Origin of the sequence: Hymenobacter cellulosilyticus (assembly GCF_022919215.1) — a bacterium.
Lineage (GTDB): Bacteria > Bacteroidota > Bacteroidia > Cytophagales > Hymenobacteraceae > Hymenobacter > Hymenobacter cellulosilyticus.
This window is the reverse complement of record NZ_CP095046.1, coordinates 1150805-1381490: the sequence shown is the minus strand read 5'-3', so window position 1 is coordinate 1381490 and position 230686 is coordinate 1150805. Positions and strand designations below refer to the sequence as shown.

Here is a 230686-nt window from a genome sequence, read left to right as displayed (position 1 = left end):
ACATAGCCAGTGGACGTTCCGGCGGTAAACGTGTTATCGAGGCTGCCGTTGGCGTTGAGGCGGACCAGGGCGGCGGGGCTAGATCCTCGGAAACCGACGTAGTGCTTACCGGAAGGCAGCGCAGCCAGACTCAGCACTTCCGGGAACTGGCCAATCTGGTTGGAATAGGCCGCGTCAACGGCGCCGTTGGTAAGTACCCGGTGCAGGGGGCCATAGAAATTGCCCAGGGTAGTGGATGGGCCGCCTATCAGCAGGCTGCCATCCGCCTGCAGTGCCAGCGCATGTACGTTGCTGGTATAAGCACCGGCCGAGGTGGCAGTTCCAGCCGTAGCAAAGGAAGCATCCGGGCTGCCATTGGCCAGCAGCTGCGCCACCATGGGTGAGGCCTGGGTGCCAACGGTAGTAAAGTCGCCGGCAACTACGATGCGGCCATTGTCGCGCACGGCAATTTTGCGCACCTGGCCATCTACGCCATTCAGCTGAAAGCTGTTATCGAGCGTGCCGTCGAGGTTGAGCCGGGCAATGTTGCCGGCTGCCTGCCCATTGATCTGCCAAAACTTACCGCCCACCAGCAGCTTACCATCGGGCTGCTGCACTACATCCTCCACCGCGCCGTCCGCCATCAGGGCCGGGCGGGGCGTAGCCAGGGCTTGCGCAGCACTGTTCAGGCGCACCAGGTTTACGTTGCGGATGCTGCCATACCGGGAAAACTCCCCGCCCAACAGCACATCGTCATTGGCCAGCACCTTTACGCAAGTGGCCCGGCTATCCAGTTGCTGGCCAACGGCAAACTGCGTATCGCGCTGGCCGTTGGACAGGAAGCGGGTAACGAAGTTATTGCCACTGGCCACTCCGCCATAGTTAACGAAACAGCCGCTCACTATCACCCGGCCGTTGGAGTCGACGGCGAATTCTTCACTGTTCGTAGAGCTGTAGCTCAGGCAGTTGAACGTAGATTGGGTGGTGAACGTGTTGTCGAGGGCGCCGGTGGTGGTCATGCGCAGAATCTGCTGGACCGAGAAGCCGCTCCGGAAAGCCAGCACGTAATTGGTACGTGGGTCCAGGGCAACGGCCAGCACTTCAGAATCCGTGTTGTTGGTAGTAATAGCGGGCGTAAAGCTGGTATCGAGCGAGCCGTTGGCATTCAGCCGTACCAGGCCCTTGCGGCCCGTATTATTGTAGTTGTCGAAATTACCGGCCACCAGAATTTTACCGTCGGGCTGCACGGCTACGCTCCGGACGGTAGCTTGGTTGGAACTCGTGCGGGTAAAGCCCCCGTTCAGGGCCGTCGAGAAGGCCTGATCAATGCTGCCGTCCGCATTCAGCCGCACCAGGCCGTTGGCGGTTACGCCGTTGAAGGTGGTAAAGTCGCCGCCCACCAGGATTTTGCCATCGGCCTGTACTTCCATCGTGCTTACCGACGGTGCGCCGCTACCCACCGAGAAGCTTGTGACCGGACTGCCGTCGGCATTCAGCTTGGCTATTGTGATGAAGTTGCGGCCCCCGACCGTAATGGCCCCGTACGCCTGCAGCAGAATCTGGCCGTTGGGCAGCAGCCGGATTTTGTTGATGGGATACCGGTTATTGGCGGTGCTGGTAAAAGCATTATCCAACGAGCCGTCGGCGTTTAGTCGGACCAGGCCCGTGGCGGCGGTGCCATTTACCTGCGTGAAATAGCCGCCTACCAGGTACTTGCCATCAGGCTGCTGCTGCACGTTGTTTACTATCCCCGACTGTAGCACCGTGACGGGCCCAAGCGTCGGATCGGCCACGGCCTGCGCGGCGGCCTCCGGCCCTGCTCCCATACATAGTACCAGCCCTAGACTTGCGTATATTAGTTTTTTCATATAGTTGTTGGTTAGACAATTAGCAAAACTAACGACATTTTAGACGCTGCAGGCTTTCCGTTGTCGATGCGTTGAAAACTGCTTCGACTTCCTGCGGGCAATTACTACTGTCAAGCTGCCGGTTTCTTCGTATAGGTAGTGTCTTTGGCTGAGCTGCGTAGTAGAAACTTTGCCCAAGGAGTTGTTTTACGTATTCCTCAACCCAGGTTTTACCGGTACCAGCCACAACGCGCCTGCCGCCGCAACGCCCGAGTCGTTGCTTACCTTCGCCCCTACTATGACTACCGACGCCACCCAACCCCGCAAAAAGCTTTTCCTGCTCGACGCCTTTGCCCTGATTTACCGGTCCCACTTTGCCTTCAGCAAAAATCCGCGCATCAACTCCAAGGGCATGAACACCGGCGCCGTGCTAGGCTTCACCAACACCCTGGTGGAAGTGCTGCAGAAAGAAAAGCCGACCCACATTGGCGTGTGCTTCGACGCGGCCAAAAAGACCTTCCGCCACGAGCAGTTTGCCGAATACAAGGCCCAGCGCCAGGCCATGCCCGAGGACATAGGCACGGCTATTCCCTACATCAAGAAGATCATCGAGGCCTTCAACATCCCGATTCTGGTCATGGACGGCTTCGAGGCCGACGACGTGATTGGCACCCTGGCCCGGCACGCCGAGGAGCAGGGCTTCGACGAGGTGTACATGATGACGCCCGACAAGGACTACTGCCAGCTCGTGACGGAGAAGGTGAAAATCTACCGGCCGGCCTTTATGGGCAACTCGGCCGAAGTGCTGGACCTGGCCCACGTGCTGCAGCGCTTCGAAATTGACCGGGTGGAGCAGGTCACCGATATTCTGGGCCTGCAGGGCGACGCTTCCGACAACATTCCCGGCATTCCCGGCATCGGCGAGAAGACGGCCAAAGCCCTGATTAAGCAGTACGGCTCGGTCGAAAACCTGATTGCCAACGTGGACCAGCTCAAGGGCAAGCAGCAGGAAAACGTGCGCAACTTCGCCGAGCAGGGGTTGCTGAGCAAGGAGCTGGCTACCATCCACATCAACGTGCCCATTCCCTTCGAGCCGGATGAGCTGAGCTGCTCGGCCCCCGACGAGGAAAAACTCACCGCCCTGTTCGACGAGCTGGAGTTCCGGCAGCTGGCCGCCCGAGTGCTCAAAACCGGTCCGGCCCGCACCTCAGCCACCCCGATTAGCCCCGCCAAGGGCAAGAAAAGCCTGATTCCGACCGGTGCCGGCCACCAGGCCAATCTGTTTGCCGCGCCCGTGGGCATCACCGAGTTTATCGAGGACGACGAAGCCGACGCGCTGCCCACTACCCGCCGCACCCTGGCCGAAGTACCGCACAACTACCACCTCATCGACACGCCCGCCCTGCGTCAGGACCTGCTCAAGTTCCTCTTGCTGCAAAAGGAAGTCAGCTTCGACACCGAAACTACCGGCCTCGACACGATGACGGCGCGCCTGGTGGGCCTGAGCTTTTGCTGGCTGCCCGGCGAGGCCTACTACGTACCCGTGCCCCACGACGACGAGCAGGCCGCCCAGGCGCTGGTGGACGAGTTCCGGCCGTTTCTCGAGCACGAGGGCATCACCAAGGTTGGGCAGAACATTAAGTACGACCTGACCATTCTCAAGCACTACGGCATCCGCATCGGCGGGCCCCTGTTCGACACCATGCTGGCCCACTACCTGCTGGAGCCCGACATGCGCCACAACATGGACGTGCTGGCCGAAACCTACCTGCACTACACGCCCATTTCCATTATCGAGCTGATTGGGCCCAAGGGCAAAAAGCAGAAAACCATGGCTGACATCCCGCCCGCGGAAGTGGCCGACTACGCCTGCGAAGATGCCGACGTGACCCTGCAGCTCAAGCACGTGTTTGAGCCCAAGCTGGCGGCCCTGGGTTTGCTTAAGCTGCTCAACGAGGTGGAAAACCCGCTGGTGCCGGTGCTGGCCGACGTAGAGTACGAAGGCGTCCGGATTGACTCCAGCGCCATGGGCGAATATTCGGCCCAGCTCCAGGGTTACATCACCGACATTGAAAAGCAGATTTTCGCGGCGGCCGGGCAGGAATTCAACATTGGCTCCCCCAAGCAGCTGGGCGAAATCCTGTTCGACAAGCTTCAGCTCGGGGGCGGCAAAATCAAGAAAACCAAGACCGGGCAGTACGCTACCGGCGAGGAAGTACTGAGCGTGCTGGCCGCCGAAAACCCTGTAGCCGCCCTGATTCTGGAGCACCGCCAGCTCACCAAGCTCCGCAGCACCTACGTCGAGGCCCTGCCCCAGCTGGTCTGTGAGGCCGACGGCCGGGTGCACACGTCCTTCAACCAGGCCGTAACCGCCACCGGCCGACTGAGCAGCACCAACCCCAACCTGCAGAACATTCCGATTCGGACCGAGAAAGGCCGGGAAATCCGCAAGGCCTTCGTGCCGCGTGACGCCGAGCACATTCTGGTAGCGGCCGACTACTCCCAGATTGAGCTGCGCATCATGGCCGACTTCTCGAAGGATGCCACCATGATTGAGGCTTTCCGCCAGGGCATCGACATTCACAGCAGCACCGCCAGCAAGGTGTTTAAAGTGCCACTAGAAGCCGTGGACGGCGAAATGCGCCGCAAGGCCAAGATGGTTAACTTCGGCATCATCTACGGTATTTCAGCCTTCGGTTTGGCCCAGCGCCTGGGCGTGGGCCGCAAGGAAGCCGTGGAAATTATCGATGCCTACTTTCAGGAGTTCCCGGCCGTCAAGCAGTTCATGGACGCCAGCATCAACAAGGCCCGGGAGCTGGAATACGCCGAAACCCTGCTGGGCCGCCGCCGCTACCTGCGCGACATCAACTCCCGCAACGCCACGCTGCGGGGCTTCACCGAGCGCAACGCCATTAACGCCCCCATACAGGGCACGGCGGCCGACATCATCAAGATTGCCATGATCCGCATCCACGAGTGGCTGGACAAGGAAAACCTGGGCACCAAGATGATTCTGCAGGTGCACGACGAATTGGTGTTCGACGCCCCCAAAGAGGAAGTCGACTACATCATTCCGCGCATCAAGGAGCTCATGATTGGGGCCCTGCCGTTGAGCGTACCAATGGAAGTGGAAGTGGGCACCGGCCAAAACTGGCTACAAGCTCACTAACGCACGGCTTACCAGCCACAACCAAAAACGGGCAGCCATGCAGGGCTGCCCGTTTCTTTTCGCCCTAACTTGATAAAGTAGCAACCAGAAATGTGAAGATAGATAACGTGGGAGAGGTTACTTTTTTACCAGCTGCACCGTGCTAGTGCGTGCCACGCCGGTCGAGCTGACGGTCCGGCGGCTTAGCGTAAGGCTGCTGGTGGTCAGCTCGGTTACTTTCCACTTCGTGCGTAGAATGAGCCCGTCGCCAGCCACCCCGGTCACCGTGAGCGAGTCCACGTCGTCTTTGGCCGTCCAGCGCCCGAGCGAAGTAGGACCGGCCGTTTCGTTGGTGCAGCGCAGGCTGCCGCGTTCTTCGATATAGGTGCCGCCGGTATCGAAGCGGAAGGAGTCGTCCTGGTCGCAGCTCTGGAAGCGCTGCAGGGGATTTTGCCCGTTAGTGTCGTCGACGTAGCTGGTCATGGCCCAGGGGCTGGCCGTCAGCAGTTGGGTACGGCTTGGGGGCACCTCTTCTTTATCAAAGCAGGAAGTAAGCAGGCCGCCGAGGAGCAATAAGTAGTAGTGTTTCATGGAGAGCAGGGAAGGGAAATACGGGACTGACGACCAGCTTCTTACGCAAGCCAGTTGCCTCCACAAAGGTCCTCTCTTCCGCCGCCGGCTGCAATACCAAGTTCTGGGTATTCTACGCCGGCTGGCCGGGCTTTTTGCGGCGCAGCTTATCCGGCGCCCGGCCAGCCGCGTATAGTTGGGCTCCACCTTGTTCAAACTTCGCCAACCTATGCCTCAGCCTACTACCACTGCCCAAAAACTGGCCCGCATCGGGCTGGGCGCATTTATGGTCGTAGCTGGCCTTAGCCACCTCACCGTGGCCCGCCAGGAGTTTCAGGCCCAGGTCCCCGACTTCGTACCGCTAGACAAGGATACCGTCGTGCTGCAATCGGGCGTGATAGAAATCGGGCTGGGACTAGCGCTGTTGCTCTGGAAACGGCGCCGCCGGGAAATGGGCCTGGGCTTGGGCGTTTTTTACGCGTTAGTCTTTCCCGGCAACCTCCACCAGTACACCCACCACATTTCCGCTTTCGGCCTCGACACCGACGCCAAACGGCTGGGCCGCCTGTTCTTTCAGCCCGTGCTTATTGGTACGGCCCTGTGGTCGACGGGGGCCTTAAAGGCCCGGCAGCGCCGGGCCTAGCTCCTACATAACCAGCTCTTTGCGTCAGCCGATTAGAAAAGCTGCCGCTATGGCTCCCGGGTAAACACCGCCCGATACACTATGCCTGAGTCCTGGTTGCGGCCAGTAATGTGCGTAGACTTCAGAGCCAGCGTCTGCTGACTTGCTCCTCAATGCTGTAGCTGCCTTTCACCCGTTCCATAACGGGCAAAGAACTCTTATCGGGTTATTTCCAGGCGTCGGTTACGACCAGCGCTCCGGCTGTCGGTATGCTCCAGGTGCCCCAGTCTATAGTCAGTTGGGTAGGCTGATACGCAACATGGTTCGCACTAAGTAAGTCGTGCCTACCGAGCTATTCTTTTCTTTGCGCAAACCCTAAAACAGAAAATCCGCAACCCACTGGGGTTACGGCCTTTAAAAACGGGTCTATTACTTTTACTGTACGCCGAAGGTCGTCACCGTAACCACCGTCTGATCGGGCTGTACCACGGTGCTTTTCAGCACCAGTTGGCTTTCTTCCAGCGTAACGACGTCCATCTTCACACCGGCAATGCGGCTGTACTGGTTCAGCTGAATGGTCAGCGTACTGTAGTCGGCGCTGGCGTCCCAGCTACCCGCCGATGACTGCTCGGCATCGGGGCAGCGGCTGGGTCCCTCGTTCAGCTCCAGGGCTTTGCTGGAACTGAAGCGCAGGTAGTTGTCCTTCTCGCAAGGCTGCAGCAGCGCATAGCCGTCGACGGTGCCGGCCTGGGAACCCGTTGAGGTAATGGCAATGGCCTTGACCTGCCAGTTTTTATTGGTCAGCAAGGCGGCTTTCGAATCGGTTTTCTCCTTTTTGCAGCCCGCACCCAAGCCCAGGACCAAAAACACCAGCAAAAACACACGTACTCGTTGCATAATAAACTAACTGCGGAAAGAATAGCCAAGTTAAGCAGTTTCAGCCGGACCCCAGGCCGGCCTACCGGTTGGGCCTGGCTGACTTATGTTCTTTTTTTGTAAACCAGAAGCAAAGCCAACTGGTATTAGACGTGTGATGCTTGAAACCGTTTTTTCTTCTGCCACCGCCCCGGCCGCCTACGATGCCGTAGTCATTGGGGCCGGGCCCGTGGGTTTGGCCTGTGCCCTGGAAGCGCAGCGCCGGGGTCTGTCCGTTTGCGTCGTCGATAAAGGCGCGCTGGTTAATTCCCTGGTGGGCTACCCCACCAACATGGAGTTTTTCTCCACCCCCGAGCTGCTCGAAATCGGGGGCTACCCCTTCCCTACTGCCCACTACAAGCCCCTGCGCGAAGATGCACTCGACTATTACCGCCGGGTGGCCGTGTCCGAAAAGCTGACTTTGCGCCTCTACGAGCGGGTGCTGCGGCTGGAAGGCGGACCCGGAGCCTACGAAGCTGTAACCGAAAAGGGCCGGCTTGCCGCGCGCTACGTTGTTGTGGCCACCGGCTTTTTCGACGTACCCAACCGCCTGAACGTGCCCGGCGAAGATGCTCCGCACGTGAGCTACTACTACAAGGAGCCCTACCCGCACATGGGCCAGCATGTCGTCGTGATTGGGGCGAAGAACTCGGCAGCCAAAGCCGCGCTGCAGCTGGTGCGGGCCGGGGCTCAGGTTACGCTGGTGGTACGCGGCGCGGCCGTTTCCGATTCGGTGAAATACTGGATTCGGCCCGATTTGCTGAACCGCATTGCCGAAGGCCGGATTCGGGCTCTGTACAACACAACCGTGCACAGCATCTCGGCGTCCGGCGTCACGGTCGTTACGCCCGAGGGGAGCTGCTGCTGCCCGCCGACTACATCTATGCTCTTACCGGCTACCGCCCCGACTATAGCCTGCTGGAGGCCCTGGGCGTGTCGTTTCAGGATGACGCGGCCCGTACTCCCACGCATGATCCCGAAACCTTCGAAACCAACCGAGCCGGCCTCTTTCTGGCCGGTACCGTGTGCGGTGGACTCAACACCAGCCTCTGGTTTATTGAAAACGGCCGTCATCATGCCGCCGTCATTGCCAGTCAATTGACTGCTGGGAGCTGAGAAGAAGCCATAAAATAAGCCCGCTTTGTAAGTGAAGCGGGCTTATTTTATGTGTCAGAAATCAACTTTAGAAAGCGCTGAACGTGTAGGTCTCCGTATAGGTCTCCTTGTTGGGGTCCGTCCCGAAGGTCTGCGTGAGGCGTAGCTTAATAGTGGTCGAGTTCAACTCTACCAGCTCGAAGGGAACGGTCAAACCACCCAAATCCGGCGAGGCTAGCAGAAGCTTGCTCTGATCCGAGTTAAAGTCCCAAGTGCCGCTGCTCTGCTGATCTGCACTGGGGTCGCACTTCAGGGTACCCTCATCCACTTTCAGCGTTTTATCAGGGCTGAACTTGGTGAAGTTATCTTTCTCACACGCCTCATAATCAGCAAACTCGTCGTAAGACGTAGTTTTTCCATTGATGGTTTCGGTGCTGACATCAGCAATTACGCGCCATCTCTTCGACGTCAGCATGTCCGTCTTGGACTGGGCAGGCGCGGGGGTATCCTCATTGTCCTTTTTACAGCCCGTAAAGGCACAGGCCAGCGCTAGAACTGCAATGGGTAAACGTTTCATAGAAAAATGAATAAAGGGAAGACAGGAAATACTACTTGCTATTCGCGAGAAGTATAAAAATCATTGTACTCCGCCATTTTCGGTTGGCGCACAAATAACAGCCTACAAAGCTAGCAGAAGTACCTCAAGGGCCAAGTCCGTTTCTGCGCCGAGGTTAGTCAACGAGGGGCTTTCAGGGTAGCTTTGGCCTGCTGTGTAGTTATGACCACCCAAAAGAAAAGCTCCTTCCCAGTAGCGGGAAGGAGCTTTTCTTTTGTGGGCGTAGTGCTCTATCGGTTATGGAAACTCCACTCCCCGATAAGCAGCAGCATTCACCTGCGGTACGCTTGCGCCGTACTTAGCATTGATGGTCTTAATCATTTCATTTGCAATCAATGCATAGCCGCGGGGCGTAGGATGAACCCCATCCAGCGAAAACAGGTTGCCGCTTACAAAGGCCGCCGAATTGCTGATACCGTTGGTAATAACCCCGTTCCGGGCTACCATAGCGAAGTAAGCGTTGGCGTCGAATACAGCTAGTCCCCGGGCATTTGCTTCGTCCGTAATAACCTTGTTCAGGTCAGCCGTGCGGTTGTTTACGTTCGTAATTTCAGTGGCATCCAGGACGAACTGGGAAGGCAAAGGGTTGGCCGACGTAGCGCTGTATCCTACCCCAACCGGGAGCGGATTGAGAGGGTCTTTTGTGCCAATAACAGCTCGTGCCGGCAAGAGCAACAAATCGTTAGCGGTAGCCTCCCGAACAGTGTTCGTGCCAGTCCGGATATACAGGCTAGCATTGCTGGCATTCGGAATATCCTTGTTGGCTTTGATGCCGGCAATGATTGCCGTTACTGGTACCGTCGTGAAGAGCGGCACGTTGGTTACGGGTGGAATGGTTGCAACCACTCCCTTGGCTCCCCCAGAAGTCAGTACATCCAGCATTTGGCGGTACTTGGTGGAAAACTCTGCCGCAGTAGTCAGAGGAGTACCCGCGCCGCCAGAGGTAGCGTAGCCCAGCACGTCGTTGTTGCCCAGCCAGTTGGTAAAGAAGGTCGGCTTAATGGTATTCACCCGCTCCTGCACGTACTGCAGGTAGGTGGCTGGTGAGTTGTTGAGCAGGCGCTCGAAGTAAGGGTTAAAGCCCTGAGGGTTATTGAACCCGTAGCCCACCGTGGTAATATCTGCAACGCGAATACCAGGAACGCCCAGGTTCTGGTTGCCGGTGCCGGTATACTTAGCCAGCAGCGGGGTCTTTTTATCAGCACCCAAGCCTACGGCCGCGTTGGCGGCCACGTTGCCGATGATGGGGTTGCCGCTGCTGTCGAAGCCCGTAATAGTCAGATAGCCGCTACCATTGCTTTGGTTGGATTCAAACAAGGGTTGTTCAAAGTCGCCGCCACCTACTGCCTTAAACTGCATGGCCAGCAGATTAGGGTAGGAGTTCTGCTGTCCTTCCAGGTACAGACCGTTGTCCGAGAATCCCGCCGTCAGGGAGTTGCCCACGGCGATGTAGCGGGTAAAGTCGGCCGTACCGGCGCTGGCTTTGAAATCATCTTCTAGATCGGGCTGGCATGCCGTTAAGCCCAGCCCCAGCAGTGCCACGAAGGGCACAAACTTGCGAAACAGTGTCGTATTCATGAGTCGAGAGGCAAAGGGTGGATTAGAAGGTGTAATTCAGGCCCAGGCCCGGAATCACGATGTTGGTTTTGTAGGTACCAGCCACGCGGTCAGTGGTTTGGTTGTTCTGCAGGTCCTGCGCCGTCTGGCTGCGCTTCTTCAGGCTCACAAACTGCGTAGAAACATCCACGCTGAAATGCTCATTAACGGCGTAAGACACGCCCGCCGTTCCGCTGATACGGTCGGCATCGGGTGTTTCGGGCGTCACGTAGCCATTTTTCACCGGCGAGTTGTCGTAGGCGCCACCGATACGGGCCGTGAAGGCATCGGTTACTTTGTACTGCCCACCTACGCGGAACGTGAAGGCATCCTGGTAATAGCGCTTGGAGCTTGAAACCGTAGAGCCGTTGATAGGCTGGTCGAAGTTGAACTCCAGGGTCCGGTAGGCACTCCAGTTCACATAGTTGATGTCGACGCCGAAGGTCAGCTTGTCGGTGGGCATGAGGCCCAGACCGATACTGGTGGTAGCAGGCAAAGGCAGCGTAGCGGCAAACTTAGTAGCCTGGAAGCGCGGGGCAAACGTGGGCGAGATATTAGTGAACGTTACGTCACCGTCTTCTACCTGGGCGTCAATCTTGGAGCGGTAGCTGATACCCAGGGTCAGCTTGGTAGAAGGCTTAAAGAAAATGCCCGCATTATAGCCGAGCTTGGTCTTGGCCTTGCCATCGAGCTCAATGTGACCATAAGAATCGGGCAGGGGAACATCCCGCTGCAGGTTTACAGCACCATATGCCAGCACCACCAGGCCCGCACCCACGCTGAGCTGGTCGGTCAGGGCATAGCTGAATGTAGGCTGCACGAATACGGACTTCAGGTCAATGTCGGTCAGAGAAGTGCGGCCTTCCCAACCCTCGGCGTACTGCAGTTTGCTGCCGAAAGGCGTATACACGGCAATGCCCGCGCGGAACTTGCCTTCCTCTGGGCCGTAGCCGGCAAACAGGCTAAAAGGAGTAACGACCGAGTTCCGGAGTTCACGCTGGGTGTTGCTGCCTTCCGCCACAAAGGCGTTGCGGGCAAACGTGAGGTTACCACCAAGTTGTACGCCCCGCTCCCGCACCATGGCCAGGGCACCAGGGTTGTAGAACATAGCGGCCTGGTCCAGGGAAAGCCCTACACCTACGCCGCCCATGCCGTTGTTCTTTATCCCGGCCAGCGACACTTGATAGCCACCTGCCGAGGCTGCCGTACCCGAGAGTAGCGCACCACCCGCGAGGAGTAGAGTTCTTAGATTCATAACAAAGAAAAAAGGGTGAGAATGAGAGGTTGTGGGACTAAATGTAGCGAGAAAAAAGAATTAACTAGTAGGCGTGCCGACTATTTATGCCACTAATGAAGTGCCCGTGGAACGCCCCAAAAATGCAGCTATTATTCTTCATTTACTACCTGCCGGGTCTTCAGATTGAGCCGCTGCCCGCTCACAAGCAGGTGCACCCGGAAATCCTGGGCAGCCACGGGCTCCCCCGACCAATGCGGCCCAGGTTGTTGCCGTGCATGTGCTTGCCATCCACGGCCATCACCACCCCGTCGCCAAACACTTCGGCTTCCTGCCCGTGGCGGATGATAATGCCGGTTTCCTCAGCCAGGCCCAGGCCCAGGGACATGGAGTGCGTGAGCATGGCGTGGGCCAGCCGCCCGAAGCGGCCTCGTTCCACAAAGTGCTGATCGATAAGCACGTTGCTGATCAGGCCCAGGCCGTGGTCGGTGCGGATGCCACCCTTGCGCAGGGCCCGCCAGCCGTAGCCCGACACGAGCATGTGCTCGGGCATCACGGAAGCCCCGGCGCTGGTACCGGCAATAATAAAGTCGGCCTTGGTGCGGTAACGGTGGTTGAGCTCCCGCAGAAACTCAGTGCCCTGCAGGAATTCGGTAATGAGTTCCTGGTCGCCGCCGGTAAAAAACACCAGGCGCGCCTCTTTCAGGCGGCGAAGCGAGGCGGGCTTGTCGGCGGAGTGCCGCTCATCAATCTTGATGTGGCAGACGTTGGTATTGCCCAGCTCCCGCAGAGCTTTCACGTAGTTGTTGCCAGTGGCCGTGGCGTCGCTGGCGGCCATGGCCAGTACTACGATGGGCGCGTCCGGATCGGCCAGCAGGTCGGTGAGCAGGGCCAGCAGGGCATCGTCGTCGCCGCCACCGAGGGCAACGAGCGTTCCGAGGGGTGACGCAGACGACTGGGGCATAATACAGGGGTAAGCAGGTTCAAAAGTACATGGGATACTGACTTCCCAACGAGGCCAGTGGTGGGGAGTTGCCACGGTTGAGCTCCCGCAGAAAGCTGATAGCGGGAAAAAGCCAGTACGGATTTGATTTATCGGTGCTTACCGAGTCCGTTACCCAAACATTATTTTTTTCGGGAATTTGCGGGTGCGCACAACTTTTTGGCGGGTTTCAGGTCTCAAAACATGCGTTGGCCGGCCTATTGCGGAGCCTGCGTCCCTGCCAGAGTAGCCCAACAGCACCCAAGCCGGGCAACGCGGATAAATCCAACATTTGTGAACCGCTGCGGGAATTGCCGCCGGGAGTTTGGCGTTAGGAAAAATGACGCAAACCGACGCGGCTAGCCGGTTTTTTTGGCCTACTTTTGCGCGCCGAATTCCTCACTCAATCTGCTGCCTAGCGAAGCACCTCCCTCCTGACTTTTTCCATGAATCAGCATCCAACTACTGACCAAATTACGTCCCTGATTCAGGAGGGCGAGTTTTTTAAATTAAAGGAAGTTCTCAAGTCGTTTGAGCCCTCGGAGCTGGTAGAGCTAATCGAGAATGAAGAGGAGCGGGAACAGCTAATCGTGTTTCGGCTGCTGCCCCTGAAGCTGGCCACGGAGGTGTTTGAATACCTCGACTTGGACATTCAGCGCCACTTTCTGGCCAACCTCTCGCAGGATAAGATTTCGGACATTCTCAACGAGATGTCGCCCGACGACCGGACGGCCCTGCTCGAGTTTCTGCCCGACGACTTTGTCAAGGAGCTGATTCAGACCCTTTCGGAGCCCGAGCGCCGCGTGACGCTGGAGCTGCTGGGCTACCCCGAGTACTCGGTGGGCCGCCTGATGACGCCCGACTACATTGCCATTCGCGAAACCTGGACCGTGCAGCAGGTGCTCGACTACATTCGCCGCCACGGCGGACAGTCCGAAACACTGAGCATGCTGTACGTAACCGACCACCGCGGCGTGCTGATTGACGACATCCGGATCCGGGAGTTTTTGCTGGCCGACCCCGACCGGCGCGTGAGTGAGCTTATGGACCGGCGCTACGTGAGCCTCAACGCCATGCAGGATCAGGAAGCGGCCATTGAGGTGTTTCGCAAGAACGACCGGGTGGCTTTGCCCGTAGTCAACGACGAGGGGGTGCTGTTCGGCATCGTGACCATCGACGATATTCTCGACATTCGGGAAGAGGAAGACACCGAGGATATCCAGAAGCTGGGCGGCTCGGAAGCCTTGGACGAGCCGTATCTGGCTACTTCTATCTGGAGCATGGTAAAAAAGCGGGCGGGCTGGCTCGTGATTCTGCTCATCGGCGAGATGCTGACTACCTCAGCCATGCACCACTTCGAGGACGATTTGCAGAAAGCCGCCGTACTGGGTTTGTTTATTCCCCTCATTATTTCAGCCGGCGGCAATGCCGGCTCCCAGGCTACTTCCCTCATCATCCGGGCCATGAGTCTGGGCGAGTTTACGCTCTCCGACTGGTGGCTGGTACTGCGGCGCGAAATCATTTCGGGACTTGCGCTGGGTACGATTCTGGGCGTGGTGGGCTCGTTCCGCATCGTACTGTGGGCCAACTACATTGACCCCGGCTACTTCGGTCCTTACTGGGCCCTGATTGCCGTTACGGTCGGCTTTTCCCTGCTGGGTATCGTGCTGTGGGGTGCCTTGTCGGGCGCGATGCTGCCCATGCTGCTCAAGCGCCTCGGCCTAGACCCGGCCACCTCGTCGGCCCCGTTTGTGGCTACCCTGGTAGACGTGACCGGCCTGATCATTTACTTCTCGGTGGCCACCATGGTACTGCGCGGCACGCTGCTGTAAGCAGCTGGCCAATATTCAACTTCAGAACGGAAAGGCGCAAATACTTGCGCCTTTCTTGCGTATGCACAGTAGTGCTGGTCCCTCCATTTACCACCAATGGGCAAGGCTGGCAGCTCCCTACGTTATGACTGAAGACCTGCTCACCAAGCAAGAGTGCCACTTTGCCTGGCTTGACATTACCAATCCTTCTGCCGCCGAGCTACGCGCCGTGGCCGAGCAGTACGACCTGCCCGACTCCCTGGTGCGGGACTGCCTGGAGCCCACGCACCTGCCTAAGTTTGAAACCACCAACGGGTTGAACTTCGTGATTCTGCGGGTATTCGCGGCCCCGACAACCAGGAGGCTGATACCATTCAGGAGCTTAGTACCAAGATTGCCATTTTTTACGCCGCCGACTACCTGATTACGGTGCACCGCCGGGCGCATCCGGTGCTGAGCCAACTGAAGAAAGTGGCGCAGTCGCCGGGGCAGGAGTGCATTTCGCCGGCCGAGGTGGCGGTGCATCTGGTGCGCTACGCCCTCAACAGCTTTGTGCAGCCCGCCCTGGTGCTCACCAAGGAGCTGGATGATTACGAGGCCGAGATATTCCTGAAGCGGGAAGTGCCCAACGCCCTGCAGGGCCTGTACTTTCTGAAGCGCAAAGCCTCGGCGGCCAAACAGCTGCTGTTGCTCACCCGCGACATTATGACGATTCTGCGACGGCAGACGCTGACTTCCTCCACGACCGACTCAACGCTGCTGCAGGACACCCAGGATTTGCAGGTGAAAGTAGAAACGCTCTACCAGCAGCTCGACGGGGCCGCTACCAACCTGATGAACCTGTACCTCTCGTTGTCGTCGCAGCGCACCAACGAGGCCATGCGCGTACTGACCGTGTTTTCGGCCTTTTTCCTGCCCTGACTTTTATTGCGGGCATCTATGGCATGAACTTCCAGTACATGCCCGAGCTGACCTGGAAGTTTGGCTACCCCACGGCCATGGTGGCCATGCTCGTCATTTCAGTGGGAATTTACGGGTGGTTTAAGCGCAAGGGCTGGATTTAATAAACCCGGGGCGTGCAGTGCAAACCCGCCCGAACCGGATATTTGCGCTCCTTCCCATCCAAACGCTCTGCATGCGCCATCTTTCCTTGTTGCGGAATTTCACGGGTCACTTCCTCTGCCTGGGCCTGAGCAGCTTGCTAGCCAGCTGTGCCGCCGTGGGGCACGTGCCCACCCTGGAGCCCGGCGACTACCAGTTTCTGCGCACCAACGACCCGGCCCTGGCCACGGCCGTTGGCAAAGACCGGGCTTTCTACGTGGAGCAGGCGCAGGATTCGCTGCACTTTTTTGGGCAGTCGAAAACGGATGCCCCGCCCCACCGCCTGAGCTACGCCGTGCGCCGCGGCCGGTATGTGGTCCTGGTCCAGCGCAAATTCGACCTCGACGTATTCACCATTCCCTTTAAAGCCCGTCCGCCCCGGGGCGGTGTGCCGGTACAGCTCAACACCAACTTCAACGCGGCCCTGTACTTCGGCCGCCGCCTCGATTTTTACCACGTCAACAGCCACTTGCAGCTCAACCAGCGCCAGACGCCGCAGGTGCGCACCGTGGGGCTGGGCTACGGAGTGTTTACGGGTCTGGGCTCCACGGCCGTCAGCGCCGATGTGCTGCGGCAGGTCGGCAGCGGCGTAGAGTACGAAGGCTTCGTGGTGCACGCCGGCGCGGCAGCTATTTACGATGCCCGCATATTCAATCTGGGCCTGGCCGTAGGCTTCGACCAGCTCCTGGGTCCCGACGGTAGCCACTGGCTGTATCAGCGCAAGCCCTGGTTTGGGGTGCTGTTTGGCCTGGATTTGAACTAGCTAGAAATCCAGCTTGCCGCGGTTGGCCTTTTTCTCGCCGTGCTTTTTCTTGGATTCGAGACGCTGCCGCACGGCGCCTTTGCTGGGCTTGGTGGCTTTGCGGGCCTTGGGCTTGTGCAGGGCCTTGCGCAAGGTGTCGTAGAACTTCTGCACCACGATTTCCTTGTTGCGCAGCTGGCTCCGGTCTTCCTGGGCCGTGAGCAGCAGCTCGCCCTCGGTGGTGAGCTTGGAGGCCAGCTTGGCCAGCAGCGTCTGCTTCTGCTCGTCGCTGAGCAGCTGGGAGTTGCCGATGTGGAAGCGGGCCTCCACCCGCGACTCGACCTTGTTCACGTTCTGGCCGCCCGGCCCGCTGCTACGGCTGGTCTGAAACTGGAGTTCGGGCAAAAAGGCGTCGGCGGGCGGGAGCATGGGCTGAAGAACGGCAGGAAAGCGGCAAAGTTACGCGAATGGCCCGGCCTATAGCCGCTCCCAGAGCAAATAGCCCAGTAGCCCGAGCCGCAGTGTCCAGGCCAGGGTACGCAGCCAGTTAGTGCGCACCAGCCCGTCGATGGTAATGTAATTGTAGCCGTCCCGGGTTAGGCGGTTGTGAAACGGCACCGAAATAAAGAAGGTCACCAGCCAGATAATGACCACCAGCGCCAGGCTCCCCCATACGGCCGCACCCAGCTCCCGCCCGGCCCAAGCCAACCAGCCACTGAGCAGCAGCTCAGCCACCATCGGAGCCATGACCACCCAGCCCATGCGCCGCAGGTGGGCCTGATGAAACGCCCCGAAACCAGCCGCCGGCACCTGGGCAAAGCCGGGGTAATGCACGAGCTGCACCATCCAGATAACGCCGGTGAGGTAGGCGGCAAGGGCAAAGTTGACGAGTAGAAGTTTGGGGAGCATAACAGTAACGGTCGGTTTGGGAGCCGCCTCATGTACGCAGAAGCCGCAGGAAAAGGAAAAGTCAGCTGATCTGCAACTCCCGAGAAGCTGCTTAGTCCATTATGCTAACAGAATATTACCTTCGGCTTCCCTTCCTTCTTTCTTATCTACCGCTCTATGAATAAAGCCTCTGCGCTCCGCAATTGGCTCCTGATGGGTGTGGCCGCGGCCGGCCTCGCCAGCTGCAATTCCGGCAATCAAGCCGGCGCCAACCAGCCCGACTTATTGCAGGCCAACCTCGACACCACCGTGCGCCCCGGAGACGATTTTTTCACCTACGCCAACGGCGGCTGGCTGAAAAAGCACCCCATTCCGGCTTCGGAAAGCTCCTGGGGCATCGGCAAGGAAGTGCAGAACGAGGTGTACGCCCGCCTGCGCGCCCTCAACGAGGAAGCCGCCAAGGCCAACGCCGCAGCCGGCACGAGCCAGCAGAAAATCGGCGACTTTTGGGCCACCGGCCTCGACTCCGCTGCCATCGACAAGCAGGGCATTGCGCCCTTGAAGCCCGAGCTGGACCGGATTGCCGCCATTAAGTCGGTGGCCGATGTGCAGAGCGTGGTGGCTCGCCACAAGGTACTGGGCGTCAATTCCCTCATCGGCCTCTACGTGGGGCAGGACGCCAAGAACAGCGACAAAATGGCCCTGCACCTCTACCAGGCGGGCCTGGGCTTGCCTAACCGCGACTATTACTTCAACAAGGACTCGCGCACGAGCAATATCCGCAAGGAATACGTGCGCCACGTGGGCCATATGCTGCAACTCACCGGCCAGGATTCCGTCACGGCCCAGCGCCACGCCGCTCAAATTATGCAGCTCGAAACCCAGCTGGCCGGCTCCTCGCGCAAGCTGGAAGATTTGCGCGACCCGTACGCCAACTATAACAAGCGCGCCGTGGCCGACCTGAGCAAACTCACGCCCGGCCTCGACTGGAAACCCTGGCTGGCCCAGATGGAGCTCAAAACCGACACGGTTATCGTGGGGCAGCCCGAGTTTTACCAGAAAGCTGGGCAACTGCTCAAATCGGTGCCGCTCGACCAGTGGCAGGCCTACCTGCAGTGGCACCTGGTGAATGCCTTTGCCGGTCAGCTCAGCCGCCCCATTGATGACGAGCATTTCCGCTTCTACGGCACCGTACTGCAGGGCAGCAAGCAGCAGCGGGCCCGCTGGAAGCGGGTACTGGATGAGGAAGAAAGCGGCATGGGCGAAATCCTGGGCCAGCTGTTCGTGAAGGAGTACTTCACGCCCGAAACCAAGGCCCGCTACGCCAAAATCACGGAAAACGTGGTGGCCTCCTTCCGGGAGCATATTCAGGCCCTGGACTGGATGAGCGACTCGACCAAGCAGAAAGCCCTGGTGAAGCTCACCAAGATTACGCCCAAAGTAGGTTACCCCGACAAGTGGCGCGACTATTCCACCCTGGAAATCAAGCGCGACTCTTACCTGGCCAATGTGATGCGGGCCAATGAGTGGCAGTACCGCTATAACATCAACAAGCTGGGCAAGCCCGTGGACCGCACCGAGTGGGACATGACGCCCCAGACCTACAACGCCTACTACAACCCCTCCAACAACGAAATCGTGTTGCCAGCCGCCATCTTCGCCATTCCCGGCCTGGAGGATAAAAACGCCGACGACGCCATCATCTACGGCTACGCCGGGGCCAGCACCATCGGCCACGAGCTCACCCACGGCTTCGACGACGAAGGCAGCCAGTTCGACGAGAAGGGCAACCTGCGCAACTGGTGGAGCAAAAAGGACCGCGCCGCCTTCCAGCAGCGCGTCAACGGCATCGTGCGCCAGTTCAACGGCTACACCGTGCTGGATTCCTTGCACATCAACGGCAAGGCCACGGCCGGCGAGAATATTGCCGACCTGGGCGGCATCGTCATTGCCTTCGATGCTTTCAAAAAGACCGAGCAGTACAAGAAGGGCGAGAAAATCGGGGGCCTTACTCCCACCCAGCGCTACTTCTTAGGCTATGCCCTGGGCTGGCAAAACCACCAGCGCAACGAGGTACTGGCCCAGCGCATCCTCACCGACGTGCACTCCCCGGCCCAGTACCGCGTCAATGGCCCCTTCGCCGACGTGCCCGAGTTCTACGAAGCCTTCCAGGTGAAAGAAGGCCAGAAGCTCTGGCGCCCCGACAGCGCCCGGGTTAAAATCTGGTAGAATTCCCAGCTATTCGAATTTACCAGTCATTGCGAGGAGGTACGACGAAGCAATCCGTCCTCTACTCGTGACAAACGCTCTTTTACCAGAAAGCCCTGACGGTAGTGTAACGTCAGGGCTTTTCACATTAGAGAACTCAGTACATTTCAGAGGACGGATTGCTTCGTCGTCCCTCCTCGCAATGACAACTATTTAGACTCCGCGGGAAGCCTTGAACTGCGCTAGTCCTTCGGCGGCCGACTTCCGCACTTTCTGCTGCAAAAAAGGCGTCCAGCCCAGTAGCCAGCCGATGGGTCCCAGCGCCTGCCGACTCCAGCGCCAGAAGTTGAAATGGTCGTGGTGGTTCAGGATTTTGCCGTCCTTGAAGGTGAAGCGGGCATTGATGTGGTTGTGCACGCGCCGCTTGGTTTGGGAGAAAGAGTAATGGGCATCCCACACGGCCCGTCCCCCGTTTTCGTCAGCCTGCAGGTGGTTGTAAGTCAGTTGCATATCCTTACCCCGCTCGATAAGCATGCGCCACATCAGCCCGATATCGGCACCCCGGAGGGAAAAGGCAGCATCGTCGAAGGTGGCCTCGGGTGGTAACAGGAAGCCATGGCGGCATGGTCGCGGCGCTGAAAGCTTTGGTAGAAACGGTGTAGCAGTTCTTCGTGCGGGTGCATAGTGGCCAGGTAGCAAAAATAGGAAGGGCCTAAAGGTGGAGATTTTACCTCAACTCTCTGCTACCTTTCCCAAACCTCGGACTGCTTCCTATCTGGCCCAGGCAACGGCTACCGTGCTCGGTGCATCTTGCCAATCATACCTACTAGTTCACCTAGCAATCAATGCCAATGAAAACGTTTCGCCTCTTGTTATCGGGCTTGTTAGTAGCCGTTGCGATTTTGTTTCACGTAGTGCCAGCCCGGGCAGCCGGCCGCGAAGTGCGGGAAGTAGCAGCCTTTACCGAAATCAGTTTGGCCAACTCGGCTACGGTAGTTGTTACCCAAGGCAGCCCGCAGAAGGTGGAAGTGGAAGGCTCCCCGAAGACCTAAGCCGCCTGGAAACGACTGTGAGCAACAGCAAGCTACGGATTGGCATCACGCCAGGACTCAAAAATCCTAGCTTCGGCAAGATGACGGTGTACATCACCGTACCAACTATCAACAGTCTGGCCGTAAGCGGCTCGGGCACACTCCGGACCGGCAGCATCCAGGCCAGCAATCTGCAGTTGGCGGTCAGCGGCTCGGGGCGGCTGGAGGTTAGCACCCTGCAGGCTACCGAGCTGCACTCCACCGTTTCGGGTTCGGGCACTATCAGCGCGGCCGGTGCCAGTCCTACGCATTCGGTTAGCATCAGCGGCTCGGGCACGGTCAAGGCCGACGACCTGCGCTCCGAGAGCGGCAAGGTCAGCATCAGCGGCTCGGGCAACTGCCGCTTGAACGTAACCGGCAGCCTCGACGCCAGCCTGCGGGGCTCGGGCAACGTGTTCGTGACTGGCAACCCCACTATCAACAGCAAAACCGTGGGCAGCGGGCGGGTCCGGCGGGGCTAATGCCACTTGCTACTTACAGCAAAAAGCCGGTTACTCTCCACGAGAACCGGCTTTTTGCTGTAAGTAGCGGCGTTGTTATTCGATTACGACCTTCTGCGTGGCCACGCCGGTGGCCGAGCTGAGTCGCAGCTGATACAGGCCGACTGCCAGGCCGGGCACTTTCAGGTCGTATTCGGCAATGGCGGCGGCTGGCAACTGCTGCCGATATACCACCTGCCCCTGCATGTTCACCAATTCGAGTTGAGCCGGCTCGGCAGTGATTTGCTGCACCCGCACCGAGAAGCTGCCCCGGTTAGGGTTAGGAAACACCGCCGCTGTCAGGGCATTGGGTTTGCTTACCTGCACCACCACCACGGCCGAGAAAGACTCTTTGCCATCTTTATCAATCTGGCGCAGGCGGTAGTAGCTCAGGCCCGGCAGCGGAGCTCGGTCGGTGAGGCGGTAGGTCTGGGCCTGAGTGCTGTTGCCCAGGGCCGGGCGGCTTTCCACCGTTTCAAAAACCGCTCCGTTGCGGGAGCGTTCCACTACGTACTTCAGGCTGTTTACTTCCTGAGCTGTAGCCCACTCGATGTTCACATAGCTGCCGCTGGGAGTAGCCTCAAACCGTACCAGCTTCACGGGCAGCGGCTGGCCCGTGAACGCGCTGCAGGTAATGCCGCCGGGCAACGGCTGCCGGGCGATGCCCGGGCCTTCATATTCCAGTACCAGCTGGTTGGCGCCCGTGTCTTCCCCAAACAGCACCACAAAGTCGTGCAGGCCAGCGGCCAGCGTCAGCGTTACCGATTCCGTCGTGGGCTTGTGCCGCTTGCCGTTGTTGATGGCCGCCTGACCGATCCGCAGGGGCGACATGCGCGCCGCGTTATCCAGCCACAGGTAAGAAGCATCGTCGGAAGTCAGGTAGAAAGTATACGAGCCGGCCGTGGGCAGGGAGATACTGCCCCGGTAGCGGGCACTGTAGTGGTCCGGGTCAAGCAGGGTGTTGTCGGCCGGCGGCAGCACGTTGCCCCAGCCGTCGTCGGTAGTATAGTTCAACCCCGGTTCCAGGCGCGTAATCAGGGGCGTGTTGGTTTCGAAGAAGGTCGGGTCATCATCGAAATAACCCGTGTAATACTCCCCGTAGAGGCCGGCCGTGGGCGGACTGCCGTTCGGGGCATTTTTCGCGCAGCCGGCCGGCGGGGCCGGAGCCACCGTAAACACAAAGGCATCCTGGAAGGTAGCGTTGCCTCCGGCATTGGTCACGGCCACATCCACGCTGTAGGTTCCCAGCGGCACGGTGCCATCCACGGCCAGGCGTCCGTTGTCGGTGTTGATGGTAATACCGGCGGGCAAGGCCGGCGCGTTGGCAATAACAAAGGCCGCTATGGCGCTGGAAGAAGCCAGCTCCGGCAACGATGATACGCCGGTGGTACCCTCTACCCGGGCTGCCATGTGGGGCGAGTAGGCCAGATTGGAAGCCACGGGCCGCTCAGGCTGAATGCCGGTACACAGAATGCCGGTGGGTACCAGTTGCCGCGTCAGGCCTGGCCCCTGGTATTCCAGCACCAGGGTACTGCTGCCGGTAGCGTCGCCGTAGAGCAGCAGTATATTGTGCAGGCCCGCCGTCAGATACACGTTGGCCGCCCGGGTTTCGGGCCGGTGCAGGCCCCCGTTGTCGATGGTTACGTTGGTCAGACTCACGGGGGAAGCCAGAGCCGCATTGTCCAGCCATAGGTAAGAAGCGTCGTCGGAAGTCAGAAAGAAGGTGTAGAGGCCCGGGGTGCCAATGCGCAGACTGCCCGCATCCGGGCGCTAAACTCGTCGGGGTCATTGGCGGTGCCGTCGCCGGCCACACCGGTCAGGCTGCCAAAGCTGTCTTCCCCACTAAAGTCGATTACCGGCTCCGTTCGGCTCAGACCCGGAGCGGCGCTGAAAAAGCCTGGGGAATTGTTGAAATACCCGGTAAAATACTCTGCGTACAGCCCGGAGGTGGGGCTATTGCCGGCCGGGTCGAGGCCGCTGCAGCCCGGCGGCGTACCCACAATCACGTCCACGGTCAGCGCGTTGCGAAACGTACTGGTACCATGGGCATTGGTCACGGCTACTTCCAGGTTGTAGGTACCCAGGGGCGTATTGTCGGCCATAGAAACGACTCCGGTAGTGGGCTCGATGGTGATACCCGCTACGGCCGGGCCCACCAGGGCGTAAGAGGTTACGGCCGAGCCGCCATCGGCCACGGTGGGAGCCGTGGAAGTTCTCCGGCTACCCACAAAAGCCTGCAACGTGGTCGGGAAGTACGCCAAAGACTGGGGCGGACGGGGCATTTGGGTGGCCGTGCAAAACATACTGGCGGGCACCGGCTGCCGGGCAATACCGGGCCCCGCATACTCGAGGATCAGCGTATTGTCGCCATCGGCTTCCCCATAATGAATCAGCAGGCTGTGCGGACCGGCGGTGAGCGTCACGGTTCGGGACACTTCCTCCGGGGCGTGGAAGCCGCCGTTGTCAATGGTTGCCGCGGCCGGATTGGCGGGCAGGGCCACGGCGGCTCCGTCCAACCACAGGTAGGAAGCGTCGTCGGAGGTCAGAAAGAAGGTGTACTGGCCCGCAACCGGAATGATAATACTGCCGCGCAGCCGCAGACTAAAGTTGTCCGGGTCATTCACGGGTCCGGTTGCCACGGCAGTCAGGTCGCCGAAGCTGGTGTTGGTGGTGAAGTTAACTTCGGGCTCGACGCGCGTGATTACGGGCGCAAGGGCATTGTTGGTAAAGAAGGAAAAATCGGTGTTGAAGAAGCCCCGGTAGTATTCCGCGTACAGGCCCGCTCCGGCAGGCGTTCCACCTGGGTCGCTACCTGGACAAGAACTTGGCTGGGCCCAGCCCGTAATACTCGCCAATAAGCTCAACAGCAACATACTACCTGAGCACAGCAAGCGAGAAGCAGAAACAAGAGTAAACGACAAGTTCATACTTTTGCTTTATATAGTCCAACAAAAAGGCGGTATATCAAAGCTAACCGTTTTATAATTATTTGCAAGTTTTTTATTTTTATTTGCATTAAATAAACTCCTAAGCAATTGATTCCATGCTCCCTGATAGCTGGTTTCACGTGTTGATTTTTTCCGTTGGTCTACTTCCCAGCCTGCTTACATCCCGGATTATTGCCCTTTATATATATTATAATTCTATTATTTAAAATCCTGCGAACTGCAGGAGCCAACAGGTTCCTGTCCAATATTTAAGCAGCTAGCAGCGGGCATACTTTGCAAATGAGGCCGGGCCGTACTGGCTATTCCAGAACTGCGCTGTTTATTTGTGAATACCTATATGCTGCCGCTCGTGCAGCCCTGTCTGCTTATGGCTCATTCGCACTCCAAGCTACCCGCCTGCGCCAATTGCGGCTACTCTTTCCAAGCCGAGCAGCCCGATGAGTTCTGCCCCCAGTGCGGGCAGCAAAACCAGGAAGTCAGCCTTTCGCTGGGCCACGTCACGGAGGAGTTTCTGGAAGGAATCTTCCACTTCGACAGCAAGGTATTTCGCACGGCCAAGCTGCTACTGTTCAAGCCCGGGGAGCTGACCAAACGTTTTTTGCAGGGGCACCGCATGCCCTACGTGCCGCCCATCCGGCTGTATATCTTTATCAGCTTCGTTTTCTTTTTTCTGTTGTCGCTCAGCATCACGCCCAGCTCTACCCGTCCGTCCAAAGAGCTGATTAAGGACGCTGACCTGCGCGCGGCTGCCGATTCGGTACGCCGCAATACCAACCAGTCCGACATCCTCGTTCTGGACGGCGACAGTCCGATGAACACCATCCTGGGCATGGGCTTCAGCCAGGCCGACCTGCTTAAGCTGAGTCAGGACCTTACCCCAGCCCGGATTGACTCGGCCATTCGCAGCCGGGGCGTTGAGCCCACGTTTATGCGCAAGCTGGCCTTGCGCCAAACGGTGCGTACTATGAATCTTTCGCCGGAGGATATAACACGCAAGTGGCTCAAGAACCTGCCCATTCTGATGTTCATTCTGATGCCGCTGTTTGCCCTGCTGCTCAAGGGCTTATACCTGCGCCAGCGCCAGTTTTACCTTTCCCACCTGATCTTCTCCATCCACTTCCACTGCTTCGTGTTCGTGCTGTTCATTCTGAACCTGGTTCTGAGCCGGTTTAGCGGCGGTGACTGGCTGGAGCTGGCCCTGATGGTACTGCCGGCGGTGTATTTCTTCCTGGCTTTGCGCAACAATTTTGGCCAGTCGGTACCGAAAACCCTGGCCAAGGTGCTGCTAATGATGACTACTTACGGCGTGGTGCTAACAGCCAGCATTGTGCTGTCAGTAATCGTGAGCGTGCTGCTGCTGTAGCCGCCGGGGTTGGCTTAGAAGTCGAACAGGCCCCGGCGCTCGGTCGTTTTTTCCTTTTTGCGGGGCTTATTCTTCTTGTCCTTGTCGCCGCCCAGGATACCGTCGAACAGGCCGGTTTTCTTTTCTTTCACGAATACGTAGCGCACCGAAAAGGCGGTAGGAAACCGCGCCCAGTCGGCCGAGTTGAATTCCACGCTGGGCTTAAAGTCGAAAGACAGCACCAGCGGGAAAAAGGCCACTTTGTACTCGGCCCCCACGATGCCGTCGAAGCCGCCGAAAGCGCCATCATCCTTGTGGTTGCCCAGGTGGCCGCCGGCGCCGAGGTAGTAGTTGAGGCTGGGCCCCAGAATGCCGAAGTGCCGCTCGGCCAGCACCGTGCCCGAAAACTCCCGGGTGCCCACCACACCAATGCCTTCGAGAGTTACTTTGTCCAGAATTTTATGCTGCACGGTCACGCCGTAGTTGCCGGCTCCCAGCCGGAAGCCCGCCGCCGTCCGGTATTTCTGGGCCTGCGCCGCCGGAACACACAACAGGTAGGCCGCAGCCAACACGGCGCCGCTGAGGCAGCGCGAAAAGGCAGATGAAAAAGTCATAATCTTTATGGGAACTACTACAAACTCAGGCCAACGATTAAGCGTTTGAACGCGCAGAGGTTTCCCAAAGTACGCGCCTACCCGGCAAATAGTCCATTTTTGCACTGCTTGGCGTACCTTGCGGCCTCTTTCACCTGTCTTCCTACGTTTCTTTTTCCACCCGTGTACATTCATCAGGTGGCGGCCTATCTGCCCGCCCAAGTCATTACCAACGAGCACTTCACACGTTTGAACGGCCTGTCGCACGAGTGGATTATTGAACGGACGGGGATTCGGGAACGGCGCAAGGCGGCCGTGGGGGAAAATACCAACACCATGGCCATCGAAGCCACCGAACGGGTGCTGGCCGACACTCCCCTGTTTCCCGCCGCCGCCGTGGACCTCATCGTGGGTGCTACTTACACGCCCCACGACACCATCTTTACGCTGGCCCACGCCGTGCAGCGCGCCATTGGCGTCACGGACATTCCGGTAGTTAGTATTTCGTCGGCCTGCTCGTCGCTGCTCAACGCCATTGAAATTGTGGAAGGCTACTTTGCCATGGGCAAAGCCAGCCGCGCCCTGGTGGTAGTATCGGAGCACAACACGGCCTACAACAACGAAGAAGACACCGTAGCCGGCCACCTCTGGGGCGACGGGTCCTCGGCCCTGCTCATCAGCAAGGAGCGCCTGGCCCCCACCGACCTGCTCGTGCGGGACCTGATTACGGCCGGGGCCGGCGGCATCGGCAAAGCCAACGAAGCCGTAACCCTGACGCCGGTAGCCAAGGGAATTATCATGCCCTACGGCAAGGACGTGTTTATCCACGCCTGCCAGTACATGGCCCGGGTAACCGAGCAGATTCTGGAACGCAACCGCCTGACCACCGCCGACCTCGACTGGCTGATTCCGCACCAGGCCAACCTGCGCATTACCCGCAACGTGCTGCAAACCTTGGGCCTGCCCGAGGAGCGGGCCGTGTCCAACATCGACCGGCTGGGCAACACGGGCTGTGCCGGCGCGGCCATTGCCTTATCAGAGCAGCTAGACCAGATCAAGGCTGGGGAGCGGGTAATTATTACCGTGTTTGGCGGCGGCTACTCCTACGGAGCCATGTTGCTGGAGCGCTAAAAGCCCGGCCTACTAGTTGCCGAGCTTCACGAAGTTGGTTGCTCCCGAGTTGCCGGCATCGTCGCGCCAGCGCAGCACGTACCAGCCCGGCCGCAGAGCTTCTATGTTGATAGAAAGCGTATTGGTACCGGCCCGGCTGGTAATACCCTGAGGCTCATACCGGCGCCCAACGGCATCGTAGATAAACAGGGACAAACTGCCCTCACTAGGGCTGGTAAACAGGAATTGGAGCCGGCTTCCGGTTACCGGGTTGGGAAAAATCTGCAGGGCCTCGCGGCTCACGGAGTTATCCTGCACCAGCAGCGGGGCCGTGTTGTCGAAGCTTCCATCGGGGCGGCGCACCCGCAGACGGTAGTAACTCAGGCCCGGCAGCGGCTGCGCATCTACTACGCGGTACGCGTTGGTGGCAACTCCGGCGGCTACCGTGCTCACGGTCTGCCAGGCGGTAGTATCGGCGGCCCGCTGTACTACGAAGCTGTTTACAAAACACTCCGCCCGCGTGGTCCATGTTATTTCGGCCCCCGTCCCACTCACGGCCGCGACATTTAGTTTGGTCAGCGGAGCCGGCAGCATGGGCGAGGGGCCGCAGCCAGCGCCCGGAAAGCTGCGGGTGCGCAGCACAAACCGCCCCCGGTCTGGTCGTTGGCCGTCAGGGTACGGTTAGAGCGGCCCTGATTTACGCCATAATACATGACGGCCGCCGCCGTAATCACGTGGCCTAATTGCTGGGCGTGGCCCAGCTCGTGCAGCACTACGGTTTCAAAGTCAAACTGCGTTAAGCTGGGCAGCGCGGGGCCATACTGCCAGTTCACGCCGTCGTCGAACTGCATGTCGATTTCACTCACCTGGAAGCTGATGCTGCCGTTGGCATTGATACAGCCCTTGTAGTAGCTCGTGGTGCGGCCCAACACCCGGTCGGGTAGCTCGCTGCCTTTATCGAAGCCTACTGAGTTTTCGCCGTCGGAGCCCGTGGTAGTTGTGGTGCGTGGGGCACCGATGGTCCAGTTCACCCCGGTTCGGCAGCGCCAGCCCGCTTCCAGGGCCCGCTCGAAAGCAGCTCTTGCGGGCTGATTAGTAACAAAGTTCGGCTCGAAGCGGAAGGTGTAGCCGCCTTCCCCGTTCTGATTGATGTGGTTAGGCCGCAAGATGGTAGAGGAACCCTGCACCTGCACGTTGGTAGCAGCGTAAGGCACAATCAGCGGGGTGCCGCTTAGGCTTTGCAAGCCCCCGGCCGTCGTTACGCGCAGCGTGCCCGAGCCCGCCGGATTGCCCGTAGAGCTATACGACGGTACCCGTACCCGTATCTGGGTATCAGTCCAGCTGAGGTAATCGGAGGGTTGGGCCTGCACAAAAGATACTCCCCGTCGTCGGCGTTGCGAAACTCGACCTTGCCGGTGCCCTGCGAAGCACCGAAGCCGGAGCCGCCAATGGTCAGCACGCCTTCCACCCCGGCCGGTATTGCGGTTGGACTCAACGAGCTAATCACCGGGGCCTGCCCCTTCGCGGCTTCCACGGGCTGACTGCGGCGCAACTGGGCCTGTTGCAGCGCCGGATTAGGCTGGAGCACCCGCCGCGGCTGCCCTAAGGCGGCCGTCAGCTCGTCGTAGAAGTCGGCGCCGATGAGTGGATAGCTACGGAAAGGCTCAGAGGCCGAAGCATCGGTGAGGTGGTAGCGGATAAAGCCCTGCTCACTGGCATAGGGCGCCCAGAAAGCCGCTCCGGTACCCGCAAAAGTAGCTGGCCGCAGAAAAAATACACCTTGTTCACCGGCCTGCAGCCGTAGCGTGTTGGTTAGGCGCTGCTCCTCCAGCTCCACCCGGCCACCCTCGGTGAGGATAGTAAGCTGGGCCGGGGCCGAGCCTTTGAGCACGCTATACACCCGAATCTGATGGGCCGTGTAGATACGCTGGTGGCGGGTATCCCAGAAGCTGCGGGCATCAAGTACCTCGCCTTCTACCACCAGCCCCGCCTGCCGGGCCCGTTCGGCCGGCACTATGGGCAGCAGCAGGCAATGCCCGGCCGGCTCCTCTACTTGGGCCCACCCCGGCGCGGCGGGCAGGCACGACAATACCAACAAGCCGGCGGCAAACCGGCGAAGAGTACTCCAAGGCTTCATAAACCAGCGGTAAGGCAGCAGAACAAACGTCTTAGCCCAAGGTACGTTAATTCACGAAGTCCGGACGGTAGGCCGCCCCAGGAATTCTGCGGCCGGCTTGGCTGGCGGAAGCTTAAAACAAGCTCCCCTGCACCGGCTGCGGAATAATATGCGGCGGCGGTACTTCCAAGCCGGTTAGGGCGTGCAGCTTCTCGATGAAAAACTGCGCCCAGAGCGGGGAGTGCATGATGTCTTTCTGGTGAATAAAGAAGTACACCGTGTGCAGCCCGGCCTGCAGCCAGCCCGCAATCCGCTCGGCCCAGGCCGTGGCGCGCTCGTAGTCGCTGCCAACGAGGCCGTGCCCATTGAAGCGGATAAAGGCCACGGGGGTGGTCAGGCGCTGGTGCAGCACGTCGCGGCGGCCGGCCACGTCGGTCAGCACCAGGGTTTTGCCCAGGGCTTCGAGCATGGCAAACACCGCGTCACGCTGCCTCGCGTTGGTGTACCAGGCCGGGTGGCGCAGCTCCACAGCCAGGGGCACGTAGTCGGGAAAGTCGAGCAGGTAACGCTCCAGCCGGGGCAGATGCTCGGGGCCAAAGGTGGGCGGCAGCTGCAAAAACGCCATTCCCAGCCGCTCGTCCAGCCCGCTGATGGAGCGGCAGAAGGTCGTCGTCAGTTCGTCGGCGTTGTAGAGCTCCCGCTCGTGGCTGATGCTTTGGGGCAGCTTGGGACAGAAGCGGAAGCTGCCGGGCACCGCGTCGCGCCATTTGCGCACGGTGGGCGCGTCCGGAATCCGGTAGTGGGTTGTGTTCAGCTCGATGCTGTTGAACTGCCGGGCGTAGTGGTGCAGGTAGTCGGGGTCCTTGATACCGGCCGGAAAATACGAGCCCAGCCAGGCCTTATTCGTCCAGATCGGACACCCTATATATATACGGGGCGTAACCGGCCCGGCCGCCTGCGCCCGGGCCAGCACCGCCGCCGTGTCGGGGTGGTCGGGTGGGAGGCGAAAATCAACGTAGCGCAGGTCGGAAAGGCGGCCAAAATCCATGGGGCAAAGTACGGCAAAAGCCAGCAACCAGCCGGCTTACACCCTTAGGGAAATTCCGGGACATGTGCAACACGGCTCCGAAGATAGCTGAGCAGTGAATGCCAAAATTTTTTTACCGGCGCATAGTCTTATTTCTAACGGCATTCGCCAACCCTCCATTAATAGTGCAAAATCCGCCTCAATGAAACACAATCGGTGATTTTCGGCCTTTTGAGGCAATTAATTAAATGCAAATTTTGTCAAAAAAACACAATGTAGCCCGGTGATGGTTGACTAATGGCGTTGGAATCGGTTAGGCAGTATGGAATCCTCTTCTAGCTTTGTTATGCTCACCAACCAGCAAACGAATGAAGTTGATACCGACACGACTGCATGTTTCCGGCTTGATGATGGCCCTGCTTTTTGCATTGTTCACGGCCCTCCCTCAAGCAGCCCGGGCTACGCGTTTTGAAGAAGAAAAACCGGCCTCGGCCTCGGCTTCCCGCTCCGTAGTGATGCGCGGCCGGGCCTCCTGGTACGGACGCGAGCATCAGGGTCACCGGACCAGCAACGGCGAACGGTTTGACCGCTTTAAGTATACCTGCGCTCATAAAACCCTGCCCTTCGGCACCAAGCTCCGCGTAACCAACCCCACCAACGGCAAGTCCGTGGTAGTACGGGTGTCCGACCGGGGCCCTTTCCGCCACGAGCGGATTCTGGACCTCTCGGAGGTAGCGGCCCGCCCCCTGGACATCGTGCGCCGCGGCGCCGTATCGGTAGTGGCTGAGGTAGTACCCAGCGACACGCCCCTGGGCCCGACGGATGCGCCCGAAAACCTGGCCGCCTTGGCCTCCGACTCGGCTGTAGCCACGCTGGCTGCGGTTACGACCCTGACCGACGTAGTGGCCGGCGCCACCGAAGCCGCCGATGTGGTAGTAGTGCCCGCCCCGGCGCCGACCTTCGTGGTCCAGGCCGGTACCTTCGGCGACCCGCGCAACGCCCAGAACGTGCAAGCTAAAATTCAGGCCCTGGACGAAAAGCTGACCGTGACCATTGCCGAAAGCACCCAGAACGGTAAGCCCTACAACCGGGTTATCGTGGGCCAATTTGCCGACAAGGCCGAGGCCGAAGCCGTAAAGCTACGCCTCAAGGAGCTAGGCATTGCAGGCATGGTGCGGCAGGCCGAGAACTTGTAGCTCCGCAATAATTTTTCCGTTGAAACAGTTAAAAGGCCACGCTATGTGGCCTTTTTTGTTTTGTTTCGCCTCACATTACTCTTGTTTCAACCTTCCATTTTCATGAAAAAGTTATTCGCTACCAGTGTCTTATTAGCCGCTGCAACCACTGTCTTTGCTCAAACCGAGAAAGGCAGCCTGATGGTAGGGACCAGCCTTTCCCAACTTTCCTACAATACTGCCCGAGGCGGATACGCCAAGGAATTTTCCATTGGCATTACCCCTACAGTCGGCTTTTTTGTTGTGAACCGTTTAGCCCTGGGAGCGGAAGTAAATCTGGCTTACTCCCTGCTTCGCTACAAGGACTACGCAAGTACGAAATCAAATGTGTTTGATTATCGGGTAGCGCCATTTGCCCGCTACTACGTCGTAGAGGCCGAGAAGCACAAATTTTTTGGCCAGGCGTCGTATGGCATTACAGGCTTTACGGCGCGCACAACTGATGAATTGCAGAACAGCTTTGAGCGAAAAAGCAAAGGTGATTACCGCACTCTGGGTGTGAGCGTGGGTTACGATTATTTTATCTCACCTATGGTAGCCTTAGAAGTACAACCGTACTACCGCCGCAACAGTACCCAGTTGCAAGGCACCGGCATCAATAACTGGGGTATATCTGTTGGCTTCCAGATTTTCTTCCCGAAAACGGCCGCTGCCGCGCAATAATCGTTTTTAACTAGTAATTATACTGGCCGCCTGGGTGCTCCCGGCGGCCAGTTCTCATTTTTAGCTACGCCCCGCCCACCCGGCCCATGAAGTGGATTAAAGCCTTTCTAGCTACTGCTATTGCCCTGGCCCTGACCTGGGTGCTGAACACCAAGCACGGCGACATTCCGCCCTTCGGCAAGTTTCTGAGCCCGTTTCAGGGCTTCTGGCGCAATGCTGAGCCCGCCAGTGGCTTTCCCTCTTCCCACACCCTGACGCTGCCCGGCCTGCAGCAGCCGGTGCAGGTGCGCTTTGATGATAAGCGCGTGCCTCACATCTTCGCCCAGAATGACCACGACCTGTACTTTGCCCAGGGCTACCTCACGGCCCAGGACCGGCTCTGGCAGATGGATTTCGTGACCCACGTGGCAGCCGGGCGGCTGTCGGAAATTGTGGGGCCGGCCCGGCTCGAAACCGACCGGTTCTTCCGCCGCATGGGTCTGAAGTTCGGGGCCGAGAAGTCGACGGCGGCTATGCTGGCCGACCTCACGACCCGCACGGTACTCACGGCTTACTCCGACGGTATCAATGCCTACATCCAGAGCCTGAGCCCGCGCGACTACCCGTTCGAGTACAAGCTGCTGGACTACGCCCCGAGGCTTGGGCCCCGATAAAAAGCTCATTGCTGCTCAAGTACATGGCCTTCGACCTGAGTGGCCGCTCCGACGATATGCGTCTGTCCAACGCCCTGAACAAGTACGGTCCGGCGGTGGTGAAAGACCTGTTTCCCGATTACCCGCAGCGCGAAGACCCGATTGTGCCGGTTGGTACGCCACTCGATTTCAAGCCCTTGCCGGCTCCGGCTACGCCGCCTTCCTTCACGGCGGCCATGTCGGATAAGGTCCAGCGCAATGAGCCCGACCCAGAGCTGGGCTCCAACAATTTCGCCGTGGACGGCAAAAAGTCGGCCTCGGGCTTCCCGATTCTGGCCAACGACCCGCACTTGCAGCTCAACCTGCCCAGCATTTGGTACCAGGTACAACTCTCAGCCCCGGGGTAAATGTGTACGGCGTCACGATTCCGGGCGCCCCCACGGTGATTATCGGGTTCAACAACGAGGTGGCCTGGGGCGTGACCAACGTGGCCGCCGACGTGCTCGACTTCTACCAGCTCAAGTTTAAGGATGCTTCCCAGCGCGAGTATTGGCACGACGGGCGCTGGAAACCGGTGCGCCGGGAGGTGGAGCACATTGTGGTGCGCGGTCAGCCCGACCGGTACGATACGGTGCTCTACACCCACCACGGCCCCATCGTGTACGACAAGGATGAAAAGAGTTTTCTGACCGAAACACCCACCCGGCACGCCATGCGCTGGACGGCCCACGACGCCGACAACGAGGTGTTGGCCTTTTATAAGCTGAACCGGGCTAAGAACTACCAGGACTACACTGCCGCCCTGACCAGCTACGGCTCACCGGCCCAGAACTTCATTTTCGCCAGCAGCCAGAACGACATTGCCATCTGGCCCAACGGGCGGTTTCCGCTGAAGTGGCGCAACCAGGGCAAGTTCATTCTCGACGGCACCGACCCGGCCTACGACTGGCAGGGCTGGATTCCGCAGGCCCAGAATCCGCACGTGAAAAACCCGGCCCGGGGCTTCGTCAGCTCGGCCAACCAGTTTTCGGCCGGCCCCGACTACCCCTACTACCTCAACTGGCAGTACGCCAGCTACGAGCGGGGGCACCGCATCAATGAGCGGCTGGCCAGCATGAGCCGCGTAACACCCGACAGCCTGCGCCTGCTCCAAAACGACAACCTCAACCTGAACGCCCAGCTGATGCTGCCCCGGATGCTGAGCCTGGTACAATCCGGGCAGTTGCCGGCAGCCGAGCGCCGGGTGTACGACGAGCTCAGCCGCTGGAACTACTTCTACGAGGCCGACGCCATCGGGCCCAGCATCTTCGAGCTGTGGTACGCCAACCTGGTGAAGCGGCTCTGGGATGATGATTTCGGGCTGAAAGCTACCGGCCTGGAAATGCGCAACCCCAGCCGGGACCGGACCAATACGCTGCTGCTGCAGGAGCCCACCTCCCGCTGGATTGATGACCGGCGCACCCCGGCCAAAGAAACCCTGGAAACCCTGGCGCTGCAGTCTTTGCAGTTTGCCACCGACTCGCTCACCCGCAAGTTTGGCGCCCTGGGCAACGACTGGCGCTGGGCCAACCAGAAAAGCACCGACATTCTGCACCTGGCCCAACTCCCCGGCTTCGGCCGCATGGATCTGAACGTGGGCGGCGGAGCTGGCATCGTGAATGCCACCTCCCAGCGCAACGGCCCGTCGTGGCGGATGGTGGTGGCCCTGGGCCCGCAGGTGCAGGCGTATGGTGTGTACCCCGGCGGGCAGTCGGGCAACCCGGGCTCAGCCTACTACGAGAACCTGATTGACACCTGGAGCGCCGGGCAACTCACTGAGCTGGTTTTTTTGCGCACCGCCGACGAAAAGCACCCGCGGGTGCAGGCCGCCTGGACGCTGCAGAAGTAACTTATATCTTCTATCTTACCCCAATTGTTTACCATTTTAACCATTACTTGGTATGCGTTTATTTCTAGTAATCTTCGTTGTATGCGCCGTAGCGCAATTTTTTCTTCCCTGGTGGATTGTCACGCCCATTTGCTTTGCCGCCGCTTTCCTGCTACCGGCGCCCGGCGGCCGGGCGTTTATGGCGGGCTTCAACGGAGTGGGCATGGGCTGGTTTATGCTGGCCGTGTGGTTCAACGTCAAGAATGAAGGCATCCTGGCCGACCGGGTTGCTCAACTGCTCCCGCTCGGCGGCAACGGCTGGGCCGTAGTCATCCTGGCGGCCGTGCTCAGCGGTTTGGTCGGTGGATTGGCCGCCCTGGCTGGTTCCTGGACGCGGCAGGCCCTGACTCCTACACCTACCGTGCAATAACGCTAATGCCGCCCCTAACAAAACAGCGCCACTTCCCAGCCGGGAAGTGGCGCTGTTTTGTTAGGGGCGGCGCTTTACGACTCTTTAGTAATACTGCGAAATGAAGGCAAAGGCCTGCAGCGTATAGTTGGGCGCCGAGGAGAAGTGGTTGCCCCCTGCAATGGGCCGCAGCGTAACCTGGGTGGCGCCACGGGCTTTCATAGCGTTGTAGGCATCCTGGGAGTTGAAGAACGGCACGTAGTCGTCGGCGGTGCCGTGAAACAAAGCCAGCGGAGCCTTTGGCTGCCAGTCGTAGATGTCGTTGTCGCGGAAGGCGGCTAGCATCGGCTGGTCAGTTTTTTCCAGAATGCCCTGGCGGAACTTGGCCGTAAACAGCTCCTGGCGCGGCTGGGCACTTCGCCGTAGAGGTTGGTTTGGAGCTGGGTGGCCCAGGGCTCGTTCACGTAGTAGTTGATGGGCCGGTTCAGGCCATAGGTGCGGTTGTAAGTATCCAGCACCCACACGTAGGTGCTCAGGAAGTTCAGCGGCTCGTTCGACTTCAGGATGTAGTCGGCAAAGGCAGTTTTGTGGTAGGCACCCGCGCCGGGCGCACTGGCCGTGACGGTAAACTCGGTGGCGGCTTTTTCCTCAATCAGCTTGTGCAGGGCCAGGGTGGCGTAACCGCCTTCAGAGTAACCCAACAGGAAGTTTTTGCTGTTGAGCGCCACCTTTTCCTTGGCCGCAAACTCGCGGGCGGCCCGCAGCATATCCAGGGAAGCCGAGGCCAGGGAAGCGGCGTGCTCGTACGGGTGCGGCAAGTTTTTGGAAGCGCCGTAGCCAATGTAGTCAGGAGCCGACACGATGTAGCCCGTGGAAGCCAGCACTGACACGGCCGAGTATACCTCACTGCTCGTGGTGTAGTAAGAAGGGGCACGGCCTTCGTCGTCGGGTCGGATGGTGCCGTGCTGGTAGCTCAGCAGCGGCATGGCCTGGGTGCTCACCGGCACCAGCAGGGCCCCGGAGGCCGTGATGCTTTTGCCGCTGTTGTCGAGGGTCGTATAGGTTAGCCGGTACACCCGAATCGGGTACTTTACCAGGGCCCTACCAGCGGGATATCCTTGACGCGCCCGGCCAGCACGGCAGGCGAGTATTCCCCGATCAGCGTGCTGCTGACCAAATGAGGGGCAGCGGCCGGGGTTGTTTCGGGAGCCGCGGCCTGCGGGGTGGCGGCATCTTTGGTGCAGCTCAGGCCGGAAGCCGTGCTTACACCGGCCCATAGCAGAAACGCCAGGCGAGCTAAACGAAAGTTAACTTTCTTAAGAATCACGTTGGAAGGATACGGTTGATTTGCCTTTGCATAACACCATGTCCTTTAAAAGATTTCATTCCGACGGCACGAAAATGAAGACTATTTACACCTGCCGCAGGAAGACTCAAAAATATGTTTATCCCGCGTCTTAATCCGTTATTCGGCCCGCTGGAACTGCTATTTGCATAGTCTGTGGGCTGCTGCCTAAGTAGACTTGGTGGAGCATTCTGCATTTCTTTCGGGCGGGTTCCCTGCAAAAAGCCGTAACTTGCTGACCAGTCTTGCCTTCAACGTTACCTTGCTTCAGTGTCGCCCACGTCTTCTTCTACCCGCTTTTCCCGCCCATTTCTACCAGCCCTGGGCCTGATGTTCACTTTGGCTTTTGCCAGCTGCGGCACCCGCTCCGACGGGGAAACAGCCGACACCAAGGCCACCGCAGAAGTGCCTACCAAGCCCGTTGTAATCGACAGCGCAGCCCTGAAAAAGCAGGCTATGCTGCGCGACTCGCTCAAGGCCGACTCCATCGTACGAAAAAGCGGGCAGCTGCCGGGCGCCATTCTGCCGGGTAAGCGCATCGTGGCTTTCTATGGCAACATCCGCTCGAAAGGCATGGGTATTCTGGGCCGGGAGCCCAAGGAGCAGATGTTCCGCAAGTTTGAAGGCGTGCTGAAGGAATGGCAGGCCGCCGACCCCAGCATTCCGGTGCAGGCCGCCCTGCACAACGTCACCATCACGGCCCAGGGCACGCCCGGCAAGGACGGCAAATGGCGTCTGATGAACTCCAAGGCCACCATTGAGGAAGTAATTTCCTGGGCCCGGGAGCATAACTGCATCCTGTTTCTGGACGTGCAGCCCGGCCACAGCACCCTGGAAGCCGAACTGCCCAAACTCACTGAGTACCTCAAGCAGCCCGACATTCACCTCGGCATCGACCCCGAATTCTCGCTCTCGACCATGCCCGGCGTGCGTCCCAACCAGAAAATTGGTACCCTCGACGCCAAGGACATCAACTTTACCATCAACTTCCTGGCCCGCATCGTGAGCGAAAACAAGCTCCCGCCCAAGGTTCTGACGGTGCACCGCTTCACCCGGAAAATGGTAACCAACTACAAAAACATCAAGCTCGACCCGCGCGTGCAGGTGGTGATGCACATGGACGGCCACGGCGAGCCGACCCTGAAAAAGGACTCCTACCACGACTACATCCAGACCGAGCCCGTGCAGTACACCGGCTTCAAGCTGTTCTACGAGTACGACGCCCGCCCCAAGCCCCACCACATCATGACCCCCACCGAGGTCCTGACCCAGCTTACCCCAAAGCCTCTCTACATTCAGTACCAATAGTGGTGAAATTGTGAGCTAGTGAAGTGGTGAGTTGTCAACCCGGCGCTTGCTCTTTCCTAATCGTATAGCAAAGCCCCGTCGTGACGCACGACGGGGCTTCGTTTTTAGGTCGACTCAGGGTTTTAGTGCCGTTCCAATAAGATCAAAATGCCTCCCGAGTACTCGGGAGAGGCTTACGGATTTCAGGTAGCCGGGCCCGAGTACTCAGGGAGTACTTGCGCGAATCGTGCACCCCACCCCGAGTACTCAGGAGGGCCTTTTATAATTCGAAAAGCCCACGCCGAGTACTCGGGAAACATTTTTGAAGTTTGGAAAGCCTGTCCCGAGTACTCGGAGGCATTTTTGCAATTCATGCAGCTCCTCCCGAGTTGCCCGGAGGCCTTTCTAGCCTTCGAGTAGCGCTTGCCCACAAGTCGACAGGCAGTTTTCTAACGCGCGCAGCTCCACTGTCCTTGACAACAGACTCTCCCGAAAAAGCAAAAGGCAGCCGCGCTAAGCACGACTGCCTTTTATAAGCTGAGTAAGCGTTGCCAGAACGACACTCACCATTTCACCATCTCACCGCTAGTGAGCGGCATTTAGGTCAATGGCTTCACCGCCCTTGGCACGCTTGATAAACAGCACCAGCGGCAGGCAGACCACGAAAAACAGGCCAATCATGGAGAACACCTGAGAGTAGGTAATAATGGAAACCTGCTTCATCAGAATGCCTTCCAGGGCTGCATAAGCCTGCTTCTGGGCTTGCTCAAAGGAGAAGCCGCGCGACATAAAGTTGGCCGTGAATGCCTGAATGCGCTGCACCGTGTTGGTGTCGTAGAGCGAGATATGAGCCAGCGGGCTGATGCGGTTCTGGGCAATGCTACGCTCTAGGTAGGTACCCACGATGGCTACTCCGAACGAGCCGCCGAGCTGGCGAATCATACCGGTGAGACCGGCCGCCTGGCCTGCGTCCTTGCCCTTCAGACCAGCCAGACTCATGGTCGTGATGGGCAGGAAGATCAGGCCCATACCCAGGCCGCGCACCATCAAAGGCCAGAAGAAGTCTTCCTCACCGGCGGTGGGCGAAATGATTTTGGCCATCCAGAAGGTGAAGACGAAGAAGATAGAGAAGCCCACCGGAATCATGTATTTCTGGGGCACGCCGGCCTGCAGCATCTTGCCGATGATGGGCATCATCATGCCCGAAGCCAAGGCACCAGGCAGCAGGATATAGCCCGTTTGGGCCGCGCTAAAGCCCAAAATGCGCTGGGTGAAAATCGGGAAGATGAACACCGAGGCAAACATGCCGAAGCCCAGCACGAACGAGAGCACCGCGCCGACGGCCAGGTTGCGGCTCTTGCCCAGCACCCGCAGATCCACGATGGGCTGCGCGGCCGTGAGTTCCCGCCACACAAAACCCACCATTCCAATGATAGCCAAGGCCGTAAAGCTGTTGATATAGGCGCTTTCAAACCAGTCTTCGGTTTCGCCCTGCTCCAGTACCAGCTGCAAGGAGCCCACGCCCAGAATCAGCAGAAAAATGCCGGCCCAGTCAATTTCCCGCAACGGCCGCGGAATGGCATTCTTGATCCGCTCGGGTCCCGGATAAACAGGATGGTAAAGATGGAGGCCATTACGCCTACGGGCACGTTGACGTAGAAAATCCAGGGCCAGTCGTAGTTATCCACGATGTAGCCGCCCAGCGTTGGGCCGATGGTAGGGCCAATGATAACACCCATGCCAAACAAGGCCTGACCCAGCGGAAGCTGCTTGGGCGGAAAGGTATCAATCAAGATGGCCTGCGAAGTAGCCATCAACGCGCCGCCCCCGATGCCCTGAATGAAGCGGAAAGCCACCAGCTCCCAGATGTTGGTGCTCTGGCCGCAGGCAATGGAAGCCAGCGTGAAGATTACCACCGACACAAAGTAGTAGTTGCGGCGGCCGAATTGCTCAGCCAAAAAGCCCGTCATGGGAATCACAATAACGTTGGCAATGCCATAGGAGGCAATTACCCAGGTTACTTCCTGCTGGGTAGCTGAGAGGTTGCCCATCATTTGGGTCAAAGCCACGTTCACGATACTCGTGTCGATAAGCTCCAGCAAACAGCAGAGTACCACCGTAATAACGATGATCCACTTGGTAAATCCGGTTTCCAATGTTGTAGTACTTAAGGTTTAAAATACTGGGGCTTAGTGCGGGCAGGATCATCACCGATGACCGTGCGCCCACCCTAAGCCCCCGTACTAAACTTATTTTACCTTTACCGTGGCCGTCACGCTCATACCGGCGCGCAGCGGGTGCTCGGGGTCAGCTTTGTCGAGCACGATTTTCACGGGTACGCGCTGGGTTACTTTCACGAAGTTACCGGAGGCGTTGTCGGGGGGCAGCAGGGCAAAACGGGCGCCGGTAGCAGCCGACAGCGACTCGATGTGGCCCACAAACTCCTCGTTGGGGTATGCATCCACTTCAACCGTCACGGGCTGGTTTACCTTCATGTTTTCCAGCTGGGTTTCCTTGAAATTGGCAATAACCCAGGTTTTCTCGGAAGCTACCAGGCCCATGAGTTGCTGGCCAGGGCTTACAATCTGGCCGGGCTGCACGTTCTTCTTGCTTACTACTCCGTTGGCCGGGGCCGTGATGGTGGTGTAGCTCAGCTGCAGCTTGGCGTTGTCGAGGTCGGCCTGACGCTGCTTCACCACGGCCTGGGCTACGGCTACCTGCTGCTGGGCGGCGGCCACCTGCTGGCGGGCTACCTGCACCTGCTGCTGCGCCGTGGCGCGCTGGGCGCTGGTCGACTTCAGGTTGGCCTGCACCGCGTCGTATTCGCTCTGCGGAATGATGTCTTCCTTACGCAGGAAGGCGCTGCGCTTCAAGTCTTTTTCGAGGCGGGAGCGGTTGGCGTCACTCACCCCGATGGTAGCCTGGGCGGTGCTTACGTTGGCCGAGGCCGTGCCGACGCCGGCACGGGCAGCCGTTACGTTGGCCTGAGCAGCGGCCAGGGCGGCCTCCGCGGCATTTACGCGCTGCTGGTAGTCAGCCGCGTCGAGAATGGCCAGGACGTCACCCTTTTTCACGGGCTGGTTGTCTTCCACCTTTACTTCCAGCACGGGGCCAGCTACGCGGGGCAGAATTGGGTATACGTCGCCTTCCACCTGGGCGTCGTCGGTTTCCTCGTGGGCCTGGCCGAACTGGTAGCGCTGATAGCCAAAATATCCGCCAACGAGCAATACCAGCGCTAGAATAATAAAGATGAAAGGGCGCTTCGAGCGGCCTTCCTGCTCTTCCGGCTCATACACTGGAGCTGAAGTCTGGTGAGGTGCCGTGGCCTGATCTTGTTGAACGGGAGTTGCCATGGAAATGGGTCAGTAAGTAGTTGTTCGTTTTGTTGTGTGTAAGCTGGAAAGCCGGCCTGGGCGCGGCCGTTCCGTTAGGCAGACTTCCGGAATTCACCGGTGCTCTGCGCGTTGACGAGCAGTGTAGCGCACGGAGCCGTGCGTACCACGGCCTCGGCGGTGCTGCCCATCAGAAAGCGGGTCAGCCCGGTTTGGCCGTGTGCTCCTATTACGATTAAATCAGCGGCGTGGCGACGGGCCGCCGCCACGATTTCAGGGGCGGCTTCTCCGCGCAACAGGCTGGTAGTCACGTGGGCACCCAGCTGCTCGGCCGCGGCCCGGTGGTGGGCCATCTGGGAAGCCAGGGCCAGGTCCGAGCTGTCGGTAGCCAGGGCCGGCTGTGGCTGCAGCACGTGCAGGAGCCGCAGCTCGGCCTTCGCTCCCGCCGCCAAGGTGGCCGCATACGCCACCAATGACGCCGTAGCCACCGAGAAGTCAATCGGGCAAAAAATGAGCGAGAGAGTCATACGAGGTGAAATTGTGAGATGGTGAAATGGTGAGTTTGAGGTTTTGGTGGTGCAGTTAGTGCCGCTTGCACGACAACTCACCAGTTCACCAATTCACCACCTCACCGTTACCAAATCTGCTCGCCGGTGGCGCGCTTGAGCTGGTACTGACCCAGGGTGTAGTTATAAATAGCCTGCAGGCGGGCCAGGCGGGCCTGAGCCAGGGAGGTCTCAGCATCCAGCACGTCGAGATTGGTGCCTACGTCGTAGCGGTAGCGGGCCTTGGCACGGGTCAGGGCGTCGGTAGCCTGGGCAATCTGCACCTGGGCGTTTTCGTAGCGCGCCGTGCTCGACTGCAGGTTGTTGGCGGCCTGCCGCACGTCGGCCCGGATCTGCTCCTGGGTGTCCTGAATGCGCGACTGCGCTCCGCGGATGTTTGCCAGAGCTTCCACGCGCTGGTTTTTGTTGCGGTTACCGTCGTAGATGGGCACGTTCAGCTGCACCACGCCCACGGTGTTGGGCCGGATTTTATTAAGCTCGGGCTGGTAGCCGTTCTTGGCGCCTACCTGGCCACCGATGCCCAGCACCGGCATGTTGCTGCGCTCAATAAGCTTCAGGTTGAGGTTGGCGCTTTGCTCGGCGTCGCGGGCCAGCTTTACCTCGGGGCGGTTTTCTACGGCTTGGTTCAAGGCCGCATTCACGTCCACCGCCTGGGGGTTGTAGGTGAAAGCGCCGCGCACGGGCACGTTCGTATACTCGGGCTTGTGGAGCAGGCGGGCCAGCTGCACCTGCTGGTTCTGGAGCTGATTTTCCAGGTCGATGCGGGTGTTTTGGGCCTGGGTGATGCGCACCTGCGTGGTCGTCACGTCAAACTTGGTGCTGACGCCGCCTTCCACTCGCTTTTCCATTTCGCGCTGGTGCTGGCGCAGGGAGGCAATCTGGGCGTCCTGCACCTTGATGCTCTCGCGCACGAACAGGATGTTGTAGTACACCTGCGCCGCCGAGTAAGCCAGGTCGCGCTTAGTCACGTTGATGTTGTCAACGGCCGTAATGCGGCGGCTTTCGGCCAGGTTGTAAGTGGCGTCCTTCTTGCCGAAGTCCAGCAGCCCGTATTGCAGGGTGATGTGGGCGTCGTAGTTGTTGTTGGGCTGAAACTGGAAGGCGGGCGCGTCGGGCGCTATCTGCAGCTTCACCACCGGGTCGATGCGGGTATAGGTGGCCGTGCCCGTTACTTGGGGCAGAAAACCGCCCCGGCTCTGGGTTACCCGGCTGGTAGCCGCGTTTACTTCTTCTTCGAGGGTCGTAATAGCGGGGTTGGCATCCAGCACCGCCCGGATAGTACCATCTAAGGCCAGAGAATCAGCGATAATCGGCCCTTGTGCGTGGGCCGTGCCGGCTACCGAGGCTAGCCCAAGGGCTAAAAGCGGAGCAGCAAATGTTGGTCGGGAAAGCATCGGAATACAGCTTGTTGGTGCCCGCCCTTTACCTAACCGTGTGCCAACCGATTAAAACCGCATTAATTTTCCTTAAAAACGGCCTTATACGCGTAGAATCAACGATTATTTTTTTGCTGCGTTACGGCAGAAACTATCTTTCCCCTATTCTGTTATCCTCATATATCAGGAAATCCTAAAACTAAGTCCTGCTATTTCAGGAAAATCTTACTGTTATGCCAAACCAGGATGAGTCCTTATTGCTGTATCTGAACGAGGCTATTGCTACTACCCGCAGTAAGGAAAAGCTGTTTCAGATTGTCACGGAAAAGCTTCGGTTGATTTTCCCGTTCGACATGATTGCCGTAGTGACCCTAGATGCTGGCCATCAGTTCAAGCGCCTGTTTATGCGCGACTATATGGGCGACGTGCCGCCCTACGCCGAGCAGATGGCTCAGCCTACGCCGGTACCCGGGTCACCCACCGAGCTGTTTGTGCGCGACCCCCGGGTACAGGTAGTCGACATCCGGGAGATTACGCCCAACTACCCGGAGTTTATGCCATTCTTGCTGATGCAGCAGCGCGGCATAATCTACTCCACGTTTGTGCCCCTGCGTACCGGCGGGCAGCTTATCGGCTTGCTCTCGATGGCGGCCCGGCGCCGGCCTGAATTTACCCCCGAAGACTTTACGCTGCTCGAAAAGATTGGGAGCCTAGTGGCCGTGGCCGTCAGCAATACCATGGCCTACGAGGAAGTAGCCCGGCGCGAGCGGGAAAAGTCTTTGCAGCTGACGGTGAACAACGCTCTGCTCAGCCGCAAAGACCGGGCAGCTCTGTTTCTGACTGTAGCCGAGGAAATTGACCGGATTGTGGCCATCGACTACTTCGGCGTCCGGATTCGGCGGCCGGCTACGGGCACCCAGGGCTTCGTGGAATTTTCAAAGCAGCCCGACGGTACGTTTCTGCTCCTGGATGAAAGCCGCTGGGAAGGTGTGCCCGAGCGGGAGCAGATGCAAGCCGAAATCATTGGGGCCTTTACGGAGCCGGTTATGTTTACTGGGCCCGAGTTTGAGCTGGCCGCCCGCCGCTACCGCATGCTGCAGTATGCCATGGAAAAGAACGGCACCCGCTCGATGCTGGGCGTGCCACTCTGGAACAAGGCCGAACATGCTGCCGCCCTTGTACTAGCCGCCCGCCGCCCCGACGCCTTCACCGCCGACGACCTGGCTTTGGTAATGAGCCTGGCCCCGCAAATCACGCTGGCCATGCAAAACCTGTACGCCTTCGAGCAGATTGAGGCGTTGCGGGCCCAGCTGGAGCGGGAAAAAACTTACCTCATCGACGAAATCAACACCACGGCCAAGTTCGAGGATTTTGTGGGCCAGAGCGCCATCATGCAGCAGGTTCAGACCCGCATTGCCCAGGTAGCGCCCACTGATACGACGGTGCTGATTACGGGCGAAACCGGTACCGGCAAGGAGCTGGTGGCCCGGGCGTTGCACAACCTTTCTCCGCGTAAGGAACGGGCCCTGATTAAGCTCAACTGCGCTGCCTTGCCCGCTCAGCTGATTGAATCCGAGCTGTTTGGGCACGAGAAAGGCGCCTTTACCGGGGCTCACGACCGGCGCATCGGCAAGTTTGAGCTGGCCGACGGCGGCACCATTTTCCTGGATGAAGTGGGCGAGCTGCCGCTCGACTTGCAGGCCAAGCTGCTGCGCGTGCTCCAGGAAAAGGAGTTTGAGCGCATCGGGGGCCGGCGCGTGATTCACACCGACGTGCGAGTCATTGCGGCTACCAACCGGGTGCTGGAAGACGAAGTAGCCGCTGGCCGATTCCGCGCCGATTTGTATTACCGCCTCAACGTGTTTCCCATCCGGCTGCCGGCGCTGCGGGAGCGGCCCGAGGATATTGAGCCGCTGATGCGCCACTTTCTGGAGCGGTTTACTAAGCAAATGGGCAAGCCCGTGCGCGGCCTGCGCGAGCGGGACCTGCGGGCCATGCAGCAGTACGGCTGGCCGGGCAACGTGCGGGAGCTGGAACACGTGCTCGAACAGTCCGTCATCGTGAGTCAGGGGCCGTTTCTGGAATTTGCGGGCTTCTCGGCCGCCGCGGCCCAGGCCGGCCCGTCGTTGTCGTTTCTAGAGCAGAACCAGCCGCTGAAGACCCTCAAAGAGCAGGAGCGTGACCATATTCTGGCCGCCCTGAAGCGTACCGGCGGGCGGGTCAGCGGGCCCAACGGAGCCGCCGCTATCCTGGATATCAATGCTAAGACCCTGGAAGCCCGGATGAAGAAGCTCGGCATTCGGCGCGAGCACCAGGTGACAGAATAAGCCGCTGTAGCAGCCAGTAGCGCGAACTTTGTAGTTCGCGTGGCCCGCGCCGTTAGGTCGTTCAGGCACGCGAACTACAAAGTTCGCGCTACTGACTGCACTACTAGGCGGGTCATGCGAAGCCCAACTACCGAACCCGGCGTGCTTTGTTGGCGTTTTGCGTGTACTTTCCGACCTGATGCCCGACTCCGCCGCTTCGTTTACGCCCGCCCAGCTTACCCGCGACCATATCTTGCGGGCTTTGCGCCAGATTGACCGGGAAAGTCAGCCCCTGCCGCCCAGCACGGTCTACGACCTGGTGTATAAGGGCCGGCGCTACCCACCGCGGCCGGTGCTGCAGCTGGCGTTTCGGCTAGCTAGCGGACAGTCTGATGCTTCGCTGCCGCTGCTGGCCGGTACGCCTACCAATACCCTGCTGGAGCGCCTCGACTTCACGGTCACGACCAAGCGGCCCATCCTGGCCAACTCGCCCCACGACGGCGACGTGGCGGCCCAGGAAGCTATGCAGGAGCTGTACACTGGCAACGGTCGGGACTCGGCGCCAGCTACACCAGCTGCGGAACCGGCTCCGGCCGCGGCTGAGCCCCTGGTGCCTTACGAGTTGCCGCCGGCCCTGCCTTACGAACGGGAACAGGCCCTGCGGGAGCTGTTTATTTCGGCTGAAATGCTGGACCAGGCTCAGGCAGCGCTGCAGCGGCGGCGCAACCTGATTCTGCAGGGCCCGCCGGGCACGGGCAAAACGTTTCTGGCCCGCCGCCTGGCCTGGCTGGGGCTGGGCCGCACCGACGCGGCCCGCATTGAGCTGGTGCAGTTTCACCCCAGCTTTAGCTACGAAGACTTTATCCAGGGCTTCCGGCCCGACGCCGAAGGCACGTTTCGCCTGACCCCGGGCGTGCTGCTCGACATCTGCCAGCGGGCGGCCCAAGAGCCCGACCGACCGTATTTCCTGCTGATTGACGAAATAAACCGGGGCAACGTGAGCCGGATTTTTGGTGAACTGCTGCTATTGCTCGAAGCCGATAAGCGCGGCCCCCAGCACGCCGTGCGCCTGCCCTACGCTCCAGCCGAAACGGCGCGGTTTTTCGTGCCCGACAACCTCTTCGTCATCGGCACGATGAACACCGCCGACCGGTCGTTGGCCCCCCTGGATTACGCCCTGCGCCGCCGCTTTGCGTTTCTGACTCTGCAACCCGAGTTTGGGGCCCCGCTGCAGGAATTTCTGGCGAGCCAGCAGGTACCGTCGGCCGTGATTAGCCGCCTGATAAGCCGCCTGACCGAGCTGAACCAGACCATAACCGACGACCCCGAGCTAGGCCCCGACTTTCAGCTGGGGCACAGCTACTTTTGCCAGCCGCCGACAGACCCCGCGGAAGCGCCAACCTGGCTTTCGGCCATTCTGACCCAGGAAATTGCGCCCTTGCTCGAGGAATACTGGCTCGACCAGCCTACGCAGGCCGCTGCCTACCGCAAAAAGCTGCTGCGGCCCTGAGGCGGCTCATCCGGCATGATTCCGATTCACAACCTGTACTACCTGCTTTGCTACGCCTGGAACCGCCTGCCGGAGCGCGAGGAGCTGCAGGCCATCACGGCGGCCCCGTTTCACAAGCCGCTGGAGCTCCTCACCCAGGTGTTGCTCACCGGCACGCGCCGCCTGCTACGCCAGGGGCTGGAGCTGGCCTACGTAGAGCGGGAAGAGCAATTGCCGGAGCTGCGGGGCCGTTTGCTGCTGGCTCCCAGTCTGAGCCGGGACCTGCTGCGGCGGGGCCGGGCCGTGTGCGCCTACGATGAGCTGAGCCCCGATACGGCCTTCAACCAGGTGCTACTGGGCGTGCTCGAGCAGCTTGGCCGCACGCGCAGTCTGCCCGCCAGCCTGCGCCAGGAGGTGCGGGCCGTGCGGCGGCGGTTTCCGGCCAGCATTCATCCGGTAGCCTGTACCTTACTTACGCTGCGCCGGGTACGGCGCCTGCGCCTGAGCGGCCGGGAAACGTTCCTGCTTAACATCTGCACCTTGATTCACCACAGCGCCCTGCCTACGGCTGATGCCGCGGGCCGCACCCGGTTTCGGGATTTCCGGCGCGACGAGCGGCTGATGGCCCAGCTGTTTGAGGCCTTCGTGCGCAACTTCTACCGCCACGAGCAGCGCCGCTACCGGGTGCTGTCCGAAACCATTGCTTGGCAGGCCGAGGCTGAGCAAGCCACCGATATGGCCCTGCTGCCGGTGATGATAACTGACACGACCCTCGAAGCGCCGGACCGCAAGATCATCCTCGACACGAAGTATTACAAAGCGGCTCTGCGCCCGCGCTACGACCAGCAGAAGCTGATTTCGCCCCACCTCTACCAGCTCTACGCCTACCTGCAGAACCAGCCCACCGCCCAGGGCCAGCAGTTGGAAGGCATCCTGCTTTACCCCGCCGCCAAGCACGAGCTGGCCGCCCGCTACACCCTCGGTGGCCACCCCATCCGCGTGGTTACCATCGACCTGAACCAGCCCTGGCCCGGCATTGCCGCCGATTTGCTGGCCTTGATTCAGTGAATGAGTGAGTTAAAAAGCGTGTCATTGCGAGCAACGCGAAGCAATCAGTCCTCTGAAATGTGCTGAGTTGCCTGAAGTAAAAAGCCCTGACGTTGCGCTAACGCCAGGGCTTTCTGGTAAAAGGTCAGGTCGTACTGCGCAGAGGACGGATGGCCGCGGCTGCGCCTCGCAATGACACATCTTGTGTATTAGCACATCAGCACATTCCTCCACATTCGCACATTACCTTCCCCCGCTTCACCTTTTCTTCATTTCATGCAGCCCCGCCGCGTTGGTTTGGTCTATTGCAATTGAAATTCCCCGCTTTTCTGCTTAAACTGCCTTCCCTACTTCTATTTAAAACTCTACCCCTTGAAACGACGCGACTTTGTCGGGCTGACCAGCTTAGCGGCCGGCGCCCTGTTCCTGCCCAGTTTCCCCGGTTTCGGTGGCTCCCCGGTTGACCCCGAGCGGCTGCTGGAAGGCGTGGACCCCGCCCTGAAAAAGCGGCTGGCCGACGTGGCCCTAAACGCGGCCAAATCGGCGGGCGCCACCTACGCCGACGTGCGGATTGGGCGCTACCTGAACCAAAGCATTTTCACCCGCGAAAAGCAGGTGCAGAACATTGCCAGCGCCGAGAGCTTCGGCGCCGGCGTACGGGTGCTAGCCAACGGCACCTGGGGCTTCGCGGCCACCAACACCGTAACGGAAGCTGGCCTGGCCAAAGCCGCCCAGCTAGCCGTGCAGATTGCCAAGGCAAACTCTAAAGTGCAGAAGGAGAAGGTGAACCTGGCCCCGCAGAAAGGCTACGGCGAGGTAAGCTGGAAAACCCCGATTGTACAGAACTCCTTCGAGGTCCCGATTGCCCAGAAAGTGGAGCTGCTGCTGGCCGCCAACGCCAAAGCCCTCGACAACGGCGCCAACTTCGTCAACTCGGCCCTGTTCCAGATCAACGAGCAGAAGTACTTTGCCAGCACCGACGGGTCTTACATCGACCAAGATGTGCACCGCATCTGGCCCACGATAGGCGTAACGGCTGTGGACCGCACCACCGGCAAATTCCGCACCCGGGAGGGCCTGAGCGCCCCCATGGGCCTGGGCTACGAGTACATGGTGCCCAAGGCGGCCGATAAGATTGCCGGCCCCAGCGGCACGGGCCTGATTGGCTACAAAAACAGCTACGACATTCTGGAAGATGCGGCCCTGGCTGCGCAGCAGGCCAAAGGCAAGCTCACGGCCAAGTCGGTGACGCCGGGCAAGTACGACATCGTGCTCGACCCCAACCACCTGGGCCTGACCATCCACGAAAGCATCGGGCACGCCACCGAGCTGGACCGCGTGCTGGGCTACGAGGCCAACTACGCCGGTACTTCTTTCGCCACCCTGGAGTGGAAAAAGCAGAACAAGCCCTATGGCTCGAAGCTGGTCAACATCATTGCCGACAAAACCCAGCCCGGCTCCCTCGGCGCGGTGGGCTACGACGACGAAGGCGTCAAAACCAAGCAGTGGGACATCATCAAGGAAGGCATGCTGGTGGACTACCAGAAAATCCGGGACCAGGCGGCCATTGTAGGCCAGAATGAGTCGGATGGCTGCTGCTACGCCCAGTCGTGGCAGGATGTGCAGTTCCAGCGCATGGCCAACATCAGCCTCAAGCCCGGCACCCAGAAGATGAGCGTCGACGACATGATTAAGAACGTGGACAAGGGCATCTACATTGCCGGCCGCGGCTCGTTCTCCATCGACCAGCAGCGCTACAACTTCCAGTTTGGCGGCACGGTGTACTACGCCATTGAGAAAGGCAAAATTGCCGGCATGCTCGAGGACGTAGCCTACCAGGCCAACACTCAGGAATTCTGGAACAGCTGCTCGGCCATCTGCGACGAGTCGGACTACCGCCTGTTCGGTTCCTTCTTCGACGGCAAAGGCCAGCCGCCCCAGGTGTCGGCCGTGAGCCACGGCTCGGCTACCACCCGCTTCAACGGCGTCAACATCATCAATACGGCCCGTAAAATCGGGTAGGTTTTAAATGTGCTCAGGTGCTAATGTGAATAATGTGCTTTTTTCGGCCAGTTGGGTAGAGGAGTAATGAAGGCAGATCCGGCAGTGCCCGACAACCCTATCGTCCGCATCTCCTTTGACTTCGCCCTACAGGTACTGGCCTATGTTCAGGAGTTGGAGCAGGTCAGGCGCTTCGTTATTGCGCAACAGTTCTTACGCAGTGGTACTTCTATCGGAGCCAACGTGCGCGAAGCTCAGCACGCCGAAAGCCGGGCTGACTTTGTGCACAAGTGCAAGGTGGCAGCCAAGGAAGCAGCCGAAACGGAGTACTGGCTACTGCTTTGCAAGCACGCTCCCTCCTATCCCGAACCGCCGACTACTTTGTTTACTACACTGTTAGATATTCAACGCCTACTGTCGCGAATCATCAGCAGCAGCAAAGCCAACGGGACAAGTCCAACCTGAGAAGCACATTATTCCCTATCAGCATTAGCACATCAGCACATTCCCACATCAGCACATTAACCAACATGGCAATACTATCTAAAGACGAGGCTCAGACCATCCTGAAAAAGGTGCTGGGTTTTAGCACGGCCAATGAGTGCGAGGCCACGCTAACCGGGCAGATCGGCGGCAACGTCCGCTCGGCCCGCAACGCCATCAGCACTGCTGGCGCCGTCGAAAACGTGCAGCTTATCGTTGAGTCCCGGTTTGGCAAGCGCAGCGGCGTAGCCAGCTGCAACGAGTTTGACGACGCGACCCTGCGTCGCTGCGTGCAGCGGGCCGAGGAAATCGCCAAGCTGGCCCCCGAAAGCCCCGAGTACATGCCCCTGTTGGGCCCTCAGCAGTACCTCGACGGCTCCAAGGCCTTTGCCCAGAACACGGCCAACATCACGCCCGACTACCGTGCCCAGCAAACCGCGGCCAGCCTGCAACTCTGCGAGAAGCGCAAGCTTTCCTCGGCCGGCTTCCTGACCGACAGCGCCACCTTCGTGGCCAAGCGCAACAGCAAGGGACTGGAAGCCTACCAGGCTGGTACCAACCTGGAGTATTCCGTAACGGTGCGCACGCCCGACGGCACCGGCTCGGGCTACGCCACGGCCGACTACAACGACATCAGCAAGTTTGATGCGGGCCGTCTGACCCAGATTGCGGCCGACAAAGCTTCCGGCTCGATGAACGCCAAGGCCATTGAGCCCGGCAAGTATACCGTGATTCTGGAGCCCGCCGCCCTGGTAGCCAACACCGACGCCTCCCTGCTGCAGGCCCTGATGAGCGCCATGGACGCCCGCTCGGCCGACGAAGGCCGCAGCTTCCTGAGCAAGAAAGGCGGCGGCAACAAGAAAGGCGAAAAGCTGTTCGACGAGCGGGTAACCATCTACTCCGACCCGACCAGCCTCGACATTCCCGACCGGATATTCGCCAACGACGGCCGCCCGCAGAAGAAGGTGACCTGGATTGAGAAGGGCGTGGTGAAAAACCTGTACACTTCGCGCTTCTGGGCTCAGAAAGCCGGTATTCCCGACATTCCCCCGCCCGGCGGCTGGATTATGGAAGGCGGCACCCAGAGCGTGCCAGACATGATTAAGGGCACGGCCAAGGGCATTTTGGTAACCCGCCTGTGGTACATCCGCCCCGTCGATCCGCAGACCCTGCTCTACACCGGCCTGACCCGCGACGGAACTTTCTACATCGAGAACGGCAAAATCAAGCACCCGGTGAAAAACTTCCGCTTCAACGAAAGCCCCATCATCATGCTCAACAACCTGGAAGCCATTGGTAAACCCCAGCGCGTGGGCGGCAACATGGTGCCCCCGCTGAAGATTCGGGACTTCACCTTCACCAGCCTCTCCGACGCCGTGTAAGCACTCGGCAGGCTGCATTCGAAGCACCAAGAAAACCGTCTGGATTACCCAGGCGGTTTTCTTGTGCACTAGTCATATGCATAGCCCGTCCGATCTAGCAATTTTTCGGGAACGAGTTGCAACCATCCAGCCCGGCTCCTTACTCTTCCAGGCAGTAGGTCCCGATTGTTTCATCTCCTTCCTCCCCTGCTCTATGCGTCTATTTCGTACTCCTCTATGCCACGCTGCGGCACTGCTAGCTCTGGTTGACCTTAACGCCTGCTCCGAGAAAACGGAAGTTTCGCCCGAGCAAGTCAGCTGCGGCACGCAAGCCACGGTGCGCCTCTGCCCGGGCTATACCATGATGTGCCTCACTGAGCATACCACCCTGGAGCTGGCCGATGGCACGCGGCTGCACCCCAGGGGTCCGCTCTGGTCGGCTTACTTACCCAAGCAGGTCGGGGGGCAGGTGCTAAGCATTGGCTATCGGCTTAGTCGGCCAGAAGGAATACCGGAAGAAGGCGTTGTGTATTCGGAAATAACTTGCCTGAAACCCGTGGACCGCCGTGGCACTACTGCCCCATCTGCCGGTAATAGGTAAGCTTAGCAGCCTGTATTCCACAGAAAAGCCCCGTATTCCGGGCGGAATACGGGGCTTTTTTTCGAGCTTAGTGACTAACGTTACTTCTTGCCAAACAAATAGCCTACCGAGCCCTGAATAACCCGGTTGTGCAGGCCACCAAAGCCTAGCCGGTTCCGCAGGGCGCGCTCGGCTTCGTCGTTGTTGATGTCGGACAAGCCATAGTTCAGGCGCAGGTCTACTACAAACCCGCTCGGCGTTTCGACCCCGATGCCGCCTACTACGCCGCCTTCCACTGATTTGTAGGTGCCTTTGCTGGAGCCCAGCAGCAAGCCCAATTGTGGTCCTACGTTCACGTAGAACATGCCGCCGATGTACTGGCGCAACAGCACGGGCACGTTCAGATAATAGATTTTGTACGCCTCGGTAGTGCCGTTGGAGCGCTCCAAGTCGGCGCCCTGCCCGCTGACGAGGGCTTCGAGCTGCAGGGTGAAGTGCTGCTTGGTGGGGGCCAGTCGCAACACGGGCCCGGCCACGAAGTCCGTGCGGAATTTCGAGGTGGCATTGATGGCTCCATCGAGGGTAGCTACCGAAAGGCCCGCTTTCAGGCCGAGTTTGGTGCCTTCCCCCGATTGGGCGGCGGCCGGCAGGGTCACAAAACCCAGCGCGCATAGGCTTAATTGAAGTACGTTCTTGGTCATATAGCGAGAAATAAAACGCGGTAAAGCACGACTATTCCTCCCGGCAAACCAAGCCCGCCTACCTACTTAGTCACCGTCGGGCAGCTGGAAGCTGGCGTACACCTGAAACACCCGATTCTTGAGCTCCGGGTCGTTCACGCCCTGCACCGACTTGAGGTTGTTGATGTTGTTGAGGCCGGCGTTGAAACGAGCCCCCACGGCAAAGCCCAGGGGCAGCTTCACGCCCGCACCCACGGCAAAGCCCAGGTCAAACTTCTTGTAGTCGTTCCAGGAGCTACGGTCGTTGCTGGCAATGACGGCGCCGTTGTTGCCGTCCTGGCTGATAACCATCACGCCATCTTCCCGGGCCTTGAGCAGAAAGCCCACCTGCGGGCCCGCCTCGGCATACACCGGCCCGATTTCCACCTTGGCCAGCACCGGCAGGTTGAGGTAGTGCAGCTTGGAGCGGTAGTTTACCAAGTCCGACTTCCGCTCGGTGCCCTGCAGGGAGTAAAGCAGCTCGGGCTGAATGGACAGAACTGGATCCAGCACCTGCATTTCGTAGAAAATACCGGCGTGGTAGGAAGTCTGGTAGGTGGCATTGGTGCCCACGGTGCCCTGGAGCACGGCCGCGTTGATGCCGCCTTTCACGCCGAGCTGGGCGTGGGCTGGAACCCAGAATAAGACGCTAAAAAAAAGTAAAGCCGCAATTCGTTTCATAGCAGTAGGAGTGAAAAAGAGTGAGTTGGTAACGGTAAGAGCCTTAACGGCGGTCTTACCCCTATTCGTACGCACATTTTTTTAGAAAGCTGCGGCTGAGGCTGATCCGGCTAGCTGTTTAAGCCCCGGTACCTGAAGCAGCAGGCCGGTGCGTAACTCATCGGAAGCTGTTTACACGTAGTTGCTCCTGCGCAGTTGTGGACAAGCAACTTCTACTTGGAAACTGCTGCGGATAGGTTTGGAACAGGCCGCCGCGTACTTTCGGCGGGGCGCCAAGCCACCTTGGGATGGGTCCGGTGTCTTTGCCCCGTTGTCTTTTTGCCGCTTCGCCTTTCTTACCGCAGCATGCCCGTTCCGTTTACCTTCGTGCGCCTTCAGTACCGCTCCGGCGACTGGGACGGCGTGGACGAAAGAATGCCTGCTAATCTGCTGCATTCTCTGATTCAGTACACCACAGTACCCGTCAATCAGAAGGAAAAAGCCGTGGCCCTGGACAGCCCCGACATCTTCAACTACCCCTTCTGCTACCTCTCGGGCCACCGGCTGGTGCAGTTTTCGGCCCAGGAGAAAAAGAACTTCATTCAGTACGTGCGCAACGGCGGCTTCGTGTTCGTCGATGATTGCAACCACGACATCGACGGGCTGTTTGCGCGCTCCTTCGAGGAGCAGATGCGGCAGTGCTTCGGGGCCGGGGCGTTGAAGAAGATTGCCAAGAACCACCCCATCTACTCGCAGTTTTTCAAGTTTCCAGAAGGCCCGCCGCCCACTTCCTTCGAACTCAACGGCTGGGGCGACGACCTGGTGCACGACTACCTCAAGGGCATCGAAATCGACGGGAAGCTGCGGGTGCTGTACTCCAACAAGGACTACGGCTGCGAGTGGGACTACGACTTCCGCAACAAGCGCTTCCTGGCCGAAGACAACACCAAGTTCGGGGTAAACATTCTGCTCTACGCCCTGACGGCGTAACTCCTAACCGCCCCACATTATGCAGCCATTTCTGTTGGCGTTTGTCGATACTCCAGCCTTTGAATTCATCATGTGGCTGCTGCTGATTGGGGCAGTCCTTGGGGCAATAGCGGCGCTTGTGGTCTTTTTCCTGGGTGCGCGCTTCGCCCTTCAGAGTGGGCGGCAACTACGGGCAGCCGAAACCTGGCCGCAACGCTTCCGCGCCGTCACCCCGTTGCTGGTGCTGACTTTTGTCGTTGGTAGTTGGCTGTTGTATAGCCGCATTGCCACCCATTATCAAGCCAGGCGGCTGGCCGAGCAGCGAGTTATAGCGCAGCAAAGAGTCGATTCCTTGCGCTCTGCCGTAATCGGAACCTACAGGCTGGCCGATTCTACGCACACAACCAGATTGGCAGCAACCTCCCGGCGTGGGCTGGCCCAACCGAGCGGACATACCGTAGCCGACACTGCGGTTGTTGCTGCTGAAGCAGTATTGCCTTTCGTTGAGCTGGTGGTGCGGGCCGACAGCACCTTTCACTATACCAGCAACATAGTTGGGGATGCCACTGGCGCAACCCAACAGGGCCGCTGGAAAGTAGAATGCAGCTTTTGCTATGGAACACCGGATGGTTTTACCACCCGCATCAACTTTTATGAGCCGAATTTCTACACGATAAATCCGTATAGCGGCCGCTATGAAACCAGCAACACACTAGTTTCATTTTATGAAAAAAGGGACCTCCGCTTCATGGGCAGCTGCAAGCAGCGGGGGACTTCCGCCTGGCTTCAGTTAAAAAAAGTTAGTTCTGAAGCTGCTTCTGCCGCCCTTTGAAGCAACCATTGCCCCGCAACACTTTCTTTCAGGCACACTCTCTCCCTTCTCTACTCTGCTTTCCGTGACCGAACAAGACGTACGAACCCTACTGGCCAAGCTGCCGCCGCTGCGCGAGGAAATCGGCAAAATTATCGTGGGCCAGCAGCAGGTGCTGGATGAAGTGCTGGTGGCGCTGCTGGCCGGCGGCCACGCCCTGCTGGAAGGCGTACCGGGCCTGGCCAAAACCCTGCTGGTGCGCACCTTAGCCTCGGCCACCGATTTGCCCTTCCGCCGCATCCAGTTCACCCCGGATCTGATGCCGACCGATATTCTAGGCACCGAGGTGCTGGAAGAAGACCACGGCACGGGCCACCGCTCCTTTAAGTTCAACCAGGGACCCATCTTCGCCAGCCTCGTACTCGCCGACGAAATCAACCGGACCCCGCCCAAAACTCAGGCCGCTCTGCTCGAAGCCATGCAGGAAGGTCACGTGACCTACGCCGGCCAGGAACACGCCTTGCCCAAGCCATTTTTCCTGCTGGCGACGCAAAACCCCATCGAGCAAAGCGGCACCTACCCGCTGCCCGAAGCTCAGCTCGACCGGTTTTTGCTCTACATCCGCATCGGCTACCCCACCGAGCAGGAAGAGCTGGCCGTGCTCAGCGGCACCACCGGCTCGGCCCGGGCCGAAGTGAAGCCCGTGCTAGGCGGCGAGGACATCCGGCAGTTGCAGCAGCTGGTGCGCCAGGTGAGCCTCAGCCCCGAGCTGCTCGACTTCGTGAACCGCCTTGTGCGCGCCACCCGGCCGGCTACTTCCACGGTGAAGTTTATTCAGGAATACGGCCGTTGGGGCGCGGGCCCACGGGCCGGTCAAGCCCTGATTTTGTGCGCCAAGGCCCGGGCCCTGCTGCAGGGCCGCTTCGCCGCCACCCTGGACGATATCCGCACCCTGGCCCCGCCGGTGTTGCGCCACCGCGTACTGCTCAACTTCAACGCCGAAGCCGAAAACCTCACCCCGACGATGCCGTGGCCGAGCTATTGAACGCCGTAACGGTTTAAAAATTAGAACCGAGAGGGTAGCACTTAGCGGTTGTCATATTCCCCATTCTTATTTCGCACCTCCTAATCTGAGTTCTAACCGCTCAGTTCTTAGCTCTAAAAATGCTTACTCCCGAACTTCTCCACGCGCTGCGCAACCTGCCGCTGGCGGCCAAACAGGCGGCCGAGGGCTTTCTGGCGGGTCAGCACCTGAGCCGGCGGCGCGGGGCAGGCATGGAGTTCAGCCAGTACCGGCCCTACCAGCCCGGCGACGACCTGCGCCGCCTCGACTGGCGCCTGGCCGCCCGCTCCGACCGATACTACATTCGCGAGTCGGAAGTGGATACCAGCCTGACCGTGCACCTGCTGCTGGACGCCAGCGCCTCGATGAACCACCGCGACGACAACGGCCTAACCAAGCTGGAGTATGGTCGGCTGCTGCTGGCGGCTCTGGCTTATCTGGCGCAAAACCAGGGCGACGCGGTGAGCCTCAGCATTTTGCACCCCGAAGGCCTGGTGCACCTGCCCGCCCGCGCCGATGCCCGCCAATTGCCCCGCCTCTACCAGGCCTTGCAGAACACGACTGGCATGGGCCGCTTCCCCGAAGCCGCTCAGCTGGCCCCGCTGCTGGCCCGCCGGCAGCGCGCCCTGACTGTGTGCGTGAGCGACCTGTACGAGGAGCAAGGCGAAATAAACTCCCTGCTGACCCGCCTGCGCACGGTGGCCGGCGACGTGCTGCTACTACACCTGATGGCCGGCAATGAGCTGACCTTCAGCTACCGGGGCGCCGTAACCTTTGAAGACCTCGAAACCGGCCAGACCCTGCAGCTCAACGCCGAAGACCAGCGCCGCCACTACCAAGAACAGTTGCAGCAGTGGCTGCGCACCACCGCCCACACCGCCCGCCGCCAGGGACTCGACTACTTCCAGCTGAGCACGGCCGAGCCGCTGGATGGGGCCCTGCGGGAATTTTTGCGCCGCCGCCAAGCCACCTCCTTTCACTAGCCGGTGTCTTTGCGCCGCCGGTCTGCTGAAGGCCGTACTCTTACATCTTTGCTTTAATTCTTCGCCGCATTGCTCACGTTTCTTGCTCCTTCCGGTTTGCTGGCGTTGCTGGGCGTAGCGGTTCCTATAGCCATTCACCTGTGGAACCGCCGGCCGGGGCGCACGGTGCAGGTGGGCAGCATTCGGTGGCTGGACGCGGCGGCTAACCGCCGCCTGCGCAACCTCAAGCTGGAACAGGTAGCCCTGCTTTTGCTGCGGCTGTTGCTGGTAGCGGTGCTGGCTTTGGCTCTGGCTAATCCCGTGTGGCGGCAGCCGCCCCGCCCCGCCGCGGCCAGGTGTTTATCAGCCCCGACTTGCTGGCTTCCGAGTCGATGGCTGCTGTGCGCCCGGCTATTGACTCGCTGCGCCGCCGGGGTTTCGTGCTGCGGCAGCTCGGCCCGCGCTTTCCCCGCCTTTCGGATACAGCGTGGCAGCAGCTGGCTACGCAACCCGCTTCACCCCCAGCCCCGGCGGCCAGCTACCAGTTCTGGACCCGCGTGCGCCAGGCCACCGATTCCTTTCCCGGCCGGCCGCTATATGTCTACACGTCGGCTGCTTTGCGCCACTTTCAGGGTCGCCGCCCGGCTTTGCCCGCTACCGTGCATTGGCAAACCGTGCCGCTGCCCATTGCTGAAACTACGTGGCTGCGTGGGGCCAGCCTACCAAAGCCCGACAGTCTGCGCCTGACCGTCAGCCGCAGCACGGAAGATGGTGTGTATACCAGAGCAGTTACCTTAGCCCGTCCGCAGCAAGCTACGGCCCAGCTTGCCCGCGTGCCTGGTTTGCCCCCACTGACGTATACGTTGACGGCAGACTCCAGCTTTATCCGGGTTCAGGGCGCGGATTCAGCGCGGATTCCGGTAGTCACGGAGCCACTGCGGGTGTGGCTTTACCACGATGCTGGCCATGCCCTGGATGCCCGCTACCTGGCTGCCGCCCTGCGCGCCGCTTCCCTGGGCCTCACGCCGCGGCTGGAGCTGACTGTGGCTACCCGCTTACCCCAGGCTGGCGCCCCGCTCAACTGGCTTTTCTGGCTGGCTGATGCGCCCGTGCCCGCTACCTGGCAGCAGCAAATTCCCCAGGGGCTTCAGCTGTGGCAGGATGCCCGCCTGCCAGGCATGGCCTTGGCTACCAGCTTTTCCGTCGCGCCGCACGCCGGCCTTTATTCGCTGACCCGCCTGGATACCGTACAAAACCAGGCTGGCGCGGCCATACTCTGGCAAGCCGCCAACGGCCGGCCCGTACTGAGCCGCCGCCCATCGGGCAAGGGCGCGGCCTACCAGCTGTATACCCGGCTGCACCCGGCCTGGAGCCGGCTGGACGACAGCCCCGATTTGCCTTTGCTTTTTTTGGACTTACTGCAGCCTGCCTCCCCGATGGCACCAAACGTGCACGACCAGCGCCAGTTGGCTCCAAGCCAGATTGTAAATAGCGCGGCTTCCCAAACAACCAGTATCAGCAGCCGGCGCACCGCGCCCACCGATACGGATTTACGCCTCTGGCTGGTAGTGGCGGCCGCCCTGCTCTGGCTGCTGGAACGCCTGGTGGCCGCCCGTACTTTTGCTGCTAAAGGGCTTACCACATGAGTACCGTTACGAATCATACTACGGCTGACACCGGCCCCGACTTGCTGCGGCAGATTCGGCGGGCCCACTACGGACGATGCTCGGCCACGGTGCTGCTGCCCACGGCAGCCCTGCTCGGGTTACTGTTCGGGCTGGCCAGGCGTGTTCCGACTTGGATGCCGTTGCTAAGCGGTGTGGGTCTGGCCCTTCTGGCTTTTAGTGCCTGGCGCCTGTGGCGGATGTGGCGCCAGCCCCTGGCCGCCACGGCTCAGCGCCTGGACCGGGAATTTGCGGAGCTGGAAGACAGTACCGGTCTGCTGTTGCGCCCAACGACGGAGCTGAATTTGCTTGAGCAGCTGCAGCAGCAGCACGTAGCCAGCCAGTTAAGCCAGCTGCAACAGCAGCGCCCCCTGCTTCCTGTATCCTTTACCCCGGCGCTGCTGGTCACCGCTGCGGCTCTGCTGGCCTTGGTCGGGTTGCGGTTCTGGCCCGCACCGGCCACTTTGAAAGCTGCTGCCCCGGGTCCGAATGTGGCCCTGCATTTTCCGGCTCAGCCAGGCAAAGCCGCTACGCCCGCCGCGCCGCGCATCACCGAAACCCGGATTCAGATTGCCCGCCCGCCTACACCCGCCGCCCGGGCTTTACTGCCGCCGAGCCCTCGTTTCGCTGTCCGCAGAACTCTCGCGTGCAGTGGACCGTGCGCGTATCGCGGGCCGGGGGCCTGCCCCAGCTCGAAGTCGGGGGCCGGCGGCTGCGGTTTCAGCCGGTAGCTGGTCAGCCCCTGACCTTTACGATAACGCACGTGTTTACCACTTCCACCCTGTACCGCATCCGTTTTGCCGGCCAGGTATCCGATGATTACGCGGTGGAAGTGCAGCCTGACCGGGGCCCTGGCATCCAGATTCGCACTCCTAAACCGTACACCCTCGTTGAGTTTGGCCAAAAGCCCCAGGTCAGCGTGCAGGTGGCGCTTAGCGACGATTACGGCCTGACCCGGGCCCGCCTGGTAGCCACCGTGGCGCAGGGCCAGGGCGAAGCCGTGAAGTTCCGGGAAGTTGCCACCGACCTGAGCGGCAGCCTGCGTAACCAGCCTACTCAGGCCAGTCTCACGCACCTACTGAAGCTACCGGAACTGGGCCTCACCTACGGCGACGAGGTATACTTCTACGTGCAGGCCTGGGACAACAACCGCCACAGCACCCGTTCCGACTCGTACCTGGTGCAGTGGGAAGACACAACCGTGGACGATTCCGGCTCGGATATGGCCATGGGCGTCAACGTGGTACCAGCTTATTTCCGCAGTCAGCGCCAAGTGATTATTGATACCGAGAAGCTGCTGGCCGAGAGGAAACAGCTCGACGCCAGCACTTTTACCACCCGAGCCAACGACCTGGGCCACGACCAGAAAGTACTCCGGCTGCGCTACGGCAAGTTTTTGGGCGAGGAATTTGAGGAAAGCTTCGGCCAAAGCGCCACCCGCCCGCCCGTAGCCGAATCCGATGACGACCACGCCGACGAAGCGCCCCACACCGAGGGCGAAGAAGCCGGCCATGACCACGAACACACCCCGCCCCAGCTGCCGGTGCCTCGGTCCTTGCCGAGTCGGAAGCCCTGCTCGACCCCTACGTGCACCACCACGACGACTCTGAAACAGCCGACTTTCTGGAACCGGCCGTGAAAGCCAAGCTCCGCGGAGTGCTCAGCCAGATGTGGGAAGCGGAGCTGCGCCTGCGCACGGCCCGGCCCGCTGAGGCCCTGCCCTACGAGTACCGGGCCCTGCGCCTGCTCAAGCAAGTGCAGCAGCAAACCCGCCTTTACGTGCGCAAATCCGGCTTCGAGCCGCCCGTCATACCCGAATCGACTACCCGGCTGACCGGAGAGCTGCAAGGAGCCACGCCACCCCGGCTCCAGGCCCAGCTGCCCGCACCAGCCACTCAGCCCACAATTCAGGCAGCGCTGCGGCTGCTCTCAACCCTGCGCCAGGGTGCTGCCATCAAGCCCGCCGAGGCCGTGCTGCTGGACCGCGCCAGTCCTGCAGCGGCTCAGGCCGCCCTGCGCAACCCCGGCCGCTACTTAGCCGCCGTGCGCTACCTGCGCCAGCTCTCCGCCGAAATCCGGGCCAGAGCTAAACCCTGCCTGTCCTGTGCCGCCACGGTCGAATCAGCCCTTACCGACTTGCTTCCCCCGCCGCCATCGGCCCCCAGCCGCGCCCTCGGCCCCGACCGTCTGGCGCGCCGGTATTTCTTGGAGCTGAGCCGGTAGTCTGCCTTTCCTATGTTCCAATCCGCCCCTTATTACCTGTTATTACCGCTTTGCGTGCTGCTGGCTTTGGGCCTGACGGTAGCGGCCCTACGCCGCTCCAACCGCCAGCGGCTGTTCCTGCGCCTGCTTGCCGGTTGGCTGGCCGTGCTGGGCCTGTGGGCTACAGCCTATCCGCCCCGGCATAGCGTGCGGGGAGCCAGTCTGGAAGCCGTAGTACTCACCCCCGGGTACCAGCCGGATACGCTGCGCCGGGTAGTACGCCTGCTGGGACCAGCTACCAAAGTCTGGCGTTTGGGCTTTGCGTCGGCTTCGGATACGCCCAGCCTGCATAGCCTGCTGCTTTTGCGGGAGCAGTACCCCGGCCTTCGTCGTCTGCACGTGCTAGGACAGGGCCTGCCATTGGAGGAGTTGCCTAATTTGGGTTCTTTAAGGCTGGTACAGCATGGTACCCCGGCCTTCGCAGGGTTTCAGCAAGCCGTATGGAGCCGCCGCCTGGAACTTGGCCAACGGCTGCAGGTAGCGGGCACCTTTACGGCCGGTTCGGCTTCTACTTCACCCGTGTGGGTCAGCCTGCGTGGCACCGGCCGCCCTATCGATTCAGTTCTGCTAAAAACCGGCCACGGCCCTTTCCAGTTGCGCGCTCTGCCCAAGACCACAGGCCCAGTGGTGTACCGGCTTCAGGCCCGCCATGCCGGTCAGGTGGTGGCAACTGAGCCCGTGCCCCTGCAAATAACAGCCCCAAGCCCCCAACGCCTGCTCTTACTGAGCAGCACGGCTTCCTTCGAGTTTAAGTTTCTGAAAAACTACCTTGGGGCCCAGCAGCACCGCGTAGCCCTGCGCACGGGCATTAGCCGGGGCCTGCTCCAAACCGAGTTTCTCAACCAGCCCGCCCATGAGCTTAGCCGCCTCAACAGCACTACGCTGGCTCGATACGATGCCGTCCTGACCGACGCGGCCGTGCTCAGTTCCCTTACCCCCGGGGAAGTACAAGCACTAACAGCGGCGGTGCGCACTACGGGCCTGGGGTTGCTCGTGCTGGCCGATGCCGGAGCGCTGCCCCGTACGTTGCCGGCCCGGTCTAGCTTCACCGCCGTACCCCGCCCCACCAGCTCCAGTGACCGTCCGCAACCCATCCGCTGGCCCGACGCCGCTGCACCTGTCCTGGCACTAGTGCCCGCTACGCTTCGCCTCGCTTCCTCCGCCCGACCGGTGGTAACCAACCAGCAACAGCAGCCGCTGGTAGCTACGCAGCGGGCAGGTCTGGGCTCGGTCACGGTTTCCGTATTGCCTCAGACTTTCCCCTGGGCCTTACAGGGAGCCGCGGCAACGTATAGCAGTTTTTGGAGCCTGTTACTACAAGCCACCGTCCGTCCGGAGGCACCGCAGGCGCGCTGGCAGCTCCTCACTGCCTGGCCCCGCCCGGAGCAGCCAGTTCAATTACGGCTGAGCTCCGCTACTTTTCCGGCGGTGTCGCCCCTAGTTTCGGGTTCTCCGCCCGCTGCGGCTGTTCCACTTTCCTTAGAGCAGCAAGCGGAGTTGCCAGAGTGGAAAACCGGTCAATTCTGGCCCCGCTCAGCGGGCTGGCATGAGGTACGACTGACTTCGCAGCCTACCTTCTCTTTCTATGTCTTTGGCCCTCAGGAGTGGCAGGGGCCGGAAATAGCATTGCGCCGACAAGCAGCAGCCCGCTTTCAAGCCACTTCCACTCTGGCCGCTAGTCCGGGGGCAGTAGTGCAGCAACCGTACCCGGCTGTCTGGTTTTTTGCGCTGTTTATTTTCAGCGCCGGGTTTCTATGGCTCGAAGAAAAGCTTTAACGGACCTTTCTATGCTTTAGTAGCGGATATCGGGATGACCGTTTAGCAAAGTATCTTCCGTATCACCGACCAGATATTCGCCCACGGCCAACACAGTAGCAGGTGTGGCCGATAGTTCAGCTTCCTGCGCAGATGTTTCTTCCAGTGGGGTGCCGTTTATGGTCTTTCCTGCAATACCGGAAAGTGACGTAGGCAGATGGCTAGGCAATAATGTCTCAGGCAAGGCAGATAATAATAGCTTGGAAAAATGCAGACGCAAATATTGCATTAAAATACTTAAATATTTAATCTATTCATTATTATAATTATTTCTTAACTCTCTGAGAAACAGAAACGGCCCGGTCCTCCAAGCTGGAGAATCGGGCCGTTTGCAGGTTACAAGCCAGCCAAGGCTGGCGCGTAATTACTTCTGCTCAGTCGTGGTCGTGGTGGTCGAAGCCTCGGTGGTAGCAGCAGGAGCAGCAGCAGCCGTGGTGTCAGCCGACGTAGTCGTGGTCGAAGCCGAATCCGTAGTGGTCGTGGTAGCTTCCGTAGCAGGAGCTTCAACAGTCGTAGTCTCGGTGGTTTCAGCAGTCTTCGACTCGCACGAAGCAAGCGTGGTAGCGAATACGAGAGCCAGGGCAGAAACCTTCAGGAGATTCTTCATTTTGGTGTTACGTTTGGAAAATTTTAGTCTGAAAAACGCCCTTCATACCGTCTTTTGAAGAAGGTAACCCGACTGTAGAAAAAATATTTTTCACGGGTTACCAAAGGGCCCGCACTGTATTAACCAACAAAGCGAATGGGTAAGGGAATTCCTTCCTACACCGATGAAGAGTTCGTGGCGGCTATCCGCCAGGGCGACGACCGGGCGCTGGCACAGCTCTACCGTTTGCATCTGCCAATGGTCTTGCACTACGTTCTGCAAAACAGCGGAACCGAGGACGAGGCCAAGGATGTGTACCAGGAAGGCGTGATGGTATTTTATGAAAAGGTACGCGAAGGCTCCCTGGAGCTAAGCTGCCAGATCAAGACTTACCTCTACGCCGTGTGCCGCCGTCTGTGGCTCAAGCGCCTCGCCGAGAAAACCCGCTTCGGCGGCCGCCTCGACGACCATGAACCCTACCTCGAAACTGGTGCCGAGGCCGATCTGGTCCTGGCCGAGGAGCGTGACAAACGTTTCGCGACCATGAGCGAGGCTCTGGAACGAGTGGGAGAACCCTGTCGTTCGCTTTTAGAAGGTTTTTACCTGCTGGATAAGTCTATGCAGCAGCTTACGGCGGAGTTTGGCTACACCAACGCCGACAATGCCAAGAATCAAAAATATAAGTGCCTGGTGCGCCTGAAAAAGCTGTTCTTCGCCCATTACAAGGAGGAAGAATCGTTTTGACTGGTACCAAGCAGATAGCAGGGCACCCACTCTGCGCCAGACTATGAAAACGGAAGCTGACTATTACGCTTTATTCGAAGCCTACCAGACGGGTGGGCTGACGGCTATGGAGCGCGCCGACCTGGAGCGCCGCCTGGCCGCGGATCCTGATTTTGCCCAGAATTTCGCCGACTTTAGCCAGTTAACCAGCACGCTGCACGGCTACGGAGAGCGGCTGGCCACGCGCCGTAAGCTGCACGCCATCCAGGCTGATATGGATGCCGAAGCCGCCGTGCGCTTGGACGGCGAAACGCTGGAAACCGGCAACCTCCTGATGCCCCAGGTGTACATCTCACCAGTCGAGCGCAAGCTGCGCCAATTCTGGGGCAACCACCGGGCTACGGCCATGGTGGCCGCTTCGGTAGCAGTACTGGCTGTATTTGCCACCCTGCTCGGACTGGAATGGTGGCGTACAGCCCAGCGCCCTTCCCAGTACGGCTACACCGTGCTGCGTCGTGAAGTAGAGCGTATCAAGCAAACTCAGAAGGCCATGAACCGGGCCATCAACCAGATTGATGGAGTCAAGCCGGATACGGAAGCCAATCCGGGCAAATTCAGTGGTACGGGCTTTGCGCTCACCGCCGATGGTTACCTGGTGACCAGCTACCACGTAATTCAGGGCGCCGACTCGCTGCTGATTGAGAGCCGAGACCGGCAGCGCTACCGCGCGGAGCCCGTATTCACGGACGTCGCCCACGACTTGGCCATTCTGCGCATCAAGGACCGGAAGTTCAACGGCTTTGGCCGCCTGCCTTACTCTTTCAAGCGCGGCACGGCCGACCTGGGCGAGAAAGTTTTTACCCTGGGCTACCCTCGTGAAGATGTAGTGTTTGGGGAAGGCTCGCTGAGCGCCCGCTCCGGCTTTGAGGGCGACACGGCCTTTTATCAGATTTCGATTCCGGTAAACCCGGGCAACAGTGGTGGACCGCTGCTTGACGACCGGGGCAACCTGATTGGTATCATCAGCGGGCGGCAAGCTGATATGCAAAGCGCCGCCTTTGCTACCAAGTCGTCATACCTGATGCGCCTGGTCGATTCGCTCTCGAATGCGGGTACGGCTCAGCCCTACAATGTACCTCGCTCCAACCAATTGGCGGGCACCTCGCGCCGCCAGCAAATTCGCAAGCTCCAAGACTACGTGTTCGTAGTGAAGGTATACGAGTAAGCTAAGCCCAGCTTGAATTAAAAGCCCCGCTAACACAGTGGGGCTTTTTTTATGTCTGGTAGGACGGTATGCTGAATGCTAGCCATAGCACGTCGCTAATGCTGACGATAGTCTGGACAGGTGCCCCGGGCAGTTTCTCGCGGCCTAAGAGCGGCGCAAGCCGGTAAACATCCGCATCTAACCCATCACAGTTCAACCGTTGACAGAAGGTATCAATGGTTGAGCTGCTAGGGGCTAAATGTGAATTGCTCCCGGAAAAGTGTAGCCTGTCCGATACTTTTTGCGTACAGGCATTCCGGTGGCTTAGCCCACTGCTGTACCGACTTTTCCACCATACACCTACACCTCCGCTATGGAATCCCAAATCGAAGAACAACTGGAGAAAATTATGCCCGAAGATCTGGCCCGCACCTTTGAAAGCGCGTATCACGTGCTTGTGCAGGGCGACCATGATCATATCGATGACTTGCTGAGACACGGTGGCACCCTGCTCAAGAAAGCAGCCCAGCGCTTTACCCCTACTCAACTGATCCTAGGTATCGCCGCTATTGCAGCCGTAGCTGTAGTGGCCGTCAACCGCTCGATGGATACGCCTGATACGGCCAGCGACGACGAAGGCACTTCGGCTGAGCCCGTAAAGGAGCCAAAGGCAAGAGCTGCTGGTAGCGCCGCCAATAAAGATAATCAGGGTAACAAAGGCGCTCAGGAGCACCAGGGCCACTAATTCCCCTACCCTATTCATGTGAGCCCCGTTGGTCAGGAAGCATCCTGGCTAACGGGGCTTTTTTGCGTTCACATTATCATGTGATGCTACATTATTGCATCTATCTGATATGATTGTCTAATATTGCAACAGCAAAAGACAAAAACATCAAACCATAATACAAGTTACTATGAAAACATTTTTCGCTCTCCTGCTGACTACCGTTACTCTTTCCCTCCAGGCTGAGGCCGGCGTATCAACTGCAGCTCTGCCCCTAACGACTACCGTTAACACCGATGCGAATACTGCCTCTGACTGGGGTGTATTCAAGCGGAAGAAATACAAGCGCAAGAAGCGGCACAACGTAAATCGCAGCCGCTACAAGCGGAGTGGGCTGTTTGGCTTTGGTCGCTAAGCCTGAGCTTTTATCAAGTAAACAATTTTTACTTGTGTTTATTCAATATAATATTTACTATTACTCTTGAATCACGCAACCAATTAGCCGACCACTTCTACTCAACGCCCTATGAAAACATTTTCTTTACTCCTGCTCCTGGTTTTGGCTGGCACTGAAGCTGCAGACGCTATGACAACCGCTGCACCAGCCACTGCAGCCAAAACTTCGCTTGTAACTGTATCGGCTGAGACCGGAATATTTAGCCGTGACATAAACAAGCGGCGGAAGCGGCGGAAGTCGCGGCCGGCGTGGCGGCGGCTGGGCATTCTGCAACTGCCCGCGCCTGTTACAGCAGTAGCTTAGGCCGCCGGAGTCAGTACGCTCGGGTCGTTGTTAGCCGGCGAATTTACCAGTGTACTTACCGGATATTCCTGCATCAAGGCCGCCGAGTAGGGCTGGAGCAGCGTTTGGTGCTCACTCACTGAGTGCCCATCGTCGAGCCAGGCCAACTCGGCGTGCCGGTCGGGCAGAATAACCGGCATACGGTTGTGCAGCGAGGCCATCAGCTCATTGGGCTCGGTAGTAATAATGGTAAACGTAGGTACGACTTCCCCGGACGAGCGGTCTACCCATTCGTCCCAGAGACCGGCAAAGGCAAACGGCTGCTCGTTGCGCAGCAGAATCCGGTGGGGCGTTTTAGGTCCTTTTTTGGCCGGCGTCGTTTGTTGCCACTCGTAGAAGCTGTCGGCCAGCACCAGGCAGCGCCGCCGCTGCAGCAACTGGCGAAATGACGGCTTTTCAGACAAGGTTTCGGCCCGGGCGTTAATAGGCTTGGGCGCAGCCTTCACGTCCTTTACCCACCCGGGCAACAACCCCCACTGTACCAGCTGAATCCGGCCGGGCTCGGCGTTGGTAATGATGGGCAGCTGCTGGGAAGGGGCCGCATTATAGGTGGGCGGCATGGGCTCCAGAAAGCTGGCGTCGAAACGCTCCTCAATAACAGGAACCGGAGTAGTGAAGGTATAACGGCCGCACATACGCTTAAAAATGGCTAGGCGCGGAGAATCAACTCCGCAAGTGAACAAGGTTGGTAAGGTACGCCCCCGGACCACCGGGAGTTTTCAGATGGGTGCAGTCTGGGGCCCAAAAAGCCCCACCTGCCAGTGCGCCCATTCCTGTGACGACAGAACTTTACCAGCTATTTAAACGCAACAAAGCCGCTGGCGGTGCCAGCGGCTTTGTTCTTTTTCAGCGGCAAACGCTATTCCCGCACGAAGGGAAATACCAGTTGCTTTGTCAGGCTTTGCACTTGCAGAATGTAAGCTCCCGGGCTAGCGTAGTTACATCCAGCGGCTGCTTCTCGGCCCCGATGGCTACGTAGCGGCGTAGCACCCGGCCAGTAAGGTCGGTGAGCTGCACCTGGCACTCGCCGGCGGGCAGGCCCGTCAGGTCCAAAGTGGCCGTACCGGGGTTGGGGTTAGGATACAAGGCAACAGCCAGGGGGCGGCCGGCGGCAAACTGCACGGTACGCACGGGGCTGAGCGAAACGCTGCCATCAGTATCAACCTGCCGCAGACGGTAGTACACCAGTTTGACACCCTCACGGCCGACCTGCGCGTCGCGGTACTGGTAGGCCGACTCGGTGGTAGTAGTACCACGTCCGGTTACCGAGGCGATGCGCTGAAAGTCATTGGCGTTGAAGGAACGCTCCACCTCGAAGCGGGCATTATTCTTTTCTGAAGCAGTTTTCCAATCGAGAAGAGCATCGGCATTATCCGCTTTGGCCGAGAAGACACTAAGCTGCACGGGCAAGGGTGCACTCACCGCAGTGTTGACCGAGGACGTGTTGTTTTCCGGTATCGGGTCGGGCACGATAGTGGAATTGGCCACGGCCTGGGTGGTCGTAGTAGCGGGTTGGGAGTTGGTGACGCGGTAAACTGCCGTGTTGACCACAGCCGCTGCGCCAGAAGTCATGGAGCCAACCGTGTTGTAAGTAACCCAGCCGGTAGCTGGATCATAGCTACCATTGGGCGCCGTAACGGCCGACGGGGCTAAGCCGGCGGGCAGTTGCAGGCGCGGCACCACATTCAGGGCCGTAACACCGCCCCGGTTGGTGGTCGATACGGAGTAAGTCACGGCGGCACCCCGATTGGCCGAAGCCGGACCGTTGATGGTGGCTACCACATCGGCACCCTGCACTGTAATACGCATGTTGGCCGGGCTGGAGGTGTAGTTTGCCCCCAGAATGGAACGCATGGTGTAAGGCACTACCACCGTACCAGCAAACGTGCCGGAGGGAGTAAACGTCACTACGCCGGTATCATCTACAGCGAAGCGGCCTTTGCCGGGCACGTCCAGCGAGTTTTGCAGGCCAGCGAGGCTGGGGTTCAGGTCGACGGAAGTAACATCGATGCTGCTGCCCGGAGCCACGTCGTTATCGAGCACATTCAACGTCACCGGGGCGTTGTAGACGGTGGTAGCCAGGTCGGTGTTGGCGAAAGGCACCTGCACGATGTTCAGGTTACGAATCTCGTGAATGTTGGTGCTGCCGCCCGTGGAGCCCGAAAAGCCCAGGCGCAGGTTTTGGGGCGGGGTGGGCACCTGGAAGTTTTCGATGGCCGTGCGTATGGCGTTGCCGTGCTGAATCCGTACCGAAATCCGGTAGGTCGTGACCGTGCCCGAGGTCGTTGGCACCACGTCGATAAAGGCGCGGCGGTAGTCAGCCGTGCCGTCCTGGGCACGGGGGGTACCTACGTCCAGGGAGAAATCCAGCTCGCCGGGGTCGGTGCCGGTCAGGTAAGGATAGTCGGTAGTAGCCGAGCCGTCGCCGGCCCCGCGAATGGCAATACCGTTGGGCACTCTGCCATTACCGTCGAGTTGGGTGTTACCACCCGAGCGGCCTTCCAGACCATTGGAGTAGTTGCCAAACTCATCGAGGCCAATGCCAATATAGCCCTTGGATACCCCATCCGCCTGCGGCGCTATGGTTTTCTGGGCGTACCCGAGAGAGCCACCCGTAGCCCCGATCCGGAAGCCGGTGCTGGGCTGATCGGCATCGACCAGAAATACGCTGAAGCCGTCGGCTCCGGGCGTGGTGCCGCCGTAGGAAAAGAACTCGAAGGAGATAGTAAAGCCCGCCGACGAGGGAAAGCCCACGTTGTCAATGGCGTAACCCGCTTGGTTCTCTTCGGCGGGAGTTAGGCGCAGGTAGCCGCTGCCCACCGGGTCGTTGGTGCCACCGGTACCGGTAAGGCGGGCCACACCCCCAAAGGAAAAATTGGGGGCAGTACTGCCCTTAAAGGTTTCGTTACGCGGAAAGGCCGGGGGCGTTGTACCCTGAGCCTGCGCGGACGAGGACAGTAGCAAGCCGCCAGCCACGGCCCACAGTGTTTTCTGCCAGCGCCGAACAACAACGCGGGTAAAAGAAATAGTACAAATTGCTTGCATAGCACTTGGAGTGAGAGATTGGAAATAGAGCGGCGTATGCAATAGGTCCTCAATGAAACGAAAGAAAGTCTGCAAAGACAACAACCAGTGCAAGCATAATATTTATTAAGTGCAATATCAGAGTCAAATAATTTACTTTATACAGATATTTAGAATTTTAATCCTATTATCAAATCATAGTTTTTCCACACTTGGAATAGTTAGGGCAGACCTGTACTGGTTAGCACAGCAGCCGTCGTCGAAATGGTAAGAGCAGCGCTTTCGCAAAACCTATTTATTTCAATTACACTATTTTAATATTAGGTCTGGGTGGCCTGGTTCGGAACTGATTTAGACGCCACACTTTAACTCGGCACAAGAGCAGAAGCAACACTTCCGTACTTTTCCGCATCCCTTAGCCTAGTATCCTTTCCTGTTTTTTATGAATGCCTTGCGCTTCGCAACCCTGGTGGGCAGCCTTTTGGCGGCTTCCACATCCTTGACTCAGGCCCAGAAAGCCCTAATCTACACCGTCGACATTGACCCCAAAACCCAGGACCTGTTTCAGGTGCAGCTGGAAGTACCCAAGCTGCGCAAAGAGCAGAGCATCTACCAGTTTGCCGCCACCGCCCCGGGCACGTATCAGGTCATGGACATCGGCCGCTTCGTGCGCAAGTTCGAAGCCTTTGACGCCCAGAATAAGCCCCTGGAAGTAAAGCAGGCCTCGGTAAACCAGTGGCAGCTGCTGCAGCCCGAGAAAACCCGCTTTATTCGCTACACCATTGCCGAAACCTGGGATACGCCCGTAACCGAGCACCGCGTGTACCGCATGTGCGGCACTTCCCTGGAAGCTGACCACGCCCTGCTCAACGGCCAGGGCATTTTCGGCTACCTGCAGGGCTGGCAGGCCAAGCCTCTGCGCATCAAGCTCAACTACCCGGCCGACTGGAAAATCGGGACGCCGCTCACGACTGATAAGCAGGGCTACTACACGGCCAAAAACTACGACCAGGCCGTGGATTCGCCGTTTCTGCTGGGCCGCCTCACCGAAGCCCGCACCAAGCTCGGCGACGCGGAAGTGGCGTTGTACTGCTTTTCCAAAACCGACCAGGTAAAGGCCGAGCCCCTGCTGGGCTACATGCAGAAGATGCTGGGCGCGGCCCAGGCCTTTCTGGTGCAGCTGCCCGTGAAGCGCTACACCTTCCTCTACCACTTCGACGACCAGAGCGCCGGGGCCTGGGAACATTCCTACAGCTCGGAGTACGTGCTGCGCGAAACCCCGCTCACGCCCGAATCGGCCAACGGGATTACCAGCATTGCCGCCCACGAGTTTTTCCACGTGGTGACGCCGCTCAACATTCACTCCGAGATTATCGAGCAGTTCAACTTCGTGCAGCCCACCGGCTCGGAACACCTGTGGCTGTATGAGGGCACTACGGAGTGGGCCTCGGGCATGATGAAGCTGCGCGGCGGCCTGGTTACGCTGGAGGAATACCTGCAGGAAATGTCGGGCAAAGTGGCCTATGCCCAAACCCGGACCGACACGACCTACTCGCTAAGCAAGCTGGGCCTGAACTCCTTTTCCGACGAAGGCCAGAGCCAGTACGGCAATATCTACCAGCGCGGGGCCCTGACGGCGGCTCTGCTCGACCTGCGCCTGCTGGAGCTCAGCGGCGGCAAGCGGGGCCTGCGGGAGGTGATGAATGAGCTGACCAAGCGCTACGGTCCCAACAAGCCCTTCAGTGAGAAAAACTTCTTCGAGGAGTTTACCAAGCTGACCTACCCCGAAATCGGCGACTTTCTTAACCGCTACGTGAAGCAAGCCGAACCTTTGCCTTTGCAGGAATATTACGCCAAAGTGGGCATCCGCTACTCGCCGGTGCTGCACACGGGCCAGCAAGTGGTGGCTTTGGGCGCGCATAATCCATCGTACCGCCTGGTGAGCAATACCGTGCAGCTAACCGAAGTGCCCGCCACCTGGCAAAGCTGCGGCGTAGCGGTGGGCGACGACCTGCTGGCCGTCAACGGCACCGCCATTACGCCCACCTCACTGCGGTCCACCATGCAGGAGCTGCAGAAGGGCAAGGCTGGCGAAGAGTACGAGCTGACCATTCGCCGCGGGGGCGCCGAGCAGAAAGTGCGCTGCCGCCTGATTCAGCAGGAGCAGATCAAGCGCTACAACTTTGCGGTGCTGCCCGATGCCACGCCGGCCCAGCTGGCCCTGCGCCAAGCCTGGGTGAAAAATCTGTAGCCGCACCGGCTTGGTGTGCGCTAAAAAGCCCGGCTGCTCTGGTAGCCGGGGCTTTTTGGTATCCTTTCGGCGGGCAGCCGGGTATTACAGAGCTCTACCGGCTTTGCGACCTTGCTATGAACCTGGAAAAGCTTTTAACCATTGATTCCAGCTTTGTGCTGACCGGCTTGGGCGTGCTTGTGCGCAGCCCCGCCGGCCTGGCCGCCGAGCCCCTCCGTCGCTTTACTTTATACACCACCCTGGCCGTCAAGCTGGTATTCGCCGACGGTCAAGGGTATTCTACCACGGCCAGCGTAGAGGAAATAGCCCGCCCCAGCTCCGACGACCAACCAACTCCGCCCGAGCCAGCCTTGCTGCTCCACCTCACCGATTCGCTGGAGTTGCCGCCCGGCACCGAAGTGTGGCTAACCCAGGAACCCGCTCCGGCCGCCGACTGGCTCTAACAAAAAAAGCCCCATCCGGTGGTCCGGATGGGGCTTTTACTTGCTTTTAAAGAAGCCAGCTTACTTGATGGCCACGGGCAGCTCCAGGTTTTCCCAGCGCAGCACGATGCCGGTTTTGGTTACCTCGTAGGCCAGGCTTTCGGTCATGGTAGCGGCTTTGCGCGGGGTGGCAGTTACGCGCAGGGCGTCCTGCTTTTCATCGTACTTGTAGGCCCCCACTGCTTAGCGGTTTTGTTGAAAATAACCGTCCAGTCCTTCTCGGTGGGAATTACGAAGAAGGCGTAGGTACCGGCGGGCAGCTTTTTGCCCTGCACCGTTACGTCTTTGCTAAACTCGATGGTGGTAGCCTCGTTGGCTCCGGCGCGCCACACCTGGCCGTAAGGCACTAGCCCACCATAGATCTGCCGGCCTTTTACGCTGGGGCTGCTGTATTTGATTGTCACGTTGGCACTGCCCACCTTACCGGTAGCCGTAGCGGCGGGGCTGGCGGGAGCGGGTTTGGCCGCAGGCGCCTCAGACGTGGTTTGGGCCGAGCTTACGGAAGCAGACAGCAGGCTCACCAGCAACAACGTCAGGGTGAGCAGCGGGCGAAAATTTTTCATGTGGGTAGAAAGGATAAGAGTGGGAGAAAACGGAAAACAGATGCCCGGAACCAGGCGGCAGTTGCAAAGTCACGGTTTGGGCCGAACAAGTTGCGTGGGCAATATAGCCACTCCATTCGCAGCCGGTGCTGTTTACTCCGTTACGGGGGCGGGCTGCGGACTGCGTGAGGGAGCTTCCGGGCTGGCCAGCCGGGGCCAGCCGTTGTGATATTCTATCCGGTCGAGCAGCATCACGCGGCGGGAGTAGCCCTGCGCGTCGTCGATGGCGTCGAAGGTGGGCTGCTGGGGGTCGATGGCGTGGTAGGCCAGCCAGTCCTGTCCGGCTGCGTCGGTCACGATGGAGTTGTGGCCGGGGGCGCGCCAGTGGCGGTTGGTTTCCAGAATAATGCTGTGGCCTTCTCCCGTAGCCTGGGCCAGGGTTTCGAACGGGCCGGTAGCCTGGCGGGAGCGGGCCACCATCACGCCGTAGTGGGCCGCGTCGCCGCAGCAGTTGTTACCGGAATAAAATAGGTAGTACCAGCCTTCGCGCAGCACCACCCAGCTGCCTTCCAGCAGGCTCTGGTAGTTTTCGGGGTCGTCGCCGGGAATAGGGTGCACTAGTTCCCGGGCCTCGCTGCCGGGCGCAAAGGAAATCCGGTCGGGGGCCAGCTCGCGCACCAGCAGCGGCCCGAAGCCCGAGCCCCAGTACAGCAGGCACTTGCCGGTAGCCGGGTCGTCGAACACCATCGGGTCGATGTTCAGAAAGCCCGGCCCACATTGCAGGGGCTGGCCGATATCGGTGAATGGTCCGGCCGGAGCGTCGGCGGTGGCTACGGCCAGGCAGTAGGTATCGGTACCGTCGGGCAGGGCCGAGTAGTACATGTAGTAGCGGCCCACGTGCTCAGTTACGTGGGGGCCCAGAGCTTTTGCGTGGCCGAGGCCCACCGGGGTTTCTGGGGTAGGGCGTCGGGCAGCAGTTCCCACTGCACCAGGTCGCGGGAGCGGGCCACCTGCATGTTGATGATCTGGCCCTGGTATTTGGTCTGGGTGCCGTAGGCGTAGTAGTAGCCGTCGGAGGCCCGGATGATGGTGGGGTCCGGAAAATCCTCGTTCAGAATGGGGTTTTGGTAGGTAGCAGGCATAACGAGCAAAGTCAGTAGATACAACAGCCGGGCATTTCAGCAACTGCCCAACAGTCTTTCTACGGCGTAACTCTGCGCAAAGCTTACCGGCCTTGCCTTAGATGGGCCGTACCGGCTGCTGCTGGAGCCACACGTAAGCCGAGGCCACGTCGTCGAAGGCACCGACGGTGGGCTGGGTAATGTAGCCCAATACCTTTTCGGTGGCCTGGCGGGCGGCAAAGTCGCGCGGGAACACCCAGGCTACGTACTGCAGCCCGGCCCGCCGCATTTCCTGCAGCCACCACGCACCCCACTCCGTAAGCTCCACCGTGGTACGGGTGATGCTGGAGTTGTCGTTCAGCACCTTGGCGCAGGGCCGGGCCCGCAGACTATCCAGCAGCAGCAGGCAGCATTCCTGGGACGAATCCTGGGTATGCTCGCCTTTCCAGTCGGCGTACAGCCACTGGTTTTGCTCATCATAGCCAATATAAATCCGGGGCTCGTCTATCAGGGTTTGCAGCTGCATACAAAAGGCTTCCGGCCGCGGTATGAGCCCGCAGCCAGAGTTAGCCAAAGATAGAACCCCAGCCGAAAAGCATCAGTATACGAACTATGCCGGAGCCGCCGGGCGGGGCCCGGCGAAACTTATTCCGCTGAGGCTGTGTCTAAACTGGCACGACAAAGCCGCCCGGCAGTTGCCAGAGTGCGGCGGGTTGATGATCTTGCCCATCGGGCTTTTGTCTGCCCAACCGGTTCTTCGCTCTTTTCACTTCGTCTACTTGCAACCATGAAAATTCACCAAGTAGCCTTTCTGGCCGTGGGCTCAGCCCTGCTCGGCGCCTGGACGCCGCCTACCAACACGGGCCTGGTCCAGGTAGTAGTCACCGATTTGCCCTCTACCAAGGCCACGGTGAAGCTCTACTTCTACAATGTGAAGGAGAATTTTCTGAAGCGCGGCAGCTACACCATGCTCAAGTACGTGAAGCCAGCCGGCAGCAAGCAGATTACCCTGCCCATCGACCTGCCCAACGGGGAGTGGGCCGTGGCCCTGACCCAGGACATGAACGACAACGACCTGGTCGACAAGAACTTCATGGGCATCCCAACCGAGCCCTACGCCTTTTCCAACAACGTGCGTCCCAAGCTGGCCGCCCCGGATTTTGACGAGTGCAAGTTCGTGGTCAACGGCACGACCAAAGTTGTGACCATCTCCATGAAAAAGTAGCTTTCCCAGCCCATCAGTTTACGCCCGGCTCCGGCAGAATACCCTTCTGCCGGAGCCGGGCGTTTTTGTGCCGGCCCGCAGCGGCCTTTCTCAGAATCTGGCTTTCTTTACGGCTCAACCTTCTACCACTTGAGCTATGAGTATCAACTTATTGGAAGCCGATGTAGTATTTGAACCCTCCCTGGGACTGCGCCGGGAGGTAATGGCCGGCACCCTGGAAGGCCACCGCCTGCCGCCCTCGGTGAGCAACGTGCGGCTCTCGCTGAAAGACGTGCACATCAAGCGGCACGGGGAGCTGGGCCGGGCCGAGGTGCAGGTCGTCACGGTCGTGACGGACGGTATTTCGCAGGAGCCGATTCAGCTGTTCTCGGAAGTGTTTGAGAACGTGCAGAAATGGTCCCACCTACCCCTGGGCGAGGGCGGCGTAACGCTTTACCGCACCGATGCCCAGCAGATTCCCGCTTTTCTGGACTACCGCATCCTGCTCACCGAGCTCGATGAGGACATTCGCAGCGTGGGCAACCTTTTAGACGCCGTGCGCCAAGACGAGCAATTTGCCGCCGCCCGCCAGGCGTTGCTGGCTGCCGCTGCCGTAGCCGCTCCACCCGCCGCCCTGATTTCGGCCAGCTCCGATTTGGTTATGAACCTGGTAGCCCGGGTGCTCAAAGCCAACAAGGACGACCAAATGCTGCTCGTGCGCGGCTCTTTCGACAATGCCTTCGATGGACTGGGTACCAAGTACGGCACCATCACGAAAGGCAACCGGCAGGCCGCCGTCACTTATCAGGCCGAAGCCGTAGAAGCCAGCTAACCGTTATTTGCCCGCAGGCTTGTACTATTGCAGCGGCTACCATCCGGCCCCTACCCTTTTCCCTGACCGTATTTACTTTATGAAGAATTTGTCCCGCCTGATCCTGCTGGCGGCCTCCGCTACCACCCTGACCTTTACGGCTGTGGCCCAGCAGCCGGCCGCCATCATTGCCGACAAGGCCCAGCCCACGCTGGTCAGCAAGCAGTTTAAATTCACCGAAGGTCCGGCGGTTGATAAGGCTGGCAACGTGTTCTTTACCGACCAGCCCAACAACAAGATCTGGAAGTACGGCACCGACGGCAAGCTGACGGTTTTCCTGGATAAGGCCGGACGCTCCAATGGCTTATACTTCGACAAAAAAGGCCGCCTGCTGGCCTGCGCCGACGAAAACAACCAGCTCTGGTCCATTGGGCCCGACGGCAAGGCCACCGTGGTGCTCGACAACGTGCAGGGCCACCGCTTCAACGGACCCAACGACCTGTGGGTAAACCCCAAAACGGAAGGCGTTTACTTCACCGACCCGTATTACCAGCGCGAGTATTGGACCCGCCAGGCGCCCGACCCGGCCATTGGTGGTCAGAAAGTGTATTTCCTGGCCAAGGGCCGCAAAGAGCCCGTAGCCGTAGACGACAAGCTCGAGCAGCCCAACGGCATTATCGGCACGCCCGACGGCAAACAGCTGTACGTGGCCGACATCAAGGCCAACAAAACCTATCGTTACCAGATTGGGGCCAACGGGCAGCTCACCGACCGGCAGCTGTTTGTAGAGCAAGGTTCCGACGGTATGACTATCGACAACCAGGGCAACGTGTACCTAACCGGCAAGGGCGTGACGGTATATAACCCGGCCGGCAAGCAAATCGAGCACATCGACATTCCGGCCGAGTGGACGGCCAACGTCTGCTTCGGCGGCAAGGACCGCAAAACCTTGTTTATCACGGCGTCGGAAGCAATTTACACCTTGCCCATGCGGGTAAAGGGTGTGCAATAGTCTTTGCTTGCTCCTAGCTTGACAGTCAGCCCCGGCGCTTGTAGTGGCCGGGGCTTTTTGTTGCCTTAGCGGGCAACTGAATTTTAAATAAACCCAGAAAAAACTGAACAAAACACGCAATATACCTAGAAGTAGGTATTGCAAATAGCCTACATCCTGCGGACTTTAGCCGCTGCCAAGCCACCACGACTTGGCTACTGCTCTCTGCCCTACTACGCCTGCTACCTATTGCTCCAACCGCTTATTCTGTGTCCATGGTTATAACGCTACTCCTGTTATGTCGTCGAACCTCGGGGCCGCCCTTGTTGCGGCTCCTGCCACTCTGCACCGGCAAGGCCTGCTTACTGTCCTGCGCGAAGCCTGCCCTGGCCTGACCATCTGCCTGGTTTCGGATGCGGAACTGCTGCTCACCTTTGTGCAGCAGCGCGCCTATGCCCTCTTGGTTGTGGATGAAGCCATTGCCAGCGTCCCCCTTTTGTTGCTACTGGAGAGCCTGTACGCGGTACGCAGCCAGCAGCAAGTGCTATGCTTTAGCAGCACCGCGGGCGGCAGCTTTTCGCCGCTGCTTTACCCCCGCCCCTGGACCATCTTGGCCCACAATGCGCCGCCGCTGGAAGTCAACGCTGCTATTCAGCAACTGCTTACCAAGACGCTGCACCCCAGCCCCTGGACGCTGAAACCGGGCTTGGCTATGCCTCCATCAGGCCCACCCACGCCCTTCAGCCGCCGGGAGCTGGAAGTGCTGCGCCTGGTAGTGGCCGACTACTGCAACCAGGAAATAGCCGAGCGGCTGTGCCTGAGCGTGCGCACGGTGGAAAGCCACCGGCGGGCCCTGTTGCAGAAAGCCGGAGCCCGCACCCTGGTGGGACTGGTGGTGCAGGCCGTGCGGGAGGGCTGGGTTGCGCCTTTGTGAGGCCGGCAGCGGGAGTACACTACATGCGGCCCTCACAGGCACAGTTCTGCTGCCTGAAATCAACTTCTTTAAAGAACCGCGGGTACCTAGTACCGCACCTTGCCCGTCGAAGTCGTCTTTTTGATGCGGCCGTCGCGCTTGAAGCGGGTGCCGGGCAGCAGCTTCAGCGACACGGCCGGCAACTGGCAGCTGTTGAGCACCAGTTTCTGGGTTTCGTAACCGCCGGCACTGATCAGAACCTGCGCCGACTGGGGCAGGGGCTTTTTGCTGTTCACAATGTACTGCCCCTCCGAATTGGTGCTGAAGGCATCATTAAGCCCCACGATTACCACGGTAGCTCCGGTCAGGGGTTGCTGTTTTTCATCGGTTACCACTCCGGTCACCATGGAACACTCGAGGGAAGCGGGAGGCGTCGAGGCGGTGGCGGGCTGCTGGGCCAAACAGGCACCGGAGGTCAGGCTCATGGCAAGGCCAGCCAGAAAAGTAAGCGTACGGGGCATAGGGCAGGAGAAAAGCGCGGTAGCGAATGGGTGGGAAAGTAACGTCAGGTTGTTCCTACGCAAAGCCCGCGGCTGGTAGCCGGCTTCCATAAAAAAACTTCTGTTACGCCCCGCAACACCCGCTTAAGGCGCTTTGTTTCAAGCGTCTTGAAAATAGCCCGCCTGAAGCGCCGCGCTGCTCGCCCCAGCGTACTGCTACCGTCAGCGCCCCGGTAGCTGTGGCTACCGGGGCGCTGACGGTAGTGCCGGGTTGAAGAAAACAGCCGGGTTTAGCGGACCGGCTTGGTGCTGCTGCCCCCGCTGGACTGGGAGCTCACCAGCTTAGCGCTGCCTTTGTAGCGCACTCCGCTGCCGCCCGATACGCTTGATTTCAACTCGCCGTCCACCAGTATTTCGGCGTCGCTGCCGCCGCTGGCGCTCACCTCGGCGGTGGCGCTTTGCAGGGCGAAGGCGTGGTAGTCGCTGCCGCCGCTGGCCGATACTTTCTGGCGCTCAGTGCGGCCCGCAACGGTGATATCGCTGCCCCGGATGCGGCGCTGGTAAGGGTTTTGGCGGTGACCGTCAGTTTGATGTCGCCGCCGCCGCTGGCCGACAGTTTTAAGTCATCCGCCGTGAAAGGCGTTTCGCCGCGGGCATCTGAGCCGCCGCTCACTGAGAGAGAGGTAAGCGTAGGACAAGTGATGTAGACACTGACTTTACCCGTGCTTTTGCCCGGCAGCATCTTTTTCCACGAGTAGTTTTGCTCCCAGCCCACGACCAGCGTGCCATTCTTGATGGTTGTTAGGATGTGGGGCTGCACCTCACTGGCCGCATCGACGACCACTGCCGTGGTAGGCCCCTGGGTCAGAAATACGTCGATACCGCCGCCAGTATGCACCGCCTGGAAGGGTTCTACCGGGCGGGTTTGCTTCACTTGAGCCTGGGCTGTAACGGTTGCGAACAGGGCGGCTCCGCAGAGCAGTGTGAGATAAGCAGTTTTCATAGAGGTAAAGCTTTGGGGTTCAGCCAGAGTAGATACCCTGCGTTTGCTGAGCGTTGCCTAAGGCGGCAATTAATTTATGCCAAGCCCGCGGCAGGTCTTAGCAGCACTAATACCTGATGTTAGCAAGCCGCCTATGAGGGCCGAAGTGCTGGCTAAAGTTCAGTGCTAGCACGGAGGAAATGCTGGGTGAAGCAGCGGAATTTAGGCGAATAACTCTAGCCCCCTAAGTATCCTGACTATGATGCAGATGCCCTTTATAGAAGTGGCAATTTCGCTGGCTTTGCTTTACCTGTTCTTCAGCCAGGTGGTGCTTTCGGGCTTCGAGCTTATTGCGGGCCGCATCAACCTGCGGGGGCGTTTTCTGCGGCATCAACTGAATAAGGCCCTCAACAGCGGCAACGACAAAAACTGGGCGGAAATGATGTACCGCCACCCCAGCGTGGATATGCTGGCCCAAACCGCCCGCCGCAGCCCAACCTACGTGCCCTCGAGCGTATTCGTCAAGGCCATTGTCGACCTGGTCATTGATGAGGCCCGCATTCACCGGTTTGTACCCCGGCAGCCGTCGGGTACCGACAGCACTGCGGCCCCCACCGGCGAGTATGAGTACCAGGTAACCGACCCAGCCGGCACGCCCCTGCAGAAGTTCGAAGCCGGGCTGGCCAAGGTGTCGCCGGGTGACTTTAAAACCTTGCTGCAAAGCCTGCTACTAAACGCCCGGGGCTGTACTCCGGCTGGCCCACAGGGCAATGACGACCAGATTTTTGCCGAGTTTCTGCGGGGCCTGGCCGTGTGGTACGACAACTACATGGAACGCGTCACGGGCTGGTACAAGCGCGAAATCCGGCCTTATCTGTTTTTGCTGGGTTTGGTGCTGGCCATAGCCTGCAACCTGGATTCGCTCTACGTGGCCCGCTACTTTTGGAACCACGCCGACGAGCGCCGGCAAGTAGCCGACTATGCCACCCAAGTGGTGCAGCAAGAGCTGGCCCGCCAGCGGGCAGCCACTCCGGCTGCCCGGCAAAGCGCCGCTACTACCGCTAAGCCGGCCGATACCACCCGGATAGGCCAGCAGGTGCGCACCTTCGTTCAGCACGCCGACTCCCTGACCCAGGGCCTGCAGGCGCGCGGCTTCCCTATCGGGTGGACCGTAGCGGCCCGGGTCGACAGTACCAAGCTGCCCAAAGTATTCTACGCCTACTATCCGGCCGCTTACACGCCGCTTACCACTGGGCAGCACATCTGGCGCTGGCTGCGGAAGAAAACCGGCTTCGATAACCCGACTCCGACCCTGCGCCCCAGCTACTGGGTAAGGTATGAGCGCCAGCAAAAGCCGGCTAAATCGGCGGCGCCCTCGGCAGTGCGTATCCTGCAGCAGTTTTGGCAGCGCGACACGCTTCTACGCGCCCCGCGCCCACTCCGGGCCTGCTATTACGCTCCTCCCCGACCACTACCTCCGCCCCCAACCTGCAGCAATCCTTCTGGCTTACGGCTCTGGGCTGGCTGCTCACGGCCGCGGCGCTTAGCATTGGGGCCCCGTTCTGGTTTGAGCTGCTCAACCGTCTGGTCAATATGCGCAACCAGGGAGTACGGCCGCCCACGGCTACCAATGCTCCCGCGAAAGAATCTACCTGATCTGCCTGATTTCTTATGGGTAATATCTATAACTGCCACGCCCACATTTTCAACCTGGACTGCGCCCCGCTCCAGTTTCTGGACGCGTACACCGGGCGGCGGCTCGGCCGCCTGCTGCGCTTTGTTCTCGGCATTCCCGGGATGACAACTATCCTAGTGCGGGTCGTGGGGTTGCTGGGCAAACGGTTTCGACTGCCCCTGCTCACGCGCTACGCGGCTTTTTTGGACATCGGCAGTGGGGTGTCGCAGGTCAGCCTGTTTGAAAAGCAATTGCTGCCCCACTACCCGCCGGGCACCCGCTTTGTGGTGCTGGCCCTCAACATGGACCACATGAGCGCCGGTCAGGCCACGCTCAACTACGAGAGCCAGCTTTGGCAGCTGCTGGAAGTGCGCAAGCGCCACCCCGATACCTGCCTGCCCTTCTTGTGCATCGACCCGCGCATGGGCTCGGCCGAGCAAAACCTGGCCTTCGTAAAAAAATGGCTGTGCCGGGGCTTTGTCGGCCTGAAACTCTACCCTTCGCTGGGCTTTTTTCCCTTCGATGAGCGGCTGGATCTGGTGTACGAGTACGCCCAGCTGCACCAGGTGCCGGTCCTGACGCACTGCTCCCGCGGGGGCATCTACTACCAGGGCGAGCTTACCCACCAACTGCGCTGGCCCCAGCTGCCGGCCGATCTACTGCCCCAGATTCATGCCGCCAATCCGCCCTTCAAGCTCGGCGACAACAGCCTTCCCTTGCCCGTGAAGCCCGGCAAGCTCAGCTTCCGCAACGACCATTTCAGCGACCTGCTGCTCGAGCCCCGGCTCTACGACCTGGTACTGGCCCGCTTTCCCGAGCTCAAGCTCTGTCTGGCCCACTATGGCGGCGGCGACGAAATAGCGGCGGAGCTGAAAAACCCCGAAAAGCTCACCCCAACTGCTCCCCCAACCAACTGGTACCAGGGCGTGCGGTGGCTGATGCGCAAGTACCCGAACGTGTACACCGACGTAGCCTTTACCCTGGCCGAGGGCACCACAGCGGTGTTTCGGGGCCAGCCCAAGGACATCCTGTTTGAAACCCTGGCCCAGGACCTACAGGTCGACTCGCCTTACCAGGACCGTCTGCTGTTTGGCACTGACTTCTTCCTCGTGTCGCGCCTGCAGCCCGAAAAAACGCTGGCCGGTGAGCTAACTCAGTACCTGCTGCAAACCGGCCCCACTGGTGCCAAGGCCTGGCAGCACCTGGCCACCGATAACCCTGCCCGCTTTCTGCACTCCAGCTTCTATACGCCCGTGGAGCGTCGGGGCCAACCAGTCGGGCCTCAACCTTATACCCCCAATGCTGAGCCCGGCCTGACTCCTCTACCCCGTGCCGCGGTTAGCCCGCAGCCAGCGCCCTGCCAGCCAGCGTGAGTCGGGACCTTACCTCCCCCATCATTGCCATAACCGCAATTGCCTACCTCAACCGTTAACCCCCTATCTACCAGCCCGTATAGCGTATACCAACCTTCCGCATCCCACTAACCCTTCTAAGCTATGGATCAGAACGAGCACCGCCGCACCCAGGCCGACCTGGCCAACGACGGCACCAACACGGCCCGCCCCGAAAACGCCCACGGCGTAGGCGGCCAGCAGCAGGGCGACGCTACCCAAACGCCCGCCGGCCCTAATGATACCACCGGCCGCCATGGTGGCAACCACGGCAACGACGGCGGAGCCGAAGTGCGCGACGCCAAGGGCAGCAGCCACCGCGGCGACGAGCCCAACGCCGAATCTGAAAACACGGGTGGCGGCGACGACAACCAGGGCAAGCACCACACCCAGAGCACCACCAAGGACCGCACGGACTACAACGACAGTGGCCAGGCGCCCAGCACGGCCAACGACGGCGGCAAAATCGATGACGCCAATAACAGCTAGCCGCTGATCTTACTAACCTGCCATCCAGACACCAAAAAAGGCCCTGTAGCACAAGCTGCAGGGCCTTTTTCAAATGGATGAGTAAGCCAGCGGGGCTCTTACGGCACAATACAATCCATGGGGGTTGACTTAAACTCGCTTAGCTGCTGCAGATACCTTGCGACGTGCGCATTCCATTTGGCCTGCGTGGCGTCCGGCTCGGGCACGTTGGTTTCCTCATCATACCGGATGTTCATCTCGAACTCCTCCGCGTAGAGGCAGGCGAGTTCAGTTTTCATTTCGCTCCCAACCAGGTCCTTATTGGCTTTCTTGAAGGCTGCTATCAGACGCCGCATCTTCCGGGCCGTAAGCTCGGTGATGTCAAAATGCAGCTGCTCGTGGGCCAGGGCCTGCTTCCGGTCAAATTCCCGCGCTTTATTTACCCAGGAAGCCGCCCGGTCAAATTCTACCCGGACGAAGACGTTGAAGTGGGTGGCATCGACAGGAACCTGATAGACTACCGCGTTAGCCTCGGTAGTAGCTGCCAGGAACGTGTGGGGAATAACTCTTTCCCGGGACATATCCGGGGGCTTTTCGCCTGAAAATCCAGCCACATGAGCTTACGGTCTTCCTGCCAGCATACCACGTCCTGCTCGGCGGCCTGGTGCGGGGTGTAGCCTTGCCCATAGCCCAGGGCCGGCAGGGCCAGCCACAGCAGCCCAGAGTATATCCAAGTCCGCATACGTAGGCTAAGGATTGGAGAAGATAACCGTCACCTTACGCTTAGTGGCCTGCTCCGGGTAGATTTCGCCTCGGGTGCAGGTAATCCGCTCGGGCGATATGCCTTTGCTAACCAGGTGCCGCTTAATGGCTTGCACCCGTGCATCCATAAAGTGTCCCAGGGAATTGAACGTCTCCGCCCCACCAATCGACTTCATCACGTTTGGGGCATTCTGATAGGCTCGCGCAGCCGGCCCCCGACCCCGGAGCTTGGGGTCCAGGTCACGTGGGCCGTCCATGCTGCCTTCCAAGGTGATGTGCAGCTCGGGAAATTGCTTGAGCACCTTTACGATGCCGGCCAAGACCTCTTCGGCCTGCGCCGGGTTGCGAAAATGCGTGGAAAACCCTCCGAAGAGAATGTTCTTCTGGATGGGCGTATTCAACGGCGGCCTCTTGGGCAGGGGCGGCTTTTTGGGCTCTGCTGCTTGCCTGGTAGCCACAGCTCGTTTTACAGGAACTACCCCAGCGGTAAGAGCCGAGGCCCGGCGCATGGGCAGCCGCGCCAGGGAGTTGGGCACCTCATACATGCCGGGCTCCAGCTCCACCAGCACGGGGCGGCTGGCCAGCCGGTCGATACCGGAGTCCCGATCCTGCGGCTCCCGGTCGTGTGGCTCGCGGTGGTTTGGCTTGTAGTAACGCACAAAGGAGTTGGGGTAGCACAGGGTAGGGTCGCGCCAGTGGCCCTGCTTTTCATAACCTAGCAAGTGCATCACACCGTCTTTGGCGTGCCGCCAGAAGCGCAGCAAAAATACCCGGCCCGGAAAAGGCCCGGCGTTGCCGGTATACAGCACGGAGTCGGACTCACTGAAGTCGAACTCGTACTCCAGCTCAATACTATCGGCCTCCGATACATCGGCAAACGACGTATTTATCGTGTTGAACCGCGCCAACCGGTCGGGTTTGGCGAAGCTCCGCTCGGAGCCCCGGTGATACAGATGCTTCATAGCTATACCTCTTTATCGTAGGCCCTAAATGTAGGAAGTTTACTTTTTTCGGCTGGCCAACCGGCTGTTACCTGCCAAACCTTCTTTATACTACGAATAAGCTATATACTACGGAACGCACCGGCGGTTTCCTCCCCGAGCTACGCTTCTCCGGACGTCGGCGCCCGGCCATGAGCCTACTTTTTCGGTCTGGGCTTCCGGGGCCGGACTACAGCTTTCTGGCCGGCCGTCTTTGCGGCTGCAGGGGTAGAATTTTTAGCCGGCAACGCTTCCGCCGTGGGCTCAGCCTCCGGTGCAGGAATGGACTTCGGCGCGGGGTTTACTTCAGCATGGGGAGTAGGGCGGGTAGCGGCTTTCCGTTTGGGCTTAGTCGGGGCTTTACTCTCTGTGCCTGAGTCGGGCTTGCCCACCGGGCCAGCAGCTGGCAAGGCCGGAGGACTCGGGGGCTTGAATACGTCCCGCAATTCCTGGTAGACGCTGAGCATGACCCGCTCCCGCTGGGTTTTGCTCATGCCCGACAAAGGCTGGCTGGGATTATTCACCGCCTGCAGGCTGCTCAGGGGCGAATCCTGGAAGGCGCAGGGGCGCACAATGATGGAGAGCAAAATGGCTCCCTCCTGCTCGGCCGCCACCAGTAAGGGCGGCAGCTCTTCGGCGTGAATAAATTCGGAGGCCAGAAAGTCGGCGCTGACCAGGAAGATGGCCACTCGGGCCTGGGCAAGCTGCCGGCGAATCCGGTCCTGCCACCGCTCCCCTTGCGGATGTCCCGGTCGCTCCAAATTTGCACGTGCTGGTCGCGCATGAGGGGATGCAGATGAATAGCCAGCATTTCACGCCAATGACTATCGGCGTGGCTGTAACTGATGAAGACACTGGTACGGGCGGTTTCCATAGCGAGAAAATACAGAGCAAGGTTTTACCCAAGCTAATTAGCAATAACTAATCAAATTGGCAAATTATTCTCCGCTTATGCTCGCACCTGACTCAGATCATCAACGAAAGCTGGCGCTGCCGACAATCAGTAACTATCTGCAGCTCCTGCTACAAAGCCCGTTGCCACACGTCGTTCTTTTTGCCTTGCCATTCGTGAGCAGTCAGACCGAGCCCCTGTGCTAGCAAATACAACAGCCCGCCCCGAATGACCTTCAGGGCGGGCTGTTTCCGATACTCTACCATTCCTTTATAGGGCAGCCTTGCGGGCCGTTACGAATGTCCTGAACTCGGTTATTTCGGTGATCCTGCCACCCAGGTAGCGGCCGGCTACCTAACGGGCTAACTAAATATAGAGTCTGGTCTGACCTCTTCTCTTCTTACTCTAGCAGCCGACCAATCTCCTGCTGTACGTCCTTGGTCAGGAAAATCTCGTGTCCCTGGGCGGGGAGTTCCCGCAGCTTCGCCGGAATGCCTTGCCGTTGTAGCCGGCCATAGTATTCCTGGGTCAGAGCCGGGGGCGCAATGGAATCGACGGTGCCGGTGAGCAGCGTTATTCGGGTTGCGGCCGGAATGCGGGCTACTACTTGCTCCGGCGACACACTTTGCGTGGGCAGGTCCCAGACCGGTCCGCCCACCTGGCGCTTCATGTGGGCGCGCCAGACAGCCACGTTGCAGGGACAGGAAGCCAGCAAGGCCGCATCGGCCAGGCCAGGATGACGGCCCAGCAGGTTGGCGGTGATGGCCGCGCCCCCGGAATGGCCCGCCACCACGACCCGGCCGGCTTGGTAGCGGGCCTTGAGCGTGGTAAGGGCCGCCGCTAAGGCGTCAATCACGGCGGGCGTGTAGTTGTCGCCGGTGGCCTCGCCCCGCTCCCCCGCCGACTTGTGACCGGCTGGGTCGGTGTAGCCCGGGCGCAGCAGGCCCACAGCTACCACGTTGGTGTTTGCCTGGGCTACCTGGCGGGCCAGCGCATACTGGTAAGCGGGCCGGTTGAAAGGCGCATCACCGTGTAGCACCAGCAGCAAAGTTGGGTGGTCGGTGAGCTGGGCGCTGCGGTAGGTCTGGGTCCAGAGCCGCTGTTCGCCGGTACCGATCCACTCGCCGGCCGGAGTGGTTTGCGCAGCGGGCTTATCTGTTTCCGAGGCGGGCTGACAGCTGCTTATCAGGAAGAAAGCGGCCAGGACAGCAGGCAGGTGACTGAGCATAAATGGACTATATCGGTTATATCGGTAGCTAATGGCAAGAAGCACTTCCTGTTACTTATATCGTTACCCAATCGGCCTTTGTGCCGCTGCTTCTGCTCCCGGCTCCTGCGGGCGGGCCTGCTGTGGCCGGCTTTCCCCGGATCGGAGCAGCAGCACCAGCAGCAGCCCGAGAAACAAGGGCACTGCCAGTTCGGAAAAACCAGGGTCGTAGTCGGCGGGGATAAAGTCGTTCAGGGCAGGGTTGTAGCGCACGGCCAGGCGGGAATTCGGGGTCTTGAGGCGTTCGTAGTCGGCTTTTTCGATGGGTATGACCCGCCCCTGATTTTTGAACCAGAAGGTTGCCTCATAGGTGTACCAGCTGGTGCGCTTACCGTGCGAAACCCGGTCCGTATCAATCACCGTCACTTCCATTGCTTGCCCGTTGCGCTGAAGTTGGTCGGCATACCTATAGTACTGCACGGCGCTGTACGTGAAGAAGACAACTCCTGTCCCCAGGCAAATTACCAGCACCCCCGGGCCAGGGTCCGGATAATGGCCAGGCCCGTGAGCGAAGCCAGCAGCCCACTCCCGACGAAGAACAGGGCCATTACCACCAACACAAAGAGGACCAGGGCCTTGCTTTCCTGGGTAAAGTCGGCCACGGGCGTCCACCGAATCAGGCGCGACACGACCCGGTCGGGGCTGGAAACCTGCTGCGGCGGGGCCTGCCCGAACACGTCGAGCTCAGGGTGGTAGAGCAAGGTTACCCGGTCGCCTTCCGATAGCCAGAGCGTGTCGTTCACGAAGCGGGTTTCGTAGGGCCGGCCCTGGTAGCGGAAGCTCAGGTAGGCGAAGTTGCCCAGCCCGTCCCACAAGGCCCGGGGCTCCCGCTCTACCTGCTCTACCTGCACCGTCACGGGCTGTCCAGCGGCGCGCAGCTGGCTTTCGAGATGCTCCTGCTGGTAGAAGTGCCAGGTCAGCACTGCGGCTACGCTTAGCAGAGCTACGAAGATGCAGGTCCAGAGTAGACTATATAAGCGGCCCAGCAGGCGAAACAGGTTCTGCAACATACGCCAGGACGGGGGTTTACATTCTTTCGCGTCTTTCCAAACACAGCTTACCGGCCAACTCTCTCGGCCCGGGCTTGCCGAAGGGTGCTTCGGAGCACCACCAGCCGCCAGCCAGGCCGGCGCAGGATACGTCGGCTCAGCAGCGCCACCGCCCGGAAGCCACCCAACCGACTACCCCTGACGAGTAGCTGATTAAATATAGCATTTATTAGCTATTAAGCTCTCCTCTACGTGGTTTGCGTTTGGCAGCAGCCCGGCGCGTTACCAACGCCCTCCGTTGACGGCTTACTAAACCCTTCTGTGCCACAACAAGGGAAATCTACTTTGCGGCGCGGCCTTCCGGCTCGGCAGCGCCTCTTCGGAGCAGGTTTTTCACTCCCCGGCCCCTACGGGCTACTACACACAAAACAGCCCGCCCCGGAGCACTCCGGGCGGGCTGTTTTGTGTTGAGCTATGCCTGGTCTACCCTTGCGCGGCCAGCAACTCGTCCTTGCGCTGGCGCACCTTGGTTTCGTAGGCAGCAACGGCCTCAAGCCGGACTGTGGTTTCGGTCTGCTCCAGCTGGCGCTCCAGTAGGGCCACTGCCCCTTGTGCGGCCTGGCGGCTGAGCAATTCCCCGCGCCGGGCGGAGGCCCTGCGCAACTCTTTTTCGCGTTTGGTCTTCTCGTCACCTGCCTCCAGGGTAGCTAGGTAAGGCGTCAGAAATTCAATTTCCTTAGTGAGACCCTTCAGCTCGTTGGTCAGCTGGGTGGCCTCTTTCGTTATGACTCCGGTCTGGTACGTGCTGTCAGATTCCCGCTTGGTAAGGATACGCCGCCGCTCGGCCGACACGCTCAGGGCAGCGTCGCACTCTTCGGGGTGGTCAATAACTCTACTTTGTAATCCATACTGATACAGAAGGTTAATGGTGAAAATAAAATGGTGAACCGAAATATAAACGACCTTCTATATACCCGTCAAGGGTTTCCCAAATTGGTATATCAATTATTGAATATTCTCATTTTAGGACTAGCTCAGCCTCTTATAGCAGCTGCTCCAACTGCCCGACTTCGAACTCCAGGGTGGCCAGCCGCACCCGCAGCAACGCCACCTCCGCGGCACCCGGCGGGTTTGGGGCGCAAGCCGTATCGGCCCGCAGGCGCTCCAGCCACGCCGCGTCGCGCTCGGGGTCGGAAGCCGGGTCGGGCGGCAGGGCAGCAGGCAAAGCGGGGGCGGGTGTAAGGATGGTGCCCAGTTCCTCCAACGCCTGCTTCCGCCGCCGGCCGGCCTCTATCCGGCGGCCTAGCTCCTCCAACTCGTAGCGGGCCCCACGGGCCAGGTGCCGGCACCGTTCCAGGCGGTCTTGCAGGGGCCCGGGGTCCAGGAGTCCGGGTGCCTCCCCCACCACCGGGGCTGGTAGGGGCTGCGCCTGATTCTGCGGCAGCCAGCGCGTGAGCAGGCGCAGGCGGCGCTCCACGGCCGCCGAGAAGCTGCTGCGGCCCTTTTCCACATTGTTGACCTGGGCCTTGGTGATGCCTAGAAAGCGGGCCAGCTCCTTCTGAGTCAAGGAGAAGTGGGCCCGCACGGCGGCGGTGGAGAGAAGAGGATGCGGGCCCATCGGGAGGTCTACTGTACTTTCAAAAGTAAAAATTTATGGGTACAGTACGACCTGTACTTGCGGATTTTTACTTTTGAAAGTACAGTGGGAATGTATAACTCCTCAGTGAGTATCTTACCTACGCCTCAGTACTTGAAGTTGCGGGGCTCGCCGGCCAGCTCACGGCCGCGCAGGATGGATTTTTTGAGGTAGGGCATAATGCGGCACTCCTTGGCGGGATCTTCGGCGGGCTCGTCGTCGTGGTAGGCGCGGTACTCGTCAGGTGGGGCGGGTTGCAGGCCGGCCTGGAGGCGGAATTCGTAGTCCTCGAACACCGCGGGCAGGGCGGCGAGCAGCAGCTCGCGGTGGAGCTGGGCGGCGGCGGCATAGATGCCCTGTCGCCAGTCGGGGTGGGCGGGCACGGGCCAGGGGCCGCGGGCATCGGCCAGCAACTCCAGGTTTCGGTTGGTGTTACTGAGCACGTTGTTGTAGTTGTCGTTGAACACGCACAGCATGGCTCGGCGGTAGGCCAGCAGGGTTTCCGGGTCGGGGTCGAAACGGCGGGCAAACTCGGCGAAGTGCCAGTCGTCCTCGGTCAGGTAGCGGTCGGGGGCATCGGCAAAGGCATCGGGCTCGTGAGGAAAGCCCATTACATCGGGGCGGGGGGCGGGTACGTAGGGCGCGGGCGGGTTGCGGGCCCACTCCTCTTCCCGGGCCAGGTTCATGTAGTGGTCCTGCAGCTCCCCGCGGCGGTTGGAATGGGTGGCGAAGGGGTAGCCGGCCGGGGCCCCGGTGCGGGCATCGTAGTAGGCAAACCAGGCCGGGTAATCGAGGTATTCTTTCCACTTATCCTCGTCGGCAGGCGGGGCCGGGGGCGCCTGGGCCCGAACCCACTCGTCGCGCATGGCGTCGTAGTCCTGCCACTCCGAATCGTTGCGGTAGTAGTCCTGGTGGTTGGCAAACTCCTGACAGGCGTCGCTGGCCAGCCAGTCGCGGTAGAGCTCGTATTCGACCCGCGTAATGGGCGGCAGAAATGGGCACCGGTGAATCCCCTTGCGCTGCCAGGCCGCAAACTGCTGGTAGGTTTGAACACCAGGCAGGGGGATTTCGCCGGCCCGCCAGCGCACCTGCAAGTCGAAGAGCTTCTTGCGCTGCACGTCGAAGAGCCGCTCATAGGCTTCCTCCTGATACTCAATGACCTGGTGCAGCCGAAACTTCACCATGTTGGGCCCCTGTTCCAGGCACCGCACCTTGTGGCGGGCGTAGTGCTGAATGAAGGCTTCGACGCTGGCGGGCGTGTAGCCGGCCAGGTAGGGCTGGTAGCGGGGGTCGGTGCGCAGGGCGTGCTCGGTGGCGAGGCGGACCTGCCCCAGCTCCGCCTCGCGGGCCAGGGCGGCATGATGATAATCCATAACAAACCGAAGGATAACTAGTGGATGAATACGCCACGCCGGCCAGCCAATGCCGCCCGCTGCGGGCAGCTAAAAGTTGAAGTCGCGGGGCTCCCCGGCCCGCTCCCGCCCCTTGAGGATGAGCTTGCGCTCCTGCTTCCAGGACTTCCGGGCCAAGTCACTCAGGTCGGATTCCGGATAGGGCGAAGGATGAGGCTGACCAGCCTGCTCGCGGGCGGCATAGTCGGCGACGGCTGCGCGCAGGGCCGTGGCCAGCCGCTGCTTGCGCCAGCCGAGCCAGGTGCGGTGCAGGGCTACGCGCCAGTCGGTGTGGGCTTCAATGGGCAGGCGCTCCGGAATTTCCAGCAGTACCCGCCCGGCTTCGGAGCCCATCTCAGCCAAGGCGGCCTCGTTTACGTCGGCCTGCTCGTCGTCATCGTCATCGTCGTCCGTGCCGGGGGCCAACACCGGGGCAATGGCTGGCTCATGCGACAGGGCTTCGTGGAAGCGCAGCAGCTCCGGTGTCTCAAATTTACGCATCAGGGTATCCGTGAGGCCCGCGAACTGGTCATGACCGAGGTAGCGCAGGGGCGGGTCGGCGGCCGGGGCGGTGGGCGCGGGGTCGGCGGGGGCTGGTTCGTCGTTGTCGGGCTCTTCGTACACGTTGGGCGCTTTGCCCGTGCGGCCCAAATGCCGGTAGTATTCTTCTTTCTCACCCCGGTGGTTGGGCAGGTACAGCACCAGGTTGGGCGGACCAGCCGCGGCATCACAGTGGGCATACCAGGCCGGATAGCCCAGGAAAAAATCGTCGAGCATGCCGATCAGGCCGCCCAAGCCCGGTTCGGCGTGCTGGCCGGCTTCGCGGCGCACCTGCTCGGGATTCTGGCCCTCGGCCTGTAGTAGCAGGTAGCGGCGGAAACGCTCGTAGTGCTGCCAGTCGTGATGACGGCCGAAGTCCCCAGCGGCATCGGTGCAGGCGTCGCTAAGCAGGTACGTCAGGTAGCTTTCTACCTCGGCCGCCGCGATGGGCGGCACCAGCGGGCATTGCTCGATGCGAGTACCCCAGCGCTCGAAGTCCTGGCTTAGCACTACCAGCTCCGCTGGCAGGCGTACTTCCTCGGCCCGCCAGCGGCACTGGAGCTCAAACAGCTTGCGCTGCTGAATCTCCCACAGGCGTTCGGTGGCCTCCTGCACCAGATTAGCTTCTTCCTGTTGGTTGATGTCCCAGAACGAGCGGCCGTCTACCAGCGCGCTGGCCCGCTCACTGGCGTAGCGCTCCAGGAAGCGGGCTCCATTGTCCCGAAACTGCTGTAGCCACTCCGCTACGGCCGGATCGGCTTGGTACTGGGCCAGGGTTTCGTCGTGGTGGCGAATCAGGTCGAGGTGGCGCTGAGCGCTACGCGAAATGGGGGCTGGCTCACTCATAGGGCTAGTTCTGGGGATGAGTACCTAAGCTACACTAGCAAACCGATTTATCGGCGGCGGGCAGGGAAAATAAGTGCGGCAGCCTGCTACTGGCGGCGTCGGCCCCGCATTTGCTAGGAAGTATCAGGGCTTCACTACTATCTGCCAGCTCCCGACCCAAACCCCTCCTTCCGCGGCCACCACTCCCGCCGCTCGGGCAGCCGCAGCTGCTGGCCTTCAAACTGCAAGAGCCCGTGTTCCTGACCCCGCAGCTCGCGGAAGGAGCCGGCCACCCGCACCCGGTAGTCCTGGTCGATGCGGAGCAGGTGGCGGTCGAAGGCGCGGTGCAGGGTGGGCGTCAGGGCCAGGCCGTTGCCGATGGTGTCGTCGTGGCTGATGGACCAGGGCACGATGTGGCAGGCATCGAGCAGCGGGGCTACGGCGCTGGTGCCGGTGCTGATCAACTGGAGGCCCGAAATGGCGCAGGTATAGTTGTAGGCTTCCAGCACGACCCGTTTGAAAGTGCCGCTCCGCATAAACGTATCCACTTCATCGGTGAGGTTGAGGTGGGTTTGGTACAAGGCGGCGGGCTCCTGTAGCATCTGCTGGCTCAACTCCCGCAATGCTTCGGGACCCGCGCTGGGGCGGTAGTGGTAGCGGGTCTGTGGGAAATACCGGCTTAGCAGGGCGTCGCGGAACGTGTGCCGGGTGGCCGTATCCTGGAGCAGCAGCCACAGCTCCGCGTCGAAGGCGGCATAGGCTACCACCTGACGCAGGTGGCCCAGGCTGCGCGGCGAGCCGGAAGTTGTCAGCAGCAAGGGCTGGCCGAAGTGAGTGCGCAGGTGCCAGAACCCGTCGCCGGTAAGGTGGTAAAACGGCAGGGCGAAGTTGTTGGCCCGAAACCGCTCGGAGGTGCTCAGGTCGCGGCAGTTGCTTTGGAAAGCGGCCAGCAGCTCGGGCGTGATGACGATTTGGTTGTCCTGGATACTACCGTCTTCGATGCCTTCGAGCACGGCCAGCAGCAGGGCCGGCTTGTAGGGAGCTTCTTCGCCTCCCAGCTTGCTGGTTTTGAGCTTGCAAAAACGAGTGAGGTAGTGGGACAGGTCGGGCATAGGGCCAGGCAAGATACGCAGCCACGGGCCCGAATTGTAGCGTTTTTGGCGGGCAGCGGCTACCTTCCGCCTCCGGGCGGCAGCTGATGCGCCGCGGCTAGTTACCCACTTTATGCACGACAACGTACTCCACGAAAATATTCTGCTGGTCCTGGGCCTGCTCTTTGCCATGCTGCTGCTGGTCATGCTGGGCCAGAAGCTGCGCATCTCCTACCCCATCTTTCTGGTGCTGGCCGGCCTGGCGCTGAGCTTCGTGCCGGGCCTGCCGCTCATCGTCATTGACCCGGACCTCATCTTCCTGATTTTCCTGCCGCCCCTGCTCTACCAGGCCGCCTGGGACACTTCCTGGAAAGACTTCTGGCGGTGGAAGCGGCCCATTGCCCTGCTGGCTTTCGGACTGGTATTTTTTACCTCTACCATCGTGGCCTACGTGTCGCAGGCCATGATTCCGGGCTTCACACTGGCCCTGGGCTTCTTGCTGGGCGGCATTATTTCTCCGCCCGACGCGGTGGCGGCTACCTCGGTGCTTAAGGGTATAAAAGTGCCCCGCCGCGTAACCAGCATCCTGGAGGGGAAAGCCTGATTAATGACGCCAGCAGCCTGATTGTGTTTCGCTTTGCCCTGGCAGCGGTGGTGTCGGGCACGTTTGTGTGGCAGCAGGCGGCCACCAGCTTTTTGCTGGCCAGCGGCATGGGACTAGCCGTCGGACTGGCCGTGGGCTACGGCTTTTACCTGATTCATAAGTACCTGCCCACTACGCCTAGCATCAACACGGTGCTCACCTTTATTGCGCCCTACGTGATGTACCTGCTGGCCGAGGAATTTCACTTTTCCGGGGTGCTGGCCGTAGTGAGCGGCGGGCTGATGCTGTCTTACCACTCCCACCGAGTCTTCGACGCCGACACACGCCTGCAAACCAACAGCGTGTGGACCAGCGTGGGCTTCGCCCTCAACGGCTTGGTTTTCATCCTCATCGGCCTGGAGCTGCCGGTAGCCGTGCAGGGGTTGGGCAACTACTCCTTAAGCCAGGCTATTACCTACGGGCTTATTATCAGCGCCATCGTCATCGTTATTCGGCTGGTCTGGATGTTTCCGGCGGCCTTCGTGCCGCGCTGGCTCTCGCACAGCATCCGCACCCAGGAAACCAGTCCGGGCTGGCAGGGGCCGGTTATCATCGGCTGGGCCGGTATGCGCGGGGTGGTGTCATTGGCCTCGGCCTTGTCGGTGCCCCTACTGCTGAGCAACGGGCAGGCGTTTCCGCAGCGTAACCTGATTCTATTTATCACCTTCGTTGTGATTCTGGTGACGCTCGTGTTTCAGGGCCTCACTCTGCCCTTACTGATTCGATTCACGGGCGTGGCCGAAACCGAAGAACGCATGCCTACCGACGAGCAGGAAGCCGGTATCCGCCTGCGCCTGCGCCACGTGGCCCTGGCCCACCTAGCCCGGGAATATGCCGAAGACATCCAAAACAACGAGATGATTAGCGCCCTGCAGCACCGCATGCAGGCCGAAGCCCAGCGTACCGGCAACCTGCTCGAAGCCCTGGACTACGATGAGTCCAAACGCCTGGCCCTGCAGCGCTACCACCAGGTGCTGCTCGACGTGCTGCAGGTGCAGCGCGAGGAGTTGTTTGTGCTGCGCCGCGAAGATGTGTTCGAGGAAGAAATGCTGCGCCACCAAGAAGCCCAGCTCGACCTGGATGAGGCCAAAATCAGCCACATGCCGCACTAGCGGCCCGCCTGTCAAGCGCGGAGCACGGGTTTTTTAAGTAACAGCAAGTCAGCGGAGATGCATCCGCTGGCTTGTCTTGTTTATGGCCAATGGTGAAGCAGGCAATAGAAGCTGATGGCAACCTGGACTTTTCGCAGGTAAATACCTGAGGAGCAACTGCCAAATTCAGTGGTAGCACGGAAGCGAAAGCCTCAACAGTAGCCGACTTTTGAAGGCCAGCTGGAATGGCTCTGGTTCACTCTTCTTTCCAAGCGGCCAGCTACATCCATTTTGCCTGCTATTCACTAGGTCTGGTCGGGTTAGCCACAACCTAACACTCCGCTGGCAGGCATTTTCCTACTTTTTTCTTTTTCCAACATGTCTGCTCTCATTACCCCGACCAAGCAATTAAAAGCTACGGCAAGGCCCAAGGCAACATTCTGAAAGGCCACGGACGAGAAAACGTCACTCTGCTCTTTCTCGAATTCGTGGACACCGCTAAAGTCCGGCGGTGGATCGACCAGCTTCTCACTGACCAAGGCCCGGGCAAGCCGCACATCATTTCTACTGCCCGCCAGCTAGAGGACCGCAAGAAGTTTCAGGCGGCCGAGAAAAGAGAGGAGGAATTCGACGCTGGCCTTTTTACCAGTCTGCTCTTTACGGCCGACGGCCTGCGCCGCCTGCAAGCTCCTGCCATGCCCCAGGAAGCCTCCCAGACTCCGGGCCTGGGTCGGAATGGGCCTTCGAAGCCGGTATGCGCAACCTGGCCGACAGTGAGCTACAAGACCCCAAGCTGTCTGATTGGGATGCTGGCTGGCGCAATGCTGACACTACGCCCAGCGCCATACATGCCCTGCTGCTACTGGCCGACAACAATGAAAAGGGTCTGCAGCAAGTAGCAAAAGATGTTCTAAGCCAGTCTGCTGACTTTGGAATTCAGGTGCGTGTGCAGGAGCAAGGAAAACGGCTGAAGGAAGGCCCGGAAGGTAAAGAACACGATATCGAGCACTTCGGCTATGCTGATGGGGTAAGTCAGCCCCTCTACCTCTCCGACGACGTTAGCCCTGAGGGCCCCAGCCCCACAGCCGGGATATGGAGTTGAAGGCCGAAGACTTGGTGCTGGTGCCCGATGCCCTAAGCCAGGAAGAGGACGCCTGGGGCAGCTTTTTCGTATTCCGAAAGCTCGCGCAAGACGTACCCGGGTTTGAGAAGGCCGAAACAGCACTGGCCGAGGCGCTGAACCTACAGGGAGAGGATGCTGAACGAGCCGGTGCTATGCTGGTCGGGCGCTTCGAAAATGGTACTCCGGTCACCTTGCTGGCGCAGGATACAGATCAAGACCCAAATTCAGCCACGCACGGCAAGCCGCTGTTCACCAACAACTTCAATTTCGATGCCGACAAGGATGGACTAAAATGCCCTTTCCATGCCCACATCCGCAAGATGAACCCACGGGCGAAACCAACAATGCTGCTGAGCTCCGGCACCGTATCACTCGGCGGGGCATTCCCTACGGGTCGCGGAAAGGTGCCCAGCAGGGCGAGGACGCGGGCCTGCTGTTCATGTGCTACCAGCGCAACATTGGCCAGCAGTTCGAATTTCTGCAGAAGTCCTGGGCCAACAACGAGCGTTTCCTATTTGATAAGGGCCTCGTCGGCCTCGACCCTATTATCGGTCAGGGCAAGCGAGCAGAACTCACCTTCCCAACCGCCTGGAACAGAAGCACAAAGGCTACCGCACATTTTGCTCAGTTCGTGACGATGCGCGGGGGCGAGTATTTCTATGCTCCTTCTCTGAGCGGGCTGGCGGCACTGGCCCAAAGCCCCGCTGAAGCAGTATAACAGCCAGCAGAATTCTGGCTGTCTCTGGGGCATTGCAGCGTTTACGGCCCCGGCTTTTCACGGCCCGCTACCTGTTCAAGTACTAACGTATCTTCTCACCAGCGCCACGCTCGTGGCCACAGTGCCCTGTCCGGATGCTACTCTGGGCAGGGCATCTTTTTTCTACGCTACTCAAGCTCTACTCCCGCCCTCATTGGCCGGCGCAGTCTTGCCGCGTATTTATCTGTACGGATTCTGGAGCTGAAAATCAGTATTTTACACTTCGATATTATTCCGTACTTGGGTTTGCTCACCAACTGCCTGGCGCTGTTTGTTATGAAACTTCTCCTGATTAGTGGTTGCCTGCTCACGTTTAGCAGCATGGCTTATCTGTTGTCGCTGGGTAGCGGCTTGTTTGCAAACGTGGTAACCAAGGCCCCCGCTACTGCACAGGGCACGTTGGCCCGCGTTCGGGCACGGTGTTACGGGTTGGGTATACCCCGGGCAAAGAGCTTACGCCCAATCCGCGCTTGCGGGGGCCGCACGGAATGGATACGGCCCTTATCACGGGATTCGCCCGGCAACTAGCGGCCGAGGTCGAATGGGTACCCGGCAACGAGCAGCAGCTCTACCGCGCCCTCAGGAACCGGAAAATTGACTTGCTCATCGGCCACATTACGGAGCAGACACCCAGCGAAGACAACACTGCCCGCAGCCGCCCGCACCTCGAAAACACGAACTACGCCTACGTGGGCTACAAAAACCGCTGGCGTACTTCCTCACCCGGCAAGCCCGCTGTGTCTCGGTCCCGACCAGCCTCCGGGGCCCGTCAGCCGCAGAGCTCATCACTTCCTACTGGTGGTGAGTCTGCCAAGGCCAGCCCGGTAATTGCCGTACCGGCCAGCGAAAAAGCCTGGTTGGCTGCCTTGGAAAACTACCTCAACCAGCGTCAGCTAGCCAGTACGCGGCCGGCCCGGATAGTGCAGCCCCGTAGGTGCTGGCAGCTTGTACACAGCTTACCTCAGGACGGTACTTCCCCTAAAACAACCCGACTAAAACTGTTCAGCCGGGTCGTTCTGCCACGTGGTTGCCGGGCTATAAGACTCTGCACTACAGCAGTTCTGGTTGGGTAATCGGTAGTTAGTTGTCAGAGCAAAGCCTTGTCGCAAAACACCCGCAATAAGTCGGATTTGGCCCTGCTACGCCAAGTCGGGTATTACTAAATTTGTTGGCAATCAAACTCCGGGCTGCTGCATGCCACTACTGTAGTTAGCATCAGCCCTGGGTTTGGCCCATCAATTTTTCCATGTTTTACCTTATAACTGCTTCTTGCCATGAAAACGACCAATGTGCTCTACTGGATTTCGACCGGCCTGTTGGCGGCCTTGATGCTGATGTCGGGGATTACCAACTTGCTTAGCGTGCCCGAGGCGGTGGAAGGCTTTAAGCACCTGGGCTATCCAACTTACCTGCTGCCGTTTTTGGGCGTCGCCAAGGTTCTGGGCGTGCTGGCCCTGCTTGTGCCCGGTTTTCCCCGCCTGCGGGAGTGGGCCTATGCCGGCTTCGTTTTCGATTTGGCCGGTGCCATGTACTCGGGCCTCTCAGTGGGCGACCCGCTGGGCCAGTGGCTGCCGGTAGCGGTTGGCTTCCTCATCATTGCCGTGTCGTACCAAACCAACCGGCGTCGCGCCGAGGCTGACCCGCAGCCCAAAGCCGAGCTCAGCGTGGCCTAGGCTGACCCGCATATGTAGTATCTACTATCTCTCCCTGCCCGCGTTATGGTAGAAGTCTTTAAAACCAACGTCAGAGCCCGGCGCCACGCCCGGCAGTTGCTCCACCAGATTCACCAGAACTTTGCTCAGTACCGGGCCAACTTCGACCTGGATGACTGCGACAATATTCTGCGAATAGAATCCCCCACCGACTTTATCCCGGCCGCCGAGCTTATCACGCTGCTACGCGCGGCCGGCTTCCAGGCGGAAGTTCTGCCCGATGAAGTGTAAGCCGGCCGGTAACCAGATAAAAACACAAAAACGCCGCTGAAAGCATTCCAGCGGCGTTTTTGTGTTGTCGGTTCGTCTAGCTTACCCCAGGCTCTTATACCGAACCCGCTTGGGCTCGACATCCCCCAGGCGCTTCTTCTTGGCCTCCTCGTAGTCCGAGAAGTTGCCTTCGAACCACACCACCTGCGAGTCGCCCTCGAAGGCCAGGATGTGGGTAGCCAGGCGGTCCAGGAACCACCGGTCGTGGCTGATAATCACGGCGCAACCGGCAAAGTTCTCCAGCGCGTCTTCCAAAGCCCGGATGGCATTCACGTCCAGGTCGTTGGTCGGTTCGTCGAGCAGCAGCAGGTTGGCGCCCTGCTTCAGGGTCGTAGCCAGGTGTACCCGGTTCCGCTCCCCGCCCGAGAGGCTGCCTACTTTCTTTTCCTGGTCGCCACCGCGGAAGTTGAAGTTGCTCACGTAAGCCCGGGCATTCACCGGCCGGCCGGCTAGCAGCATGGTTTCGGTGCCGCCCGAAATGGTTTCAAACACCGACTTGTTGGGTTCCAGTGTGTCGTGCTGCTGGTCGACGTAGGCCGTCTGCACCGTGGGACCTACTTCGAAGGTGCCGGCGTCGGGCTGCATCTGGCCCGTAATCAGGCGGAACAGGGTGGTTTTACCCGCGCCGTTGGGCCCGATGATTCCTACAATACCGCCCTGGGGCAGGGAGAAGCTCAGGTTTTCGAACAACAGCTTTTCGCCAAATGCCTTGGTCAGCCCTTCGGCCTCGATTACCTGGGCGCCCAGGCGCGGACCGTCGGGGATGAAGAGTTCGAGCTTCTGTTCTTTCTCCTTGGCGTCCTCGTTCACCATCTTGTCGTAGCTGGCGAGGCGGGCCTTGCTCTTGGCCTGCCGGGCTTTGGGGGCCATGCGCACCCACTCCAGCTCCCGCTGCAGGGTTTTGTGGCGCTTGCTTTCGGTCTTCTCCTCCTGGGCCAGGCGGTTCGACTTCTGCTCCAGCCACGAGGAGTAGTTGCCTTTCCACGGAATACCTTCGCCGCGGTCCAGCTCCAGGATCCAGCCGGCCACGTTGTCGAGGAAGTACCGGTCGTGGGTTACGGCAATGACGGTGCCTTTATATTGCTGCAAGTGCTGCTCCAGCCACAGCACGCTCTCAGCGTCGAGGTGGTTGGTCGGTTCGTCCAGCAACAGCACGTCGGGTTCCTGGAGCAACAGGCGGCACAAAGCCACGCGGCGCTTTTCCCCGCCCGAGAGGTTGCCGATAATGGCATCCGCATCGGGGGTGCGCAGCGCATCCATAGCCCGCTCCAGCTTGGAGTCCAGGTTCCAGGCGTCGAGCTGGTCGAGGCGCTCCTGCACGGTGCCTTGGCGCTCGAGCAGCTTATCGAAGTCGGCATCCTCGGCCCCGAAGGCCTCGTTGATTTCGTCGAATTCCTTGAGCAAGGCCACAGTTTCGGCCGTGCCTTCCTGCACTACCTCCAGCACCGTTTTAGTGGGGTCGAGCTGGGGCTCCTGCTCGAGGTAGCCCACCGTGTAACCCGGCGACCAGACCACTTCGCCCTGAAACTGCTTGTCGACGCCGGCAATAACTTTGAGCAGGCTGGACTTACCCGAGCCGTTGAGACCGAGCACCCCGATTTTGGCCCCGTAGAAAAACGAGAGGTAAATATTTTTGAGAACTGTTTTTTGCGGCGGGTAGACTTTGGTCACGCCGGCCATCGAAAAGATAATCGTCTGGTCGCTCATGCGAAGGGTGGTTGGAAGTGGTAGGACCTCAGGGCCCTTAAGTAAACGTACGAAGAGAGGTGGACTTGCCCAAGATGCCCGCCCAGCCTAGCCGGCCGGGCGTGGCCCGTCAGCTGGTGGCGGGCCCGGCGGCGCAAAACGTGTGAAAGAGAGCCGCCGCAAACCTTAAACAGTTGGGGATTTGGTAATACTCGATATTTTGCGGGCTCATTGAAGCACCTAAACCGATTCAATTTGCCGTGGCGACCTACCCAGGCAGCCGGCGGCACGTTACGTCATTCTCATAACCGTGCAGGCTGCCAGTGCGTAGCCTACCATTCGAGAGCATACAACTGGTTCTGCTTTCTTTCCAGCCGCAGCTTCTAGGTTGGCTCTCCAAAGGTAGGCAGCCCGGCGTAAGATTCCGCCGTTTGACCGGCGGCCATCAAAAAAGCAATGGAACTGTTAGGCATGCCGTAAATCTTGTACATATTTCCGCTCCGAACTCCCCCCTTCACCCTATTCGCCCTGCTTATTCGTTTATGGAACCACAAGACCACTTACTGGCCGAAGCTCGCCGTTATGGCTACATCGAGGGCGACCAGGTGTGGCTACGACCCGTTATGGATTTGCCTGCCCGGCAAATTGGCCTGGTAAAAGATACCGAGGAAGCCGCGCTGCTGTATTTTGCCCAGCGCTTTGAGAACTTCCGCGGCAAAGTTGACGAGCTTCTCCGCAAGATGGAGGAGTCCGAGAATAAGGGCTCTTTTCTGATGAAAGCCCTGCACCTAAAAGAGCAGACGGCCACCTACGACGGCCTCGGCGACTTCGAAAGCCTGCACCGCCGCCTCACTGAGGCTGAGGAAAATATCAATGTGACCATTGCCCGCAACCGGGAAAAAAATCTGGCCACCAAGATCAGCCTGATTCAGGAAACCGAAGCCCTGCGCGACACCATCGACTGGCAGGCCGCCGGCGACAAGCTCAAGGACCTGCGCCAGGCCTGGATAAAGACCGGCCCGGTCGACAAGCAGATTACCGAGGAGCTGGAAAACCGTTTCCGCGACGCGGTAGAAGAGTTCTTTGTGAAGAAAAAGGAGTTTTTGGCCCAGAAGAAGGCCATGACCAACCGCGTCTTCGACAAGTACAAAGAGCTGATTCACAAGTCAGAAGCCTTGCAGAACTCCGACGACTTCGAGGGCACCACGGCCAAGCTCAAGTTGCTGCAGCAAGAGTGGAAGGAAGTGGGTGGCTCGTTGCCGCGCAAGCAGGCCAATGAGCTATGGACGCGCTTCCGGGCGGCCCACAACCACTTCTTTGAGCGCCTCAAGGAACACATCAGCACCAAGCGGGTGGAAACCGCCGCGCCCGGCGGCCCCGACGACAACCTGAGCCGCAAGCGCGCCCTGGTAGCCGAGGCCGACGCCTTGCTCAACCGCCCCATGAACGAAGCCGTAGCCCGCGCCAAAGAGCTGCAGGCCGCCTGGAAAAAGGTGGGCCCCGTGCGCGGTGAGGAATCGGACCGGGTATGGGAAGCCTTTATCCTGGCTTGCGACAAGGTGTTTGAAATGAGTGCCTTGGAACATTTCATTCGCAAGCGCCAGGCTGGCAGCCCCGAGGTGCTTTCTAAGGAAGACCAGGTTAATACCCGCATTCAGGCCCTACGCGACTTTATCAAGTCGGACCAGCAGGAGCGCGTTACGCTGGAGGAAAACCTGGGCAAGCTCAGCGACTCCCCCGGCAACGACACGTTCCGGACCATGCTGCAGGGTAAAGTGCGGGCTTTCGACCGAAAAATCCGGACCAAAACCGAGCTCATCGAAATCTTACGCCGCCGCTTGGTTGCGTAGCCCAACATTCAGCGGTATTTTACGTTGTCCTGCTGAAGCAACCATCTACCCCGGGCCGTGTCATGCAAGTAGGCGGCTCACTGATTCCTTTTTAACACTACTTTTGCCAACCTTTTTTTGTAGCACACACGACTATGTATTGGACCCTCGAACTGGCTTCGTATCTGGAAGATGCCCCTGGCCTGCCACCAAGGATGAACTCATTGACTACTCTATCCGCTCGGGCGCCCCGATGGAAGTAGTAGAGAACCTGCAGGCCCTGGAAGATGATGGCCAACCTTACGAGAACATCGAAGAAGTGTGGCCGGACTACCCGACCAAGGAAGACTTCATGTTCAACGAGGACGAATACTAAAAGCCCGGAGCTTAGAACTCAGCTTCTAGAACCTAGACTACTTCTCCGTTCTGATGTCTCAGTTCTCAGTTCTAACGATTGAAAATTTGGTTGCGGGGTATGAACAGCGCGTTCTGCTCCGCAACCTTTTTTTATGCCTGCCCGAGCCGACTTTCGTGGCCATCATCGGGCACAATGGCTGCGGTAAAACCACCCTATTTAGGGCTCTGACGGGCCAGATTGCCTACCAGGGTACCGTTCGGGTGGGCGGACAAAACTTGCGCACGGTGCGCCGCCCCTCAGCCACCGGCTTGCTGGCCCATCTGCCCCAGCGCAGCTCCGTGGGCTTCCCCATCGAGGTGCGGGAGTTGGTAGTCATGGGCCGCTTCCGCCACCACAGCTTCCTGAGCTCCTATACCACTCAGGACTACGCCCTGGCCGAGGCTGCCCTGCAGCGCGTAGGCGCCGCTCACCTTTCCCGCCGCGACTTCACCCAGCTTTCCGGCGGCGAACAGCAGCTGGTGTGGCTGGCCCAGCTGGCCCTGCAGGACGCGGGCCTCTATCTGCTCGACGAGCCCACCCAGCAGCTCGACGTGTACTACCGCCGCCGCATCTTCGACCTGCTCCACGAGTGGGTCACGGTAGGCCACAAGACCATTCTCTGCATCACCCACGACCTCGACAACCTCTCCGTTCTGCCCGGCTACCTGCTCAACCTTTCCCGCCCGAGCCCCAGCTACAGCCTCTATCGGCCGCTACCGTGCAGGCCGAGCGGGCTTTTCTGGAGAGTGAAGAAAGCCTCCTGGTCAGGGAATAAAACAGTGTCATTGCGAGCAGCGCGAAGCAATCCGTCCTCTGCTAGTGACCAACACCCCTTTACCAGAAAGCCCTTTCCCGTTGGTTACGAGAAAAGGCTTTTCACTTCAGAATGCTCAGCACAGTTCAGAGGACGGATTGCTTCGCAAGCTCGCAATGACACAGGTTTATTAGCCAGAATTACCTCTTCCCGGCCGGCCGCGCAGCACGTGCCTGATAGATTGCAGAAATGGCCAGGGCGTTACCGAATTCATAATGCGGAAATTGTCGGGCCACCCGGTGCGCTCATCCAGGAAGCTCAGAATTCTTTCGACCGGGTTGCGCTGAAACAGCTCCGTGAAAATGTCGCGGGTCGTTTCGCCGCGGCGCTTCATAATGTCGAGCAGCAGGGTGTCGAAAAGGTGAAATTGGGGCTTGTCTCCGGTCGGGTTCCCGGGCGGCTTTCCTGTGGTCGCCAGGGCCTGCACCAGCCGGCTGCTGTGCCCCTGGATTCGCTTGAAAGCGTAGCCTGTACTCGGCTTGGCCCGGCCGGCCCGGGTACCGAGGTTGATAATATGAGCGCCGTCCCGGTCGGGCAGCGGGTGGTCAGTCATCGGAATGGCCCCGACTTCCTCACTCAGAATCCGGTAGGAGTTAAGTTCCAGCGTGGTGCGCAAATATTCGTTTATAGCGGCTTCATACTCGGCCTTGGGCAGGAGCTCTTCCGAAAACAGGGTGTATTCGACCAGCGCCTTGCGGGGCTGAAGGGCAGCACGTAAATAAACCGTGCCTCTTGGTGTTGCGGGCCCCGAAAATCCATGAACTCGGCCGTGGCCGGGTCAAAAACGTCGTGCTCCGTTTCCACCTCCCAGCCCACAAAATGCTGCAGCAGGTAGCGGTGCTTCTCGGGCCGCTTCGCCAGCTGCGGCGGCCGGCTATCGAAGGCGAAGCGCGCCTTGAAAGAGCCGGCCGTGGTGGTAGCCGTAATGCCTTGCTCCGTATTGGTCAGGGTTTCGACGGTGGCCCGCACAAAGGTAAACTGCGGATTCTGCGCCAGCTCGGCCCGCACAAACTGGTAGAAATCCAGCCCCCGGATCATCTTGTAGCGGTAGCGCTGCAGCTCAAACACCCGCTCAAACGTGGGGCTCCGGAAAGCCAGCTGCCGCCACTCGTGCGCCACAATGGAGTCGAACAGGGTGGGCTCGTCGGTCCAGAATGACCAGGTTCGGTCGTTCTGGTCTTTGGCCTCGGGCTCGATCAGCACCACGCGCTGGTCACGCAGCCGGGGCTCCCGACTAATGTGGTAAGCCAGGCTCAGGCCCGCGGCCCCACCCCCGGCAAGTAAGTAGTCATAGTCTGGCTTCACGTAGTAAAGAAAGCAGCCGCCCCCCAATTTGTTGCCGCACGACCGCCCTTCGCTTCATTATTCCCTGCGCAATGACAGCAAATCAAGCTAAGCGGGCATAAAAAAAGCCGGACCTGGGTCCGGCTTTTCTTGTGGTAGCGCTGCAAGCCTAAAAGTTGGGCGACAGCAGGTACTTAGAATAGAAATCGTCGATGATTTTCACAGCTGAGGCTGCATCGTCCACGAGCTGCACCAGATCCATGTCCTCGGGCGAGATGTTGTGCTCGTCTTCCAGCATAGCCTGCTGAATCCATTCGAACATGCCTTTCCAGTACTTGGTACCCACCAGCACGATGGGGAAACGGCCGATTTTCTTGGTTTGAATCAGGGTAATAGCCTCGAACAGCTCGTCGAGGGTGCCAAAGCCGCCGGGCATGCCGATGAAGCCCTGGGCGTACTTGACGAACATCACCTTTCGTACGAAGAAGTAGTCGAAGTTGATAAGTTTGTCGGGGTCGATGTAGACGTTGTTGAACTGCTCGAAGGGCAGCTCAATGTTCAGGCCGACCGACTTGCCACCCTCGGAGCGGGCCCCCTTGTTGCCGGCCTCCATGATGCCAGGACCACCACCCGTGATAACGCCGTAGCCGTGGCGCACCAGCTTGGCCGCAATTTCCTCGGCCATCTGGTAGTAAGGGTTGTCGGGCTTGGTACGGGCCGAGCCGAAAATCGAAACGCAAGGACCAATCTTAGACATCTTCTCGAAGCCCTCCACGAACTCGGCCATCACCTTGAAGATCTGCCAGGAGTCGGCAATCTTGATTTCGTTCCAGTCTTTATCCACGAAAGCCTGGCGGATGCGCTGCTCATCGTCGACCTGCACCGTGCGCTCCCCGTGGGTCTGCTCCCGGATGTCGCTGATGCTCTTGACTTTGTTGTCGTTCACGTTGGGCTGAACGATGGTTTGCCCGCTGCCTGCATTCAGGGCTTCGTCGGAAGCTTTGGTCCGACTGGTTTTTTTGAGTTTCGTCATGGCTACACATGGGAATTGCAGGGTCAGCCGGAGGCAACGACGTTGCCCGTAGCGGTACAGCTGACCCGCTAGTGAAAAAATTAAAAAGAGTGGGGCAAAAGAAAGCCGCCCCGCGGAAACAGGGCGACTAAAAATTGGGGCGCGCAAGTTAACAATTTGTTAACAATAGCCTAACCCGTTGCTTTAGAATGCCCTGCTTGGCTGCTTACTTTGAACGGATGGCATCTACCGGGTCCAGATTAGACGCCATGACGGCCGGCACAATTCCGGCCAACACCCCAATTACCACCGACACGGTAAGCCCGAGCGCAATATTGCCCGCCGATAAGAACAACGGCAGCGAATCCTGGGGTATCATCGTGATGAGAAGCACTAGAAATATGCCAGCCGCGCCGCCAAGTAAGCACAGAAAAACGGCTTCGAAAAGAAACTGGAACAGAATAAAGAAGTTCTTGGCACCCAACGACTTCTGAATACCAATAATATTGGTGCGCTCCTTCACCGACACGAACATGATGTTGGCAATGCCGAAGCCGCCCACCAGCATGGCAAACGAGCCGATAACGGCGCCGGCAATACCAATGATGGAAAACAGTTGGGTAATGGCGTTGGCCAGCATTTCGGGGCGGTTCAGGGCGAAGTTGTCTTCCTGCCGCGGCTTGAGGCCCCGGATGTTGCGCATTACGCCCTGCAACTCATACTCCAGGTCGAGCAGGCCCGGGTCGTCGTCGGAGCCTTTCACGGCAATAGTGGGTGTCACGCCGGTCATGCCGCCAGTGTTCAGGGCAAACATCTTGGTGAACATACCGAAGGGAATCAGGCAGTTGGTGTCGTTGCTGGGCGTATCGAGCAGCTTCTTGCCTTCCTTCTGCATCACCCCGACCACGACAAACTTGCGGCCCTTGGCGCTGAATTCCTGCCCAATAGCACTGCCATTCGGAAACAGGTTTTCGGCAATGGTAGCGCCAATAATGGCCACGTTACGGGAGGCATCTATTTCCTGGGTCGTGAAATAGCGGCCTTCGGCAATCGGCACGTCGGACACTTTGCGGTAATCGAAGCTTACGCCCTGCAGCGCGCAGTCGGCCACGCTGTTGTTGCCGGCCTTGAGCACGCTGCCGCCCACCGCCCCGAAAATAGCCACGCCTTTATTGTTAGGCCCCAGGTTTTTCTGCAACTCCCGGAATTCCCGCACCGTGGGCACCGGCCGGTTGAAGTATTTCCACCACGGATACTCGCCCCCGAAGGCCCAGGGCCACTTGCCTACGTAAATTACCTTGTCGCCCACGAAGCTCATGCTCTTGCGCACGTTGGCCTCCAGCGAGTCGACGACGGCAAACACGGCAATGATGGCGAAAATGCCCACCGTGACGCCCAGCAGCGACAAAATGGTGCGCAGCAGGTTCGATTTAAGGGCTTGCCACGCGAAGCGGAAGCTTTCCAGAGTCAGGCGCAGCGTTTTCATGCAGAACAGATAAGGATAGGATGAAATAGCGGGTTCGATGGGCTGATAGCGCGAGCTTTAGCAACTAGAATAGATACTCCCCGGTTTAGGGATTCATCATCTCACCTTTTCGGGCGAAAAGTAACGATTAATCCGGCCATTGTACGTACTTTTGCCAACCCAAAATTTTGTTAGATTCCCCTCCTATTGCCTTTGTTAGCCCATGAAACTGTCCGAGTTCAAATTTGACTTGCCTGAAAGCCTGCTGGCGCAACATCCGGCCAAAACTCGTGATGAATCGCGCTTGATGGTTCTGCACCGCGACAGCGGCAAAATTGAGCATCGCGTGTTCAAGGAAATCATTGAGTACTTCACCGATGGCGACGTCTTCGTACTGAATGATACCCAAGTATTCCCGGCTCGACTGTACGGCAATAAGGAGAAGACCGGCGCCAAAATCGAGGTGTTCCTGCTGCGCGAACTGAACAAGGAAATTCACCTCTGGGACGTGCTGGTCGATCCGGCTCGTAAAATCCGGGTGGGCAACAAGCTGTATTTTGGCGAAAGCGACATGGTGGCCGAGGTAATCGACAACACCACTTCGCGCGGCCGTACCATCAAGTTCCTGTTCGATGGCTCCGATGAGGAGTTCTATAAGGCCCTGAACGACCTGGGCGAAACGCCCCTGCCCCGCGAGGTTATTACCCGCGACGCGGAGCCCGCCGACAAGGAGCGTTACCAGACCATCTACGCCAAGCATAAGGGTGCCGTAGCGGCTCCTTCGGCCGGTCTGCACTTCACCCGCGAGGTAATGAAGCGCCTGGAAATCAAAGGTGTAGACGTGGTACCCGTGACATTGCACGTGGGCCTGGGCACCTTCCGCCCCGTGGATGTGGAAGACCTGACCAAGCACAAGATGGACTCGGAGAACTTCATCGTACCGGCCGAGTCGGCAGTGGTAGTGAACCGCGCCCTGGACGCCAAAAAGCGCGTGTGCGCCGTGGGAACCACCACAATGCGCGCCCTGGAATCGTCGGTATCGGCCCACGCCCGTCTGAAGGAAAATCAGGGCTGGACCGACAAGTTTATCTTCCCCCCCACGAGTTTAAGATTGCCAACGCGCTGCTGACCAACTTCCACATGCCCGAAAGCACGTTGATGATGATGGCCTCAGCCTTTGCCGGTCACGAGTTCCTGATTGAAGCCTACCAGACCGCCATTAAGGAGAAGTACAAGTTCTTCACCTACGGCGACGCGATGCTGATTCTGTAGCCCGCGAAGTCTGCCCAAAACCGGTTGCGCCGGAGTCATTCTCGTAATGGCTCCGGCGTTTCTTTTTACAAAGAAGTACCTTCGGGCGGCTCTTGGGCTTTTCTCCGCATGACTTCGACCTCCGCTTCTCCCACTTCCTCAGCCGCACCGCGCTATGCCATCCTGGTGGCGGGCGGCAGCGGCTCGCGCATGGGCGCCGACCGGCCCAAGCAGTTCCTGAACCTACTCGGGGCCCCGGTGCTGCTGCACACCCTGCGCCGCTTTATGGACCCCGCCGTCGGTATTGCGCAGTGCGTAGTGGTGCTGCCGGCCGAGCAGTTTTCTACCTGGGAGCAGCTCTGCCAGGACCATCAGGTGACGATTCCGCACCAGGTGGTGGCGGGTGGCGAAACCCGCTGGGCGTCGGTGCGCAACGGGCTGGCCGCGCTGAAGCCGTATCCGGCCGGTATTGTAGCGGTGCACGACGGGGTACGGCCCCTGGTATCGGCGGCGGTACTGGAACAGACGTTTGCGGCGGCGGCTCAGCATGGGGCAGCCGTAGCGGCGGTGGCGCCCAAAGATTCGGTGCGCGGTCTGGCCCAGCAGGGCTCCTATGCCATGGACCGCAGCCGGCTGCGCCTGGTGCAGACGCCGCAGTGCTTCGAGTTGAATTTATTGCGGCGGGCCTACCAGCTGCCCGAACTGCCCACTTTTACCGACGACGCCAGCGTGGTGGAAGACCTACAGCCCATTTACATGGTGCCCGGCGACTACCGCAATTTAAAAATCACCACGCCCGAGGACTTGATTGTGGCCGAAGCTCTGCTGCGGGCCGAGCAAGGCCAGGCGTAGCGGCTGCGGCCAGTGAATTTGCCGACCACGGCGTACTTTTCGGCTTCCTTTCTTTTTCCACCCGAACTCTTTCCCATGTATACCTGCCTGCTTTACGAGGTCCAGAACGGCATTGCTACCATTACCCTGAACCGCCCCGAGGTGTTCAACGCCTTTAACAATCCGCAGAGCTATGAGCTGCAGGACGCGCTGCAGCGCGTAACCGACGACAACTCGGTGCGGGTGGTCGTGCTGACTGGGGCCGGCCGGGCATTCTGCTCGGGCAGGACCTGAAGGCCACGCAGGATGAGCCCGATTTTTCCTTTGCCGAGACGCTGCACAAGCGCTACAACCCCATTATCCGGGCTATGCGCAACCTGCCCAAGCCCATCATCGGAAGGCTCAACGGCGTGGCGGCTGGTGCCGGCTGCTCCCTGGCCCTGGCCTGCGACGTGCTGGTTGCTTCAGCAGAAGCTTCTCTGATTGAGGTTTTTATCAACATCGGTCTGGTACCCGATTCGGGCTCGTCTTACTTTTTGCCCCGCCTGGTTGGTACGCTCAAGGCCTTTGAGCTATGCACGCTGGGCTCGAAGGTGACGGCCGACGAAGCCTTGCGTCTGGGTTTGGTAAACCAGGTAGTAGCGCCGGCCGAGTTGGACGCGGCGGTGGCCACGTTGGCGGCCCGCTATGCCGCAGCCCCTACCAAATCTATTGGCCTGATCAAGCAGATGCTCAACAAGGCCGGTACCGCTACACTCAACGAAATGCTGGATTACGAAGCTGATTGCCAGCAAGTAGCCGGCGAATCGGCGGACTACCGGGAAGGCGTGGCGGCTTTCACCGAAAAGCGCAAGCCCACTTTCCGCGGCGAGTAAGCTTCGGGTTCAGTTCAGCGGAACACTCAGCATTGTTCTGACAAAAAGAAAAGCGGCCCGGATACCGGGCCGCTTTTGCTGATACTGCCGATGGCGGCAGCTAAGACTGGGGACCTAACGACGGTTACCGCAGGCGAATTGTGCGCGTCACGCCATTTACCGTTACGCTGGCAATATTGTCGCAGGCGGCCGAGCCCGTGGGGTCGTAGTTGAGCAGCAGAACTTGACCTTTGGAATTGCTGATGCTCACGGTGCCGGCCGTGAAGTGGCGGGCGCAGCCCAGGGCAAAATTCTTCGTTAGCGGCTGCTGAATCTGGGCCGTGTAGCCTATGCCTTTGCGGTTGGTGCCGCTGGCCTGCCCGCTCACCTGGTACGTATCGTCCTGAATTGTGGCGGTGCCAAAGCCGGCCGTGCGGGTATAGGTGCGCTGCGACGTCCAGCTGTGGGTGCCTTCCGGGGTAATGATGCTGGCGTTTTGCACGTCGAGCGTAAAAGAGCCGCTGCCCAGGCTGGTAAACACGCGGGTGCCGGTGTGCTGCTTGTCGTTGACGAAGTAGTTGACCAGCTGCACGGTGGCCGTAGCGCCGGCCTGTACCACCCCGTTGAGGCGGTAGGGGCCGCCAAAGACCACTATGATTTTACCGCGGCGGGTTTTGCCGTTCGGGCACACGCAGTTAGCGGGGCCGAAGTCGATGGTCAGGGTGCGGGTTTCGGCGTTGTAGCTGCGCGTGGCGCAGGGCCCAACACCCGGACCAGGTCGGCCGGCTCCCGCACAGGGCCGTTGGAGAGCTTTTCATTGTCGGGCGTACCGACTTCGATAATGTCGCCGATGGCGGCGTTTTCGTCCTCGGCGCTGCCATTGTCTTCCGCCGATTCGAGGTTTTCTGGGCGGCGTCTTTGTCTTTGGTGCAGGCCGTGAAGCAGAGCAGGCCGCTGGTCAGGGCGGCAAGGCCAAGGAAGCGAAGTGAAGCAGTAGGCATGGGCGGGAGGGGTTAGAAGTGTAGGGTTCTTATTGGTCTTGTAGCGGTTAGAAGCACAGCTCAACCAGAAGTTTAACCGAGCTACAACTTTTTTTTCAGAGCACGGAACTATTTCAAACTGAACCACTCGGCAAGCCAGCCGTATAGGAATACCCGCGCTCCTGCTCCTACTCACCACTATTGCTTTTATGCGTTATCCCCGTCGAATTCTACCCTTGGCTTTGCCCCTGCTGCTGGCGGCTTGCTCCCCGACGCTGGGCAGAAAGACCCCGTGGCGGAAGCCCAGTTTCAGAACGAAAAGCGCATCGGCGACGAGAACGTGACCGAAAAACAGGAGCGCGACGCCGAGTTTGTGGTGAAGGCCGCCAGCGACGGAATGCTGGAAGTAGAGCTCGGCAAGCTGGCCCAGCAAAAGGGCACTACTCCTACCATTAAGGCCTTTGGGCAGCACATGGTGGAGCAGCACGCCGAGGCCAATACCGCCCTTAAGGCTCTGGCCGACCGCAAAGGCCTGGTATTGCCCGCCAGCTTAGGCCAGGAGCAGCAAGAGACTTACTCCCAGCTGGCCGGCCTCACCGGCACGCAGTTCGATAAGCAGTACATGGCCGCTATGGTCAAGGACCACAAGAGCGACGTCGACGACTTTGAGGACATGAGCGAAGAGGCCTACGACGGCGACATTCGTGGCTTTGCGGCCAAGTATGCGCCCGTGCTAAAAGAGCACTTGGAGAAAGCCGAAGAGCTGAACGAGCAGGTGGAAGACCTGCCCTAACGCTACCCCCTGATTTTTAACTCACTAATTCAACCTAAACCGATGAAAATCCGCTTTTTCTCTCTGTTGGCCCTCGGGCCGTGTTATCTTTTTCCAGCTGCAACAACGCCGACAAGCGCACCGACGGCACGGCTGGCGAAGCCGTAAGCGACATGGACAAAGCAGCTGATGAAGGCGGCGTGCAAGCCGATGCTACCGTCATCGATAACGACGCCGGCGCTACAGTAACGGCCAACGGCGACTCGGCCGCGGCTGCAACCGACAGCTCGGCTGCTGAGTAACGGTCCGCCCCTCTTTCTAAACTGCCCTGTTCCCCTTTTTCTACCAACCAAAATACCCTGCTATGAAACGGATTCCTCTCAGCTTGCTGTGCGCAAGCTTGCTCACCCTGGGTGCTTGCAGCAGCAACGACAGCGCTACGACCACCTCCGACACGAATACCAACTCGGAAGAGGCAGGCGGCAACGCCGGCGACAACTACATGAATAACGCCACCAACGGCGACACTTCCAGCACCAGCATGCCCGGCGACTCTACGCAGGCGGGCAGCGCGGCGGCCAACCGCACGGCTCCAGCCGACATGAACGGCAGCCCCGGCCCGGCGACACGGCCCCTCACTCCACTGACCCAGAGTTCATGATGTCGGCAGCCCACAGCGACCAGAATGAGATTCAGCTCAGCAAGCTGGCCCTCGAAAAAGGCGTGACGGGTGTGGCTAAGGACCACGCCAACATGATGATTAAGGACCACACCAAGTCGACGGCTGACCTGAAGGCCATTGCCACCAAAAAGAAGGTGACCCTGCCCACCGACATGGACGCTGAGCACAAGGCCATTGCGGCCACGATGCAGAAACTGTCGGGCAAGGAATTCGAAACCAAGTTCATGGACCAGATGGTGATTGACCACCAGAAGACCCTGAACACGCTTAAGGCCCACCAGCAGATGACCAAGGATGCTGATCTGCAGGGCTTCATCGGCAAAGTGACGCCAGTGGTGCAAAGCCACCTGGATATGTCGAAGCAGCACAGCGACATGAAAATGTAGTTGGTCCTGCCTTCTAATAGCTTTATAAAAGCCGTAGCGAGTTAGTCGCTACGGCTTTTTGCATTATGGGTGGTTCGTGGCCAAATGAGTTGGCCGCTTATAGAGCAAGGTCTATATTTGGTCAGCCGGTTCATGTTTCCGGCTCTTATCTGCTATATGAGTCATTCTGAGGGCATGCTCCCCTGGAGCAAGACAACCGGGAAGAGTTTCAGCTGGAGCGAATGATTCTCTTCACGGACGCCGTTTTCGCCATTGCCATTACCCTGCTTATCATCGAAATCAAGGTTCCGGAAGTGCACGGGGCCATGACGGAGGAAGCGGCAATCGAAGGACTGTTGCATCTGATTCCGAAGTTCGTTGGCTTCATCATCGGCTTCTTCGTCATTGCCATTTATTGGGTGGCCCACCACCGTATTTTTCGGTTTGCGCACCACTACAATGGCAAGCTGGTATGGCTGAACATTCTCTTCCTGTTCAGCATCGTGCTGATGCCCTTTACTTCGGCTTTCTATACCGAGTACACCACAAATATTAACACCCCGTTTATACTCTACTGCGGCAGCGTGGCCATGACCGGCCTACTGCAGTGCCTGTTGCAAAGCTACCTGCGCAACCCCAAGAACGGCCTGATTAACCCGGCATCTGTTGGCCACCCCGACCTGGACCTGGTCCGCCCCCTGATTGCGCCCTCCGCCTTTTTGATTGGTATTTTACTGGTATTCATTGCGCCCTGGTGGGTCAGCCGCAACGTGCCGGTGCTCATCTGGCCGCTGATGGCGCTGTACAACCGGCGCTACCACCGGCTGCAGCGCGAGTACGCGGCCAAGCATCAGGCAGTGGCAGCGTAGCTATTCACACAAAAAAGGGCTCCTGCGGCAATGCAGGAGCCCTTTTTATTGACTGAACCGGCCAACTAGCCAGCCTTTTCCTCGGCGTACTTGCTGACTTTCAACTCCTCGGCCAGGAAGCGGGCGGTGTGGCCTTTTTTAACCTTGGCCACCTGCTCGGGCGTGCCCTGGGCCACGATGGTACCGCCGCCCCACCACCTTCCGGACCAAGGTCGATGATGTGGTCGGCCACCTTAATCAGGTCCAGATTGTGCTCGATGATAAGCACCGTGTTGCCCTTGTCGACCAGCTTCTGGAGCACGTCGGAAAGGTGGTTGATGTCTTCGAAGTGCAGGCCGGTGGTAGGCTCATCGAGGATGTAGAAGGTCTTGCCCGTGTCCTTCTTGCCGAGCTCCGTAGCCAGCTTCACGCGCTGGGCCTCACCACCCGACAACGTCGTAGCCTGCTGACCTAGGGTGAGGTAGCCCAGACCTACTTCATTGAGTACCTGAATCTTGCGCAGAATCCTGGGCTGATTTTCGAAGTATTCCACGGCTTTCTCCACCGTCATGTCGAGCACGTCGGTGATGCTCTTGCCCTTGAAGCGCACTTCCAGCGTTTCACGGTTGTAGCGCCGGCCTTTGCAGGACTCGCAGGGCACGTGCACGTCGGGCAGGAAGTTCATTTCAATGGTCCGCATGCCAGCTCCCTCGCAGGTTTCGCAGCGCCCACCCTTCACATTGAAGGAGAAGCGGCCCGGTCCGTAGCCCCGGATTTTGGCCTCGGGCAAAGACGCAAACAAGCTGCGGATTTCGGTGAACACGCCGGTGTAGGTAGCCGGGTTGGAGCGCGGGGTGCGGCCAATTGGCGACTGGTCGACTTCAATTACCTTGTCGATCAGCTCCAGGCCCTCGATGCTCTGGTAGGGCAGCGGGTCGCGCTTGGCGTTGAAGAAGTGCTGGTTGAGAATCGGGTAGAGCGTGTCGTGAATCAACGACGACTTGCCCGAGCCCGACACGCCCGTAACGGCCATGAGCTTGCCCAGCGGGAATTTAGCCGTCACATTTTTGAGGTTGTGGCCAGTAGCGCCTTTGAGCACCAGCTGGCCCCCGTCGCCCTTGCGCTTCTGGCGTCGCAGCTCGATGTGCTTCTGTCCGCTCAGGTACTGCGAGGTCAGGCTGCCCGACTGGAAAATCTCCGTCGGAGAGCCGTGGGCCACGATGCTGCCGCCGTGAATACCGGCCCCAGGGCCAATATCGAGCACGTAGTCGGCATTCATAATCATGTCCTTGTCGTGCTCCACCACAATCACCGAATTGCCGATGTCGCGCAGGTGCTGCAGGGCCTTGATAAGCCGCTCGTTGTCGCGCTGGTGCAGCCCGATGCTGGGCTCGTCCATGATGTAGAGCACGCCCACGAGTTGGGTGCCAATCTGGGTGGCTAGGCGAATCCGCTGCGACTCGCCACCCGACAAGGTGCGGACCGAGCGGTGCAGACTCAGGTACTCCAGGCCTACTTCCAGCAAAAAGCCGATCCGCTTGCGAATTTCCTTGAGTAGCTCCCGGGCAATCAGGTTCTGACGGTCCGAAATCCGGTCTTCCAGGCCTTCAAACCACTGAGCCAGCTGGGCAATGTCCATCACCGACAGCTCGCCGATATTCTTATCGGCAATCTTGAAGTGCAAGGACTCCTTTTTGAGACGGTAGCCATGGCACTCGGGGCATTCTTTGGCCTGGGTATACTCCTGAATCCAGGCCCGGATATTCTCCGAGTCGGAATCCATTTGGCGGCGCAGAAACGGGATAATACCTTCGAAGGCCTCCACGTAGCCGGGCTTTTTGGGATCGGCACCCTCCTCTTCCTCGATGCCGTAGAGCAGCTTTTCGAGCAAATCGGCGGGCAGCTTGTCGAGGGCCGTGGAGAGGCTGGCTTTGTGGCGCTTGAGAATGGTGCTCAGTTGCTGGAAAATCCAGATGTCGCGGTACTCGCCCAGGGGTGCGATGCCGCCGCGGCTGACGCTCAGCTTCTTGTCGGGCATCACGCTTTCCTCGGTAATCTCCTGCACCTCGCCCAGGCCATTGCAGGTGGGGCAGGCGCCGTAGGGCGAGTTGAACGAGAATGTGTTGGGCGCCGGGTCGTCGTAGGCAATGCCGGTGGTGGGGTCCATCAGGAAGCGCGAGAAAAACTGCGTCTTGCCCGAGTCCGAATCCAGGACCAACATGGTGCCCTTGCCGTGGGTCAGGGAGTTTTGCACCGAGCCCGAAAGGCGGAACCGGTCTTCCTTGGTAGCCTTGAGCCGGTCGATGACGATTTCGATGTCGTGGATTTTGTAGCGGTCCACCTGCATCTTGGGCGTGATGTCGAGCAGCTCGCCATCGACGCGCACCTTGGTAAAGCCCAGCTTGGCAATCTGCTGGAACAGCTCCCGGTAGTGGCCTTTGCGGCCTTTTACCACCGGCGCCAGCACCACCAGCTTTTTGTCGGCGAAGTGCTTGAGGATGTAGTTGATAATCTGCTCGTCGCTCTGCCGGATCATCTTCTGGCCGGTGGCGTAGCTGAAAGCCTCGGCCGTGCGGGCGTAGAGCAGGCGCAGAAAGTCGTAAATCTCGGTGATGGTGCCCACCGTGGAGCGGGGGTTGCGCGAGGTCGTCTTCTGCTCGATGCTGATTACCGGCGACAACCCTTCGATTTTATCCACGTCGGGGCGCTCCAGACCGCCCATAAAGGAGCGGGCGTAGGCCGAAAACGTTTCCATGTAGCGCCGCTGGCCCTCGGCGTAAATCGTATCGAAAGCCAACGACGATTTGCCCGAGCCCGAAATACCGGTGAACACCACCAGCTGGCCCCGCGGAATCTGGACCGACACGTTTTTCAGGTTATGCTCCCGGGCCCCGTACACCTCAATAAAGGGTGCTTCCACGTCGGCGGCGCGCTGGGGCTGGGGGCCGGCGGCGCTACTACAGCGGGTGATTGAACAGCGGTACTGGAGGCAGTCGTTTTCTTAGCCATGCAAAGCGAATCGAATAAGTCCGCAAAGGTACGCAAAACGCGGCCCTTTGGCTACCCCGAATAGCTTATTTGCCAGTGGTTTTAGCCCTTAGCGGCTTGGGGAGTCCCGGCGGCGCGGTGCCCGGCGGAGGAGCTATAACAGCTGACCGCGGTGGATTGTCCCGTGGCTTCTAAATTAATTGGAAGAGCGGTTTTCAACCTGACCAAGCTGAACCGGACGGGCTTGGCCTCGTATTTGCGTTACCCAGGCATAGTTCTATTCCGGTTCCGCTCGGGTTCCGTCCACTCTCTACCCCCACCGCATCATGAAACTGCTCAAAATTGCCGCTGCGGGCCTGTTTGCCCTGACTCTGCACACCACTACGGCCCAGGCGCAGGTCAATATCAACATCACGCCGCCCTCCTGGGGTCCAGCTGTGGGTCCCAATACCCAGTATTACTACATTCCGGAAGTGGATGGCTACTACGACGTGCGCGACCGGCAATACGTGGTGCAGCGCGAGGGCCGGTGGAGCCGCGTGCGAAACGCTGGCTACGACCCACGCACCTTTCACCCCGTGGTAGTTGACTACGTGGGTGCCCAGCCCTGGGTACGCATCGAGGAATACCGCACCAAGTACAAAGGCCACCCCCACGGCATGCCTCCCGGCCAGGCCAAGAAAATGCGCGGCGGCCAGACCGTTATTGTGAACGGCGCCAACTACCAGGGTAATGGGAATGGTAACGGCAAAAGCAACGGAAAAGGGCATGGTAATGGCCACGGCAAAGGCAAACACTAGCCAGACTCGCACCCAGAATAAAAAAGGCTCTTCCGCGCGGAAGAGCCTTTTTTGTTGAATCTGCCCGGACTCCCGTAACATTGCCAGCCGTACTTTTCCGGCTCCTGAACCGCCCCGTATGCCGCTTGTCCGTTTCCGCCAGTCGCTCCTGCTCGTGTACCTGCTGGCACTGGCCCTGCTCTGGGGCAATGCTTACCTGCTGCTAGTAAACCACCCGCCGGCCTACACAGTAGATGAGCAAAGCTACCTGCGCATGGCCCAGGGCAACTTCCTGGTACCGGTGACGCACCGCTACCGGGTGGTAGTGCCACTGCTGGCTAGCGGCCTGGCACACGGGACCCGGGGCCTGGCTAATCTGATTTCGCCAGCTAATAAGCCTCCGTTTGGTTTCAGCTTTTTTCTGGTCAATGCCCTGCTACTGGCTGGGGCCGGGCTTCTTGCTTTTCGGAGCGCAGTAGCGGCCGGCGCTGCTACGGTTCCGGCCCTGCTGGGCATGGCGGCCCTGCTTACGTGCGGAGCCGCTACCTACGTCACTGGTCTGGTGCTGGTCGATAGTGCCCTGGTGCTGGTGGTGGCACTGCTCTATTATGCCCTTCACACCCGCTCGGCCGTGGCCCTGCTGTTGGCCGCCGCACTGGGGCCCGTAGTGAAAGAATCTTTCCTGCTGTTTTTGCCGCTGCTGGTGCTTTATGGCGGTTTTGTGCCGTGGTGGCGCCGCCTGCTGGCCGTTCTGTGCGGACTGCTGCTGCTGGCAGCCGTGCACTGGGCCGTGGATGCGCAGATAACCGGGGCCTCGTCGTCGGGCGGCAGCCTGACCAACGCCCTGAGCCACAGCCGCAGCATCGTCAGCAACCTGGGCTGGCTGTTTTCGCCCCGGGGTCTGGTGATTTGCGCGGGGTATACGGCTTGTTTAATGTGGTATTGCTGGCGGGTTGCTGGGGCGGGCGGCACACTATCGGGCTGTGGCTCGGGGCGTTGCGGCCCGGCCCCACCCTGCTGCTGCTGGCGGCCGTGCTGGCGCACATGCTGCTCTCGGGCGAAATGAGCCGGATGCTGCTGCTGGCCGGACCCGCCGTGGCCGTGGCCGTAGCCCTGATTCTGGACCGGCATCCGCTGTTTACGCCCTTGCGTCAGCTGCTGGGCCTAGTGGCAAAACCAGAACTGGATTCGCCTGATTCTGCTCAAAACTCGTAAGCAAAGTGTCCACCCTGCTTGTTATTCGCCATGCCCAACAACCCTTATCAACCCATCAGCTGCAGCTTCTACGACGAGCTGGAAGCCCGTGCTACCAAAGGCCAGGTGTGCACGCTGCTTTATCGCACCGAGCCCGACACGCCCCGAGCACCTACACCGGCATCATCACCGACCTGTTTATTCAAGACAAAGTGGAGTACCTGCGCCTGGAAGACGGCTTCGAGCTGCGCCTCGATGCTTTGGTAGCCGTCGACGACAAGGAATTGCGTAATTACTGCTAAAGCCGCTTCTTATTCAGGCCAGTGGCGACCCTAGACCAGTACTGGTTCCTGCCTAGCGGATAGGCACGGTTCGAGGTTTTGTGAGTAGCTTGGTGCCGTATTTTTTCTAGCGGCCCATGGTATTTAGCAGTACGCTCTTTCTATTTTATTTCCTGCCCGCCTTCTTACTGGTTTACTACCTCGTCCCGCGCTTGCTCAAGAATGCCGTCGCGCTGACGGCGAGCCTGCTGTTCTACGCCTGGGGCGGCATCAACTTCCTGGCCCTGTTTCTGGGCTCGGTCGTGCTCAACTTCTACCTCATCCGCCTGATGGATGCGGCCCTGGGCTGGCAGAAGCGCATCTATTTGATCCTAAGCATCCTGCTCAATGTGGGCATGCTCTTCTACTTCAAGTACGCCAACTTCTTTCTCGAGAACGTGAGCGTGCTCAACACGGCCCTGGGCGGCGACGGGCTGACCTGGGAGAAGGTGGTGCTGCCCATCGGCATCTCGTTTTTCACCTTCGAGAAGCTCACCTACTCGATTGACGTGTACCGGGGTGTGAACAAGCCCTTGCGCAGCTTCTGGACTTCATGCTCTACATCATGCTCTTTCCCAAGATGATTGCCGGGCCCATCGTGCGCTTTCACGAAATCGCCGAGCAGCTCACCGACCGGGCCGCTTTCGAAACCGTGGACCACAAGCTCGCCGGCCTGTTCCGCTTCGTGCTTGGCCTGGCTAAAAAAGTGCTCATTGCCAATGTACTAGGCGAGCAAGCCGACCATATCTTTGGTATGGTTCTGCACGGAGAGCCCGACCACATTTTTGGCACCGAGCCTGCATTAGTAACAGCCCCGCTGGCGTGGTTGGGGGCGGTGTGCTACACGTTCCAGATCTACTTCGACTTCTCGGGCTACTCGGACATGGCCATCGGCCTGGGCCGCATGATCGGCTTCCAGTTTCCCGAAAACTTCAACAACCCCTACATCTCACGCTCCATCACCGAGTTCTGGCAGCGCTGGCACATCACGCTGGGCCGCTGGATGCGCGACTACCTCTACATTCCCCTGGGCGGCAACCGCGTGAGCACCGGCCGGCTCTACGCCAACCTGTGGACCGTGTTCATCCTCTCGGGCTTCTGGCACGGGGCGGCCTGGAACTTCATTGCCTGGGGCGCTTTTCACGGCCTGTTTCTGGTGCTGGACCGTCTGTTTCTGCTGCGCTTGTCCAAGCGTCTGGGCCCGCTCAGCATTCTTCCCACCTTTCTGATTACCGTCGTTGGCTGGGTCCTCTTCCGGGCCGAAAGCCTGACTGATGCCCTTCGATACGTCCAGCACATGTTCACGGGGCCGCTATTTACCGACCGGCCATTCCCGTACTACACCACGCGCTTTTGGCTGACGCTGGGGTTGGCGGCCGTTTTCTCTTTTGCTGCGGCTATTCCCCGCATTGAGCGGCGCGAGCTGGCTATTCTAGCCCATAGCCAACTGCGCGGCCGGGAGGCGGTGGCACTGGGTATTGCAAGCAGTATTCTACTGGTGTTGAGCGTTATGTACATCGTCGGCAGTAACTTCAATCCCTTCATCTACTTCCGGTTCTAAGCAACACCGGGTTTACCGTGGCTATGTCAGTGAAAATTTATCTTAAGCGGGCGGTGCTGTTCTGCCTGCTGTTACTGCTCCTGCTGCCGGCAGGGCAAGCCAAATTTAATTGGGTGGATACCGGTCAGCTGACCGGCTACTACGACGCGCCTGCTCCCCCACCCGACCTAAGCTGGGAGTCGTTATGGAACAATACTTTTCAGCCGGCGCTGGAGCGTTACCTCGAAGAGCATATCGGGTTTCGGGTGTGGCTTATTAAAGCCCGCAACCAAATCGTCTACGATGTACTGCACGAGACGAATGACCCGAACCTGTTCGTGGGCCCAAACAATAGCCTGTTCGACTCCCGAACGCTGTTCGACTACGTTGGAATGGGTGCCCATGCAGACTCGGCCACCATTCGGCGGCACATCCATCGTCTGCGGGTGGTTCAGGATACGCTGGCCCGGCGCGGTAAGCTGCTCATCTTTGTGGCGTCAGCCAGCAAAGCGTCCTTTATGCCGGAAAACATGCCCGCCTATTTCCGGCGTAGCGGCCGCTACCGCCCGTCTAACTACGAGCAGTATACGGCCGCCATGCGCGCCGCTGGTATCAACCTGCTGGATCTGAGCCAAGCATTGCGCAGTTGGAAGGACACGGCTTCGTATCCGTTGTTTCCTCAGTCGGGTGGGCACTGGAGCGACTATGGTGCCGCCCTGGTAGGAGACACAACCATGCGCTACGTGGAACGCAAATATGGCCGCCCTATGCGCGACTACCGCCTGAAAGCGGGTACCGTGGGCATCGCGCCCAACGATAATGATACCGACACGGAAAAGGCGCTAAACCTGCTCTACCCGCTCGCACCTCACATAATGAAATACCCGCAGGTCGAGTATGAGCCCCTCAAGCCAGGGCAATACCGTCCTTCAGCTCTCATCATTGGTGACAGCTTCGTATTTACGGTGCTCTACTCGTTTTTTGCTCAATCTTTTGATGACAAAAATTCCCGATACTGGCACTTTAACGTCGTCAACCGCAATATCGCCTGGCCCTCAGAATTACCGGAAGGCACTGATATGAGTAAGTTGGACTATAAGGCTCAATACCTGGCCCGCGACATTATCATGATCATGTTTACGGAATACAACATGGACAACCGACTTGATTATGGTTTCAGTGATAGTGCCTACAAGCTACTGGTGCCCTACACCCATGCCGATACCCTTCGCATTCAGGCGCTCGAAGACCAACTCAGCCGCAAACCTGGCCTAAGCGACTACTGGTGGGCTAAAGAGACCGAAACTGGCCGCAGCCGGCAACAGTTAATTCACGAGGCCGCCGTAGCCCGGTATGATTCAATCCGGTAAAAAAGAAGAGAGGCTGCTCTGCCGCAGCTACTCGTGCACGGCCCCGAGCGGGCAAATTATGACCTGAGAAGCTGGTCGCTGCCGCCACACTGCAGCCTTGGACTTGCTGGATTCTTGCCTGGTGGATAGGCACGGTTCAAGGTTTTGTGAGTAGCTTGGTGCCGTATTTTTTCTAGCGGCCCATGGTATTTAGCAGTACACTCTTTCTATTTTATTTCCTGCCCGCCTTCTTACTGGTTTATTACCTCGTCCCGCGCTTGCTCAAGAATGCCGTCGCGCTGACGGCCAGCCTGCTGTTCTACGCCTGGGGCGGCATCAACTTCCTGGCCCTGTTTCTGGGCTCGGTCGTGCTCAACTTCTACCTCATCCGCCTGATGGATGCGGCCCTGGGCTGGCAGAAGCGCATCTATTTGATCCTAAGCATCCTGCTCAATGTGGGCATGCTCTTCTACTTCAAGTACGCCAACTTCTTTCTCGAGAACGTGAGCGGGCTGAGCACGGCCCTGGGCGGGGCAGAGCTGACCTGGGAGAAGGTGGTGCTGCCCATCGGCATCTCGTTTTTCACCTTCGAGAAGCTCACCTATTCGATTGACGTGTACCGGGGCGTGAACAAGCCCTTGCGCAGCTTCTGGGACTTCATGCTCTACATCATGCTCTTTCCCAAGATGATTGCCGGGCCCATCGTGCGCTTTCACGAAATCGCCGAGCAGCTCACTGACCGGGCCGCCTTCGAAACCGTCGACCACAAGCTCGCCGGTCTGTTCCGTTTCGTGCTCGGCCTGGCCAAAAAAGTACTTATTGCCAACACGCTGGGCCAGGAGGCCGACCGGATTTTCGGTCTTGCGCCGGCCGAGCTGTCGGCCCCGCTGGCGTGGCTGGGGGCAGTATGCTACACGTTCCAGATCTACTTCGACTTCTCGGGCTACTCGGACATGGCCATCGGCCTGGGCCGCATGATCGGCTTCCAGTTTCCCGAAAACTTCAACAACCCCTACATCTCACGCTCCATCACCGAGTTCTGGCAGCGCTGGCACATCACGCTGGGCCGCTGGATGCGCGACTACCTCTACATTCCCCTGGGCGGCAACCGCGTGAGCACCGGCCGGCTCTACGCCAACCTGTGGACCGTGTTTATCCTCTCGGGCTTCTGGCACGGGGCGGCCTGGAACTTCATTGCCTGGGGCGCTTTTCACGGCCTGTTTCTGGTGCTGGACCGCCTGTTTCTGCTGCGCCTCTCCAAGCGTTTGGGCCCGCTCAGCATTCTTCCCACTTTCCTGATTACCGTCGTCGGCTGGGTCCTCTTCCGGGCCGAAAGCCTGGGCGAGGCGCAGGCCTACATTCAGCAAATGTTTGTGGGAAGCTGGGTGGCCCTGCCCTATTTCACCATGGAGTTCTGGTACACCTTGCTGCTGGCAACGCTGTTCTCCTTTATAGCCGCCGTGCCCCTGATAGAGCGAGGGCAGCTTGGCGTATTGGCGGCCTCTAGCTGGTCCCGGGGACGAATGCTGGCCCTGAGCATGGTTACGGCCCTGCTACTGGTGCTAAGCACGAGCTACATTATCGGCAGCAACTTCAATCCCTTCATCTACTTCCGGTTTTAATCTTCTTGCTACGGTTTTATCCGATGAAGCATATTCTCTTTTTCCTCTTGTTTCTGTTGCTGGTTGGGCCGGCGCTGCAGGCCAAATATCACTGGGTAGAGGAGCCCACCCTGGCCGGGGCCTACCACGTATCCGAGCACCCGAGTCTGTCGGTTGAGGCCCTTACCTCGGGCACCTACCAGGCCCAGCTGGAAAACTACCTGGAAGACCGGATAGGCTTCCGGACCTGGCTTATTCAGCTCCGCAATCAGCTGTCCTTCTCTTTTCTGGGCGTAGCGCGCTCCACCGACCTGGTAATTGGCAACAACGTCTTATTCCAGCAAGGCCCGGTAGATGCGTATCTGGGTAAAGACTTTATGGGCGAAGCTGAAATTCAGCGGCGGGTCCGCCGTATGCGCATTGTGCAGGACGACCTGGCCAAGCGCGGCATTCCTTTTCTGTTTATGATGGCCCCCAACAAAGGCCGCTACCAGCCCGAAGACCTGCCCTACTGGACCCTGAAACAGAAGCAGCCCCTGTCCAACTATGAGGTGTTCGTCCGGGAAATGAAGGCCAACCAGGTCAACCTGCTGGACTTCTGCCAACTGTTTGCGCGCTGGAAAGACACGACGGCCTATGCCCTGTTTCCCAGCGGCGGCACCCACTGGAGCGCTTACGGCTCCACTTTGGCCGCCGATACGCTGTTCAAGCGCATCGAAAAGCTGGGCTCCTTTGACCTGATTGATTTCCGCCGCACCGGTCCGATGGAAGTAAGCCAGAATGAAGTGCGCGGTACCGACGGCGACCTGAGCGGGCCGCTAAACCTGCTGTTTGGCTACAAGCACTACCCCATGGCCTACCCGCACATCGTCTTCGACCCGCTTCGGCCGCCGCAGCAGCAGCCCAATATGCTCGTCTCAGGGGACAGCTTCGGGGCGGCGCTTATGCAGTTCAACCCTTATTTTCAAACCTTGTTCTCCCCGATTCCCGCTACTGGGGCGTGGAAGGAACCGTTTTCCGGTTTGCCGCCGAGTCGGCCGAAACGGGCCAGAAGCTGGACCAGCTGGATTTCCGCAAGGAGATTGAGTCCCGGCAGTTCATCATGGTTCTCATTACGGAGCACAACCTGCCCCACGAGAAATTCATCAACCAGCTCTACGACCTCTACCATCCCCTCTCCGACGCCGACCGGGCCCGCATCAACCAGATCAAAGCCGAGCTGAGCACCAAGGCAGAATGGGGTAAGGAAAATGATCCGGCCTTCTTGAGCCGCGTGGAGCGGGAGGCCCAGGCCATTTTCGAAAAGGAACAGACGAAGTAGCCCTGGACGACAAGGAGCTCAGCAATTACGGCTGAGCCCATCCGTTATCCGGCTCCCTGCTCAGGCACTACTACAGGCTATCCGGATGCACACGAAAAAATGGCTTTACTCTCTGTTAATAACAGGTCTGCTGCTGGCCGCTTATAATACGCTGTTAGTAACAGGCCTATTGCTGGGCAGCAAATCCGCGCAGCATCAAGACCGGGCATATTTATACGACCTACGGCTTGCAGACCAAGTTCGCTGGCATGTGGATAATCTTGTCGCAATTCCAGACTCTTTCGTGACGGTAGTCAATGTGTATGCGCAACGGGGCAAACCAACCCAATACGCGTGGTCGTCATATGGTAAAGAGAGATTCGGCCAACTAATTCAGAAACCCACTGATACCTTATCTGCCCAGCTTTCTGATAGCCTGTTCTACCTAACCCAACGCGTGTTTGCCGACATCCCAGCTTTATCAGAACAAGATCATTTTATAGAAATTACGGATGGAGCCTCTAGTAAAATTGAGCTGAACACCTTCGATAATACTATCAATGCCAGTATCATCACTGATTCCTACAGCCATATTGGCCCGCTGTTATTTCTACTACGACACTCCCGAAGGCATAAGAATTAAAACATTAAACCAGCAACGGCCGCCCGTATTCATACGAGGCGGCCGTTGCTGGTTTAGAATATCCGTCCACAAAATCCGACCAATCCGAAAAATCCGCCGAATCCGTGGTTCAGATTAAAACTCGGCGCTCTTGGGGAAGCGGGGGAAGGGAATTACGTCCCGGATGTTGCCCATGCCAGTCACGAACAGAATGAGGCGCTCGAAGCCCAGGCCGAAGCCCGAGTGGGGCGCAGTGCCGTACTTGCGCAGCTCCAGGTACCACCACAAATCGTGCTCGGGTACGTTCATTTCGGCCATGCGCTTGGTAAGCTTCTCCAGGCTTTCTTCCCGCTCCGAGCCGCCGATGATTTCGCCGATGCCGGGGAAGAGCACGTCCATGGCCCGCACGGTTTTGTCGTCGTCGTTGAGCTTCATGTAGAAGGCCTTGATATCCTTGGGGTAGTTGGTCAGGATAACGGGCTTCTTGAAGTGCTTTTCCACCAAATACCGCTCGTGCTCGCTCTGCAGGTCGGTGCCCCAGTCCACGGGAATTCGAACTTCTGCTTGGCCGACTTCAGGATTTCCACTGCCTCGGTGTAGTTCAGGCGCTGGAAGTCGTTGTCGACCACGAACTGCAGGCGGCTGAGCAGTTCCTTGTCGTACTGCTCGTTGAGGAACTTGAGGTCGTCCTGGCAGTTGTCCAGGGCGTAGCGCACCAGGTAGCGGAGGAAGTCCTCGGCCAGGTCCATGTTGTCCTGCAGGTCGTTGAAGGCCACTTCGGGCTCAATCATCCAGAACTCGGCCAGGTGGCGGGTCGTGTTGGAGTTTTCGGCCCGGAACGTGGGGCCGAAGGTGTACACCTTGCCCAGGGCCATGGCGGCAATTTCGCCTTCCAGCTGACCCGATACGGTCAGGTTGGTTTGCTTGCCGAAGAAGTCCTGCTTGTAGTCGACGGCCGACTTATCTTCCGTCAGCGGCGGGTTCTGCTCGGGCAGCGTCGTTACGCGGAACATCTGGCCGGCGCCTTCGGCATCGGAACCCGTGATAATGGGCGTGTGCACGTAGTAGAAACCCCGGTCGTTGAAGAACTGGTGCACGGCAAAGGCCATGGCGTGCCGGATGCGCAGCACCGCCCCAAACGTGTTGGTGCGAGGGCGCAGGTGGGCAATTTCGCGCAGGAAATCCAGGGAGTGCCCCTTCTTCTGCAGCGGATACGTTTCGGTGTCGGCCTTGCCGTAGACGGTGATTTCCGAGGCCTGAATTTCGACGCTCTGACCTTTGCCCTGAGAAGCAACGAGCTTGCCGCGCACCATTACGGCCGCGCCGTTTTCGACGCCATCGGCCTTAAGCTTTTCTTCGGGAAAGTTTTCGGCGTCGGCTACTACCTGGATGGAATTGAAGCCGGAACCATCGTTGATGGCAATGAACTGCACGTACTTATTGCCGCGGCGGGTACGCACCCAGCCTTTCACTACCACTTCACGCTCCAGCTCCTGGCTGTGGAGCAGCTCCTGCACACTCGACCTTCTAACAGACATCGGACTCAGCTTTCGGAAATTATTAATCGTTAAGTCAGCAAAGGTAGGAGTTTTGCGGGCCGTAAAAATCAGTTTAGCCCATTCCCGTCGTTTGTTTTGTGAATCGGGCTCTTCGGCGTTGTTTTGCCAAAATGATGTGGAGCTCCGGGCTCAACTTTTTTGACCGAACACGAGTACAGAAAGGTCTATATTTGACAAGAGCTCCACCTTGCCTTTTTGTGGAGCAACACGCTTTCCAGAGTATGCAAAGACTTGACATGAAGCAGCTTCTCTCGCAGAAGCTGTCTCCCCAACAGATACAGTTCATTAAGCTGCTGCAAATTCCGACAGCAGAGCTGGAGGCGCGCATCAAGGAAGAGCTGGAGGTAAACCCAGCCCTGGAAGAAGGCGACGAAAACACCGACGACGAGGTGGAAGACCAGGAGCGCGACGATGACGCGGACGACTCCGACGACTATGACGACCCGGATTCGGAGTTCGATTCCGACGACAACACCCTGGACGAAGACTTTGATACCGGCAGCGAGGAGCAGCCCGAAGTGGAGGTGCCCACCAAAGACGACCCGGCAGATACGACCAAGGACAACGAGGAGCTGGACCTGGGCGACTACCTCAACGACGACGAAATAGCGGGCTACAAGATGCAGGGCGACGGGCCCGGCGAGCCCGAGGACGACCGGGAAATGCCCCTGGCCGACACCGGCGCTTCCCTTACCGACTCTCTGCTCGACCAGCTGGGCTTTGCCGACCTCGACGAAAAGCAGGAAGCCATTGGCCGCCAGCTCATTGGTTCCATCGACAACGACGGCTACATCCGCCGCGACCTGTCGGCTATTGCCAACGACCTGGCCTTCTCCCAGAACATCGAAGCCGATGAGGCTGAGATTGAGGGCGTGCTCCACCTGATTCAGAGCTTCGACCCGGCCGGTATTGCCGCCCGCGACCTGCAGGAATGCCTGCTGCTCCAACTTGAGCGCCGCCACCAGGACGAGGTGACCGAGCACGCCGAGCGGATTCTAAGTGAGACCTTCGACGAGTTTACCAAGAAGCACTACCAGCGTATTCAGCAGAAGCTGGACCTGGAAGATGATGAACTCAAAGAGGCCATTGCCCTGATTCTGAAGCTTAACCCCAAGCCCGGTGGCACCGGGCCCGTGGGCATGGGCAAAGTGCAGTACATCATCCCCGACTTCATTCTGACCAACGACAACGGCGTGTTCAACCTTACGCTGAACGCGCGCAACGCTCCGGACCTGCGGGTGGCCCCGGCCTACACCGAGATGTTCCAGACCTACGATAAGGCGGCCAAGAAGGACAAGAAGATGAAGGAGGCCGTGACCTTCGTCAAGCAGAAGCTTGACTCGGCCCGCTGGTTTATTGACGCCATCAAGCAACGCCAGCAGACCCTGCTGCGCACCATGGACTCCATCGTGCGCTACCAGCACGACTTCTTCCTAGAAGGCGACGAAAGCAAGCTGCGGCCCATGATTCTGAAAGACATTGCCACCGAAATCGGCATGGATATCAGCACCGTGAGCCGGGTAGCCAACTCCAAGTCGGTGCAGACCGAGTTCGGCATTTACCCCTTGAAGTACTTCTTCTCCGAGGGCATTGCTACCGACTCAGGCGAAGACGCTAGCTCACGGGAAGTGAAGCACATCCTGAAGGAAATCATCGAGGGGGAAAGCAAAAAGCGGCCACTGAGCGACGACAAGCTGGAAAAAATGCTCAATGCCCGTGGCTACAACATTGCCCGCCGCACGGTGGCTAAGTACCGGGAGCAGCTCAATATTCCGGTAGCCCGCCTGCGCAAGGAACTGTAAGCAGAATTTGCAAGCCATTAAAAAGCCCGCTGGAAATGCTTCCAGCGGGCTTTTTAATGGCTTACGCACTACCTCCAAAGTGCACTGCTGGCTTTCTGTGGATGAACAAAAAAGGGAAGCCCCGCTGGAGCTTCCCTTTTATTTCATGCTAGTAGTTTGGCCTAGCGGCGCAGCATTACCTGGCGGGTAGCCGTTTGCTTGGCGTCGCGCACGGTGAGCGTATACATGCCAGCACTTACGCTGCCGGGCACGTTCAGGCGAAGCTGACGCTCAGCCGTCTTCACATCCGTCTTGAATACCACGCGGCCCTGCATGTCGGTGAGCGTGGCCGTGGTGCCGGCAGAGGCTGCCTGGCTCAGGTCTACGTTCAGCGTTTGCACGAAGGGGTTGGGATATACACTGCCGATAAACTTGTTATTGACGGCAACGGCCCCTTTGTTGCCCAGTACCAAGAATACATCGGTGGTATACAGGCCCCGGCCGTGAGTAGCGGCCACAATCTGCTTGTCCGACTTACGCATGCGCAGCATGTCGACCCGCACGTTGGCCATGCCGGTGCTGGCGGGGTCCCATACGATATCGGTGGTGGTCAGATCATCAGTGGCCCACACACCGAGTTCGGTAGCCAGCAGGGCGCGCTTGTTGTTAGCGGGGTCAAACATGGCCCAGCGAATCGGCATGTCGGGCAGGTTGCCTTCTACGTTGCGCCAAGGAGCGGTGCCGGTCGTGGTTTCCCACACGCTGGTTACGCCGTAGTTGGAATACGTCACCAGCAGGTGCGCCTCGTTGGCGGGGTCCACGGCTACGCAGGAAACCGAACCCGTTCCGGTCCGAATTTCAGTGATGGTTGGCACAACGGTCGGATCAGCAGGATCTATCGCCAAGGCATTATCAATGCGCAGTACTTTGCCCGTGTTGGTACCAACGTACACCCGGTTATCTACGGTCTTGGAAACCGTAACGTGTGTCACCGTACCCGAGCCCGAAGGCAGCGTCAGGTTCCGCGTGGTGGCAGCGGTGGTAGCGTTAGGCCACACAAACAGCGTACCGGCCGTAGAAGCCGCATACATCGTGTTGCTCTTGCTGTCGTAGTCCGTCGGGTTGATAAACGAACCGTTGTTGTTGCTGATAATCCGGGGGAACGTCGTGCCGTTGTTGATGGAACGGAAGTAGTTGCTGTATACGTACGACGTGAACTGGTACTGGGGCTGGTCTTCGTCGATGAAGCAGAAAGCTCCGTCGCCGCCCGAGGCCTCCGTGGTGGTACCTACACCAGCCAGGGTAAACTTCTGGCTACCATTGTCCTGCGCACCGGCCAGGAAGTAGTTTGGCAGCGTGGGGTGAATGGCAGCAGCATAGAACTGCGTTACGTTCAAGCCGTTGTTGCGCTCTTTAAAGGCCGGAGCCCCTTTAACGTCAAAAGCGTTGGTGGACAGGAACACGCCACCGTCACAGCCGAAATACGCCATATTGCCATCATTGGAGGCAAAAGCTACCGCGTGATGGTCGGCATGCACGTAGGTCGGGTTGGTCTTGTTGATGCTCCAGTACGAAGCCTGCTGCCATACTACGGGAGTAGCGCTGGCATCCTGGGTGCGGAACAAATCGACACCACCGATATAAATCTTGTTGGCGTCGTCGGGGGCCACGCCGATCGACAGATCGTACCAGGCCTGACCGCGGGTGAAGTCGTCGGAGTTTTCCCAGCGCGGCTTGTTCAGCGTTACCCAGGTAGCCCCGCCGTCATCGGTGCGGTAGATGTTCAGCAGAGCATCTGTAGTGCTCTGGAACATGGCATATACGCGGTTGGCATTGCTGGGCGCGCAGGCCAGCTCGATGCGCTCATAGCCCGTCGTTGGCAAGCCCGAGGTGCTTGGCGTGTTCAGGTTAACCCAGCTGCCGGCATCACCCGAGGTGGAGCGGTAGATGGCATCACCGGTTTGGATACCCATGCCCACGAAGAGCTTGTTGTCGGCACTGATTTCGATGTCTGCTACCCGGTCGGTAACAGCGCCGGTAGCCGCTCCAAGAACTTTGGTCCAGTTTACACCACCGTCGGTGCTGCGCATCAGGCCGGCACGGGTGGCAGCGTATACGTCGCCCGTAACGGGGTGCACAACCAGCTTCAGCACGTACTGGAAGGTTGTTCCGCGCGACGTGCTGGGAAGTTGAGTCCAGGTTACGCCGTGGTCAGTCGATTTCCAGATACCCAAGCCGCGCACAGCATCGGCATTATAATATCCTTCGCCCGTACCGAAGTACATGATGTTGGCGTTGGCTGGGTGGAAGGCAATTGCCGTCACGGCCAGGTTGGCGAAGAAGTTGTCGATGCTCTGCCAGGTAGGCGTAGCGGTGGCACCATTCGTCGTTTTCCAGAGGCCGCCACCGGCCGTTCCAGCCCACACGGTGTTGCCGGTGGCATCAGCGGGGTCTACTACGAGGGCCCGAATCCGGCCACCCACGTTGCTTGGACCGCGCTCTACCCAGGTAGTTTGGGTCAGGCTGCCCACTGGCACGCGGCGGGAGGCCCGCTGGGCTATCCGCTGCTGCGCATATTCCTGCGCTACGAGCAACCGCTCGAGTGGTACCCGTCCCAGGGCCGGGTCCAGGGTCCGCTCCACGTCCTGCTCCACGGCGAGATCAGGACGGTCTTTCTTTTCTTCTTCCTCTTCCTCCTCCACGCCTTCCAGGCGCTGTTCCAGAGATTGAGCCGTTGCTTTTGCGTCGCTGTGCTGCCACAGATATAGGCTACCGCCAGAAACGGTAGTAAGGCCCAGGGCGAGCATAGCCCACCACTGCCGGGTACGCGGAGTAGATGATTTCACAGATTAGAGGGTAAAATAGAACAAAAGAAAGGTGCGTTTAAGTGACGGCCAGAGCTCGACTAAGCCTTAGCGAGGAATAAATATAATGCTTTTGGTAGTTTTGACGTTCGACCACCTGCAACATTAATTTTCTTTTAATACTTGAGTAAGCTGATTGCTAATATCTTATCCGGGATATTTCACCCGTTATTGCTGCCTTCGTATCTATTTTATATGATATGTTATCAGTTTCCGGGGGTAATCTGGCAGCCTGCCCTGGCTGACCGCTGGGTTGTATTGGCCATTGTTTTTGGGTTTACCTTCCTGCTGCCTTCCTTGGGAACCGGCGCCTTATACTGGTTCGGCCAGGTCGATTCGCTGCTCCTGCGCGAACGGGCGCAGCGCCCTTTGCCCTTGCTGCTGGCTACCTTCAGCTTCGGTACAGCCATGGCTGTCCTTTTCCAGCCCCCTATTTTCGATCCGCTGCTCAGCCGGCTTATGGCCGGCATGACGCTGGCCGTGTTTCTGACGTTTCTTATCTCGCTACGCTGGAAAATCAGTGCCCACGCGGTGGGCATGGGGGCGGACTGGGCCTGCTGCTGCTGCTGCACCTCACGGTGCCGGCTTCGGTTCCTCTGTGGGTTCTAGTTGCCACGGTGCTGCTGGCAGGGGGCGTGCTCAGTGCCCGGCTGGAGCTGAATGCACACACCCCGGCTCAGGTATGGGCCGGGCTCAGCCTGGGCCTGGGCATTGTGGCGGGTATGAGCCTGGGGCTGTGGCTGCGCATGTAAAACCCTCTGCCCCTGGCTAGCCGCGCTTGGCCATTTCCTGCTGCACCATTTCCTGCACTTCGGGCCGGTCGTAGTCACTTTCGGTCTGGATGTGGGGCATCAGGCGGGCCATAATCTGCTCCTGCTCCCGGCCGCTTTGCCAGGCCTCAGCGTAGGGTGTGTGCGAGAAGGTGACCTGGGAGTAGAGCGGCGTCCACTGATCCGGGTATTGCGCCGATATTTTGCTTTCGATTTTCTTTTGCAGCAAAAAACGTGGGTTGCCGACCCGGTCGCGCATTTCCTCAAAGTTGTACACGGCCAAGTCGGCAATGGCGTCGGCGTTGGGCTTGCGCTGCGCCTGAAACTGGCTGAAGATGGCGTGCCAGTCGTCGCCGTGCTGGGCCATGAGCTGGTTGAGCACCGTGCAGTCTTCGAAGCCGGCGTTCATGCCCTGCCCATAGAAAGGAACAATGGCGTGGGAAGCGTCGCCGAGCAAGAGCACATCGTCGTCGAAGGCCCAGGGAAAGCACCGGATGGTAACCAGGGAGCCGGTAGGGTTGCGGAAGTACTCGTCGGTAAGCTCGGGCATGAGCGGCACCACATCGGGGAAAACCTGCTCGAAGAAGGCCTGCACCTGCGCCGGGGTTTGCAGAGAGGCAAACGAATGCTCGCCTTCGTAGGGAAAGAACAGGGTGCAGTTAAAAGAGCCGTCCAGGTTGGGCAGCGCTATCATCATGTACTGCCCGCGGGGCCAGATGTGCAGGGCATTCTTTTCCAGCAGCCATTCCCCGTCGGGTCCGGGCTCGATATTGAGTTCCTTATACCCGTACTCGAGGTAGCTCTGGGAATAGTTGTAACGCTCGGTTTTCTGCAGGGCGCTGCGCACGGCCGAGAAGGCGCCGTCGGTACCGAAAAGGCGGCGGAAGGTGAGCTGCTGCTCCTGGCCCGTAGCGGCATCACGCAGTTCGAGCTGGCGCGTGCGGGCATCGAGGCCCACGCACTGCTGGTTGAAGTGCAGGCGGATGCCGGGCTCGGCTTCGGCCAGCGTCAGCAGGGTGCGGTTGAGCCCGGCCCGCGACACGGAGTAAATAGCCTGGTTGTCTTTGCCATAGGGCTGGTAGCTCAGGTTGCCCTGGGCGTCGTGCATCACCCGGCGGTACATGGGAATGGCTACCTGCCGGATTTCGTCGCCGATGCCTACCTCCTCCAGGGCCGCCAGCCCCGGTCGGACAGGGCCAGATTGATGGAGCGGCCTTCCACGGCACCCCCGCGCCGCATGTCACCCCGGCGCTCATATACGTCTACCTGATAGCCTCGCCGGGCCAGAAATAAGGACAGCAGCGAGCCGACCAGGCCCGCGCCCATTACAGTAAGCGCCTCGGTAGCAGAATCGGGGAAGAAACAGACGGGTGGACATGGGGAGGAAAACAGGAACGAAAAGCAGAACGAATACGGGCGCAAGTAAGCCTTTTCCCGTGGGTTGATTGGGCCGGAAATTACCCACCTTCAACGGGTAAGGAGGCAAGGTTGAACGGAAATACGAAAATTTCAATTCGTCGGGCCGGTACCTTGCATCGCTAAGTTGACGGTAATTGCGGGAAGAGGTGTGCATAGACTTGCTTTTTCCCCATCCTGAATTCATTACAGCCTGATACGCTAGAGCATATCCCAACCTCGCCGGGGAGCAGGGAGGCTTGCGCGCTCAGGCGAGACTTTAGCCGGCTAAGGGGGCCTGTTCAGCTCTAATTGAACATTTCCCGCATCCGGGCATCCGACTTCAGCAATATAAAATGGCTGGCATACTGATAATATTCAATTACTAGTCACAAACAGCTATTTGACGGTCAATATCTTACAATTTGGATGTTAGGCTAGGCCACTTTATTTTTGTCTGATTTCTTGCGCTTTTTTTCCTATTCTCCCACCTTTTGCACAGTTTTCTATGAAGCAACCTTACCATTTTCTGCTCCTACTATTTTCACTATTGCTGGCGGCACCCCGCGCCTGGGCCCAGGACGATATCACCGTCAGCGGAGTAGTACAAACTGAAACAGGCGAGCCGCTACCTGGGGCTACGGTATTTGTCAAAGGCACCTTTATTGGTAGCAGCTCCGACCGAGACGGCAAGTTTCAGCTACGGGCCGACTTCAGCACCCCTCCGGTTATCCTGTCGGTGTCCTTTGTGGGCTACGAAAGCCGCGAGGTAACCTTGCCCCAGCCCGACCGCAACCTCAAGGTTCAGCTGAAAGTAAATTCCGTGCTGACCAGCGAAGTTATTGCCTCGGCTTCCCGCGTGGAAGAAGGCATCCTGCAGGCTCCGGTGACGGTGGAAAAGCTGAACGCCCAGCAAGTGGAGCGCATCACCACGGCTGACCTGCAGGGCGGCCTGAGCCAGTACAAAGGCATTGACGTGAACAGCAGCAGCCTGCTGATGAACTCCATCAGTACCCGCGGCTTTAACTCGGCTAAGTCCGAGCGCCTGATTCAGCTTACCGACTACTTCGACACCCAGAGCCCCAGCCTGAACCTGAATGCGGGCAACCTGACGGGCCTGCCCGAACTCGACGTGGAAAGCGTGGAAATCATTCACGGCCCGGCCTCCGCCCTGTACGGCGCCAATGCTTTTAATGGTGTACTGCTGCTCAACTCCAAAGACCCCTTCGTGAGTGAAGGCCTGAGTGTGCGGGTGCGCGGTGGTGAACGGAGCTACTTCGACGGACAGCTGCGCTACGCCCAAAAGTTGGGTGAGAAAATTGCCCTTAAGGTAGTGGGCTCCTACACCACCGCCGACGACTGGCTGGCCAATAACTACTCGGCCACCAGCCCCATTGTGGAGCGAGCCAACAATGCCGAAGGTTCAACCTTGGGCTACAATGCCGTGAACCGCTATGGCGACGTAGGCAACACCTACAATAGCAGCCAGCCCTTCCCGGGTGGCGTATCAGCAGAGCTGGTGGGCAAAACGGTCTTCATGCCGGGCTTCACCGAGTCGACGCTGATTGCCGATGACAACAAGGCAAAGGCCATCAAGGTGCACCCCAGCCTTTCGTACCTCGTAACGGACAACGTGAAAATGACCGTGGGCTACGCTTACTCGCGCGGCACGGCCAGCTACCAGAGCGCCAGCCGCTACCGCCTGCGCGACTTCGGTATCAACCAGCTGCACGGCGAAATCAAAGGCAACAAGTGGTTTTTGCGTGGCCAGTCGGTGCAGGACTTCGGCGGCAACTCCTATGACCTGACTTTCCTGGGCTCCTTTATCCAGACCTCGCCGGTAGCCGAAGGCAGCACGGTGCGCTACGTAGACCAGTACTTCGGCACCTACAATGCCGCTTATAAAGGCGCCCGTGCCCAGGGCCAGACAATGGAGCAGGCGCAGGCTTTTGCCCAGGCTCAGGCTAACGCCATCCAGCTCGACCCCACCAGTGCCCGCTTCGGTGAGTTGCGCAGCCGCATCATCAACGACCCGCGGCCGGGCCTGGGTGCCAAGCTCAGCCCCAGCTCGTACCTGAACGAAGGCAACGCGCAGTACAACTTCACCCTGGGCGAAACTACCAGCCTGATTGTAGGCGCAGCCTACCGCAAGTTTCGTCTGGGTTCGAACGGCAACTTCTTCTCCGATGATAACGAGCGTATCCAGAACCATGAGCTGGGCGGCTATGCGCAGTTGAGTCACACCCTGCTGGGAGACCGGCTTAAGCTGGCCCTTGCCGGCCGCGTAGACGAGTTCAAGAACTTCAGCCCGGCCCTCTCACCCCGCGCTTCAGCCGTGTATTCGGCCGGCGACAACAAGCAGCACAACTTCCGCGCTTCGTTTGGCCGCGCCTTCCGCTCGCCCACCCAGCTCGACCAGTATATTCGGGTTGACATCGGCCAAGTGCTGCTGCTGGGCAACGTAGGCAACGGCTTCCAGGGCTACACGCTGGCTGCAGCCAACGCCCAGGTTATCGGAGCGGCTCAGTCGAACCCCGCCGTACTGACCCAGTATGAGTATAGCGTGGCCCCCTGAAGCTGGAGCGCCTAAGCACTTTCGAAGTAGGCTACAAAGGCACCTTTAAGGACAAGATTGTGGTGGACGTGAACTACTTCCGCAGCTACTACAACGACTTCATCGGGGCTCAGCGCTTCGTGGGCAACCGGGACGGCAGCCGCCCCTCGGCCCAGCAGTTGGGCGCCAGCGCCGCCACGCTGCAAATGGCCGGCAGCAACACCCGCATTCTGCAGGTATGGACCAATGCCCGCCAGGAAGTACAAACCCAGGGTGCTGCATTGGGCGTGAGCTACAACGTGGCCCGGCCCCTGACCATCACGGCCAACTACTCGCTCAACCTGATTGAGAAAGACAAGTTGCCCGAAGGCTTCCAGACCTTCTTCAACACGCCCAAGCACAAGTACAACCTGGGCGCCAACGGCCTGTTGGCTAAGCACTTCAACTACTCGGTGAATTACCGCTGGGCTCAGGGCCACCTGTACGAAATGCCGTTTGCCGTAGGCACTCTGCAAGACTACAGCACCGTGGATGCCTACGTGGGCTACGTAATTCCGAAGGCTTACACCACCATTCAGGTAGGCGGCTCCAACCTGTTCAACGCCACCAACACCCAGGTGTATGGCGGCCCGAACATTGGTCGTCTCGTCTTCGCCGGCCTGCTGATTGACATCAAATAGCCGAGCCGTTGCTCTCATAAAAAAAGCTCTTCCCGTCGTGGGAAGAGCTTTTTTTATGGCTATATGTTAATGATGTTGCGAAAAGTCAGGTTGAGACGGGGCCCGGCCGGCCGGGCCGTTTTGGGAACGGCGTGCAGCCAGTGCTGCTGAGTAGGGCCGCGCATCACGAGCAGGCTGCCGGAGGCCAGCTCCAGCGTAAGAGGCTCGTGCGGAGTGCGCTGCGGGTCGCGGGGCCGGAGCCGAAACCGCCGCACGGCTCCCAGACTCACGGAGGCTATTACCGGCGCGGGGCCCAGTTCGGGCTCATTGTCGGCGTGCCAGCCCATGCTGTCCTGCCCATTGCGGTAGAGGTTGAGCAGGACGCTGTTGAAGCTAGTGCCGCAGGCAGCCTCTACTTGTTCCCGCAGCTGCTGCAATGGTGGCGTCCAGGGCAAGGGCTGCCAGGTAAGCCCCGAGTACGAATACTGGGCCCCGGCGTCGCCGTACCAGGCCGTAAGGCGAGGCTGCAGCACTTCCTTGCCAAAAAGCCGGATGGGCTCCTGCCGCCAGGCAACGCTGGCCGTTAGCTCAGTGAGCAGCGCCTGCTCGTGCGGGGCAGCCAGAAAAACCGGATCCAGCAGCACTTCCGCCGCGGGCAGGGGCAGTAGAGTCAGGGCCACGGGCGGCTAGCGTTTCAGGAGCTGCTCCATTTCGGCCTGCACTTTCTTGGGCTGCTGCTTTACCAAATAAGGCAACGCCTGCTGCAGCCCCCACACGATGGCAAAGCTCACCAGAATCGGAATAATAATGCCCCGGCTCCGGTATTGCTCAGTTTGCACGTAGCGCGGCCAGAACCAGCGCAAATACACCAGAATGGCTGGCACATTAAACAGCAAAGTGCCAAAAAACGGGTGCAGTCCCTGCTGAAAAATCGCCCACTGCAGGACTTGTCCGGCCACTATCAGGTATAGCACAATAAACAGCAGCAGCCCCAGCAAAGCCCGCTTCCGGCCCAGCCGAAACAGGTTTATGCCCAACAGGACGCCCCCACCAATCATGGACATGGGCAGCATGGAGAAGATGGCAATGGAGCTGGGCGAATATAGCTCGGGCACCGAAGCGGATATCACGGCGGGGTCGGCGGCCTGGGCTTCCTGCTCGGCCCGCTCCCGGGCGGCGGCTTCCTGCGCTACCTGGGCCTGCACAGCGGTTTCCAGGGCGGGCCGCACCTGTTCCTCATCGGGGTGGGGCTGGCCCCGGCGCCGCAACTCGTCGAAGGCGGCCAGCACGGCGTCGTCGCGGTACTGGTCCCGGCCCGTCACGTATTGGCGCAGCTCGGCGTCGGTTTTGCGGGCCATTTTATCCGCGTATTCTTCGGCCATGATTTAAGGGGACTAGAACGTCATCAGAAGGTATTGCTGCTTCTACGTAAGATGGGCAACAACAAATGAACAACTATTTGGCTTTACCGGCCCACTCGGCCAGCACTTGCCCGGCGCGCTGCACATCCCCAAACGAGTTGTAGAGCGGCACCGGAGCCAACCGGATAACGTTCGGCTCGCGCCAGTCGGCTATAACGCCGGCAGCAGCCAAGAAGTCGAACAGCTGCCGGCCGTTCTGGTGTACCAGCATGGAGAGCTGGCAGCCGCGGGCGGCAGGCTCAGCGGGCGTAATAATTTCGAGCACCTCGGCGGGCAGCTCCAGGCGGTGCACCAGGTATTCCAGGTAGGCGGTAAGCTGCTCACTTTTGCGGCGCAAAGCGGGCATGCCCCCGGCCTCATCCACCAAGGCCAGGGCGGCACGGTGAATGGCCATGGGGAAAATCTGGGCGTTGGACAGCTGCCAGCCCGCCGCTCCCGCCATCGGCCGGAAGCCCTTCTTCATCTGGAACCGGTCGGCCGGGTCGTGGCCCCACCAGCCGGCCAGGCGCAGTAGGTCGGGCCGATTGGCAAACCGCTCGTGCACAAACACGCCGGAAGTGCCACCGGGACCCGAGTTCAGGTATTTGTAAGAGCACCAGCAGGCAAAGTCTACGTCCCAGTCGTGCAGTTCCAGCAGCAGATTGCCGGCGGCGTGGGCCAGGTCGAAACCCACCATGGCGCCCACGGCGTGGCCGGCCCGGGTAATGGCGGCCATGTCGAAAGCCTGCCCGGTGTAGTAGTTGACGCCGCCCAGAATAACCGTGGCCAGCGAGTCGCCAAGCTCCTGAATGGTGGCCAGAATATCTTCGGTGCGCAAGGTATGCTCGCCGGCCCGGGGGCGCAGCTCCACAATGGCCTCATCGGGCGCCAAGCCGTGCAGCTTCACCTGCGACTCCAGCGCATACTGGTCCGAGGGAAACGCGCCGCCTTCCATCAGCACTTTGTAGCGCGTGGCCGTGGGCTGGTAAAACGACACTAGCAGCAGGTGCAGGTTAGTTGTCAGGTTATTCATCACCACCACTTCCACCGGCTTGGCGCCCACCAGGCGGGCAGTGCTGTCGGACAGAGTCTCGTGGTAGTGCATCCAAGGCGAAGTGCCGTGGAAATGGCCTTCCACGCCCAGCTTTTCCCAACTGTCAAACTCCTGCTCCACGGCGGCGCGGGCAGCTTTGGGCTGCAAACCCAGGGAGTTGCCGCAGAAATACACGCTGGGCTGCCCGTTGGGCGCCAAAGGAATATGAAACCGGTTACGAAAGTCACGCAGCGCATCCTGAGCGTCGAGCTCGGCGGCAAATTCGGCAGTGGGCTGGAAAGAAGTCATCGGGGTAAAGATAGGTGACTCTGCCCCTGGGCTGCGGCTCAAGGGCGGAATTGCCAAAATTTGCTGGTCGTTATTTGGTATACAGTAATTATAAAAGGCTATTAGCGGTTACCTTCTTAGGTATACAGGTTTAATGATTTTAACTTATTTATATACCAAAAGCACTCAAATTGGTATACGAGTGTTGCTTTCATATAGTAAAAGTATACCCACTAACAATAACTACTTAGGCGGCCTGAATTGCCTAGCTTCTACTTGTTAATGAGCAGATTGGCGAAGCTTTGCTGGGGCAGACCCAGCCACTCCAGGGCGTTGGCGCCGAGCATGCGGGCCTTCATTTCATCCGGATAAGGCATGGATTCAATCAGCTGCCCGGGCTCCAACTCACCCAGCGGAAACGGATAATCAGTGCCGAGCACAATCTTGTCGGGCCCTAGGGTTTTGACCAAGTAATCCAGCATCAGCGGGTCGTGCACCAGCGAATCGACCCAGAAGCGGCCCAGGTATTCGCGGGGGTTCACGGGGTTATCGACGGCGCACAGGTCGGGGCGCACGTTAAATCCGTGCTCGATGCGGCCGATGGTGGAGGCAAACGAACCGCCACCGTGGGCTACGGCTACGCGCAGCTTGGGCAGGCGCTCCAGCACGCCCCCAAAAATCAGGGAGCACAAGGCCAGGGTACTTTCGGCCGGCATGCCCACCAGCCAGGGCAGCCAATATTTGGGCATTTTCTGCTGAGCCATCATGTCCCAAGGATGCACGAAGACGCAGGCGCCCAGCTCCTCGGCAGCGGCAAACACCTCGAACAGCTCGGGCGCGTCCAGGTTCCAATCGTTGACGTGGGAGCCAATCTGCACGCCGGCCATACCGAGCTCCTTTACGCAGCGCTCCAGCTCCTTTACAGCCAGGTCGGGGGCCTGCATCGGGATGGTGCCCAGGCCCACAAACCGGTCGGGGTAGCGGGCCACCACGCCGGCAATATGGTCGTTGAGCATGCGGCTCAAATCCAGGGCGTCCAGGGGCTTGGCCCAGTAGCTGAACATAACGGGCACGGTGCTGAGTACCTGCACATCGACGCCAAACTGGTCGTATTCCCGCATCCGCACCTGGGGGTCCCAGCAGTTGTCCTGAATTTCGCGGAAGAACTTGTCGTCCTGCATCATGCGGGCGCAGCAGGGCTTGTGGTGCTCGAGCCGGATAAAGCCGCCGTAGCCATACCGCTCGCGCAGGTCGGGCCAGGTTTCGGGCAGGATATGGGTGTGGATATCGATTTTTAGCACGCCAGCGGGGTGGGATGGGTGGAAAAAAGGCAGCTTTGGGCCCGACTCCGAGCGCGCCTATGCTTACCAGGTCAGCTGCAGAAAACGTTCTTTATACAGCGCCCAGGTCATTTCGCAGCAGTTGATAAGGCCGGCGCTGTACTGGTAATTCTGGGCAATGCTCAGCAGCAGCAGCGCGGCCACAATGGGCGTCCAGAGCCAGGGCGCTTTGCCGATCCAACGCTGCCAGAAGGCGGCCATGGTGCAGCTCAGCAATGGGTACAGGCTGATCAGGGCCCGGCCACCGTAGCTGCCGCCGTAGGCCCAGTCCCACCAGCAGAAGGTAATGTAGAGGTAAATCGGCAGCAGCACCAGCACGATGGGCAGCACCGGCTTGACCCACTCCCGTACCCAGCCAATACCGAGCAGGGCAAAAATCATCAGGGGCGAATATATCAGCCAGCCCTTACGGAAGCTGAACACGCCTTCCCACACGTGCGGGGCAGCGAAGTTGAAAGTTTCACCTTTGTAAAACTCGACTACCCACTGCCCATACACCACCTTCCAGAACAGAAACTGCATGCCGCCCACCAGCAGAAACAGAGCAATTATCGTCAGGCACTGCTGCCAGCGGCTCAGCCAGAACTTCAGGCGCTGCCCCAGGGCCCGGAAGCTGGTCAGGCCCCAGAGCACGGGCACGGCCAGCATCATCACTTCGGAAGGCCGGATCAGTACCATCAGACCGCACACCGCGCCCAGCGCGGCCGCCCTACCGAAGCTAGCCTGCTCGTACCAGCGCCGCGTGGCAATCAGCAGCAGCGTATTCATCAGAAACAGCGTGCCGTGCGCCATCAGGGCCTCGTAGGTGGCGTAGCTGTACAGGTTTGTCCCCAGGGCCAGCAGCAGTAAGGTCAGGGCTACGACATGGTCGGCGAAGTAGCGCCGCAGCTCCCGGCCCAGCAGCGCCAGGCCCAGCAGCACGTAGAGCATGCAGCCCAGCGAAACCATGTAGCCATACGCCTTTTCGTAGCCGGTTGTGATAGTCTTGCCTTGCAGCATGTAGGCTATTTTGGCCATGAAAAAGAACGGCGAGTACATTACGGCCATGCCAATGGGAAACTTGGAGCCCATCTGCCCGTTGGGCAGCGTGGCAAATTCCCACCGCGACTCATAGTCCGGGCGGTACTGGTCGCGGGCGGCTTTTACCCAACTCCCGTCGCCCAGGTCGTGCATGATGAAGGCCGACGGCAGGTACATGTAATAGCCGCCCCGGTCGGTAATAAATACCTCGTTCTTGTCCCAGCGGGCCGACTTCATTATGGCGGCCACCATCAGTAAGGCAATAATCAGCCAGATGTAGCTGGTGTGAGACAGGTGCAGCAACCGGCCCGCAGACCGTCTAATATCAACCATTCGCGTATTGACTGAACAAGAACAATGAGTGTGTCAGCGCAACGGGCTTTAGCTCCGGCAAAGGAACTACAAGCCCGGTTGGCCCAGCGAAATAGCCAAACACACTTTCGACCCTGCAAAGAAATCAATAAAGCTCCGACTACCGGGTATGCCTCCCGGAAAATCTCGGGGCGCGGGCCGATTGTTTCCGGCCGCCGCTACGCTACCGGCGCCGGCGAGGCCATATAAGTGCCGCAGTTCTTGCAGGTGCGCAGGTCGTCGTTTTGCCAGAAGGCGTTCATGATGGGGGGTAGCTGCTGCACGATGTCGGTTATCTCGGCAAATTCCTCGTGGAGCTTGTGGCCGCAGTTTTCACAGTACCACTGAAAGCCATCGAGCTCCCCGGGGTGCGGTAGCGCTCCAGCACCAGTCCCACGGTGCCGGCCGGCCGCCGGGCGAGTGGGGTACGCCGCCGGGCAGCAGAAACATTTCCCCGGCCTTGATTTCGATATCCACAGGCTGCCCGTCCTCGATAATCTTCACCACAATGTCGCCCTCTATCTGCAAAAACAACTCCTCGCCTTCATCGTAATGGTAATCTTTGCGGGCGTTGGGCCCACCTACCACCATCACAATAAAGTCTTTGTTGTCTTTGAACACCTGCTGGTTGCCGACTGGCGGCTTCAACAAATGACGGTGTTCATCTATCCAGCGCTGAAAGTTGAAAGGGCGGGCAACGGCCATAACGGAAGGTGGTTTGGTGAGAGAATTGGTGAAATAGTGAACTTGGGAAATGGTGAATTATCGTTCCCGTTGACACAGTTATGCGTGGTTTGAACAAAAACTCGCTCTTTCTCAAGTTCCCAAGTTCACCTTATCCTGCCCAACTTACGCAAAACCTCCTAACTAGGTATTTTGGGCCCGTACAAGCCGTATTTAGCTACTTTTAACCCGTGCAACTCGACCTTACCTCCCATCGCGCCCTCGTCGGCGGCAGTACTCAGGGCATCGGCCGCGCCGTGGCTGAAGAATTGGCCCAGCTCGGCGCCACCGTTACGCTCCTGGCCCGCAACGAAGCCAGTCTGCAGCAAGCCGTAGCAGAACTCCCCCGCCCCCAGGGGCAGACCCACGACTACCTCGTGGCTGATTTCACCGACCCCGACCAGCTGGCCAGCCGCCTGCAGGAATACCTGGCGGCCCACCCCGAGGGCTTTCACACGCTGGTTAATAATACTGGAGGCCCGGCCGGCGGCCCGATTCTGGCCGCACCCGTGCAGGCTTTCCTGGCCGCCTTTGAGCAGCACCTGATATGCAACCACTTGCTGACCCAGGCCTTGGTACCGGCCATGCAGGCCCGTGGCTACGGCCGTATCATCAACATTATCAGCACTTCGGTAAAGCAGCCTCTGGCCGGCCTGGGCGTCTCGAACACCATTCGGGCGGCCGTGGCTAACTGGGCCAAAACCCTGGCCAACGAACTGGGCGGCAGTGGCATCACCGTCAACAACGTGCTGCCGGGCGCTACCGTCACCCAGCGCCACACCTCCCTGATTGAGAAGCGCGTGGAGCAAACCGGCCAAACGGTGGAGGAAATTGAGGCCACCATGCTGCGCAGCATTCCGGCGGGCCGTTTCGGGCAGGCGGCCGAAGTAGCGGCGGCTGTTGCCTTTCTGGCTTCCCCGGCCGCGGCTTATATCAATGGAATCAACGTGCCGGTGGACGGAGGGCGAACCGGGAACCTGTAGTTTTCTGGGCAAGCTTACAGAATTACCGGGGCGCCTCGGGATTCTGTCTTATTTTTGCGCTCTAATTCTAACGCCTTCTGCATTTTGGTAAAGTTCGACACGCTCTCCATTGTCATTCCGGTTTATAACGAAGCCCGCACGATTCACCAGATTCTGGACTTGCTGCGGGAGCTCAAACTGGTCAATAACATCCAGAAGGAAATCATCCTGGTCAACGACTGCTCCTCCGACAATTCCTCGGAGGTGATTCAGGCCTACGCTGCCCGCTACCCGGAAATGGGCCTGCGCCTGCTGCAGCACGCCGTCAACCAGGGCAAGGGCGCGGCCCTGCACACGGGTATCCGCGAGGCCACGGGCGACTACGTCATCATTCAGGATGCGGACCTGGAGTACGACCCGGAAGAGTATAACCTCTTGATCAAGCCCATCCTCAAGGGCTTTGCCGACGTCGTGTTTGGCTCGCGCTTCATGGGTGGCAACCCGCACCGCATCCTGTTCTTCTGGCACAGCATCGGCAACCAGATGCTCACCTTTTTGAGCAACATGTGCACCGACCTGAACCTGACCGACATGGAGACCTGCTACAAGCTCTTCCGCCGCGACATCATTCAGGGCCTGAAGCTGCAGGAGAACCGCTTCGGCTTCGAGCCCGAGGTGACGGCCAAGGTGGCCCGGGTCAAGGACGTGCGCGTGTATGAAGTGGGCATCAGCTACTACGGCCGCACCTACGCTGAGGGCAAGAAAATCGGCTGGCGTGATGGATTCCGCGCCATTTACTGCATCCTCAAGTACGGCCTACTGGGCAGCTAGATTTGCGCCCGGCACCTTGGGCGTAAACACGTCAATCTGCACGTCATCTACGAAAGCCGGTGACCCGTTCTCGTTCAGCACCAACAGCTTGATTACGTCGCTGGGCTGCACGTCGGCGGGCACCGGCACGTCGAACCACACGTGGTTCCACTTTCTGTTGACGCTCAGGTTGTTTTGCAGGCGCATACCGTTCCACTGCACATTCTGCCCGTTGCGCTCAATGGACAGGATGAGCTTGCTGTTCCAGGCCCCGTAATCGGAATACACCTGGCAGGAGGCGCGCAGCCACTGGCCGGGCTGCACTTTGGCATCGGCTACGGTGATGGTCAGCGCTGGGCTATACTGCCGGCTGGCCTCGGTGCGAAACGACTGTTTGCTGTAGTAGCCAAACTCGGCGTTGATGCCGGTTTCGGGCGAGACGGGCTGGTCGTCAAAGCTCAGCTTGGTCACAAAGCGCTGGTCATACTCTTCCTCGGGCTGGGGCAGGCGGGTTGGCACGTCAAGCAGAGAATAGTCAGTCTGATCAGGCTTGGTTTTGTTAAAGACGGCCCAGTAGAAATTCCGATTCATCTCCTCGGGATGAATGATGGAATACATGTACTGCCAGTGCTGAAACAGGTTCAAATCGACCAGCAGCACGATCAGCGCTACCACTGCCATCCGCAGGGCTACCCGGCGGCCGGGCTCACTGAGCCAGACCAGAAAGCAAGCCAGCGGGAAGCTCAGCACGGCATACGACTGCACCAAAGCCCGCTGCCCGATGCTGCCCCCATACCACCAGATGTCCCAGGCGGATACAATCCAGAGGTTGATGAGGAAGTACGCCAGCACGGGCACGGCCAGTGACCGGTGGCGGCGCCACAGGAAAACCAGCCCCACCAGCGCCAGCAGCATGAGCGGGGTATACAGCAGCCAGCCTTTCTTGTAGCTGAACAGCACCTGGTAGGTGTGGGGGCGCAGGAAGTTGAATGACTGCTCCTGGTAGCTATAAAAGAGAAAATGCCCGGTGGCCCACTTCCAGTAGAGCAGCTGCGGCAACACGCCCAGCACCACAAACAGCACCAGCACCAGCACGTCGGGCCAGCGCCGGAGCAGCAGCTGAAGCTTTTGCCGCGCCGTTTCGACTGAGCTGACGCCCCAGAGAACCGGAATCAGAAAAGCTACGGCTTCGGTGGGCCGGATCAGAATCATCAGGCCCAGGGTAAGGCCGATGGCCGCCGCCCAGTAGATACTTGGCCGCTCGTGCCACCGAATAGTGAGCCACAGCAGCAAGGCATAGAGCGTGAAAAGGTAGTTGTGGGCCATGGCCCCGTCAAATACCGTGTACTGCAGGTAATTGCTTCCCAGCACCAGTAGCACCAGCACCAGGGCCGTAATGACATCGGAGAAGTAGCGCAGCAGCACCCGGCGCAGAATGCCCAGGCCCAGCAGGGCGTAGAGCAAACCGCCGAAGGCAATGGCAATCTGGTAGGGCGCGGAAAAACCATCCTGGGAGTAGCCCAGCAGACCCGCGGCCCAGTGGCCCAGCCAGAAAAAAGGCGTAAACAGAATAGCCAGGCCGCAGGTGTACTTCATTACCATGGCCCCTTCCGGCCCGCCGGGCACCTGAAAAGCCTGGTAGAACGAGCTGCTGGGGTTGTACTCGCGCATGATATCGGCCACGAAGGCCTGGTGCGAGAGGTCGTGGTAAATAAACTGCGCGGGCAGATACAGGTAGTAGCCCATTACGTCCCACGTCAGAATGGCCAACACGTTGTGCGTGTCCCAGTAAGGGGCCCACAAGCGCGCCTGCACCATCAGAATAAAGAGCACAACCAGGGCCAGACCGCTCCAGACGGCCCGTTGGGGGCAGCAGCGCCGGAAATTGGATGGGACATAACGGGAATTATTTGGCAGCTGTGAGCTCCAGGTCGTCGAGGTAAGTAGGCGCGGTAGCCTTATCCCCCCAGAGGTATATTTTCACCACGTTTTCGGCCGCGGCCGAGGCGGGCAACTGGAAGGGCAGCGAAATGGCCTCCCACTTGTTGAAAGACTTCACCGCGTCCCCGATGGGCAGGGCACCATAGAACACCTTGGTCGTGTCGGTGCTGCTTTTGTTGACTTGCACGACCAGGCTTCCCGTGCTGCCGGTGCTGGTTCGCATGGCCCAGCCTTTCAGCTGGTAGCTACGGGTAAGCTTGGGGTCGAGGCGGCCGAGCTGGCGCACATAGGTATAGCTGAACGGGATGCTAGGATTGGTTTGAATAGACCAGCGGCCGGAATGGGCTTTGTCCGTGGTCAGCGAACCTTCCTGCACATCACCCCAGCCCGCGCTGGCTTCAAAGTCGTTGGCTAGCAGGCTGTCGGTAGCGGTGGTTGAGGGGCCCGAGTTGCAGGCGGTGAGGGCACCCAGCAACATATACATTCCCATAATAGCCGGGCGGGACGAGCGCCCGCTGGGCAAAAAGAACTCTTTAATAGCAGCCATCTGGCAGTTAGTTGTTTACAGAAAAAGGGCAGACCACGCCGGCAGGTAAACGCCATCGGTTCTACTCACCGTAAACTGCCGCTGATCAAGGCAGAAAACCGGTGCCTAAGCCCGCAAAGAAAACAATAAAGCGCCGAGTAGTTGGTATGGCCGATAAAATATCAGGGGCGTCAAATTTCCTGACCGGGTGGGCTACAGCTGATAAACCAAAGCACAGACTTGACAGCCACGGAACTTGTCTGCCGCTAATTCGCCCCAGGTCAAGCGCAAGCTTATCCCACCTCCCGCTCACGCCCACGATTTTTATATGAGAAGGAGTATTTACTTCCTCCTGGTAAAGGATATATATTTGCGGAACTAATAAGCCCCTTTTTTCAACTAAGCCTCTTTTTTTAACATTTTAATGAAAGCATACATTGGGTTGCTCGGCTTAGCCTTGCTCGGAGCTTGCTCGTCAGATAAGGACACGGATCTGAAGATTGATGATAAAACGATTACGACCAATGACTTTGAGTCGCTGGCGGGCTGGAACACGGATCCGACCACGCTGGACAAGGGCCGGGCGCACTCTGGGCAATATGCAATTATAGTGGACGGCAACCGGGAGTTCAGCGTGACTTATAACGCTCCCCTGGCGCAGATCAGCAACCGAAAGTTCAAGAAGGTTCTGCTCGAAGGCTGGGTCTTCCTGCCCAGCGAGCGGGCCACCGGCGTTTTGGGCATCCAGATCGTAGATGCTGAAACCGGCAAAGAAGCCTTCGGCGACGGTATCAAGCTGGGCGACGAGGTGAAGACCTACAAGAAGTGGGTGCCCGTCAAGAAGGAGTTTACCCTTCCCGACAACATCACGGCCGTGCAGCACATGAAGATGTCGCTGTGGCGGGCTAGCGCCAGCGACTTCATTTTGGCGGACGACGTTAAAATCAGCATTGTAGAGTAATCAGCAGGCGCTTGAGCGGCTTGCAAGGGGACGCTGGGCGGGAGCTATCAAGCTCCGCTCAGCGTCCTGCCATATTAGGGCATTCAGGCGCCGCTTGCATTTAGAACTAATTCCGACTGATCCAGCAGTTATTCAGATGACAATAGCGTTTTCTCCCACCATTCATACGGCTGATGAATAAGCGGTTATTGCTTGGATTGTTAATCGTGTTCGTACTGGCGAGCCTGGCATCTACCTTCTGGCAAAATTACCGGGTCCCGCTGGACGGCGACCTGGCCTTTATCGTCTTTCCGGCGCCCTGGTACTCCGAAGTGCTGCACGACCCGTTTGGCTGGTCAGTGCTCACCAAGAACGCGGTGTATGGCGGCACGAACCGTTTCTTCGCTCACGCCACGCTAAGCTTGTACTGGAAGCAGGCTCCGCACCTGCTGCAGACGGTAATGACACCCATCAGCAGCGTGTATGCGGCCAGTGCGCTCTTCACTACTTTTACTCAGGCCCTGCTGGTCTTCACGCTGGCGGCCTATGTGCGGCTGAGCGGCACCCTAACGGCAATCAAAAGTCAGTGGGCACTTTGGCTGGCGGTGGCCCTCATGCTCCCGTTGTTTCAGACCTACGGCTTTTATGAGCAGATGGCCATAACCAACCGGGCCATTACTTATACTACCTTCTACGCGTTTCCCATGGCCTTGCTGCTACTGCTGCTGTGGCCATTTTACGCCGCGGCGCAGCGCCAGCAGCCCTTGCGGCTTCATCCGGTCCGCATCGTGCTCTTGCTGCTGCTGATGGTGCTTATTGCCTTCAACGGTCCAATTCCGGTGGCCGCCCTGGCCGTAGTGCTGTTTGGCATCGGCTTGTACTGGTTGGGGCAGCGGTGGCAGCACTGGAAAGCCACGGGCCAGCTTACGCTGCGCCCCATTCCGGGCAGCTGGCTGTCGGGGCAGGCCATATTGCTGATTGCGGTGCTGATTGTACTGTGCATGTACTCGCTCTACATCGGCCGCAACAACTCGGAGAACACGCACACGCATACCCTGGGCCAGCTGTATGAGCTGTTGCCCCAAGGCCTCTATTACTGGGTGTCGGCTGACTGGGGGCTGCCCCTGCTGCTTTTCGTGCTGGTCATTAACAGCTTGCTTATTCGTCGGCTCGCGCCCGACGCGGCCGACCGGCAGCGCATCTTGCTTATCATGCGCTGGGTGGTGCTGTTTTCGGTTCTTTACATCCTGCTGCTGCCCTTCGGCGGCTACCGCACCTACCGGCCGTACCTGATCCGCAACGACTCGGTATTGCCGGTCTTGCTTGGCTGTGCGTTTGCCTACGGACTTTCCGCCTACTATCTGGTGCTTCACCTGCGGGGCAAGCTGCAGAGGGTCTACTTGGCGGCTGTGGTGGCGCTGGCGGTTACTTTTGTGTATGTAGACAAGACCAAGGAAGTGCCTACCGATAACGGATGTGAGCGGTGGGCCATGGACCAGATGGCAAACTCGCCGGACTTCGTGGTGCACATATCCTCGGCCTGTAACCTGATGAGCTGGAATACGCTGCGCAATTCCGGCGAATCGGAATACCAGGGCAAGCTGCTGCACTACTGGGGCATTACGCAGAAGGTTCAGCAATACCAGCAGGACTAAGCTGAGCCCGGCCGCCGGGTGAATCCTACCAGTGGCTTTCCAAGCCCGGCCACTTCGCCCAGCTTTGTCATCCGCTATATTTGCGGCCGCTTCGCGTGCCACATGCGTGCGGTGCTACCTGTTCGTACCTCTTCACTCCTACCCGCGTGGATCTCTCCGTCATCATTCCCATCTACAACGAAGAAGCCAACATCCCGGCGCTGTATACGCGCCTGGGCGGCGTGCTGGACCCGATGGGCGTGCGGTATGAGTTTATTTTTATCAACGACGGCTCCCGGGATAAGTCGCTGACGCTGGTGCAGAACCTAGCCGCCCGCGACTCCCGGGTGCGCTACATCGACTTCAGCCGCAACTTCGGCCACCAGATTGCCGTCACGGCCGGCCTGGACCTGGCCGCGGGCCAAACAGTTGTAATTATTGATGCGGACCTGCAGGACCCGCCCGAACTGATTCCGCAGCTTTACGCCAAGCTACAGGAAGGCTACGAGGTAGTGTATGCCAAGCGCCGCTCCCGGCAGGGCGAAAGCGCTGCTAAAAAGCTCACCGCCAAGCTATTTTACCGCCTGCTGGCCAGCATCACCAGCATTTCGATTCCGGTAGATACCGGCGACTTCCGCATCATTTCGCGTAAGGTGGTGGATGCCCTGAAGCAGATGCCGGAGCAGAACAAGTTTATTCGCGGCCAGATTTCCTGGATTGGCTACCGCCAAACCTACATCGAATACGACCGAGCCGAGCGGGCCGGCGGCGAAACAGGCTACACCTACCGCAAGATGATCCGGCTGGCTCTGGACGGTATAACCGGCTTCTCTGACGCGCCTCTGAAAGCAGCCACCATCAGCGGCTTTATCGTGTCGGGCATTGCGTTTCTGGTGATGCTCTACACGCTGTACTCACGCTTCGTGACCCACGATTATCAGCCGGGCTGGGCCTCACTGATGATCAGCATCCTGTTTTTGGGCGGCGTACAGCTCATTGCCGTCGGCATCATTGGCGAGTACATTGCCCGCCTGAGCGCCAATGTGCGGCAGCGGCCCCTCTACATCATTTCCGACACCAACATTCCAGTTGGGCCCGCAGCTACCGCGCCCGTGGCAGAACCCACCCGCTAAACCTGCTGCCCACCCTAACGGACGGACAGTGCGGCTGGGGCCATCAGCACGTAGCCATCGGGAAAATTCTGCTCCCGGAAATCGGGGAAGACCTGGCGCAGGTAGCGGTGGGCCGGGCCGTTGCGCCAAGCGGGGCTCACGAGCACACCGGCTGGCTGGTAGCGCCGACGGAAGCGGGCCGCAGCCGTAGCTGAAGGCTGGGCTACAGCTGTATCAGACTCTACCGGCAGGCCTTGCAAAGCCACCAGCGTATGCATCACAGTATCGGCCTCAAAGCGGGCAAACTGCTCGGCATCGACGCGGGAAATGTAGGCCGAGGGAATTTTCTTGCGGTAGTACGGCTGGTAGAGGAAGTTGCGCAGCTCAGTTTTGCCCACCTGTCGGTATCCGTCGATTAAGCCTACCGGCAGCGTAAACAGCGCCTCGCCGGGCAGCTTGGCCACTGCCTGAAAAGCTGCCGGCATACGGCGCGACGAATCCAGGGGCGGCGGCACGGGCCAGAACTCGACCAGCACTACGCCCAGCAGCAAGACGCTCACCAGCCCCGGGCCACAGGCCGGGCCGCTTGGTCCCAGGCGGCTTCCAGGGCCCCGAACCCAACAATGGGCAGCAGCAGCGTAACCATCAGCACCCAGCGGGTAGGGCAGCGGATGTTGTTGAAGAAGGGGATAAAGTGCAGCAGGCCGTTGGGCAAGTTGAAGTTGACGTGGCCCAGCACCCGCAGCGCGGGCAGGGTGAGCAGCACAAAAAACAGCAGCACCCAAGCCAGCGGCCGACCCTGCAGTTCCTGGTGCCGCCGCGAGACCGGCCGCTTGGGCCAGAGTGCGGCCAGCAGGCAAACCAGCGGCACGGCGTAGCCCAGGAACATGACGTTCTCGACCGAGCCGGGCATGGTATATACGTCCGGGTTGTTGTAGAGCTGCCGGGCCCAGGCAAAGTTCAGCCAGCGGCTGTTGTCGGCGGGCGTAAAGTAGCTGGCCAGGTCGCCGCCCCACCAGAAGCCGGAGTTGTCGGGCACGCCGGCCAGGCGAATCAAGCGGATGGCAATGTGCATCACGATGAGCACCACGGCCAGAATCAGCCAGGTCCGGGGCTTGCGCCAGTTGATGCTGCCCAGCCGCAGCCAGAACCACAGCACGTAGCCCAGGGAAAAATACAGCAGGGCAAACAGAACGTAATAGTCACTAAACAAGGTAATTACCCCCAGTACAAAGCACACCACCACGGCTTTCCAGCTGCGCACCTGGGCCAGAACCGGCCGGGCTCAAACCAGAACGCGTGCAGGAATGCCAGGATGTAGAACGGCACGGTGGCCGTGAGCACCAAGTCGAAATGGTAGGGCAGCCGCACCATCTTGTAGGGCGAAAAGGCGAAGTACAGCCCCGCCAGCCAAGCCAGCACGGGCTGCCGCACCCAGCGCCGGGCCAGCAGCCAGGCCCCCAGCCCCGACAGGGCGTACTCAGCGGCCAGGGTCAGGTTGAGGGCCAGCATCTCGTTGCCGATGAACACGTTGACCATGCCCGCCACCGGAATGTAGGTGTGCAGCCACAGCGAGGCGCCGTCCGGGTAGAGCAGCCAGTTGGAGTAAAACGGGTTTTGCCCACTGAGGACGGCCTCGCGGAAATGCCACACGTTCCAGAGCTGCATGTAGCCGTCCTGGTCGGCAAAGGCGGGGAAGACTGAGCTTAGCTGCGAGGCCAGCGGCCAGGTCCAGGCCACGAAAACCAGCAGGTAGCTCAGCAATACGCCCAGCACCAGGAGCCAAAAACGTGCTTTCATCGGGCCGAGGTTGAATCAGGAGCGGAAACGGCTGGGCGCAGGGCCAGCACCCGGAAGTCGCCGACCTGCTTGACGGTGCGGGCCACGTAGGGCTGCAGGCGCGGGTCCTGGGTCAGCAGCGTGGTGTCGTTGGTATACAGGTACTGGGCGCCGCGATGAATGCAGTTGGCCAAATATGGCTGGCCGCCGGCCACGGGCTCAAACAGCTGGGCGCTTTCGTTGTAGCCGAAGCCTTTCTTGTGCAAGAAGTAAAAGTACTTGCAGCCCGACTCATCGGGGCCGACCACGCACAACGCGGAGTCGGGCACGGCGTTGTCCAGCTCGGCCCGGGTAGCGGCGTCGAACAGCTCGGTGGGTACTTCGCGGGCTCCACCCATCCAGCGGGCCGGCGCGATGCGCACGAAGGCCAGCACCGGCTGGGCAACCAGCAGCAAGGCCAACGCCCAGCGCCATTTGGGTTTTTGCGCCAACCACCCCGCCCCCACTACCACCAGCAGAAACAGCACCGGCAGGTAGGGCAGCATGTAGTACTGGTGTACACTCATCTGGCGCAGCTCGATAAGATGATACGCCAGCAACGCCAAGGCCCAGGCCAGCAGCGGCCCAAACCAGTAGCGGCGCACGTAGCCACCCCGAACCACAGCCACCAAACCCAACACCAGCAAACCGAAGTTGCCGTAGTTGATCAGCAGCTCGGGAATGTCGGAAATCAGGTTGTGGGTCAGGGTTTTGATGGCCACGGCTACGTCGGTGGCGGGGCGCAGCTCCAAGCCAAAGTCGGCCAGGCCGGAGGTTTCAATCAGGCGCACGGCATAGGCGTACCAAGCCAGCGTGCAGCCCACCGTGACAACGGCAAAGACCAGCAGCGGCAGCGCGTCGCGGCGCCAGCTGAGGCGGCGCTGCCACAGGTCGCGCAGGATGAGTACGGCAATGGGAAAGCCGATAACCAGGTACTGCAGCTTGGTCAGGCCGGCCAGGGTGGTCAGCAACAAGCTCAGCCAGAAATCCAGGGGCCGGCGCTCCTGGTACCAGCGCAGAAAGTAGAACAAACCCGCTATGGACGCCGATAAGGCCAGCACGTCGGGCAGAGCGTTGATGCTGTGGTAGAACAACTCCGGGCTCCAGCTCAAACCCCAGGCGCCCACGGCGGCCAGCCAGCGGGAGCCCGACAGGCGCTGCACCAGGGCGAAAAACGCCAGCACGCCGCCGGCAAAAATCAGCCAGGTCACAACCCGCGGAATGGCTTCGTGGAAGCCCAGTGCCTGGTAGCCCATGGCCACGAGCCACTCGTAGCTCGGAAACTGCATGCCCGTTACGCCGTCCGACTCGTTGCGCCGGTCTACGCGGGGGCGCAGCAGGTTCATGTCTTCCTCGTAGAGGTTGCGGGCCACGGCCATCGTGTTGCTTTGGCGCCACACGTGCACGCTGTTGGGCGGCTGGTTGAAAAACGGCAGGTGCAGCAGCAGGTTCAGGCCCAGCACCAGCGGCCAAAACCAGCGCGGTACCGTGTGACCATCCAGAAAAGAAAGTTTCATAAGCGGAAAAGGCCGGCGCGGCCCGAACCACAAAAGTAGTGGTTTACTATGGCTAGATTTGCTGACGTCTCACCCCGCGCCACCCGCCATGTTCCAACTCCAGAATTTCATCAACGGCCAGTTCGTACCGCCCGTCAACGGCCGCTACCTCGACAACGTGGAACCCGCCACCGGGCAGGTCTACAGCCAGATTCCGGATTCCGACGCGGCCGACGTAGCACAGGCCGTGGCCGCCGCCCAGGCCGCGTTTCCGGCCTGGCGGGCTTTATCAGCCGAAAAGCGGGGCCGGCTGCTGGTGCGCATTGCGGAGCTGATTGAGCGGGATTTGGAGCGGCTGGCCCAGGCCGAAAGCCAGGACAACGGCAAGCCCGTGGCCTTGGCCCGCACCGTCGACATTCCGCGGGCGGCCAGCAACTTCGCCTTTTTCGGCACCGGCATCGGCCACTTTTCCTCCGAAAGCCACTTTCAGGAAGGTCAATCTTTAAACTATACGGTGCGTCACCCGCTGGGCGTGGTGGGCTGTATTTCGCCCTGGAACCTGCCGCTGTACTTGTTTACCTGGAAAATTGCCCCGGCCCTGGCCGCTGGCAACTGCGTGGTAGCCAAGCCTTCCGAAATCACGCCGGCCACGGCTTACTGGCTGGGTGAGCTATGCCAGGAGGCGGGCTTACCGGCGGGAGTGCTCAACATTGTGCACGGCACCGGGCCGGGCGCGGGGCAGGCCATTGTGGAGCATCCGGCCATCAAGGCCATCAGCTTTACGGGCGGCACCAAAACCGGGGAGCATATTGCCCGCACGGCCGCACCGATGTTCAAAAAGCTGTCCTTGGAGCTGGGCGGCAAGAATCCCAACCTGATTTTTGCCGACTGCGACCTGGCCGCGGCCGTGAGTACCAGCATTCAGTCGAGCTTTGCCAACCAGGGTCAGATCTGCCTCTGCGGCTCCCGCATCTTTATCGAGCGGCCCATCTACGAGCAGTTTAAGGAGCTGTTCCTGGCCCGCGTGGCCGGCCTCACCGTCGGCGACCCGCAAGTGGAAACTTCCCGGCAAGGCGCTCTGGTCAGCGAAGCACACCTGAACAAAGTCTTGTCCTACATCGAGCTGGCCCGGCAGGAAGGCGGCACGCTGCTGACCGGCGGGCAGCGCGTGCAGGTGCCCGGCCGCTGCGCCGAGGGTTTCTTTCTGCAGCCCACCGTGTTTGAAGGCCTGGCACCCGACTGCCGCACCAACCGGGAGGAAATATTCGGCCCGGTCGTCACGCTCACACCCTTCGATACCGAGGAAGAAGCCTTGAGCTGGGCTAACGGCACCGACTACGGCCTTTCCGCCACCGTCTGGACCACCGATTTGAACCGCGCCCACCGCGTAGCTCACCAGCTACATGCCGGCGTGGTCTGGATTAACACCTGGCTCTTGCGCGACCTGCGCACGCCATTCGGGGGCATGAAAAACTCGGGCGTGGGCCGGGAAGGCGGGCTGGAAGCCCTACGCTTTTTCACTGAGCCCAGAACGTCTGCGTCAAGCTTTAGCGGGCCTTACCTCTCCCTCCTGGCTCTGCGTCAGCTGCCGCAAAAGGCGTCAGAAACGGAGCCCGGCGGCTGACAATCAACACCACAAACAAGGAGGTGAACAAGCTGACGGAGGCCAGGTAGGTGTAGGGAATAATCAAAAAGCCGTAGAACGTGGCCAGGTACACTTTCAGGCTGAGCAGGGCCGCCAGGCGCGGGTCGAAGCGGTGGCGGAAGCGCCAGAACAGCAGCCCGGCCCCGACTACCACGCCGATGCAGGCGCCAAACTGACTCATTTGCAGGCGGGTGATTCGCTCGGTGAGTGAGCCGTCCATATCATAAAACCAGGGCGCCAGTCCCACACCGTTGAACAAGTGCATGGGCAAGGCCACGGGAGCCAGGGGGTCAATGTGCTGCCATTCGCCCTCGGCAATACCCAGGTTTTCGAGTTGGGCCCGCAGAAAAATAGTGGGGTCGTGGAACAGAAACGGGCCCAGCACGAGCAGCACGCCGCCCACGGCCAGCCCCGTCGTGAGCCAGCCCCGCCGCGGATTTTCCCAGAGCAGCAACAGTCCGTAGAGCGGCACCCAGAGCACCAGAGAAAAGCGCGACAACAGACACAGTACCAGCCCAGGGCCTTCAGCCAGGGTTTGCCGCTGAGCGTACCAGCCGCCAGCACGCAGTAGTAACCTATAATCAGGCTTTCCACGGTCAGGCCAAACATGGACTTATCGGTCAGCACCACGAAATGCACTACCAGCACCGGCAGCACGGCTTTGAGCAACCACTCGCCCAGCGGTAAACCGAGCCGAACCAGCCGCCACTGATAGGTGAACAGGAGAGCCAGCAACAACAAGCCGAAAGCCCAGGCCCGGTAATCGACGCCCAATAGCTCGGCTGGCACAAACGGCAGCCACTGCAGCGGCGGGTAGTTAGGCAGAAAGGTGTAGCCCAGCAGGGTAATAGGCCGGTACACGGCATCGGGCCCGAGAAACCGGGTGACGTACACCTGCAGGGCCGGCACAATATCGGAACTGTTGCCAATGGTGCTGACCACGAACTGCGCCACGAGCTTGCGCACTACCGGGGCCGTTATTAGCCCGCTAATTAGGGTTAGGGCCACCGCGGCACCCAGCCGGGGCCGAGCAGAGGGCACTACTGCGGGCCACTCGAAGCGGAAATCCAGCACGGCCCGGGCCGTGAGCAAACATAAGCCCAGGCTCAGCCCGTACAGCACCACCGGGCTCCAGTACGGCCCCAGACTGTTGCGCAGGTAGGTGAAGAATAGCACTTCCAGCACGAATAGCAGGCCGATGCCAACTAATAGCGCGGAGCTGGTGGGCCGGGCCGAACCAGGAATACTCATGTAAAAAGGGACAACAGCGCCAGTCCTGTGCTTGTAAGCAAGAACCAGCGCCCAATGGGTGGGAGAAAGAGCGTATGCAGAGCCGAGTTACCGAATTTTCTCCAGGGCCCGCTCCAAATCCTCCAGGGTAGTTTCCTGAAATACCAATTGCTCTGAGCTAGTTTGCCCCGTCACGGTGTGGCGCATGGCCAGGAAAGGCGTGCCGTTGCGGTACTGCGTGCCAATGAGCAGCACTTTGCGCCCCCGGGAATTCCTTGAAAAGCATACCCGTCGGCCTGGGGCTGCGCTTCGGCAATGGCCGTGCTGCCTTCTAGTACCAACCGGATGCTGGTGCCCGGCTCCACATCGACGGGTACCGTAAAATCAACGGACTGCCCCATGGCCACGGGCTTGTCGGCGTTGAGCCAGCCCAGGCGGGTGCAGGTATACACGCGCCGGTCGGATGAGGACGACTCCGACGATTCTGGCTCACCATCCTCAGAAGCCAGCAAAGCAGGCGTGGGCACCGCAGTATCGGCCGAGGCTACGGCGTTGTCGGTTGAATTAGCTAGGCCCTCGTGAAAAGAGAAACGAATGGGCAGCATCATCTTCACTTTCACCAGCTGCCCGCCGCTCCGGGCCGGCGACCAATGCCCGAGGTCTGGCGCAGCACGCGCAGCACTTCCTCGTCGCAGCCGCCGCCAATGCCGCGCACGATGCTCGGAGCCTCTACCCTACCCTGCTCGTCGACCATAAACGAGGCGTAGACAATGCCCTCCGTTTTGTTCTCAATGGCCGTTTGCGGGTAACGCACCAGCTTATTGATGTCGGCCGGGCCGTTGCCGTAGGTTGGCATCTGGTCGGCGGTATTGGCCACGGGAGCCGGTGGCGGCAGGTCGGCAGCGGGGCCGGCGGCTACCCAGCGCACGGGCTGCTGTCCCCGGCCTCCCTGGCCGTAAAACAGCTTGAGTTCCTTGCGCCGCGAGGCCGGACCGGGCATCTCGAGCTGAAAGGCCTGCCCGGGCGCCAGCCGCAGCTGCTGCCCATTGGCCGAGGCCCGCACCAGCACAATCCCCCCGATTCCAACAGCTCACCGTCGGGCGTCACCGTGGTCAGGTTCGAGAGCAGCATGTCGGCTACGCTGTAGCACTCCTTCATTTCCACCCACACCGGGTTGGCGGCCGTCCGGTTGCTGTTATCTACCAGTGCTCCGGCTGGAATGCGCACAACCGTGCCCTCCCGCCCGTGCACCTCGGCGGGCTGGGTGGGGTCAATTTTAAAGTACTCACTGGCCTTCAACGTAAGATCATGCAGGCGGGCTTCGGAGGGCGGCAGAGCGGTAGTATCGGTGCCGCCGGGAGCCCGCAACACGCCTTGCCGGTACACTACCAGCGGGGCACTGCGGGAAGTACGACGGGCCAACTGGTGCCAGGAGCGGCTGCTGACGGCGCCGGAAGCGGGCGTTTCGGGCAGGGAGTCGGCCAGGGCCGGGGCGGTTTCTACAGGTGTGGAAGCTTCCGATTGAACCGGCTTTTCGCGCTGGCAGCTAGTGGCGGCGAGAAGGGAGAGACTATAAAAAAGTAGGCGGCGTTTCATTCGGAGCGTGCGCATAAAGGTCATTCTACGCGAAAACTATCCGAAAGAAACGCCGCCTGGCAGCATTTTCTTGTACTAAGACTGAGTTAGCGGTGCGTAGCACCGGCTAGTTACAGGTTTTTCAGCACGAAATCAGTCATTTGCCGGTATAAGTGCAGCCGGGTGTTGCCGCCGTAAATGCCGTGGTTGCGGTTGGGGTAGTATAACGACTGGAAATCCTTGTTGGCTTTTACCATGGCATCAACCCAGGCTGTGGAGTTCTGGAAGTGCACGTTGTCGTCGCCGGTGCCGTGCACCAGCAGGTACTTGCCCTTGAGCTGCTGGGCAAACTGCACGGGCGAGTTGTCGTCGTAGCCCGCGGGGTTTTCCTGGGGCGTTTTCAAAAACCGCTCGGTGTAGACGGAGTCGTAATAGCGCCAGTTGGTAACCGGAGCCACGGAAATAGCCATCTTGAAAAGGTCGGCGTTTTTGGTCATTGCCAGGGCCGTCATGTAGCCCCCGAAGCTCCAGCCCCAGATGCCAATGCGGGCCTTGTCCACGTAGGGCAGCGTGCCCAGATACTTGGCGCTTTCGCCTTGGTCAATGGTTTCGAGCTTGCCCAGGTTGGCATAGGTGCTCTTCTTAAACTCGGCACCGCGCGCGCCCGTGCCGCGGTTGTCCACCGACACGATGATGTAGCCTTGCTCGGCCAGCAGCTGGTGCCAGAGGTAGTTGGTCAGGGCAATGCCGCCGCCGACATCATCTTTCACGGTTTGGGAGCCGGGGCCGCCATACACGTACATCAGCACCGGGTATTTCTTGGTAGCATCAAAGTTGGCCGGCTTCAGCATCGAGCCATTGAGCGTTATGCCTTCCGAGGTTTTGAAGCTGATAAATTCCAGCTTGCCCAGGTTGTACTGGCTCAGGGTCTGCCGCAGCTTGGCGTTGTCTTCCAGCACTTTTACCAGCTTGCCGTCTTTGCCATTGCGCAAACTCACCGTAGTAGGCTCGCCGGCCGCCGAGAAGTAGTTGAGGTAATACTTGCAGTCGGGGCTGATATTCACCGTGTTGTTGCCGTGGGCGGCTTCGCTCAGGCGAGTTTTTCCGCTGCCCTTTAGGTTGATGCGGTAAAGCTGCCGCTGCAGCGGCGAGGCCTCGGTGCTGGAGTAGTACACCAGGCCCTTGTCCTCGTCGAAGGCGTCGATGCTGGTGATTTCCCAGTTACCCTTGGTGAGCTGGCGTACCAGCTTGCCCTTCATGTCATACAGGTAGAGGTGGCGGTAGCCGTCCTTTTCGCTGCTAAACAGGAACTGCTTGCCGTCGGCGAGGTAGCGCAGGTCGTCGTTTACCTCTACGTAGGCCTTGTCCTCATCGGTTAGTACTACCTGGCTTTTGCCGCTATTCGCGTCGGCGTGCAGCACTTCCAACTTGTTCTGCAGGCGGTTGAGGCGGCGGATGCTGAGCAGATTGGGTGTTTCGGTCCAGATGATGCGCGGAATGTACTGGTTGGACTCGGGGCCCACGTCCATCTTGGTGGTCTTGCCGGCGGCCACATCGTGTACCGAGATGCTAACTACCGAGTTCTTTTCGCCGGCCTTGGGGTATTTGTAGCGGTAGTCCTGCGGATACAGCTCGCCCCACACCTGCATGTTGTACTCGGGCACCTGACTTTCGTCGAAGGTGTAGAAAGCCAGCTGCCGTGAGTCGGGCGACCAGAAAAAGGCCTGAGCAAACTCAAACTCCTCCTCGTACACCCAGTCGGTCGAGCCGTTGATAATCTTGTTCTGCACGCCGTCGGTGGTCACGGCTTCCTCCTGCATCGTGGCCAGGTCGGTCACAAACAGGTTATTGTCGCGCACAAACGCCACGCGCTTGCCATCGGGCGAGAAGGTGGCGTAGCTCTGCTTGCCGCCGGCGCTCAGGGGCACCAGCTGCTTGCTGGCCCGGTCGTACACGAAAAAGTTGGCCCGGGAGCTGCGCCGGTAAATGGGCTCTTCGGCCGTCCAGAACAGAATTTTCTTCTCGTCAGAGTTGAAGGAGTAGCCTTCTACCGGCAGAGGCTGGCTGCTGCCGGCCACTTTCAGGTCCTGGCCGGCCACGAGGGTTTGCACGGCTTTGCCGGTCGTCACGTCGTGCTGCACCAGGTCGCCGTTGTCGAGCGAGGAGTAGTAGCGGCCGTCCCGCATCCAGTTGAAACCCGGCACCGAGCGGGCCTGAAACGTGCCTTTGGCCCAGATGTCTTCGAGGGTGATATTCTGTTTTTGCTGGGCTACGGCCACGGGAGCCGAAGCGGGCAATACTACGGGACTAACTGCTGAAAGAAAGAAAGCCAGTCCGAGAAAGCGAAAATTCATAGAAGCAAGTAAAGTGAACGGCCGAAGGTAGGTTCGGCAAGTTACGCACGAAAGAGTGGCTGTAAAGTCAACATTACCCGGCTGGGGTTGCGCCACCCGACCTGAAAATCTGTGGGTGTTACAGCCGCCGCACTTCTTTATAAGCAGCCGGGCATGAATCGGGCCCTTGGTGCGTTATAGGAATCCGGTTTCTTTGCCGGGGTTCCGGCCCAACTTCGCCGCCCACTTCCGACCTTTGCGCCCTATGCGTCACCGCCTTCCCCTTCTTGCCTCGGTTGCTGCCGGTTTACTAGCCTCAGCCTGCGCCCCTGATTCGAGCAATAGCCCTAACCCCTACCTGAACCTGGTAGGCAGTAGCCGCTACATCAGTGCCAACCGTGTGGCCACCACTCCGGGCGATACGCTCACCACAAAGCTATACGCGGAGGCCACCGGCGACAGTACGCTACGGCGTCTGCTCATTACCGTGGCGTATTCGCCCCGCAAAAACCCCATTGTTTACCCCGATCCTCTTTCGAACTACAACCCCAACAATTTTCCAGAGCCGGAGCTAGTGTATCTCGACACTACTCTGACCAAGAAAAAGGAATTAGCTTACCAGTTTACCTTCAACACCCGCACCACATCGGGGAATGAGCAGTGGAAGTTTGAGGCATTCGATACGCAGAATCGCAGCTCCAGCCGCGGCCTGCGCCTGACCTTGCGCAACAACGACTCTCTGCTGGCCTATCACCGCTACTCGGTGCGGCTGCAGGAGCCCCGCAACAGCACTAGCCGCAGCTTCCTGGCTTTGTCGTCGGGGCTGCCGCTCCCAGGCTTCACCGTCCGCCTAAAACCCAATGCCCAGCAGCTTATCGACTTGGTGTATGTGCCCACCGCCGACGGCAAGCCCAGCATTGCCACCTTGGTAGATAAGGCTGTAAAGCTTGACAGTATTTGGCGAAAAAACCCGCGTATCACGCGGCTCCGCCAAGTAGCCGCAGCAGACCAGGGAGGCTTTGCCTCCTCCATTTCCGCGCAAAGCTTTGCGAGTATTTACGAGCGGGGCACTGCCATCACTAATACGGGTGCTTTGGCCAAAAACCAGCTTTTCGCCTTTCTTACGGCCGACGGCAAGTACGGCTTGCTGACGGTGCTGGAAATCCGGCAAACCCCCATCCCTACTCTGGATCTGCAGGTCCGCATTGCAAAATAGGTAGGCTTCCACAAACAAAAACGGCGCCCCGGAATAAACCGGGGCGCCGTTTTTGTTTGTGCTACGGGGCTTAAAATGTCCAGCCTGCTGTAACGGTGGTGGTGTAGCGGTTGCCATCCACGCTGACAACTGGCGTGTTGCTTTCCAGCACGTAAGGGCTGTAGAACCGCTTACTGGTGCTGTATACCCCAGCTACGTCCACGAAGAAGTTATTTTGCCGCAGGCCAGCACCGGCCGTGAAATAGTTCTGGGTACGGTCAAACTCACTGTTCTTGTAGGGGTCTCCATAGCGGGCATAGCCGGCACGCAAACGGAAGATGTCCGCCCGCAGCTCTCCACCAACCCGCACGTTCACCGTCGACTTGTACAGTTGGCGAATCTGGTCGTTGTTCGTAGTAAAGTCAAAAGGCGGGGCAGACGTTGGATTCGATACGGGATACCCGGCATTATAATCTTCCGTTTCATCAGCGTTGCTGAGTCGAGCATTACTGTAGTTCACGTACTCTACATCCCCGCTGATAAAGCCATGCTTGCCAATAACGGCTGCTATACCACTCGAGGCCCGGAAGGGCGTGGTCAACGCGTAAGTAAATTCGCCCGGGTCAGGCGAGTCACTGGCCGAAGTCATGGTTTTGCCACCCACCGTAATAGCCTGGTCGTATACCACGTCCATTCTAACCCCGTAGGATTCTGACAGCTTCATATAGGTAGGAGTCTGAACCGAAGCCCCAACGCGGAGTGCGTCGTTGACCCGGTAGATGGCTCCAATCCGAGCATTGATGCCCGTACCCCTGGTTTCCAGCGTTTCACGGTAGCTCAACGACCCAAAGGAAGAGCCCAACGTACCCGCTGGGTCGGTGGCCGGGTCGGTAGCCTTCAAGGTACTGGTCGAGTTGAAGCGGGTGCTTACTATGCCGATGGCACCACCGATGTAAAGCCGGTCTTTGTAGCTGGCACCGTAGCCAAAGTCAAACTGCGTTTGAGAGCCGGTAGTAAGTACTGTCTCTTCCTGCGTCAACCGCCCCCGCGAGTTCTTATAGTCCTCGGGTACATAGATTCCTTGGGCATCTTCCTCCGTAAGGTAGGTATTGAAGGCCAAGTCGTCGAGGTCCTGCCGCCGGTCGGTGCTCAGGCGCTGAAAGATATCCTGCTCCCGGGAGGGATTGCCGCGGTAGCGGAAGCTCTCGTTAAAATCGTTGGTGCGAGTCAGGCCAATAGCAAACGTTCCGTTGCGCCAGGGATTCTCGTCACTGTCCGGGCGCCGGTTTACGAACGCAGCCCCTAGGCTACCGATATGCAGGCTGTTACGCGCATCACTAGTGGTAGTGCCAAAAGCCCTGCTCTCGGTATTGCCCAAGCCCAAGCCGGGCGAAAAGCTAAACTCAGAGCGCTGATACATACCCAAACCGGCAGGATTAGTTGCCAGATTACCTAAGTCGGCTCCTACAGCCACGTTGGCGCCCCAATACCCAGGGAACGGGCCGTACCCCCAAACTGCGTCTGAGAAAACCGGAGAGCATCTACTTCATATTGGGCAAAGCCGTAGCTGGCCTGACCCATAAAGGCCATGGCTAGCAAATATTTCAGGTTTTTCATGGGATTGGAAAGAAAGGTGGCCGACCAGCGGCCGGCCACAATAAGATTTCCTAATAGCTAATTTACTCGCCGCGGCCACGGCCGCCGCCGCTGCTACGGCCACCACCGCCACCGCCACCGCTGCTACCTCCGCCCATCGACGGGGAAGAGCTGCGCGAAGGCTCATACGAACGCTGTGGTGCTTCATAGGTTCGCTGCGGGGCCTCGTACGTCCGCTGTGGCGCTTCGTACGTCCGGGTCGACTGCTGCGTGCTCTCCGAGGAGCGCTGCCGGCGCGTTGGCTGTTCGGCTGCTTGCTGGCCACTGTTGTCCTGCTGACCGCCGTAGACCTCACGGCTGCGGCTGCGGCGCTGTTCCGAGTAGTTGGGGTAAGCAGGAGTCGTAGCCGGCTGCCCGTTGCCGGTATTTTCCACTACGCGCCAGCGACGACCATTGTCGGTAGTGCGGGGCTGATCCAGCGTTTCTGCACTGCGGGTTTCTACCCGGCTGCCGTTTTCGTCGGTGAAGACAGCTGCATTACGGCGCTGCACTTGCTCACTGCCTTCGCGGCCGCGGCCCGTGCTTTCCGTAGCCCGGATGTCCGATGAGGACGAAACGCCGCCGATAGGGTTGCCGGTGGTCCGCTCACGCGACCTGCCGTTCAGCGCGGGTTAGTGCCAGCGGCACTGCCCGTTGTGTTCAGGCCACCCTCAGAGTTGGCAATGCCACCTTCGCGGGTGCGGCCCCGGCCCGAATTGGTTTCAGTTGATGGCCGACTACTGGCGGTAGCTTCCAGGCTACGTCCCGTGCGGGGTCCATAACGCACGTTTCGGGTAGTACCTACCGTTCCGCCGTAGTAGTTACCATAGCCGCTGTAGAGGCCGTTGCGGTAGCCGTCATAGTAGCCCATTCCGTAACCGCCGTAGCCATAACCATAGCCATAGCCGCCGTAGCCATAGCGCCAGGGGTTATAGTAAGGGCGACCAAAGCCAACATTGATGATTATGGCCGTGTTGCCATAGCCGTAATAGGGGCTATAGAATGGGTCGTAGCCACCGTAGTAGCTCGGGCCCCAGCCGCCACCGTAGTATGAGTAGGCGCTGCCGCCATACCAGAAGGGATCAGCATAGAAGGGGTCGTAGTAGCCATAGCTAAAGCTGCGGTAGGCAGGCTGGTGAAAACGCCGGATACGGGCCGAGTAGCTGTAATCTTCGTCGTAATACTCCGAGCCCCCGCTTTTCGATGATGAGCTGCCAGAGCTGGCATAATCCGGATTGGTTTCGGCATCAGCAGCTGTGCTGCCCGCCGAAGCGTCATCCTGAACCGACGCCGTCGAGCGGGTAGGCTCGTTGTAGGTGGTGCGGTCTTTCGAGGAATAATAAACCCCGTCGCTCTCCGTAGAGGTAAGAGCCGAGGTGCTTGCACAGCCACCCAGCGTGAGCAGGGCCATGGCGGGCAAAACAGTGTTAAAGATTGATTTCATGGCTGCTGACGCTGAAAAGTAGACCTTGCAAGGAACAGAGTAGAGAAACCTCGGATTGGTTGCCTGACTTATAAGAACTGGCGAGGTGAGCTCCAGTTTAATAACGTAATTTGGCGCCGAAACGGTGCCTTTTTCCTAGGACAAATCTTATACCAGATTTGGGAACCATTTCTCTTACCCAAAGATACCTCGAATATGAGTAAAAGTTTGCCAAAGCGTAGTGAAGATTATTCACTGTGGTACAATGAGTTGGTGAAGCGCGCCGGCCTGGCTGAGAACTCGGCCGTACGCGGCTGTATGGTCATCAAACCGTACGGGTACGCCATCTGGGAGAAGATGCAGCGCCAGCTCGACGATATGTTTAAGCGTACGGGCCACCAGAACGCCTATTTCCCGCTGTTTGTACCCAAAAGCCTGTTTGAGGCCGAGGAGAAAAACGCGGAGGGATTTGCCAAGGAATGCGCCGTCGTGACTCACTACCGCCTGCAGAACGACCCCGACCGGCCTGGTAAGCTCCGCGTGGACCCCAACGCTAAGCTGGAGGAAGAGCTGATCGTGCGCCCGACTTCGGAGGCTATTATCTGGAGCACCTACAAGAACTGGATTCAGAGCTACCGGGACCTGCCCCTGCTGATTAATCAGTGGGCTAACGTGGTGCGCTGGGAAATGCGGACCCGTCTGTTTTTGCGCACGGCCGAGTTTCTGTGGCAGGAAGGCCACACAGCCCACGCTACGGCCGAAGAAGCGGTGGCTGAAACGCGGCAGATGCTGGACGTGTACGCGCAGTTTGCCGAGGAATGGATGGCCCTGCCGGTGGTGAAAGGCGTGAAGACCGAGAACGAGCGGTTTGCCGGGGCTCTGGACACGTATTGCATCGAAGGTTTGATGCAGGACGGCAAAGCCTTGCAGGCTGGTACTTCCCACTTCCTGGGGCAGAACTTCGCCAAGGCGTTTGACGTGCAGTTTACCACCAAAGAAGGACAGCTGGAGCACGTATGGGGTACTTCCTGGGGCGTAAGCACCCGCCTGATGGGGGCTCTGATCATGAGCCACTCCGACGACGAAGGCCTGGTGCTGCCGCCCAAGCTGGCCCCGATTCAGGTGGTCATTGTGCCGATTTACAAGACGGGCCAACTGGAAGAGCTGACTGAGCGTATCCGCCCCATGCAACTGGGCCTGGCCGAGCGCGGCATCAGCGTGAAGTTTGATGACCGGGACACGGAGCGCCCCGGCTTCAAGTTTGCCGAGTGGGAGCTCAAAGGCGTGCCGGTGCGGATTGCCGTGGGCATGCGCGACCTGGACAACGGCACCGTGGAAGTAGCCCGCCGCGACACCAAGGAGAAGATGAACCTGCCGCTGGCCGACATCGTGAACAGCGTGGACCAGCTGCTGACCGATATTCAGACCAACATCTACCAGCGGGCCCTGCACTTCCGCGAAACCCACACGACCCGCGTCGAGACCTACGAGGAGTTTAAGCAGGCTCTGGAAGGCGAAGGCGGCTTTGTGGTGGCACACTGGGACGGCACTACCGAAACCGAGGAGCGCATCAAAGAAGAAACCAAGGCTACCATCCGCTGCGTGGCTCTAAACGAGCCCGACGAGGAAGGCACCTGCATCCTGACCGGCAAGCCGAGTCAGCGCCGGGTGTACTTTGCCCGGGCTTACTAAGTGCTGGCATCCACTAGTTTTAAGCAGTCAGCCGGATTATAGACCCGTTTTGCTGTAACCCAACGGCCCCGTTACCAGTCTGGTAGCGGGGCCGTTGGGTTTAATAAGCCTAGCTATTGTGCCGCCTGAATAGCCTGGGTTAACTCCTCGTCCGAGAGGTTGTCGAGCCAGTCTTTTTCTAACTCCAGGCGCACGGTTTGGGCTCCGCCGCTGGGCGTACAGACTACCGGCACGCCGCCATCTTGAGTTTCGCTGAGCGAGGCTGCTTTGTCGGCGGCCTCACTGCTTACGGCGGCGTAGGCTTGCACACAGGTCCATTGGGTATTGTCGGGGTGGTTACTTCGCGTTGCTTCATCATGGGTTGGCATACGCAAAACCGGTAGCTGTGTACACCTCACGCTTGCCCTACACCACCAGCAGAGCTTCCTTTTCTCGATTTTGAGCGGCCTGGGCCGCACGCAACGCCTGTTGCACGTGGCGCTGCTCGTGAGCTACCACAAACAACATTGCCTCACCCAGGCGCAGCTTCAGCAGCCGGAAAAACTCGACGCGCACGGCTTTTCGGTTCAGGTCGGCAGTGCGGGCGGCGGCCAGCAACTCCAGCAGCTGCGCCTGGTGCCGCAGAAATTCTTCTACCACGGCCAGCGTGAACTGACTACCGGCGGGGTTCATGTGCTTGATGGTTTTCTGCGGCTTGCGGTTTTCCGGCTTCACCGTGTCGTATGACTTGCGCCCTAGCCAGCTGAACCCAACTTCGTGCGCAGCCAGCTCCGCTCTTCGACCGGATAAGGCTTGAGCTAGCTCCGCGTTATAGAAGCGGCTGTAGCGGTTTAGGTGTTCCAGGCACTCCAGCACGCTCCAACCCGTAGGCGTCGGCTTGTAGTTAAGCTGGTGGCTGGGCAGCGGCTGGAGCTGTTGGGCTACCGTGGCGGATAGCTCCTGAATCTGGGCTTCGAACTGGGCAATAAAAGCGGTAGAAAGCATGACGTTAGGCGTTTGAATTTGAATAGGCCAAAGGTCGGCCCCGGCACTCTGTCAAATCTTGACCAGGATCAAGAGTTAGCGCAGCCGGCTCAGCGTTTCGGGCGTCATGCGCAGGTAGGAGGCAATGTACTTCTTGGGCACCAGCTGAAATATGTGCGGACTGCGCTTGAGCAGCCGCTCCAGGCGCCGCTCGGGCTCGGGCAGCAGCAAGTCTATTTCCCGCTCGATGCGCCCTACCAGCACCCGTTCCAGCTCCGTGCGCCAGAACCGCGCAAACCCGGCATTCTGCTCTACGAAGGCACTAAAATCGGCGCGGGAAATAGCCAGCAGCTCACACTTCTTTAGCGCCTGCAGGCAGTACTCGGAGGGCTGATTTGCCACAAACGACGGAAACGAGCACACCATGTTGTTGGCGTAGCCAAACCCGACGCAAATTTCCTCGTCCTGGCTCGGATAATAGATGCGCAGCACCCCGCTGACCACAAAGTACAGGTTGTGCTCTACCTGCCCGGCCTGCACCAGAAAGTCGTGCCGCTGAAGCACTACCGGCCGTTTCCACAGCGCTACGAACTCTTCCACCTCGGCCGCCGTCAGGTAAGGCACCTGCCTGAGCAGGGTCGTCAGCATCGTTACTCCGGAGGCAAGCACAGCGGGCATACAGGTGATATGGCGGGTTAGCAACGCCAAAATAGCAACTCCGCCGGGCATACCCGTATCAGCAACAATTGCTTTCTGCGTATATTTAGAGTAACCTCTACCACCCCTCTTATGGATTGGATTTCCATTGCGCTGCTCTTGTTGTTTGGCCTGCTGTTTCTGGTGGCCGAAGTCCTGTTTATTCCCGGCACCACGCTGGTCGGGCTGGTGGGCTTTGCGCTGCTGGCCATTGGTATCTGGTTTGGCTACCGCGACCTGGGCAGCACCGGCGGCCATATCACGCTGGTCACGGCGGCCGTGCTGGCTGGCATCGTGGTTTACATAGGACTGCGGCCCAAAAACCTACACCGCTTCGCCCTGACCGACGTCAACAACACGAGTGTGCGCGACGCTCGCCGCCCCGATGTAGAGCCCGGCACCGTGGGCCGCACCTTGTCGGCGCTGCGGCCGGCTGGCACGGCTCTGTTCGATGATGACCGGCGCGAAGTAGTGACCCGCGGCGAGTTTCTGGCTTCTGGCACGCCGGTGCGGGTGCTGGGCATCGAGCAAAACCGCATTGTGGTGGAGCAGGCGTAGGAAACCACAAAAACCAGGAAAAAACTCGTAACTCGAACCTGGTCTAAGCCCACTAGGTATGAATGTGCCCTTCGCGCCCCTTATTATAGCCGCCATTGCGCTGCTGGTTTTCCTTTACTTCTTCCCCATCAGCCTCTGGATTACGGCCATTTTCTCCGGCGTCCGGGTGAGCCTGTTCCAGCTGGTGCTGATGCGGGTGCGCAAAGTCTCACCCACGCTCATCGTCAACTCCCTGATAACGGCCACCAAGGCGGGCCTGCACATCACCAGCAACGAGTTGGAAACCCACTTTCTGGCCGGCGGCAACGTGCCCAACGTTATTAAAGCCCTGATTTCGGCCGACAAGGCCAACATTCCGCTCGACTTCAAGCAGGCCACCGCCATTGATCTGGCCGGCCGCAACGTGTTTGAGGCCGTAACGACCTCCGTAAATCCCAAGGTTATCAACACGCCCAACGTGGCGGCCGTGTCGCAGGACGGGATTCAGCTGATCGTCATTGCCCGCGTAACGGTGCGAGCCAACATTACCCAACTGGTGGGCGGGGCCGGGGAAGAAACTATTCTGGCCCGCGTTGGGGAAGGCATCGTGACCAGCATTGGCTCGTCGGTGTCGCACAAGGAAGTACTCGAAAACCCCGACAAGATTTCCAAGCTCGTGCTCAGCAAAGGCCTTGATGCGGGTACGGCCTTCGAAATCCTATCTATTGATATTGCCGACATTGATATCGGAGAAAATATCGGCGCCAAGCTCCAGATTGACCAGGCCACGGCCGACCTGAAAGTGGCCGAAGCCAAGGCCGAGGAGCGCCGGGCCATGGCCGTGGCCGTAGAGCAGGAAAACCGGGCTAAAACCCAGGAAGCCAAAGCCCGCGTAGTCGACGCCGAAGCCGAGATTCCCAAAGCCATTGCCGACGCCTTCCGCTCCGGCAACCTGGGCGTAATGGACTACTACAAGATGCGCAACGTGCAGGCCGACACCGACATGCGCGACTCTATTGCCAACCCGGGCGGGCAGAACAGCAGCACCAAGCCCGGCCGCGACGAGTCCCGGTTAAGCTAGTGCAGTGCGTTATACAGCGTGCTGATTCCTAGCCTTTGCAAGCGGTAGAGAAGCCATCTGTCCGCTGCTAGCGCTTAAATCCCCTTTACCAAAAAGCCCTCAACCGTATTAACGATTGAGGGCTTTTCACTTTAGGAAGGTGACTGGGCTTTGCTCGCCCTGACACGAGAATTAGCTGATCAGTACCTGCTTTACTTCTTGGTAATCCGGAACTCTACCCGGCGGTTGAGCTTACGGGTGTCTTCCTGCTCGTTGCTGGCAATGGGTTTCTTGTCGCCAAAGCCCTCAGTGGTAATACGGTGCCCGCTGATGCCTTTCGACACCAGATACTTTTTTACCTCGTTTACCCGGTCCAGGCTGAGCTTCAGGTTCAGCGTTGGGTCGCCCTGGTTGTCGGTGTGGCCTTCCAGCTTGATTTCTACCGTGGGGTAATCCTTCAGAATACGCACCAGACGCATCAGTTCCGGATAGGAATTCTCGCGCAGGAAGTATTTGCTCTGGGCAAAAAAGATGTTGTTGAGCTTGATAGTCGAACCCACAGCGAAGGGCACCAGGAACAGGTCATGGTTGACCTCCGAGTAGTTCTGCCGGTCCGTCACGTCCAGGTTGTCACTTTCGGCCAGATAGTTCTCGGCTTCGGCACGGTAGCCGTAGTGCGCACCCGAAGGCAGTACGATGGTATAGGATCCGTCCACGGGGCTGGTTTCAGCCACCCCGATTTCCTCGCCGGTCAGCAGGTTCTCGTACTTGATGGTGGCGGCCACGGGCTTTTTGGTAGCCGCATCCAGCACCCGCCCGCGCACCAGCGTCACCACTTCGGGCTTGAACTGCGGGGTCAGGTTGATGCGAAAAATGTCGCGGGAGCCGCCCAGGCCATTGCGCGACGACACCAGATAAGCATCCTCACCGGCGGCCGACAAAGTGAAGTAGCCGTCGAAGTCGGGAGAGTTGATGTTGGGGCCCAGGTTACGGGGCTTCGACCAGTTGGTCCAGCTGTCATCCAGGCGCTTAGACGAGAAAATGTCGCTCTTGCCGTACCCACCCAGGCCTTCGGAGGCGAAGTACAGGGTTTTGCCGTCGGCAGCCAGAAAGGGCGCAAACTCGGCCTTTTTGGTATTGATGGAGGCGCCCAGGTTCTTGGGGCGGGTCCAGGTGCGGCCGTCTTCCTTTTTAAAGCTTACATACAGGTCCTGCGCGCCTTTGCCGTCCTTACGCTGCACGGCCATGAGCAGAAACTTGCCCGAGGTACTCAGGAAGTAGTCGACGTTTTCCTCATCGTCGTTGTAGAAATCCTCGATTTCGATTTTCACCGGCATGCCCCAGCCCGTTTTGGTGCGGCGCGAGATGCTGGCGCCCTTGGGGTCCAGCGTGCCGTCGGGGTTATACACGTTGATCAGCAGGGCCGTATTCCCGTCCGACGATACCGAGGCCAGACCGTTAGGACCAGGTGTGTTGATAGGGCCGCCAATGTTCTTGGCCTGGTTCCAGGTTTTCTTGGCGGCGTTAGCCAAGCTGCTGTACCACACGTCCTGCACGTCGTTGGCGCCGCCCACGTTCTGGGGGCTTTCCTGACGGGCAAAAAACAGGGTCTTACCGTCCGGCGCAATTACTGGGTGGGTATCTACATACTTGGAGTTGACGTTGGCGCCCAGGTTGACCATGGCCGAGTCGAACCGCACGCCCTCGGCCTGGGCCACAAACTCCTTCTTTACCATGGTTTCGGCCACGTCGGCAATGCCGATGGCGTCAATCTGGTTGACGCCTTCCACCGCCTTGGTATTCATGGACACGACTACGCCAACGGTGCGGTACGTAGCCGCCGGAAACGTGACGCTCAGAGAGCGAAAAGGCTCGGCCAAGGGACCCGGGCTCTTGTTTTCGTACACCTGGTGCCGGGTGCCGCGGGTATCGACCAACTCGATTTTGGTGATGGAGCCCGGATTGAAGTTTTCCACGACCGTCACCTGCTTGGCGATGATGGATTTGGTGTAGCGAACCTCGATAAACTCGTTGGACCCCTCCTTCTTGGGAATCCAGGCGTCGTTGTTGATTTGACCCAGGGGCTGAGCATTCGGCTCGCCCAACACTTTCTCGGGTGAGAAAGCCTCTTTCCCCTCCGCTTTCTGGGATGATACCTCTACTACTTTCGCTGCCCAAATGGCCCGCTGGGCTTGCGCCCAGCTTCCCACACCAACAATTAACCCGAGGGAAAGAACAAGTTTTCGAACAATCATAAGCTTAGATGGCAAAACGGAGGCCTGCGGGAGCGTCGGGCGCCAGATTCTCTAACTGGTCCGAACACTCAAGACGTCCTGAACAGCACAGATGTTTCGTAGCACCTGTCAGGTGAGCCAAAAATACACACTCCAATACTTATAAAGTTCGATTATTTGTCTAAAACCTAGAATTAGGCGTCGGTTGCAGCCCGTTTACCGATTAGCTAACTTACGCCATAGCGGTTGCCTTTGGCCGTCCTCTCCCATGCGCTGCCGTCGAGCCTACTTGTCTGCTGCCTGTTTGCTTCTGCTGCTGCTAACCGGATTCCTGGTGCAGCCCGCCGCGGCTCAGGCAATAGCGCCTGACAATACAGCTGCCGGCTCCGACTCCCTGCTGCTACTCTCGTTTCGGACCCGGCGTGTGGGCATCAGTACCTACTCCCAGCAAACCGACCTGCGGGGCCGCGCCCGCCTTACGCCCCGGCAGCTGCTCGACTACCGCCTGTTCAGCGACTGGATATACGACGACCGGGGCCAGCCGCCCTTCGTGCGGGAAGATTACGGGGCCAATCTGTTTCATACCGTTTCCCTACCGCAGGGCTGGCAAGTGGGGCAGCAGTTGCATTATGAGCAAAGCCGGGCCAATGCCACCCGCACTGGAGCCTGGCTGGCTCGCCTGGGCTATGAGCACCGCCTGCGGCTGACCACCCTTCTCGATACGCTTTCGACGGCCCACTACGTGCTCTTTGGCGGTGGGGCCTACGATGCCCGCAACGGCCGGCGCGACGCGGGCCCGTCCTACGGCCTGGAGGTCACCACCCTGATTTACCCCAGCAGCCAGGCCCGGCAGCCGGTGGCCGTCCGGCTGTTTGGAACCCGCTCCCACCTAGGCCCGCGTATCTGGCAGCGCACCTTGGCCGAGGGCTATTACGAACGTACGCTCGATGAATTTTCCAGCGGTTCGCTGCGGCTGGGCTACCGCTCCAATCGGGCCGAGGACTACGTGCCTAGCAACGTGCAGCGCATTCAGAGCGACACCATTTCGAGCCAGCTCAGCTGGGTGTACCAGCTGGGCGACAAAGTTGCTTTTCGCTCCGACAACCTGCTGGCCTTGCCCCGCCGGGCGTTTGCCTACCGCCAGCTCAGTGCCGAGTCGGATACGGTACAGAATATCGGCTATAATCAGAAGGAGCTCGATACCCGTCAGGAAGTACGCGTTAGGAGCAAAAAGCTGCAGTTTATGCTGCTCTTCAACTACCGGGAGCGGAACCGTAACTATTCCTTGGATAACAACCGCAACCTACCCGAAAGACGGTTTAGCGTTGCTACCGAGCGGGAGCAAATCAAGGATATTTCCGAGAAAACCACGCTGTGGCAGTCGGAGCTGACCTGGCTGCCGGTGCAGCGCCACTCGCTTACGCTGCTGGGCTCGGCCCAGCTGCTGCGCGTGGACACGCCCAGCCCGGCCAACACCCAGGACCGCGACGAAGCCCAGCACTCCCTGCGCCTGGTGTGGGTGGGGCGCTGGGCCGGAGCGTTTCGCACCTCGCTGGCGGCCGGGGCTGAGTACCGGCAGTTTGTTTTTATCCGGGCGGCCCTCAGCGCCGAGAACTACACCGACCGGCTGCTGCACTGGGAACCGTCGTTTACCTGGGCCCCGGGGCGCTTCAGCCTGAAGTCGACCTACCACCTCTGGGTAAGCTACCAGGTGCGCGACCGGCTGAGCGAACAGCTGAAAAACCGCGCCAGCCGGGTGCTGGAGCAGCAGCAGCACCTGGGTTACCAGTTTACGCCCCGCCTGCTGGCCTCCCTTGATTACGCCCGGCGCGAAAACCGCATTGGCCTGCTCAACTGGCCCGAGTTCAAGGAAAGCCCCCTGGACACGACCATCACCCACGACCTGGCCGCCGGCCTGCGCCACAGCTGGGGTGGGCAGCGGGGCAGCAGCAGCCTGCGCCTGGGCTACCGGTTTCTGGAGCAGCGCACCCACGGCCGGGCCGCCCTCATCGGGGCCGGCAGCACCACGCTTATCTACCTGCGCAGCCTTACGCGGCAGCAAGGTCCTGATGTGGCTTATGAGCGCCGCACCAACACGGGGTTCACGCTGGTAGCCAGCCTGTGGCTACAGCAGTTGCGCACATTTTACCGCTATACCGAGGGAACCGGCACCTATGTGGGCACTAGCTACACTCCCGAAGACCTGCAGCGCGACACCAAGAACCTCTACCCCTACTTTGAAGTGGCCCTGAGCTGGCGTCTGCGAGGCGGCCGGCGAAGCTGAACTAGCAAGGCCCAAAGAACAGCAAAAAGCCCGGCGGCGCAGGGCCGACGGGCTTTGTACTATACCGGAGTAGCTCGGGCGTTAGGGCTGCAGCGTAAAGTTGCGCGTCACCGAGTTGAACGGACCAGGAATCAGGTTGCCGCTGGCGTCTACCAGCTCCAGCTTGATGGTGTTCTGCCCGGCAGGCAAGCCTTCCATCATGTAAGGAGCCCACTGGTCGAGCATGAACTCGGTACCGTTGATGGTAGCGCGCACCCGGTTGCCGTCCGGAGACAGGGTCGTGTTTACCAGATAGAAGTCCAGCATCACCTTGGCCGCGTCTTTGCCGGAGTAGGTGTCCTTGGGGCGGCTGTAGAACAGGTGAGGAGCCTTCAGGTCGGCGTTCAGGGGCGTGGCGGTGGCGGCGTTGCCCACCGTCACTACCCGCAGATCATACGCGCCGCGGTGCTTGAGGCTTTCGTGGTAGGAGCGCGACAGGAACGAGAGCACCACGTGCTGCCCGTCGGCAATGGGTTTGGTAAATTCCGTGGTGTAGTGGGCCGTGTAGGGCTCATTATCCACGATATTATGAATATGCTGACCTTTTTCCGAGTTGGCCATTTCCTCCGAGTGCATGCCACCCGTCATCTTGGTAAGCTGGAAGTTGGTGATGTCGTAATCAAACGACACACTGCCGCTGGGTACGGCCGAGCCGGTTACCGGCGACTTGAGTTGCAGCTGCGCTTCGGGGTTTTTGGGCGAATCCGTAAATGGTGTCAAACGGAGGCCGTTTTTCTCCATGGAAGCCATATTGGTCACGCGCTCAGACGTCGCTTGTGTACCCGACTCTTGTTGTTGTTTGGCCGTGTCGCAGGCGGCCAGACCAAGCAGCATGGCGCTGCTCATTAGTAAAGCAGATGCTTTCATGAGGGAAATGGTGGAAGGATTAAAAAGACCACCGGACCGCTCGTCCGGCCGCGCCCCGACACCGGGACGACGAATGATTTTTTAAGTACCTTGCGCAATACGTAAGGTTTGCTCAAAAGTATATTGATTTTCCGCTATGGAAGAAAAATTGTTGGAAGAAATTCCCTCCCTCGACTTGGCCGATTTCCGTTCCGGTGACCCGGAGCGTAAGGCCCGCTTCGTGCAACAGCTCGGCGAAGCTTATCAGAATATCGGTTTTGTAGCCCTGAAAAACCACGGCCTTTCCGACGAACAGACCGCTGCTCTTTACAATGACGTAAAGGCCTTCTTCGCGTTGCCCGACGACGCCAAGCAACGCTACGAAAACCCCGAACTGGCTGGCCAGCGCGGCTATATCAGCAAAGGAAAAGAGCACGCCAAAGGCCGCAACACCGGCGACCTGAAGGAGTTTTTCCACGTGGGCCAGGAGGTCGATGACGAGAGTGACCCCATCGGCAAGGAGTACCCGGCCAACATCTGGCCGGCCGAAGTTCCGACCTTTCAAAAGAGCACTTTCACGACTTACCGCACCCTGGAAGCAGCCGGAAAAGACGTGCTGCGGGCCATTGCCTTGTACCTGAATTTGCCCGAAAATTATTTCGACGACAAAGTTCGGAACGGCAACAGCATCCTGCGCCCCATCCACTACTTCCCCATCGAAAACCCCGATGAGGTGCCCGCGGATGCCGTACGCGCCGCCGAGCACGGCGACATCAACCTGATTACGCTGCTCATGGGCGCCTCGGCCGACGGTCTGCAGGTGCTGCGCCGCGACGGGCACTGGATTCCGATTACGGCCCTACCCGACCAGATTGTGGTGAACGTGGGCGACATGCTGCAGCGCCTGACCAACGGCGTACTCAAGAGCACCATTCACCGCGTGGTAAACCCGCCCGCGAGAAAATGAACTCTTCCCGCTTCTCGGTGCCCTTCTTTATGCACCCCCGCTCGGAAATGAGCCTGGCAGCCCTGGAAAACTGCGTGACGCCCGACAACCCAAAGAAGGAAGCCGACATCACCGCTGGTGAATTCCTCAACGAGCGTCTGATTGAGCTGGGCCTCAAGAAGAAGTAAGCAGGAGTAGATTGGTAGCGGCCGGTTGTTGAAAGTGTGCTTTCTGGAATTATCCAGGTCATTCTTTCAGCAGCCGGCCGCTTTCTTTCTGGCTCCCAACGATTTGACGCGTATTTACCAAGCCCCTCCATTGCTTTTGCCCCGGCTTTCTGCGTCCTTGTCTGACCACTAAGTACCACGTTTTGGAAACGGAAGAAATTCAGCTCGCACCGCCGCCCGGGGTACTCGCGGTGCCCGCACCAAGCGGGTACGAGGAATCATTTTTCTGAAGGACGTGGCAGCCCTGGGACTTACGGCCTTTGGCGGCCCCCAGGCCCACATGGCCATGATGCTGCGGCTGCTGGTGGATAAGCGCCGCTACCTGACGGCTGCCGAGCTGCTGGAGCTTACGGCCCTGTGCCAGATCCTGCCCGGCCCCACCTCCACCCAAACCATTACGGCCATTGGCTACCGCCTGGGCGGGCCCAACCTGGCCTACCTTACGGTGCTAGTCTGGATGCTGCCGGCCGTGACGCTGATGACGCTGGCGGGCCTCACCATTTCCTACCTCGATAAAGACCAGGTAGCCCACCTGGTGCAGTACATTCAGCCAATTGCGGTAGGCTTTGTGGCATATTCGGCCTATAAGATTTCCGAGAAGGTCATTCACACCAAAACCTCCGTGGCCCTGATGGTGGCGGCATCTATGCTGGCTTACCGATTTCAGCTGCCCTCGGTGCTGCCGCTGCTGCTCATTGCGGGCGGCACGATTACCACCTTCCGCTACCGCAAAATGCCGGTGCTGGAAAAAAAGCAGCCTCTCAACATTGAATGGGCCAATTTCGCGCTGTGGCTGGCCGTGCTGGTAGGCGCGGCCGTGCTGGGCCACTACACCCGTTCCGACCATCGGATGCTGCCAGTGCGACTGTTTGAGAACTTCTACCGCAACGGCAGCCTGGTGTTTGGCGGCGGGCAGGTGCTGGCGCCCCTACTGTACGCCGAGTTCGTAGAGTTTAAGCACTACCTCACCACTCAGGAATTTCTTTCCGGGCTGGGGCTGGTGCAGGCCATGCCGGGACCCAATTTTTCGTTTGCCTCCTACATTGGGGCCCTAGCCATGCGGCAGGTCGGCGGGGGCATCGGCAGTCAGATCCTGGGCGCAGTCGTGGCCGCAGCGGGTATTTTCATGCCGGGCACCCTGCTCATCTTCTTTCTGATCCGCTTCTGGGACCAGCTCAAGCAGTACCGGGTGGTTAAGGCCTCCCTGGAGGGCATCAACGCCGTGTCGGCCGGCCTGGTGTGCGCCGCTACGTTTCTGCTGTATCACCCCTTGCCCGATACGCCCGTGAATCTGGCGTTGGTGGCCGTCACGTTTCTGGTGCTGCTCTGGGACAAGTTTCCCTCCTACGTAATCGTGCTGGCGGGCTTGTTGGCCGGCATCATCTTTTAGCAGCGCTTGTCAACGCTTAACGCGCTGCTTATCAATGATCCACAAACAGTTACTTTTTAAAGTAGCCCGTAGGCAATAGGTCCGCGGGGTCAATGCCCAGGCTGCGTAGCACCTCGTGGCAGCGGCTTCCAGCTCCGGAGCGGGTTTGGTGTTCGTGTGGTCAAACACTTCTATTTCCAGGAATTCGGTTTGGTCTGCCGTAGTATCAAGGTGAACTTTGACGTTGCCGAGCCGGTAAATCCGACGGCTCTTCTCTACAATTCCGACTACCTCATGCGCCGCATACAGGTCGGCAATTTGTTGGGCCGAAGGGTTCAGGTCGTACACGTACACGACTGTCTTCTCCGTAGCCCGGTCCGGTAGCCGCTCATAGTGGGTTATCAGGTTTTCAATCGTACCCTGCCGAAGTTTAAGCTTACCTTGGCTGACGAGAAAATACGTGTCGCGCTGCTCGTCCAGCCCGATGTAAGTAAAGCCGAGTGCCAGTAGCCGCTCCTCCACAAAGGCCCGGTCACGCAGGCGCGCTTTGAGCGTAAAATCCTGATAGGTCATGGGCTGCATCGGCATCGACTGACTATGGCGTGATTCCGCAAATGTAAAAGGCCCGCGCTAGAAGTAGCGCGGGCCTTTTCAATGCTGTAGGAGCAGCTTCTACTTTTCCAGCAGCAACGACTCGGGCAGGCTCATCAGGTAGTCGCCGTAGCCGCTCTTGCGCAGGGGCTCGGCAATGGCGCGCAGCTGGTCGGCAGTGATAAAGCCCTGGCGGTAAGCAATTTCCTCAATGGACCCCACTTTCAGACCCTGGCGCTGCTCAATGACGCGTACAAACTCGCCAGCCTGCATCAAGGACTCAAACGTGCCGGTGTCGAGCCAGGCGGTGCCGCGGCCCAGAATGCCAACTTTGAGCTTACCACGGCGCAGGTATTCCTGGTTGACGTCGGTAATTTCGTACTCGCCGCGGGGGCTGGGCTTCAGGTCCTTGGCAATCTGGATGACTTCGTTGTCGTAGAAATACAGACCCGGTACGGCATAGTTGCTTTTGGGCTGCTTAGGCTTTTCCTCAATGCTGAGGGCCTTTTTATTCTCGTCGAACTCCACCACGCCGTAGCGCTCGGGGTCCTGCACGTGGTAGGCATACACCACGCCGCCCTCGGGGCTACTGTTGCTCTTGAGCAGCTCTTCCAGGCCTTCGCCGTGGAAGATATTGTCGCCGAGCACCAGGGCCACCTTGTCGTCGCCGATGAAGTCGGCGCCGATAACGAAGGCCTGGGCCAGACCGTTGGGCACTTCCTGTACGGCATACTGGAAGTTGCAGCCCAGCTTCTGGCCGTCGCCCAGCAGGCGTTTGAACTGCTCCTGGTCGTGGGGCGTGGTGATGATGAGGATTTCGCGGATGCCTGCCATCATCAGAATCGACAGCGGATAATAAATCATCGGCTTGTCGTACACCGGCATGAGCTGCTTGCTGACGGCCAACGTGAGCGGGTGCAGGCGGGTGCCGGAGCCCCCGGCCAGAATAATGCCTTTCATCTGTGAGTTAGTGAGTTAGTGACTTTGTGGGCGTTTCGTGCGGCAGCGTGCAGCGGTTTTGCGAAGCAGGTAAGGCACCTAGTTTCGCTCGGCAATAAACGCCTGATTCTCTTTAAACCAAGCCAGGGTTTTCTGCAGGCCCTCCCGAATGCGGATCTGCGGGTCGTAGCCCAGCAGGTTGTTGGCCTTGCTGATATCGGCCAGAGAGTCGCGGATGTCGCCGGCACGGTCGGGGCCGTACTCGGGCGTGATGTCGGAGCCGGCCTCTTCCTTCAGGATGTTGAACAGGTCGTTGAGCGAGGTACGGTCGGCCACGGCCACGTTGTAGACCTGGTTTACCGCCTCCGGGTTCGAGGACAAAGCCGCCTTGATGTTGGCCTGCACGCAGTTTTCCACGAAGGTAAAGTCGCGGGTCTGCCCACCGTCGCCGTTCATGCGCGGGGGCTTGCCCTGCAGCACGGCATCGATGAAGAGCGGAATAACGGCTGCATACGCTCCGTTCGGGTCCTGACGGGGGCCGAAGATGTTGAAGTAGCGCAGCCCGATGATTTCCATGCCGTAGGTTTTGCCAAACACGTCGGCGTACAGCTCGTTGGCATACTTGGTCACGGCGTAGGGCGACAAAGGCTTGCCAATCCGGTCCTCTACCTTGGGCAGAGCTTTATGGTCGCCGTAGGTAGAGGACGAAGCCGCGTACACGAAACGCTTTACGTTGGCCTCCTTAGCACCCACGAGCATGTTCACGAAGCCGCCTACGTTCACGTCGTTGGAGGTAATCGGGTCATTGATGGAGCGGGGCACCGAGCCCAGAGCCGCCTGATGCAGCACCACGTCGACGCCCACACAGGCGTCGATGCAGGTTTGCCGGTCCCGGATGTCGCCTTCAAGAACCTCCAGCGCGGGGTTGCCGGCAAACAGGTTGAGGTTCTTGCGGAAGCCGTTGGAGAAGTTATCCAGGACCCGCACCTTTTTGGCGCCGTATTTCAGCAGGTATTCAACCAGGTTGGAGCCGATAAAGCCCGCGCCGCCCGTTACCAGGAAAGTCAGGTTATCGAGCGGCTGGTCGTGAAAAGGAGTTTCGTACATTCTGTTTAATGTGCTAATGTGCCAATGTGAGAAATGTGGAAATGAGTTGAGGCTATGGCCGAAAATGGCTTAGCACATCAGCGCATTTCCACATTAGCACATTAGTTATCGGTTGTACTGCTGCTGGTAGTACTGCTGGTAGGCCCCGCTGGTCACGTTGTTGAGCCACTCGGTGTTTTCCAGGTACCAGTCCACGGTTTGGGCCAGGCCCTGCTCGAAAGTCACGGAGGGCTTCCAGCCCAGCTCGTTCATGATCTTGCTCGAGTCGATGGCGTAACGCAGGTCGTGGCCGGCGCGGTCGGTTACGTAGGTGATGAGCTTGCGGGACGTGCCCTGCTCACGGCCGGTCTTCTCGTCAAGCACGTCGCAGAGTAGGTTGATGAGCTCAATGTTCTGCCACTCGTTTACCCCGCCGATGTTGTAGGTCTCGCCCACTTTGCCTTTGTGGAACACGGCATCAATGGCGGTGGCGTGGTCTTTCACAAACAGCCAGTCGCGCACGTTTTCGCCTTTGCCGTACACCGGCACGGGCTGCCCGTGCTGAATGCGGTGGATAGCCAGCGGAATAAGCTTTTCGGGGAAGTGGTTGGGGCCGTAGTTGTTTGAGCAGTTGCTCAGCTTTACCGGCATGTGGTAGGTGTGGTACCAGGCGCGCACAAAGTGGTCCGAAGCAGCTTTCGAGGCCGAATACGGCGAACGGGGATCGTAGGGCGTGTCCTCGGTAAACATCTCGGGACCCATTTCCAGGGAGCCGTACACTTCGTCGGTGCTCACGTGGTAGAAGGTTTTGCCTTCGTAGCCCAGGGGCTTCCACAGGTTTTTGGCGGCATTCAGCAAGTGCACCGTGCCCAGCACGTTGGTCTTCACGAAGGCCAGCGGATCGGTGATGCTGCGGTCCACGTGCGACTCGGCGGCAAGGTGAATTACGGCGTCGGGCTCCTCGGTAGCGAAGAGGTGGTCCACGAAAGCCTGGTCGGTAATGTCGCCTTTCACCAGACGGTAGTTGGGCTCATTCTCGATGTCGCGCAGGTTTTCCAGGTTGCCGGCGTAGGTCAAGGCATCCAGGTTCAGAATCTGATATTCCGGATACTTGGTGACGAACAGGCGCACCACGTGCGACCCAATGAAGCCGGCCCCGCCGGTGATGATGATTTTCATGATCGGTGAAATTGTAAAGTTTTGAAATGGTGAGATGGTGAAATGGTGAGATGGTGAGTTTTTCGTGCCGCTAGCGCAGAATCGCGCGGTTTGAACAACAACTCACCATTTCACCATCTCACTATTTCGCCAAGGACTGCTGCCACTTCCAGGAGCTGGCCAGGGCCTCGTCCAGGGTAGCAGTGGTTTGAAAGCCCAGCTCCTGCGTGGCTTTGGTTACGTCGGCGTAGATGGCGGGTACGTCGCCGGCCCGGGCGGACCGATGGTGTAGTTCAGCTTCTGGCCGGTGGCCCGCTCGAAAGCCTGCACTACTTCCAGTACGCTATTGCCGCGGCCAGTGCCCACGTTGAAGGTTTCTACCACGTCGCCGGCGCCGTCGAGCAGGCGCTGCACCGCTACCACGTGGGCTTTGGCCAGGTCTACCACGTGCACGTAGTCGCGGATGTTGGTGCCGTCGGGCGTGTCGTAGGTGTCGCCGTAGATGGTGAGCTTCTCACGGATGCCGGCGGCCGTCTGCGTGATGAAGGGAACCAGGTTATTGGGCACGCCCAGCGGCAGCTCGCCGATGCGGGCCGATGCGTGTGCCCCAATCGGGTTGAAGTAGCGCAGCAGAATGGTGCGGATAGCCCCGCCCGATACCGAAGCTACATCGTTGAGGATATCCTCGCAGATTTTCTTGGTATTGCCGTAGGGCGAAGTAGCCGGCTTGGTCGGGGTCTGTTCGGTTACGGGCAGCTGATCCGGAATGCCGTACACGGTGCACGAGGAGGAGAAAACCAGGTTGCTCACGCCGTAGTCAGGCATTACTTTCAGCAGCGTGATGAGCGAGCCGACGTTGTTCTGGTAATACTTCAGCGGCTGCTGCACCGACTCACCTACCGCTTTGTACGCGGCAAAGTGAATGATGCCCCGGATATCCGGTTCCTGGTCGAACACGCCGCGCAGAGCAGCCTCGTCGCCGCAGTCGATGTTGTAGCAAGGCACTGCCTGACCCAGAATAGCCTTGATGCCATCGAGCACCGACTCCTGAGAGTTGCTGAAGTTGTCAATAATAATAGGCTGGTAGCCGGCTTCGAACAGCTCTACCACCGCGTGGGAGCCAATGTAGCCAGCGCCGCCCGTCACTACTATTTTCGTGCGTTCCATCTTCAATTTGTGAAATGGTGAGATGGTGACCTAGTGAGTTGATGTTCTGGTAGAGCCTCTTGCGCAATCTGCACAACAACTCACCATTTCACCAACTCACCATTTCACCTTATAGGCTCCAGTACTGTACCGAGTTCATTTTGCCGCGGTACAGGCCCTTGATGTCGACCAGCACGGGATTTTCGGAAGTAATCGACTGAAAGTAAGCCTCGTCGAGCCCGATGTAGGGCTGGTGGCTGACGGCCACGATTACCGCATCGTAGTCCTTCCGGATTTCTTCCTGCGGAATCAGGCGGAAGCCGTACTCGTGGTGCAGCTCGTCGGAATCGGCGTGCGGATCCACGATGTCCACGTTCACGGAGAAGTTCTTGAGTTCCTGAATCACGTCGGCCACCTTGGAGTTGCGGATGTCTTCCACGTTTTCCTTGAAGGTGGCGCCCATTACCAGTACCCGGCTTTTGGCCACGTCCTTGCCCTGCTTAATCATCATCTGCACCGTTTTGCGGGCGATGTAAGCCCCCATGTTGTCGTTGGTCGTGCGGCCGCTTAAAATGACTTTTGCGTCGTAGCCCAGCTCCTTGGCCTTGTAGGTCAGGTAGTACGGGTCTACGCCGATGCAGTGGCCGCCTACGAGGCCGGGCGAGAACTTGAGGAAGTTCCACTTAGTACCGGCCGCTTCCAGCACCTCGTAGGTGTTGATGCTCATGCGGTCGAAAATCATCGACAGCTCGTTCATCAAGGCAATGTTGACGTCGCGCTGGGTGTTTTCGATGATCTTGGCGGCCTCCGCCACCTTGATGCTGCTGGCGCGGTGCACACCGGCCTTCACCACCAGCTCGTAGAGCTTGGCAATGACTTCCAGGGATTCGTCGTCGCAGCCGCTGACCACCTTCACGATGCTGGTCAGGGTGTGCTCCTTGTCGCCGGGGTTGATACGCTCGGGCGAGTAGCCCACTTTAAAGTCGCCGTTGGCGAAGCTCAGGCCGGAGAGTTTTTCCATTACCGGAATGCAATCCTCCTCGGTGCAGCCGGGGTACACGGTGCTTTCAAACACCACGTAGTCGCCTTTCTTGAGCACTTTGCCCACGCTGCTCGAAGCGCCCAGCAGGGGCTTCAGGTCGGGCATGGCATGCTCATCGATGGGCGTCGGCACGGCCACGATAAAGAAGTTGGCTTCCCGCAGTACGTCCAGCGAATCGGTGAATGTAATGTCGCAGCCTTCGAAGTCCTTGGCTTCCAGCTCGCCGCTGGGGTCAATGTTGTTGCGCATCAAATCCACGCGGGCGGCGTTGATGTCGAAGCCGATAACGCTGAGCTTGCGGGCAAATTCGAGGGCGATGGGCAGGCCCACGTAGCCGAGGCCGATGACGGCCAGTTTGGTCTGTTTCTGGAGGAGTTGCTCGTACACGTTGCGAAATTCAGAGTTAGCGGATGCTAATACGGGAAACCTGATGATTGGTAAGCAAATATTCTTCGCCACTTTCCGGACAAGTGGCGTGGCCGGCGGCATCAAACTGTAGCCGGTGCCCAAAGGCGCTCATCCAGCCGTGCTGCCGGGCCGGATTGCCATATACCAAGGCATACGGCTTTACATCCTTCGTAACCACCGAGCCGGCCCCGACGAAGGCGTATTCGCCCAGCCGCACACCGCACACGATGGTGCTGTTGGCCCCGATGCTGACGCCCTTTTCCAAGACCGTAGTTTGGTACTGGTCGCGGCGCACCACGGCGCTGCGCGGGTTGCGCACATTGGTAAAAACCACCGAGGGGCCCAGAAAAACGTCGTCGGCGCACTCTACTCCGGTGTAGAGGCTCACGTTGTTCTGCACCTTCACATTGCGGCCCAGCTTCACGCCGTCGGCAATCATGACGTTCTGGCCAATACTGCACTTCTCACCCAGCTCGCAGCCGGGCATCAGGTGGGCAAAGTGCCAGATGCGGCACCCGTCTCCAATGCGGCAGCCTTCGTCGAGGACGGCGGTAGGGTGGGCATAGTAAGCGGGAACATCCGTCACAGAGGCGAAGCTTGGGGTCAGGTCGGCAGTTTTCGAGCCCGCAAAGGTAGGGTTTTTCGAAGGTTTGTCGGTTAAGCGCCCGAGAAGTTTAGCCGCAACCCGCCTGCACGCGGTTTGGTAGTGAGAACTTTACCCCGGCTGCGTGGCCCGTACCATCCGGTCTTTGCCGAAAATATCCTGACGGGGCTCAACCGTAGTATAGCCCTGCGCCCGCAGCAGCTTCAGCAGCTCAGCAGCGTACTGCTCATTGATTTCAAAGTAAAGCCCTCCGCCGGGCTGCAGCCAGCGCCGGCCCAGCTCCCCGATGCGGCGGTAAAACAGCAGCGGGTCGTGGTTGGGCACAAACAGGGCGGTGGCCGGCTCAAAGTCCAGCACGTTGCGCCGCATCAGGGGCCGCTCGTTTTCCAGCACGTACGGCGGGTTGCTGACCAGCACCGCCACGGAGCCGGGAAGTATTTCGTCGGGCTCCTGGGTTAGAATATCGGCTAACACAAACTCCACCGGACTCCCGTAGCGGGCGGCATTGCGGCGGGCTACTTCCAGGGCCGCGGCGGAAATATCCACGCCGACCACCCGCTTTGGCCGCAAGGTCTGTTCCAGGGCAATAGGAATGCAGCCGCTGCCGGTACCAATGTCGACTATTGTCAAATCAGCTTTTCCCGGGTGCTCGGCAATAATCAGGGCCACCAGTTCCTCGGTTTCGGGCCGGGGAATCAAGGTGGCCGGCGTTACTTCCAGCTCCAGACCAGCGAAGTAGGCCACGCCTAGCACGTACTGCACCGGCTCGTGTAGCAGCAGCCGTGCCTGAAGCGGAGCTACTTGGGTTTCTACATCTGTCGGTACTTCCTGCGCTGCCTGCATCCTACGCTGCAAGGGCGAGAGGTGCAGCAGATGCTCTATTACCAGGCCGGCAATGCTCTGCGCCTCAGGCTCCGGATAAACGGCGTGCAGGGCGGCGGCAAGCGTGGTGGTCAGCTGGCGGATAGTAAACATAGCAAAACAGGATTCGGGGAAGCTCGACCAGTAACGCAGCTCGGCGGCAACTGCGTACCTTCGGCAACTGCAAAGCTACGCGCTAACCCACCATGACCGACTTTGACGTTTTAATGATGCGCCGCGCCCTGGACCTGGCCCGCCTGGGTACCGGCTACGCCCGTCCCAACCCTTTAGTAGGCTGCGTGGTCACGCACGAGGGCCGCATTATCGGGGAAGGCTGGCACCGGCAGTACGGCGGGCCCCATGCCGAGGTCAACGCCCTGGCTGCGGTGGCCGACCAGCGCCTGTTGTCCCAGGCCCGGGTGTACGTTACGCTGGAGCCCTGCTCCCACTTCGGAAAAACCCCGCCCTGCGCCGATTTGCTTATTGCCAAGGGCGTCAAGGAAGTTGTAGTCTGTAACCTCGACCCCAACCCGCTGGTAGCCGGTAGGGGCCTGGAAAAGCTGCGGGCCGCCGGCATCCACGTCGAAACCGGGCTGCTGGAAGCCGAAGGGCGCTGGCTCAACCGGCGCTTTTTCACCTTCCAGGAAAAGAAGCGGCCCTACGTGGTGCTAAAATGGGCCGAAACCGCCGACGGCTACCTGGCCGGACCGTACTTTCAGCCGGTGCGCATCAGCGGGCCGCTGGCTCAAGCCGCCGTGCACCAGTGGCGCACCGAGGAGCAGGCCATTCTTATCGGCACCCGTACGGCCCTGCACGACAACCCCGCCTCAACGCCCGCGAATGGCCCGGCCAGAACCCCATTCGGGTGGTTATCGACAAGAACCTGAGTTTGCCGCCCACCCATCATTTATTTGATTGCCAGCAGCCTACCTTAGTGTATACCTACCGGGAACGGGCTACGAAGGACAACCTGGGCTACATCACGCTCTCGGAGGCCGATGACCTGTTTCCCCAGCTCTTTGCCAATCTTTACCAACGCAACGTGCAGAGCGTACTGGTGGAAGGTGGGCCCACGGTGCTTAGCTCCCTGCTGCGCGACGGACTCTGGGACGAAATGCGGATTTTGCGCAGCCACCAGAAACTCGGTGGCGGCACTGCTGCTCCCAAGCACGGCCTGTCGGGCCTGCACGAGCAGTTCACCCTCGGCGACGACGACGTTTTTGTGTATTACAATCGGTGAGATAGTGAAATGGTGAGCCGTTGTTCAATTGGTGCTATTGGAGCAAAATGAGCATACGGCATCCTTTTTCTGTTTTATCTGTTTCAACCGCGCAACAACACGCTGCCCTAACGAGAACTCACCATTTCACCACCTCACCATTTCACCATTTCATGGCTGAAGAACTCATCCTCGACACGACGCTTACCAAAGCCGAAAAATACCGCCAGCTCCTGCCCCAGATTGATGCCTTGACCACCGGGGAGCCCGATCTGGTAGCCAACTTGGCCAACACCGCGGCGGCGCTGCGCCAGGCCTTTGACTTTTTCTGGGTTGGCTTTTACCTCGTCAAAAACGACGAACTGGTACTCGGCCCCTTCCAGGGTCCCATTGCCTGCACCCGTATCCGGCACGGCAAAGGCGTATGTGGCAGCAGCTGGGCCCAGGCCCAAACCCTGCTCGTGCCCGACGTGGAGCAGTTTCCCGGTCATATTGCCTGCAGCTCCGAGTCCAAGTCTGAAATCGTGGTACCCATCCTCAAAGACGGGCAGGTAGTGGCCGTGCTCGACGTGGATAGTGACCAGCTCAACGACTTCGACCAGGATGACCAAGCCGCCCTGGAGCAGCTGATGCAGCAGGCGGCCCGCTGGTTTTAGGCCATAATACTTTAGTCCATAAAAAAGGCCCGCAGCATAATGCTGCGGGCCTTTTTTATATTCAAGAAAACGAGGAATCTTAGCTACCGAATAGTGTACCCTGGTTGGTTTTGAGCTGGGCAATGACGGTCTGCCCGCCTTTTACTTTCTCCCCGATCTGCACTTTCACCTCGGTATCGAGGGGCACGAACAGGTCGACGCGGGAGCCAAACTTGATGAAGCCAAACTCCTCACCCTGGCTTACTTCGTCGCCCTCGTTCACGTACCACACGATGCGGCGGGCCATGGCGCCGGCAATCTGGCGGAATAGGACCATGGGACCGGCCTCCGACTGCACCACGACCGTCGTCCGCTCGTTTTTGGTGCTGCTCTTGGGGTGCCAGGCTACCAGGTAGTTGCCGGGGTGATACTTGAAGTAGCGCACGATGCCCGAAATGGGGTTACGGGTGATGTGCACGTTAATCGGCGACATGAAAATGCTGATCTGCTTGCGCATGTCGTCGAAGTACTCCGGCTCGTGCACATCCTCAATTACTACCACTTTGCCGTCGGCTGGGGCAATGAGCAGGTCCTCGTGGGTGAGCAGGTTGCGGAAGGGGCTGCGGAAGAATTGAAGCAGCAGCAGGAAGGCCACAACGGAGGCCCCGACAAAAATGCGGTTGAAGGTAACGGCGCGGGCGTTGAACTGGAACAGCAGCAGGTTGAGGGCTAAGAGTGCCAGCAACGTGAAGAAAAGTATGCGTCGTCCTTCTTTGTGAATCTTCATAAATCGCAGATTAGCGCTGATTACGAGTTGATTTTCGCTGACCTAAGCGCTTTTTCAGAAACCGAGGCTGGTAGAAAATTACTCCCCAGCTTATCCATTACGTGTTAAACTACACAAAGATAGCCCGAGCCTGCCGGCCCGGGCTATCTGAGAGCAAATATAGGAAGTGGTGAGATAGTGAATTGGCGAAATAGTGAGTTTTTCGTTCCGTCGGCGCAGCTTGCGCAGCTCAAACAAAACTCACTATTTCACCATCTCACAATTTTGCCGCTTAGAAGCCGCCGCGGAATTTGTAGGTCTGGGCTACTTTATCAATGGCTACCACGTAGGCCGCGATGCGCATGGGCACGTTGTACTTCTGGGAAGTGGCGTACACTTTCTCGAAAGCATCGGTCATGATGCGCTCAGCGCGCTCAATCACCATGTCTTCGCTCCACTTGTAGCCCAGGCGGTTTTGTACCCACTCGAAGTAGGATACCGTCACCCCGCCCGAATTGGCCAGGATGTCGGGCACTACCATGATGCCTTTCTCATTGATGATAGGGTCGGCAGAAGCGGAAGTAGGGCCGTTGGCACCTTCTACGATCAGCTTGGCCTTGATGTCGTGAGCGTTGTGCTCGGTAATCACGTCTTCCACGGCGGCGGGCACGAGCACGTCTACATCGGCGAGCAGCAAGTCATCGGCGTTCATGAGGCTAGCGCCGGTGTAACCTTCAAGGCGGCCGTTGTGCACGTTCTTATAAGCAATGGCCTCGTCGATGTTGATGCCATTCTCGTTCCAGTAGGCTCCGCTGATGTCGGATACGCCTTTGATTTTCACGCCTTTCTCTGCCAGCAGCTTGGCAGCCCAGGAGCCTACGTTGCCGAAGCCCTGTACCACGGCCGACGACTCTTCGGGCTTCATGCCCAGCTTGCTCATGGCAGCCAGCGCCGACACCATTACGCCACGGCCGGTGGCCTCGGTGCGGCCCAAAGACCCACCCATAACCAGAGGCTTACCGGTAACAACGGCGGGCGAGGTAGCACCCACGGTCTTGCTGAATTCGTCCATCAGCCAGGCCATTTCGCGGGGGCCGGTACCCATGTCGGGAGCCGGAATGTCGCGGTCGGGGCCGAACACGTCCTTCATGGCCAGGGTGTAGCCGCGGGTCAGACGCTCGATTTCGCCGGGGCTCATCGAGGTCGGGTCGCAGATGATACCGCCTTTGGCACCGCCGTAGGGAATGTCGACCACGGCGCACTTCCACGTCATCCAGGCCGCCAGGGCCTTTACTTCGTCGATGTGCACGTTCATGTCGTAGCGGATACCGCCTTTCGAGGGGCCCAGAATGGTGTTGTGCACCACGCGGTAGCCTTCAAATACGCGCACCTTGCCGTTGTCCATCGTCACGGGAATGTTGACGATAACCTGCTTGTCGGGCGCTTTCAGGACGTTATACGTTGAATCGTCGAGCCCCAAGATCTCCGCCGCGATGTTGAAGCGCGACATCATTGATTCCAGGGGATTTTCACGGTCCACGATTGGGGCCGGCTCTTTGTACACCGTGGTGGCAGCCATACGGGAAGAGGTAAGTTGAAGTGGGTGGGTAATAAAAAAAGCGGGGCTCAGCGGTGGGAAGCCGGAACCGGACGCCGGATTTGAGGGCTCAAAGGTAGTAGATTATGCCATACGCAGGAAAATGCGCCAGGGTGCAGCTTTGCTGACAGAGACTGGCTTTTACGACGACAGCCCAATGTCATGTCGACCAGTGGGAGACATCTCGCCTGCTATGGTAATCAGATTACTTTGGCAACCTCAGCACGCCAGATTCCTCGGCTGCGCTCGGAATGACGTTCTAGTAGTCTACCCTAGCAACAGCTGCAGCAAGGCCAGCACGGGCAGAATGAAGAGGAAGGCGTCGAACCGGTCGAGCAGGCCGCCGTGGCCGGGCATGATGGTGCCGGAGTCCTTAATGTCGACGCTGCGCTTGAGCATGGACTCGGCCAGGTCGCCCAGGGGGCCGAAGACGGCCACGGTGCCGGCGGCCACGAGGCGGTAAGTCACGGACAAGTCTGTGAGCCAGAAGCCCAAGGCCCAGCCCATGACCAGGGTGAGCAGGAAGCCGCCGATGGCCCCTTCCCAGGTTTTGCCGGGCGAAATGCTGGGGCCAGCTTGTGCTTGCCGAAGGTTTTGCCGGCGGCGTAGGCCCCGATATCGGAGCACCAGACTAGGAAGAGCAAGGCGAAGATGCGGCGATAATCGTAGCCTTGCTCCCCATCCGCCACCAAGTTCAGCAACGTCATTGGAACCGACACATACATCAGGCCGAGTAAGGTAGTACCAACATTCGCGAAAGGCTGCTCTGCCTTAGGCCAGCGGCGCATTTCCATTCCCACCAGGACGATAGGCGTCAGCAGCAGTACAGCCGGCAGCAGTTTTCTCAACCACAGTGCCGCACCGTACAGCTCCGCATTCATTCTATTCTGGTAGACGACCGTTCCGCTAACTATATGCGGAACATCTCCCGTTGCCGCCAAGTAGGAAGTCACGAACACAATATAACTAGTCCCTAAGAAGAGCAGTAAGCTTACAAATAGCCCTACCCACTTAGCAGGTCTGTATCCACCAGCCCGCATCATGCGGTAAAACTCCAGCAGCATTTTGGCCTGCACGGCGGCAAAGAACAGCGCAAACGTCCAGGCCCCGTACCACACGCTGCCCAGCAGCAGTACGGCCCCGATGACGCCGAAGATGAGGCGCTGGGCCAGGTTGGACATAGGCTTTTTACCGTCGGCAGGAGCAGCTTCGGGAGCGGTGGTGGGCGAGAGTGAGGGCTCTGACAACGGGAACGGAAATTCGGGACGGAAAAGAAATACGGGCGGCGCTATGAGCTTAGTTTCGGTCGGTGGCGCTGCCCTTACTGCCGAGGGTACGGGTTTCGGTGGGAGCAGTTTCGGGCGTGACTACCGCCACCCCACCGGCGCTGAGCGTGTGCATTTCGACGGGCGCGGCGGGCAGGCTGCGCTGGTACAGAAAATACAGCACCGCGCCGGTAAAGAACACGGAGAGCAGCACCAAGTACCAGGGTAGGCTGTCGGTGGAGTCGGGGTTGAATTCGGGGCCGGTCCACTCCCGCTGCTGCAAGTAAAGTAGCACAAGCTGGAAGGCATTCTGGGTGAAGTGAGCCGCCATAGGCACCAGTATGTTGCCGCTCCACTCGTAGAGGTAACCCAGAATCAGGCCCAGCACGAAGCGCGGTACAAAGCCCAGAAACTGCATGTGGATGGCGCTAAAAATGGCGGCGGCAATAAACACGCCCCAGTGGCGCGACTTAAACCACTCCACCAGATTGCGCTGCAGCACGCCCCGGAAAAACAGCTCCTCACTGACCGCTGGCACCACGGCAATAACAATCAGACCTACCAGCAGGCGCTGGGGCGAGTTGAACCGGGTGAGGTAGGCTGTAAGCACCTTGAGTTCTTCTTCCTTGGCCCGGGCCCAGGTTTCGAAATCGGTAAGCCAGGTAAAGCCTTTGAGCAGGTCGGGTACGTAGGCGTTATTGTTCCACTCAATCAGGCCGGCCATAAACGGCACGCTGAGGATGATCAGGGCAGCGGCTCCCACAAACCACACCCAGGAAACGGGCCAGCGGGGCGCGAAATATTCGCGGGATGAGCGGCCCGTGAGCTTTACCAAAGCCAGAGCTGCACCGCCCAGCATAATAAACAGCGTCAGACCTTGGGTAAGCATCAGCAGCCCCAGCCCCGGGGTGGTTCTGGGGGTTCTTGGTCACATTGCCGACTTCCAGCAAGCCCACACCGAAGAACAGGTAGCTGCACACCACTGTGACGAAACCGGCAATGCAAAGCGTGGCCAGCGTTAGGCCAACGAGCAGCAGCAGGTTGGCAAAAGGGTGCAAACGGCTGGACACGAAACCTTTCATAGGGGGCAGGCGGTTACGGAAACTTGGAAGAGTCGTAAATTTGCGCAAATTCCTGTAATAGCCTTCCTCTGTGGTACACATCCGCGACCTTGCCCTGCCCGATTTTCCCTTGCTTCTAGCGCCCATGGAGGACGTATCCGACCCGCCGTTCCGGGCCGTATGCAAAGCCAACGGGGCCGATTTGATGTACACCGAGTTTATTTCCTCGGAAGGCCTGATTCGGGACGCGGCCAAAAGCCGTAAGAAGCTCGACGTATTCGACTACGAGCGGCCCATTGGCATTCAGCTCTTTGGCTCCGACGTGGACACGATGGGCGAGTGTGCCCGCATCAGCACCCTGGCCGGCCCCGACCTGATTGACATCAACTACGGCTGCCCGGTAAAGCAGGTGGCCTGCCGCGGGGCCGGGGCGGCCCTACTGCGCGACATCCCGAAGATGGTGCAGATGACCAGCGCCGTGGTAAAAGCCACCCACCTGCCCGTGACGGTAAAAACCCGCCTCGGCTGGGACGAAAACACCCTGAACGTGGAGGAAGTAGCCGAGCGCCTGCAAGACATTGGTATTGAGGCCCTCACGGTGCACGGCCGCACCCGGGTGCAGATGTATAAGGGCGACGCCGATTGGCGTTTGATTGCCAAAATCAAGGAAAACCCTCGCATCCGAATCCCGATTTTCGGCAACGGGGACATCGACTCACCCGAAAAAGCGGTGGAGTACAAAAACCGCTACGGCGTGGACGGCATCATGATTGGCCGGGCCAGCATCGGCTACCCCTGGATTTTCCGCGAAATCAAGCACTTCGTGGCTACCGGCGAAAAGCTGGCCCCGCCCACGGTAGAGGAGCGCGTGGCCATGTGCCGCATGCACTTTGAAAAGAGCATCGAATGGAAAGGTGAGCGGTCCGGCATTTTGGAAATGCGCCGCCACTACGCCCACTATTTCCGCGGTTTGGAAGGCGCCAAACAGTGGCGCATGCGCCTGGTCGAAACGTATTCGGTAGCCGAAGTGCAGGCCATTCTGGAGGAAATAACCGCTGCCGAGCCCGTGCTGGTCGGGTAAGCTTTGTAGTAGCGTACGTTAATCTTTTGTCATGCAGAGGCGCAGCCGAAGCATCTCGCTAGTGTCGTTGCCCTGCTTTTGAATAGCACTGCACGCGAGATGCTTCGGCTGCGCCTCTGCATGACGTTCTTTTTTAGTCTGTTCCGCTCTTTTTCCGCCCTCGCATGTCCCCCACCCCTACCGCCCCGGCCGTTACCGTTGCTCCCGAAACCACTCCGGTAGCGTCGCCCCACCCCACCGCACGCCGGCTTCGGCCTGGGTGCTGCTCATCACGCTGGCCACTATCTGGGGCACGTCGTTTATTCTGATGAAGAAAGGGCTGGTGGTGTTTTCGGCCATGGAGTTGGGGCCACGCGCGTGACGGTAGCGGCCCTGATTCTGCTGCCTTTCGCCGTGAAGCATCTGCCCCAGCTGGAGCGCAGCCGCGTGAAGTGGCTAGTACTTAGCGGCGTGGTGGGCACCCTGGTTCCGGCGTTTCTGTTTGCCTACGCCGAAACCAAGCTGGCCTCGGGCCTGGCCGGAGTACTCAACGCCCTGACGGCCGTGTTCACGCTGCTGGTGGGTGCCCTGTTCTTCGGGCAAAAGCTCACGCCCCTCCGGGTGGCCGGCATCGTGCTGGGTTTGGTGGGCACGGTGGTACTAATGCTGCTGGGTGGCAGCGGTGGCGAGGCCACGCCCAGCGGTGAGGGCAATGCCTGGTATGGTCTGTATATCGTGCTGGCTACTATGGGCTACGGGTCAGCGTCAACGTGATTAAGAACCGCCTGCAGGGCATTCCGCCCCTGGCCGTGACGGGTCTGCTGCTGTTGTACATTGGCGGACCGGCGTTGGTGTACCTGCTGGCGGGCACCGAGTTTTTGTACAAGCTGCAGCACGTGCCGGGGGCGTGGCAGGCCTTCGGCTACATTGCCCTGCTGGCCACGATGAGCACTGCGGTGGCCATGGTACTCTTCAATAAGCTCATTCAGCAGTCGACGGCCTTGTTTGCGGCTTCCAATACCTACCTGGTACCCATTATGGCCCTGACATGGGGGTGCTGGACGGCGAAGCTTTCAACCTCTGGCACTTGCTGGGCATGGTCATTATTCTGGTGAGCGTGGCTATTATTCACCGGGCGAAGTAAGGCTGTTACTGCAAAAAGAGCAAGTTTTTATAAGCTTTATTAATACACGCATGAGCTTAGAAGTACAGGTGTGCTTCTAAGCTCATTTATCATCATAGAGAACGTCCTTTATACCAGACCATGACATCGTTAAAATACAATGTGTCCCTGGGATTATAGCAGCATAAATAGCCTTAATATTTATTTCACTTAATGCATTGAATAAACCGAAATATCCTTTACGTTTGCCTTAGTCGTTTACGCCCTGATTCTTCGGAATCCTCTATCCCTATTGCACATATTCCTTTGGCTTACCACTTCATTTAGAAGAGAGTCCATCGTTTCGAATCTGTTGCCATTTAGCTCTATTTACGACACAACCCCTTTTTCTATTTCTGGTAAAGCACTGCTTTTCTAACAAAAAAGCGCTGTCCTGTTAGCGTCATTTTATTTGGCGTCGCAGGAGACGTATTGCTTTTTGTATTGCTTAAGCAAGGCTGCCACATATTTATTCCGGCATTTTGTTTCGCTGCTTTTTAGCCGTGCAGGAATACTATGTCCTTAATTATTTCAATTGCATTTTCTCTTCTTTTCTTAATTCATTTTCACCATTTTCTAATCCTACTATGAAAACACTTCGTCTCTTATTTCTCATGCTTGTTGGGCTGATGCTGGCGCCGGTTGCCTGGGCACAGGACCAAAAGCCAGACATTGTGGGAGGTGCGCCGACTACTATCGACCAGGTGCCGTGGCAGGTGCTAATGACCATCAACGGGCTGGATGGCTGCGGCGGCTCCATCATTGGCAGCCGCTGGATTCTGACGGCAGCTCACTGCGTAGCAAACAAAAGCCCCAATGATCTGCGAATCTACGCGGGCCTGACGTTCCGCAACCAGAAGGGTTCGGGGCAGATGTATACCATTGAGCAAATTCTGGTTCACCCGAATTACAATGCCGGTACCCACGACAATGATGTGGCCCTACTGCTGCTTTCCAGCCCTATTTCGACGAGTGCTAACGCACAGATTATCAGCTACGCTACGTCTTCTACTGTTTCCGCAGGCCTTACCAACCCCGGTGTAAACGCCACTGTTTCCGGCTGGGGCCGGCTCTCGTCGGGCGGTAGCCAGCCGGACCAGCTCTACAGCGTAAATCTGCCAATCGCCTCTAATGCAACGGCTAACAGCCAGTATAATCCTTCGGGCTTCACCATCACCAATGGTATGCTGGCTGCCGGTTTGCCTCAGGGCGGCGTAGATGCCTGCCAGGGCGACAGCGGCGGACCACTGATTGTTCGGAACAGCAGCGGCACGCCAATCCTGGCTGGGGTCGTAAGCTGGGGCTTTGGTTGCGCCGACCCGCGGTATCTGGGTATCTATGCCCGGGTTTCGGAGTATGCTCCCTGGATTGCCAACACTTTGGCAAACCCTCCGTCCTGGACGCCCTGCGGCTCCAATGTTATCTGTGACAATCAGTGCGTAGCCTACGGCGCCGTGCCCGCCCGTATCAAGGGCCGGGTGCTGGCCGATGAGAATTCGGCCGAATTCCAGGCGTATGCTGCAGCCGTGGGCTCCGGCAAGTTTGCCGAGGGCTCCGAGAAAGAATGGGCGCAGTGGCAGTACAGCTACGACAATGTGAACTTCTACAATATTGACGGCAACGCCACGGGCAAAGATTTCCAGCCCTGGGACTGCTATGCTACCACGTACTACCGGCGGGTATCGACGCACCGGATTTATAACACCTTCTCGTCGCCCCGGCAGTATTGGTACACCAGCAACGTGGTAACCATCACGCCTAGCTCGCCTCCGCCCACGCCAACCCAGTCGACCTACTATGTATGCGGCGGCGGTACGTTTAATATCAGCTTTACGCCCGGTGCGGCCGCTACTTCCAGCAACTGGTCGTTGCCTAACCTCGGCTGGACCGTTAACGGTGGCCAGGGCGTCATCTACCAGTCTTCCTACAATGTAGGCTCGACTACGACTGTTACCATCTCGGTACCTGCCAACGTAACGCCAGGCGCGTACGAAATTCATACCAGCAGCAACGGCCCCTGCGGCAGCAGCGGCTACCGCTCGATTACGGTAGTGGTGGGCCAGGCAGCAAACAGCACCGTCACCGGGAACCAGACGGTATTCTTTAACTCTAGTCAGCGTTATACGGTCTCAGGCAATAACAGCAATTATAACTGGACGGTGCCCTATGGCTGGAGCATCACTGGCGGGCAGGGCTCAAGCTCCATCACTGTCCGGACGCCCGACTACGAAACCTACGACCCCGTTGAGGTAACTTTCAATGATGCCTGCGGTAATCCTTCGTCGGCCATGTTGTACGTGGATAACCTCCCACGCACGCCTTGCCGCTATTGCGAGCCCATCCGGGCAGCCGGCGACGACAAACAGGGCATCTACCCCAACCCAGCAGTGGATGAGGTAACTATTGCCTCCGAAGGTCAGGAAGCCGAAGCCACCTTCTACGATGCCCGCGGCAAAGCGCGCAAAGTAGTACAGTTGCACGCCGATGCCTCACTCAACAAGGTGAGTGTGCGGGACCTGCCCGACGGGCTGTACCACGTGCGCGTAGTGGGCAACGGAATGAAGACCGTAGACCGTCAGCTCGTGATTCAGCACTAAGCCTGCCGCGGGAAGCGTTGGCGCGAGCTGCCGCACTTCCAGTAGCCATCCTAAAAAGGCCCCATCACCCGATGGGGCCTTTTCTTTTTTGCCCGAAAGCTGCGTAGCCGGCTATTCAAAATGCTACGCCCAGCCCAAATTGCACCCAGGCGTGGTGGCGGCTGCCGCGAAACTCAGGCGTAATCCAGACGGCGGAGGTCCGGAAGCTTACGTCGCCATAAGCAGCTACCACGCTGGCCGTTCCTTGAGCTACCACCCGCTTCAGGTCGGCAGAGGCCAGGGTGTAGGGACTGCGGCGGTTGAAGAGCCCGCCCTGCATGGTAGCGTTGTAGCCCACGACGCGGCCCTCAGCCAAGCCAGTGGCGTAGAGCTGCCACCGCGACAACCCCGACCGGTTTGGACCGGATGCCAGACCCAGGTTCTGAAAGTAGGGCGTTAGGTAGCCTATGCGCACCAGCAGACCGCCCCCGGCAAAGGTATTGAGCGTGCCCAGCGCGGCCTGCCCCGCCCGATTACCTCCACCACCCGGCCCACAGAAAGCAACTGCTGCTCCAGCAGCGCTTCGTAGCCCAGTACCACATCGGTGCGGATCTGGTAGTCCCAGCCCCGGGGCGTGGGCGCGTCGAGCAACTCATGCACCTTGGTTTGGAAGGCTTTAGCACCGGCAGCAGGACCAATAAAGCCCAGGTTTAGCCCCGAAGTCAGGCGGCGCTTAGCGGAGCTGCTGGTAGCGGTGTGGTAGAGCGTGGCGTAGATGTAAGAGGCATACGGCCGGTCACCGCGCCGGATGGTGTCGTCCTGAATGCGCAGCGGGGTGAAGCCGTCATAGTGCAGCTTTACCCCGTAGTGGTGCACGCTGCCCGCCGGACCAGGCAGCAGGATTTTGTTTACCGGCGACTTGCTGAATACCGGCAGCACCAGATTCAGCGTCATACCCTGGGTGAAGTAGTAGTCGGTACGGAAAAATGCGTCGTTGGCGAAGGTGTAGAATACCAGCCGGTCGGTGCTGAGGCTGTCGGCAGTTTGCGCCGCGGCAGATAAGGGCAGGAAAAGTAAGGCTACAAACCAACGAGAAATAAGCATACAGCTGTGGGCAGAGTGAATGTGCTCTACCTACGTAACCGCGGTAGCCTGCAGTCTTGCTCACTGCCGAAGGAAGTTTCAAAGCCTGTTCCGGCCCTACCCGGCCGGGTGTAGCACGCCATAAACGTCTCGTATGATTCCGGCCTGCACCAGCTGCTGCACAGCCGCCTCAATCAGCTCCCGCATTTCCTCGTTCGGGCGGGCAAAGCCCAGTAAACGCGCCACAGGCAGCACTACGGCCGGCCGTTCCAGGGCAAAGCTGTGCTGCACGATGGTCTGAACGGCCCGGGCCAGCTCCTCGGGGCCACGAAGCCCGGCTTGCGCGACACGGTGGGCAGGCCGCTCCGGTTCCGCACGGGCACCGTAGCCGCCGTCATGGCTGGCGCCCACAGAAAGTCACCCTCCTGCCGAATATGGCGCAGGTTGACGGCCAGCCGCACGGCTGCCGCTACACTTTTGCGAATCCGGGCTCCGACCTGGGTGGCCCCGGTAGCCAAGGTAATGCGGCGCGTCACCTCATCAAGGTGGACCGGACTTTCAATGGCTACGACCTGCGCCGCCCAACCCGCCAGGCGAGCCATGGGGTGCTGGTGTACTTCCAGCTGCCGGGCCGCGGCGGGCAATTGAGCCACCTGGTAAGGCTCGGCCAGCGGCGCGGGGCCACCGGGAACTTCTTCCCGGGCAATACCTTCGGCGGCTTCACTGCCAAGCATTTCGCTTTCTTCAGCTTCATCCGGCACCGCTAGGCGGCGGGCTGCCTCAATGGCCTGTACAGTCCGCTCAGTTTCGCGCAGCGGGTCCCGAAACCAATCGGTGCTCCAGATGCGGTGCAGCTTCCAGCCCACGTTTTCTAACACCTGCTGCCGTAGCCGGTCCCGGTCGCGGGCCGAGCGGGCACTGTGGTACATGGCCCCGTCGCACTCAATGCCCAGCACGTAGCGGCCTGGTTGGGCGGGGTCCACGACGGCCAGATCAATATAGAAGCCCTGGGAGCCTACCTGGGGCTGCACGGTGTAGCCGCGGGCCGTAAGGGCGCGGTGCACCGCCTCCTCGAACGGTGACTCCGGAGCCCGGCCGGTTTCCTGGTTTTGGTTGAGAATTCCGTGCTGAGCAAAGTGGAGAAACGACTTGAGTGCCGCCACACCCCGGGCCTGGGTGCGGGTTAGGTCCAGGTCGTCGGCCGTGAGGTTGGTAAATACTTCGCAGCGCTGCCGGGCCCGGGTGATGAGCACGTTGAGCCGCCTTTCCCCGCCCTCGCCGTTCAGGGGCCCAAAGCTCATGCTCAGGTAGCCTTCCCGGGTGCGGCCGTAGCCAATGCTGATCAGAATCACGTCCCGCTCGTCGCCCTGCACGTTTTCCAGGTTCTTGACAAAGAATGGCTCGTGGGCGTGGCGGTTGAAAAAGTCTTCGGTTTCGGGGTGCTGGCGGCGCAGCTTTTCCAGGGCATCGGCCACGGCCTGGCGCTGGGCCTGGCTGAAGGCTACCACGCCCAGGGTCAGCTGGGGGGTGGTACGAGTGTGGCGCAGCACGGCTTCGGCCACGCCCGCCGCCTCCAGCGGATTGGTGCGGGTAGTACCCCGCTCGTAGTGAGTTTCGGGCAAATGATGGTACATCAATCCCAGTTGCTCCTGCCCGCCGGGGCTGGGAAAAATCACCAGCTTGTCGTCGTAGAACAAGTAGTTGGATGGCGCTATCAGGGACTGGTGCTGACTGCGGTAGTGCCAGCGCAGCATCCGCTCGGGCATTTGCCGGGCCTTGCACAGCTCCAGAATGCTTTGAATATCAGCCGTGACGTTCTCTTCATCGGCCTCCTCCCCTGCCCCGGTCAGGGCGTCGAAGAAAGAGGTGGGCGGGAGCTGCTTCGAGTCGCCGACTACCACCAGCTGCCGGCCCCGGGCAATGGCTCCCAGGGCATCCACAGGCTTCACCTGCGAGGCTTCGTCGAACACCACCAGGTCGAATTCGACGGCGCCCGGGGCAGGTAGCTGGCCACCGACAGCGGCGACATCATAAACACCGGCTTGATGGCCTGAATGGCGCGGCCGGCCTGCTGCATGAGCTGGCGCAGGGGTAAATGGCGGGTTTTCTTAGCAAACTCGTTGCGCAAAAGCAGCATTTGCCCGCTGGCCTGAGCATTGGGCAATTGGCTGAAATGCTGCTGCATAGCCCGCACCCGGTTATGGTAGAGCGAGTCTTCGTCGGCTTCCCGGAAACGGGCGGCGGTTTGCTCATGACTGGCCCGCTCAAACTGCCGCAACGCCGGGTGCTGCGTGTAGGCCTGCTTCTGCAAGAACTCCAGCCACGTCTGGCGCACGGCTGCCGCCAGATGGTCCGCGGCCAGCTCCCAGGTTTCGGCCATTACCACCAGCTCGGGAAGCTGCTCAGCCGTTGCGGCGGCTACATTGTTCCACTCAACGGCGAGGCGCAGGGCGGGCACGTCGGCCATCCAGCCAGTGAGCTGGGCGTGCTGAATGGCAAAAGGCTGAAACTCCAGCCGGCCCTCGGAGCTAAAGCGCCGAACCTCATTAAGTTGCAAAGCAGTAATTACGCCCTGCAAGGTGGCGCGGTGCTGGGCCAAGGAAGCTTCCACGGCCGCCAGCGGGCCGGTAATGTCGGCGGGGTTGGGTTCTTGCACCAAGTAGGACAGCAGGGCGGCAGGCAGCTGATTTTGGCTAACGCGCTGGTGAGTCAGACCCAGATAATCAGCTACTTTCCGCAACTGAGGCCAGTCGGAGCGCAGACCTTGCCAGGCCGGGCCAAACAGGCCAGCGGCCCACACGCCTGCCTCCTGCACTAACTGGGCCAGGCGGCGGGCTTCGTGAATAGCGTCTACTACGGGCAGCAGCGCGGCGGCATCGTCGGGCAATGGGCCACGCCAGAAGCTTTGCAGGCGCTTTTTGGCGCGGCGGTAGTCATTACTGAGGAATTTCCACCATTTGTCGCCGGCGGAAAGTAAGGCAGCCCGCTCGGCCAGCAGTTCCTGGTTCCAGGCCTCGGGCAGCAAGGTCGCGACGTGCTGCTGGTGCAAAGCTGAATGGCTGGCCCCGGCCCGCAGCATCTCCTGAAGCTGGCTGGCGCGCTGGGTCCAGGCAGAGTCGGCCACGGCTACGCCGGCCAGGGGCGGGGCTAGCTGGGCGTGGCGGGCGGCAGGCAGCAAGGCTTCGGCAGCGGCCCGGTCTGGAGGCGCGGGCAGGCACAGGTGGTCGGCCAGCGCGTGGGCGGCAGTTTGCAAATGGGCAACGGCCGCCTGGGCAGCCTGCAAGGAATGCGTCAGAGCTTGTTGGTCGGCGGGAAGCAAGACCAGCCTCTCACTGCCCCAGAACAGCAGGCTTTTGGGACGGCCGATTTTCTGTAGCGTAGCCTGCAGGCGCCGGGCTTGATCTTCGGCGTGGGCCGCGTCGGCATCGGTCCAGCTGGCTAGCGTCGTGAAGGCCAGGCGGGGCAGCTCTACCGGGCCCCGCTCCTCGTTCAGACGCAGCAACTCGCCCACCACCTGCTGAAACGTGCGGCGGCTGCGGCCGATGGGCGCATTCACGGCTAGGGCGTAGTCGTTCAGGGCGGCACGGTAGCGGGGCAGCTGGGCCACCTGATCAGCCAGGGCCGGAGCCGGGCGGCCCAGACTGAGCGTCTGTCGGAGCTCGTCGTGCAGGGCTTTCTTGTTGGCTTTGTGGCTGTGCAATTCCAGGCAGGCCGCGCCCAGTCCCAGATTTTCCAGCCGGCGCTGCACCACTTCCAGGGCCGCCATTTTCTCGGCCACGAATAATACTTTCTTGCCGGCTCCAATGGCCTCGGCCAACAGGTTGGCAATGGTCTGCGACTTGCCCGTGCCCGGTGGCCCCTGAATCACGAGGTTGCGGCCTTCCTGCACGGCCAGCAGCGCCAGCAACTGCGACGAATCGGCGTCCAGCACCTGGTGCAGCTCGTGGGCGGTGCTTTCATTGTCCAGAAACGCCTCGTCGGTGAGCGTAGGCAGGGCATCCTGAAAGCCGGTGTCGGGGCCCAGCAGGGCGGCAATGGCCGGGTGTTCCAGCAAGGCCGCGGCGGTGGGCCAGGCGGCCGGGTCCAGGTCGCGGTAAAGCAAGAATTTGCCGAAGGAAAAGAAGCCCAGGGCAATGGCATCGGGCTGCACCTGCCAGCGCGGCAGGCCCGCCACGGCTTCGGCCACGGCGGCGAAGTAATCGGCCACGCGGAACTCTTCCTCGGCTTCGGGCAGGGGCAGCATCAGGCCAAAGCTGGCCCGCAGCTTGGCCTGCAAACTGAGGTTGCCTTCTACCTCGGCCCCGGTGTGGCGCAGCTTAAACCGCTCGGCGGCCGTGCCCCGCTCCAGCAGCACCGGCACCAGCAGCAAGGGCGCCCGCCGGGGCTCCGGGCTGCTGTCGGCCTCGTACCAGGTGAGCTGGCCCAGCGCCAGGTACAGGATGTTGACGCCCTGCTCTTCCAGGCTGGTGCGGGCCGTATAATACGTGTTGAGCAGGCGGTTTTCAAGCTTGGCTAGCGGCTCGGCGGTCTGCAGCTTGTTGTCGGTGAGCAGGCTTTGGCGCTCGGCTTCCCCGGGCCCGGCGGCAGGCTGGGAGCGGCTACCTCCGCTTCCGCCGGACCCAAAGCAGCTTCGGTTATTTCTTTCTCAAGCCCTGGCTCTGCGCCCAACAATGACTTTGCGGCCACGGGCCGGGCCTCCGGAGAGGCCAGAAAGTACATGGTCTTCGCCCGGCGCACCAGTCCCTCGTACACCGCCGCCGACTGCTCTCCGGTCACCATCACGCCGCGGGCCGGGGAAGGCCGGAAGTTGAGCAGCGGGTTGCGCAGGCCCAAATCCAGCAGCTCCTGCCGGGAGGCCTGGAGGCGGGTAAGCAGGCTGAGCGGAGCCGTAACCGGATTGATTTCCATAGCAAAAAAGCAGAAGCACGAAACGCAGCGCGGGCTTTGCCCGGGAAGCTGGTCCACCAAAGTTCTTGGTTTACGCTTCGCCGGACAAAGCCCGCGCAGTTTTTAACGTCGGTTTACCGAATCGGGGAAGGGCGGTTGTTGGCCGTGGCCCCGGCGTTCAGCTTGCTGTGCTTGTAGCCGTAGTTGAAGTACAAGGCTAGGCCGATAATCAGCCAGCCGAAAAATAAAAGCCAGTTGTTTATGCCCAACTGAGTCATCAGGTATAGGTTGGTCAGCAAGCCCAGGGTAGGCAGCAGCGAGAGGCGGCGGCGCACCGAGGCAATGGTCAGGTAGATGCAGAAACCGAAAAACACCAGCATCGGGATGTAGTGGCGGAAACCTTCCATGCCTTCGGCGCCGGTTACGATACGGCCCATTTCCCGACAGCCGCCGTGTTGTACACAAACAGCAGCACGATGCCGATGACCATAATAAGCGGCAACAGAAACTGGCCGTTGATGTAAGGCACTTTGAAGCGGGCTTCGGAGGTACCGTGCGGGTCCAGAATCAGGATGCCGCCGCACACCAGGGCAAAGGCAAACAGCGTCCCGATGCTGGTCAGGTCAATTACGAGGTCCATGTTGAGCAGCAAGGCCGGTACGCCCACGAAGAAGCCCGTGACGATGGTGCTGAACGACGGCGTGTGAAACTTGGGGTGCACCCGGCCGAAAATGGGGGGCAGCAGTCCGTCCCGGCTCATCGACATCCAGATACGGGGCTGACCAATCTGGAACACGAGCAGCACCGAGGCCATGGCAAAAATGGCACTGACGGCCACCACGCCCGCTAGCTGGGGCAGACCTACTTTCTCGAACACGAAAGCCAGCGGGTCGCCCACACCCAGCTCCTTGTACGACACCATGCCGGTGAGCACCAGTGTGATGATGACGTAGAGAATGGTGCAGATAATCAGGGCGTAAATCATGGCCCGGGGCAGGTCGCGCTGGGGGTTTCTGCATTCCTCGGCCGTCGTCGAAATGGCGTCGAAGCCGATGTAGGCGAAGAACACGGCCGACACGCCCTTGAGCACCCCCGCCACGCCGTTGGGCGCGAAAGGCGTCCAGTTGGCGGGCTGCACGTAGAACACGCCCACGGCAATAACCACGGCCACCACAATCAGCTTAAGCAGCACGAGCAGGTTGGAGGCCGTCTTGGATTCCTTGATGCCTACGTATACCACGGCCGTAATCAGCACGGTGATAAGGAAGGCGGGCAGGTCGCAGACGAGGCGGAAGTCGCCGAACAGCGTGGGAGCCGTGTTCCAGGTTTTGTAGGCTTCCAGGGTAGCCGGAGACACGTCGGTGATGGACTTACCGTTCTGCATCAGCTCCAGTACTTCGTGGTAGCCTTTGTAGGCGCTCTGGGTGCCCATGGTCAGGTAGCTGGGTATGTGCACCCCTATTCCGTCCATGAGCCCGGTAAAGTAGTCAGACCAGGAAATGGCCACTACGATGTTGCCCACAGCATATTCCATAATAAGGGCCCAGCCGATAATCCAGGCGGTGAGCTCCCCGAAGGAGGCGTAGGCGTAGGTGTAGGCCGAGCCGCTGATGGGAATGGTGGCGGCAAACTGGGCGTAGCACAAGGCCGAGAAGGCGCAGGCAATGGCCGTAAACACAAACAGCAGCGACACGGCCGGGCCGCCGTCGTGGGAGGCATTGCCGATGGTGCTGAAAATGCCGGCCCCGATAACGGCGGCAATGCCCAGAGCCGTCAGGTCGCGCACTGAGAGGTTGCGCTCCAGGCCGCCGTGGCTGTGGCCTTCCACGTCGGCCGGTGGGTTTTGCAGAATAGCGCCGATATCCTTGCGGCGAAACAGATTGGAGAAAGAACTCATTTATGGGGTGTGAGGGAGCGGAGGAGTTTCAGGCCCAAAAGATAAAGAATAATGCGGCGGGGTTGCTGATCAGCAGCAAAACAACGACTACCGGGCAATCTTAGCACTGCAGTTCCGTTCCGAATTCTGACAGGGCACGCTAGCCCTCAGCCGCCGCTGCGTCGGGCGCTCAGAAGATGTGGCCGGCCTTGCCCCGATGAAGAAAAACGCTAGCCTCTAAAGCCGGCGCAAGCGTAGGGCATCTTCTATATTTAATGCTGCGAACTTACTCTACTACTGCATAATGGATAACTGGCCAATTGCGTTGGTACTTGCGCTTGCCCTGGCTGGCAGCGGTTTCGTCTATTTTCGCTCCCTGTCGCCCGGCTATGAGGATGGCAAATATCGTCGGCATTTAACCAAGCAGGAGCAGGCAGATTTGCAGCGGGGAGAGATAGTCGAGAAGATTCATAAATCCAACCCGGCCATCCTGAGGTCCTATTATGATGAAGGGCCGCTGCGGGTACTGCCCGCAGCCGATGGCAAGTACACCTTTGTTCCGTACGGGAAGTGGAAGCGGCTGACGCGCACGGGCCGGTTAGTGGCTGATTTCAACCCCAGCAGGTCCTACCAGGAATCGTATTGGCACGAATATCATCCTAATGGCCAACGCTACTACTCGATATATACTGTACCGGCGGTTCTGGAAGGCGACACGGTAGAGGAAATGCGGTCCGTCTTTTTTTCCTTCGAAAACCCAACCGATACGGCGTACGTGCAGCACACCTTCAGCAAGAATAATCAGGAAGTGAGGAAGGGCTTTATATCATTTGATGCCCAAGGAAAAAAGCCGGTGCCGCCGGGCTGGAAGCCCAGCCGCTAGACATGTTCCCCCCTCTATCTTTTACAATAAAATCCGCCGCACGAAAAGCATCTCTTTGTTTGCCGACCCTAGATAAAACAGCAACCAAGCAAGTCCTTTTTTAACGTTTCCCTGTCTTAGGCAAGACAACTTTCTGAGCTTGGACAGCACGACTTTTTAGCCGTTATTGGTCTAATTTTTACTGTACCGCCCATTGCTATATGCAGCTTCATCGTTTACTCCAAGCATCTTCTTTACTGGTAGCGCTACTAGGCGCAGGCACCGTCGCCCACGCCCAAACCACCGCCGACACGGTGCGCCAATCGACGCGGCCGCAGCTGAATACGCTGCCGCCGACCAGCCGGTCCACTATGCCCGCTACGTACCAGGGCGGCGCCCAGCAGCAAGTCAGTGAGGGCGTGCCGCCGCTCACGCTGGGCCTCTCGTTGGGGTGGGGCGCCCCTATGGCTGGGGCGTTGAAGTGGCCTACCGCCTCCTGCCCGCCCTTGATGCGAATGTCGGCGTCGGGCTGGGCTCCAGCGGGGCCAAGATTGGCGTCGGGACCCGGGCCTACGTGCCCAGCCGCGGCCGGAATCATCTGTTTGCGGGTACCAACCTGGTGTACTCGTCCTCCAACATATCGGTGGACATTGAAGATTCAAATGGAGTCAAGGGGCGTTACATCATACATTCCAGCACCCTGCTGCACCTGCGCGCTGGCCTGCACCACCAGTTTCGGCGCAATGCCCTGCAGCTAGCCCTGGGCTACGGAGCCATACTAAGTCCCAACCCCGCCGTAGAACTTATACCCGGCTTCGGGCCCGGCTCACTGACTGGACAGAACCTTGTCGAAGCAATAGGTCCGGGCGGGCTGGAAATCTCCATCAGCTTTCTGATCGGCCTGGGTCCAGGCAAGGTAACCGTGCGCTAGTCGAGGCCTTCGGCCGCTGGCAGCTTACGCCACCGCAGCGCCCAGCACCCGCCGCAGCACCTGCTCCAACGCGTCCAGCGTTACCACGTCGCCCTGTACCAGGATGCGGCCGCGCTGCCAGAGCAGCATCTTGCGGGGCCGGCCGTCTTCGCCGGTGGTGCAGAACATGGGGCCACCCTGGGCCGGGCTGGTATGGGGCGGGTATAAAAGCCGGGGCGCTGCTGGATAAAGCCGTAGCGGAGAAGCGTATCGTGGAAGTACTGCATAAAGCGGTCATAAAGGGTAGAGCAACCAGAAGTATACGCCCCAGCACCGCCCGGGGGCCGAAATCTAGCCCCGCTCCCCGTTGCTACTGCTTGCGGGCAGCTACCGGCCAGCCTTGCCTACGGCCTTGGTTTGCAGGGCCTGCAGCTTTTGCCGGGTGTCGGGGTACTTATAGATGGTCAGGGCTTTGCTGAACTCCCGGGCGGCGCTCTTCTTGTCGCCGAGGGCACTGTAGTAGTCGCCCAGAGCGTCGTAGACGTTGAAGCTGTCGGGGTAGTTCTGCTGGTTTAGCTGGAAGAAGGCCCGGGCCGCCGCCAGGTCTTTCCGGCCCAGATAGGTGTAGCCCAGGCGGTTGACCAGAGCCTCCGGAGGCCGCACGGTATAGCCCAGCTGCCGGGAAACTACCTGGCACACCGCCACCAGCGAATCTTGAATAGCCCTGGGACTGAGCTTGCTCACGGCCGGCTCCAGCAGGGCCACGTTGTCGATGGAGAGGCGGTTGTGGGCACTAAAGGCGTGACGCAGTCCGTCGTAGGTACCGGGCAGGGGCACGGAGTTGTGCCCTTCGGTGCGGTAGTATTTGGCCGACCACCGCAGGCCGCTGGCGGGGTGCTTCTTTAGCTCGGCAATAAAATCGGGGACGGCCAGAAAGGCGCGGCGCTCCACAGTATTGCGAGTTCCGGCGGCCACCGTGTCGCCTACCTCTTTGAAGGCCGTAGCCACGGGCAGGTACAGGGTTTTACCGGCAAATTTGGGCTGGGCCAGCAGACTGCCGGCCTCCCGCACCAGCTTGGTATCATCCCACCACAGGCTCGGGTCGATGGCGACGTAGCTCTGAAACAGGTCGGGGTGGTGCAGCAGCGTATTAACCACGAAGAGCCCGCCCAGGGAGGTGCCGATCAGCATACGGTAGGGAGCCGTGGCGTAGGTCGAGTCAATGCGGGGAATCAGCTCCTGCTGCAAAAAGCGGGTAAAGGCCTCACCCCCACCCGAGGTAGCCGCGCCCCGCCGGTCCATGTACAGGCCCGACTCAATGTGGGTAGGTGTCAGGTCCCGGATTCGGTCGGTATTGTGCACGGCCACGATAATGGCTTCGGGCAATACCCGCTGCCCGCTGAGCTGCTCCAACATGGTGGCCGTGCTCTGAAACTGGGTTTCCCCATCCAGCACGTAGAGCACCGGGTAGCGCTGCCGGCCTACCAGGGAATCCTGCGCGCTCTGGGCACATACACCGTATAGGTACGCTGCTCCTTCAGAATGCGGGACTGGATGTGCCGGACGCTGGCCCCGGTCGGTTTTGGGCCCGGGCCTGACTTGAAAAAACACTACAGATCAGCAGGACCAGAATTGTAAGCTTCATAGGTACAGTAAGTAGATAACCGACAGAAAATAGCTGCACGAGCAACCAACGAAAGGGCAGCGCCGGGGTAACTGAGCAAACCAGCCGAGGTTACAGACCGGACGCCCTCCAGCACCGGCGGAAGCTTAGTTTGACTCAGGATTAAGAGTCACGTCAACCCAGCTTTGGCACCTGACTTTGTGGCCATTGAGCGTTGCCGGCTGCCACCGACCCGTTTGCTGGAGAATCCGGGTAATTTCTCGCCGGAAATACGGAAGGTGCCTTCGATTACTTGCTTTAATGTTGCCAGAGGAATCTGTATCTGACCTGATAATCGAAATAAGGCCAAGGGTATCCACCACAAAGCGCATCTGAATATACTGTCGCTCATTATTGAAATAAGGACCGTTTTTGGGCTTGGGGTCCCAGCCGGCGGGCTGGCACACCCGGGAAGTCACGTAGCGATGGATGTCGTCAGGGCCACAGGTGGGCCGTGTGTCAACATCCCAACTACGGTAGGTTTTGGTGGCCCAAGCCGACACAAACTGCTTATCGGCCACCTGCTTTAAGCTGTCGATAAACCCGGCTCCTCGCCGCCTGACCATGATGCTGTCCATATAAAAACGGTAGCAGTATAATTCGCCGGTGCAGTTCATGGGAATGTGGATAAGCTTGATTTCCTGCCGGGCCAGCAGGGCCTCAAGCTCCTGCCGGTAGCGAAGCTGCCTGTCGAACGAGACGTAGGTGAGCTTGTTCTCTTGAGCACCCTTGCGGGCCTGCTCAAGCTCGGCGCGGCAGCTGGAATCAGCCCGGTAGATGGGGTAACCCGGCGGCGGAGGTGGCGGAGGATCACCCTTCGCTAGAGCCGACTTCCCCGCAGCGCTACCTGGCTGCTCCGTATCGGGGGTGCAGGCCGCAGTCAGTAAGAAGAGAAGAATGCCGAGAAGCCGCATGTAGTGTCGGATAGGGAATAGCTGCGTTAATAGGTACCCAGGCAGCCAGAAGTAAATGCGGGGTTTCACTTATCGACTGCCAGCAACCTGGGGAATGCCGCCAGCATTTGGCCCGGCCGAAAATACGGAAGGCCAGCAAGCCCGGCGCGGCCGGTGGTCGTTTACCGGCCCTGCTCCAGGCGCTGCACCCGGCTCAGCAGATCCTGGAGGCTGGCTTCCAAAGCACTAGTGGGCGGCGGGGACGCGGATACTTGAAAGCTCAGCCGGCCCGTGACCCGCCACAGCTCCGTTACTGCGACCTGCGGCACGGTAGTAGTCGTGGCTCCGTTAGCAGTAGGCCGCAACGTCAGCACTCCCGGCTGCTGGGGCGAAGTAACTACCTGCTGCACCCACACCTGCTGCCGGGTTACTACCACATACAGGGCCCCGTTTTCCGGAGTAGCTCCCGGGGCTTCCTTTCGGGCAATAACCCAGTCGAGAGCGGCAAACGCGGGTGCTAGGGCGGCATCGGGCAACTGGAAAGCCCGGAACACGCCTTGCCCCATCTCGGGCAGCGGCAAGTTCCCGACGGGCAGCTGCTGCTCAAATGCCGGCTCCTGGCAGCGCTGAGCATACTGCCGGAGCTGCTCTTGAGCTACCAGCCGCAGTTCAGCCGGACCGTCTGCTACCGGGCTGCCACCAGGAACCCGGCCGTAGCCTGCCCGGTCTTCCGCCGCCATGCTGGTGGAAGACTCTGGGACAGAATATTTCGCTGGAGCTCCGGCAGAAGCACTAGTAGCGGGTGCGGTTTCGGCGGCTGGGTCGGCGAATAGCCAGTTAAGGTCTACGCCCCGGGTATGCAGAAAGTGAATAAACTCCTTGGGCAGGCCCTCCTTGCGGCCGTTCTCCAACTGGCTGATGTCGCGCTGGGATAATCCGCTAGCCTGGGCTATTTCTAGCTGGGTCATGTTGAATTCCTGACGAATAGTGCGCAGCTTGGCAGGAATCCAGTCCATTAAAAATTATGCAAAAAATTAATTCAAAATTTGGATACTATTCAAATTAAGAATAAAATTGTATCCATTACGCTTAACAAATATGCCTATCCGCCCTACCCTATGCAAGTATTAACCTGCTACTGCTAGGTGATTTATTCGAAAGGGTCTGCTGCACCAAGACCTTTTCTATTGCTTGTCCTTTACCTACAGCGCTTTTAGGCGTCCGGTAAAACCTCATACTTAATACCGCTTCGCCTGGCCAGCGGAGCTCCGCGGCTATTCGTACGCCGCTCCGCCCCTTCCTGCTCTACCTATCTGCATCATAACTCCTATGGCATGGGCCTTAGGCAGAATCAGTTTGTCCTTACTGAAGCATCTTATGAGCGCACTTTTTTACTCTAAACAACTAGCCATTAGATCTTTTTGGCTATTCATCATTCTTTTATTCGTTTTTGAGCACCCTCTTGTGGCTCAAATGACGGAGCGTCTCAGTGCCGGTACGCCACCTCCACCGGAGGCGGCAGCCCTAGGCAAGTTCTCAGAAATTCCCGTTAGCCTTTACTCTGGGGTGCCCAGCATTACAATTCCTATCTACGAAGTGAAGCTGCGAGGCCTCTCACTGCCTATCAGCCTGAACTATCATGCGGGGGAGTTCGGGTTTCGGAAATAGCTAGTTCCGTGGGGCTAGGATGGGCTTTGCAGGCTGGAGGCAGTATCTCCTCGACCGTACTGGGCAAGGATGACTTTTCACCGACGGGCTATTGCAATGGGGCTTGGCCGATTCCCAAAGACCGACCCTTGGCACCGCTTTACGGCAGCAATGACTACCTATTCTGCATGCGGGCTACAGGTACGTCGCCGGCCGGAACGCCAGCCTTCAACTTTACTTCCAGCTTCGATACCCAGCCCGATCTGTACTACTACAGCATGTGCGGCCGGAGCGGAAAATTCTTTCATACCCAGGAAGGCAATACGCACCCGGTACCCTATGAGCCTATCACTATTGAGCGACAGAACGGCTATACCATCGTTGACGAAAAAGGCAATCGGTTTTACTTCCAAGAACAGGAGGTAGCCACTACCTACATTATTCGGTATGGTGGGCACTCCACACCCCAGGATGAATATACCCCCGAGCCACGGTCTTTTATCTGTCGCGAGTCGAGACGCCTAACCACGAGAGCATCACGCTAACTTATGATACACTCACGTATGGCTACAATAGCCTAGGCAGCTATACCCGTTACCGCACCTCTGGCAGCGTGCCGGGCTGTGCCGACAAGCCACCGACGTACACAGAAAACAAAACCCGGGTGCTAGGCCTGCGACTAAGCACCATACGCTCTAGCCGTGGCGACTTTGTGGAGTTTGTTTATAGCTCCTGCAACCGAGCTGACCTACCCCGAACCAAAGCGCTAAAGCAAATTCGGGTACACAAAGGCAGTACTGTTCAGCACTTTGATTTGAACTTTGGGTATTTCAACCTTCCGCAAGCTCAATCTGACTGTTTCCAGACCGGGGAGGCAGAAGTCTCACCGGAATATCGGCTCAAGCTGATCAGTGTTACGGAGAGAGGCAAGCCGAGCTATCTTATTAAATACCGGGAGGATCTACCTTTCCCCTCTCGTCTAAGCCATGCTCAGGATCACTGGGTTACTTCAACGACCAGCAAGGCACTTTACTACCGAAGGAGGCAGATAGAGGATTCACTACCGGCGGCAACCGGAAGCCCCACGTGGAAATGATGCAAACCGGCATTATCAAATCCTTGCGTTATCCGACCGGTGGCTGGACCGAATACGTGTTTGAGCCTAACACCTATCGTCACGCTGCCGGCCCGGCCATACGTTACGTTGAAAATCAACCTGTCACGTTCTTTGCCGGCCAGGACAGTGATATAACGCCGGGACCCAGCGATGTGAAGGATACGACAATAACCTTTACTGTTCCTACCACTATTCAGCCATATTCTACCTATGCCCTTTACCGGATGGGTTGTGGCTACAATATTCCACAGCAATCGCCACAGTTTCGAGTAGAATTACAAGGGCCCAATAATTACCGTAGGAGCTTTGGTATTATAAATGAGCATGACAAAGATGTTACCGAAGAACTAGAGCTAGCCCCAGGGGATTACATCCTGACTGCTACCGCCATCGGCTACTGCCCGAACGATTACTTCCGCCTTTTATGGACCGAGGCAGTTACTAGGCAAAGACCGGATACGATTGGTCTGGCCGGTGGGCTGCGCATTCGGGAAATTCGCAGCTATGCGAGTAAAAATGATACGGAGCCTCTGCGACAGCGCTACCGCTATAGCCCCTTACAAGATTCCACTCAGTCGAGTGGCCGCATTCAGTCTATACCAGAGTACTCGTACTTCACTGTCGAAAACCGCTATTCTGTCCTGAACCAAAGCGTAGTGGAAGGCGAGTGCCGCTACGTTGCCCAATCATCCAACAGCATTGAGCCACTCGGCAATATTCAGGGTGGCAATGTGGCGTATACCTCCGTCCAAGTTTTCAAGGATAAGACGGGCCAACATGGCATGACCCACCATACCTTCTCGTGGAAGGAAGACGAGGCTTATTATGGACATGGCTACCCGTTTACACCTGCTACCAGCTTCGACTGGCAGCGTGGCTTACCCCTGCAAGTAACCCAGTATGCCCGAAAAAAAGACGGCACTGGCTATCAGCCCCTCCACCGCACAGTCAACCACTATTACCACAACTACACGCCGCCGGGCAACGGGAAATGTGAAGACTGCAGCTATTATACCTTGCCCACACGGCCCAATGAAACGCACGCAATTGGTCTCAATATCGTCCTGCAGCGCCCGAGTTCTTCGCGTCCGGAATCAAGATTCCGACCGTGGTTCCTTCTGAATGGATACTGCAATCCTTCAAGTACCTGTCCACGTGGAGCTACTTGTACCAGAAAGATGAATACAGCTATAATTCCTTAGACAGCACCCAAAGTCAGGTAGTCAAAACCTTCTATAAATACGACAACCCCAAACACGCTCAGCTTACCCGCACCCAAACCCTGGTCAGCTCGGGCGACACCACCACCACCAGGCAGCTATACGCCTTGGATTATGACACCACGAATGTTTCTAGTGCACTAGCTCTCGGGCTGAAGTCTTTAGCCCGGCGTCATATTCTTACCGATATCATTGAGCAGCAGCAATGGATAAAAAAGGAGAACACGACCTATCTGCTTGGTGGTAAGCTGGCGCAGTACCTCGGCGACTTTCCCCACCAGGATTTTGTCCTACAGCCTACTGCCCCTATTCCCTTGGCGCAGTTTACTACATCGGCTATCAGTAACGGAAGTTTTGTGCAGGACCGCCGCTACCGCCCAACGCTTACTTATGAGCTATTTGATGTAAGTGGCAATATTCTGCAAGCGCGCCAGACCCAAGCCGGCCCACAAAGTTTCCTGTGGGGTTATAATGCGACGCAGCCCGTGGCCCGAGCTCTAAACGCCACTCAAAACCAATTGGCCTATACTAGCTTCGAGCCGAACTGCCCCAGCCGCTGGCGCCACCTGCGCTTCGATGTAACTGCTGGCGGGCATACGGGGCAGCGGTGTTATCAGCTCTATAGCTCGGTAAGCTGCGATTCACTGCCCTCTGGCGACTACCAACTTTCCTTCTGGGCCACAGGGGCACCCAGCATCTCTCAGAATGGAGTGCTGCTGCCTAATGCTGTTCAAGCAACGGGGCCAACCGACTCCAGCGGCTTCCGTTTGTATACCGGCATCCTGAAGCTAGCTGCCGCTCGCAACATAGTAACCTTAGCGAGCGGGCAGGCCGTGCGCCTTGATGAGCTTCGGCTGCATCCGGTCGGCTCCCAGCTCACGACCTACACCCACGATCCGCTTACTGGTATGACCTCCCAAACGGATGCAAATGGCCGCACCTCTAGCTATGAGTATGACGACCTGGGCCGGCTGCAGCGCATTCGGGATGAGCAGGGCAATATTCTGACGCAGCAGGAGTACCACTACGCCCGCCCGTAGCTCTTTCCTGCCCCTTCTATTTTGGTTCAACCGCCTCCATTTAATCTGTGGCCTGTATGCGTGTACCTTCTACTTTCGCTTTTTTGCTAACCCTACTTTTCCTGCTAACGGGTATTGAGCACACCGTAGCCCAAGTTTCTCCTTACGAAGGCCAAGTGCCTGATAGTACCGAGCTCCGGGTATTACGGCAGTTTTATTACGCCACCGATGGCCCCAATTGGACAAACCGGGAGAACTGGCTTACGGGCACAACGCTGACTGAGGCTGACTCCTGGACTGGCGTGCAGCTCGACAATGGTGACATTAAGACTCTGCATCTGCCCGCCAATGGTCTAACCGGCTCCCTGCCTGCTAGCCTGGGGCTGCTTACCGGCCTGCACTATTTAACTCTAAGTAATAATACCGGGCTTGGCGGATCTATTCCTATTTCGCTAGGGCAAACTGGATTATACAGGCTGGAACTAAATGCCTGTCAATTTTCCGGACGAATACCACGGCAGCTGAGCGGCTGCCGCGACCTGGTGGTGCTGGATCTAAGGTTCAATCGGCTTTCAGGGACCATCCCAGTAGAGCTAACCTTGCTGCCAATCAACCAGCTACTCTTGGCCGGTAACCAACTTAGAGGCTCTGTACCCGAGACATTAGGCCAAATGAAGTCTCTCTTCCATCTAGACTTGAGCCGTAACCAATTTACAGGTCCTATTCCTAGCTCCGTGCGCTTTCTGGAGAATCTAGTCTATTGCCTTTTAGACCATAATCAATTCAGTGGCAGTATTCCAGCCGAGCTCGGTCAGTGCTTCAATCTCACCCAACTCGATTTGAGTCATAACCAACTGCAGGGAAGTATGCCGGCTGAGTTGACCAACTTACCTTATTTGAACCGGCTAATTGCTAGTCACAACGCCTTGATTAGTATTCCTTCCTGGGCTGGAAAAACCAACATTCCCGGCTTTTTGCTGGTCCAGAACAACTTCTTGGAATTTGGCTCTATCGAGCCCAACTTCCAGGAAATCGGACGCCCCTGGCCTCTCCAATTTGAATATTCCAGTCAGCAAACGCTGCCGGCTGATACCCTTCGCTGCTTATCAGGTACTACCAAAACGCTCCATGGAAGCATGACTGGCACCCGCAACCGCTACCAGTGGGAACGGGAAATTGGCGGCGCCTGGGTCGATATTCCTGGTGCTACGGATACAACGCTTACCATTACACGTGCTACTTCTGCTCAAGGCGGGTTATATCGGGTGCGGGTCTGGAATGATCTTGTTACTTCCTGGGGTCAATACCAATACCTGTATACGCGCCCCGGTATCTATCTATCCTGCCTTACCAGCCCTTGGCTGAAAACCTGCCCGTAGATACCGAAACCCAAGCTGCACTGACCGACCTACTCGCGCCCAAGCCCCTTAACGGCAGTCCTGATTCGCTGTATGTAAACTACGTGCGCACGTATCAGGCCCGCGTGGCAATCCAGGATGCGCAAGAGCTGATGCGCGCTGCGGTTGATTCGGTACAGGTTAAGACACAGTATATAGACGGCCTGGCCCGGCCGATGCAAACGGTGCTGCGACAGGAGTCGCCCCAACGACGCGACATTGTGCAACCAGTAGCGTACGATGCCCTAGGCCGGCAGCCCAAAACCTACTTGCCGTACACGGCTGCCAACCCGGGTGGTTCCCTGGGTATTTTCCGGCCTAATGCACTGCAGGAACAGTACGAATTCTACCACGATACTACACCCGCCGCCAACGGAGTAGCCCGCACGGGGGTGCCCTACAGCGAATCGGCCTTCGACACGTCTCCCTTGAGCCGAATTGTTGCCCAGGCTTCTCCTGGTGAGGCTTGGCAATTAGCCACCGACCATGTAGTAACCCTGAACGAACGTCCCAACACGGCGGCTGATGCCGTGCAGCGCTATTCGGCTGGGTACGGAAGTCAGGCAGCCGATTTGCTCCCGCATGGCGCGTATGCTGCGGGAGAACTGTGGGTTAAGGAAACCCGCAATGAGCAGCACGCCCGCTCCTTCGAATTTCTGGACAGGCAAAACCAGGTGGTTCTAAAGCGAGTTGAAACTGGCATTCCCAAGCAAGGACAACTCGCTCCCGAATGGCTGGATACGTACTATGTCTACGATGATTTCAACCACCTGCGCGCTGTATTGCCCCCAAAGCCGTAGCATTACTTCGTCGGCAGCAGTGGCGCATGACTGCCGCAGTCGAGAACCTGCTTTTCCGCTACTGCTACGATGACCGGGGCCGCTTGCTAGCCAAACAGGTACCTGGCACCCGGGGCGAAACGCAGATGGTGTACGACCAGCTCGACCGGGTTATACTAAGTCAGGATGCATCCCAGCGCCAGCGCCACCAGTGGTCATTTACGAAGTATGATGACCTGGGCCGCCCGGTTATCACGGGGCTATGCACCCGCGCCGCCCGACAAGACTCTCTGCAGGCTGAAGCCAACCGAACCCTCACGCAATACGAGCAGCGCACGGCGGCTTCCACAAATCCCCAGCATTATACGCTCAGCCAAGCGTATCCGCAGCTGTCGGCGCAAGGCCGCTTCACGCAGTATCAGGTTCTGACGGCTTCCTATTATGATGACTATAACTTCGACAATGACCCGGCCGGCCAACCTGATGCTACCTACGACACCCAGTATAATGGTCAGTTCGGTGGCACGGTGCCTACGCCTGACCTGCGCGTTACGGGCTTAGTAACCCGCACCTGCGTGCGGGTGCTGGAAGTTGCCGAATCAGCCACGGGGGCCTGGCTTACTACCACAAGCTTTTATGATGCCCAGGGCCGACCAATTCAGGTACGCAGCGCCAATGCCCGTGGTGGAGAGGATATCAGCACCTCTCAGTTGGACTTTGCTGGCAAGGTCCTCAAGAGCTACACCGTACACTCTGACCCTCGCGCATTGCCTGCTCCCGTAACAATAGCTGAGCTGTTCACCTACGACCACGCTGGCCGGTTGCTTACCAATGCCCAGCAGTTGGCTAACGAAGCACAGCCAAAAGTACTGGCTACACTGCGTTACAACGAATTAGGCCAATTACAGCAAAAGCAGCTGGGCTTAGGCTCACAAAATGTGGATTATCAGTACAACATTCGGGGCTGGCTCACGCATCTTAATGATGTGGCCCAGCGCGACCCGAACGACCTGTGGGGAATGGAGCTCTACTACAACCACGGCTTCACCCGCGACTATCACCAGTACGGCGGCAACATCACCGGGCAAAAATGGCGGAGCAAGGCCGACTCCGTGACCCGCGCCTACGGCTATATCTACGACCAAAGCAGCCGCCTGCTCCAGGGCGACTTCGTGGCCCGTACCACTACCGGAACCTGGACGGGTGAGAAGCAGAATTACGGCCTGCGCTACGTCAGCTACGATGAAAACGGCAACATCCTGACTCTGCAGCGCCGGGGCTTAGTGGCCGCGGCCACTCGCTCCACTCCCAAGCAGTACGGCCCATCGACGCCCTAGCCTACTCGTACAATGGCAACCAGCTGACCACCGTGAACGACGCAGTCACCGCCAACCGGCCTGCTGCCGGTGCGGCCTCCCTGGCCGGCGACTTTCAGGATCACCCTGCTACCACACCCCAAAGCAGCTCGGATGAGTATACCTACGATGCCAACGGTAACCTCACGACCGACCGCAACAAGGGCATCACATCCATTATATACAACCATCTGAACCTGCCCCGGCGTATTGCTTTCGGCAACGACTCCATCGTGTTCCGCTACTCCGCTACCGGGCAGAAAGTAGCCAAGCTCGTATACCAAGTCAACAAGCCTACGCAGCAAACCGATTATGCTGCCAGCTTCCAGTACGAGCAAGATTCGCTACGCTTTTTCCCCCACGCCGAAGGTCGGGTACTGCATTTCGTGCAGCGCGATGAAACCAACCAAGCCCACACCCGCTACTCGCGAGAATTCAGCCTCAAGGATCATCTGGGCAACTTGCGGGTAGCTTACCGCGCCGGTGAGCCGGCCACTTTCACCGCCACCATGGAGGCAGATCCAGCTAGTGTGGCGCGTCGCGAAGAGCAGCAATTCGATTCTGTCAGTATTGCCAGCACCCGCTTCCAAGCCAACCCTTTCGCTCGCACTGGCTCATACCTGTCTCGTCTCAACGCCGCCCTAGGTAAACCCTAGGTCCTTTGAAAATCCTACGAGTGCATAAAGGCGACACTGTGCAAGTTGTTGCTCCAGGTATCTATCAGCAGGAAGTCCGCAACTTCAATTTTGGCTTCTCCATGGTGGGCTTCGTCGCGACATTGCTCCAGCAGCAGTCCGCTACCCCTGTCGGCTCCGAACTTACACGCAAGTCCCGCCCCTGCCATTCCTGGGCCTTAGCCTCGCCGTACTACCCGCTCTGCAGCAATTTGGTCGGGTACCTAAAGCCTATGTCCGCCTATTGGTCTTCAATCAGGACTCGGTACTAGTGTCAACCCAAACTAAACAACTCTCCAGCGCTGCCCAAAACAACTACGAGGAACTACGTCTCAGCATCATTTCTCCCACCGATGGCTATGTTCAAGCCTACGTCGGCAACGAAAGCGACGTGGACGTAGCATTCGACGATGTAATGCTGAAATACAAACCCACCTTGGTGGTTCAGGAGAACCACTACGACCCTTGGGGCCTCAATTTGAGTGGTATTGAACGGCTTAGTGGTGGCAATGAAAATAAATTTACTTGGAATGGAAAAGAAAAGCAGCAAGAGCTAAGTTTAGACTGGGTCGACCACGGGTGGCGATTCTATGACCCACAAATCGGACGCTGGCACGTAACAGACCCTGATGCTGAAGAAGGAGACCAAGAAAGTTGGTCAACCTATCAATTTGGATTTGATAATGCCTTGCGATTTAACGACCTTGATGGACGAGTAAGTGAGGATAGATTAGGCCCTAATGCTACTGCGGGAGCTGAGCATAGCAGCAACCATATCAAGCGTGATGATGAAACAACGACTACAAGAAATGAGACAAGCATTTCAGTAACTGAAACTAAAACCAATCGATACGCCGAAACAAAATCAACGACTAATACACTTAACGGATCAAAAAGCAACATCTCCAACATATCAAATCATAGTGCGCGAGTTATTGCTTCATCCATGCGTCAAGCAAAATTGGCTGCTGCCAGAGTAAATAGCACCCAACGAACTGTACGAGAGGAGGCAACAGCTATGTATAACAATGCTGCTGTTCCTGGTGGAATTGAAAAGTCATATAAACTCTATGCTTCTACAGGAGATAAAGTTGTAAAAACATTTGAACAAGGAGTAGAGAACGGATTAACACGCCAAGAAATTATTAATAATATGATATCCACTATCAATAGTATTGGGCCAACGCGTGTATCAAAACATATAGCAAACCCAGACGCTGTCAATGTTATCGACATTTCTGCTTCAGCGACTGGTAGTAAAGCTAGGTCCTTCAACAAAGCACTACTATCCAATCCTGGGGTAAGCCGCCTTTTTTCACCCTACACATATAGTCACCCAGATCCAGCTTTCCACATTGAAATCCCGCAAAAATGAAAAAATATAAAGCAACTTTGATTCTATTACTTCTGTGCATTACTTGTTACGAAGTAAAATGCCAGACTAAAAGCAATTACCATCCAACACCAAAACAAAATAATTTGTCTAATAAAAACACCTTTAATAGACAAAAGTTAATACAAGGTTCTTGGACACAAAGCCCCGATAGCAATGCTTTATTTACAGTAGTTGGAAATTATCTTGAGTACTTCGACTCTGATAATTCGCGTGTGTATTTTAAAATAAGCAACAATGACTTGATACTGAATTATGGAGGCGGTATAATTATAAAAAACAAGATAATCAAAATAAACAATGATAGTTTGATACTTCTAAATGAAGACAAAAAGATCAATAGATTATGTCGTATGCGATGATTCATGTTATATACACAAATAATATAAAACCTTTTACCCCAGGAAATCCTTTCCCTGGGGTATGAAGAATCTGCTGCTCCTTACCCTCCTGCTCCTCACCAATGCCTGCGCCCTCAAGCCGACGAACAAGTACGACGTCTTCCAGGCCCAGGCCCAGCTACCCCAGGAAGAAGCCCCGCACCTGCGCAACTCCTTGGAGTGGTGGTACTTCACGGGTCACCTGAAGGACAAGGCGACGGGGGAAGTCTTTGGGGTGGAGTACGTGTTCTTCCACTTCAACCCACCGGCAAGAAGGACTGGCAGATGGTGAACTTCGCCCTGACCGACCCACAGCAGAAGCAGTTCCGCTACGATTACAAGCTCGAAAGCCTACCGGCACTGCTGCCTGCTACCCTGCCCCTCAACCTCTCGATGCAGAAGAAAACCCAGCAGTGGAGCCTGACCGGGCAGGAAGGCGCTTACCACCTGCAGGCCGGCATGGCCGACCATGCCGGGCACGCCATCAACCTGATTACCACGCCCGCTAAACCGGTGCTGCTCCACGGCGGCACCGGTTATGAGCAATATGGCGCCGTAGCCAAGGCTGGCTACTACAGCTACTCCCGCCTCGCCACGGCGGGCATTATTGAAGTAGGCGGCAAGCAGCGGCAGGTGGAGGGCGAGCTATGGTACGACCGACAGTGGAACTGCAACTCGGTGATGAGCAAAGACACGGGCTGGGACTGGCTCAGCATTCAGCTCGACGAGCCCCGCGCCGAAATCATGGCCTACCAGCTGCGCAACAACATCACCGGGGAGAGTCTCTCGGGCGGCTCCCACTACTCGGCCAAGAATGAGAATGCCCACCTGGCCGCTGCCGACTTTCAGCTGGTGCCCCTGGAGTTCTGGGTGAGCCCCCGCTCCAAGCAGCGCTACCCCGTCAAGTGGCGGCTGCGCATTCCCAGCCAGGGCTATGACTTGCTCATTGAGCCCGTGATACCCAACCAGGAACTGAACCTGCGCCTCTTCAAGGCCATCAACCTGAACTACTGGGAGGGAATGTGCAAGGTCACGGGTACCCACAACGGCAAGCCCGTAACGGGTAACAGCTACGTGGAAATCACCAACCCCGGCTCGGCCAAGCCCGCCCGCGGAGCAGCAGCGGCAGCCGCTAAATAGCCAGCCTAGCCATTCAGCACGACCCGGAACGTGGTGCCTTTGCCTACCTCCGACCAGCGCACGAACAGGCGCCCCTGGTGGTAATTTTCAATAATTCGCTTAGCCAAAGCTAGCCCCAGGCCCCAGCCCGCTTTTTGGTGGTAAAGCCGGGCAGGAATACAGTCTCAATCTTGCTCTTGGGAATTCCCTTGCCGGTATCGGTAATGTCGAGGGCAATGAGCTGCTTGCCTTTGGTAGCCCGCCGCAGGTGCAGAGTAATGTTCCCCTTGCCGTCCATGGCGTCCACGGCATTTTTGCAGATATTCTCGATTACCCAATCAAACAGCGGCACGTTGATTTGGGCCGGCGTATCGGTGGGCAGATCGGTCTTGATTTCGAAGATTACCTTTTTCGACACCCGGCTTTGCAGGTAGGCAATGGCATTCTTGGTGGCCTGCAGGATGTTCTCGTCCTTGAGCACCGGCACCGAGCCGATGTTGCTGAACCGCTCGGTAATGATTTCCAGGCGGCGCACGTCCTTGCCCAGCTCATCCACGATGGGCTCATTCTGCCACTTCTCCGAGTCCTTGAGGTAGGTGTGCCAGGCCATCAGGCTGCTTAGCGGGGTACCCAGCTGGTGGGCCGTTTCCTTGGCCAGGCCCACCCACACCCGGTTTTGCTCGGCGCGGCGGGAGTAGCTAAATGAGAAGTAGGCCATGACGCCCAGGCAGGCAATAACGGCCAGCTGCACCAGCGGGTAGGTCCGCAGCTGGGTAAGCAGCTGAGAGTCTTTGTAGTAGATATAGTTGCGCAGGCCGGCACCCAGCTCCACCACAATGGGCGGATGCTGCAGCTTCATAACGGCAATTTCCCGGTGCAGAAAGTCCAGGGCCGCTTTTTCCGACACGTTCTTGGGAATATCCACGTTGCGGGTACCCAGAATGTTGGCGTCCCATCGGTGAAGATGATGGGAATGGTAGTGTTGGCGTTGATAATTTCTTCGAACACGAAGTTGGTGTTCGAGTCCACTTCCGAGTTGATAATGAAGCGCTGGGCCTTGGCGTACAAGTCAATCTGCTTCTGCTCCCGCTCCGACAGGCGCTGCACCAGGATGTTGGTGTACACTACCGTGGCCGCGGCAATCAGGATGGCACCGGCCAGAATGCCCAGCTTTATCCGGGATTTCTGGTCGTAAATGGGAAGTACTTGCCGGGAAAAAGAGAAAAAAGCCATGGATGCGGGAAGTGGAAGTACACTCCTCCACGAAGGTAAGCAGCACCGGGCAGCCCGGCACGTGTGCGGTCCTAACGCAGGAACTCGGGCGGAGTTATTTCCTTACCCCGGGATTTTATTTACGCTACTTCTTCTATATTAGCCTACTCAAGCCCGACACTATCCTTTAGCGGGCCTTGAGTGCTATAAATATTAGAATGATTTTTATCAGGTAGCCAGCAGCTAACATGCCATCTGGGGGCCGTAGAGCCACTTTCTAAACTGCTTGTGGGTTTAGCAGAACCTCCAATCGGTATTAGCTGTTTCAGACTATCGAATTACGCTGTAATTTTGCCTTCTACAATACGCCGTAGCCCTAGCTATGCTCCATCCATTTAAGGCCGTTAGTCTATCCTTTAAGAAAGCGCCGCTCGAAATTCGGGAGTTGATTTCTTTGGATGAGGTTGCCTGCCGCCGCTTCCTCCACACCCTGCACCACGACCTGGGCCTTACCGACCTGCTCGTGCTCAGTACCTGCAACCGCACGGAAATCTACTACTCCGCCCCGCGCGACCAGAGCCCCGGCATTATCGAGGCCCTGGGCCAGCTCAAAGGCCTGACGGACGTAGCAGCGTACTTTCCTTACTTCGACGTTCTCGAAACTTACCACGACGCCGTTCAGCACTTGTTCGAAGTAGCTATGGGCCTCGACGCCCAGGTAGTCGGCGACTTGCAGATCAGCAACCAGGTAAAGCAGGCCTACCAGTGGTCGGCCGATGAAGATGCGGCCGGGCCGTTTTTGCACCGCCTGCTGCACACCATCTTCTTTACCAACAAGCGAGTACAGCAGGAAACCAGCTTCCGCGATGGGGCGGCCTCCACGTCTTACGCCACGCTGGAGCTGGTGGAAGAACTGACCGCCGACATGGCTAACCCCCGGGTGCTGGTCGTGGGCCTGGGCGAGATTGGGGCCGACGTGTGCCGCCACTTCGCCGACAGCAAGTCCTTTACCGACGTGACCCTCTGCAACCGCACCCGCGACAAGGCCGAGACCCTGGCCGCCGAGTGCAAGTTGCCCATTCTCGACTTCGAGAATCTGGTGCAGGGCATGAAGGATGCCGACGTAGTTATTTCCTCGATTTCGCGCGATACGCCTTTCTTCACTCGCGAAATGGTGGAGCACCTGGAGGTATTGAGCTATAAGTTCTTTATCGACCTGTCAGTGCCGCGTAGCATTGAGGCCGATGTGGAGAACGTACCCGGCGTACTGGTTTATAACATCGACGCCATTCAGAGCAAGGCTTCGGCCGCCCTGGAACAGCGGTTGGCAGCCGTGCCGCAGGTGCGAGCCATCATTGCCGAAAGCATTGCCGGCCTCTCCGACTGGACCAAGGAAATGATGGTGTCGCCCACCATTCAGAAGCTCAAGAATGCCCTGGAGCAAATCCGTTTGGAGGAAATGGACCGCTTTCAGAAGAAGATGAGCCCTGAAGAAGCCCGGCGCATGGACGAGGTGACTAGGTCCCTGATGCAGAAGATCCTCAAGCAGCCCGTACTGCAGCTCAAAGCGGCTTGCAAGCGCGGTGAAGCCGATCAGCTCATCGACGTGCTCACCGACCTGTTTGACCTGGAAAACCAGCCGAACCACGCCTAGCCCAAGCCATTTGCGTCATTGCGAGCAGAGCGAAGCAATCCTTCCTCTGCGCAGTACGACCCGCTCTTTTACCAGAAAGCCCTTTATCGAACCATCGGTAAAGGGCTTTTCAGTTAGGGTTGCTCAGCACATTTCAGAGGACGGATTGCTTCGCTCTGCTCGCAATGACACAGGATTTTCTCAGCTTTCCACATTCCAATAGCAAAGTTTTGTCCACGAAAAAAGGACCGTCGTTGGGCGGTCCTTTTTCATTTTTTCGGCGGAAAAAACGGCTTGAGCACTACAGCGTATCGCAGCAGTCTTCGAGCGAATCAATTACGTCGAGCAGCTTAGGAATCGAGAGGGAGTAATAGATCTTGGTGCCTACTTTGAAGGAAGACAAGATACCGCGGTCTTTCAGCGTGATAAGATGCTGAGAAGCAATAGCTTGAGGCAAGTCGAGCGAACGGTAGATTTCCGTTACGGTCATCTTATCCTCTTTGCCGAGCAGGTCGACGATGGCAAGGCGCTTAGGGTGAGCCAGTACTTTGAGCATGGCTGCGGCCTTATCTACTTTTTTGGATTCTACGCGCGAGAGCAATGGTTTCATGGGAGCTGTTACAACGGTGGTCCTGCGGGTGGGTCTAGCAGGAATATGCGTAATACGATATTCCAGGCTTCAAGAGTTCCGCTTTGCGAGGATTTTACGGAGAAAATTTGAATAAATCAGTATTCCCGTTAGTAAAAACGCTTTTTTATTGACGGAGCCCAAAGACTCCAAACGCTTGCCGGGGCTGCTTACCTTTGGGAGATTATTTCCTACCCACCTTACCCAAAGCATTGCTGCCCGATGAAAGACCTGCTGGCTAAATTCGAGAATAAACGCCCGGAAATCGTTTTTGAGTGGAAAGATTCTGAGACCGAAGCCGAGGGCTGGGTGGTCATCAACTCGCTGCGGGGCGGGGCGGCCGGGGCGGCACACGCATGCGCAAGGGCCTAGACAAGCGGGAAGTAGAAAGCCTGGCCAAGACCATGGAAGTGAAGTTTACCGTGTCGGGGCCGGCCATCGGCGGCGCTAAGTCGGGCATCAACTTCGACCCCCAGGACCCGCGCAAGCGCGGCGTGCTGGAGCGCTGGTACCGGGCCGTGATTCCGCTGCTCAAAAACTACTACGGCACCGGCGGCGACCTGAACGTGGACGAAATTCACGACGTAATTCCGATTACGGAAGACTACGGTTTGTGGCACCCGCAGGAGGGCATTGTGAATGGGCACTACCGGGCCACCGAGCCCCAGAAGATTCAGAAGCTGGGCCAGCTGCGCCAGGGTGTGATTAAGGTTATCGAAGATGCTGCCTTCACTCCCGAGCTGAGCCGCAAATACACCATTGCCGACCTGATTACGGGCTACGGCGTGGCCGAGGCCGTGCGGCACTACTACGAACTGTGGGGCGGCCGCAGCGTGGCCGGTAAGCGCGCCATCATCCAGGGCTGGGGCAACGTGGGCGCGGCGGCAGCCTACTACCTAGCCACTCAGGGCGCCCTCATTACCGGCATCATCGACCGGGCCGGCGGCTTGCTCAAGCCTGAGGGCTTCTCGCTGGCCGAAATCCGCCAGCTGTTCCTCGACCGGCAGGGCAACGCGCTGACGGCCGATAACCTGCTCTCGTTTGAGGAAATCAATGCGCAGGTGTGGACTTCGGGCGCCGAAATCTTTATTCCGGCCGCCGCTTCCCGCCTTGTAGCGCGCGACCAGGTGGAAAAAATGATTCAGAGCGGCCTGGAGGTCATCAGCTGCGGGGCCAACGTGCCTTTCTCCGACCCCGAAATCTTCTTCGGCCCCACCGGCGAGTATGCCGACCAGCACGTGAGCGTCATTCCCGACTTCATTGCCAACTGCGGTATGGCCCGGGTATTTGCCTACCTGATGGAAACCAACGCCGAAATCACCGACCAGGCTATTTTCGGGGATACGTCCCGCATCATTCGCCGGGCCCTGGAGCGCACCCGCCAGCAAAGCACCGATACGGTGGGCGTGGCCCAGAAGTCGTTCGAAATGGCCCTGCGCCAGCTCGTGTAAGGCTGCGTGCCTTTCCCCGCATCAAAACGCCCTAGTACCTGATGACGCTAACCGAAATTCTGCACCTGCGCTTTCTGGGCAACAACGTGGGAGCCTACCTGACCTGCGTAGGTATTCTGCTGTTTGGCTATCTGTTCAAAACGCTGCTTTCCAGGCTGCTTTCCCGGCTGGTTTTCCGGTTTATCCGCCAGAAGACGGAAGGTGTGAGCGAAACCCAGTTTCAGGCCCTGCTGATTCAGCCCGTATCCATCGTGGTGTTTTTTGTCACCGTGTATCTGGCGTTTCAGGTGCTTGACTACCCCGTGAACAGCTCGGAGCTGAAGCGCAATGAGCCCTGGCCCCAGGTAGCCTTGTTTCGCGTGTACCAACTCGGCATCATCTTCGGCATGGCCTGGATAGCCCTGCGCCTGGTCGACTTTCTGGTGCTGGTATTCCGGCGGCGGGCCGAGACAAACACGTCCCGGCTCAACGACCAGCTGATTCCCTTCGCCAAGGACCTGCTGAAAGTACTAGTGCTGACCATGGCCTTTCTGGTAATGCTCAGCCGCGTATTTGGGGTCAACGTCACGGCCCTGATTGGCGGCCTCGGCATTGGTGGTCTGGCGGTGGCTTTTGCGGCCAAGGAAAGCCTGGAAAACCTGATTGCCTCCTTCACCATCTTCCTCGACCGGCCTTTCGCCGTGGGCGACTTGGTGGAGGTAGGCGGCGTGACGGGCACCGTGGAGAAAGTTGGCTTCCGCAGCACCCGCCTGCGCACGGCCGAGAAAAGCTACGTCACAGTGCCCAACAAGTCCATGATTGACAAGCCCTTGGACAACCTGAGTCTGCGCACGGCCCGCCGCGTTACGTTCACCCTGGCGCTAAGCCACGCGACCAGCAGCGAGCAGCTGCGCAACATTGTGCAGGAAGCCCAGCAGACCATTCAGGACTATCCGCTGACCAACAACGACGTGCAAATCAAGTTTGCGGCCCTTACGCCCGCGGCTAAGGAAGTAACGGTGCAGTATTTCGTGGAAACCACCAGCTACGACGAGTACCTCAACGTGAAAGAGGAACTCAACTACCGCCTCGTGGAGCTAGTGGAAAAGCACGGCGGCACCTTTGCCAGTACCGGCACGACCATCGTGCAGCTCGGCAGCCCCGACCGGCTCCGCGGCCTGCAGTCAGCCGAGCAGCATATTGTGTAGAAGGCTTACAGCCCCGCAACAAAAAAGGCCCCGGCGTTGACTTGCCGGGGCCTTTTTCTATGTTATTCAGACTACAGCGGGAGCCTAGCGGCCACCAAACAGGCCGCCCAACAGGCCACCCATGCCGCTACCGCCGCCGAGCAAGCCACCTAGGCCACCGCCGCCGGCACTCCGGGAGCCGAGTTAGGCTGTCCGCCTAGGCCACCCAGAATCGACATTAGGGAGCCCAGGCCGCCGCTGCCCACGTGAGTGCCTTGCTGGGGGTAGTTGCCGTAAGCACCGGTGCTGCCACCGCCCATAGCCCCACCAAGCAGGCCGCCGCCCAGCAAACCGCCGAGCAAGCCACCCATGCCACTGCTGGCCGCGCCGCCGAGCAGGCCGCCCATGGAGCCGCCACCCAGTACGCTGCCTAGGCCGCCGCCCATACCGCCCATGCTTCCCATACCGGCCGAACGGCCGCCACGGTTCATCACGCCGGAAATAACCATGGGCGCTACCACGCCGAGCAAGCCGGCCATCAAAGCGCCTTTAGGAATACCTACGCTTTCGAGCTTATTGGTTACACCGCTCAGGAAGCCTTGCTTGCCCGGATCCTGCGGATCGTGGGGCACCGAAGCTGCTTGGTCGACGACGCTTTCCAGGGCTTGAGTCTGCTGCTGGTTGATGCCCAGGTAAGCAGCCATTTTATTGACCATTTCCTCTTCCGTGTTGGAATAGGCCCCGTCGGCGCGGGCAAAGCTGATCAGGTCGGTGATAAGGGAGAAGCGCAGGTCGCTGCCGCGCAGGGCGTCCAGGTTCTGCTTGATGCTTTCGTTGGAAGCGTCCTGGGCGGCAGTCAGTACTTGCTGGGTAGCGCCCTGAGACAGGCCGGCGTTTTGGGCCAGTTGCTGCAAAAACTCTACTTCCGCGGCAGAGGCTTCGCGGTCGGCAGAGGCCAGGCTGGCAATAACACTCAGGTAAGCGGCTTTTTCCGGTTCGGAATAGTTCTGCAGAAGTTGGGTATCGTTCATATGCTTAGAAAGAAAGGCGTGAGAGAACAAAGCGCAAATCTTAACGGCAACGCTGCAATTAGGTTGAACTACGCCCTGCAAGGCCCCGAAATCAGCTGCAACCGGAACCCTAGGTTCCATTATTTTGCCTGATTACAATGCTTGGAAATTTCTGATTGTAAAACAGTTGTAGTTTTTCGACCAGGGCACGCAGAAATTTCTAGCTGGATTTTTGGTCAAATGGTTGCGTAATCGAAAACGAGCCACCATATTTGCATTCCCAAACGGGACCCCGGGAGATTAGCTCAGCTGGTTCAGAGCATCTGCCTTACAAGCAGAGGGTCACTGGTTCGAACCCAGTATCTCCCACTTTTTCTTGCATTACCCCTCGGGAGATTAGCTCAGCTGGTTCAGAGCATCTGCCTTACAAGCAGAGGGTCACTGGTTCGAACCCAGTATCTCCCACCAAAAAAAAGCCACTTCGCAGTACTGCGAGTGGCTTTTTTGCTTTTAGACCATTTCACGGATAAGTTAGCAGCTTTACTCGGCCGCAGCTTCTGCCACGCTAGCCCTGCCACCACCGCGGCCCAGTTCCCGCAGTCGCTGCCAGACAATCAAAGGGTACAGCAAAAACGCTGGCTCGGCGAAGTAGCGCCAGCGGAAACCCACGAAGAACACCAAACTCAGCAACCACACGGCTACCACGGGGTTAGTAGCAGCACGTCGGCAGACCGGAACCGCAGGCCCCGGTAGCGGACGGCCGTGAGCAGCAGCGCCGCCAGAAAAGCCAGGTGCACGGCGGCCGTCAGGGGGTGGTAGCCGGTGCGGGGAGCATCAGCAATGAAGTTTTCGGGGGCCAAGAACAAAGCTGTTTTACGCAGAATCAGCTGAGCCTCAGCAGCTGGGTTTGCCCGGACCCAGCTGCCAGCCAGGGCCGCGCGGGCCTTACTTTCCTGGTACTGGTTTAGGGAATCGAGGTTCGGGATATGAGCGCGCACAAACTGGTCGAACGGACCGGTGCGCTCGTCCCAGTCGAACATAAAGCGGCCCTGGGTTACGGGGTTGTGGCCCTGCAGCAGCTCGAAGCCGGCTTGGTTGCTCAGCGTCCAGGCCCGAACAGGCGGTGGTTTTTTAGCAGAATGGG

209 protein-coding genes, 2 tRNA genes and 22 pseudogenes (2 of these 233 cut by a window edge) are annotated in these 230686 nt (G+C 59.1%); 116 read left to right on the top strand and 117 right to left on the bottom strand.

The annotated features are described in order from the left end of the window. Positions 1-1847: the 5' portion of a T9SS type A sorting domain-containing protein gene (locus tag MUN79_RS06825; RefSeq protein WP_244676984.1), read on the bottom strand. It extends 685 nt beyond the left edge of the window; 1847 of the gene's 2532 nt are visible here — the first part of the coding sequence; its start codon is at positions 1845-1847; the stop codon falls past the left edge of the window. Positions 1848-2124: 277 nt separating this feature from the next. Between MUN79_RS06825 and polA the strand changes: the two genes are divergently transcribed. After that, positions 2125-4995 carry a DNA polymerase I gene (polA, locus tag MUN79_RS06820; RefSeq protein ID WP_244678286.1) on the top strand — a complete coding sequence of 957 codons (2871 nt, stop codon included), beginning with the start codon at positions 2125-2127 and terminating at the stop codon, positions 4993-4995. Between the two features lie 117 nt (positions 4996-5112). Here the strand turns inward: polA and MUN79_RS06815 are convergent, their stop codons facing one another. Next, a complete protein-coding gene (locus MUN79_RS06815; protein WP_244676983.1) occupies positions 5113-5565 on the bottom strand; it encodes a hypothetical protein in 453 nt (150 codons plus the stop codon). A gap of 208 nt (positions 5566-5773) precedes the next feature. Between MUN79_RS06815 and MUN79_RS06810 the strand changes: the two genes are divergently transcribed. Continuing rightward, positions 5774-6187: a DoxX family protein gene (locus MUN79_RS06810; protein WP_244676982.1), complete on the top strand. Its 414-nt coding sequence runs from the start codon at positions 5774-5776 to the stop codon at positions 6185-6187. A 414-nt stretch (positions 6188-6601) separates the two neighbouring features. On the opposite strand, the gene MUN79_RS06805 is transcribed toward MUN79_RS06810, so the two are convergent. After that, positions 6602-7063: a hypothetical protein gene (locus MUN79_RS06805; protein ID WP_244676981.1), complete on the bottom strand. Its 462-nt coding sequence runs from the start codon at positions 7061-7063 to the stop codon at positions 6602-6604. An 85-nt stretch (positions 7064-7148) separates the two neighbouring features. Here MUN79_RS06805 and MUN79_RS06800 point away from each other — a divergent pair. Beyond that, positions 7149-7877, top strand: a pseudogene (locus MUN79_RS06800) (FAD-dependent oxidoreductase); the annotation flags it as partial. Then, positions 7820-8197 (top strand): NAD(P)-binding domain-containing protein, encoded by a 378-nt coding sequence (locus MUN79_RS31720; RefSeq protein WP_375378242.1) that lies wholly within the window; start codon positions 7820-7822, stop codon positions 8195-8197. The pseudogene MUN79_RS06800 and the gene MUN79_RS31720, both read left to right, overlap by 58 nt. A gap of 67 nt (positions 8198-8264) precedes the next feature. Here MUN79_RS31720 and MUN79_RS06795 read toward each other — a convergent pair whose 3' ends face one another. The 4 genes from MUN79_RS06795 to MUN79_RS06780 form a co-directional block, all read right to left on the bottom strand. After that, on the bottom strand, positions 8265-8753 hold the full coding sequence (locus MUN79_RS06795) for a hypothetical protein (RefSeq protein ID WP_244676980.1): 489 nt from the start codon (positions 8751-8753) through the stop codon (positions 8265-8267). A 276-nt stretch (positions 8754-9029) separates the two neighbouring features. Beyond that, a complete protein-coding gene (locus MUN79_RS06790; RefSeq protein ID WP_244676979.1) occupies positions 9030-10370 on the bottom strand; it encodes an SGNH/GDSL hydrolase family protein in 1341 nt (446 codons plus the stop codon). Between the two features lie 22 nt (positions 10371-10392). Next, a complete protein-coding gene (locus tag MUN79_RS06785) occupies positions 10393-11643 on the bottom strand; it encodes an OmpP1/FadL family transporter (RefSeq protein WP_244676978.1) in 1251 nt (416 codons plus the stop codon). 181 nt (positions 11644-11824) lie between these two features. Beyond that, a complete protein-coding gene (locus MUN79_RS06780) occupies positions 11825-12586 on the bottom strand; it encodes a cyanophycinase (RefSeq protein WP_244676977.1) in 762 nt (253 codons plus the stop codon). 464 nt (positions 12587-13050) lie between these two features. On the opposite strand from MUN79_RS06780, the gene mgtE reads away from it, so the two are divergent. The 4 genes and pseudogenes from mgtE to MUN79_RS06760 all read left to right on the top strand — a co-directional run bounded on the left by mgtE (position 13051) and on the right by MUN79_RS06760 (position 16279). Continuing rightward, positions 13051-14436 carry a magnesium transporter gene (gene mgtE, locus MUN79_RS06775; protein WP_244676976.1) on the top strand — a complete coding sequence of 462 codons (1386 nt, stop codon included), beginning with the start codon at positions 13051-13053 and terminating at the stop codon, positions 14434-14436. A gap of 124 nt (positions 14437-14560) precedes the next feature. After that, positions 14561-14839 (top strand): CorA family divalent cation transporter, encoded by a 279-nt coding sequence (locus tag MUN79_RS06770; protein WP_244676975.1) that lies wholly within the window; start codon positions 14561-14563, stop codon positions 14837-14839. Next, a pseudogene (locus tag MUN79_RS06765) lies at positions 14755-15479 on the top strand (CorA family divalent cation transporter). Before MUN79_RS06770 ends, MUN79_RS06765 begins: the two are co-directional and overlap by 85 nt. A 71-nt stretch (positions 15480-15550) precedes the next feature. Further along, positions 15551-16279, top strand: coding sequence for a hypothetical protein (locus MUN79_RS06760; RefSeq protein WP_244676974.1), 729 nt, complete (start codon positions 15551-15553; stop codon positions 16277-16279). Here the strand turns inward: MUN79_RS06760 and arfB are convergent, their stop codons facing one another. After that, positions 16280-16687, bottom strand: coding sequence for an alternative ribosome rescue aminoacyl-tRNA hydrolase ArfB (gene arfB, locus MUN79_RS06755; RefSeq protein ID WP_244676973.1), 408 nt, complete (start codon positions 16685-16687; stop codon positions 16280-16282). It abuts the gene before it with no gap. Positions 16688-16735: 48 nt separating this feature from the next. Further along, entirely contained in the window at positions 16736-17167 is a 432-nt protein-coding gene (locus tag MUN79_RS06750) for a hypothetical protein (RefSeq protein WP_244676972.1), read from the bottom strand. Positions 17168-17323: 156 nt separating this feature from the next. On the opposite strand from MUN79_RS06750, the gene MUN79_RS06745 reads away from it, so the two are divergent. Next, on the top strand, positions 17324-19375 hold the full coding sequence (locus MUN79_RS06745; protein WP_244676971.1) for a M13 family metallopeptidase: 2052 nt from the start codon (positions 17324-17326) through the stop codon (positions 19373-19375). 192 nt (positions 19376-19567) lie between these two features. Here MUN79_RS06745 and MUN79_RS06740 read toward each other — a convergent pair whose 3' ends face one another. Together MUN79_RS06740 and MUN79_RS06735 are read right to left on the bottom strand one after the other, a co-directional pair. Further along, positions 19568-19900, bottom strand: coding sequence for a nuclear transport factor 2 family protein (locus MUN79_RS06740; protein ID WP_375378241.1), 333 nt, complete (start codon positions 19898-19900; stop codon positions 19568-19570). Next, positions 19897-20037 (bottom strand): nuclear transport factor 2-like protein, encoded by a 141-nt coding sequence (locus MUN79_RS06735; RefSeq protein ID WP_244676969.1) that lies wholly within the window; start codon positions 20035-20037, stop codon positions 19897-19899. The genes MUN79_RS06740 and MUN79_RS06735 overlap by 4 nt, the downstream gene beginning before the upstream one ends. 168 nt (positions 20038-20205) lie before the next feature. On the opposite strand from MUN79_RS06735, the gene MUN79_RS06730 reads away from it, so the two are divergent. Further along, the gene (locus tag MUN79_RS06730) at positions 20206-20406 is read left to right on the top strand and encodes a DUF2807 domain-containing protein (protein ID WP_244676968.1); all 201 of its coding nucleotides are present in this window, start codon (positions 20206-20208) and stop codon (positions 20404-20406) included. A 17-nt stretch (positions 20407-20423) separates the two neighbouring features. Beyond that, complete coding sequence (locus MUN79_RS06725) at positions 20424-20906, top strand: GIN domain-containing protein (RefSeq protein ID WP_244676967.1); 483 nt, start codon at positions 20424-20426, stop codon at positions 20904-20906. 75 nt (positions 20907-20981) lie between these two features. On the opposite strand, the gene MUN79_RS06720 is transcribed toward MUN79_RS06725, so the two are convergent. Beyond that, complete coding sequence (locus MUN79_RS06720) at positions 20982-22583, bottom strand: T9SS type A sorting domain-containing protein (protein ID WP_244676966.1); 1602 nt, start codon at positions 22581-22583, stop codon at positions 20982-20984. A 53-nt stretch (positions 22584-22636) separates the two neighbouring features. Continuing rightward, positions 22637-23797 carry a PA14 domain-containing protein gene (locus MUN79_RS06715; protein WP_244676965.1) on the bottom strand — a complete coding sequence of 387 codons (1161 nt, stop codon included), beginning with the start codon at positions 23795-23797 and terminating at the stop codon, positions 22637-22639. Between the two features lie 442 nt (positions 23798-24239). Here MUN79_RS06715 and MUN79_RS06710 point away from each other — a divergent pair, with 442 nt between their 5' ends. After that, positions 24240-25235 (top strand): DUF3667 domain-containing protein, encoded by a 996-nt coding sequence (locus MUN79_RS06710; RefSeq protein ID WP_244676964.1) that lies wholly within the window; start codon positions 24240-24242, stop codon positions 25233-25235. A 14-nt stretch (positions 25236-25249) separates the two neighbouring features. Here the strand turns inward: MUN79_RS06710 and MUN79_RS06705 are convergent, their stop codons facing one another. Further along, the gene (locus tag MUN79_RS06705) at positions 25250-25828 is read right to left on the bottom strand and encodes a hypothetical protein (protein WP_244676963.1); all 579 of its coding nucleotides are present in this window, start codon (positions 25826-25828) and stop codon (positions 25250-25252) included. Between the two features lie 162 nt (positions 25829-25990). Here MUN79_RS06705 and MUN79_RS06700 point away from each other — a divergent pair, with 162 nt between their 5' ends. Continuing rightward, positions 25991-26938, top strand: a complete 948-nt coding sequence (locus MUN79_RS06700) for a 3-oxoacyl-ACP synthase III family protein (protein WP_244676962.1) — start codon at positions 25991-25993, stop codon at positions 26936-26938. Between the two features lie 12 nt (positions 26939-26950). Here the strand turns inward: MUN79_RS06700 and MUN79_RS06695 are convergent, their stop codons facing one another. The 4 genes from MUN79_RS06695 to MUN79_RS06680 form a co-directional block, all read right to left on the bottom strand. Further along, the gene (locus MUN79_RS06695) at positions 26951-27511 is read right to left on the bottom strand and encodes a T9SS type A sorting domain-containing protein (RefSeq protein WP_244676961.1); all 561 of its coding nucleotides are present in this window, start codon (positions 27509-27511) and stop codon (positions 26951-26953) included. Next, on the bottom strand, positions 27493-28161 hold the full coding sequence (locus MUN79_RS06690) for a matrixin family metalloprotease (protein WP_244676960.1): 669 nt from the start codon (positions 28159-28161) through the stop codon (positions 27493-27495). Before MUN79_RS06690 ends, MUN79_RS06695 begins: the two co-directional genes overlap by 19 nt. A gap of 14 nt (positions 28162-28175) precedes the next feature. Beyond that, positions 28176-29054, bottom strand: a complete 879-nt coding sequence (locus tag MUN79_RS06685; RefSeq protein ID WP_244676959.1) for an IPT/TIG domain-containing protein — start codon at positions 29052-29054, stop codon at positions 28176-28178. Between the two features lie 112 nt (positions 29055-29166). Then, positions 29167-30081, bottom strand: coding sequence for a DUF72 domain-containing protein (locus MUN79_RS06680; protein ID WP_244676958.1), 915 nt, complete (start codon positions 30079-30081; stop codon positions 29167-29169). Positions 30082-30467: 386 nt separating this feature from the next. Between MUN79_RS06680 and MUN79_RS06675 the strand changes: the two genes are divergently transcribed. The 4 genes and pseudogenes from MUN79_RS06675 (at position 30468) to MUN79_RS06660 (ending at position 34887) form a co-directional block, all read left to right on the top strand. Next, the gene (locus tag MUN79_RS06675; RefSeq protein WP_244676957.1) at positions 30468-31256 is read left to right on the top strand and encodes a septal ring lytic transglycosylase RlpA family protein; all 789 of its coding nucleotides are present in this window, start codon (positions 30468-30470) and stop codon (positions 31254-31256) included. 102 nt (positions 31257-31358) lie between these two features. Then, entirely contained in the window at positions 31359-31958 is a 600-nt protein-coding gene (locus tag MUN79_RS06670) for an outer membrane beta-barrel protein (RefSeq protein WP_244676956.1), read from the top strand. Positions 31959-32044: 86 nt separating this feature from the next. Beyond that, positions 32045-34478 (top strand): annotated as a pseudogene (locus tag MUN79_RS31715) (penicillin acylase family protein). 52 nt (positions 34479-34530) lie between these two features. Continuing rightward, positions 34531-34887: a hypothetical protein gene (locus MUN79_RS06660; protein WP_244676955.1), complete on the top strand. Its 357-nt coding sequence runs from the start codon at positions 34531-34533 to the stop codon at positions 34885-34887. 84 nt (positions 34888-34971) lie between these two features. Here the strand turns inward: MUN79_RS06660 and MUN79_RS06655 are convergent, their stop codons facing one another. From MUN79_RS06655 to MUN79_RS06645, 3 genes are read right to left on the bottom strand one after another with little or no spacing between them, the layout of a single operon-like run. After that, positions 34972-35211, bottom strand: coding sequence for an alpha/beta hydrolase family protein (locus tag MUN79_RS06655; RefSeq protein ID WP_244676954.1), 240 nt, complete (start codon positions 35209-35211; stop codon positions 34972-34974). Beyond that, positions 35205-35942, bottom strand: a complete 738-nt coding sequence (locus tag MUN79_RS06650) for an alpha/beta hydrolase family protein (RefSeq protein WP_244676953.1) — start codon at positions 35940-35942, stop codon at positions 35205-35207. Before MUN79_RS06650 ends, MUN79_RS06655 begins: the two co-directional genes overlap by 7 nt. A gap of 14 nt (positions 35943-35956) precedes the next feature. After that, positions 35957-36193, bottom strand: coding sequence for a hypothetical protein (locus tag MUN79_RS06645; RefSeq protein ID WP_244676952.1), 237 nt, complete (start codon positions 36191-36193; stop codon positions 35957-35959). 288 nt (positions 36194-36481) lie between these two features. On the opposite strand from MUN79_RS06645, the gene MUN79_RS06640 reads away from it, so the two are divergent. After that, positions 36482-37519: a hypothetical protein gene (locus MUN79_RS06640; protein WP_244676951.1), complete on the top strand. Its 1038-nt coding sequence runs from the start codon at positions 36482-36484 to the stop codon at positions 37517-37519. A gap of 564 nt (positions 37520-38083) precedes the next feature. On the opposite strand, the gene MUN79_RS06635 is transcribed toward MUN79_RS06640, so the two are convergent. The 5 genes from MUN79_RS06635 to MUN79_RS06620 all read right to left on the bottom strand — a co-directional run bounded on the left by MUN79_RS06635 (position 38084) and on the right by MUN79_RS06620 (position 42790). Further along, entirely contained in the window at positions 38084-39064 is a 981-nt protein-coding gene (locus MUN79_RS06635) for an MFS transporter (protein ID WP_262923000.1), read from the bottom strand. Beyond that, entirely contained in the window at positions 39028-39654 is a 627-nt protein-coding gene (locus MUN79_RS29890) for an MFS transporter (RefSeq protein ID WP_262922999.1), read from the bottom strand. The genes MUN79_RS06635 and MUN79_RS29890 overlap by 37 nt, the downstream gene beginning before the upstream one ends. 93 nt (positions 39655-39747) lie before the next feature. Next, on the bottom strand, positions 39748-40851 hold the full coding sequence (locus tag MUN79_RS06630) for an HlyD family secretion protein (RefSeq protein ID WP_244676950.1): 1104 nt from the start codon (positions 40849-40851) through the stop codon (positions 39748-39750). A gap of 74 nt (positions 40852-40925) precedes the next feature. After that, positions 40926-41357 (bottom strand): universal stress protein, encoded by a 432-nt coding sequence (locus tag MUN79_RS06625; protein WP_244676949.1) that lies wholly within the window; start codon positions 41355-41357, stop codon positions 40926-40928. A gap of 107 nt (positions 41358-41464) precedes the next feature. After that, positions 41465-42790, bottom strand: a complete 1326-nt coding sequence (locus tag MUN79_RS06620; RefSeq protein ID WP_244676948.1) for a TolC family protein — start codon at positions 42788-42790, stop codon at positions 41465-41467. A 215-nt stretch (positions 42791-43005) separates the two neighbouring features. Here MUN79_RS06620 and MUN79_RS06615 point away from each other — a divergent pair, with 215 nt between their 5' ends. The 7 genes from MUN79_RS06615 (at position 43006) to MUN79_RS06585 (ending at position 52060) form a co-directional block, all read left to right on the top strand. Further along, complete coding sequence (locus MUN79_RS06615; RefSeq protein WP_244676947.1) at positions 43006-45099, top strand: sigma-54-dependent Fis family transcriptional regulator; 2094 nt, start codon at positions 43006-43008, stop codon at positions 45097-45099. Positions 45100-45256: 157 nt separating this feature from the next. Then, entirely contained in the window at positions 45257-46588 is a 1332-nt protein-coding gene (locus tag MUN79_RS06610) for an AAA family ATPase (protein ID WP_244676946.1), read from the top strand. 15 nt (positions 46589-46603) lie between these two features. Then, positions 46604-47635: a 5-methylcytosine restriction system specificity protein McrC gene (locus MUN79_RS06605; RefSeq protein WP_244676945.1), complete on the top strand. Its 1032-nt coding sequence runs from the start codon at positions 46604-46606 to the stop codon at positions 47633-47635. Positions 47636-47986: 351 nt separating this feature from the next. Next, a complete protein-coding gene (locus tag MUN79_RS06600; RefSeq protein ID WP_244676944.1) occupies positions 47987-49636 on the top strand; it encodes a TldD/PmbA family protein in 1650 nt (549 codons plus the stop codon). A 66-nt stretch (positions 49637-49702) separates the two neighbouring features. Further along, positions 49703-50080 carry a four helix bundle protein gene (locus MUN79_RS06595; protein WP_244676943.1) on the top strand — a complete coding sequence of 126 codons (378 nt, stop codon included), beginning with the start codon at positions 49703-49705 and terminating at the stop codon, positions 50078-50080. A 65-nt stretch (positions 50081-50145) separates the two neighbouring features. Next, positions 50146-51480, top strand: a complete 1335-nt coding sequence (locus MUN79_RS06590) for a TldD/PmbA family protein (protein ID WP_244676942.1) — start codon at positions 50146-50148, stop codon at positions 51478-51480. Positions 51481-51673: 193 nt separating this feature from the next. Then, entirely contained in the window at positions 51674-52060 is a 387-nt protein-coding gene (locus tag MUN79_RS06585) for a hypothetical protein (protein WP_244676941.1), read from the top strand. Between the two features lie 80 nt (positions 52061-52140). Here MUN79_RS06585 and MUN79_RS06580 read toward each other — a convergent pair whose 3' ends face one another. Both MUN79_RS06580 and MUN79_RS06575 read right to left on the bottom strand, forming a co-directional pair. After that, positions 52141-52740 carry an outer membrane beta-barrel protein gene (locus tag MUN79_RS06580; protein ID WP_244676940.1) on the bottom strand — a complete coding sequence of 200 codons (600 nt, stop codon included), beginning with the start codon at positions 52738-52740 and terminating at the stop codon, positions 52141-52143. Between the two features lie 66 nt (positions 52741-52806). After that, a complete protein-coding gene (locus MUN79_RS06575; RefSeq protein WP_244676939.1) occupies positions 52807-53439 on the bottom strand; it encodes a porin family protein in 633 nt (210 codons plus the stop codon). A gap of 345 nt (positions 53440-53784) precedes the next feature. On the opposite strand from MUN79_RS06575, the gene MUN79_RS06570 reads away from it, so the two are divergent. The 10 genes and pseudogenes from MUN79_RS06570 to MUN79_RS06535 all read left to right on the top strand — a co-directional run bounded on the left by MUN79_RS06570 (position 53785) and on the right by MUN79_RS06535 (position 62925). Further along, positions 53785-54408: a DUF4159 domain-containing protein gene (locus MUN79_RS06570; RefSeq protein WP_244676938.1), complete on the top strand. Its 624-nt coding sequence runs from the start codon at positions 53785-53787 to the stop codon at positions 54406-54408. 19 nt (positions 54409-54427) lie between these two features. Continuing rightward, positions 54428-55219 (top strand): hypothetical protein, encoded by a 792-nt coding sequence (locus MUN79_RS06565; protein WP_244676937.1) that lies wholly within the window; start codon positions 54428-54430, stop codon positions 55217-55219. A 64-nt stretch (positions 55220-55283) separates the two neighbouring features. Then, a complete protein-coding gene (locus MUN79_RS06560; RefSeq protein ID WP_375378211.1) occupies positions 55284-56243 on the top strand; it encodes an AAA family ATPase in 960 nt (319 codons plus the stop codon). A 119-nt stretch (positions 56244-56362) separates the two neighbouring features. After that, positions 56363-57244, top strand: coding sequence for a DUF58 domain-containing protein (locus MUN79_RS06555; protein ID WP_244676936.1), 882 nt, complete (start codon positions 56363-56365; stop codon positions 57242-57244). Positions 57245-57313: 69 nt separating this feature from the next. Beyond that, positions 57314-57532 (top strand): annotated as a pseudogene (locus tag MUN79_RS31710) (BatA domain-containing protein); the annotation flags it as partial. 14 nt (positions 57533-57546) lie between these two features. Then, on the top strand, positions 57547-58869 hold the full coding sequence (locus MUN79_RS06550) for a hypothetical protein (protein WP_244676935.1): 1323 nt from the start codon (positions 57547-57549) through the stop codon (positions 58867-58869). After that, a complete protein-coding gene (locus MUN79_RS32345; protein WP_511177067.1) occupies positions 58866-59618 on the top strand; it encodes a hypothetical protein in 753 nt (250 codons plus the stop codon). The genes MUN79_RS06550 and MUN79_RS32345 overlap by 4 nt, the downstream gene beginning before the upstream one ends. Then, positions 59534-60526: a hypothetical protein gene (locus tag MUN79_RS06545; RefSeq protein WP_511177066.1), complete on the top strand. Its 993-nt coding sequence runs from the start codon at positions 59534-59536 to the stop codon at positions 60524-60526. Before MUN79_RS32345 ends, MUN79_RS06545 begins: the two co-directional genes overlap by 85 nt. Beyond that, positions 60475-61110: a hypothetical protein gene (locus MUN79_RS06540; RefSeq protein WP_244676934.1), complete on the top strand. Its 636-nt coding sequence runs from the start codon at positions 60475-60477 to the stop codon at positions 61108-61110. The genes MUN79_RS06545 and MUN79_RS06540 overlap by 52 nt, the downstream gene beginning before the upstream one ends. A gap of 12 nt (positions 61111-61122) precedes the next feature. Beyond that, complete coding sequence (locus MUN79_RS06535) at positions 61123-62925, top strand: hypothetical protein (protein ID WP_244676933.1); 1803 nt, start codon at positions 61123-61125, stop codon at positions 62923-62925. 16 nt (positions 62926-62941) lie between these two features. On the opposite strand, the gene MUN79_RS06530 is transcribed toward MUN79_RS06535, so the two are convergent. Together MUN79_RS06530 and MUN79_RS06525 are read right to left on the bottom strand one after the other, a co-directional pair. Continuing rightward, positions 62942-63184: a hypothetical protein gene (locus MUN79_RS06530; RefSeq protein WP_244676932.1), complete on the bottom strand. Its 243-nt coding sequence runs from the start codon at positions 63182-63184 to the stop codon at positions 62942-62944. Positions 63185-63328: 144 nt separating this feature from the next. Next, positions 63329-63571 carry a hypothetical protein gene (locus MUN79_RS06525; protein WP_244676931.1) on the bottom strand — a complete coding sequence of 81 codons (243 nt, stop codon included), beginning with the start codon at positions 63569-63571 and terminating at the stop codon, positions 63329-63331. Positions 63572-63706: 135 nt separating this feature from the next. Here MUN79_RS06525 and MUN79_RS06520 point away from each other — a divergent pair, with 135 nt between their 5' ends. The 4 genes from MUN79_RS06520 (at position 63707) to MUN79_RS06505 (ending at position 66616) form a co-directional block, all read left to right on the top strand. Continuing rightward, complete coding sequence (locus MUN79_RS06520; protein ID WP_244676930.1) at positions 63707-64294, top strand: RNA polymerase sigma factor; 588 nt, start codon at positions 63707-63709, stop codon at positions 64292-64294. A 43-nt stretch (positions 64295-64337) separates the two neighbouring features. Further along, positions 64338-65498, top strand: coding sequence for a S1C family serine protease (locus tag MUN79_RS06515; protein WP_244676929.1), 1161 nt, complete (start codon positions 64338-64340; stop codon positions 65496-65498). Between the two features lie 352 nt (positions 65499-65850). Then, entirely contained in the window at positions 65851-66222 is a 372-nt protein-coding gene (locus MUN79_RS06510; protein WP_244676928.1) for a hypothetical protein, read from the top strand. A gap of 169 nt (positions 66223-66391) precedes the next feature. Continuing rightward, positions 66392-66616 carry a hypothetical protein gene (locus tag MUN79_RS06505; RefSeq protein WP_244676927.1) on the top strand — a complete coding sequence of 75 codons (225 nt, stop codon included), beginning with the start codon at positions 66392-66394 and terminating at the stop codon, positions 66614-66616. 341 nt (positions 66617-66957) lie between these two features. Here MUN79_RS06505 and MUN79_RS06500 read toward each other — a convergent pair whose 3' ends face one another. Together MUN79_RS06500 and MUN79_RS06495 are read right to left on the bottom strand one after the other, a co-directional pair. Next, positions 66958-67635: an SOS response-associated peptidase gene (locus tag MUN79_RS06500; protein ID WP_244676926.1), complete on the bottom strand. Its 678-nt coding sequence runs from the start codon at positions 67633-67635 to the stop codon at positions 66958-66960. A 259-nt stretch (positions 67636-67894) separates the two neighbouring features. Next, a complete protein-coding gene (locus tag MUN79_RS06495; RefSeq protein WP_244676925.1) occupies positions 67895-69859 on the bottom strand; it encodes an Ig-like domain-containing protein in 1965 nt (654 codons plus the stop codon). Positions 69860-70466: 607 nt separating this feature from the next. Here MUN79_RS06495 and MUN79_RS06490 point away from each other — a divergent pair. Together MUN79_RS06490 and MUN79_RS06485 are read left to right on the top strand one after the other, a co-directional pair. Further along, the gene (locus MUN79_RS06490; protein WP_244676924.1) at positions 70467-72275 is read left to right on the top strand and encodes a M61 family metallopeptidase; all 1809 of its coding nucleotides are present in this window, start codon (positions 70467-70469) and stop codon (positions 72273-72275) included. Positions 72276-72391: 116 nt separating this feature from the next. Beyond that, positions 72392-72718 (top strand): hypothetical protein, encoded by a 327-nt coding sequence (locus tag MUN79_RS06485; protein WP_244676923.1) that lies wholly within the window; start codon positions 72392-72394, stop codon positions 72716-72718. A gap of 60 nt (positions 72719-72778) precedes the next feature. Here MUN79_RS06485 and MUN79_RS06480 read toward each other — a convergent pair. The 3 genes and pseudogenes from MUN79_RS06480 to MUN79_RS06465 all read right to left on the bottom strand — a co-directional run bounded on the left by MUN79_RS06480 (position 72779) and on the right by MUN79_RS06465 (position 74946). Beyond that, positions 72779-73320 (bottom strand): annotated as a pseudogene (locus MUN79_RS06480) (DUF2911 domain-containing protein). A 132-nt stretch (positions 73321-73452) separates the two neighbouring features. Next, a pseudogene (locus MUN79_RS06475) lies at positions 73453-74441 on the bottom strand (glycoside hydrolase family 43 protein). Between the two features lie 97 nt (positions 74442-74538). After that, a complete protein-coding gene (locus MUN79_RS06465; RefSeq protein WP_244676920.1) occupies positions 74539-74946 on the bottom strand; it encodes a hypothetical protein in 408 nt (135 codons plus the stop codon). A gap of 261 nt (positions 74947-75207) precedes the next feature. Here MUN79_RS06465 and MUN79_RS06460 point away from each other — a divergent pair, with 261 nt between their 5' ends. The 4 genes from MUN79_RS06460 (at position 75208) to MUN79_RS06445 (ending at position 78360) form a co-directional block, all read left to right on the top strand. After that, a complete protein-coding gene (locus MUN79_RS06460) occupies positions 75208-75645 on the top strand; it encodes a DUF2141 domain-containing protein (RefSeq protein WP_244676919.1) in 438 nt (145 codons plus the stop codon). 136 nt (positions 75646-75781) lie between these two features. Then, entirely contained in the window at positions 75782-76456 is a 675-nt protein-coding gene (locus MUN79_RS06455; protein WP_244676918.1) for a hypothetical protein, read from the top strand. Between the two features lie 79 nt (positions 76457-76535). After that, positions 76536-77447, top strand: a complete 912-nt coding sequence (locus tag MUN79_RS06450) for an SMP-30/gluconolactonase/LRE family protein (protein ID WP_244676917.1) — start codon at positions 76536-76538, stop codon at positions 77445-77447. A gap of 277 nt (positions 77448-77724) precedes the next feature. After that, positions 77725-78360: a helix-turn-helix transcriptional regulator gene (locus tag MUN79_RS06445; RefSeq protein ID WP_244676916.1), complete on the top strand. Its 636-nt coding sequence runs from the start codon at positions 77725-77727 to the stop codon at positions 78358-78360. A gap of 86 nt (positions 78361-78446) precedes the next feature. On the opposite strand, the gene MUN79_RS06440 is transcribed toward MUN79_RS06445, so the two are convergent. Then, positions 78447-78860, bottom strand: coding sequence for a carboxypeptidase regulatory-like domain-containing protein (locus tag MUN79_RS06440; protein WP_244676915.1), 414 nt, complete (start codon positions 78858-78860; stop codon positions 78447-78449). 269 nt (positions 78861-79129) lie between these two features. Then, a pseudogene (locus MUN79_RS06435) lies at positions 79130-79842 on the bottom strand (head GIN domain-containing protein). A gap of 247 nt (positions 79843-80089) precedes the next feature. Between MUN79_RS06435 and MUN79_RS06430 the strand changes: the two are divergent. From MUN79_RS06430 to MUN79_RS06420, 3 genes are all read left to right on the top strand, one after another. Next, positions 80090-81622: a hypothetical protein gene (locus tag MUN79_RS06430; RefSeq protein ID WP_244676914.1), complete on the top strand. Its 1533-nt coding sequence runs from the start codon at positions 80090-80092 to the stop codon at positions 81620-81622. Further along, positions 81619-82869, top strand: a complete 1251-nt coding sequence (locus MUN79_RS06425) for an amidohydrolase family protein (RefSeq protein WP_244676913.1) — start codon at positions 81619-81621, stop codon at positions 82867-82869. Before MUN79_RS06430 ends, MUN79_RS06425 begins: the two co-directional genes overlap by 4 nt. A 123-nt stretch (positions 82870-82992) precedes the next feature. Beyond that, entirely contained in the window at positions 82993-83376 is a 384-nt protein-coding gene (locus tag MUN79_RS06420; RefSeq protein WP_244676912.1) for a hypothetical protein, read from the top strand. Positions 83377-83474: 98 nt separating this feature from the next. Here the strand turns inward: MUN79_RS06420 and MUN79_RS06415 are convergent, their stop codons facing one another. From MUN79_RS06415 to MUN79_RS06365, 11 genes are all read right to left on the bottom strand, one after another. Beyond that, positions 83475-83936 (bottom strand): hypothetical protein, encoded by a 462-nt coding sequence (locus MUN79_RS06415; RefSeq protein ID WP_244676911.1) that lies wholly within the window; start codon positions 83934-83936, stop codon positions 83475-83477. A gap of 168 nt (positions 83937-84104) precedes the next feature. Continuing rightward, entirely contained in the window at positions 84105-85079 is a 975-nt protein-coding gene (locus tag MUN79_RS06410) for a hypothetical protein (RefSeq protein ID WP_244676910.1), read from the bottom strand. A gap of 176 nt (positions 85080-85255) precedes the next feature. Then, positions 85256-85858 (bottom strand): toll/interleukin-1 receptor domain-containing protein, encoded by a 603-nt coding sequence (locus MUN79_RS06405; protein WP_244676909.1) that lies wholly within the window; start codon positions 85856-85858, stop codon positions 85256-85258. A 531-nt stretch (positions 85859-86389) separates the two neighbouring features. Continuing rightward, positions 86390-87217, bottom strand: a complete 828-nt coding sequence (locus MUN79_RS06400) for an alpha/beta hydrolase family protein (protein WP_244676908.1) — start codon at positions 87215-87217, stop codon at positions 86390-86392. Positions 87218-87280: 63 nt separating this feature from the next. Beyond that, positions 87281-87676 carry a hypothetical protein gene (locus MUN79_RS06395; RefSeq protein ID WP_244676907.1) on the bottom strand — a complete coding sequence of 132 codons (396 nt, stop codon included), beginning with the start codon at positions 87674-87676 and terminating at the stop codon, positions 87281-87283. Positions 87677-87717: 41 nt separating this feature from the next. Beyond that, positions 87718-88266 (bottom strand): hypothetical protein, encoded by a 549-nt coding sequence (locus MUN79_RS06390; RefSeq protein ID WP_244676906.1) that lies wholly within the window; start codon positions 88264-88266, stop codon positions 87718-87720. Between the two features lie 462 nt (positions 88267-88728). Next, positions 88729-89097 (bottom strand): hypothetical protein, encoded by a 369-nt coding sequence (locus tag MUN79_RS06385; protein WP_244676905.1) that lies wholly within the window; start codon positions 89095-89097, stop codon positions 88729-88731. A 190-nt stretch (positions 89098-89287) separates the two neighbouring features. Next, positions 89288-89863 (bottom strand): helix-turn-helix domain-containing protein, encoded by a 576-nt coding sequence (locus tag MUN79_RS06380; RefSeq protein WP_244676904.1) that lies wholly within the window; start codon positions 89861-89863, stop codon positions 89288-89290. A gap of 125 nt (positions 89864-89988) precedes the next feature. Next, entirely contained in the window at positions 89989-91254 is a 1266-nt protein-coding gene (locus MUN79_RS06375; RefSeq protein WP_244676903.1) for a hypothetical protein, read from the bottom strand. Between the two features lie 69 nt (positions 91255-91323). Further along, positions 91324-92658, bottom strand: a complete 1335-nt coding sequence (locus MUN79_RS06370) for a hypothetical protein (protein ID WP_244676902.1) — start codon at positions 92656-92658, stop codon at positions 91324-91326. Between the two features lie 137 nt (positions 92659-92795). Beyond that, a complete protein-coding gene (locus MUN79_RS06365) occupies positions 92796-93749 on the bottom strand; it encodes an HNH endonuclease (RefSeq protein WP_244676901.1) in 954 nt (317 codons plus the stop codon). 112 nt (positions 93750-93861) lie between these two features. Here MUN79_RS06365 and MUN79_RS06360 point away from each other — a divergent pair. From MUN79_RS06360 to MUN79_RS06335, 6 genes and pseudogenes are all read left to right on the top strand, one after another. Next, positions 93862-95483 (top strand): annotated as a pseudogene (locus MUN79_RS06360) (Na+/H+ antiporter). 733 nt (positions 95484-96216) lie between these two features. After that, a complete protein-coding gene (locus tag MUN79_RS06355; protein ID WP_244676900.1) occupies positions 96217-96564 on the top strand; it encodes a hypothetical protein in 348 nt (115 codons plus the stop codon). Between the two features lie 313 nt (positions 96565-96877). Then, positions 96878-97303, top strand: coding sequence for a Dyp-type peroxidase (locus tag MUN79_RS06350; RefSeq protein WP_244676899.1), 426 nt, complete (start codon positions 96878-96880; stop codon positions 97301-97303). 527 nt (positions 97304-97830) lie between these two features. Further along, positions 97831-98415, top strand: coding sequence for a transporter substrate-binding domain-containing protein (locus MUN79_RS06345; RefSeq protein ID WP_244676898.1), 585 nt, complete (start codon positions 97831-97833; stop codon positions 98413-98415). A 201-nt stretch (positions 98416-98616) separates the two neighbouring features. Then, positions 98617-99015 (top strand): DoxX family protein, encoded by a 399-nt coding sequence (locus MUN79_RS06340; RefSeq protein WP_244676897.1) that lies wholly within the window; start codon positions 98617-98619, stop codon positions 99013-99015. A 45-nt stretch (positions 99016-99060) separates the two neighbouring features. Continuing rightward, positions 99061-99285, top strand: coding sequence for a hypothetical protein (locus MUN79_RS06335; protein ID WP_244676896.1), 225 nt, complete (start codon positions 99061-99063; stop codon positions 99283-99285). Between the two features lie 81 nt (positions 99286-99366). Here the strand turns inward: MUN79_RS06335 and ettA are convergent, their stop codons facing one another. After that, the gene (gene ettA, locus MUN79_RS06330; RefSeq protein WP_244676895.1) at positions 99367-101031 is read right to left on the bottom strand and encodes an energy-dependent translational throttle protein EttA; all 1665 of its coding nucleotides are present in this window, start codon (positions 101029-101031) and stop codon (positions 99367-99369) included. 521 nt (positions 101032-101552) lie between these two features. On the opposite strand from ettA, the gene MUN79_RS06325 reads away from it, so the two are divergent. The 3 genes and pseudogenes from MUN79_RS06325 to MUN79_RS06315 form a co-directional block, all read left to right on the top strand. Beyond that, on the top strand, positions 101553-102860 hold the full coding sequence (locus MUN79_RS06325; protein WP_244676894.1) for a DUF349 domain-containing protein: 1308 nt from the start codon (positions 101553-101555) through the stop codon (positions 102858-102860). 134 nt (positions 102861-102994) lie between these two features. Beyond that, positions 102995-103215: pseudogene (locus MUN79_RS06320) on the top strand (DUF2795 domain-containing protein). A 53-nt stretch (positions 103216-103268) separates the two neighbouring features. After that, a pseudogene (locus MUN79_RS06315) lies at positions 103269-103718 on the top strand (ABC transporter ATP-binding protein); the annotation flags it as partial. A gap of 462 nt (positions 103719-104180) precedes the next feature. On the opposite strand, the pseudogene MUN79_RS06310 reads toward MUN79_RS06315, so the two are convergent. The 3 genes and pseudogenes from MUN79_RS06310 to MUN79_RS06300 all read right to left on the bottom strand — a co-directional run bounded on the left by MUN79_RS06310 (position 104181) and on the right by MUN79_RS06300 (position 107832). Next, positions 104181-105355: pseudogene (locus MUN79_RS06310) on the bottom strand (lycopene cyclase family protein). Positions 105356-105503: 148 nt separating this feature from the next. Next, positions 105504-106367 carry an LOG family protein gene (locus MUN79_RS06305; RefSeq protein WP_244676893.1) on the bottom strand — a complete coding sequence of 288 codons (864 nt, stop codon included), beginning with the start codon at positions 106365-106367 and terminating at the stop codon, positions 105504-105506. Positions 106368-106572: 205 nt separating this feature from the next. Further along, the gene (locus MUN79_RS06300; RefSeq protein ID WP_244676892.1) at positions 106573-107832 is read right to left on the bottom strand and encodes an ABC transporter permease; all 1260 of its coding nucleotides are present in this window, start codon (positions 107830-107832) and stop codon (positions 106573-106575) included. A 202-nt stretch (positions 107833-108034) separates the two neighbouring features. On the opposite strand from MUN79_RS06300, the pseudogene queA reads away from it, so the two are divergent. The 3 genes and pseudogenes from queA (at position 108035) to MUN79_RS06285 (ending at position 110768) form a co-directional block, all read left to right on the top strand. Then, a pseudogene (gene queA / locus MUN79_RS06295) lies at positions 108035-109083 on the top strand (tRNA preQ1(34) S-adenosylmethionine ribosyltransferase-isomerase QueA). A gap of 108 nt (positions 109084-109191) precedes the next feature. After that, positions 109192-109914: a 2-C-methyl-D-erythritol 4-phosphate cytidylyltransferase gene (locus tag MUN79_RS06290; RefSeq protein WP_244676891.1), complete on the top strand. Its 723-nt coding sequence runs from the start codon at positions 109192-109194 to the stop codon at positions 109912-109914. A gap of 75 nt (positions 109915-109989) precedes the next feature. Continuing rightward, positions 109990-110768: pseudogene (locus MUN79_RS06285) on the top strand (enoyl-CoA hydratase-related protein). A 124-nt stretch (positions 110769-110892) separates the two neighbouring features. Here the strand turns inward: MUN79_RS06285 and MUN79_RS06280 are convergent. Further along, a complete protein-coding gene (locus tag MUN79_RS06280) occupies positions 110893-111438 on the bottom strand; it encodes a hypothetical protein (RefSeq protein ID WP_244676890.1) in 546 nt (181 codons plus the stop codon). A 551-nt stretch (positions 111439-111989) separates the two neighbouring features. Between MUN79_RS06280 and MUN79_RS06275 the strand changes: the two genes are divergently transcribed. The 5 genes from MUN79_RS06275 to MUN79_RS06255 all read left to right on the top strand — a co-directional run bounded on the left by MUN79_RS06275 (position 111990) and on the right by MUN79_RS06255 (position 114415). Then, positions 111990-112520, top strand: coding sequence for a DUF4142 domain-containing protein (locus MUN79_RS06275; protein ID WP_244676889.1), 531 nt, complete (start codon positions 111990-111992; stop codon positions 112518-112520). An 80-nt stretch (positions 112521-112600) separates the two neighbouring features. Further along, positions 112601-112801, top strand: coding sequence for a hypothetical protein (locus MUN79_RS06270; protein ID WP_244676888.1), 201 nt, complete (start codon positions 112601-112603; stop codon positions 112799-112801). Between the two features lie 62 nt (positions 112802-112863). Further along, positions 112864-113160 (top strand): hypothetical protein, encoded by a 297-nt coding sequence (locus MUN79_RS06265; protein WP_244676887.1) that lies wholly within the window; start codon positions 112864-112866, stop codon positions 113158-113160. Further along, complete coding sequence (locus tag MUN79_RS06260) at positions 113157-113567, top strand: DUF4142 domain-containing protein (RefSeq protein ID WP_244676886.1); 411 nt, start codon at positions 113157-113159, stop codon at positions 113565-113567. Before MUN79_RS06265 ends, MUN79_RS06260 begins: the two co-directional genes overlap by 4 nt. A 221-nt stretch (positions 113568-113788) precedes the next feature. Beyond that, positions 113789-114415 carry a TMEM175 family protein gene (locus MUN79_RS06255; protein WP_244676885.1) on the top strand — a complete coding sequence of 209 codons (627 nt, stop codon included), beginning with the start codon at positions 113789-113791 and terminating at the stop codon, positions 114413-114415. 65 nt (positions 114416-114480) lie between these two features. On the opposite strand, the pseudogene uvrA reads toward MUN79_RS06255, so the two are convergent. Beyond that, positions 114481-117314 (bottom strand): annotated as a pseudogene (gene uvrA / locus MUN79_RS06250) (excinuclease ABC subunit UvrA). A 394-nt stretch (positions 117315-117708) separates the two neighbouring features. Between uvrA and MUN79_RS06245 the strand changes: the two are divergent. From MUN79_RS06245 to MUN79_RS06200, 10 genes are all read left to right on the top strand, one after another. Beyond that, entirely contained in the window at positions 117709-118182 is a 474-nt protein-coding gene (locus tag MUN79_RS06245; RefSeq protein WP_244676884.1) for a hypothetical protein, read from the top strand. Between the two features lie 118 nt (positions 118183-118300). After that, on the top strand, positions 118301-119227 hold the full coding sequence (locus MUN79_RS06240; protein ID WP_244676883.1) for a hypothetical protein: 927 nt from the start codon (positions 118301-118303) through the stop codon (positions 119225-119227). Beyond that, a complete protein-coding gene (locus MUN79_RS06235) occupies positions 119194-119376 on the top strand; it encodes a hypothetical protein (protein WP_244676882.1) in 183 nt (60 codons plus the stop codon). The genes MUN79_RS06240 and MUN79_RS06235 overlap by 34 nt, the downstream gene beginning before the upstream one ends. 107 nt (positions 119377-119483) lie before the next feature. Then, positions 119484-119657: a hypothetical protein gene (locus MUN79_RS06230; RefSeq protein WP_244676881.1), complete on the top strand. Its 174-nt coding sequence runs from the start codon at positions 119484-119486 to the stop codon at positions 119655-119657. A gap of 116 nt (positions 119658-119773) precedes the next feature. Beyond that, the gene (locus MUN79_RS06225; protein WP_244676880.1) at positions 119774-120259 is read left to right on the top strand and encodes an MBOAT family O-acyltransferase; all 486 of its coding nucleotides are present in this window, start codon (positions 119774-119776) and stop codon (positions 120257-120259) included. Next, positions 120229-121236: an MBOAT family O-acyltransferase gene (locus tag MUN79_RS06220; RefSeq protein WP_244676879.1), complete on the top strand. Its 1008-nt coding sequence runs from the start codon at positions 120229-120231 to the stop codon at positions 121234-121236. Before MUN79_RS06225 ends, MUN79_RS06220 begins: the two co-directional genes overlap by 31 nt. A 29-nt stretch (positions 121237-121265) precedes the next feature. Then, positions 121266-122585, top strand: a complete 1320-nt coding sequence (locus MUN79_RS06215) for an alginate O-acetyltransferase AlgX-related protein (protein ID WP_244676878.1) — start codon at positions 121266-121268, stop codon at positions 122583-122585. Between the two features lie 257 nt (positions 122586-122842). After that, positions 122843-124186 (top strand): MBOAT family O-acyltransferase, encoded by a 1344-nt coding sequence (locus tag MUN79_RS06210; RefSeq protein ID WP_244676877.1) that lies wholly within the window; start codon positions 122843-122845, stop codon positions 124184-124186. Between the two features lie 23 nt (positions 124187-124209). Continuing rightward, positions 124210-125388, top strand: a complete 1179-nt coding sequence (locus MUN79_RS06205) for an alginate O-acetyltransferase AlgX-related protein (protein WP_244676876.1) — start codon at positions 124210-124212, stop codon at positions 125386-125388. Positions 125389-125571: 183 nt separating this feature from the next. Next, positions 125572-126108, top strand: coding sequence for a hypothetical protein (locus MUN79_RS06200; RefSeq protein WP_244676875.1), 537 nt, complete (start codon positions 125572-125574; stop codon positions 126106-126108). A 114-nt stretch (positions 126109-126222) separates the two neighbouring features. Here the strand turns inward: MUN79_RS06200 and asnS are convergent. Continuing rightward, a pseudogene (gene asnS, locus MUN79_RS06195) lies at positions 126223-127625 on the bottom strand (asparagine--tRNA ligase). Positions 127626-127867: 242 nt separating this feature from the next. On the opposite strand from asnS, the gene rpoN reads away from it, so the two are divergent. After that, positions 127868-129448, top strand: a complete 1581-nt coding sequence (gene rpoN, locus MUN79_RS06190; protein ID WP_244676874.1) for an RNA polymerase factor sigma-54 — start codon at positions 127868-127870, stop codon at positions 129446-129448. A 161-nt stretch (positions 129449-129609) separates the two neighbouring features. On the opposite strand, the gene MUN79_RS06185 is transcribed toward rpoN, so the two are convergent. Continuing rightward, positions 129610-132273, bottom strand: coding sequence for a T9SS type A sorting domain-containing protein (locus MUN79_RS06185; protein ID WP_244676873.1), 2664 nt, complete (start codon positions 132271-132273; stop codon positions 129610-129612). A gap of 276 nt (positions 132274-132549) precedes the next feature. Here MUN79_RS06185 and MUN79_RS06180 point away from each other — a divergent pair, with 276 nt between their 5' ends. Both MUN79_RS06180 and MUN79_RS29885 read left to right on the top strand, forming a co-directional pair. Further along, positions 132550-132900, top strand: a complete 351-nt coding sequence (locus MUN79_RS06180; protein ID WP_244676872.1) for a hypothetical protein — start codon at positions 132550-132552, stop codon at positions 132898-132900. A gap of 8 nt (positions 132901-132908) precedes the next feature. Further along, positions 132909-133043 carry a hypothetical protein gene (locus tag MUN79_RS29885; protein ID WP_262922998.1) on the top strand — a complete coding sequence of 45 codons (135 nt, stop codon included), beginning with the start codon at positions 132909-132911 and terminating at the stop codon, positions 133041-133043. 16 nt (positions 133044-133059) lie between these two features. On the opposite strand, the gene MUN79_RS06175 is transcribed toward MUN79_RS29885, so the two are convergent. After that, complete coding sequence (locus tag MUN79_RS06175) at positions 133060-134184, bottom strand: FAD-dependent oxidoreductase (protein ID WP_244676871.1); 1125 nt, start codon at positions 134182-134184, stop codon at positions 133060-133062. A 35-nt stretch (positions 134185-134219) separates the two neighbouring features. Then, on the bottom strand, positions 134220-134387 hold the full coding sequence (locus MUN79_RS06170; protein WP_244676870.1) for an NAD(P)-binding protein: 168 nt from the start codon (positions 134385-134387) through the stop codon (positions 134220-134222). Positions 134388-134964: 577 nt separating this feature from the next. Between MUN79_RS06170 and MUN79_RS06165 the strand changes: the two genes are divergently transcribed. Both MUN79_RS06165 and MUN79_RS06160 read left to right on the top strand, forming a co-directional pair. Further along, the gene (locus tag MUN79_RS06165) at positions 134965-137031 is read left to right on the top strand and encodes a TonB-dependent receptor (RefSeq protein WP_244676869.1); all 2067 of its coding nucleotides are present in this window, start codon (positions 134965-134967) and stop codon (positions 137029-137031) included. After that, a complete protein-coding gene (locus MUN79_RS06160) occupies positions 137028-137690 on the top strand; it encodes a TonB-dependent receptor domain-containing protein (RefSeq protein WP_375378240.1) in 663 nt (220 codons plus the stop codon). Before MUN79_RS06165 ends, MUN79_RS06160 begins: the two co-directional genes overlap by 4 nt. A 59-nt stretch (positions 137691-137749) precedes the next feature. Here MUN79_RS06160 and MUN79_RS06155 read toward each other — a convergent pair whose 3' ends face one another. From MUN79_RS06155 to MUN79_RS06130, 6 genes and pseudogenes are all read right to left on the bottom strand, one after another. Then, positions 137750-138349 (bottom strand): alpha-ketoglutarate-dependent dioxygenase AlkB family protein, encoded by a 600-nt coding sequence (locus tag MUN79_RS06155; protein ID WP_244676867.1) that lies wholly within the window; start codon positions 138347-138349, stop codon positions 137750-137752. Positions 138350-138355: 6 nt separating this feature from the next. Beyond that, positions 138356-139051 carry a hypothetical protein gene (locus MUN79_RS06150; RefSeq protein WP_244676866.1) on the bottom strand — a complete coding sequence of 232 codons (696 nt, stop codon included), beginning with the start codon at positions 139049-139051 and terminating at the stop codon, positions 138356-138358. A gap of 73 nt (positions 139052-139124) precedes the next feature. After that, the gene (gene kynU, locus MUN79_RS06145; RefSeq protein WP_244676865.1) at positions 139125-140411 is read right to left on the bottom strand and encodes a kynureninase; all 1287 of its coding nucleotides are present in this window, start codon (positions 140409-140411) and stop codon (positions 139125-139127) included. A gap of 251 nt (positions 140412-140662) precedes the next feature. Next, a complete protein-coding gene (locus tag MUN79_RS06140; RefSeq protein ID WP_244676864.1) occupies positions 140663-141691 on the bottom strand; it encodes an amidohydrolase family protein in 1029 nt (342 codons plus the stop codon). A gap of 63 nt (positions 141692-141754) precedes the next feature. After that, positions 141755-143053: a hypothetical protein gene (locus tag MUN79_RS06135; RefSeq protein WP_244676863.1), complete on the bottom strand. Its 1299-nt coding sequence runs from the start codon at positions 143051-143053 to the stop codon at positions 141755-141757. 227 nt (positions 143054-143280) lie between these two features. Further along, positions 143281-143806, bottom strand: a pseudogene (locus MUN79_RS06130) (3-hydroxyanthranilate 3,4-dioxygenase). Positions 143807-144015: 209 nt separating this feature from the next. Here MUN79_RS06130 and MUN79_RS06125 point away from each other — a divergent pair. After that, complete coding sequence (locus MUN79_RS06125) at positions 144016-144807, top strand: SDR family oxidoreductase (protein ID WP_244676862.1); 792 nt, start codon at positions 144016-144018, stop codon at positions 144805-144807. A 54-nt stretch (positions 144808-144861) separates the two neighbouring features. Continuing rightward, positions 144862-145617, top strand: coding sequence for a glycosyltransferase family 2 protein (locus tag MUN79_RS06120; RefSeq protein WP_244676861.1), 756 nt, complete (start codon positions 144862-144864; stop codon positions 145615-145617). Here MUN79_RS06120 and MUN79_RS06115 read toward each other — a convergent pair. Both MUN79_RS06115 and MUN79_RS06110 read right to left on the bottom strand, forming a co-directional pair. Next, positions 145603-147429 carry a hypothetical protein gene (locus tag MUN79_RS06115; protein WP_244676860.1) on the bottom strand — a complete coding sequence of 609 codons (1827 nt, stop codon included), beginning with the start codon at positions 147427-147429 and terminating at the stop codon, positions 145603-145605. The genes MUN79_RS06120 and MUN79_RS06115 overlap by 15 nt on opposite strands. A 73-nt stretch (positions 147430-147502) precedes the next feature. Next, positions 147503-148084 carry a hypothetical protein gene (locus tag MUN79_RS06110; RefSeq protein WP_244676859.1) on the bottom strand — a complete coding sequence of 194 codons (582 nt, stop codon included), beginning with the start codon at positions 148082-148084 and terminating at the stop codon, positions 147503-147505. Between the two features lie 403 nt (positions 148085-148487). Here MUN79_RS06110 and MUN79_RS06105 point away from each other — a divergent pair, with 403 nt between their 5' ends. From MUN79_RS06105 to MUN79_RS06095, 3 genes are all read left to right on the top strand, one after another. Next, positions 148488-149024 (top strand): hypothetical protein, encoded by a 537-nt coding sequence (locus tag MUN79_RS06105; protein ID WP_244676858.1) that lies wholly within the window; start codon positions 148488-148490, stop codon positions 149022-149024. Positions 149025-149230: 206 nt separating this feature from the next. Further along, positions 149231-150658 carry a hypothetical protein gene (locus MUN79_RS06100; RefSeq protein ID WP_244676857.1) on the top strand — a complete coding sequence of 476 codons (1428 nt, stop codon included), beginning with the start codon at positions 149231-149233 and terminating at the stop codon, positions 150656-150658. Positions 150659-150804: 146 nt separating this feature from the next. Continuing rightward, complete coding sequence (locus MUN79_RS06095) at positions 150805-151770, top strand: glycosyltransferase family 2 protein (RefSeq protein ID WP_244676856.1); 966 nt, start codon at positions 150805-150807, stop codon at positions 151768-151770. Positions 151771-151784: 14 nt separating this feature from the next. Here MUN79_RS06095 and MUN79_RS06090 read toward each other — a convergent pair whose 3' ends face one another. From MUN79_RS06090 to MUN79_RS06075, 4 genes are read right to left on the bottom strand one after another with little or no spacing between them, the layout of a single operon-like run. Next, complete coding sequence (locus tag MUN79_RS06090; RefSeq protein WP_244676855.1) at positions 151785-152309, bottom strand: hypothetical protein; 525 nt, start codon at positions 152307-152309, stop codon at positions 151785-151787. Beyond that, positions 152306-153013: a hypothetical protein gene (locus MUN79_RS06085; RefSeq protein ID WP_244676854.1), complete on the bottom strand. Its 708-nt coding sequence runs from the start codon at positions 153011-153013 to the stop codon at positions 152306-152308. Before MUN79_RS06085 ends, MUN79_RS06090 begins: the two co-directional genes overlap by 4 nt. Next, entirely contained in the window at positions 152968-153549 is a 582-nt protein-coding gene (locus tag MUN79_RS06080; protein ID WP_244676853.1) for a hypothetical protein, read from the bottom strand. Before MUN79_RS06080 ends, MUN79_RS06085 begins: the two co-directional genes overlap by 46 nt. Further along, entirely contained in the window at positions 153546-155084 is a 1539-nt protein-coding gene (locus MUN79_RS06075; RefSeq protein WP_244676852.1) for an ArnT family glycosyltransferase, read from the bottom strand. Before MUN79_RS06075 ends, MUN79_RS06080 begins: the two co-directional genes overlap by 4 nt. Positions 155085-155142: 58 nt before the next feature. On the opposite strand from MUN79_RS06075, the gene MUN79_RS06070 reads away from it, so the two are divergent. Further along, positions 155143-156687 (top strand): aldehyde dehydrogenase, encoded by a 1545-nt coding sequence (locus tag MUN79_RS06070; protein ID WP_244676851.1) that lies wholly within the window; start codon positions 155143-155145, stop codon positions 156685-156687. Here MUN79_RS06070 and MUN79_RS06065 read toward each other — a convergent pair. The 6 genes from MUN79_RS06065 to MUN79_RS06040 form a co-directional block, all read right to left on the bottom strand. Next, entirely contained in the window at positions 156611-156928 is a 318-nt protein-coding gene (locus MUN79_RS06065) for a hypothetical protein (RefSeq protein ID WP_244676850.1), read from the bottom strand. The genes MUN79_RS06070 and MUN79_RS06065 overlap by 77 nt on opposite strands. Then, positions 156886-157959 (bottom strand): hypothetical protein, encoded by a 1074-nt coding sequence (locus tag MUN79_RS06060; protein WP_244676849.1) that lies wholly within the window; start codon positions 157957-157959, stop codon positions 156886-156888. The genes MUN79_RS06065 and MUN79_RS06060 overlap by 43 nt, the downstream gene beginning before the upstream one ends. A gap of 170 nt (positions 157960-158129) precedes the next feature. Beyond that, entirely contained in the window at positions 158130-158546 is a 417-nt protein-coding gene (locus MUN79_RS06055; RefSeq protein ID WP_244676848.1) for a hypothetical protein, read from the bottom strand. An 8-nt stretch (positions 158547-158554) separates the two neighbouring features. Continuing rightward, positions 158555-158866 carry an energy transducer TonB gene (locus MUN79_RS06050; RefSeq protein WP_244676847.1) on the bottom strand — a complete coding sequence of 104 codons (312 nt, stop codon included), beginning with the start codon at positions 158864-158866 and terminating at the stop codon, positions 158555-158557. Next, positions 158854-159534 (bottom strand): hypothetical protein, encoded by a 681-nt coding sequence (locus tag MUN79_RS06045; RefSeq protein ID WP_244676846.1) that lies wholly within the window; start codon positions 159532-159534, stop codon positions 158854-158856. The genes MUN79_RS06050 and MUN79_RS06045 overlap by 13 nt, the downstream gene beginning before the upstream one ends. Before the next feature lie 110 nt (positions 159535-159644). Beyond that, complete coding sequence (locus tag MUN79_RS06040; RefSeq protein ID WP_244676845.1) at positions 159645-161867, bottom strand: S9 family peptidase; 2223 nt, start codon at positions 161865-161867, stop codon at positions 159645-159647. A gap of 244 nt (positions 161868-162111) precedes the next feature. Between MUN79_RS06040 and MUN79_RS06035 the strand changes: the two genes are divergently transcribed. Beyond that, positions 162112-163062 carry a hypothetical protein gene (locus MUN79_RS06035; RefSeq protein ID WP_244676844.1) on the top strand — a complete coding sequence of 317 codons (951 nt, stop codon included), beginning with the start codon at positions 162112-162114 and terminating at the stop codon, positions 163060-163062. Between the two features lie 70 nt (positions 163063-163132). Here MUN79_RS06035 and MUN79_RS06030 read toward each other — a convergent pair whose 3' ends face one another. The 4 genes from MUN79_RS06030 to MUN79_RS06015 all read right to left on the bottom strand — a co-directional run bounded on the left by MUN79_RS06030 (position 163133) and on the right by MUN79_RS06015 (position 166120). Next, complete coding sequence (locus MUN79_RS06030; RefSeq protein ID WP_244676843.1) at positions 163133-164461, bottom strand: OmpP1/FadL family transporter; 1329 nt, start codon at positions 164459-164461, stop codon at positions 163133-163135. A 44-nt stretch (positions 164462-164505) separates the two neighbouring features. Then, positions 164506-164658, bottom strand: a complete 153-nt coding sequence (locus MUN79_RS06025) for a hypothetical protein (RefSeq protein ID WP_244676842.1) — start codon at positions 164656-164658, stop codon at positions 164506-164508. Between the two features lie 62 nt (positions 164659-164720). Then, positions 164721-165188, bottom strand: a complete 468-nt coding sequence (locus tag MUN79_RS06020) for a hypothetical protein (RefSeq protein ID WP_244676841.1) — start codon at positions 165186-165188, stop codon at positions 164721-164723. A gap of 110 nt (positions 165189-165298) precedes the next feature. After that, complete coding sequence (locus MUN79_RS06015; protein WP_244676840.1) at positions 165299-166120, bottom strand: hypothetical protein; 822 nt, start codon at positions 166118-166120, stop codon at positions 165299-165301. 195 nt (positions 166121-166315) lie between these two features. Between MUN79_RS06015 and proS the strand changes: the two genes are divergently transcribed. Continuing rightward, positions 166316-167791: a proline--tRNA ligase gene (gene proS / locus MUN79_RS06010; protein WP_244676839.1), complete on the top strand. Its 1476-nt coding sequence runs from the start codon at positions 166316-166318 to the stop codon at positions 167789-167791. Between the two features lie 113 nt (positions 167792-167904). Here proS and MUN79_RS06005 read toward each other — a convergent pair whose 3' ends face one another. The 3 genes from MUN79_RS06005 to MUN79_RS05995 all read right to left on the bottom strand — a co-directional run bounded on the left by MUN79_RS06005 (position 167905) and on the right by MUN79_RS05995 (position 169432). Beyond that, complete coding sequence (locus MUN79_RS06005; RefSeq protein ID WP_244676838.1) at positions 167905-168099, bottom strand: hypothetical protein; 195 nt, start codon at positions 168097-168099, stop codon at positions 167905-167907. A 97-nt stretch (positions 168100-168196) separates the two neighbouring features. Next, positions 168197-168775 (bottom strand): DinB family protein, encoded by a 579-nt coding sequence (locus MUN79_RS06000; RefSeq protein WP_244676837.1) that lies wholly within the window; start codon positions 168773-168775, stop codon positions 168197-168199. 75 nt (positions 168776-168850) lie between these two features. Continuing rightward, the gene (locus MUN79_RS05995; protein ID WP_244676836.1) at positions 168851-169432 is read right to left on the bottom strand and encodes a Crp/Fnr family transcriptional regulator; all 582 of its coding nucleotides are present in this window, start codon (positions 169430-169432) and stop codon (positions 168851-168853) included. A gap of 57 nt (positions 169433-169489) precedes the next feature. On the opposite strand from MUN79_RS05995, the gene MUN79_RS05990 reads away from it, so the two are divergent. Next, positions 169490-170008, top strand: a complete 519-nt coding sequence (locus tag MUN79_RS05990; protein WP_445991695.1) for an NfeD family protein — start codon at positions 169490-169492, stop codon at positions 170006-170008. 58 nt (positions 170009-170066) lie between these two features. Next, the gene (gene floA, locus MUN79_RS05985; RefSeq protein WP_244676834.1) at positions 170067-171068 is read left to right on the top strand and encodes a flotillin-like protein FloA; all 1002 of its coding nucleotides are present in this window, start codon (positions 170067-170069) and stop codon (positions 171066-171068) included. Between the two features lie 191 nt (positions 171069-171259). Here floA and MUN79_RS05980 read toward each other — a convergent pair whose 3' ends face one another. Then, positions 171260-173302 (bottom strand): OmpA family protein, encoded by a 2043-nt coding sequence (locus MUN79_RS05980; RefSeq protein WP_511177064.1) that lies wholly within the window; start codon positions 173300-173302, stop codon positions 171260-171262. Between the two features lie 283 nt (positions 173303-173585). Here MUN79_RS05980 and MUN79_RS05975 point away from each other — a divergent pair, with 283 nt between their 5' ends. Beyond that, entirely contained in the window at positions 173586-175565 is a 1980-nt protein-coding gene (locus MUN79_RS05975; protein ID WP_244676832.1) for a hypothetical protein, read from the top strand. Between the two features lie 81 nt (positions 175566-175646). Here the strand turns inward: MUN79_RS05975 and MUN79_RS05970 are convergent, their stop codons facing one another. After that, the gene (locus MUN79_RS05970) at positions 175647-176471 is read right to left on the bottom strand and encodes a hypothetical protein (RefSeq protein ID WP_244676831.1); all 825 of its coding nucleotides are present in this window, start codon (positions 176469-176471) and stop codon (positions 175647-175649) included. A gap of 136 nt (positions 176472-176607) precedes the next feature. Here MUN79_RS05970 and MUN79_RS05965 point away from each other — a divergent pair. Next, positions 176608-177584 (top strand): annotated as a pseudogene (locus MUN79_RS05965) (isopenicillin N synthase family dioxygenase). Positions 177585-177858: 274 nt separating this feature from the next. Beyond that, positions 177859-179013, top strand: a complete 1155-nt coding sequence (gene chrA, locus MUN79_RS05960; RefSeq protein WP_244676830.1) for a chromate efflux transporter — start codon at positions 177859-177861, stop codon at positions 179011-179013. A 9-nt stretch (positions 179014-179022) separates the two neighbouring features. Here chrA and MUN79_RS05955 read toward each other — a convergent pair whose 3' ends face one another. From MUN79_RS05955 to prmC, 8 genes and pseudogenes are all read right to left on the bottom strand, one after another. Further along, the gene (locus tag MUN79_RS05955; RefSeq protein WP_244676829.1) at positions 179023-179565 is read right to left on the bottom strand and encodes a class IV adenylate cyclase; all 543 of its coding nucleotides are present in this window, start codon (positions 179563-179565) and stop codon (positions 179023-179025) included. A gap of 99 nt (positions 179566-179664) precedes the next feature. Next, positions 179665-180543: a glucose-1-phosphate thymidylyltransferase RfbA gene (gene rfbA / locus MUN79_RS05950; protein ID WP_244676828.1), complete on the bottom strand. Its 879-nt coding sequence runs from the start codon at positions 180541-180543 to the stop codon at positions 179665-179667. A 78-nt stretch (positions 180544-180621) separates the two neighbouring features. Then, a complete protein-coding gene (locus tag MUN79_RS05945) occupies positions 180622-181629 on the bottom strand; it encodes an SDR family oxidoreductase (protein WP_244676827.1) in 1008 nt (335 codons plus the stop codon). A 105-nt stretch (positions 181630-181734) separates the two neighbouring features. After that, complete coding sequence (gene rfbB / locus MUN79_RS05940; RefSeq protein ID WP_244676826.1) at positions 181735-182787, bottom strand: dTDP-glucose 4,6-dehydratase; 1053 nt, start codon at positions 182785-182787, stop codon at positions 181735-181737. Between the two features lie 121 nt (positions 182788-182908). Further along, positions 182909-183933 (bottom strand): annotated as a pseudogene (galE, locus tag MUN79_RS05935) (UDP-glucose 4-epimerase GalE). 109 nt (positions 183934-184042) lie between these two features. Beyond that, positions 184043-185341, bottom strand: a complete 1299-nt coding sequence (locus MUN79_RS05930) for a nucleotide sugar dehydrogenase (RefSeq protein WP_244676825.1) — start codon at positions 185339-185341, stop codon at positions 184043-184045. A 16-nt stretch (positions 185342-185357) separates the two neighbouring features. Further along, positions 185358-185948 carry an acyltransferase gene (locus tag MUN79_RS05925; RefSeq protein WP_244676824.1) on the bottom strand — a complete coding sequence of 197 codons (591 nt, stop codon included), beginning with the start codon at positions 185946-185948 and terminating at the stop codon, positions 185358-185360. A gap of 129 nt (positions 185949-186077) precedes the next feature. After that, entirely contained in the window at positions 186078-186941 is an 864-nt protein-coding gene (gene prmC, locus MUN79_RS05920) for a peptide chain release factor N(5)-glutamine methyltransferase (RefSeq protein ID WP_244676823.1), read from the bottom strand. Positions 186942-187033: 92 nt separating this feature from the next. On the opposite strand from prmC, the pseudogene ribD reads away from it, so the two are divergent. Further along, positions 187034-188067: pseudogene (gene ribD, locus MUN79_RS05915) on the top strand (bifunctional diaminohydroxyphosphoribosylaminopyrimidine deaminase/5-amino-6-(5-phosphoribosylamino)uracil reductase RibD). A 152-nt stretch (positions 188068-188219) separates the two neighbouring features. Then, the gene (msrC, locus tag MUN79_RS05910; RefSeq protein ID WP_244676822.1) at positions 188220-188702 is read left to right on the top strand and encodes a free L-methionine (R)-S-oxide reductase MsrC; all 483 of its coding nucleotides are present in this window, start codon (positions 188220-188222) and stop codon (positions 188700-188702) included. Positions 188703-188781: 79 nt separating this feature from the next. On the opposite strand, the gene MUN79_RS05905 is transcribed toward msrC, so the two are convergent. The 4 genes and pseudogenes from MUN79_RS05905 to MUN79_RS05890 form a co-directional block, all read right to left on the bottom strand. After that, positions 188782-189468 carry a phosphatidylserine decarboxylase family protein gene (locus MUN79_RS05905; protein ID WP_244676821.1) on the bottom strand — a complete coding sequence of 229 codons (687 nt, stop codon included), beginning with the start codon at positions 189466-189468 and terminating at the stop codon, positions 188782-188784. Positions 189469-189739: 271 nt separating this feature from the next. Continuing rightward, positions 189740-191026: a Glu/Leu/Phe/Val family dehydrogenase gene (locus MUN79_RS05900; protein ID WP_244676820.1), complete on the bottom strand. Its 1287-nt coding sequence runs from the start codon at positions 191024-191026 to the stop codon at positions 189740-189742. Between the two features lie 285 nt (positions 191027-191311). After that, positions 191312-192225: pseudogene (locus MUN79_RS05895) on the bottom strand (phosphatidate cytidylyltransferase). Between the two features lie 115 nt (positions 192226-192340). Then, positions 192341-193198: a CPBP family intramembrane glutamic endopeptidase gene (locus MUN79_RS05890; protein WP_244676819.1), complete on the bottom strand. Its 858-nt coding sequence runs from the start codon at positions 193196-193198 to the stop codon at positions 192341-192343. Positions 193199-193461: 263 nt separating this feature from the next. On the opposite strand from MUN79_RS05890, the gene dusB reads away from it, so the two are divergent. After that, positions 193462-194451, top strand: coding sequence for a tRNA dihydrouridine synthase DusB (dusB, locus tag MUN79_RS05885; protein WP_244676818.1), 990 nt, complete (start codon positions 193462-193464; stop codon positions 194449-194451). Positions 194452-194643: 192 nt separating this feature from the next. On the opposite strand, the gene MUN79_RS05880 is transcribed toward dusB, so the two are convergent. Beyond that, complete coding sequence (locus MUN79_RS05880; RefSeq protein WP_244676817.1) at positions 194644-194853, bottom strand: hypothetical protein; 210 nt, start codon at positions 194851-194853, stop codon at positions 194644-194646. Between MUN79_RS05880 and MUN79_RS05875 the strand changes: the two genes are divergently transcribed. The 3 genes from MUN79_RS05875 to MUN79_RS05865 all read left to right on the top strand — a co-directional run bounded on the left by MUN79_RS05875 (position 194845) and on the right by MUN79_RS05865 (position 198189). Beyond that, the gene (locus MUN79_RS05875; RefSeq protein WP_244676816.1) at positions 194845-195204 is read left to right on the top strand and encodes an EamA family transporter; all 360 of its coding nucleotides are present in this window, start codon (positions 194845-194847) and stop codon (positions 195202-195204) included. The genes MUN79_RS05880 and MUN79_RS05875 overlap by 9 nt on opposite strands. Continuing rightward, entirely contained in the window at positions 195201-195545 is a 345-nt protein-coding gene (locus tag MUN79_RS05870) for an EamA family transporter (RefSeq protein WP_244676815.1), read from the top strand. The genes MUN79_RS05875 and MUN79_RS05870 overlap by 4 nt, the downstream gene beginning before the upstream one ends. Positions 195546-196179: 634 nt before the next feature. Beyond that, the gene (locus tag MUN79_RS05865; protein WP_244676814.1) at positions 196180-198189 is read left to right on the top strand and encodes a trypsin-like serine protease; all 2010 of its coding nucleotides are present in this window, start codon (positions 196180-196182) and stop codon (positions 198187-198189) included. Between the two features lie 115 nt (positions 198190-198304). Here MUN79_RS05865 and MUN79_RS29880 read toward each other — a convergent pair whose 3' ends face one another. From MUN79_RS29880 to MUN79_RS05845, 8 genes are all read right to left on the bottom strand, one after another. Continuing rightward, positions 198305-198643, bottom strand: coding sequence for a lipid A-modifier LpxR family protein (locus tag MUN79_RS29880; protein ID WP_262922997.1), 339 nt, complete (start codon positions 198641-198643; stop codon positions 198305-198307). Beyond that, positions 198634-199272 carry a lipid A-modifier LpxR family protein gene (locus MUN79_RS29875; protein WP_262922996.1) on the bottom strand — a complete coding sequence of 213 codons (639 nt, stop codon included), beginning with the start codon at positions 199270-199272 and terminating at the stop codon, positions 198634-198636. Before MUN79_RS29875 ends, MUN79_RS29880 begins: the two co-directional genes overlap by 10 nt. 96 nt (positions 199273-199368) lie before the next feature. After that, the gene (locus MUN79_RS29870; RefSeq protein ID WP_262922995.1) at positions 199369-199497 is read right to left on the bottom strand and encodes a hypothetical protein; all 129 of its coding nucleotides are present in this window, start codon (positions 199495-199497) and stop codon (positions 199369-199371) included. A gap of 8 nt (positions 199498-199505) precedes the next feature. Beyond that, complete coding sequence (locus MUN79_RS05855; protein ID WP_244676813.1) at positions 199506-201224, bottom strand: DUF3320 domain-containing protein; 1719 nt, start codon at positions 201222-201224, stop codon at positions 199506-199508. Further along, entirely contained in the window at positions 201197-203785 is a 2589-nt protein-coding gene (locus MUN79_RS05850) for a DUF4011 domain-containing protein (protein WP_262923048.1), read from the bottom strand. The genes MUN79_RS05855 and MUN79_RS05850 overlap by 28 nt, the downstream gene beginning before the upstream one ends. Continuing rightward, entirely contained in the window at positions 203764-204159 is a 396-nt protein-coding gene (locus MUN79_RS29865) for a DUF4011 domain-containing protein (protein ID WP_262922994.1), read from the bottom strand. The genes MUN79_RS05850 and MUN79_RS29865 overlap by 22 nt, the downstream gene beginning before the upstream one ends. A gap of 113 nt (positions 204160-204272) precedes the next feature. Further along, the gene (locus MUN79_RS30685) at positions 204273-204575 is read right to left on the bottom strand and encodes an amino acid permease C-terminal domain-containing protein (protein ID WP_311136670.1); all 303 of its coding nucleotides are present in this window, start codon (positions 204573-204575) and stop codon (positions 204273-204275) included. Next, on the bottom strand, positions 204560-206035 hold the full coding sequence (locus MUN79_RS05845; RefSeq protein WP_311136669.1) for an amino acid permease: 1476 nt from the start codon (positions 206033-206035) through the stop codon (positions 204560-204562). Before MUN79_RS05845 ends, MUN79_RS30685 begins: the two co-directional genes overlap by 16 nt. Positions 206036-206318: 283 nt before the next feature. Between MUN79_RS05845 and MUN79_RS05840 the strand changes: the two genes are divergently transcribed. Together MUN79_RS05840 and MUN79_RS05835 are read left to right on the top strand one after the other, a co-directional pair. Then, positions 206319-206897 carry a hypothetical protein gene (locus tag MUN79_RS05840; RefSeq protein WP_244676812.1) on the top strand — a complete coding sequence of 193 codons (579 nt, stop codon included), beginning with the start codon at positions 206319-206321 and terminating at the stop codon, positions 206895-206897. A gap of 430 nt (positions 206898-207327) precedes the next feature. Then, complete coding sequence (locus MUN79_RS05835; protein ID WP_244676811.1) at positions 207328-207807, top strand: hypothetical protein; 480 nt, start codon at positions 207328-207330, stop codon at positions 207805-207807. A 24-nt stretch (positions 207808-207831) separates the two neighbouring features. On the opposite strand, the gene MUN79_RS05830 is transcribed toward MUN79_RS05835, so the two are convergent. From MUN79_RS05830 to MUN79_RS05815, 4 genes are all read right to left on the bottom strand, one after another. Further along, complete coding sequence (locus MUN79_RS05830; protein WP_244676810.1) at positions 207832-207975, bottom strand: hypothetical protein; 144 nt, start codon at positions 207973-207975, stop codon at positions 207832-207834. A gap of 198 nt (positions 207976-208173) precedes the next feature. Further along, positions 208174-209397: an alpha/beta hydrolase-fold protein gene (locus MUN79_RS05825; RefSeq protein ID WP_262922993.1), complete on the bottom strand. Its 1224-nt coding sequence runs from the start codon at positions 209395-209397 to the stop codon at positions 208174-208176. A 159-nt stretch (positions 209398-209556) separates the two neighbouring features. Then, positions 209557-210432, bottom strand: a complete 876-nt coding sequence (locus tag MUN79_RS05820; protein WP_244676808.1) for a hypothetical protein — start codon at positions 210430-210432, stop codon at positions 209557-209559. A gap of 92 nt (positions 210433-210524) precedes the next feature. Further along, positions 210525-211358: a helix-turn-helix domain-containing protein gene (locus MUN79_RS05815; RefSeq protein ID WP_244676807.1), complete on the bottom strand. Its 834-nt coding sequence runs from the start codon at positions 211356-211358 to the stop codon at positions 210525-210527. A gap of 819 nt (positions 211359-212177) precedes the next feature. Between MUN79_RS05815 and MUN79_RS05810 the strand changes: the two genes are divergently transcribed. The 10 genes from MUN79_RS05810 (at position 212178) to MUN79_RS29855 (ending at position 222463) form a co-directional block, all read left to right on the top strand. After that, the gene (locus tag MUN79_RS05810) at positions 212178-212534 is read left to right on the top strand and encodes a hypothetical protein (RefSeq protein ID WP_244676806.1); all 357 of its coding nucleotides are present in this window, start codon (positions 212178-212180) and stop codon (positions 212532-212534) included. Between the two features lie 547 nt (positions 212535-213081). Then, complete coding sequence (locus tag MUN79_RS05805) at positions 213082-214308, top strand: hypothetical protein (RefSeq protein ID WP_244676805.1); 1227 nt, start codon at positions 213082-213084, stop codon at positions 214306-214308. Positions 214309-214433: 125 nt separating this feature from the next. Then, the gene (locus MUN79_RS05800; RefSeq protein WP_244676804.1) at positions 214434-215366 is read left to right on the top strand and encodes an RHS repeat domain-containing protein; all 933 of its coding nucleotides are present in this window, start codon (positions 214434-214436) and stop codon (positions 215364-215366) included. A gap of 56 nt (positions 215367-215422) precedes the next feature. After that, on the top strand, positions 215423-216724 hold the full coding sequence (locus MUN79_RS05795) for a leucine-rich repeat domain-containing protein (protein ID WP_244676803.1): 1302 nt from the start codon (positions 215423-215425) through the stop codon (positions 216722-216724). After that, positions 216703-217542 carry a DUF6443 domain-containing protein gene (locus MUN79_RS05790; RefSeq protein WP_244676802.1) on the top strand — a complete coding sequence of 280 codons (840 nt, stop codon included), beginning with the start codon at positions 216703-216705 and terminating at the stop codon, positions 217540-217542. Before MUN79_RS05795 ends, MUN79_RS05790 begins: the two co-directional genes overlap by 22 nt. Before the next feature lie 26 nt (positions 217543-217568). Further along, a complete protein-coding gene (locus MUN79_RS05785) occupies positions 217569-218858 on the top strand; it encodes an RHS repeat domain-containing protein (RefSeq protein ID WP_244676801.1) in 1290 nt (429 codons plus the stop codon). 32 nt (positions 218859-218890) lie between these two features. Further along, positions 218891-219532 carry a hypothetical protein gene (locus MUN79_RS05780; RefSeq protein ID WP_244676800.1) on the top strand — a complete coding sequence of 214 codons (642 nt, stop codon included), beginning with the start codon at positions 218891-218893 and terminating at the stop codon, positions 219530-219532. A 289-nt stretch (positions 219533-219821) separates the two neighbouring features. Continuing rightward, the gene (locus MUN79_RS05775; RefSeq protein ID WP_244676799.1) at positions 219822-220925 is read left to right on the top strand and encodes an RHS repeat domain-containing protein; all 1104 of its coding nucleotides are present in this window, start codon (positions 219822-219824) and stop codon (positions 220923-220925) included. Between the two features lie 441 nt (positions 220926-221366). Further along, complete coding sequence (locus tag MUN79_RS29860; RefSeq protein ID WP_262922992.1) at positions 221367-221615, top strand: carotenoid 1,2-hydratase; 249 nt, start codon at positions 221367-221369, stop codon at positions 221613-221615. Beyond that, positions 221609-222463: a lipocalin-like domain-containing protein gene (locus tag MUN79_RS29855; RefSeq protein WP_262922991.1), complete on the top strand. Its 855-nt coding sequence runs from the start codon at positions 221609-221611 to the stop codon at positions 222461-222463. The genes MUN79_RS29860 and MUN79_RS29855 overlap by 7 nt, the downstream gene beginning before the upstream one ends. 5 nt (positions 222464-222468) lie before the next feature. On the opposite strand, the pseudogene MUN79_RS31705 reads toward MUN79_RS29855, so the two are convergent. Next, positions 222469-222740 (bottom strand): annotated as a pseudogene (locus tag MUN79_RS31705) (ATP-binding protein). A gap of 557 nt (positions 222741-223297) precedes the next feature. After that, positions 223298-223675: a hypothetical protein gene (locus MUN79_RS30680; protein WP_311136667.1), complete on the bottom strand. Its 378-nt coding sequence runs from the start codon at positions 223673-223675 to the stop codon at positions 223298-223300. A gap of 361 nt (positions 223676-224036) precedes the next feature. Here MUN79_RS30680 and hemA point away from each other — a divergent pair, with 361 nt between their 5' ends. After that, positions 224037-225308 carry a glutamyl-tRNA reductase gene (gene hemA, locus MUN79_RS05755; protein ID WP_244676798.1) on the top strand — a complete coding sequence of 424 codons (1272 nt, stop codon included), beginning with the start codon at positions 224037-224039 and terminating at the stop codon, positions 225306-225308. A 280-nt stretch (positions 225309-225588) separates the two neighbouring features. On the opposite strand, the gene MUN79_RS05750 is transcribed toward hemA, so the two are convergent. Then, on the bottom strand, positions 225589-225897 hold the full coding sequence (locus tag MUN79_RS05750) for an ArsR/SmtB family transcription factor (protein ID WP_086594744.1): 309 nt from the start codon (positions 225895-225897) through the stop codon (positions 225589-225591). 240 nt (positions 225898-226137) lie between these two features. Between MUN79_RS05750 and MUN79_RS05745 the strand changes: the two are divergent. Continuing rightward, positions 226138-227366: pseudogene (locus tag MUN79_RS05745) on the top strand (Glu/Leu/Phe/Val dehydrogenase dimerization domain-containing protein). Positions 227367-227407: 41 nt separating this feature from the next. Then, positions 227408-228553, top strand: a complete 1146-nt coding sequence (locus MUN79_RS05740; RefSeq protein WP_244676797.1) for a mechanosensitive ion channel family protein — start codon at positions 227408-227410, stop codon at positions 228551-228553. A gap of 149 nt (positions 228554-228702) precedes the next feature. On the opposite strand, the gene MUN79_RS05735 is transcribed toward MUN79_RS05740, so the two are convergent. Next, positions 228703-229563, bottom strand: coding sequence for a TerB family tellurite resistance protein (locus tag MUN79_RS05735; RefSeq protein WP_244676796.1), 861 nt, complete (start codon positions 229561-229563; stop codon positions 228703-228705). A gap of 273 nt (positions 229564-229836) precedes the next feature. Between MUN79_RS05735 and MUN79_RS05730 the strand changes: the two genes are divergently transcribed. Both MUN79_RS05730 and MUN79_RS05725 read left to right on the top strand, forming a co-directional pair. Beyond that, positions 229837-229911 (top strand) — tRNA-Val (locus tag MUN79_RS05730). Between the two features lie 21 nt (positions 229912-229932). Further along, positions 229933-230010 (top strand) — tRNA-Val (locus MUN79_RS05725). A gap of 72 nt (positions 230011-230082) precedes the next feature. On the opposite strand, the gene MUN79_RS05720 is transcribed toward MUN79_RS05725, so the two are convergent. From MUN79_RS05720 to MUN79_RS05710, 3 genes are all read right to left on the bottom strand, one after another. Further along, the gene (locus tag MUN79_RS05720) at positions 230083-230238 is read right to left on the bottom strand and encodes a hypothetical protein (protein WP_244676795.1); all 156 of its coding nucleotides are present in this window, start codon (positions 230236-230238) and stop codon (positions 230083-230085) included. Between the two features lie 2 nt (positions 230239-230240). Further along, positions 230241-230582, bottom strand: a complete 342-nt coding sequence (locus MUN79_RS05715; protein ID WP_244676794.1) for a hypothetical protein — start codon at positions 230580-230582, stop codon at positions 230241-230243. A gap of 91 nt (positions 230583-230673) precedes the next feature. Then, positions 230674-230686 carry the 3' end of a hypothetical protein gene (locus MUN79_RS05710; RefSeq protein ID WP_244676793.1) on the bottom strand. It continues 698 nt past the right edge of the window, so the window shows 13 of its 711 coding nt (coding positions 699-711); its start codon lies off the right edge, out of view — the gene reads right to left on this strand; its stop codon occupies positions 230674-230676.

Excerpts from the sequence above, each read along its gene's own strand:
- MUN79_RS06515 (WP_244676929.1), top strand. The coding sequence starts at position 64,338 with ATGAAAACGGAAGCTGACTATTACGCTTTATTCGAAGCCTACCAGACG.
- MUN79_RS05865 (WP_244676814.1), top strand. The coding sequence starts at position 196,180 with ATGAAAACACTTCGTCTCTTATTTCTCATGCTTGTTGGGCTGATGCTG.
- kynU (WP_244676865.1), bottom strand. The coding sequence starts at position 140,411 with ATGACTTCTTTCCAGCCCACTGCCGAATTTGCCGCCGAGCTCGACGCT.
- MUN79_RS06265 (WP_244676887.1), top strand. The coding sequence starts at position 112,864 with ATGAAACGGATTCCTCTCAGCTTGCTGTGCGCAAGCTTGCTCACCCTG.
- MUN79_RS05750 (WP_086594744.1), bottom strand. The coding sequence starts at position 225,897 with ATGAAACCATTGCTCTCGCGCGTAGAATCCAAAAAAGTAGATAAGGCC.
- MUN79_RS06670 (WP_244676956.1), top strand. The coding sequence starts at position 31,359 with ATGAAAAAGTTATTCGCTACCAGTGTCTTATTAGCCGCTGCAACCACT.
- MUN79_RS06400 (WP_244676908.1), bottom strand. The coding sequence starts at position 87,217 with ATGCTCAGTCACCTGCCTGCTGTCCTGGCCGCTTTCTTCCTGATAAGC.
- MUN79_RS06780 (WP_244676977.1), bottom strand. The coding sequence starts at position 12,586 with ATGCCCCAGTCGTCTGCGTCACCCCTCGGAACGCTCGTTGCCCTCGGT.
- MUN79_RS06730 (WP_244676968.1), top strand. The coding sequence starts at position 20,206 with ATGAAAACGTTTCGCCTCTTGTTATCGGGCTTGTTAGTAGCCGTTGCG.
- MUN79_RS06030 (WP_244676843.1), bottom strand. The coding sequence starts at position 164,461 with ATGTATCAGCGCTCTGAGTTTAGCTTTTCGCCCGGCTTGGGCTTGGGC.
- msrC (WP_244676822.1), top strand. The coding sequence starts at position 188,220 with ATGGCTGAAGAACTCATCCTCGACACGACGCTTACCAAAGCCGAAAAA.
- MUN79_RS06580 (WP_244676940.1), bottom strand. The coding sequence starts at position 52,740 with ATGACCAAGAACGTACTTCAATTAAGCCTATGCGCGCTGGGTTTTGTG.
- MUN79_RS06490 (WP_244676924.1), top strand. The coding sequence starts at position 70,467 with ATGAATGCCTTGCGCTTCGCAACCCTGGTGGGCAGCCTTTTGGCGGCT.
- rfbA (WP_244676828.1), bottom strand. The coding sequence starts at position 180,543 with ATGAAAGGCATTATTCTGGCCGGGGGCTCCGGCACCCGCCTGCACCCG.
- MUN79_RS06075 (WP_244676852.1), bottom strand. The coding sequence starts at position 155,084 with ATGAAACTTTCTTTTCTGGATGGTCACACGGTACCGCGCTGGTTTTGG.
- MUN79_RS06570 (WP_244676938.1), top strand. The coding sequence starts at position 53,785 with ATGCCCGTTCCGTTTACCTTCGTGCGCCTTCAGTACCGCTCCGGCGAC.
- MUN79_RS06770 (WP_244676975.1), top strand. The coding sequence starts at position 14,561 with ATGACTGAAGACCTGCTCACCAAGCAAGAGTGCCACTTTGCCTGGCTT.
- MUN79_RS05845 (WP_311136669.1), bottom strand. The coding sequence starts at position 206,035 with ATGAGTTCTTTCTCCAATCTGTTTCGCCGCAAGGATATCGGCGCTATT.
- MUN79_RS06165 (WP_244676869.1), top strand. The coding sequence starts at position 134,965 with ATGAAGCAACCTTACCATTTTCTGCTCCTACTATTTTCACTATTGCTG.
- MUN79_RS06175 (WP_244676871.1), bottom strand. The coding sequence starts at position 134,184 with ATGTACCGCCGGGTGATGCACGACGCCCAGGGCAACCTGAGCTACCAG.
- MUN79_RS06790 (WP_244676979.1), bottom strand. The coding sequence starts at position 10,370 with ATGAATACGACACTGTTTCGCAAGTTTGTGCCCTTCGTGGCACTGCTG.
- rfbB (WP_244676826.1), bottom strand. The coding sequence starts at position 182,787 with ATGAAAATCATCATCACCGGCGGGGCCGGCTTCATTGGGTCGCACGTG.
- MUN79_RS06615 (WP_244676947.1), top strand. The coding sequence starts at position 43,006 with ATGCCAAACCAGGATGAGTCCTTATTGCTGTATCTGAACGAGGCTATT.
- MUN79_RS06500 (WP_244676926.1), bottom strand. The coding sequence starts at position 67,635 with ATGTGCGGCCGTTATACCTTCACTACTCCGGTTCCTGTTATTGAGGAG.
- MUN79_RS06370 (WP_244676902.1), bottom strand. The coding sequence starts at position 92,658 with ATGAGTGAGCCAGCCCCCATTTCGCGTAGCGCTCAGCGCCACCTCGAC.
- MUN79_RS05840 (WP_244676812.1), top strand. The coding sequence starts at position 206,319 with ATGGATAACTGGCCAATTGCGTTGGTACTTGCGCTTGCCCTGGCTGGC.
- MUN79_RS06380 (WP_244676904.1), bottom strand. The coding sequence starts at position 89,863 with ATGGGCCCGCATCCTCTTCTCTCCACCGCCGCCGTGCGGGCCCACTTC.
- MUN79_RS06065 (WP_244676850.1), bottom strand. The coding sequence starts at position 156,928 with ATGGACGGCTCACTCACCGAGCGAATCACCCGCCTGCAAATGAGTCAG.
- MUN79_RS29855 (WP_262922991.1), top strand. The coding sequence starts at position 221,609 with ATGGTGAACTTCGCCCTGACCGACCCACAGCAGAAGCAGTTCCGCTAC.
- MUN79_RS06630 (WP_244676950.1), bottom strand. The coding sequence starts at position 40,851 with ATGGCAACTCCCGTTCAACAAGATCAGGCCACGGCACCTCACCAGACT.
- MUN79_RS06390 (WP_244676906.1), bottom strand. The coding sequence starts at position 88,266 with ATGTTGCAGAACCTGTTTCGCCTGCTGGGCCGCTTATATAGTCTACTC.
- MUN79_RS06355 (WP_244676900.1), top strand. The coding sequence starts at position 96,217 with ATGCGCAACCTGGCCGACAGTGAGCTACAAGACCCCAAGCTGTCTGAT.
- MUN79_RS05795 (WP_244676803.1), top strand. The coding sequence starts at position 215,423 with ATGCGTGTACCTTCTACTTTCGCTTTTTTGCTAACCCTACTTTTCCTG.
- MUN79_RS06710 (WP_244676964.1), top strand. The coding sequence starts at position 24,240 with ATGGCTCATTCGCACTCCAAGCTACCCGCCTGCGCCAATTGCGGCTAC.
- MUN79_RS06810 (WP_244676982.1), top strand. The coding sequence starts at position 5,774 with ATGCCTCAGCCTACTACCACTGCCCAAAAACTGGCCCGCATCGGGCTG.
- MUN79_RS06450 (WP_244676917.1), top strand. The coding sequence starts at position 76,536 with ATGAAGAATTTGTCCCGCCTGATCCTGCTGGCGGCCTCCGCTACCACC.
- MUN79_RS06505 (WP_244676927.1), top strand. The coding sequence starts at position 66,392 with ATGAAAACATTTTTCGCTCTCCTGCTGACTACCGTTACTCTTTCCCTC.
- MUN79_RS06025 (WP_244676842.1), bottom strand. The coding sequence starts at position 164,658 with ATGAAAAACCTGAAATATTTGCTAGCCATGGCCTTTATGGGTCAGGCC.
- MUN79_RS05905 (WP_244676821.1), bottom strand. The coding sequence starts at position 189,468 with ATGAAGATTCACAAAGAAGGACGACGCATACTTTTCTTCACGTTGCTG.
- MUN79_RS06410 (WP_244676910.1), bottom strand. The coding sequence starts at position 85,079 with ATGAAGCATCTGTATCACCGGGGCTCCGAGCGGAGCTTCGCCAAACCC.
- ettA (WP_244676895.1), bottom strand. The coding sequence starts at position 101,031 with ATGAGCGACCAGACGATTATCTTTTCGATGGCCGGCGTGACCAAAGTC.
- MUN79_RS05955 (WP_244676829.1), bottom strand. The coding sequence starts at position 179,565 with ATGACCTATCAGGATTTTACGCTCAAAGCGCGCCTGCGTGACCGGGCC.
- MUN79_RS06325 (WP_244676894.1), top strand. The coding sequence starts at position 101,553 with ATGGAACCACAAGACCACTTACTGGCCGAAGCTCGCCGTTATGGCTAC.
- MUN79_RS29860 (WP_262922992.1), top strand. The coding sequence starts at position 221,367 with ATGAAGAATCTGCTGCTCCTTACCCTCCTGCTCCTCACCAATGCCTGC.
- MUN79_RS06110 (WP_244676859.1), bottom strand. The coding sequence starts at position 148,084 with ATGGCTGCTATTAAAGAGTTCTTTTTGCCCAGCGGGCGCTCGTCCCGC.
- MUN79_RS06200 (WP_244676875.1), top strand. The coding sequence starts at position 125,572 with ATGCACACGAAAAAATGGCTTTACTCTCTGTTAATAACAGGTCTGCTG.
- MUN79_RS06680 (WP_244676958.1), bottom strand. The coding sequence starts at position 30,081 with ATGGATTTTGGCCGCCTTTCCGACCTGCGCTACGTTGATTTTCGCCTC.
- MUN79_RS06240 (WP_244676883.1), top strand. The coding sequence starts at position 118,301 with ATGCCGCTTGTCCGTTTCCGCCAGTCGCTCCTGCTCGTGTACCTGCTG.
- MUN79_RS06430 (WP_244676914.1), top strand. The coding sequence starts at position 80,090 with ATGCCCTTTATAGAAGTGGCAATTTCGCTGGCTTTGCTTTACCTGTTC.
- MUN79_RS06525 (WP_244676931.1), bottom strand. The coding sequence starts at position 63,571 with ATGAAGAATCTCCTGAAGGTTTCTGCCCTGGCTCTCGTATTCGCTACC.
- MUN79_RS06425 (WP_244676913.1), top strand. The coding sequence starts at position 81,619 with ATGACAACTATCCTAGTGCGGGTCGTGGGGTTGCTGGGCAAACGGTTT.
- MUN79_RS06735 (WP_244676969.1), bottom strand. The coding sequence starts at position 20,037 with ATGCACCCGCACGAAGAACTGCTACACCGTTTCTACCAAAGCTTTCAG.
- rpoN (WP_244676874.1), top strand. The coding sequence starts at position 127,868 with ATGCAAAGACTTGACATGAAGCAGCTTCTCTCGCAGAAGCTGTCTCCC.
- MUN79_RS05980 (WP_511177064.1), bottom strand. The coding sequence starts at position 173,302 with ATGATTGTTCGAAAACTTGTTCTTTCCCTCGGGTTAATTGTTGGTGTG.
- MUN79_RS06815 (WP_244676983.1), bottom strand. The coding sequence starts at position 5,565 with ATGAAACACTACTACTTATTGCTCCTCGGCGGCCTGCTTACTTCCTGC.
- MUN79_RS06350 (WP_244676899.1), top strand. The coding sequence starts at position 96,878 with ATGCCCTTTCCATGCCCACATCCGCAAGATGAACCCACGGGCGAAACC.
- MUN79_RS06460 (WP_244676919.1), top strand. The coding sequence starts at position 75,208 with ATGAAAATTCACCAAGTAGCCTTTCTGGCCGTGGGCTCAGCCCTGCTC.
- MUN79_RS06520 (WP_244676930.1), top strand. The coding sequence starts at position 63,707 with ATGGGTAAGGGAATTCCTTCCTACACCGATGAAGAGTTCGTGGCGGCT.
- MUN79_RS06745 (WP_244676971.1), top strand. The coding sequence starts at position 17,324 with ATGAATAAAGCCTCTGCGCTCCGCAATTGGCTCCTGATGGGTGTGGCC.
- MUN79_RS06620 (WP_244676948.1), bottom strand. The coding sequence starts at position 42,790 with ATGCTTTCCCGACCAACATTTGCTGCTCCGCTTTTAGCCCTTGGGCTA.
- MUN79_RS06035 (WP_244676844.1), top strand. The coding sequence starts at position 162,112 with ATGCGTCACCGCCTTCCCCTTCTTGCCTCGGTTGCTGCCGGTTTACTA.
- prmC (WP_244676823.1), bottom strand. The coding sequence starts at position 186,941 with ATGTTTACTATCCGCCAGCTGACCACCACGCTTGCCGCCGCCCTGCAC.
- MUN79_RS05715 (WP_244676794.1), bottom strand. The coding sequence starts at position 230,582 with ATGTTCGACTGGGACGAGCGCACCGGTCCGTTCGACCAGTTTGTGCGC.
- MUN79_RS06565 (WP_244676937.1), top strand. The coding sequence starts at position 54,428 with ATGCAGCCATTTCTGTTGGCGTTTGTCGATACTCCAGCCTTTGAATTC.
- MUN79_RS06715 (WP_244676965.1), bottom strand. The coding sequence starts at position 23,797 with ATGTTGCTGTTGAGCTTATTGGCGAGTATTACGGGCTGGGCCCAGCCA.
- MUN79_RS05740 (WP_244676797.1), top strand. The coding sequence starts at position 227,408 with ATGACGCTAACCGAAATTCTGCACCTGCGCTTTCTGGGCAACAACGTG.
- MUN79_RS06585 (WP_244676941.1), top strand. The coding sequence starts at position 51,674 with ATGCGTCTATTTCGTACTCCTCTATGCCACGCTGCGGCACTGCTAGCT.
- MUN79_RS06045 (WP_244676846.1), bottom strand. The coding sequence starts at position 159,534 with ATGAAACGCCGCCTACTTTTTTATAGTCTCTCCCTTCTCGCCGCCACT.
- MUN79_RS06055 (WP_244676848.1), bottom strand. The coding sequence starts at position 158,546 with ATGATGCTGCCCATTCGTTTCTCTTTTCACGAGGGCCTAGCTAATTCA.
- MUN79_RS06290 (WP_244676891.1), top strand. The coding sequence starts at position 109,192 with ATGACTTCGACCTCCGCTTCTCCCACTTCCTCAGCCGCACCGCGCTAT.
- MUN79_RS06660 (WP_244676955.1), top strand. The coding sequence starts at position 34,531 with ATGCGTTTATTTCTAGTAATCTTCGTTGTATGCGCCGTAGCGCAATTT.
- MUN79_RS06605 (WP_244676945.1), top strand. The coding sequence starts at position 46,604 with ATGATTCCGATTCACAACCTGTACTACCTGCTTTGCTACGCCTGGAAC.
- MUN79_RS06150 (WP_244676866.1), bottom strand. The coding sequence starts at position 139,051 with ATGGCCGAAGAATACGCGGATAAAATGGCCCGCAAAACCGACGCCGAG.
- MUN79_RS06785 (WP_244676978.1), bottom strand. The coding sequence starts at position 11,643 with ATGAATCTAAGAACTCTACTCCTCGCGGGTGGTGCGCTACTCTCGGGT.
- MUN79_RS06260 (WP_244676886.1), top strand. The coding sequence starts at position 113,157 with ATGATGTCGGCAGCCCACAGCGACCAGAATGAGATTCAGCTCAGCAAG.
- MUN79_RS05945 (WP_244676827.1), bottom strand. The coding sequence starts at position 181,629 with ATGTACGAAACTCCTTTTCACGACCAGCCGCTCGATAACCTGACTTTC.
- MUN79_RS29875 (WP_262922996.1), bottom strand. The coding sequence starts at position 199,272 with ATGCTTATTTCTCGTTGGTTTGTAGCCTTACTTTTCCTGCCCTTATCT.
- MUN79_RS06795 (WP_244676980.1), bottom strand. The coding sequence starts at position 8,753 with ATGAAACGTTTACCCATTGCAGTTCTAGCGCTGGCCTGTGCCTTTACG.
- MUN79_RS06040 (WP_244676845.1), bottom strand. The coding sequence starts at position 161,867 with ATGAATTTTCGCTTTCTCGGACTGGCTTTCTTTCTTTCAGCAGTTAGT.
- MUN79_RS06485 (WP_244676923.1), top strand. The coding sequence starts at position 72,392 with ATGAACCTGGAAAAGCTTTTAACCATTGATTCCAGCTTTGTGCTGACC.
- MUN79_RS05830 (WP_244676810.1), bottom strand. The coding sequence starts at position 207,975 with ATGTTCTGCACCACCGGCGAAGACGGCCGGCCCCGCAAGATGCTGCTC.
- MUN79_RS06440 (WP_244676915.1), bottom strand. The coding sequence starts at position 78,860 with ATGCCCCGTACGCTTACTTTTCTGGCTGGCCTTGCCATGAGCCTGACC.
- mgtE (WP_244676976.1), top strand. The coding sequence starts at position 13,051 with ATGAATCAGCATCCAACTACTGACCAAATTACGTCCCTGATTCAGGAG.
- MUN79_RS06595 (WP_244676943.1), top strand. The coding sequence starts at position 49,703 with ATGAAGGCAGATCCGGCAGTGCCCGACAACCCTATCGTCCGCATCTCC.
- MUN79_RS06535 (WP_244676933.1), top strand. The coding sequence starts at position 61,123 with ATGTTCCAATCCGCCCCTTATTACCTGTTATTACCGCTTTGCGTGCTG.
- hemA (WP_244676798.1), top strand. The coding sequence starts at position 224,037 with ATGCTCCATCCATTTAAGGCCGTTAGTCTATCCTTTAAGAAAGCGCCG.
- MUN79_RS05735 (WP_244676796.1), bottom strand. The coding sequence starts at position 229,563 with ATGAACGATACCCAACTTCTGCAGAACTATTCCGAACCGGAAAAAGCC.
- MUN79_RS06225 (WP_244676880.1), top strand. The coding sequence starts at position 119,774 with ATGGTATTTAGCAGTACGCTCTTTCTATTTTATTTCCTGCCCGCCTTC.
- MUN79_RS06105 (WP_244676858.1), top strand. The coding sequence starts at position 148,488 with ATGAAAGCATACATTGGGTTGCTCGGCTTAGCCTTGCTCGGAGCTTGC.
- proS (WP_244676839.1), top strand. The coding sequence starts at position 166,316 with ATGAGTAAAAGTTTGCCAAAGCGTAGTGAAGATTATTCACTGTGGTAC.
- arfB (WP_244676973.1), bottom strand. The coding sequence starts at position 16,687 with ATGCTCCCGCCCGCCGACGCCTTTTTGCCCGAACTCCAGTTTCAGACC.
- MUN79_RS05805 (WP_244676805.1), top strand. The coding sequence starts at position 213,082 with ATGATGCAAACCGGCATTATCAAATCCTTGCGTTATCCGACCGGTGGC.
- floA (WP_244676834.1), top strand. The coding sequence starts at position 170,067 with ATGAATGTGCCCTTCGCGCCCCTTATTATAGCCGCCATTGCGCTGCTG.
- MUN79_RS06695 (WP_244676961.1), bottom strand. The coding sequence starts at position 27,511 with ATGCTGCCGGCTCCGCTGACCAAACTAAATGTCGCGGCCGTGAGTGGG.
- MUN79_RS06220 (WP_244676879.1), top strand. The coding sequence starts at position 120,229 with ATGCTCTACATCATGCTCTTTCCCAAGATGATTGCCGGGCCCATCGTG.
- MUN79_RS06060 (WP_244676849.1), bottom strand. The coding sequence starts at position 157,959 with ATGAGTATTCCTGGTTCGGCCCGGCCCACCAGCTCCGCGCTATTAGTT.
- MUN79_RS05810 (WP_244676806.1), top strand. The coding sequence starts at position 212,178 with ATGCGGGCTACAGGTACGTCGCCGGCCGGAACGCCAGCCTTCAACTTT.
- MUN79_RS06655 (WP_244676954.1), bottom strand. The coding sequence starts at position 35,211 with ATGCTAGCCGCCTTCCGCGACAACGACATCTACGACTGGCAGCCAAAG.
- MUN79_RS06300 (WP_244676892.1), bottom strand. The coding sequence starts at position 107,832 with ATGAAAACGCTGCGCCTGACTCTGGAAAGCTTCCGCTTCGCGTGGCAA.
- MUN79_RS06510 (WP_244676928.1), top strand. The coding sequence starts at position 65,851 with ATGGAATCCCAAATCGAAGAACAACTGGAGAAAATTATGCCCGAAGAT.
- polA (WP_244678286.1), top strand. The coding sequence starts at position 2,125 with ATGACTACCGACGCCACCCAACCCCGCAAAAAGCTTTTCCTGCTCGAC.
- MUN79_RS06305 (WP_244676893.1), bottom strand. The coding sequence starts at position 106,367 with ATGACGAAACTCAAAAAAACCAGTCGGACCAAAGCTTCCGACGAAGCC.
- MUN79_RS06335 (WP_244676896.1), top strand. The coding sequence starts at position 99,061 with ATGGTAGAAGTCTTTAAAACCAACGTCAGAGCCCGGCGCCACGCCCGG.
- MUN79_RS05815 (WP_244676807.1), bottom strand. The coding sequence starts at position 211,358 with ATGGACTGGATTCCTGCCAAGCTGCGCACTATTCGTCAGGAATTCAAC.
- MUN79_RS06445 (WP_244676916.1), top strand. The coding sequence starts at position 77,725 with ATGTCGTCGAACCTCGGGGCCGCCCTTGTTGCGGCTCCTGCCACTCTG.
- MUN79_RS06255 (WP_244676885.1), top strand. The coding sequence starts at position 113,789 with ATGATTCTCTTCACGGACGCCGTTTTCGCCATTGCCATTACCCTGCTT.
- MUN79_RS06080 (WP_244676853.1), bottom strand. The coding sequence starts at position 153,549 with ATGAAAGCACGTTTTTGGCTCCTGGTGCTGGGCGTATTGCTGAGCTAC.
- MUN79_RS06345 (WP_244676898.1), top strand. The coding sequence starts at position 97,831 with ATGGATACGGCCCTTATCACGGGATTCGCCCGGCAACTAGCGGCCGAG.
- MUN79_RS06170 (WP_244676870.1), bottom strand. The coding sequence starts at position 134,387 with ATGGGCGCGGGCCTGGTCGGCTCGCTGCTGTCCTTATTTCTGGCCCGG.
- MUN79_RS05880 (WP_244676817.1), bottom strand. The coding sequence starts at position 194,853 with ATGCTTCACGGCGAAAGGCAGCAGAATCAGGGCCGCTACCGTCACGCG.
- MUN79_RS06340 (WP_244676897.1), top strand. The coding sequence starts at position 98,617 with ATGAAAACGACCAATGTGCTCTACTGGATTTCGACCGGCCTGTTGGCG.
- MUN79_RS06760 (WP_244676974.1), top strand. The coding sequence starts at position 15,551 with ATGCGCCATCTTTCCTTGTTGCGGAATTTCACGGGTCACTTCCTCTGC.
- MUN79_RS06365 (WP_244676901.1), bottom strand. The coding sequence starts at position 93,749 with ATGCCCGACCTGTCCCACTACCTCACTCGTTTTTGCAAGCTCAAAACC.
- MUN79_RS06705 (WP_244676963.1), bottom strand. The coding sequence starts at position 25,828 with ATGACTTTTTCATCTGCCTTTTCGCGCTGCCTCAGCGGCGCCGTGTTG.
- MUN79_RS06675 (WP_244676957.1), top strand. The coding sequence starts at position 30,468 with ATGATGGCCCTGCTTTTTGCATTGTTCACGGCCCTCCCTCAAGCAGCC.
- MUN79_RS06750 (WP_244676972.1), bottom strand. The coding sequence starts at position 17,167 with ATGCTCCCCAAACTTCTACTCGTCAACTTTGCCCTTGCCGCCTACCTC.
- MUN79_RS06420 (WP_244676912.1), top strand. The coding sequence starts at position 82,993 with ATGGATCAGAACGAGCACCGCCGCACCCAGGCCGACCTGGCCAACGAC.
- MUN79_RS06000 (WP_244676837.1), bottom strand. The coding sequence starts at position 168,775 with ATGCTTTCTACCGCTTTTATTGCCCAGTTCGAAGCCCAGATTCAGGAG.
- MUN79_RS05890 (WP_244676819.1), bottom strand. The coding sequence starts at position 193,198 with ATGCTTACCCAAGGTCTGACGCTGTTTATTATGCTGGGCGGTGCAGCT.
- MUN79_RS05995 (WP_244676836.1), bottom strand. The coding sequence starts at position 169,432 with ATGCCCGCTGTGCTTGCCTCCGGAGTAACGATGCTGACGACCCTGCTC.
- MUN79_RS06415 (WP_244676911.1), bottom strand. The coding sequence starts at position 83,936 with ATGTCCCGGGAAAGAGTTATTCCCCACACGTTCCTGGCAGCTACTACC.
- MUN79_RS06455 (WP_244676918.1), top strand. The coding sequence starts at position 75,782 with ATGAGTATCAACTTATTGGAAGCCGATGTAGTATTTGAACCCTCCCTG.
- MUN79_RS05900 (WP_244676820.1), bottom strand. The coding sequence starts at position 191,026 with ATGGCTGCCACCACGGTGTACAAAGAGCCGGCCCCAATCGTGGACCGT.
- MUN79_RS05785 (WP_244676801.1), top strand. The coding sequence starts at position 217,569 with ATGACTGCCGCAGTCGAGAACCTGCTTTTCCGCTACTGCTACGATGAC.
- MUN79_RS32345 (WP_511177067.1), top strand. The coding sequence starts at position 58,866 with ATGAGTACCGTTACGAATCATACTACGGCTGACACCGGCCCCGACTTG.
- MUN79_RS06375 (WP_244676903.1), bottom strand. The coding sequence starts at position 91,254 with ATGGATTATCATCATGCCGCCCTGGCCCGCGAGGCGGAGCTGGGGCAG.
- MUN79_RS06625 (WP_244676949.1), bottom strand. The coding sequence starts at position 41,357 with ATGACTCTCTCGCTCATTTTTTGCCCGATTGACTTCTCGGTGGCTACG.
- MUN79_RS05970 (WP_244676831.1), bottom strand. The coding sequence starts at position 176,471 with ATGAAAGCATCTGCTTTACTAATGAGCAGCGCCATGCTGCTTGGTCTG.
- MUN79_RS29865 (WP_262922994.1), bottom strand. The coding sequence starts at position 204,159 with ATGGAAATCAATCCGGTTACGGCTCCGCTCAGCCTGCTTACCCGCCTC.
- MUN79_RS06015 (WP_244676840.1), bottom strand. The coding sequence starts at position 166,120 with ATGAAATCAATCTTTAACACTGTTTTGCCCGCCATGGCCCTGCTCACG.
- MUN79_RS06465 (WP_244676920.1), bottom strand. The coding sequence starts at position 74,946 with ATGCAGCTGCAAACCCTGATAGACGAGCCCCGGATTTATATTGGCTAT.
- MUN79_RS06245 (WP_244676884.1), top strand. The coding sequence starts at position 117,709 with ATGAAACTGCTCAAAATTGCCGCTGCGGGCCTGTTTGCCCTGACTCTG.
- MUN79_RS30685 (WP_311136670.1), bottom strand. The coding sequence starts at position 204,575 with ATGGGCCGTATCGTAACCGGCGCCGAAGGCATGGAAGGTTTCCGCCAC.
- MUN79_RS06805 (WP_244676981.1), bottom strand. The coding sequence starts at position 7,063 with ATGCAACGAGTACGTGTGTTTTTGCTGGTGTTTTTGGTCCTGGGCTTG.
- MUN79_RS06205 (WP_244676876.1), top strand. The coding sequence starts at position 124,210 with ATGAAGCATATTCTCTTTTTCCTCTTGTTTCTGTTGCTGGTTGGGCCG.
- MUN79_RS30680 (WP_311136667.1), bottom strand. The coding sequence starts at position 223,675 with ATGGCTTTTTTCTCTTTTTCCCGGCAAGTACTTCCCATTTACGACCAG.
- MUN79_RS06555 (WP_244676936.1), top strand. The coding sequence starts at position 56,363 with ATGCTTACTCCCGAACTTCTCCACGCGCTGCGCAACCTGCCGCTGGCG.
- MUN79_RS06685 (WP_244676959.1), bottom strand. The coding sequence starts at position 29,054 with ATGAAGCCTTGGAGTACTCTTCGCCGGTTTGCCGCCGGCTTGTTGGTA.
- MUN79_RS06590 (WP_244676942.1), top strand. The coding sequence starts at position 50,146 with ATGGCAATACTATCTAAAGACGAGGCTCAGACCATCCTGAAAAAGGTG.
- MUN79_RS06575 (WP_244676939.1), bottom strand. The coding sequence starts at position 53,439 with ATGAAACGAATTGCGGCTTTACTTTTTTTTAGCGTCTTATTCTGGGTT.